Raw genomic sequence first — 189,432 nt, forward strand, 5'->3', positions numbered from 1 at the left:
TGCATTGCACGTAGCGTCGACTCAGGGTCAACGACAGGGTCTCCAGGCGCTGGCGCGGGGGGCTGATGCCATGCTGTACAAACAGACTGTCGGCGAACTGGCGAATCGTCGTCCCCGCCAGCGGCAATACCAGCGGGTAGCCTTCGAGGTTTTTATGGGCCTGAGGATCGGCCAACAGTGGATGACCGCTGCGCACCACCAGGGTCATGGATTCGCTGTACAGATGCTCGAACGCCAGCCCGAGGATCTGCGGGCTGTCTGTCATGCGTCCGACCACCAGATCCAGCTCGCCCACCCGCAGCCGCGACAACAGGTACGCGCTCGGCCCGGTCACCACGCTGACCACCAGCGCGGGATGGCGGGCATGCAAACGGCAGACGACTTCGGGTACCAGTACACTTTCCACGGTCGAGAGCACGCCGAGTCTCGCGGTGATCGGCTCGTGCTCGCCGGAACGCAGGCTATTGACCCCTTCACGCAGGGCCTGGACGCTGGGCCCGGCGTAACGCAGAAAGGCCACCCCGGCCTCGGTCAGCGCCGCGCCGCTTTTACTGCGCACGAACAAAGTCGCGGCCAGCAGGGTTTCCAGCTCCTTGAGGGTCTTGGACAGCGCCGGCTGGCTGATCGCCAGTTTGTCCGCGGCACGTGCCAGGCTGCCCTGGCGCGCCACTTCGAGAAAGCACACCAGATGACGGAATTTGATTCGAGTATCGATATTCACCGCAGTTCGCTGCCTTCGAGGTCGGGCATCCGCTAACGCTGGATACGGAATTGTTTCGGTGACAGCCCCGTGCCGCGCTTGAAAAAGCGCGAGAAGTAGGCCGGTTCGGAAAAACCCAGGCGGTCCGACACCTGGTTGATGGTCATCGCGGTGTAGACCAGATCGCGCTTGGCTTCCAGCAGCAGCCGCTGGTTGATCATCTGCAACGCCGATTGCCCACAGAGGCGCCGGCACAGGGCATTGAGGTGAGCGGTGCTGATGCCCAATGTCGCCGCATAGTGCTCGATGGGCAGGTGTTCGCGAAAGCGCTGCTCCAATGTCCGGGTGAACACCTGCAAGTGCTCGCGCCCCCGCTCAAGCGGCAACGCGTCCGGTGCCGACAGCTCCAGGCCGCGCCGAGCGAGCCAGATGGACAGCACCGTGATCAACGATTGCAGCATCGGATCACGACCGGGTTGCTGTTGGCTGTACTCCCGGGTGATGGCTGAAAACAGCGTGTCCAGATACGGATGCGCGGAGCCGATCGGGTAACAGGCCGCCGTGGTCAGCACCGGACTGTTGAGCGAAGCACCCAGCTGTTCGGCCAGGGGCAGCGCCAGGCTGAGCACGTGGCCCTGGATATCCTCGGAGAACTTGAAGGTGTGTACGCTCAGCGCCGGCACGACTTGCAGCGAAGGTGAATCGATGTGGTGAATCGCGTCTTCGACTTTCAGCGTCGCCCGCCCTGCCTGCACGTACAGAAGCTGCACCAGGTCGCTGTGCCGATGGGGTTTTATTTCCCAGCCGTGCAGCTGGCTGCGCTCGGGGATCGACTCGCAATGAATCAGGTCGGGCGTCGGCCAGACGCCGGTTTCACCGTAGAGTTTGAACACCGGAACAGGCACAGCGAATGATTTCGACATCTCCCTCCCCTTGCGACGATCCACGAAAAGTCCATGGAATGCAGTGGATATTGCCTTCTTATCCGTGCTTTAGCCACTAAAAATACAGGAGACAAAAACAACAGCACCCCGCAAGGCCCCCGGCCTTCAGCGGTACCAGACAGGACTCTCCCTCATGAAAACCCAAGTCGCTATCATCGGCTGCGGCCCATCCGGCCTTTTGCTCGGTCAACTGCTGCATCGCGCGGGCATCGACAACGTCATCGTCGAACGCAAGAACCCCGAATACATCCTCTCGCGCATTCGTGCCGGCGTGTTGGAACAAGGCATGGTCGATCTATTGCGCGAAGCCGGGGTCAGCGAGCGCATGGACGCCCACGGATTGGTGCACGACGGCTTCGAACTGGCCTTCGACGGACGCTGTGAACGCATCGACCTCAAGACACTGACCGAGGGTAGAACAGTCATGGTCTATGGCCAGACCGAAGTCACCCGTGACTTGATGGACGCACGTGCCGCCGTGGGCGCAATGACTGTTTACGATGCCGAAAATGTGCAGCCCCACGGCATGAAGGGCGACAGCCCTTATGTGACCTTCGAGCGTAACGGCGAGACCGTCCGCCTGGACTGCGATTACATTGCCGGCTGTGACGGTTTTCACGGTGTCTCGCGACAATCGATACCGCCAGAGACGCTGAAGATTTTTGAACGGGTCTACCCTTTCGGCTGGTTGGGTATCCTGGCCGATACCCCACCGGTCAGCCACGAACTGGTCTACTCCAACCATGAGCGTGGCTTCGCCTTGTGCAGCATGCGCTCGCCGACACGCACGCGTTATTACGTGCAGGTAGGTGCCGAGGAAAAGGTCGAGGACTGGTCGGACCAACGTTTCTGGGAAGAGCTCAAACGCCGCTTGCCGGCCATGATCGCCGAGCAACTGGTCACCGGTCCCTCGATCGAAAAAAGCATCGCGCCCTTGCGCAGTTTTGTCGTCGAGCCCATGCAATATGGCCGACTGTTCCTGCTCGGCGACGCGGCCCATATCGTTCCGCCCACGGGCGCCAAAGGCCTGAACCTGGCGGCGAGCGATGTCAGCACGCTGTACCGCATCCTGCTCAAGGTTTATCGCGAGGGCCGCACCGACCTGCTGGAGAAATACTCGCAAATCTGCCTGCGTCGGGTCTGGAAAGCCGAACGTTTTTCCTGGTGGATGACCTCGATTCTCCACCGTTTTCCCGACACCGATGCCTTCAGCCAGCGTATCCAGAAGACCGAACTCGATTACTTCACAAGCTCGGACGCTGGACGCAAGACGATTGCGGAAAATTATGTCGGGCTGCCGTATGAGGCCATCGAGTAATGCGGTTTTATCAGGCTCATGAGAACCTGTTACGCCGAGCACTGGCTCGCGGTTGGCTCATGCTGGGATGTGGCCCACCAGGATAGACCAGGCCACCATACAGGCCAATGGCCATAAGGCTTTGCCAGTATTCGCACCGGATTGACAAACCGGTCACTGGCGTCCCTATTTCCCAGTACAGACGTAGGATAAAACCTTAAGTTTGAATGTCAGGCCTCCTCAACCGACAAGGCCCCCCCTAGCATGGAGCCCCTTAGAACAATCACTATCAGGGAAGATATCGGCATGAAGCTGACGCACGACCACGATCCGTACCTCTATCTGCGCTTGGGCGAACTGGTGTCCAGCGCCGCGGAGGACGCCTTTGCCGAGCACATGCTGGCGTTCGTCAACAGCCAGGTGCCGATTCACGGACTGGACCTCAGCGAATGGACCCTCGACGCGGATCGGGAAAGTATCAGTCCGAGCAAATGCCTGGGTAGTGCTGGTCAGCAGCATGACCTTTGCCCGCCGAATACACTCCCCCATCCGCTGCTGCAAAGCGTCATGGAGATGGAGGCGCCAATGCTTATCCAGCTCGAGACAGCGCCGAGCCCGAAGCATCCAAAGCGCAGCGTGCACCAGTGCAATCTGGTCTCGGGCAGTGGCGATCTGCGCTGGGTCATCTGCTTCCATCGCCTGGCGACCTTGCGGGCGTTCTCCGTGACCGAACTGACGTTGCTCAAGAGCCTGTCCGATACCTTGCTCCCGCTGGTGGTGCACCGTGCACAACTTCTGGCCCAGCCTGGAACACGATGGGCCGGCATGACGCAGGCCGGCTCCGAGCACGAGGCCCTGCATCAGGCCTTCAGCGCAAGGCTGGCGCAGGAGGCCATCCACCTTTCCGCGCGCGAGCAAGAGGTTTGCCTGGGCCTGCTGACAGGTATCACGGTGTCGGAAATGGCCCAGCGCCTGAACGTCAAGAACAGTTCGGTGGAAACCTACCTCAAGCGCGCCACCACCAAGCTGGGGGTCAGCGGTCGGCATGGTTTGACGCGCTGGATGGCGTTTGTGCCCAGTCGGGCAAAGGATGTACCGGTGGCGTCGGCGGATATGCCCCCTGCGCCGGTATGGCGGCCAGATTGACCGCGGATCAGGCGCGCTAGCGGAAGCGTTGCCAGCGGCCCGGGAGCGGGCCCCGGCGAAAAGCTTCCAGCAATTGATCGGCATCGATGCTCCGCTGCCCGGGCTCGAAGCTCAGCGCCTGACGCAAGGCTGGCCAGAGGCACCTCGGTAATTGCGCCGGACGCTCCAGACGTCGATCCAGGGCCCGGGCGTTGAGCGCATCCAACCGCTGGTGCCCTGCTCCTTGGCCATTCTCGCGGTTTCAAGATGCTGTTGGGCATAGCGCTGAAAGATCTTCGGTGTGACCAGAAAAGCCGTCTCGGCAACGCTGTGAACCGGTGCATGGGCATCGTTGACGGTGATCGTGTGCTTCAGGATGCCTTGGCGTAGCCAGGTCATGAAGGCATCTCCCAGACCCGTCCCCTTCATATCCTGACTGGGCAAACGAACGGGCGTGTCGGACTCGCGCGAAACAGGGGGCTGGCGAACAGGTTGCGGATAGGCCTCTCCTAGGCCATTGATCCTCACTGTTGATAGGCTAAAGCTCACCCAGCCGTAAGCAGGCCTATAGAACGAGCCTCAAGAATCTGCCGCGCCTCCAGGCGCGGCAGGTTGAACCTTTATTGCCAGTTGCTGGCAATCACCGTGTTCAACGCATCCTTATAGTTCTGCGGTAACAAGACCTGCCCCGCTGCGGGCGGAGCAAACGCAGCCATGGCATTAACCAACTGATCGACCTGGTTTTCCAACAGGACTTTTCCGTCCGCAGTGCGGAACTGTTCAATATGCTGGGCTTTCTCCCAACTACCCGCTCCCCAGAACGACCACTTGGAGACCGTCACCTTGTCGGCGGTGCCAATCACACTGACTTCCAAATCCGAACCGCTCTTGCGAAACCACAGTTGGTCTGCAGAAATACCGGCACCGAACTGCAACACGTCGGTGTTGGCGTCGGGGTCGAAATCATCAATAACGTCTTGACCGCCACCTCGCTCGAACTGATAAAGGTCACTACCGCGATCGCCATAAAGTCGATCATTGCCGGCCCCACCCAGCAGGGTATCGGAGCCTGCACCGCCATACAGCTCATCAGCCCCGCCGCCGCCCGACAAAATGTCGTTGCCACCTAACCCATAAAGTTTGTCGTCACCGTCAAGGCCGCTTAATGAGTCAGCCGACGCATCCTCGCCAAAGAGCGCATCGTTGCCCTGGGTTGCCGTACCTCTGGTCATCTCCTTGATGGTGCTGGCATTCCAGGTCGTGCCCTCAGCGAACTGAATCTGCTCGACCTGGTAGGCGCTGCTGGAAAACCAACTGGAAACCGTCAGCTTGTCGGTGGTCCCGGCGATACCAACATACAGATCGTTAAGGTTACGACTTAATTGGATATCAGACGGGTTGAGGCCTGCCGCTACCTTGATAACGTCCAGATTGCCAACCGAAGAGTCGTAGTCACTGATCCAGTCTTGTCCTGCACCACGGTTGAACAGGTAAGTGTCGTTGCCTGCATCGCCATAGAGGGTGTCATTGTCGGCACCACCGTCCAGGATATCCGCTCCCGCGCCGCCATAGAGCGTGTCCTTGCCGGCACCGCCATTGAGCGTGTCGTTACCCGACAGCCCGTAAAGTTTGTCGGCGCCGCCCAGACCGTTGAGCGTGTCATCGCGGGAATCTTCCCCCTGGAGAACGTCGTCCCCTTCAGTGGCCACACCCTTGACCAACGCCTGGAGGGTTGCCACATTCCAAAGCGTTCCGTCGGCGAATTGAATCTGCTCAACCTGCGAATCCGCCGAGAGAAACCAATCACGGACGGTCAGCTTGTCCGTAGTACCGATGATCGCCAATTCCAGGTTGTCGCCCTGGCGGGAAGCCTTGATATCAGCAGCCCCCACCCCCTGGCCGAACTTGATCACATCGACGTTGCCGGAAGTCCAGTCTCGATCGAAGATGGAGTCCTGCCCGCCGCCGCGCTGAAAGAGATAGGTGTCATTACCCGAGCCGCCGTAGAGCGTGTCATTGCCCACCCCGCCATCGAGCGTATCCAGGCCCATACCGCCATCGAGCATGTCATCGCCAGCCCCGCCCTTGAGCACATCATTACCGGCAAGACCATACAACTGATCGTTGCCACCAAGCCCTTCGAGCAGCTCATCGGACTCGTCTCCATACAGCGTATCCGCAGCCTCGCTTGCCACGGCAAGCGACAGGCGCTTGAGATCACTGACAGACCAGATGGTCCCATCAGCGAACTCGACCCGCTCTACCTGATAGTAGGAATCGGTGTAGCTGTATATGGTCATCCTATCCGTCGTGCCCTTGATGGCAAGATAGACATTGTTGCCCTCACGCTTGGCGATGACATCGCCGGGTGTGATATCAGCAGCGACTTGGATGGTATCGACATTGCCGATAGTCCAATCAATATCTGTGACCGTGTCCTGGCCCATACCACGGTAGAACCGATACGTGTCATTGCCGAAATCACCAGATAACCAATCGTTACCGGCACCACCGTCCAACGTATCATTGCCGTCTCCGCCGTAAAGCGAATCGACGCCTTCACCGCCATTAAGCACATCGTTACCGGCTCGACCGTAAAGCTTGTCGTCACCACCCAATCCGTTGAGGGTATTGGCCTGGGCATCGCCATTGAGGGTATCTCCGCCCTGCGTTCCATTGATCACATCGGTGGCCGGACTCACCACGATATCGAACACATCGCTGGCCGCTGCCGCAGAGAGATCCAGCGCCGAGATCTTGACCGAAACGGTTCCGCTTTCGATGGGCGTACCACTGAACGTACGGGTGATCGCATCGAACACCAGCCAAGCCGGCAGCGCCGAACCATTGGCCAAGGTCGCCCGGTAGCTCAGCCGATCCCCCACGTCGATATCCGCGAACGTATTGGCCGGCACTTCATACTTGAGTGCCTGACCGCTCTTCAGGTTCAGGTCCGCGATGGCGTTAACCAGTTGCGGCGCATCGTTGACATTGGCAACCGTCAGGTTAAACGCGTCTGAAACCGTTGCGCCAGCCTTGTCCGTCGCCGTGACTTGGATCATCAGGCTGCCGACCTGATCGTTGCCGGGTGTACCGCTGAAGGTCCGGGTCCGGGCATCAAAGCTGAGCCAGCCTGGCAAGGGTTTGCCGTCTGCCAACGTCGCGTTTAGCGTGAGGGCGTCTCCAGCATCCGCGTCAACAAAAGTCCCCGCGGCCAGCGTCAACACAAAGCGGCTGTTCTGGTTCGCGCCCTGGTCCGCAATCGCAGTGGACAATGTCGGCGCCCGGTTGGCCTGAGTAGCTAGCGTGGCGGTATTCCAGACCTTGCCGTTGGCGAACTCGATACGCTCGATACTATGACCGCCGGTGGCGGTCCAGCCCGATATGATTTGCTGGCCGTTGTTCAGGCGCAACACCATTCCTTGCGCGGAATGATCGACAGCGACATCGCTTTCCTCGATTCCGGCCTCGAACACGATGGTGTCCAGGCCGCCAGCGACACCCAATTCTTCGTTGATGGTGTCTCGCCCGTGTCCCAGGCCAAACACATAACGATCATCGCCTTTGCCGCCTTGCAGGAAGTCATCTCCGGCACCGCCATACAGTCGGTTGTTGCGCTCGTTGCCAAACAGCTCGTTAGCCAAGGCATTGCCCGTGCCGTTCAGGGCCGGACCGGAAATCTCCAGGGTCTCGACATTCGCCCCCAGGGTGAAGTCCACGGTGGAGATCACCTTGTCGTTGCCGCTGTCGAGTTCCTCGACCACCACATCCCCTGTGTAGTCCACAAAGTAGGTGTCGTTCCCCAGCCCGCCATACATCCGATCCGCGCCCTGGGCGCCGTCAAGCCGGTTATCCGCACGGTTGCCGCGCAGGATGTTATCGGCCGAGTTACCGGTGGCATTGATCCTGGCATCGCCCGTCAGCTCCAGGTTCTCCAGATGGTTGGCCAGTGTGAAGGAGACCGAAGAACGAACGGTGTCGGTGCCCTCGTCCATCAGCTCGACGACCCGATCGGAACCGTCATCAACCACGTAAGTATCATCGCCCAGGCCGCCGATCATGACATCTGAGCCGCCCGCGCCATCGAGCACATTGTTGGCGCTATTACCGACCAAACGGTTGCTCAATTCGTTACCGGTACCATTGATGGCTGTGTTGCCTTGCAACAACAAGGACTCGACCTCATCAGCCAAAATATAGCTGACGCTGGACTTGACCACATCGTAGCCTCCGCCCACCACTTCCTTCACTACATCGCCGACGTTATCGACAATGTAGGTATCATCACCCAACCGCCCCTCCATGACGTCGGCTCCCGCCCCGCCATCCAGGGTATTGCCCCCAGCATCCCCCACCAGCAGATCGTTTGCCCCCGTCCCACTCAACAGGACCTTGGGCTGCGCGGACGCTTGACCGAAGATGAAGTTGGTAGCGGACAACTGATTGGCGTTCACGCCTTTGAGTGTCAGGTACTGGGTGCCGCTGGCCATGACTCCGAGCCACACACGCAGATACGGTTCACCGTCGACCGTTACCGTACTGAAGTTCAGATCGGAAAAACCGTGTACGGCCCGAATCTGCGACAGGTCGATCTTCTCAAGGGGATTGGCAACTTCGAAGTCGTCGATCAGGTTGGCCATGATGCCTTGCGAAGCGCTGGACCGGAGGTCTTCGACCAGCACAAAACGGTCGTTCCCGGCACCACCCGCCACCGAGGCCCCCGTATGCGTGGCGGCCCCGCTCAGGTTGACGTTCGGTGACAGCAAGGTGGTGCTGACATAGTCGCTGATCGCCTGGTCACCTTCCATATAGAGGGTATCGTTACCGGCATCACCGCCCAGATAGTCCAGTCCGGTACCGCCGTAGAGCACATCGTCGCCGGCGCCGCCACGGACGACATCGTTGCCATCGCCCCCCTTGATGACGTCATTGCCACCTACGGTCGAAGTCGTCGAGGATTCCCCGACCAGTACATCGTCGCCCAGTCCACCGAAGATTGTGTCGGCACCAGTGCCGCCAAACACACGCTCGCCGCCATCGTTGGCCCAATACAGGAAGCCATTGGCGGTGTCCGGCAAACTGCGCTCGGCCACCACACCGTTGAGTCCGAAGCCGTAACCCGAAGCCCCCTCCAACAGGCTCAAGCGCACACCGTCCGGCACATGGACGAAGCTACTCAGCGTCAAGCCCTGAGACTGGACGTTCTTGAGCAGCAGCACTTGTCCATCGGCCAGCCCCAATCGGGTATCGGCGCCTTGCTGGGTAATGGTCATCGATGCATAGACATCGTCGGCAAAACCGGACAAGACGATTCTGTCGGTACCGATCACAAAATCGGTGAGGGTATCGATGTCTCCAGCCGCTTTGTCGATCACGAAGTAGTCGGTGTCGGCACCGCCGGTCAAGGTGTCGTTCCCCCTGCCACCGATCAGCGTGTCAACACCGGCTCCGCCCGACAGCACATCATCACCGCGACCACCGGAGAGGTGGTTGTCCGCGCTGTTGCCGATCAGTGTGTCAGCAAACTCACCGCCAATCAGGTGCTCGATTTGCCCGGGATTGGTGATCGTCAAACGAGCGCCGGCCAACGTAGCCTCGCCCTTGGACAAATCGATCACACTGGCGCTGGAAATCGCCGCCGCATTGATCGTGTCCGCGCCACCGTCGGTGTCATTGAGCACGTTGCGCCCACTCGTAGCGGCCAACTGCGCATATTCGTTGGTATACACATACTGGTCGTTGAGCGTATCGCCCTTGCCGTAGACATTGAGGCTCCAGCTGTTCAGCGTCCCCGTGTCGCCGGTTACGCTGTCGATCACTTGCAGCGTCCAGTTTCCCTGCACCGCTTCACCACGCAGCAAGGCCGTGTCGAAGACATAGTTCAGTGTTTTATCACCCGCAAAGTCAGCATCCCCGCGATCACTCACAGCGCTTCCCGGAGCCTTGCCCGGGCGATTCATCAGAATGGATTCGGTACCCGACGGCGAGATCAGCTTGAGGATGAGATCCCCAGGACGGGAGTGGCTCAGGCTGACTTTTACTTCGACATGCTCGGCCAGGAGATCGACCTTACCCATCGTCAGCGAATGGCTGATTCCGGCACCCTGACCGTCGGTAATCGCCCGGTTGAGCACTCCCGACTCCAGGGGACTGCTCAGGCTGTACTCGTTGCCCAGGGTCTGCTGGGTATTCCAGGTTTCCGCCAAGCGCACGGCAGCGCGGGCATCGACCTCGCCATAACCGTAGTCGTGGCTGACGTGCATGCCACCGCCGTTCCAGTTCTGGCTGCCGTTGTTCTGCCACGAGGTCGTGGCATCCGTCACCTTGCGGGCCGAGAGTGCGAGGATCTGCTGTACATCGCGGTATCCCAATTCAGGGTTGGCCTCCAGCATGAGCGCGACGATGCCCGACACAATCGGCGCCGCAAAGCTGGTGCCTTGAGAAACGCTGGCGTCCCCACCGAAGGTCGAACCGTTGTCGTTCTGCACCAGCCGTGAGGTCGAGGTCACATTCGAGCCCGGCGCGCTGACCAGGATACTGGCTCCAGGGCTGGAGAACGGCTTGCCTCCCAGTTGCAATGCACCCAGGTCGGTGGTGGCGTTGATTGCACCGACGATGATGCTGCTGCGGCTGTTGGTGACGTTCGAGTAATTGGTGTTCCCGCCTTTCTCCCGATCATTGCCACCCGCCGTGACGATCACGGTGCCCAGACCCTTGCGGCCTTCGCTCAAGGCTTGATGATAGGCCATCGGCATATTCCCCAACTCGGCCGGGGAGAACTTCAGGTCGAAGTGATTGTTACTGCCCCAGCTGTGGTTCACCACATCGTATTCGGCCATGTGGGACATGTTGCTGAAGTCGTCTTTATTGACCCAGTAACCAGCAAGAGTCGCGTCATAGGCGACACCGACGCTGCCTTCACCATTACGCGCAGCCACCATCACACCGGCCACCAAGGTGGCGTGATCGCTGAATTTTCCGCCACTGCCTTCACCGGCCATTTGCCCCGGTGTCGCGTTGGCCAGCCAATTTTTGTCGATATTGTCTTTCAGGTCCGCGTGACGGTAATCGAGAATTTCCTTGGTGGTGCCGAAAGCACTGTTGGTCTCGATCTGGACAATTCTGACACCTTTGCCGGTGTAGTCCTTCCAGACCGGCAGGATATTGGCCTGAGACAGATACCACTGATCGGTGACCAGCGGATCACTGGGCAGATCCGCCGTCTTGAGGTACACGGCAGCGCGCATCGTCGCGCTCTCGCCGGTCCCCATATTGATGATGGTACTGGCCTCGTTGCCCTTGGCATCGGCCACGGTGTACTTGAAGCCCATCAGACCGGTGAAGGTCGCGTCCGGCGTGAACAGCACATCACCGGCCTGGGTCAGGCTGGCCGTCCCCCCCACCACATCGAACAAACCGGTGATGTGCAGCGCATCGTGTTGCCAATCGATATCGTTCTGGAGCAGTTGTTCCTTGCCGATCAGATGCACACTGGTGCGCTCGAAACCGACGCCGGCCTTGTCCTTGCTCAGGACATCCTTGACCAGCAATGGGTTTTCCATACCCTCACTGGTGGCCGTCGGAATTTCCACCAGCTTGAGGTTCTTGAAGTTGGCTTTTTCGACATTTTGCAGAAAGTCAGTGCCATCGCGCCCGGCAACAGTGTCACTGATCCAGACGCCTTCGGCGGTTCGAGTAATGCGATAGTCGGCAAAATCGCCCGACAACTCGACGACGTCCACACCATCACCGCCATCGATCTGATCATCGCCGGCCCCCCCAATGAGGATATCGTCACCGACACCACCGCTCAGGGTGTCATCGTCCTGACCACCGTCAATCAGATCATTGCCCGAACCGCCCTGGATCCGGTCGTTGCCGCGATGGCCCCGCAATACGTCGTTGCCTGCCCCGCCCAGAATGACATCGTTACCGTCCTCGCCTGACAGCGCATCATTGGCCGAACCACCGACAAGTACATCATCGCCGTCACCACCGCGCATGTAGACGGTACTGTTCCCGCCGCCAATGAATACGTCATTGCCCCGTCCGCCCTGGGCAATTTCCACGCTGGCCTCGGCCAGATTGAGGTAAACACCTTTATCGCCCAGCACCTGAACGATGTCGGTGCCGTCTCCGCCATGGATATTGCCGGACAGATCATCACCGTCGATCAGCAGCACATCGTCGCCAGCACCACCGTAGAACGTGTCACTGCCTTGGCCGCCGGCCAGCCAGTTGGTCTGGGCATCGCCCTGCAACACATCATTGCCCGAGCCGCCGGTAGCGTTATTGACGCCTTTGAGGGCGACATCGATATGCTCGCCAGTGGTCGACGACGAGACATAACCGGTCACGGCCGAGACCTGCGCCGAACCCTGGGTCGAAACCACAGTGCCAGTGCCGCTTGCGGTGAAGACATGCCCATTGGGGTTGGCCAGGAAGTTCGCGGCGATGGCTTCCTTGCTCGTACCGTTCTGCACAAAGGTTCCGCGTGCCAGCACTTCGTTGCCGTCACGCACCTCGCCGCTTTGTGCCTGATTTTTCAGATTGATCTGGGTGATGCCCAAGTCCGAGAGTGATTTGAGTTCACTCGTTTCACCGGCATCGACAGCCCCGTTACCGTTGAGGTCGTTCCAGCTTTTGCCATCATGGTTGGCATCTACCCAAACCTTGACGCTCGACCAGGCAGCATCTTGCTTGTCAAACACCCCATCGGCATTGCTGTCCAGACTGGCTAACGCAGCAAAGCCGTTGGCGAAACGCTTCTGCCCAGACTCGCCTTGGGTGCCGGCCGTCCCACCGAAGTATTCCGAAAGCGTCTCGCTGATATTGTCGATCTTGCCATTGGCATTGGCATCGACAACCACAATGCCGTCCTCGGGGCTGACCCAACCGGTTTCTTCCAGACTGCCACCATCGTTGTCGGCGTCGAAGAACACAGGCGAGGTCAGGTAATCGGTCAGTCGTACACCGTCGCCATTGAGGTCCAGCACCAGCGGGTCGGTGGGCAATGTCAGGCGTGCGCGGGCGTCGCCGGAGTTCAACAAGGCCGCCAGGGTGCTGCCATAAGAGAGGCTTTGGCTGGAGGTGCGCAGGCTGAAGTCAAATACATCCTTGACCGTGTTGGCGTTACCCGGACGATAACCGTCAGCCAGGATCTGGGTGGCCGCGGCGGTAAAGGTGTTGTTGATCCAGTTGCCCTGGTATTGATTCAGGTTCAGTTTGTTGGGATCGTAATTCAGGTTCCAGCCGCCACCACTGGTGATCAGGCCGTTGCTGACTTGTGCGGCGGCGGCGTCATGGTCGACTGATTCTTTGTACTTGATGCCTGATACCAGGTCGGTGTTCAAGGCAAAATCATTGGTTGTCGGGCCGGCACTCTTAAGATCATTAACACCGAGCCACAGACAGCTTTGGCCATCATCATAATAAGATCCGTGCCGGGTCAGGTCGTCACGGATGATTTGCGCTCCAAATCCATGCAGCAGTGTTTTAATATTATCAATATTATTACCTGGCCAAAGGTCGCCTTCAAAGCCAGCGTCATTATAACCAATGGTGCGCAGGGAAGCGTATATAAAATCCACACAACTATTGCTCAACAGTTCATAGGTAGAGTCGTCAAAACCATATAACTTAGGGGCATCTGAAAAATCCTTTAGTTTCCTATACTGTTCTTCGGTCAGACTGACTGTTACCTCATAAAGTGTCTGCTGGTACCCCATATCGTCATCCCTGACGACCTTACCAGGTCCAGACATTTCATCCCGTGCCGAAGCAAAACCGTAGCTATTATTGACATCTCCGTCACTCAAGCTATACCACATATGGCCGCCAGGAGAGTCATGAAGATCACCAGCCTTGTGATCCGCCTTATCTTCCTGATAAATATAATCGGCACCTATTCCGGCCACCTTATATGTCACACTGTATGCTTTTGCCATTTTTCGATTCCCTTCGTTATTTAGTGCTTATTAAATCTTCTGATTGACATAAGAAAAACCCACATAGGTCTCAGCACTCTTGAGCACATCAACTGGCTCAAGCGTCTCAACCTCAACCGAATAACTTCCAGGCTCCAATCCAAACCCCTTAATTATTCTTACAGCAACTGATTTCGTTTGACCTTCATAATCAAACGACTGAAACTCATGAATGCCAGTAGTCACTACAGTTTCATCAAAAAATACGTTTCTTCCCTTCAATATGCGCAAATGAATAGGAATAAGAACACCTGTACCTTGCCCTTCCCACAACTCTCGCTGCTTATCTCGCTCAGACATACTGTCGCCCCAGACAAACATCAAGGAAAATTTATAACCACCATATTCTCTAACTTTGAACTGCGCACTAACTTTCTGATGAGGCACGGAAACATCGATTGGCTTCACGACCCAGAGCTTTTCTGAGCACGCCACCAACAAAGTACACAAAAATAAAATACAAACCCTTTTACAAAACGACATGATTTATCCTTGTCAGGCGGGCGCGGGCGTCGCTGGAGTTCAACAAGGCCGCCAGGGTGCTACCGTAAGAGAGGCTTTGGCTGGAGGTGCGCAGGCTGAAGTCAAATACATCCTTGACCGTGTTGGCGTTACCCGGACGATAACCGTCAGCCAGGATCTGGGTGGCCGCGGCGGTAAAGGTGTTGTTGATCCAGTTGCCCTGGTATTGATTCAGGTTCAGCTTGTTGGGATCGTAATTCAGGTTCCAGCCGCCACCACTGGTGATCAGGCCGTTGCTGACTTGCGCGGCGGCGGCGTCATGGTCGACTGATTTTTTGTACTTGATGCCTGATACCAGGTCGGTGTTCAAGGCAAAATCATTGGTTGTCGGGCCGGCACTCTTAAGATCATTAACACCGAGCCACAGACAGCTTTGGCCATCATCATAATAAGATCCGTGCCGGGTCAGGTCGTCACGGATGATTTGCGCTCCAAATCCATGCATCTGCTGGCACCCCATATAGTCATCCCTGACGACCTTACCAGGTCCAGACATTTCATCCCGCACCGAAGCAAAACCGTAGCTATTATTGACATCTCCGTTACTCAGGCCATACCACATATGGCCGCCAGGAGAGTCATGAAGATCACCAGCTTCGTGATCCGCCTTATCTTCCTGATAAATATAGTCGGCACCTATTCCGGCCACCTTATATGTCACACTGTATGCTTTTGCCAATCCGACTCCCTTCCTCAGCCTATAAGAATTTAAATTTTCTGATTGCTATATGCAAAGCTAACAAAACTCTCAATCCCTTTAAGCACACCGATAGCTTCTACAGTACCCACCTCAACCGAGTAACTTCCAGGCATCAGTTCAAACCCTTTAATCACTCTTATCGCAACTGATTTTGTTTGCCCAGCATAATCAAATGACTGACCACCCTGAACACCGGCAGTCACTACAACCTCATCAAAAAACACCTCTCCATCTTTCACTATACGTAAAAGTATGGGTACGGGAGTACTATCACGCCCATACCACAACTCTCGCTGCCTATCTCGCTCAGACATACTCCCCCCCCAGACAAACAACAGAGCAAACTCATAACCGCCGCTCTTTTGGACCTTGAACTGTGTGCTAACTTTTTGACCAGGCGCGGAAATATCGATAGGTTTCACGACCCAGAGCTTTTCTGAGCACGCCACCAACAAAGTACACAAAAACAAAATACAAACTCTTTTACAAAACGACACAATTCATCCTTTTTTCAGTTCGTATTTGGTGAGCAATGTCAGACGTGCACGGACATCGCCGGAGTTCAACAAGGCCATCAGGGTGCTACCGTAAGAGAGGCTTTGGCTGGGGGTGCGCAGGCTGAAGTCAAATATAATTTTTCTTGCCACACCATCACTGACGCCATACCACATATGCCCACCGGGTGAATCATGAAAACCACACGCCTTGTGAGCATTCTTGTCCTGCTGATAAATATAATCCGCCCCAACACCTACGAATTTATACATCACACTGTAATTTTTTTCCATTTGCGATTCCCTTCGCCAATCGGCCTACATCATATATTTCAAATTTTAGGATTATAGTAAGAAAACTCCACATAGCTTTCAGTACCGCGAAACGCCTCGATCTCCTCTAGAGTTATCGCTTCGACCGAGTACTCTCCAGGTGAAAGCTCAAGATATTTTATATCCCTAACCTGCGTAGACTTGTAATCACCCTCATACTCAAAAGCTTGACCCGAGTTAATCCCACTGGTCAATATATGCTCATCAAAAAAAAGCACGTCATCCTTCAAAATGCGCAGACGAATCGGAATGGGTACACCTTTCTCATTGTAAACTCCACCGCCCCACAACTTCCGTCGCGCTTCGTTTTCGGTTATGCTTTTGCTCCAAACGAACAGCAAAGCAAATCTATAATTTCCATTTTCCTCAACCGAAAATCGTGCAACAGCCGAATGCCCCGACAAAGACACGTCAATAGGCCTCACTATCAACACCTTGTGTGAACACCCCATCAAAAGCACATAAACAAATACAATAAAAATGCGCTTAACCATTAGCAAAGCTCTGCCAGAGCCCCCCTTTCCTCCACCAAACGACATCACTCAATCCTCTCTGGTAAATTAGTAAACCCTGAATCTAAAAACCGCTCTTCAAGAGCCACCCCAACAAAAATAATGGGCCCGGAGGAAAACCATTAAAAACCACCGAAATCACCGACAGCCAAATTTCAGCTTTTTTCAGAAAATTCATCGCCAAGACACTCACCAAGAGCAGCCCAAGGCAAACTATGCCGGCATCTAAACCTCTAAAAAATTCAAGACCATCGACTACTCCCCTATCCTCCTCCGAACAACGACAACGACAACAATCCTGTACAATCAATAGCCTAAGACCTCAAGGAAAACACAGCACATTCCAAGAATTTCATTTTACTACCCTTGTCTTTCCCACCTCACCCAACACTCCCAGTAGTGCCTGCGCGGCCTCACTGGTTGTCTGCGGCGTACCTTGTGCCATTTAAGACACCCTCTTTTTTAAGGATTGAATACACACCCGGACGGGATAACAGATACAGCCACGCCGAAGAGGCTTTTCCTTGCGCCGCCCGGACCAGAAAAGCCACGTGCGCGAGATAGCCTCTAGCAATGTATGGACTGGCAGCAAAATAACGACGACACTCAGGAGTACTTAGCGAGAAAACAAGCCCTCCATCCGCCTCAATTTTTCTCAAACGCCCCTCGGCAAAGCGTTTAGCCTCAGCCTTCGTTAGCGTCGATATAAACTCGACATCCTTAATGACTACTGAAATTTCATATTTTGCCGGACAGGGCTGCGCCCGTAGAATATTGTAACGTCCATAACCTTCGACTACGTTTCTTGCAGCCCGAACATCAGCAGTATTGATTAACATAAAATTTGCAACTGACAAACTGACAGTCAAGCAAGCATCACTTATTTCCTTGCATAGCTTCAAAGCCCTGATGCGCTCATACATCTGCTCATCGGGAGATAGCTGGAGAGCCTGGATATACAAAGCGTCTTCGTCAAACGATGGCTGGATGGAAGATTTCAAATTTTCCTCGCCACCAACAAGATCTACGATCCAGCGAACCTTCTGTGCCTCGAAAAACAACCAGACAAAATAACCAGAGAATATGGCAAATAAAAGCCCGAAAGATACGCCCAAATATGACTTCCTTGTCCTCTCCACAACCCACCTCAGCAATCGGATATAAAGAGCAGGCCAACTGCCCACCGGGGCTCAGCGAGCCCGAACACGGCAATTATCTCTCGCGCAAACTTTCATCCGTGTACTGTTGCAACGGACTCAAGAAATAATCGATCACTTTACGGCGATCCGTCTTGACCTCGACGGTGACGGACATGCCCGGGGACAACGCAACCTTCTGATCGCGCACCATGACAAAGTCTTTGAGCAAACGGACTCGGCTGCTGTAGATCGGCCCGCGTTTCTCGTCCTCAATGGCATCATTGGACACACTGACGATTTCGCCCTCCACCGTTCCGTATTTGGTGAACGTAAAGGTTTCCACTTTGACCGTGGCCTCTTGGCCCGCGCGAACGAAACCCACATCCTTGTTCTCCAGCATGGCCTCCACTTCCACCGGTTGGTCACTCGGCGCAATGACCATCAAGGGTTGTGCCGCAGTGACCACCCCACCGACGGTATGCACTGCCAGTTGCTGAACTGTCCCATCCACAGGCGCAGTCAAACTCATCAGGTGATCACGCTGTTCCGCCTTGTTCAGCTCTTGAACCAGCGAGGCGGCTTTCTGTTCGGATTGTTGCTGCAGGTCCAGCATCGTTCGGCGGGTTTGGGCGAGCAGAACTTGCCTTCTGCGCTCGGCCTCCTTCTTCGATGCGCTGACTTCAGCCAAGCGGGACTGCTGCACGGCCACATCCCGCTCCTGGTCCAGCAGCGCTTGTTGCTTTTCCAGGTAGGCATGGCGAGGGACGTATTGCTGCTCGAGTAGCTGCTGGTAGTCCTCAGCAAGTCGGCGAGCAATCGGAAGTGTTTTCTGCAAGGACGCCAGCGTCGCCTTGGTGGACTGAATCTCGGCAGTACGTTGTTCAACTTCGGCGTCGATTTGTTCCAGGGAACTGCGCAGTTCCTGATACTGACCTTGCAACCAGCGCTGCGCCGCCAGCTCCTGCTCGGGAGCGGCTTGCGGGATGTGCCCAGCCAAAGAACCGGGTTCTTTGCCCGTCCGAATGGATTCAATCAAGGCCGTTGCCCGCGCGCTGTCAACCTCAGCGGCCAGCAGATCGCTCTTCAAACGCTTGATGTCCGCACCGGTCATACTGGTGTCCAGCTCCACCAGGACATCGCCCGCCTTGACCAGTTGTCCATCATGGACCCGAATCGACTTGACCACCGCCACCTCACTGGGCTGGATGGTTTTACTCTTGCCACTGGCAACGATCTTGCCGGTGGCCGTCGCCACCACATCGATCTCCCCAAAGATGGACCAGAGCAACGCCAACACGGCGAACACCATGATGGTCCACTGGATATAGCGTGGCGCCGGGTGAACCGGCTGGTCCTGCAAGGCCAATGCAGCGGGCAAAAACTGCACCTCGTGGGAAAGGCGCGCGGGAGCATCCAACAACTTGCGCTGACCCCAGGCCTGTCTCCAGACGTGGCGATAACGCCGAAACAACTCTCGACCTGCCGAAGGTTGGCTCATGACAACTTATCCTTGTTGCAGACGGTGCAGACGCGAGTAGTGGCCAGCCTGGTGGGCCAGCAATTCGGCGTGGGTGCCCTGTTCGACGATCTGGCCGCGATCCATCACGATGATCCGGTTGGCATCGCGCACAGCGGACAGCCGGTGGGCGATGATGATCACCGTCCGGCCTTTGCAGATCGCCTGCATGTTGTGCTGAATAATCCGTTCCGACTCATAGTCCAGCGCACTGGTCGCTTCATCGAAAATCAGGATTCGAGGGTTGCCGATCAGGGCTCGGGCAATGGCGACACGCTGACGCTGGCCGCCGGACAACGAGGCTCCATGCTCCCCAACTACCGTGTCGTAGCCTTCGGGCAGTTCAAGAATGAACTCGTGGGCACCGGCCATCTTCGCCGCCTGCATGACCGCCTCCAAAGGGGCCCCAGGATCGGTCAGCGCGATGTTCTCGCGGATGCTGCGGTTGAACAGCATGTTGTCTTGCAGCACGACACCAATCTGGCGTCGTAACGAAGAAACATCGGCCAACGCCAGGTCCATGCCATCGACCAACACCCGCCCACGCTCGGGCACGTAGAGGCGCTGGAGCAGACGGGTCAACGTACTCTTGCCAGACCCCGAACGACCGACAACACCTATTACCTCACCCGCCTCGATCACCAGGCTGACGCCCCGCAGCACCTCGGAACCATCTGGACGGTAACGGAACTGAACCTGATCGAACTCCACACGCCCCTTGAGCGTTGGCAATGCACTGCGGGTCGCTTGAGACAGCTCGGTGCGGCTATTGAGGATGTCACCCAGCCGTTGCACCGAAACACCGGTTTGCTGGAAGTTGGTCCACAACTGGGCCAAGCGCATGATCGGTTGTGCAACACGCCCCGCGAGCATATTGAAGGCCACGAGTTGGCCTACGGACAGTTGCCCATCGATCACCAGCCGCGCGCCCAGCCAAAGGGTCGCCACCGTGACCAGTTTGCCGATCAGCGAGACGCTTTCGTTGGCAATGGTCGACAGGGTTTGGGTCTTGAATCCGGCCGCCACGTAGGCGGCCAACTGATTGTCCCACTTGCGGGTGATCTGCGGCTCAACAGCCATCGATTTCAGTGTGTCGATGCCATTGATCGTTTCGACCAGGAACGCCTGGTTCTCGGCCCCGCGCGCAAAACTCTCATTCAGCCGGACTCTGAGCAACGGCGTGATAAACACCGACACAATGACGTAGAGCGGAAGCGACACCAGTACGATCAAGGTCAACCAGCCGCTGTAAAAGAACATCACGGCGATAAAGACCACGGAGAACAACACGTCGAGCAACAGGGTGATCGCGTTGCCGGTCAGAAAGCTGCGAATGTTTTCCAGCTCACGAACCCGTGCTACCGAGTCTCCCACCCGGCGCGCCTGAAAATAGGCCAAAGGCAAAGTAACCAAATGACGGAACAGCCGTGAGCCCAACTCAACATCGATCCGGCTCGCGGTGTGGGCAAAAACGTAGCTGCGCAATCCACTCAACGTCGATTCAAACAGCATGATCCCCAAGAGACCGACAGCAACCACATCGAGTGTCGTGAGTCCGTGGTGAACCAGCACCTTGTCCATCACCACCTGGAAAAACAGAGGGGTAAGCAAGGAGAAAATCTGCAAGATAAACGAAACGAGCATCACCTCGCCCAGCAGCTTTCGGTATTTCACAATGGCCGGGACAAACCAGGTGAAATCGAATCGAGAGACTTCTCCAGCCTGGGAGGTTTGCGAGCGAATGAGGATCAACTCACCGCTCCAACGGGCCTTCAACTCGTCAGCGGTAAGAACCTGAGGGCGTTGCGCCCGCGGATCGTGAATCAGGATCTTGTCCTGATCGACCCGGGCAATGATGAAATAGCTACCATCGTCTGCGCAGGCAATCGCCGGCAACGGCGTTTGCGGGAGACGATCAAATTTGCTGCGAACTGACTTGGACTTCAGTTGAAGCTGACGGGAGGCCAGCAGTATCTCTGCCTTACCGAACTGCTGCCCTTGGGCAACATACTCGTGGGCCAATTGCTCTGCCGATGCGGCAACGCTGTGAAAACGTGCCAGCATCACCAGACAGGCCAAACCCGTATCAAGCGTATCCGAGGGCTGAGCAGCCCCCTCGCCCTTTCCTTGCATACAACCGCATCCTTGCTGAATCGCCTTGAAACTTGGCTTTTTTGCCCTGAATCCCTGGGGTGCGGATCATAGGCGGATTGGGCTCAACGGGAAAATAGCAATATGCCTTCATTTGTAACAATTTTATACATCACTGACACACACACAAATATTCGGCGGGGGCTTTTGCCTCAGAGGCCTTTGACAGCATGATCAGCTGGAGGTGGGCGTTGCGGATCCATACCCATGCTGGTCATTTCCGGAGGCAGAAAGTCACGACGTGGGTCGTAGTCCGGATTTAGGAACTGGGCAAGGCTTTGCAGATCCGACGGGCTGAGGGTGCCCGCCGACTGCTTCAACCGCAGGTTATTGAGGATGTAATCGTATCGGGCGTTGTTGTAGTCGCGCACCGAGGTGAAGAGTTGGCGTTGAGCGTTGAGGACATCCACGGTGTTACGAATACCAATATCCGCCCCGACCTTGGTCGCCTTCAACGAGCCTTGGGCCGAAAGAATGGTCTTTTTCCGGGCTCGGATCTGTTCGATGTCCGAGTTCACCGCACGGTAAAAATTACGGGTGTTGAGCACCACCTCCCGGCGCTGACCTTCTCTCTGCTCTTCGCTCTGGCCGAGCCTTTTGTAAGCCTCGCGTGCCTGGGAACTGACCCGACCACCGCTGTACAGTGGGATGCTTACTTCGACCGCAATCGAACTCTGGGCGACGTTGCCCCTGTAATCGCTTCGACCGATATCGCTGGGGTTGCTGTAGCCAAAACTGTCGTTATCCCCCTTGCGGTATGACGCCACGGCGTCCACGGTCGGCGCGTGTCCGGCTTGTCGCTGGCGCAACGTTTCTTCCGCGGCTTGAACCGCCAGGTTGCTCGCTTGAAGCTTGAGGTTTTGCCTCACCGCCGTATCGACCCAGAGCTTGGCATCCAGGGGAACAGGCGATAGCACCGGCAGTTGATGACGCACGCCCTCAATGCTCACGTATTCGTGATTGGTCAGGCGTACCAGTTGTTCAAATGCGTCATCGACCTTGCGCGCGGCCAGCTCGCGGTTGGCTTGAGCATTGTCATAAGCGGCCTCGGCATCGAGGACGTCGGTAATGCTCGACATCCCCCCTTTCAGGCGTCCACGGGACTGATCCATCTGCTGCTTGAGTGCCGCCTCCTCCGCCTCGGACGCCGCATGGGTATCGGTCGCTCGCAGCGTTTCGAAGTAGGTTTCCGCTGTTTTCAGGATCAGTTCCTGTTCGGTCGCCGAGAGTTCGGCGGCGGCCTGGGAGGTACTCGCCTGCGCTGCTTTCAAGCCGAACCAGGACTCCACATGAAACAGCGGCTGTTTCAGGTTGGCCTGGTAGGTGGTGCCGCTGCGCTCACGTGTCAGTTGTGGTGAATCACGCTCCAGGCGAGTCGACTCGATATTCGCGCCGGTGCTGATCGCCGGCAGCAGGTTGGCCCATGCCTGGGGAACGGCCTCTTGTTGCGCTTCAAATCCGGCACGCGCCGCGGCCAGTTCGCTGTTGTGCGTCACGGCCTCGCGATAGACCGACAGCAGGTCAGCTCGATTCGAAGTGGACGAAGGGGTTTCCGATGCCAGCAAGCTGGTAGGCAGCAGCCACGCCATTAAGGCGACACAATGCGTGCGGCTCATGAACAAGTCCTTTTGCGAAGCCCGGAGTAGAAAGATGTGGAGGGGCGGATCCAGCGGGCGGGGAAACTATGCCAGAGTCAGTCGCAGGTCAAGAATCATTGGATCAAACCATCAGCGGTGAGCCCTCATTTCCTAAATGCCCAACCGCTGCCTCACTTCAAGCTAGGGTCATGGGTTCACGGGGCTGATCGATGGCCTGGTGCGTCGGGATTTACGCCGCTTTCGCACCGCGGGTCAGGCGTAGGGAGCTCCCCTGCAGGAGTCCTTCAGCACCAGATACGGATTGTCATAGGGTTTCTCCGTGAAAATCAGACTGGGATCCTTGAGCAAATACCCCTTGATGCCTCGGGTTTTGCGCGGGCCTTTGACTTCACAGACCCAGATATTCAGACGCTCTTCACTCTTGTGGTGCAGGCCCAGTTTCTCGAAGCAGCGTTGAACCCAACGCCAATCGCTGGTGCCCTGCTCCTTGGCCATTCGCGCGGTTTCAGGATGCTCTTGGGCATAGCGCTGAAAGATCTTCGGTGTGACCAGAAAAGCCGTCTCGGCAACGCTGTGAACCGGCGCATGGGCGTCGTTGACGGTGATCGTGTGCTTCAGGATGCCTTGGCGTAGCCAGGTCATGAAGGCATTTCCCAGATCCGTCCCCTTCATATCCTGACTAGGCAAACGAACGGGCGTGTCGGACTCGCGCGAAACAGGGGGCTGACGAACAGGCTGCGGATAGGCCTCGACGGTGGAAGGCTCGCCGGATTCGTGGGGATGCGTGTCGATTGAGCGGTCCTCATCCAACAGTCGAAACCATTCGGGAGGGTCTTCAAGTACTTGCTCCGGCACCTGCATACCCACGACGTGGGTCGGTTCCTCGTCTAAGGTGAAACGGGCCTGAGCAGAGTCTTGCATCCAGTCCGGTTCGGCGTCCCAGGGCCAAGCCTGTTCGGGCGATGAGCGATCGACGGCAGGTGTATCACGGGGTTGCCCGGTTGTTTCGATCGTCGTTTCAACTGTGATCGTGCCGCTGAACACAGGTGGACGCTTACCCTCCTCCCAAAGTAATGCCGGGGAAACTTTGAGGAACGTGAGGGTCTTCTTCCATTTGCCACTTTGTACGGTGGCGGTCCAGATCGCTTTGCCCTCAACGTTGACCTGAATGATCGCGTTGTCCTGCAGGACATTGAACAGCGTGGCGTTCGAGGACGGAATCCCCTCCGCGCCTTGGGACAGCAAGTGGGCACGCAGCTTGTCCGCGACTGTTTTGCTGACCAGCCAGACGCTGTCATCGGTGAGCCAGCCGTCTGACGCACGCGGCTGGTTTAGCTTGAGCTGCTCGTTGACGAGGTAGCGCAAACCTTCAATCAGTTGGCGCTGCAAGGAACTCTTCGGTGCGGCCAGTGCCCGAGCGGGATTACCTCCCAACTCCTGCGCCACCGACGCTTGGTCCGCCTGACTCACCAATTCACCCAAGGTGCCGGCATGTTCGTATTGTCCGGCCAATGCATAGACCAGTGCACTCCAGGGCTCGGGGTAGGTGCTCAGCCAATCGAGAATCGACGGCGGCAGCACTTGCCTGAAGAGCAAACCCGTCGCGGCGCTGTGTAGCCTGTAGGGGTGCCCCTTCAGGTACCTGAAGCGATACGCACGGCTGATCGGGCCGTGCCAGGGGTGCCACACCGCGCCATTGTCCAGTTGCACCTCCACGTCGACTGCAATTTTTCCAATGTCATGCAAAAGGGCGGCGTATGCGAGGGTGGCGGTCCAGGCTTCAGTTTGTGCCGCCTGGGTTTCGGGGGAGGCTCCCATGGGCAGCAGGTGCGACTGCCGAATCTTCAGGGCGAAGGCCACAATCTCCAGGCCATGATCGAGCATACCGCCTGGATAGGCATGGTGATGGTTTTCAGAGGCCGGCAGTTGCTGAACCAGTTCGGCATAGCGCTCGATGGGGTGTAGATAGAGGTCAGCAAACTGCCGGTGCGACAGTGAAGTGTGCTTCCAGATGTGGTCCAGGAGCTTACGCCGACGCGGGGTCGATAGCAGCTCACTGGCCGTCTGAGGCGTGAGGTAGTCAGACGCCCCGGTCTTTCGGGTTGGCTCGTGATCAACTACCTTTTTCAATAGGAATCGCCAGAACATTCTGCCTGCCATCCGTGTGCTGTGAGGAAGCCTTTTTTCTGTTCAGTGCACGGATGACCTTTTGCAGGTAAGCCCTTTGCCCTTCGCTTTGCTTCCCTTAGCCCCTTCCGTTTGCCGTTCCTTTTATGACCTTTTTGGGACGCGGGTCACCAGGAGAAAACAGGATTGCGTCCCACTGCATTTATTGGTTGTGGGTGGGGCCGAGCCGTATTAGTCGGAAGACGTATGGGAAGTGGCACCACGCGAGATGCTTCGCCAGCCCACGGCGGTCAAGTTGAATTATCCGACACCCTCCGTCTGAAAGAGCGGACTAGACGGCCGGGGGCTCTTTTTTCATGATGAAGGGGTGTCCTGCTGACTTTGTCGGCAACATACCCAGGTAGCTCGGATCTAAAAGGCTACGACGCGATGATCGCGTAGATCACCACCAGGCCGCTCTCGCATTCATCATCGCGGTCAGTCGTCAGTGCCTTTGACGACCGAATGCCTACTGCACCACTACCCAATGGGGAATCACTTTCCCCTGGGGATGAGTGTTTCCCCATTTTCCTATTGAAATTGGAGACACTCATGACCACGCAAACTCAGCCCGCTGGCGAAGAAAAAAAGTACTTCAACCTGTACCTTCATGGCATCGGTTATCTCAACAATGTCAGGACGATCACCCGCAATGGGCAGTCGTATCTGAAACTCTCTGTTGCCGCAATCCAAGGCCCAGCAGACAGCGCCGATTACACGTACTTCGACTGCACGGTGATCGGTGCTGAAGCGAAACAGCTCATCAGCCATTGCGTACAAGAGATCAACTCAGGCCAAACCGTACTGGCATGCTTCACACTCAGCAACCTTTTGGTCAGCCCCTTCATCCATCAGAAAAGTGAGCTTCGAGGCCAGCCGGGGGCTGGACTGACAAGCAACTTGCTCTCTCTGTCCATGATCAAAATCAATGGTGAAGTGGTGTATGTCGCACCGCCCAAGGAAAGCACCTCAGACGTCATTCCATCGAATGCATCAGAGACATCCGATGCGTTGGATACCGTGGATACACCGCAGACATCCGCCGCGTTGGAGGCACTAGAAACGCCCGAGTCGACTGACGTCTCGGAGGCCACCGGCAACGTTGAGCCAACCGATATGACGGAAGATGCAGCGATCACGCACCACGCGGTCTGATCCGTCATCCACCCAGGCGCCCTAACCGGCGCCTTCTTTCACCTTCGGGGGCATACACGTCCCCCAGGGATGAGGTGCCTCCATGACGGGATACTGAGGTTAACGTCATGAGTTCTAACCAAGTCTTGAATGACAAAAAGGTTCAGGAGATTCAAAGTCCCGCCCAGGAAGATCTGTTGATCGAAAAGGCCATGCAGATTCTGGATCGGCGGCTATTCACTCGGGGTCCTAAACTAGAGAGTCCGCCAGAGGTCGGCCGCTTCCTCAAACTGAAACTGGCCGGAATGGAGCGCGAGGTCTTTTGCGTCATTTTCCTGGACATCAAGCACCAAGTCCTCGCGTTTGAAACCATGTTTCAAGGAGACCTTGGTCACACCAGTGTTTACCCCCGGCAGGTGCTCAAGCGTGCAATCGCTCACAACGCCTCAGCGGTCATCGTGGCTCACAATCATCCTTCGGGGTGCCTTACACCCAGCAGGGCCGATCGCGCACTGACCCAACGGCTACATGAGGCCCTGGCGCTTATTGATGTGGTGTTGTTGGACCACATCATTGTCGGTGCCGGTGATCCACTGTCCATGACCCAACATGGGTTGATGTAACCACTATCAAGACGCCCTCACTGGAGCGGTGAGCTGTCACTTTCCCTACTCAGCCCGACCTTGTCGGGCTTTTTTTCACCTTGTGAAATCCCACCCGATGCCACCTGGTTCTCGCGGCGAGGGGTCGATCTGAACCAGCCCAGCCCGGGAACAGACGAAGATGGTTGCTCCGCTCGTCATCACGATCTCTGTCTTGACATTGATAGATAAACTCAAATAGACCACAGCGCATACAACGTACCTCTGGCAGGGCGACGCTTATAGTTCCTCTCCTTTGATCGGCACAGTCTACGTGCTGACCCACAGCCACTGGTCCTGTACGAATAGCCCCCCTCCGTACAGGCGTACGGCCTCTTCACTCAGGGTGTCCTGGGCCGAGACAGCGCTACAGATGAGCAAAAGAAGGTCCATCGACCTCGAAACCAACTCGAGTGCTTTGGTGTTCAGTCATCGAGATTTTCAGCCAGAAGGGCGACCAGCTCCATGGGGCTGCGGCTGTTGATCACGTTGTAGATCAGGTCGCGTTTGGACCGTGGCAGCTTCTTCACGCAGCTCTTGGCCGATGCCCTCACCGCTTCATCCGTACCATGAATGCGTGCAGCCAAGAGCAGCACAAGAACGACATCAGAGAGATTCATAGCAGGGGTCCAAAACAGAGAGCTGGGAAGTGTAGCGGCTCTTGGGTGACCGTAAATCCCTACCCAGTACCGCATGGGTATCTCCACGCAGATGAAATCTGTGGAACCATCCGCGAAGCTTTCGGGGAGCCCTCCCCTGAGGGCCTCCTTATTGACACGCACTCAACAAACTGGCGCAACGTTTATCGATCAAAAATAATTCAGATTTCTCTAGCATTCTTGTAGCGATGAGCTAATACATATAGGTATCGATGTTACCGGTGGTTTGTGTTCTCTAATCAAGCAAGCGTCTAGCTGTGGTGAAGGCAGATTTCGCTATTACGTGCGTCATTTTTAGCTTGTGAGTCCCGCACGACGCTAGAGCCAGACTAGTGTGATCGATGAGTATTAGCATGTGACTACGCACCTGTTCTTACGGGTACGATTCGGCCCCTCACCCGAAAATCATCTTGCTTCAAATATTTCTTGCTTTTTAACGGCGTATCAAAAACTACAAAAGTCCTTCTTGAGGCGGTGACATATGCGTGTGTCTTATTGCTTTATTGTCAGCATTGCGGCTGGATTGGTGGCGTGCAAGAGTTCGATGCCAGAGCCGGGAGCGGTGGCGAAGAACTGGAGCGAAAATACCCAGCAACTTGGTATCCAGGCAATCTATCCTCCGCGGGGTAACGTATACATTGGCGATATTTATATGTCCAGGGCGATGATCGCAGGAGTTTCACCACCTCCTTCGTTTTATTCCGTACCGCCGCAGTGGTACGACCATATTGATCTGACTACCGAATTGGAAGCGATAGCGCCAACCTTAAATGTCACAAAGATGGATGCGTACAATGATGGGCAGGGTACTGCTGCGAAAAAAACGTGGCAACTACCGGAGCTTACCCGCGCAGGCAACGACAAACGGCTTAATAGTTTGGTGGCGTTCCCGGGTTTTACATTCGCTTCGGTATCTGAAAGCCAGATAGGTGTGAACGTCACCAATAGTGCTGTTAAGGCGTTTCTGAGTGGCGGGCGCAAGTCGTCCTACAGCGTTGCTTATTCGGTCCCTGCGGCGGAGGTCTACGGAGTTCCTTACATGGCCGCCAAGGCAAAATTTCTGGCGCGCAGCAGTACCTATGATCCTGCTGATATGCGGAGCTTCAGCTCGTCATGTGAGTATCAGCCGGTGATGGTGTTGATTACAGAAGTGTATTCAGCCCGCGCGATTGATGTGGCCGTATCGGCGCAGGATGGGTTCAGTGCGCAAACGTCGGCTGCTGTTACGCGCCTTGCCAACCTGAGCACCCAGAACACAGCGACCACCCAAGAAATCAACCAGGTTAACGCCGCGCCACAGGGACCTGAAATGTCGAATAAGGTGACAGCGCTTAAAGCCAATCAAGAGGCTATCCAAGCAGAAATGCGTGCTCTTACCGAATCCATTGTCCCTAACCTGCCTGGAGTAACAGGATCGGTGGTCAGATCCTCTAGTAATGGCATTACTTTGCAGCAGGTCTTTCAATTACCAGTGGTTGTTGGCTACAGGGGTGTGAATTTCAGCCTGCAGACCGGGTGCGGCGCAATTAAGACCGGAAGTGGAACTGTGGCTACAACAGGGGGGGCGGCCTCTTCTACCCCGACTCCAGACGGGCATGGCTTCAAGCTGGCCGATCCAAGGCTTCAGGTGCAGCCACTCAGCGCTCCGGTGCAGCTCCCGACGGCTCAATAAGTGGGTGATTCGGTGCGGCTACAGAATCTTTCAGCTGGCTGAAAGATGATGAATCCGACGGTCCAGGAAGCGATGCACTTCGTCCTACGCCAATATTAGGGTATCGGCAGAGAGGAAGCAGGTGCGGTGCTGTATACCTCACCCGCTGCCGCCCCGCATTTTATTTCACACTCACACTGCTGTGACCGCGAAGCCATCGGCTGGGTTACCAGTCCGATGGGCTATAGCGGTGATGACATCCGGGACCTGATATTGGAACGCGTGGAGAAGCGTTTTGGCGATCAACTGCCAAACACGCTCGTGCAGTGGCTGAGCGATAACGGCTCGACCTATATCGCCGAGCAGACCCGTCTGTTTACCCGCCAGATCGGCTTGCAGCCAGTGACCTGAATCCGCACCTGCAGCTTATGAGCACCATCGCGCGCACCATCGGATCCATTCCGTAGTGGCGTTCTAGATTTGTAGTTCTTTTCTTCGGGGTTTTCTGTCAGTAAAAACGTCTCATCAAAGGGAAAAAACAGACGCGCACTGTGAGACGCTCATTTCGGAGGGCACATGGATCAATACGAGCAACGGAAAGGAAAAGCCATGAGGTACACAATCAGGGTGGCAACACCGGCTGATGCTCCAGCCCTCCAGGCGATCTATGCGCCTATGGTGTTGGATACGGCCATCTCGTTCGAACTCATTCCACCAACGGTTGCTGAGATGGCCAATCGGATCGCGGCAACGCTGCCGACCTATCCCTACCTGGTTGCGGAACTGGACGACAAGGTAGTCGGGTATACCTACGCCAGTCAGCACCGAACCAGAGAAGCGTATCGCTGGTCGGTGGATGTCACGGTCTATATTGCCCCAACGGTGCATCGCCGGGGCATTGGGCGTGCGCTCTATCAGCGCCTCCTGCCGATCCTGGAGAAACAAGGCTTCCATGCCGCGTATGCAGGCATCGCCCTGCCTAATGCAGGGAGCGTTGGTATTCATGAAGCACTTGGTTTCTCCCACATCGGCACCTATCCCGAAGTAGGATTCAAACAGGGTCGATGGCATGACGTAGGCTACTGGCGCAAGCCGCTCTGTACGGCGACACCACCGGCCGAAATTCTCGCTTTCAGTGAAGCGAGAAGATATGTAGAGCCGTAGGGCTTTCGGACGTCAGCCTCCAGAGTTGATCCAGCCGAATGATGAAACTGCGGCTCATCATCCCAGGCCCATGCCCCACCCGGGGTGAGGGGGAACGATGGCGGCGCGTAGCGTTCCCCTGCCCCATCGGTTGTTGATCTGGTCCAGTACGGTCATACCTTTCGAGGTGTTGGCGGGTTGAGAGTCGGCGAACAGGTCATCGGTGTACTCGCCTCGCTGGCAGAGATTGAGGAGTAGAATCTCGGCTTTGCTGTATCTGAAGCCGGGCAGAAAGAGTTGGCCGAGGGCATCCACACCCTCTTCGTGAGCAGGCGCATGTCGTCCGAGGGATACGGCAGATCGATCCCCCAATAGCGTATTTGGCCTCCTTCGGATTGAAGCGGTCAACGCGTCACCGAAGACTGCAGTATCTGCCGCTGGAAGTTGTCTTATTTCGCGGTAATCACCGACAATTTGGTGATCCCCGCCCGTTCGATAGAGGCCATGGCCCGGGCCACTTCACCATAATTCACGCCATTGTCGGCCTGCAGTTGCACACGGACATCGGCGTCTTTGATCTTCGCGGCCTTGAGGCTGGTTTCCAGCAAATCAGGCTGGATCTGGTCTTTGTTGATGAACAGCTTGCCTTGGCCATCGATACTGACCACCAGCGGGTCTTTCTGTGCCGCGGGTACCACCGATTCGGTCTTTGGCAGGTTAATCGGGATCGCGTTGGTCAGCAGCGGCGCGGTGACAATGAACACCACCAGAAGCACCAGCATGACATCCACCAATGGCGTGACGTTGATCTCGCTGAGCACTTCATCACTGTCTTGTGTGGAAAAAGCCATCTCAGGATGCCTCCTTGACTTTCTGTCCAGCGACGGTCGCGCCGGACTTGCTCAGCACCGGGTGCAGCAGCACGCGGAACGCATTTTTCTGCGCCAGGCTATAGAAATCATGGGCGAAGTCGTCCAGATCAGCGGCCGTCAGCTTCAGGCGTCGCAGAAAATAGTTGTACACCAGCACCGCTGGCACCGCGACGGCGATCCCGACGCCGGTGGCGACCAGGGCGGCACCGATCGGCCCGGCCACGGTTTCCAGGCTCGCCGAGCCCGCCGCACTGATGCCTTTCAAGGCCGACATGATGCCCCAGACGGTACCGAACAAGCCGATAAAGGGCGAGGTGCTGCCGATGCTGGCGAGGATTGCCAGGCCGGTTTCCAGCGAGCGCCGCTCACGTACGATCTGCTGGCGCAGGGCGCGCTCGAGACGGTCCTGGTGGTTGATCGCCTGGCTCAAGTCGGTGGTTTGCGCGCCCTCCGGCACCTGGATCGCCGCATAACCGGCCTGTGCCACACGAGCGGCGGCGCCAGGTTGGCTATGGGCCAATTCGGCGGCGGAATCAAGACTGGAGGCTGCCCAGAAGCGCTGATGGAATTTGCGATCCTGGGCCTTGAGGCGGGTGAACTGTATACCCTTGAGCAAGGCCAGGCCCCAGGTGGCGACGGAAAAGAGGATCAACAGCCAGATGACGGCGTGTTCGATGGATTCGAAAGGTGAAGCAATCAGGTTCATGGTCAGGCTCTCCAACAAGGCATCAGATCGGTTGTAGCGATGCGCCTTTTGTCAGGTAGCCCGCGCTGTATCGGTTAAGTTGAGTTACTTGATTTTGAAGTCGATGGGTACGCTGACCCAGCCGTCCAGGGCGACATCACCCTGCTTGGCAGGTACGAAACTCCAGCGTTTGACCGCAGCCAGTGCGGCATCATCGAGTTGATCACGTCCGCTGCTTTTCTGGATCTGGATTTCGCCGGGCTTGCCGCTGGCCAGGACATGCACCCGTAACAATACCGTGCCTTCCCAGCCGCGACGCATCGCCAGCGAGGGGTATTCAGGTGCCGGGTTCTTCAAGTAACCGGCGCTGGCCGATGCAGGGGTCACCGGTTTTGGTGCTGGCGACGCAGGAGGTGCCGGGGCGGCGACCGGTTGCGGCGGAGCAGGAGAAGCAGGCGGCGGCTCCATCGGTTTGGCCGTCGGTTTGAGCACCGGCTTAACCACAGGTTTGGGTTTGGGCTTGGGAATCGGTTTCGGTGGCGGTGGTTTGACGGCCAATTCATCCTCGACCGGCGGGGGCGGTTCGACCACAGGCGGTGGAGTCGGCTCGGGCGGTGGAGGCTCCACTGCGGGCGGCGTCGGCTGCGAAAACTCAATGGTCATTGGCGGAATCTCCGGCGGCACCACAGGCAATGCCGGCGGCGGTGTCTGGTTGATCCAGACGATCACCGCGCCATGCAGCACCAATGCGAACGCCCCGAGCAAAATCACCTCACGGCGACTCAACACCCTCTTGGGCGTACGGTGCAGACGCGACAGCGCCAATGGTTCCCGAAAGGCCCGGCCTAGGTCGAGCAACTCGCCGTTGGGTATCAAGGGCCTGAACACCTCTTGGGCACTTGCGACGCTCTGGACATTGCCCATCGATTGACTCCTGTAGAGCTTCAGATTCATGTCGAGATTCAACCCGAATTACCGTGCAGACTGTGACTTCGTTGACCCCTGCGAAGACCCGGAGCGTAAACATCGGTATTTTGCCGGGCCCACTCGAACGCTTTGGCGAAGCGCTGCAACACATCATTGCCCCCAGCATCAGCCGTGGGCAAAACGCCGGACCGGTATGGTCGAGGTCTTGAGAGAGACGCCGCCCCCTGGTGCATCGACTTCCACTTCGACACCCAACAGGCTCAACAAAAGTGCGCGGATGGCCTGAAACCCCTCCTGGCCGGTATCCCGGGAACGCGGCAAATCGATACGCAACTGTTCGGCAATCTTGCCGTCGGCGAGCACAATCACCCGATCGGCCAGCAGGATGGCTTCATCGACGTCATGGGTCACCAGCAACACAGCCGGATTATGCTTGCGCCACAACTCGATGATCAGCCGATGCATACGGATGCGCGTCAACGCATCCAACGCGGCAAAAGGCTCGTCGAGCAGCAACAGTTTCGGCTCGCGCACCAGGCCGCGAGCCAACGCCACGCGTTGCGCCTCGCCGCCAGAAAGCGTCGCCGGATAAGCTTCAAGGCGATGGGCCAGACCGACTTCAGTAAGAGCTTGCACCGCTCTGGCTTTGGCATTCGGGATATGCAGACCAAGAATCACGTTCTTCCAGGCACGCTTCCAGGGCATCAACCGCGGTTCCTGAAATACCGCGGCCCGCGCCTTGGGCACCAGAAGCTGGCCGCTGTCGATGCTGTCCAGACCGGCCAGGCTGCGCAACAAGGTGGTCTTGCCCGAGCCGCTGGCCCCGAGCAACGCGACGAATTCGCCCGGTGCGATGTCCAGGTCCAGACCGTCGATGACCCGCTGCTGGCCAAACTGGCGCACTACATTGCGCAATTGCACAGGCGCGGTTCCAGACGTGGATTGCGCAGCTTGTAAAGGGTCGATGTTCAACATGTCAGTTCCTCACAAAAGATGGGCGCCAGGCCAGGGCGAAACGTTCCAGGGTGCGAATCAGGCCGTCGATCAGCAGGCCAAGGACGCTGTAGATCAACAGGCAAATCACAATCACGTCGGTGCGCATGAAGTCCCGCGCATCGCTGGCCAGGTAACCGATGCCGGCGGTGGTGTTGATTTGCTCGACAAACACCAGGGCCAGCCAGGAAATCCCCAGGGAATAGCGCAAGCCGACAAAGAACGAAGGCAACGAGCCCGGCAAGATCACATGCCAGATCAGCTCACGCCGATTGAGCCCCAAGGTGTTGGCGGCCTCGATCAACTTGGGGTCGATGTTACGGATACCGGCGAACAGGTTGAGGTATACCGGGAAGGTCGTGCCGGTGACGATCAGCGCAATCTTGGTGAACTCGCCGATGCCGAACCAGAGGATGAACAACGGCACCAGCGCCAGGGAGGGGATGGTGCGCAGCATCTGCATCGGCGAATCGAGGATCACTTCGCCGCGCTTGGACAGGCCGGTAATCAGCGCTGCCGCAACGCCAATACTGACGCCGATGCTCAGGCCCAGCAACGCCCGCTGCAGGGACACCAACAGGTGCTTGCCCAACTCGCCGGAAACGATCATTACCCACAAGGTATCGCCGATCTGTGACGGCGCGGCGATGATCCGTTGCGGGATCAGCCCTAACTCGGAGGCCAACTCCCACACCAGCAGCAACACGATCGGGCTGAGCAACCGCAGCAACACCTCAGGGGTACGCCAGTTGCGCAGCCAAAGGGGAATCAGTCGTGATACGCCTCCAGGCTTGCCCTGCAAGCAAGCCGCCTTGTCGACGGAAAACGAGCTGGCATTCAGGGGCTTTTCATTCATCAGGCTTCCTTCCTCGTAAAGAACACGGCCGGGAGCGCCGCTGCCTTTTCATGCTATTCGCATAAAAAACCCCAGTGAAATTCTTTTTAGGAATAATCTAATATGATTAAAAATCAGATAGAAAATATACCAGATAAATTATTTGCATAACAAAGCGTCACAGGCCGCAGCCCTGATCGCTCACGCCCGCCTCCCAGCCTAAAATGCTTATTACTGATAACACTCACAAACTAAAATTCTACAAATTAATAATTAACTTAGAACAAAACGGCATTTTACAGCCCCGCCCCTAGTCCCTACTTTCGAACCCTACAGCCCGGCACCAGCCTCTGCGACGTACACCTGGACAAAAGACACGCTACCCCGGCCGTCGGCATGGGCCTGTAGGGCAACCCGCCGTTCTACCCCGGAGGCGGCCTCTGGTGCAGCAAGTTGGCCTACGACTTCTGATCCATCCCCCAACCACAAGGAACTGACCATGAGCATTGAATTTATCGGTTACATTGGCGGTCACCACGCCTCGGAAATCCATCCCCGCAGTGGTCCAACCCTGCAACCCGACTATGTGGAAACCGTCGCTCGCGCCCACGAAGCAGCCGGCTTCGACCGTGCCCTGATCGCCTTCCACTCCAACAGCCCGGACAGCACGCTCATCGCCGCTCACGCCGCCAGCGTGACAAAAAAGCTGCAGTTCCTGATTGCCCATCGGCCAGGCTTTGTGCAACCGACCTTGGCCGCTCGACAGTTCGCCACGCTGGACGTGTTCAACGGCGGGCGCACGGCTGTCCACATCATCACCGGGGGCGATGATCGCGAACTGCGGGCCGACGGAAGCCATATCGGCAAGGACGAACGCTACGCCCGCACGGATGAATACCTGAGCGTGGTGCGCCAGGAGTGGACTAGTGAGAAGCCCTTTGACTATGACGGCACCTATTACCAGGTCGAGGGCGCGTACTCGACGGTAAGGTCGCCGCAACAGCCACATATCCCGGTGTATTTTGGCGGCTCTTCAGCGGCCGCCATTGCCGTGGCGGGCAAACATGCGGACGTGTATGCGCTGTGGGGTGAAACCTATGAGCAGGTACGGGAAGTGGTGACCCAGGTACGAGCTGAAGCAGCCAAACATGGTCGGACGATTCGCTTCAGTTTGTCGTTGCGGCCGATCCTGGCCGAGACCGAGGAACTGGCGTGGCAGCGCGCAGAGCACATTCTGCAACAGGCTACCGCCTTGGCCGAGCAAAACGGATTTGTGCGGCGCGAACCGCCGAACGAAGGGTCTCGTCGTCTACTGGCCGCCGCAGCCCAGGGGCAAGGTTGGACAAGCGCTTATGGACCGGGATTGCCGGGTTGCTGGGGGCGCAAGGTAATTCGACGTCGCTGGTGGGCACTGCCGAACAAGTGGCACAGGCCCTGCTCGACTATTACGACCTCGGTATCACCACCTTCCTGATTCGCGGCTTCGACCCCCTCAATGATGCCATCGACTATGGCAAGCGCCTGATCCCCCTGACCCGCCAGTTGGTGGCAGAACGCGAGCGGCAAGCATCTGAAAAGGTCGCCTAGGCCGTTTCTTGAAAGAGATGTTTTGGCCTGCTACACGAAACCACTGTCCCCCTCTTCCTGAGGGGGCAGTTAGGGTGAAGGGGAAAGATATCAACGCCTCCTGACTTATCAGGCCCGCCTTAATTCTTGTAGTCGGTGTCCGTACGCTCCAACTGTCGAATCAGCGCATTCCAATGCCGCGCCACCCCAGCCCCCTCTCCACTCTTGAACACCTCAGCCTGCTGCTCGACCTTGGCCACCACCTCGGCCGGAGGAAAGATCAATTCGGCATTCCCCGCCGTCTGCGCCGCAATCTGAATATTGCACGCGCGCTCCAACCCCTGTAACTGCTGGAACGCATGCTCAACACTGATCCCGGCCGTCAACAACCCGTGGTTGCGCAGGATCATCACGCTCTTGTCCCCCAGATCCGCCACCAGCCGTTCACGCTCATCCAGATCCAGGGCCACCCCCTCATACCCGTGGTAGGCCACCCGCCCGGAAAAACCAAGGGAATGCTGGGAAATCGGCAACAACCCATCCTTCTGCGCCGACACCGCAATGCCATCGCGGGTATGGGTGTGCAATACCGCTTGCAGGTCGGGACGAGCACCGTGGATGGCGCTGTGGATCACATAACCGGCGTAGTTGATGCCCAGCCCGGTAGGGTCGTCGACAAGGGTGCCGTCGATGTCCACCTTGACCAGGTTGGAGGCGCTGATTTCATCAAACAACAACCCGAAGGCATTGATCAGGAAATGCTCCTCGGGCCCCGGTACGCGGGCGGAGAAATGGGTGTAGATGTGATCGGTCCACTGATACAAAGCCGCCAGCCGATAGGCCGCAGCCAGCTTGACGCGGACCTCCCACTCTTCTGGAGTGACCCGCAATCGGACATTGTTCGAGACGCTGGTTAACGGACTGACGTTACTCATGGCAAAACTTCCTGGATGGCCTTAAGGACTTCCAGGCAAGCCTATGGGATGGAAAAAAATAATAAAAATCACATTTTAATCTAAGCTAATTATTATTTTTTTTCATATTAAACACCGTAATCAGGCCGCGCTTCTAATTTTGTGCAACGACGCTGCCACCAGCTTGCCAAAGACATCCACCGGTCCTTGCAGATTGCCAAGAAAGTGCGGGTAGATCAGCCACAGGTCCATCACCGGCTTGAAATCCTTGAGAGGCATGACCGCCAGTTGCTCGCGATGAAGGCTGCGTTCCAGCAACGGGCGCGGCACCAGGCCCAGGCCCAGGCCATCAGCCACCAACCCCAACTGCAACTCGGTCCCAAAGGTTTCCAGGTTGACCCGCAAGGCAAGCCCCTGATCCGACAGGGTACGTTGCAGCCCGGCACGGAAGCCGCAGCCATCGGGGTTGAGGACCCAGCCGTTCTGGTAGACATCCGCCAGCTTGCAGGAGCGCTTGGGCAACTGGGCCTTGGCGCACACCACCACCAGTTCCATCTTGCCGATGGATTCGCCGACGATGTTGTCCGGGAAGATCTTGCCCGCCGGAAACAACGCCGCCGCCGCATCCAGCTCACCGCGCTCGATCTTGCCGACCAACTGGCTGCCCCAGCCGGTGGCCACCTGCGCGCGCAGGTCGGGGTATTCGGTGCGCAAATGCTTGAGGGCGTCCAGCAACACCACATCGCCGATGGTTTGCGGCACGCCCAGGCGCAACAGCCCGGTGGGTGGTGCGTCGGTGGCCACCAACTCGCGTAATGCATCCATCTCCCGCAGGATCAGACGGCACTGTTCATAAACCCGGGTTCCGATCAATGTAGGCTTGAGCGGCTTGGTGTTACGGTCAAACAACTCCACCCCCAGCGCCTGCTCAAAGTTCTGCACGCGGCGGGTGATCGCCGGCTGGGTCAGTTGCAACGACTCGGCGGCATGGCTGATGGACTGGCAACGAATCACTTCGACAAAGGCATCGATATCGTCAATTTTCATTTGGGCCGCACATAGAGAAGCGTCATTAAAATGTATGAAAAGCATAGTTCCATTCGCGGTGCCTGGATAGCCCACCCGCCTACAGATAACGTCTAACGCTATTCAGCCCAGTTCTAAATTACTTTCAGCTATAACCTAATCATTAAAAAATAGCATATTAACAACAAACATTATGCTTATATAAACCCATCACCACGAATCACCCACGATGGAAATCTCATGACCCAAGCGCGACACCCGGAGAGACTCAGAGCATTCATAGGCGCGCTGGCGGAACTGATCGACGGCAACCCTCGCGAAGGCGATCTGCTGCACCGCGGCGGCAAACTGTTGGCGCAACTGGTCAGCCATGATGACTGGTTGCCGGACGAATTTGCTCAACCCAGCCCCGAGCGCTATCAGCAGTTTCTGCTGCATGCTGATTCGCGGCAGCGTTTCAGCATCGTCAGCTTCGTGTGGGGGCCGGGGCAAAGCACGCCGATTCATGATCATCGGGTATGGGGACTGATCGGCATGTTGCGCGGCTCCGAATACTCCCAAGGATTCCAGCGCAGCAGCGACGGTGCCTTGATCGCCGAGGGCAAGCGGATCCAACTGAAACCGGGTCAGGTCGAATCCGTCTCGCCGAAGATCGGTGACATCCACCAGGTCAGCAATGCCTTTGATGATCAAGTGTCCATCAGCATTCATGTCTACGGCGCCAATATCGGTGCCGTGCGCCGAGCGGTGTATCAGCCCGACGGCAGCGAGAAACTGTTTATCTCCGGTTACTCCAACGCTTTTCTCCCGAACATCTGGGATTTGTCCAAAGAGAGCCCTGCCCTATGAGTACTGTATCGAACCGCACCTTCGCCCAGATTCGTCAGGCACTGTTGGACCATGAAGAAGTCGCCCTCGTCGATGTGCGCGAAGAAGCGCCTTTCGCCGAATCCCATCCACTGTTCGCCACCAACATCCCGCTGTCCAAACTGGAGCTGGAGGTTTTCTCGCGCATCCCTCGCCGTGACACCCATGTGACGGTCTACGACAACGGCGAAGGCCTGGCAAACATCGCCGCCCAGCGCTTGCAGACGCTCGGCTACACCCAGGTCAGCCTGTTGGCGGGCGGTCTTGACGGTTGGCGCAGCGCCGGCGGCGAACTGTTTATCGACGTCAACGTCCCCAGCAAAGCCTTCGGTGAACTGGTGGAAAGCCAGCGCCACACACCGTCCCTGGCCGCTGAAGAGGTCCAGGCGCTGCTCGACGGTAACGCCGACGTGGTGGTGCTCGACGCCCGTCGTTTTGATGAATACCAGACCATGAGCATTCCCACTGGCATCAGCGTCCCCGGTGCCGAGCTGGTGTTACGCGCCCGCGAACTGGCGCCAGACCCGGCCACCCAAATCATTGTCAACTGCGCCGGACGCACCCGCAGCATCATCGGTACCCAGTCGCTGATCAATGCCGGTATCGCCAACCCGGTATCCGCGCTGCGCAACGGCACCATCGGCTGGACGTTGGCCGGGCAAACATTGCAGCATGGTCAATCACGCCGCTTTGCCCCAACCTCGGAAGAACATCGCCAAGTCGCTGCCAAGGCTGCCCGCCGCGTTGCCGACAAAGCCCGCGTGGGCCGCGCCACCCTGGCCGACCTGAAGCGCTGGCAGCAGCAACCGGCGCGCACCACCTACCTGTTCGACGTACGCACTCCGGAGGAGTTCGAAGCCGGTCACCTGCCCGGCGCCCGCTCGACACCGGGCGGCCAACTGGTGCAGGAAACCGACCACTTCGCCAGCGTGCGTGGCGCGCGCCTGGTGCTGGTCGATGACGACGGTGTGCGGGCCAATATGTCCGCCTCCTGGCTTGCCCAACTGGGTTGGGAGGTACAGGTGCTGGATGACCTGCAACCGGCGCACTTCAGTGAACACGGTGCGTGGCAGGCGCCGGCCCCGGCACCCCGACAGGCCGAAGTCATCAGCCCGCAGACCCTGGCCGAATGGCTGCCCCACGGTGACACCGCGGTACTGGACTTCACCAGCAGCGCCAACTACGTCAAACGCCATATCCCCGGTGCCTGGTGGGCCCTGCGCGCGCAATTGCCGCAAGTCCTGGCCAAGGTGCCAGCAGCGCAACGCTATGTGCTGACCTGCGGCAGCGGCCAACTGGCACGCCTGGCGGTGGCCGAAGTCGAGGCACTGACCGGCAAGCAGGTGTTCCTGCTACAAGACGGCACCGCCAGTTGGATTGCCGCACAACTACCGCTGGAGGAAGGCGAAAGCCACCTCGCCTCACCACGCATCGACCGCTATCGCCGCCCCTACGAAGGTACCGACAACCCCCGGGAAGCCATGCAGGCCTACCTGGACTGGGAATTCGGCCTGGTGGACCAACTGGCCCGCGACGGCACCCATGGCTTTTATGTGATCTGAGCCCTCCAGGCTTCTGCGCCGAATGCCGGGCAGCGCCGTTCGATACGCCATACATTGAATTCAGCCCGACCCCTTTCTCCAGGCGGAGGTGACACGAAACATCAAGGTTCGCCTGGAGCACGCTGTTATGCGCTTTACCCAACCGCTCAAGCATCTGCTGTTCAGCACCGCCCTCACGTTCGGCGCGGCTAGCCACGCTACCGACCTGCAACCGTTGTTGGTGGCCAATCAAAAGTCGACGATCAAAGTGCTGCTGGAGGTGTCCGGCGAACTGAAAGATGTGCCTTATGAGATCCAGTTTTCCGAGTTCCCCGCCGCCGCCCCGCTGGGTGAAGCGCTGAATGCTGGCGCCGTGGATATCGGCGCCTTGGGCGATGCGCCCTATGTGTTCGCCCTCGGTGCCGGTGCACCGTTGAAGGTGGTGAGCATTCTCCACGCCGAGGGGCGCTACACCACGGCCATACTCGCACCGAAGGATTCGTCACTGAACACCGCCGCCGACCTCAAGGGCAAGCGCATCGTCACCACCCGTGGCTCCATCGGACACTTCCTGGCGATCAAGACGCTGCGCAGTGTCGGCCTGACCACCCAGGACGTGCAGTTCATTTACCTGCTGCCCAGTGAGTCGCGCATCTTGTTGGACAACGGCGGCGCCGACGCCTGGTCGACCTGGGACCCCTATACCACCATCGCCACCACCCAAAGCCAGGCCAAGGTCCTGGTCAGCGGTGACCGCCTGCTGACCAACCACTTGTACCTCGCGGCCACCCACCAGGCCATCGCCGTCAAGCGCCAGCAACTGGACGACTTCGTTGCCCGGGTCGACCGTGCCTATCGCTGGAGCAATGCCCATCCCGAAGAGTATGCCGCCGCTCAGGCCAAGGTCACTGGCCTGCCCCTGGCGGTGCATATCGCCGTAGCCAAGGCCACCCATATGCAACCGGTGGAGATCAGCGACGCGGTGATCAGCGGCCTGCAAACCACCGCTGACATCTACCAGGAAGAGGGGATTCTCACCCAACACATCGATGTCTCCCAAGGCTTCGACAAGAGCTTCAACGCCAAGCGTACCCCACTGACCCAAGCCTCTCGATAAACCGCCGTCCCGCTAGAAGGAGTGAGAACATGAGCAAACGCCAACTGAAACTCGGTGCCATGGTCCATGGCGTCGGCCATGGTTGGGGCGAATGGCGCCATCCGCAGGCCCAACCCAACGCCAGTGTCAACTTCGGTTTCTACCAGCAGCAGACACAACTGGCCGAAAGCGCGAAGTTCGATTTCGTGTTCATCGCCGATAGCCTGCATATCCATGAAAAATCCAGCCCCCACTACCTCAACCGCTTCGAACCGCTGACCATCCTTTCGGCCCTGGCAGCCCTGACGTCGCACATCGGCCTGGTGGCGACCGTGACCGTCAGCTACACCGAACCCTTCCAGGTGGCGCGCCAGTTCGCCTCCCTGGATCATATCAGCGGCGGCCGCGCCGGCTGGAACGTAGTGACCTCCTGGCTCAGCGGCACCGCCGACAACTTCGGCAAGGCCGAACACCCACCCCATGCCGTGCGCTATCGCATCGCCAAGGAGCACGTGGATGTGGTCAAGGGCCTGTGGGACTCCTGGGAAGACGACGCCTTCGCCTACAACAAGCAAAGCGGCGAGTTCTTCACACCCGGCAAGCTGCATGCCCTGGAACACAAGGGTGAGTTCTTCTCGGTCAAGGGCCCACTGAATATTGCCCGATCCCGCCAGGGTCAGCCGGTGATTTTCCAGGCCGGCACTTCCGAGGCCGGGCGTAATTTTGCCGCCGAGCATGCTGATGCGATTTTTGTCCACGCCGAGAGCCTCGATGAAGCCCTCGCCTACGCCCAGGATCTGAAACAGCGCGCCCGCAATGTTGGTCGCGATGCCAATCAGCTGTCTATCCTGCCGGGCATCCGACCGATTGTCGGCCGCGATGAAGCCGAAGTGGAAAGCCGCTACCAGCAAGCCGTGGAACTGGTGACCGTCGAGGACGCCATTGTCGCCCTGGGTCGGCCATTCAACGACCATGATTTCAGTCAATACCCGCTGGATGCGCCATTCCCCGAACTGGGCGACTTGGGCTCCAACAGCCAGAAAGGCGGCTCTGACCGCATCAAACAACTGGCTCGGGACGAAGGCCTGACTCTGCGGGAAGTGGCGCTACGTTTTTCGCGCCCCAAACGCGACTTCGTCGGCACGCCGGAGCAGGTCGCCGACGCGATCCAGACCTGGTTCGAAGCAGGGGCAGCCGATGGCTTCATCATCAACTCGCTGCTGCCGGATGGTTTGCAGTATTTCACCGAACAGGTGGTACCAGTGTTGCAACAGCGCGGTCTGTTTCGCAGCGAATACAGTGGCATCACGCTGCGCGATAACCTGGGCCTGGACGTTCCGGCCAACCGCTACAGCATCGCCCTTGAGGCAGAAGAAAAGCTGGAGGCCCTGGCATGAGCAAATCTCTCAACCGCTTGTTGGCGGATCTGCACGCCGAGCGCGTAGCGACCTGGGAACCGGCGGCGCTGCAGGTCAATATCAACCAACGCCAACGTCTGGTGGATGAAGCAAAGGTCGATGATTACGTCCAGATCGGTGACAAGCTGGCCCCATTTACCTTGCTCAACGTTGAAGGCGGCGAACTGAACCGTGACCTGTTGCTGGCCGACGGCCCGGCAGTATTGATTTTTTTCCGCTTCGCCGGCTGCCCCGCATGCAATATCGCCCTGCCCTATTACGAGCGCCAGCTCTATCCGCGCCTACGGGAGCTAGGGGTGCCGTTGGTGGCGGTCAGCCCGCAGGTGCCCGAACGCCTGGTCGAGATCAAGACCCGACATCACCTGCAACTGCAGGTGACCAGCGACCCGGACAACAACCTCGGCCGGCGCCTGGGGATTCTCTACAGCTTCGACGAGGCCTCACGAAAAGCCGCGTTGGCCAAGGGCAATTTCATCGGTGACACCACCGGCACCGGCACCTGGGAATTGCCTCAGCCCACCGTCGTCGTCATCGCCCAGGACGGCACGGTGGCCTTCGTTGAAGTCAGCCCGGACTGGCTGGTGCGTACCGAAGCCGAACCGGTATTGCATGTGGTTGAACAGCTGTTGGGGCACACCGCCCTGCCTATCGCCATCTGACCAGGGCCTGACCAAGATGACCAAGATCATACAGGGACAGCTCAATCGTCGCGGCTTCCTTACCGCCAGCTCCATCGCCTTGGGCGCGCTGGGGCTGTCGTCCCTGGTGCCGCGCGCTTTGGGCGCCACAGCCAAACTCTCGGACCTGACCCTCGCCGTCGCCACCTACCGTGGCCAGGACTCATACTTCACCGACGAGGCGGGCACCTCCCATACACCCTACAAAGTCGACTATGCGGAATTTGCCGGTGGCAATCTGATCGTCGAAGCCTTGGCTTCGGGCAGTCTGGACATCGGTGGCATGAGTGAGATCCCGCCGATTTTCTCGATCCAGAGCCATCGCGAACCGAAGCTGATCGCCGTGCTTCAAGGCGACGTGAATAACCAGGTGATCCTGATCCCCAAGGATTCGAAACTGGAGTCCATCGAGCAACTGAAGGGCAAGCGGGTGGGTTATGTGCGCTCCACCACGTCTCACTACTTCTTGATCAAGGCCCTGAAGGAACAAGGGCTGACGTTGAACGACATCACTGCCGTATCGCTCACCCCACAAGACGGTTTCAGCGCGTTCCAGAGCGGCCAGTTGGACGCCTGGGTGATCTACGGCGTGTTTATCCAATTGGCGAAGTTTCGCAGTGGTGCCCGGGTGCTGAAAACCGCCCTGGGCTACCTCTCGGGTAACTACTTAATCGCCGCCCGCCCCGCCGCCTTGGAAGACCCACTGCGCAAACAGGCGATCCAGGATTACCTGCAGCGCCAAGCGCACACCCTGGAGTGGATGAACAACAACCCCGAACCTTGGGCCGCGAAATCGGCGCAGTTGCTCGGGGTGGATAAAGCGGTGTTCCTCGACATGTACAACAGCCGCAGCCAACCCTACAAGTTGATCGAAGTGAATGAACACGCCATCGCTTCACAACAGGAAGTGGCGGATCTGTTTTTCGACGCCGGGGTGTTGAGCGAGCGGCTGGATGTCAGCCCGTTGTGGGATCGGCAGTTCAAGTTGCTGTCGATATAAACTCTATTTTGATCGAGTGAACCGACCATGAGTCTTTCTTCTCAATACCCCCCCCTGCTGCGCTCGGTGGAAGTGGCCCATTTCGAAGCGCTGCTGGAACGCATCAGTACCCAGCTCGCCGCGACCGCTCATCTTTACGACGAAAGCGGAGCCTTCCCCCGCGACAATTTCAAGCTGCTGCATGAGCACGGCCTGGTGGCCCTGACTGTGCCCAAGGCACTGGGCGGTGGTGGTGCCAACCTGGCCCAGGCGCGCAAGGCCATCAGCGCCATCGCCAAGGGCGAACCTTCCACCGCCTTGATCTTGGTGATGCAGTACCTGCAACACGCCCGTTTGCAAGACAGCAAAACCTGGCCCCAGGCCTTGCGCACGCAAGTGGCCGAGGATGCGGTGAGCAATGGTGCGCTGATCAACGCCCTGCGCGTCGAACCAGACCTCGGTACACCGGCCCGTGGCGGCCTGCCGGCGACCATCGCTCGACGCACTGCTGCCGGCTGGCGGATCAGCGGGCGCAAGATCTACTCCACCGGCAGTCATGGCCTGACGTGGCTCAGCGTCTGGGCCCGCAGCACGGATGAAGACCCGCTGGTCGGTGCCTGGTTGGTGCACAAGGACACGCCCGGTATCAGCATCATCGAAGATTGGGACCATCTGGGCATGCGCGCCACCTGCAGTCACGAAGTGGCGTTCGACAACGTCCTGGTGCCGCTGGATCACGCCGTCAGTGTCAGCCTCTGGAGCGCACCGCAACCCGAGCTCGATGGCGACGGATTCCTGTGGATGTCGGTATTGCTTTCATCGGTCTACGATGCCGTTGCCCAAGCCGCCCGGGACTGGCTGGTAGGCTGGCTGGAACAACGCAAGCCATCCAACCTTGGTGCGGCACTGTCGACCCTGCCGCGCTTCCAGGAAACCGTTGGGCAGATCGACACCTTGCTGTTCGCCAACCGCAGCCTGCTGGATGCCGCCGCCGAAGGACACACGCCTGCAAGTAACGCCGCGCAACTGAAGTTCCTGGTAACCAGCAATGCTATCCGCGCCGTCGAGCTGGCCATCGAGGCGTCCGGCAACCCCGGTCTGTCACGCCACAACCCACTGCAAAGGCACTACCGCGATGTGCTGTGCAGTCGCGTCCACACGCCGCAGAACGACACCGTGTTGCAAGGCGTCGGCAAAGCTGTCTTCACCCAGCGCCAGCAGAAGGAATACCCATGACTCAGCTTGTAATTGCCAGCCAACTGGATGAAGACTTCAACGATGTGATCCGCCAGCGCCTTGCGCAAACGCACCCCGGTGCTCGCGTAATCGGCGTACCCACCGGGGTACCCAGCGACCTTGCGGCTGAAGTCAGTATCCTGTTGGCGCGACCAATCAATGTGCGCGGCTACCTGGCGCCGGACACACCGCCACCGGGCTGGCCCTATGGTCTGAAATGGATTCAGGTGGTGTCTTCGGGTATCGACTTCTACCCCCAATGGTTGTTCAACGGCCCACCGGTGAGTACGTCGCGGGGCAGCGCCGCCGAGAACATCGCCGAATTCGCCCTGGCGGCAATCTTCGCCGCCGCCAAGCGTCTGCCGGACATCTGGGTGCATGACTCGCAGTGGAATTTCAGTGCGTTGACGCCGCTCAAAGGGACCACCCTGGGCATTCTCGGCTTTGGTGCCATCGGCCGCAGCCTAGCGGCCAAGGCCCATGCCCTGGGCATCAATGTGCTGGCGCTGCGTCAAAGCCAGACGCCGTTCGAGGTTGAAGGCGTCGAGGCCGCGCGGGATATCCATGACCTGTTTGCCCGCGCCGATCACCTGGTGCTGGCGGCGCCCCTGACCGAGACGACCCGGCATGTCGTCAACAGTGCCGTGCTCGCCAGCGCCAAGCCCGGTCTGCATCTGATCAACATCGCTCGTGGTGGTCTACTCGACCACGGGGCTTTGCTCGAAGCACTGGATAGCGGAACGATCGGCCTCGCCTCGCTGGACGTCACCGAGCCCGAGCCGCTGCCGGACGGACACCTGCTCTACTCCCATCCACGGGTTCATTTGTCGCCCCATACCTCAGCGATTTCCAGCAACAGTCGCCACGAAATTGCCGACAGCTTCCTGACCAATCTCGCGCGTTTCCTCAGCGGTTTGGCACCGGAGAATCTGGCGAACGTACAACGAGGGTATTAGGAACTACCAATCGACTGTCACCGCGGGCAAGCCACGCACCCACACGTCATGCGTTACCTGTGGGAGCGTGGCTTGCCCGCGATTGCGTTTTGATTACCTCACATAAACATCATAATTACGCATCTTAATACTTAACTTAATGTATATCTTTCATAATTAACTTATAGCTAATCGGAATTTTACAACCCCTTATTATACAAATATTGTTACAACCATCACCGACCCCTGACCAGGTGGAGGCCCACGGAACTGCGGGTTTTTTGGCCGACACCACTCCACGGTCAACCGCCACACACACCTAAAACCAGCTCAAGCCACCGCCGCCATGGCTTTCGGACCATGGTCCTGGCAACGCTTTGCGCAAGAAAACATAACGACGCCAAGGCTGCATCTACACACCAGGGGTTCACCATGCACGACATCTTCAATTCAAACCGTCTGACGCTAGCCGTATCGTTGACCCTGTTCGGGTTGTCGGCCCACGCCGAAGAAAACACCAAGGATGGTGCCCTCCCCGTTGTCACGGTCACCGCTGAACACCACGCCGAGGACTTGCAAAAGACCCCACTGGCGATCTCCGCGTTCGACGAGAAAGCCCTTGAGGACAAGCAGATCAAAAGTATCCGCGACCTCTCCGGGCAAGTGCCGAACCTGACCCTGAGCCGCCAGTCGATCTCCTACAGCGCACAGACCTACGGCATTCGCGGCATCGGCGAGACCGATCCGATCCAGGAGGCGGCCGTCGCGGTCTACGCCGATGACCTGTACATCCCTCGGGCCATTTCCTCGATGCTCGACTTCAACGACGTCGAACGCGTTGAAGTGTTACGCGGCCCCCAAGGCACGCTCTACGGTCGTAACAGCAGCGCGGGGGCGATCCGGGTGATCACCCGCGATCCAACCCAGGAAACCCGAGGGTTCTTCGAACTCGGCGCCGGCAACTATGACGCGCAGAACGCACGCCTGCTGATCAGCGGCCCTCTGGTGGACAACGCGCTGTTCGGGAGTTTTTCGGCGATTCGTTTGAGCCGAGACGGCACCGTCTCCGATCCGACCCGTGGAAAGGACGTAAACAACGTCGATATCCAGTCCTACCGCGGCAAGCTACGCTTCAATCCCATCGATTCGCGGTGGGACGTACAACTGACCCTGGCTGGCACCTTCGACCGTGGTGACACCACCAGCTACACACCGTTTGATGCCAACGGTCACTTCGAAAAATTCAAGAGCTACAGCAGCCTCGACCCGAAAAACCATCTCGATCAGGGCAGTTCGGTGCTACGTGCTATCTATGCGATCGATGATCACCTGAACTTCAAATCGGTGACTGCCTATTCCGCATTCAACCAGCCTGTGGACTATGATAACTCGGGGCAGGCAGCGCTGATTCAGAACAGCCTGATCACCTACAAGCAGGACTATGCCACTCAGGAATTCCAGCTCAACGGCAACTACGACGACTTCAGTTTCAGCACCGGCCTGTACCTGTACCGTGAAAAGTTCGACGCCGAGCGCGACAGCCTGACCTACTCGATCGCCCGCAACCAAGTGATCGGCCAGGGCCAATACAGCACCACCACCACCGAAAGCTACGCGCTGTATGGCCAGGGCAGTTACAAGATCACGTCCCAGTTGTCGCTGATCGCCGGGCTACGCTTTACTCGCGAGCACAAGAACTTCGACTACACCAACTATGTCGTCAACACCAACCGGCAGATCACCGGCATCAACTTCACCGCAGACGCGAGCAAGTCCTGGCAATCCACCAGTCCGAAACTCGGCTTCGAATATGCTTGGACAGCGCACCTGAATCAGTACGCCTACGTCGCCAAAGGCTTCAAGGCCGGCGGCTACGACAACCGCGCGCCGACCCGGAGCGCCGCCGAACAAGCCTTCTCCCCGGAAGACGTGACCACCTGGGAAACCGGCTTCAAAGGCGACTTCTTCGACCAACGCCTGCGGGCCAACGTCGCCCTGTTCTACAACGACTACAAGGACCTGCAGACCAACGCCTACGATCCGGCACTGGGCGTGAGCCTGCGCACCAACGTCGGTCGGGCCCACACCTACGGCGTCGAACTGGAAACCCTGACCGCACTGAGCAGCGACCTGCAACTGACCGCCAACCTCGGCTACCTGCAAAGCAAGTATGACGACTTCCAAAATGCCAGCGGGGCTGGTGTCAATGCCAATGGTAAGCAGTTGATGTTCTCGCCACGCTGGAATGCCAGCGTCGGCCTCAACTACACCATCCCGGCTGGTCTACCCGGCACCTGGCTGGCCGGTACCGATGCGCAGTTCCAGACCAAGTCCTATGCCAACGCGCTGAACGACGACATCCAGGAAATCCCGACACAAACTTTCTGGAACGCCCACACCAGCTACATCACCGGCGACGGTCACTGGACCACCACGTTGTCAGTGAAGAACCTGCTCGACCGTGCCTACCCGCAATCGGTTGGCTACGTGCCCTCCAGTGGCGCTCGCTACTACTCGATCAATGACCCGCGAACCCTGTTGTTGTCGGTGCGCTACGACCTCTGACCGCGGATCTCTCGATCACCATGAACCACGCCGTAGGACAGCTGTGCTATGGCGCGGTAAACACCGGCTCACCCAGATTCAACATCAATCGATTGGCCCAGGCGAAAATCGAAATTGCGTGGATCAGATCCAGAACCTGAGCGTCATCCAGCCCTTGATCGCGAAGCGTGAAGACGTGACTGGCGTTCAGCGACGCTGGCTCCAGGGTCAGGTCAATGGTGAATTGCACAATGGCCTTTTCACGATCTGTCGTGCCAGCGGTTGCAGGGTCGGAAAATACCTCGGCGATCACATCGTTACGCTTGGCCAGTTGCTCGAACCGTTGCGCATGCACCGAAGCGCAGTACACGCACCGATTGATCCGCGACACCACCGTACTCGCCAGCTCGCGCTCGGCACGGGACAAGCCACCGGGTGCATACATAATGGCGTTGAATGCCTGTGAGCGCTGGCGAAGGATGTCCGGGTGATGGGCCAGCGTCAGGTAGTAGTCCGACGTCTTGGCCTGTGGGTGACTCTCTTGCAGCACGGCTACTTGTTCGGGCGTGGCGCTGCCCAAGTCGATGGTCGGCAGCCAGGCTTTCCAGCCCAGCGCTTCGTTGGTGAATCCGTGACTACGAATAGGCTCGCTCATCAGGCGGCTCCTGCGGACAGTAACGCCCCGAGCCCAGCGGCCAGGCGCACTTGATAGGACAGAAAGGCAATCAATTGCGCCAGCACGACGATTTCGGCGGTGCTCAATCCTTCATGTTGAAGCGTTTGCAACGCCGCCCGATCTCCGTGGACAGGGGATTCGATCAAGGTCCGGGTGAAGCTCAAGATCGCCCGCAGACGCTCGTCGTCCAGCGTTTCGAGGGTTCCGGAATCGACGGCTGCACGCACCGGCTCATTCAAGCCCGACGCTGACAACTGCTCAAGATAGTACGCAGCCAGCCTCGTGTGCGGTGTGAGTCGCGCGGCGTAGTACGCCACCCATAGCCGCTCGCTCAACGGCAAACCGTTATCCAGTGCCGGATCAAAGAACAGATCCTGGCTGCCCTGTGTCGCCGAGGCGACCTTGTCCCTGGCATGGCGTACAGCGTGCAGAGGTGTGCCGGGCTGGATGCCCGATAAGCTATCGATTAAATCCGCTGCGGCTGCAGGTTCGGCGGTCGAGGTCATGACAAATCCTGTAGGACTGTTGGCGGGAGTTGCGTGCAGAGCCCGGTGGCCCTGGCGCAAGCCGATTCAAGGTTGTTCGGTGACCATGGTCGCTGCCGTGCGGTCGCTGACCAACGGCTCGACTTTCAGGCCTTTGCGGGCGGCCCAGATGTTCTGGTAGTGGAACAGCGGGATGATGCCGACGTCATCACTGACTACCTGGACCGAGTCCTGGAGGATCTTGCGGCGCTTGCCCTCATCGAACTCGGCGGTCGAATCCACCAGTGCCTTGTCCACCAACGGATTGCTGTAATGGCCCCAGTTGGAAGCGCCCTGCCCTTTGCCGTTGTCAACCGTGGTCAGGATGTTGGTCAGTGCATACGCCGCTTCGCCGGTGCCGTTACCCCAGGCAATCACACTGATTGCCAGTTCATTCTTGTTGGCCTTGCCGGCATACACCGCCCATGGCAGCACTTCGAGCTGGACCTTGACGCCGATCCGCGACCAGAACTGTGCCACCGCCTGCATCGCTTCCGGCGCCTGCGGATAACGATCGCCCGGTACATGCACGGTCAGTTGAAAACCGTCCGGGAAACCGGCCTGCGCCAGCAGTTGCTTGGCCTGTTTCGGGTCGTACGGAATGTTCTTCACGTCGGGGTTGTAACCGAACGTGTTGGCCGGCATCCATTGGTTGGCCTCGGTGACGGTACCCTGCATGATGCGTTCATCGATGGCCTGGCGGTTGATCGCCAGCGAAAGGGCCTTGCGCACGCGCGCATCACGCAGCGGATTCTCGGACAGCAGCTTGCCGGCGTTATCACGTATGAACTCGTTGGGGCCTGCGCGGAAACTTGGCTGGATAATCAGCGCCCGCAAGCCCTGAAAGGCGAAGACATTGACGCTTGGGGTCTTGCGCAGACGCTCGACATCAGTGGGGGATACCTTGTCGATCACGTCTACGTCGCCGGCCAGTAACGCTGCGGTGCGGTTGGCGGCGTTGGCGATGAAGCGGAAGTCAACCTTGTCCCAGGTCGGTTTGGCCCCCCAGTAGGTATCGTTTCTCTCGAAGATCGTCCGGTCACCCGGCACGTAGGAGACGAAGCGGTAAGGCCCTACGCCAACCATGGCCTTGCCCGAGTTGTAATCGGCGCTGCTGGCCTCGGCGCCGACATGACGGCTGACGATATAGATCGAGTCTACGTCCGGCAGCAGGTTCGCATTGGGCATGCGGGTCTTGATGACCAGTGTGTGATCGTCTTTGGCCGTTACCGATTCCACGGTACGCGTGGCTCCCGCATAAGAAGCCACGCTGCCCGGTACACTGCGGGCGCGCTCGAACGAGAAGACGAAGTCATCTGCGGTCAGCGGTGTGCCGTCCTGCCATTTCACGTCGTCGCGCAGGGCGAATTCCCAGGTCGTGTCATCGATGACTTTCCAGCTCTTGGCCAGGCCCGGCAGGGTTTTGTCATCGTGGCGATTGACCAGCGATTCGAAAGCATGCAACGCCACCGAGCGATCACCGGCATAGTTGTTCAGTTGCGGATCGAGAGACGACACCGGGTCGGCGTAACCGATACGCAGGGTCTGTGCGCTAGCACTGCCGGCCGCCAGGATAAGCGCCGAGGCTAACAGTGAACGAACAAGTGGATTCATGGGGGATTCCTTGTACGCAATGGCAATGGGCATGACGAGCGTCAACGCGCTCGTTCAAAAGTGGTCGTTCAGGTGACACGCACTCAGGTGGTTCGGCGAAACCTCCCTGAGTACTGGAGCTTCGTTGCCACAGCGCGCGGTGGCATGCGGACAACGCGGATGGAAATGACACCCGGCGGGCGGGTTCAGCGGGCTGGGGATTTCCCCTTTGATCGCGTCATAACGGGTACTGCGGACATCAAAGCGCGGGATCTGCGCCAACAATGCCTGGGTGTAGGGATGATTGGCACGGGTAAACAAGTCATCGACCGACGCGCTTTCGACCACCCGCCCCAGGTACATCACAACGACGCGGTCGCACAGGTGCTCGACGACGCCCAGATCATGGCTGATGAAGAGATAGGTCAGGCCCAACTGGTCGCGCAGGTCCATGAACAGATTGAGAATCTGCGCCTGAATCGACACGTCCAGCGCCGCCACTGACTCATCGCAGACCAGCAGTTGCGGCTGCACCGCCAGCGCCCGGGCAATCCCGATACGCTGACGCTGGCCCCCGCTGAACTGATGGGGATAGCGCTGGCCCAGCTGGGGACTGAGCCCGGCCCGCTGTAGCTGCGCGCTGACGTAATCGTCGAAGCCCTGCTTGTCGGTCAAGCCGTGCAACAGCGCCCCTTCGCCAACGATACGGTCGACCCGCAGACGTGGATTGAGGCTCGATGAAGGGTCCTGAAAGATCATCTGCACCTTCAAACGTACGGCTTGACGATCATCCGCCGTCAGGCTGTCGAGGGCTATTCCGTCCACCAAAGCCGTGCCCGATGAAACCGGCAGCAACCCCGCCACCATGCGCCCGAGGGTAGATTTACCACAGCCGGATTCCCCGACCAGGCCAACGACTTCGCCACGGGCGATCTGCAGGTCCACGCGATCGACGGCATGGGTCACTGGCTCGGCGCGCGTCAGATGAAGCCGTTGCAGTAGCGGCTGAATCGAATACCCAGGCATCGGATTGCCGAACACCTTGCTGACCTGGCGCAGTTCAATGAGGGGGATTTGATCATTGCCCATCGGTGGCTCCCGGGTGAAAACAGCGAACCGTCTGGCCTGGCAGGATCTCGCGAGGTGCAGGTTCCTTTGCGCAGGCCGCCGACGCCCGCGTACAGCGCTCGGCGAATGCACAACCTGCCGGCATCGAGAACAGATCCGGCGCCATGCCGGGAATCTGTCGCAGACGCTGGCCGCGCTTGTTACGGCTTGGCAGGCTGTCGATCAAACCCTGGGTGTAGGGATGTTGTGGACGATCGAGCACGTCAGAGACCGCCCCCTGTTCGACAATCCGTCCGGCATACATCACCGCCACGTCATCGGCCAGCCCAGCCACCACCGACAGGTCATGGGTAATCCAGATCAGCGACGTGCCCTGCTCTCGCACCAGTTTTTGCACTTCGCTGAGGATCTGCGCCTGGATCGTCACGTCCAGCGCCGTGGTCGGCTCATCGGCAATGATCAGGTCAGGCGAATGCAACAGTGCGATGGCAATCGCCACCCGCTGACGCATACCACCGGACAACTGATGGGGATAGGCGCGCAGACGCTCTTCAGGGCTGGCAATGCCCATCAACGCCAAGGTGCGGCTGGCGTGGTCACGAGCATCACGCTTGCTCATTGGACGATGGGCACGCACCGCCTCGATCATTTGCGTGTCGACCCGTAGCACCGGGTTGAGCGTCATCATCGGATCCTGAAAAATCATCGCGATCCGGTTGCCTTGTATCGCGCGCAGTTGGGACGCCGACAGTTTTGTGAGATCACGACCTTTGAACAACACCTGGCCGCTACTGATACGGCCGGGTTCATCCACCAGCCCGAGAATGGAAAACCCGGTCACCGATTTACCCGACCCCGACTCACCCACCAACCCCAGTATTCGACCGGGCCCCACGTGCAACGACAGATCGCGCACCGCCGGCAACACGCCAGCCCGGGTATAAAACGAGGTACACAGACCACGGACTTCCAGCGTTGGCTGCGGGACAACCGACGGTGTCAACGACACTTCCGGCAGACTCATCGCTGCAACCTCGGGTTCAGGACATCACGCAGGCGGTCACCGACCAGATTGATAGCGACAATAGTGATCAACAGCGCCAGCCCCGGAAACAGGCTGATCCAGTATTCGTTGCTGAGCATGTACTGGAAGCCGTTGGCTATCAGCAGGCCCAAGGAAGGCTCCGTGACCGGTACGCCCAGACCGAGAAACGACAGGGTCGCTTCCAACGTGATAGCGCGGGCGATCTGCAAGGCGCCGATGACCATAAGCGGTGGCAGGCAATTGGGCAGGATGTGCCCGATGACGATGCGCCACGAACCAATCCCCTGCCCCCGCGCGGCGTCGACGTATTCGCGGCGGCTTTCAGTCAATGCCTGACCGCGGGCGGTACGGGCGTAATAGGCCCATTCCAGCAGGACCAGCGTGAGCATCACATTACCAACCCCTTGCCCAGCCAGGCGAGGATCATCAGTGCCATGAGAATCACTGGGAACGACAGCAGCAGATCCACCAGACGCATCAACAATGCGTCTACCCAACCGCCGACATACGCCGACACCAGGCCCAACAGCGTGCCAATCATTGCAGCAATCAACGCCGAGCCAATACCGACCCACAAACTGATTCGCAAGCCATACATGATTGCCGAGACCAGATCGCGGCCTTGCCCATCGGTGCCGAGCCAATAGGTGTAGCCGCTGTCCATGTTGACGCTACCCGGTGCCAGGCGCGCATCCAGCACATTGAGCTGCATCAGGTCGTAGGGGTTTTGCACAACGATCCACGGGGCAAAAAACGCGACCAGCACGATAGCCAACAACACCAGCAAACCGAATACGGCCGTCGGCGAGTTCATGAATTCGACAGATACCCGGCGCCAGGGCGACTGGGTTTGCAAACGCAAGCTGGCCGTTGAGGTTTTTAGCACGGCAATCATCGGCTGGCCTCGGTACGCACGCGGGGGTCCAGCAGGTAGTACAAACCGTCGACAATCAGATTGAGCACCACGAAGATCACCACGACCACCATCAGATAGGCCACCACCACCGGACGATCCAAGGTGTTGATGCTGTCCAGAATCAGCTTCCCGGCGCCGGGCCAGGAGAAAATGCTTTCCGTAACCACGGCGTAGGCAATGGTCGACCCCAGTTCCATCGCCAGCACCGTGACCAGCGGAATCATGGTGTTGCGCATGACGTGCATGCACATCACCCGTATCGGCGAGAGCCCCTTCGCCCGGGCAAACTTAACGAACTCTTGTGGCAGTACTTCCCGAACACCGGCGCGGGTCAGGCGCAACACCAGGGATATCTTGAACAGCGCCAGATTCAGCGCGGGCAACAGTAGGTGTTGCAGCCCGTCGAGGGTCAGCCACGACCACTGCACGCCCAGCCACTCGCGGGTGTCGCCACGTCCACTGGCGGGCAACCATCCCAACTTGATCGAGAACAGCATGATCATCATCAACGCTACCCAGAACGCTGGTAGCGAAAAACCGACAATACTGCAGGCCATCACCAGTCGCGAAAACGGATGATCGGGATAGGCGCCGGCAAGCATTCCCAAAGGAACGCCAATCACAACGGCCAGGAACAACGCGAAGAAGGCCAGTTCGAACGTTGCTGGCAACCGTTGCAGAATCAGGCGCATAGCGTCTTCGTGATAGACAAAACTCTGGCCCAGATTGCCGTGGGCAGCCCCCTTGAGAAAAATCAGGTATTGCTCCCACAGCGGCCTGTCCAGCCCCAAGTGTGCGATGGCCTGCAAGCGTTCGGCCTGATTGAGGTCTTCGCCCACCAGAATGTCCATGGGATTGCCAATAGCATTCAGCCCGATGAATACCACGAGGGTCATCAGCACAATCACCAGCAGCGATTGAGTCAATCGTCGCAGTGCCCAGCCGATCATTGCCGCAACTCTTCAATAGATAGCTGGCTGGCCACCCATTCATCGCCCAGCAGTTCAGGGTCTGCATAACTGCGCATGGACTCGAAATGCAACGCGATATCTTCGTTGAACAATTGGCCGACCAAGGCGTGAGCCAGACGTTTTGAGCCTTCACTGATGGCCGGAATATCCCCGGACACCGCGCCATAGGTCAGTGCGGCGGGATAGCTGAAACAATGGATATGGTTCAGCCCCGGACAGATGCCGGGTGTTTTTTCCTGGAATTCGAAACAGCTGCCCAAGTCCGGCAGTTCGGACAATTCGGCATCGAGCTCGGTGGGTGGGGCCTCGAAGCGATCCCGCCAGACGCGAATGTGCGAGGAGAACGGCGCGAACTCTGGACGCAGTTGAAAATCAGTGCGAAAACCGGTGGCGAACACCAGGAAATCTGCTTCGATCCGGGCATTGGGCGTGTACAGCCACAGACCACCGGCCGGGTTTTCTTTCACTGAGACTACCGGGCTGCTCAACAGGAACCGCGCCTTGCCCGTATTGTAAACCCTGAGCGTACTGCTCCGTGGCGGAGGGACTTGCTGCGTATTGAGGTAATTGCGAATGCGCCACTTCCAAGTGTCCGGCAGACGCCAATAGCCATGGACCATCCCGGGATTGCCGGCACCCTTTCCTTTATTGATGCGCGGCAACTCGGCACGGCGGATCAACAGGTCGACCCCCTTCGCCCCAGCCTCCAGCGCCGTAGCGGCACTGTCCATGGCTGACGCCCCACCACCGATGACCGCGACCCGCTTGCCTTCAAACCACTCATCCTGCAAACCGTCCGCCGAATGTGCCCAAAGATGACGCGGTAGCTGCTGGGCGAACCCAGGCACCCAAGGACCGCCCAGACCGTCGCGCCCGGTGGCAAGCACGACATGACGCGCCAACAGCTCATGCGCCTGCGCGGGCGTCACGATCACCAGTTCAACCAGCCCGTCGGCTCTTGGTGTAACCCGGCCAACACGGTGTTCGCTACGCACGTCCAGCGCCAATACCTTGCGATACCAGCGCAGATAGTCGGCCCATTGCAGACGTGGAATTTTGTCCAGTGTGGCCCACCCCTCAGCGCCGAATTGTGCTTCGAACCAGGCGCGGAAGGTCAGCGCGGGCAACCCCAGTGCTGGCCCGGTCAGGTTTTTAGGCGAGCGCAAAGTTTCCATACGCGCGGTTGTTGCCCAAGGTCCTTCGAAGCCTGCCACCGACTGATCGAAAACCACGGCAGCAACACCCAGGTGGCGCAGCTCGGCGGCAAGTGCCAGGCCGGCCATACCGCCGCCGATGATTGCCACGTCGAGTACCGCTGTGCCTTCGCTGAGGCGCGGCTTGACCCAGGGATTGGCGGGCAAGTCGAGCCAGGCCAAGTCTTGACGCAAACGTGCTTCGAGTGCCGCGAGACCTATGGGAGGGGTTGCATCGGACATTGATCGCTACTCGATGATGATCGAGAGCAAATCACTCGACCCTGGATTCAGACACTTCAAAAAGCCTGCACAGCAGTTAAAAATGAATTCTTAACGCCATTGAATGCTTAAATCGAATACTAAAAGGGACTTTTTATTCTCGCAATGCTCAAAAAAACATATTTATATGCGAAAATGGAATTAAAAATAATAAAACGCTTGGTCAGCCTCCAAGGCTTACTCGTTTTTACTCGGCGTAGATACTCTGCAACAGGGCGTCATGGGCGCTGGCTTCATGCATGACCATGTGCGGCAGCAGCAATTTTGCCGAAGTAGCGATCTCGCCGATCAGCGCACGCGCCACATCGGACAACGGGCTGGCGAATGCCGAAATCAAGCCGAAGAAAAACGGGATGTTGTATGCAATCGGTCGGACCACCACACCCTGCAATGGCACCCCTATAGCGGTAAAGGGATCAACCAATGCAACACCCAATCCGACTCTGGCCATCTGCATGGCGATCAACGAGGTATTGGTGTCGAGCATGCGCGGTGGCGGTCCTCCTGCGTCGTGGAAGGCCTTGTCGATGCGTCGACGAAAACGGTACGGATTGGCCATGGTGATCAGGGTCTGTTGTGCTAATAGCGCCATGGACAGCTCCTCGTGCACTGCCAGTTCGGAGCTGGCCGGCAGCACTGCGACGCAGGGCGCCTCGCCGATCCAGTGAATGTCAAGCCCGCGATGCTCCAGCGGCAGGCTTACTGCGCCCAGATCCATGGTTTTCGACAACACCGCCTGGACTACATTTTCCGGCGACATGCTCTGTAGCTGGATCTGCTGCGGACGAAGGCTATCAGGCAGGCGTGACAACGCCGCAGGCAACAGCCCTGCCGCCAACGCTGAGATCGCCACCAATTTGACCTGATGATTCTCTTCCCGAGCGATGTGCAGCGCACGCTGGCGAATGTTACGAATCCCCAGCAGTGCGCTCTCGACTTCGGCGTACATCATGAACGCCTTCTGGGTTGGAGTGACCTTTGGCCCGCTGCGCTCGAACAAGGCGAAGCCCAGCTCCTGCTCCAGCTCCTGAATGACTCTTGTAACCGATGGTTGGGAACGACCGAGCATCTTTCCTGCCGCGGTAACACTGCCCGCCGACATCACAGCAGCAAACGCTTCAAGCTGACGCAGATCCATAAGCACGCCTTGATCAATACAGAAACTGACAGGAGCGCAGAACATCAGGCGCCCAGGTTCGAAGCGCGAAAGTCTACACACTGTTAACGCATATATCGCGCCAGCGGCCCCCCTGTGCCCCCCCTTTTACGACGCCTCCCCCGAGCCCTACGCGTCATTGACCTCGATCTATACATATTCCCCAAAGGTATTTAAAAAAATATTTTTATATCTATAAAGTTAATGACAGTGCCCTCTGCTGAATCGGTTAGCCGAGCCCCTTTTCAACTACCATCTCGAGTACATCATGAAAGGCATCAAACTCAGTTCATTGTCCGCCCTAGGTTCAGTCGCTTTGCTGAGCGCGGTGTTCGCGTCTTCCGCCATGGCCGGGTTGTTGGAGAAAGGTCGCAGCAACGGGCTAACTGCGGGAATCGCCAACGAACAACCCTATGCCTATATCGGTACGGATGGAAAAGTTACTGGGGCCAACGTCGAGGTGTTACAAGCCATCTTGAAACCGCTGGGCATCACCAAGATCGATACCCCAATCACCGATTTCGGCTCACTGGTTCCTGGGCTCGCGGCTGGGCGTTTCGATCTGATCGGCGCAGGCCTGTTCATCAATCCCAGCCGCTGCAAGGTCATTGGCTACTCCAATCCAGTCACCCATTCCGGTGGCGCTTTTATTGTCAAAGCGGGAAATCCGTTGAAGCTGCACAGTCTCAAGGATGTCGCCAGCAACCCCAAGGCCCGCCTGGCCACGCAGACCGGCACCAATCAGGTACAGGAAGCCAAGGACACAGGCATTGCCGCCAGCAACGTTATCCTTTTTGACAAAGACACCGAAGCGCTGGCCGCGCTCCAGGCTGATCGCGTCGACGTGGTGTATTTCCCCGATGCCGAGATCATCAGCCTGGTGAAAAAAGCCAACAGCACAGAGATCGAGCGCGCCCTGCCCTTCAACCAGATTCTCGATACCCAAGGCAAACCGACCTGGAACTACCACGCCTACGGTTTGCCGAAAAATGATCCTGAATTCACCCAGGCGTTCAACGAGCAGTTGGCGAAACTGCGGGCCTCTGGTGAACTGCTGAGGATTTTGCAGAAATACGGCTACACCGAAAATGAATTGCCGGAAACCGGTGTGACAGCTGCACAACGCTGCGCGCTGTGACCCGCACACGATAACCCTACGCACCCAGAGAATATCGCTGTGCAAAAGCAAATCATCGGCAAAAACGGCCCGTTGAGTTGGGGAACACTGACCTTTGACCCGCTGGTACTGGCGGGTCTGCAACTACCGTATTTCGACATCGAAGCACCGCTGCCAGGTGCGAAACTGGCGATTATCGCCGGCATGCATCCCAACGAAGTCGATGCCATGGAAGCGGCGCTGCAGCTGAAAGATCATTTCGCGCAGCATCTGCTCAGGGGGTCGGTTTCGATTCTGCCGGTGCTGAACATGCCCGGCCTGTTTGACCACGCCGAGTTCGTCTGTCCGGTGGACGGCAAGAACCTCAACTTCCTCTCACCCGGGGATCCGCAAGGCTCTTTCAGTCAGGTGTTGATGCATCAGGTACTGCACGAGTGGGCGAAAGACGCCGACGTTTTTATCGACTTGCACGGTGTCGACTTGCGCGAGGACGTCGCCAAATTCGTGATGTGCCAGATGACGGGAAACATCGAGCTCGATCAGCGAACCCGGGCGCTGGCGCACCAGTTCGATGCCGACGGTATTGTCGAATTCGCAGTGGAGCAAACCAACAATCGGGGGCGCGCCACCAATGAGCTGCCGTGGCTGGGTCGTCATGCGGTCATGGCCGAAGGCGGCGCCAACGGTGTGTTCGATCCCGAATGCATCACGTTTCATTTCAATGGCGTGGCCAACATTGCCCAGTATCTGGGTCTAATCGAAAAGCGCGCCACTGCGTCGAAACAGCGGCGCAATATCGTGGTGAGCAACTTCGCCAAAGTCGAAGCCCCCCTAAGCGCAAGGCTGTATCTGGAGGTGGCTGCCGGCGACCAGGTGATCGCCGGCCAACGTCTCGGCCACTTGAAGGATCTTTACGGCAACCCCGCAGGCGAGCTGCTCGCGCCCCACCATGGATTGGTGCTGATGGTGGTCAACCACCCGATTATCAACCAAGGCGAATGGCTGATCAGCCTCGCACCGTTGCCTGCCAGCACACCTTGAAACCCTGGGCAGCAAACGGCCTCAACCCACACGAGTACAGGCCATGTTGATCGATCCCTCAACGCTGGATACCTCCACGTTCATTGCCCGACAGCTGGCAAAGGGCGCGCTGACGACACTGGAAATCACCGTCCTTGCGGAGCTGGTGGTTCTGCTGATGTCGTTCGTCATTGCGCTAATGCGTCTGTCACCCTCGCGCCCGCTGCGCTGGATCGCCACACTCTACGTCGAAGTGCTACGCGGCATCTCCGCGCTGGTGCTGTTGTTCTACCTGTTTTTCATTTTGCCGTTGTTCGGCATCAGCCTGTCGCCGATGACCACGGGCGTTGTCGGCCTGGGCCTGACATTCTCGGCATACGGATCGGAAATCGTTCGCTCCGCACTGATAAATGTCAGCCGCGGACAGCGCGATGCAGTTCGGGCCCTGGACTTTGGTCCCGTGACAGCGTTTCGCCGGATCCTGTTGCCCCAAGCCCTGCCGTTCATGCTGCCCCCACTAGGTAATCAATTGGTAGAACTGATGAAAACCACCTCGTTGGTGTCATTGATCACCCTGAGCGACCTGACATTTTCCGGCGGGCAACTGGTGACCACCCTGGGGCAACAGACGCTGATCTGGAGCATCGTCCTGCTCTGCTATTTCGTCATGGCCTGGCCAATGAGCTGGCTGGTTCGGCGTTATGAGCAACATGTCACCGCCTGGCGGCAGGACCGCACAATATGAACTTCGACTACGACTTTGCCTGGTCGATCCTGCCAGATTTGTTTCGAGGCCTGCTGATCACTATCCAAGTGGTGGTGCTCGGCTTTCTGCTTTCGGCATTGCTAGGTATGGTGTTGGCCATCGCTCAGCAATCGCGGATCACCATCGTTCATGCCGTGAGCACCGGCTACCTGAGCTTCTTCCGCAACACACCGTTGATGGTCCAGTTGTATGTGCTGTTCTTTGCCTTTCCGCTGGTGGGGATCACCTTGCCCGCAATCACCACCGGCGTCATCGGGTTGGGGCTGTACTACGGCGCTTACATCGCCGAGGCCTACCGGGGTGCCATCGAAGGCGTGCCGGCCGGGCAATGGGAAGCCGCCAGGGCGCTGGATTTCGATACCGTGACGACATGGCAAAGGATCGTCTTGCCCCAGGTGCTAAAACCCATGCTGCCGATTCTCGGCAACTACCTGATCGGCATGTTCAAGGAAACTCCGTTGCTGGCGGTCATCACCATTCCCGAACTGTTTCAAGCAGCCAAGCAAATTGCTGGCATGACCTATCGCTACAACGAACCCTATACCGTCATGGCCCTGATGTTTCTGGTGATCAGCGTGCCGACCTCCCTATTCTTCAGACACCTCGAAAGGCGCAGCCATGACTGATCTCGCACACCTGCACACCTCTGCGCCGGCACAGATTACACTCAAGCAAGTGGTGAAGAACTTTGGTCATACACGTGTCATTGATCACCTCGACCTGTGCATCCCGCAAGGTCAGAAAGTCGCCTTGATCGGCCCGAGCGGCTCAGGGAAATCCACCGTTCTACGTTTGATCAAAGGGCTGGAAACTTATCAGCACGGCAGTATTGAAGTCGCTGGCGCGGCAGTGCCGACCAAGCGCCCGGTCTGGCATTGGACAGGCGCCAGAGGCGCGCCCGTGGTGCATCGCGTAGGGATGGTTTTCCAGCAGTTCAACCTGTTCCCGCACCTGACGGTTCAGGAAAATATCACCGAGGCGCCCTTCAGGGTGTTGAAACTCAGCCGCGAAGAAGCTCATTCCCGCGCGGAGCAATACCTGGGTTTGGTCGGCCTGAGCCACAAGGCCGACGCGTACCCGAGTCAACTGTCTGGCGGTCAACAGCAACGCGTGGCGATCGCCCGCGCCTTGGCGATGCGCCCGCAAGTCATGCTGTTCGACGAAGTGACCTCGGCGCTGGACCCGGAACTAATCGGCGAGGTGTTGGCCGTCATCCGCGCCATCGCCCATGAACAGCAAATGACGATGCTATTGGTGACTCATGAAATGAAATTCGCCCAGGACATCGCCGATCGAGTGTTGTTTATGGAGGCCGGAAAAGTCGTCGCCGATGGTTCTCCGACGCAAATATTGGTCAACCCTGATAACGAACGGACGCGGCGCTTTCTGAACCTGGTCGAGCAACGTTAATGATCAGCACAGCGGCCCCGCGAAATAGACCAGCACTCTCACCAGGTCATTGAATTCAGAGACTGACTACCAGCTGTCGCCCAACCCGAGCAAGCCCATAATCTGGCGGCGCAGGTCCACCAGGTAAGGATCGTCGCGATGACGCGGATAAGGCCGTTCGATGGTCAGTTGTGCCTTGATCGTTGCCGGTCGGTCACTGAACACAATCACTCGATTAGCCAGCAGCAAGGCCTCTTCGACATCGTGGGTGACCAGCAGTGCGGAGTAGCCCTGGCGTTGCCACAAGTCGATCAGTTCTTTTTGCATGGTGATGCGGGTCAACGAGTCCAGCTTGCCCAGTGGCTCGTCCAGGATCAGCAGACGCGGCTCGTTGACCAGCGCCCGGGCCAATGCGACACGCTGTGCCATACCACCTGATAACTGTCGGGGATAAGCCCGGGCGAACTGACTGAGGCCGACTTTTTCCAGTGCCGCATCGACCTTGGCGAAATGGGTTTTAAGGATGCCCTGAGCTTCCAGGCCAAGGGCGACGTTGTCCCATACTCGTCGCCACGGGTACAGCGTCGGATCCTGGAACACCACGACCCGACTTGGATCCGGACCGGTAATGGCCTCACCATCGGCCAGCAACGTTCCCCAATCGGCGGGCTCCAGCCCTGCCACCAGCCGCAGCAGCGTGGACTTGCCGCAACCCGAAGGTCCGAGCAACGCGACGAATTCGCCCTGCGCCACATGGAGGGAAACCCGCTTCAGTACCGATAAGCGCTGACCGTCCAGGACAAAACCATGACTCAGGTTGTCAATGTGCAGAGCCAGCCCTGCTGGAGCAGAAACCGTTGCTGCCTGTACCGGCATTACCATTTCATCGCTCCTTTTTGCCAAGCCAACAATCGGTCGCGGATCAGGAACAGCACGGAGATCAAGCCCGAGCAGGCCAGTGCCATGAGCAACAGCGCCGCGTACATATTGGCGTAGGCGGCCCAACCCTGAGCCCATTGCAAGTACCAGCCGATGCCGGATTTGACCCCCATCATTTCAGCGACCACCAGGGTCGAGAATGAAGCCCCCAACCCCATGAACAACCCGACGAACACGTGGGGTAACGCCGCCGGGATCGCTACTTTGAAAATCAGAAAACCCTGCTTCGCCCCCAAGGTCCTTGCCACGTCGTAATAGGCTTTATCGACGCTGGCAACACCCGACCATGTCAGCACCGTCACTGGAAACCAGGTTGCCAGGGCGATGAGAAATACACTGGCACTCCAACTGGAGGGGAACAAAAAGAAGCACAGTGGCAACAGCGCCGTCGAAGGCACCGGTCCAAGAATGCGCAAGACCGGATGCAGCCAGTAGCCGATACGACTCGACCAACCGATGGCAACTCCAGCCACAAACCCGGTCGCGGCGCCCAGCGCTACTCCACTCCCCAGCAACACGGCCGAATGCAGCAAACTGTCGGTCAGACGCGGCCAGTCTTCGACGTACACCGCAAGCAACGCTTGCGGCGGTGCGAAGAATGGCACCGGTAGCATACCAAGCTTGGCAGTCAGCAGCTCCCAGATCCCCAACAGAATCGGCAACGCAATCAACCAGGCTCCCGCTGCCCGAACGCGCGTGGCTACCTTTACCGACCAATGACCGAGGAGACCCAGTAGACCGATCAGGGCCGCCACCACCAGGCACAGATTCGCCAACCCCTGGGTCATTGGCCACAGGCGCGTGGCGTTGGGCCAATAGTTGACCAGCAGCGCGACCGTCACCCATGCCACCACCGCCACCGCTCCCTGGCGCCAGACCTTGAAGCTGCGCCGTGTCAACGACCTGATCAGCGTTGTCGTTTCAGCTGAAGACATCGGCGGTGATCTCCTTGGCGAACCCTCGGGCGTCAGTACTCTGGCTAATGACTTCCACGGTTTTCAAGTCGCTGACATAGGTGGTGATTTCTGTCGTCAGCAGCGCCCCAACGGCATGATGACCATGGGTATGGTCATGCAGGATTGCCTCGACCTCTTCGACGGAGGTATTCAACGCGTATGCCTGGAAGCCTTTAGCCACTGCCCGGGGATTTTTCACCGAGTAATCGTGAGCTTCAAGAATCGCCTGGGTCAGGGCCGCCGCCACGCGCCTTTCTTCACGCACCAGTTTGCCGGTAACGCCGACGACACAGCAACTGAGGTTGGCGTACTCTTCGACCAGGTTGGTGGACAACTCCTGGGCTTTACCGGTATTGATCAAACGGTACATGAACGGGTCACTGCCGCTGACCGCCTGCACCTCGCCGCGCTCCAGCGCCGTGCCCAGCAGATCGGCCGGGTACAGCCGCCACTGCACATCGCGCACCGGATCGATGCCGTGTTTTTTCAGCAGGATCGAGAAGAAATTGCGGTCCGGACTGGCCATGTCGGTGATGCCAATGGTTTGGCCTTTGAGGTCGTCGAGCTTATGCACGTTGCCATTGAGCGCGCTGAGCAAACGTAGGCACCCCCCGTGAGTACCGGCGGTGAGTTTGACGTCGAAGCCCTGCTCCAGTGCCTTGAGCCAGCGTAACGCCATGCCGACGCCGGCATCGGCCTTACCCGTGGCGATGGCTTCGAGCAGCACTTCGGTGGAGTTGCCAAAGTTGACCAACTCGACATCGAGATTGTGCTTCTTGAAAAAGCCCTGTCCATGCGCGATGACCACTGGCGCCAGGCATACCGCATTCAGATTGACCGCCAGCTTCAGCGCGCGAGGTGTGTCCAAGCGGATGAAATCACCTGTATCTATGGGCTCGGCTCCGATCTCGACAGCGTGTCCGGCGTGCTCGTCGGCAGCCCGACTGAAGCGCGGCAACGACATCAGCAGCGGACTCGCCAGGGCAACGCTGGCCAGCCCCAGCAAATGACGGCGAGTCAATCGTTCAGAAACGGCCATTCAAATATCCCTTTGGTTAATGGAGGAACTCAATCCTTCAGTTCGCCGAGCCCCAGATACTCACGCAGCCGTGACGAGCAACAGGCCGGCGGCAACAATGAGCTTTTTCAACTTGATGAAAGGCCTTGGTAGGGGTCGGCGAGGCTGAGAGAAAAACCAAGTCAGTCGTGTTGCATCCGACAAGGCTCAAAAGTCGATTTTTAACGACATTTTTATTATATTGATTGGTGTTAATTATTAAAGAATCATATAATTCTATGGTTATTCCGGTTTCAACGCGCCCCCCGGGCTGAGAGACGTGAGTCCTTGACTTGCCTCGGGTCAAGTCAGTCCAGATTGCGATATTGGGCATGGCGCGGCACCCAAGCCTTGGGCTTGACTTCATCCGCAGCCGTGGCTGCGCTGCCGGCGAGGCCAGCGCAGGGACATAGAACGATCACGCCGTCCTGGCTGCTATCGCCTCGACCTCCACCAAGGCACCGGACAGTGGCAAGGCCACTACTTGCAAAGCGGTGCGCGCCGGTTTGTTGGGCTGCTCGGTCGTGCCGAAAAATTGCGTATACCCGGCCTGCAGCCCGGTAAAATCGAGCTTGCCGCCAGTCTCCTCGGTACCTACCAGGAACACCCGCAGTTGCACGATATCCCCCAGGTCCAGATCTTGTTGCCGCAGGATCTTGCGCAGCTTGTTGAACACCGAAATGGTCTGCACTTCAGTATCGCCATAGGCCGCTGGAGTGCCCGCCGCGGCCAGCGGGTCAGCAAGGTCCGGCAAGGTGCCACTGATAAACACCAAGCTGGCGGAGGCTGGCACGGTCACGGTTTGCGAGATAGGGAAATCGCCGACGCTCGTACGTTGAATGCTGTTACTCATCTTATCTTTCCTTTAATGAATACTCATGACGCGGCCAGGGTTGCTGCCTGTCGCCGCTGGATAACTCGCTCGGCCAACTGCCCGACGACATGACGCGCCGAATTGGCGGCCGATTCCTGCCAGATGCCGACACCGCTTTGCACAAGGCCATCGCCAGCCAAGTACACCCGGCCATGCGGTTCTTCCAGCAGGGCGCTGGCAGCAGCGGGAAAATGTTCGCGTTGTAGCCAGGGACCTTCGCTGTAGGGGATCTGCTCCCAGGATACCGCCAGGGGATGACGCAGTTGCCGGGAGTACCCCGGATGCAGCAGCTCAACCGCCTCCTTGGAGGTCACGTACTGCACATCGAGGGACTGCTGCCCGAAGGCTTTGGCCCCAAGACCTGTGACATACCCGGCCACCAACAGCCCCTCGCGGGTATTCAGGTCGTTGCTGGGATACCACAGCAGGCGCGCCGGGTGTTCGATCCAGGACAACCCGCCGTAGGTGCGATAATCGGTTTCCCAGAAGCGCGGGGATTGCCAGGCCACCTTGGTCGCCTGATCACTGCGGGTGCTGCGCAGCGCCGTCTTGACCGGATCGCTGAAGTCGGTGTCCAGTTTGGCCAGCAGCGGCAGCGGCAAGGTCGACACCAGATAGTCGGCACGCACCACCTGTTCGCGACCACTGTGCTGATCGTGATAAGTAACCGCTACACCGTCCTCAAGCTGACGAATACGGCGTACCTGGGCCCCCAGTTGCACCTGTTCGGTCAGGCGCTGGTAGAATGCCTCGGTGATGCGGTCCATACCGCCCACCGGCTGGAACATGGTGGCCGAGAACTCAGGAAACTCAGTGTGCAGTAACGCGCCCCAGAGTTCCGGATGCAGCAGCCGCTCCAGGGCCAGCGGAGTCGGGCTGGCGGGCAATGCCCCCGGATGCGGTGGCGATTCCAGGTGACCGGAGCGAATGCTCCCCTCAAAGATCAGCTCCTGCGACAGGTCGCCATAGACCTGCAGGAACGCCAGCAAGCGGTTCCTCTCTTCGCTAGTCAGCAAGTCGTCCAGGGCATCGCGCTGCACAGCGGTCGCCAACAATCCCGACAGATGCCCACGGGCATCATTGACCGCCTGGCCGACGGTGAACGCCGGCTGTTGCAGGTCCGGGCGCACCTGAGCGCCATGGCTGCTGTTGACCAACACTTCCAGCGGTACGCCCAGTTCACTGCAGTAATCGAGCAAGGTCCGATGTTGACTGGGGATCCGCGCGGGGCCTGCGTTGAAATACAGGCCCGGGTCAAAGGCCACGGTCTGTGAGCGTCCATCCTTGTAGTCAACCCGATCACCATTGCGTAGGGTCCAGGTACGGCCGCCCACGCGGTCACGGGCCTCCAGCACTTGCACCTGGAACCCGGCCCGGGTCAGTTCCAGGGCGGTCACCAACCCGGCAATTCCGGCACCGAGTACCAATACATGAGTGCCCTGCCCCAAGTCCTTTTGCAGTTTCAAGGGCTGCGGCCGCCGATGCGACGAAGGCCCCAAGCCCAATACGGCGAGCACATCCTTGAGCGCTTTCTCGCCACCCACGGCAGCGATGCTGGAAAACGCTTCACGTCGAGTCAGTCCCATATTCATTGCTCCCTTGAAGGCTTCAATCCGGCAAGCCGGGTGGGTTGATCAGTGATGTGTCGATACGCTCCACATCCAGGCCCCAACGCTTGAGCACCTGTTCGTATTGGCCGCCGGCTATCGCCCCTTCAAGAGCGGTGTGGATCGGTTGGACCAACCCATTGTCCTTGCGGGTAGTCACGGCGATATCGGCCCGCAGTGGCCAGCCACCGTTGATGATGCCCACTAGCTTGATACCGCCGGTGATTGCAGCCGAATAGGCAAACACGGAATTGGGACCAAAAATGGCATCGCTGCGTCCCGACTGCACCGCTAACTGCGCGGCGGCCTGGTCATCGAAGTACTGCAACAGCGCGGGCGCAATGCCGGCCTTTACGTTGGCCTCGTTCCAGGCCAACAGGACTTTTTCCTGATTGGTGCCGGAGCCAACGATGATCTTCAGCCCAGCGATATCCCGAGCCTCCTTGATGGCGACGATCTTGCTGGTGGTCTTGACATAAAAACCCAGGACATCCTGGCGATAGGTTGCGAAGTCGAAGCGCTTCTTGCGGGCCTCGGTCACGGTCACGTTGCTGATTACCGCGTCGTATTTACCTGAACTGACACCCAGGGGCCAATCCTCCCAACTGGTCTGCACCACGTTCAATTGCAGGCCCAGGCTGTCGGCCACCAACTGCGCGGTGTCGGCCTCGCTGCCGATAGTGGTTTTATCATCACTGGCCAGCAGCGCCAGCGGCGGCCCGGCCACCCCTGACACGGCAACGGTAAATTTGCCGGGCTGGGCGAACTTGAAACCTGGGGGGATTTGCGCGATGGCAGACTCGTTGCGCGGGGCACGGATGCGCTGGCGGTCGGGGCTCAGATCAACCTTTTGCACAGCCGGTGCGCTAGTGCTTTGAGCAGCCAGTACCGGCAGGCCGAGGCTGATGGCCAGCGCCAGCAAGGTCACATGGGCAGTCTTTACTAACATGGTCAGTCACTCCTTTAAACAGGGAAAATTCACAGCACTTTGCCGAGGAAGGCGACAGTCCGTGGATGACGGGGTTGTCGAAAGATCTGTTCCGGCGGCCCTTGTTCGATCAATTGACCATCGCAGAGAAACACCACGTGATCCGCAACTTCCCTGGCAAATCCAATCTCGTGTGTGACGATGACCAGGGTGACGCCCAGTCGGGTCAGCCCCTTGATCACATCCAGCACCTCCCCCACCAACTCCGGGTCAAGGGCTGAGGTAGGCTCATCGAACAACAGGACCTTGGGGTCCAGGGCCAGGGCCCGGGCAATGGCTACCCGCTGTTGCTGGCCTCCAGAAAGCTGGCGTGGATAGGCATCGGCCTTGTCCGCCAGGCCGACCTTGGCCAGCAGTTTCCCGGCCTTGTCCTGAGCCTGGGTCTTGCTCCAGCGCTTGTGGGCCAGCGGTGCTTCGGCGATGTTTTCCCAAGCCGTGAGGTGCGGGAACAGATTAAAATTCTGGAATACGAAGCCGATCTCTATCCGACGCTTGAGAATCTCTCGTTCCTTGAGCTCGTAGAGCAGATCGCCCTTGCGTCGATAGCCGACGTATTCACCGTCGATGGTGATGTGGCCACTATCGATTTTCTCCAGGTGGTTGATGGTGCGCAGCAGCGTCGATTTACCGGAGCCGGAGGGCCCGAGAATCACCGTGACCTTGCCCGGCTCGATGCTCAGGTCAATGCCCTTGAGCACCTGCTGATTGCCAAAGCGCTTGCCTACACCCTGGATCTGGATGCGCCCGGCGGATACCTGGGTGGCGGCCTCACTCATGGGATTTCTCCTTGAGCCAGTGGCGCACCCGCTGCAATGGCGTAGGCGGCAGGACCCGCGCCGTGCCACGGGCAAAGTGCCGTTCGACGTAGTACTGGGCACTGGTGAGCACGGTAGTGATGATCAGGTACCAGACCGTGGCGACGATCAACAACGGGATCACCGCTTGGGTCCGGTTGTAGATCACCTGTACGGTGTAAAACAGCTCCGGCAGGGCCAGCACGTAAACGATGGAAGTTCCCTTGACCAGGCCAATGATTTCGTTGAAACCCGCTGGCAGGATCGAGCGCAACGCCTGTGGCAGGATGATCCGGAAAATCCGCCGCGACGCTGGCAACCCCAAAGCCGCGGCCGCTTCATGCTGGCCCGCGTCAACACCGATCAAACCACCGCGAATGATCTCCGCTGCATAGGCGGCCTGCATCAGGCTCAAGCCCAACACCGCTACAGTGAATTGGCTGAGCACATCGACCGTCGACCATTGCGCGAACAGCAGATCGGTGAACGGCACTCCCAGCACAATGTGGTCATACAGATAGGCAAAGTTGTACAGGATGATCAGCACCAGCAACGCCGGTATTGAGCGGAAAAACCAGATATACCCCCAGGCCAGCGCCGCCAGCAGCGGCGAGCCGGACAGGCGGGCCAGCGCCAGCGCGGTGCCGAGGAGGATGCTGAACACGGTGCTTAACAGGGTCAGCAACAGCGTCTGCGCCAAGCCGCGCAGCACCGATGCCGAGAAGAACCATTGGCCAAAGACTCCCCACTCCCAGCGTGGATTGGTGGCCAGGGAATGCGCGATGGCAAACAACACCAACGCGGCGAACAGCGACCCGCCCCAGCGCCAGGGATGACGGGACGGCACCACCCGCAAGACCTTGATCGCAGTCGGTGTGTGGCTCTCGCGAACCGGGTAGTCATTCACCTCATCGATGAGGTCGAAGGGTTTGGCGACAACGGGCATGATCTATTCCTCGCACGCAATAACACGTCATGGTGTTTTTTTAGGGGTGATCGACTGGTGTCGGGCGCCGGTTTTAAAAGGCGTAGGTCAATCGGGTGTAGTAGTAACCGCCGGTAAAACCAAAGGGTGAATAAGTGCCATAGCTGCTCACCATGGTGTTGCTGGGCACCCCTTGTTTCTTGGGGTAGGTGTCAAACAGGTTCTTGGCCCCGATGGCGATGTTCAGGTCATGGGTGAGGTTGTAGCCAAGGTCCAGATCGGCAATCCATTTGGCGCTGTACACCCGATCCAAGGAACGGTCGCTGGAGGCATTGACCTCCTTGTAGGATCCATAACGGGTGAGGGCCACGTTGAGGTTGAAGCGCTCGATGCTCCAGTCACCCCCCAGGATGAGCTTGGTCTTGGGCTGGATATCGGTGATCAGGTTGCGCGCTTGGCGATCCATCAACTCATAGGGCGTGCCGAGGATCGAGGTGGATGCCTTGTAATTGAGGATCTGGGTCTGGTTCCAATTGAACGCCGCGGTCCACTTCAAGGAGCCGAACCGGCCCAGGTCCTGGCTGTAGTTGCTGACCAGGTCCAGGCCCTTGGTGCGGGTGTCGGCACCATTGATGAAGTACTGGCCGCCCGAGGTAGAGTTGATGCCGTTGTTGAGCAGCACTTGGGTGACTTCATTCCCCAGCAAGGTACTGGTCAGGGTGATGCGGTCGCGCAGATTGATCACATAGGCATCAGCCGTCAGGCTCAGGCGATCGGTGGGGGTCAGGGTGAACCCGAGGCTGAAGTTGGTGGATCGCTCGGGCTTGAGGTTTTCGGCCCCCAAGGCCTTTGCGGCCGCAGAGCCCACCGGCAACACACCGTAGTTGATCGACTGATAGACGCCATCCACCACGCCGTAGGTGGTCGAGCGGGCACTGAACAGGCTGTTGGCCAGGGACGGCGCACGGAAGCCATTGCTCACCGTTGCGCGCACGGCGAATTGCGGGGTGAAGTCATAGCGCGTGGTCAGCTTGCCGCTGCGGGTCGCGCCTACCCCTTCATTATAATGCTCATAGCGAAATGCCGTGCCCACGTACCAGTCCGGAACAGGGCTGAAACCTACATCGACATAGCTGGCGAGGCTGTTGCGCCACGCGCTGCTGGCTTCGCCCGGGGAGATGCCGTTGGTGACCTGGGCCCCGGAAGAGGCGCAGTTGCCAGGAGCCACGCAATAACCGCCGTCGGCATAGGAAGCCCAGTCACCCGCCTTCACTTCGTAGCCATCGCGTCGATGCTCAAAGCCGTAGGACAGGTCCAGGGGCTTTTGCAGACCGAAATCGAAGCCGCGCTTGAAGTCCAGATTGGTGGTCAACTCGGTGGAAATCCAGGTACCCGACTTAAAGCTGTTGGGCGTCGCCTCCCCCAGAGACGGGTTCTGGTTATGCCAGGTACCCTGCTCCGCCGCATTGCGCCCATAGGTGGTGGACAGGTCCCAGTCCCATTCGCCGACTTTACCCTTGCCGCCGAAGGCCGCCTGGAAATCGTCTTCATCGATGTACCAGGTCGGCACATACCCCGCCGGATAACCATGGGGCCCGGTGGTGATGGTATTGGTGATGGTCGGCAAGCGAAAGTTCTGTCCCTGCTCGGCCTTGCGGTGCGAATAGGTGGTGAAGGAATACAGGTTGAAACGCTCGTCAATCGGCAACTCGGCGTTGTAACTCAAGGTCTGCAGATTGATCTTGGGTGTGCCGTACCCACCATAAGTGGACTGGCCCGCCAAGCTGTGGGCCTGCTCGTAGCTATAGCCATTGGCGCTGGCCTTGTTGTCATCGTTCTGGCTGCGCACATCCATGGCGAGCTGCACGATGCCACCGTCGCCAATTTCGAAACCCTTGTTGAGGCTTTGCTGCACCGTCTGCTTCTTGCCGTCGTAACCGATCCCGGCGTTGGTCACCGAGGTGCCGCTGGTGTCAGCCTTGAGAATGACATTGATCACCCCGGCGATTGCATCGGAGCCATATTGGGCGGCAGCGCCATCGCGCAACACCTCGACATGATCGATGGCGCTGATGGGGATCAAATCCAAGTCCGCCGGGGCCGCGCCGGTGTTGATGCCATTGATGTTCAGGGTCGCGCTGGTGTGGCGGCGCTTGCCGTTGACCAGTACCAATACTTCAGCGGCACTCAAGCCCCGCAAGTTGGGTGCACGGGCCATGCCGCTGGCGTCCCAGCCGGTTTTTTCCGGCAGGGTCAACGACGGAATCACCGCACTCAGGGCTTCCATCAAGCCGGGCTTACCGGTGTTTTGCAATTGCTTGGCGCTGACCACATCAATCGGTACAGGACTGCTGGTCACGGTGCGCTGTTCGGCACCACGGTTACCAGTCACCACCACGGTGGACAAGGTGCGATCATCCTGACTCGAGGCCTCCTGGGCCTGGACGCCTCCTGACAGCAACATGCCTCCCATGGCCACCACCAGCGGACTGAACCGCAAGGCTGAAGTCGACTCCCAGGCACGTCGTATAACTCGTTCCATATCCACTCCAAAACGGTCGCCAGCATGGGCGACGCGTCCAAATCGCGAAGTCGGGCATTCACGCTGTCGTCGGGACAGCGCGGCATGCACGTTTTTTTTGATGACTGCCGAGACCTCATCGCAAATGCTGGAAACCGCGTGCGATGGGCGTGGTACCCACCGGGGCCAGACTATGGGTATGGAGGAAAGCCAGGAGGGAGCAGCAGTGTTGCGTAGCGTCTGCCAGGGTTACAACGGGAGGAAAAAGGCACATAGCAGGATTGAATGAGCAACATACGTCGAACTCCCTTCCAACGATTCTGCTCCAGGGATCAGTGGTTGATCACCCTGTCATGCCACGCAGGTTCGGAGGTCGGTCCGACTTGCACTCCACGGCATGGTACGCAGAATCTTGATCACGATTGGTACCATCCGAGGTAAGGGGTAGGTTGTTAAGTCCAACCATAACGAAATCAATATTAAAAATATAATTCTATTTAGCTATAATATAATATCATTAAATTTCATAATTTTTAAACATTTAATTCAAATAAGTAATATTTTAACCTCAGAAAATACCTGAAGATACCGAGCATCAACCAATGAACGATCGGTGTTGATCCCGCGGCCCTCATGATCGGAGCAAGACAGCTTCAACGACTGTACCAGTCCTTTTTCATCCAATGCCTACAAGCACGCATCGTCGAGATTCAAATGCTCCACGATACGCGAGCGGCGAACCCTCTCCACGCCACTCGCCAGACCCGGCTGACTTAAAGTTTGCCACGTCGAGTCGATAGCCTCTTGGACAGACCAACCATTTTCTTGGAAATGAGAAAACATCTATGCGCCTTAGAAATCTCAACCTAGCACCACGCGCGGCGCTGTTTTTCGCGCTAATTATCACATTGGTTTTTGTCCTGGGTGCAGTTGCAGTGGTGCAGATGGGCAACCTGCGAGACTCAGAAAGAGATGTTGAAACCAATTGGATGGCTAGCGTCCGACAAACGGCGTTGATGAACGCTGGGGTGATGCGGCTAAGACTCGAAGTCCAACGCAGCATTGCTGACCCTGAAGCCATTCAAAAGACCGTTGAATCCTTCCCTGGCTATCGGAAGGCTTTCATGGATGCAGTGAAAAATTATGAGCCCTTCATTGCGAGCGACCAAGAGCGCACGCTTTATCTGAAGGTAAAGGCATCCGCCGACGCGTATTCCAAACAGTTGGATATTCTCGAACCGATAATGAAACGCGGTGACTTGTCTTCGATCGCCAGCCTGAATGTTACAAGCATCCGACCCATCACCACTATGATGGAAGGGCAGATCAAAGACCTGACCGATTCCAACAACGAGGGCGCAGCACTGGCTGGGCGGAACGCAGCCAATCTCTACTCCACAGGGTTTTGGCTCGTTGTCGGTCTTATCGCAGGTGTAGTGATTCTAACTGTTGGGTTGGCAACCGTTCTGACCAAGAGCATTACGTCTCCCATCAGCGATGCCTTATCCGTCGCCGAGCGTATCGCGGGTAGCGACCTTTCAAAGGAAGTACGGGTGAGCGGGACTGATGAAGCCGGGCGACTGTTGAAGGCGCTTGCACAGATGCAGGAAAACCTTCGCAACACCATTATGCAAATCTCCGAGTCATCCACCCAACTGGCCTCAGCAGCAGAGGAAATGACTGCCGTTACGGAGGAGTCCAGTCGAAGCCTTGTTTCACAGAACGACGAAGTCAATCAAGCCGCTACGGCCGTCACTGAGATGAGCGCTGCTGTCGATGAGGTCGCGCGTAACGCGGAGTCAGCCTCCGAAGAGTCAAAGCGTACCCAAGGCTTTACCGAGGTTGGCCTGGAGCGAGTGGCTCAGACATTGAAATCAATTCAAAAGCTAAGCGGTAATGTTGAAAACACGAGCAATCAGATCCAAGGTTTGTCAAATCGAGCCCAGAGTATCAATAAAGTCGTCGAAGTTATTCGGGCAATCGCGGAACAGACCAACCTTCTGGCACTGAACGCCGCTATTGAAGCCGCACGGGCCGGTGAACAAGGACGTGGTTTCGCGGTGGTGGCCGACGAGGTAAGGGCTTTAGCCCACCGAACCCAGCAATCTACCCAAGAAATTGAGCAGATGATTACTGCTATTCAGAGCGATTCAGGGCAAGCCGTAGAAGCAATGAATACCAGCAAAGAGTTGGCGACCAAGTCGCTTGACGTCGCTCAAGAAGCGAGTAGCTCGCTGGATCAAATTGCCAGTGCTATCACGCAGATCAATGAACGTAACCTTTTGATCGCGACCGCTTCTGAAGAGCAGGCGCACGTTGCACGTGAGGTCGATCGTAACCTCGTCAGTATCCGAGAGCTTGCAGCACAGAGTTCTGCAGGAGCCAGCCAAACAGCCAGCGCGTGCAATGAAATGTCAAAACTGGCGATCGATCTTAATCAGTTGGTGAATCGCTTCGTGGTCTGAGAAGCTTTGGAGTGCTGACGATTAGCTTGAGATTTCCCGATGATTGGACGATTCGGGATTTCAAAAAAATAGCTAGTCCAGGCTCTCCCCCAACCTGGACACCCGTCTAAACACTAACTGGTCACTTGAGCCCGCCCGAACTGCCGGCTTCACTGACCAATGAGTGATACGCTAAATTCGACCTGCCTGGTCCGTGGCAGCGCCCTCCACTGCTCCCAGATAATAGTTCTGCATCTGCTCACGTCCGGCCAACTCGTCTGCCGAACCGGCATCCACCACCCGACCGTTCTCCAGCACAAAAGCGTACTGGGCGTAATCCAGGGCGATGTTGATGTTTTGCTCCGCCACCAGCAGACTCAGCCCCTCCTCCTGGTTGAGCCGGGCGAGGATCTCGAAAATCTCCTCGACCACCTGGGGTGCCAGCCCCATGGACGGCTCATCAAGCAGCAACAGTCGCGGCTCGGACATCAACGCGCGACCGATGGCGACCATTTGCTGCTCGCCACCTGAGGTGTAGCCGGCCAGGCGCTTGCGTAGCAAGTGCAACCTGGGGAAATAGGTGTAGATGCGCTCCAGACGTTGATTCAGCACCTTGCGGGACGGCCGTCCGATAAATCCACCGATCAGCAGGTTCTGCTCCACGTTCAGATGAGCGAAACAGTGCCGTCCCTCAAGCACCTGGGCCAGCCCCGCCAACACCAGGTCGGCCGGGTCGACATCCGTAATGACCTGCCCCTGGTACAGAACCCGGCCTTTGCTCACCTCACCGCGTTCGGCGCGCACAAGACTGGAGATCGCCTTGAGGGTGGTGCTTTTGCCCGCACCATTTGCCCCAAGCAAAGCCACCATCTGCCCCTTGCCGACCTGCAGCGATACGTCGCGCAAGGCGAGAATCGACTGTTCGTAGAAAACTTCGACCTGTTCCACGCTCAGCAACGGCGGGGCGGCCTGTAGGCTCTGGCTCATCGGACCCTATTGCTCCTGGCTGCAGTTGCGCGGGGTAATGCCCTTTTCCTTTGCATACTGCGCCGCGGAAGCTTCGATGATCGGCCGTAGCAGAGCGCGGTCGGCCTGGACCCAATCGCTGATCAGGTTCCAGCGCTGACCATCCCATTGCTGGAAGCGCACCGCACCGCCGCCTTCATGATCGGCGCAAGACAGCTTCAATGGCTGTACCAAGCCTTTTGCACCCAATGCCTGCAAGCGCGCATCATCGAGATTCAAGTGCTCGAAGCCCCAGCGTACTTGTTCGCCGGTCAGCGGTTTGTCGCCGTATTTTTCCTGAGCCAGACGCACGGCCTCGACGTTGAGAATACCGTTCACCACGCCGAGGTTGTAGTACACGGTGCCAAAGCGCTTCGGATCGACCAGGTTGCCCTTGCCGGCGTCCACCACGCTCTGCTTGATACCCTGCAGCACCGGAAAATCGGTTCCCGAAGGATGGGTGGTGATGGAGATGAACCCCGTGGCGGCGGCACCTGCCGGTACCACGTCCTCTTCCGAGTTGCTCCAGATATTGCCAATGATGTGATCAGCCGGGTAGCCAACCTTTTGCGCCGACTTCAACGCCACCGGGTTCATCACTCCCCAACCGCGCAGGATCACCCAGTCAGGCTTGAGGCGACGAATGTTCAGCCACTGGGACTGCTGCTCGTTGCCGGGGTGCGGGACTTCCAACAGGGTCAGCTCAAAGCCGGCGTTTTTCGCCAGTGTCTCCAGCACACCATTGGTTTCCTTGCCATACGGCGAGCCGTGGTAAAGCACGGCGATTTTCTTGCCTTTGAGCTTATCGGCCCCGCCTTCGCGCTGGCCAATGTAATTGATGATCGCCGACACTTCCGAATAAGGGTTGAGCTGCAACGGAAACGCATAAGGAAAGACACTGCCGTCGGTAGAATCCGTGCGCCCATGGTTGATGGTGATCAGCGGCAGCTTATCGGCCGTCGAACGGTCGAGCGTTGCATAGGCAATGCCTACCGACAGCGGATTGGTGGCGGCCGCTGGCGCACCGTTGAGACCGCCTTTGAGGCGCTCGTAACATTCGACCCCCTTCTCCACCACGTACTCGGTTTCGCATTCACTCCAAGTCAGCTTGACGCCGTTCACCCCGCCCTTGGCATTGATGTATTGCAGATAGTCGATAAAGCCGCCGAAGAAGCCGGTGCCCCCGGCGGCGTAAGGCCCGACCCGATAGCTCTGCAAGGGAAAGTACTGTTCGTTGGCAGCCCGGGCGCCGGCACTGAGCCCAACGGTGATCAGGGCCAAGCCCAGCGCCAAGCGGCGCAGCGGTGTGCGATGAGTCATATGGACAGTTCCTCATGGGATATCGATGGTGTCGGGGGTAAAGCAAGTCAGTAACGCAGCGGCCAGACCCGAGCCCGCTGGCGCAAGCGCTGCCAGAGCCGGGCCAGTCCCTCGGGTTCCTTGATCAGGAAAGCGATGATCAGCGCGCCGAAGAGCATTTTCTGGATGTTTTCCAATTGGCCGGAGTCGATCAGCCCGGCGGGTAACAGCCCGCAAAGATTGGCCAGCAGGATCGGGAACAGGACGATGAAGGCAGCTCCCAGAATGTTGCCGAGCACACTGCCCAGGCCGCCAATGATGATGATGAACAGCACCTGGAACGAGCGACTGAGGTCGAAGCCGTGGGGCTCCACCGTCCCCAGGTAAGCAAACGCCCAAAGCGAACCGGCGATGCCCAGGTAGAAGCCACTGATGGCAAACGCCAGCAGCTTGGCTTTGAACAGACGGATACCGATCACCGCGGCGGCGGTGTCCATGTCGCGTACCGCCATCCAGTTGCGCCCCAATTCGCTGCGCACCAGGTTCTTGCCCAACCAGAACAACCCCACCACCAAGCTCAAGGTCAACAGATAACGGCCGCGGGGCGAACTGAAGTCCAGCCCGGCGATCAACAGCGGTGGCGAGGTGATGACCCCGGACGCGTTGTCGTTGGTAAACCAACTGAACCGGGTCAGCACCCATTCCACGACGAACTGCGCGGCCAGCGTCGCAACCAGCAGGTAAAACCCCTTGATCCTGAGGCTCGGCAAGCCGAAGAGCACCGCCACCAGCGCCGCAATAACCCCTCCCAGCACAAAACTCACCAGCAAGGGCAAACCGGGCACCCGCAATTGGAGGTTGTAGGCGGCAAAAGCTCCCACGGCCATGAACGCCGCAGAGCCCAAGGATAATTGCCCGGCATAACCGGTCAGCACGTTGAGTCCCAGCCCCGCCAGGGACAGCACCAGCAGCGGAACCAGAATCGCGCTGAACCAATAATCATTGCCCAGCCAGGGCACCGCAATAAAGGCAAAGCCCAGTAGCAGCCACAGGCCCAGGCGATCCTGGCGCAAGCGAAATGTGCGCCGCTCGGCCGCGTAGGTGGTGCTGAGTTGACCGGCTTCTTGATAAAGCATGGAGGCATTCCTTGAAAGAAAATCAGACCCGCTCAATCGCCCGCTCGCCGAACAACCCGGCGGGACGCACCAGCAAAAACAGCAAGGCGAGGACGTAAGGCACCCAGTTTTCGATCCCGCTGCCGATGATCGGGCCGAGGTAGATCTCGGCGATTTTTTCCGCCGCGCCAATGATCAAGCCGCCGACAATGGCCCCGCCGATCGAGGAGAAACCACCGATGATCAGCACGGGCAAGGCCTTGAGCACCACTAACGACAGCGAGAACTGCACCCCGAGCCGAGCCCCCCAAAGCAGCCCGGCCACCAACCCGACGAATCCCGCCACCGCCCAGACCAGCGCCCAGATCCGTGGCAGACGAATGCCCACCGCCAGGGACGCCAGCGGATCGTCGGCCACCGCACGCAAGGACAAACCAATCCGGGTCCTGTTGAACAGCAGCGACAGGGCGATTACCAAGGTGGCGGCAGTGCCCGCGGCGAACAGGTCGAACTGCGAGAGCAACATGCCGCGGATTTCCAGTGGCTCATCGGGAATGCCCAACTCAAGGCCGTGGACCTGGGCGCCCCAGAGGAACTGCGCAAGACCTTCGATCATGTAGGACAGCCCGAGGGTGGCCATGAACAGAATGATCGGCGGGCGATTGACCAGAGGTCGAAGCACCCTTTTCTCGATCAACAAGGCCAACACCACCAGGCTTGCCAGTGTGGCGACAAAGGCCCAAAAGAATGGAAGGCCACGTTCGAGCAGACTGACAAAGGTCAGCGCAGCGAACAGCACCATGGCTCCCTGAGCGAAATTGAACACGCCGGAAGCCTTGTAGATGAGCACAAAACCGATGGCCACCAAGGCGTACATAACGCCCGCCAGCAGCCCGCCAATCAGTACTTCAAAGAAAAACTCCATGTTCAATGGCTCCCCGTGCGGGTTCGCCGCGAGCCCAGGTAAGCCGCAATCACATCAGGGTTGGCGCGTACCTGTTCGGGGCTGCCGTCGCCAATTTTCCGGCCATAATCGAGCACCACCACGTGGTCACAAAGTCCCATGACCACACCGATGTCGTGTTCGATCAGTACGACGGTAGTGCCGAACTCGCGATTGATGTCGCGGATGAACTGACTCATCTCCCCCTTCTCTTCAGCGTTCATCCCGGCCATGGGCTCGTCCAGCAACAACAGCTTCGGTTCCGCCGCCAGCGCCCGGGCCAGTTCCACGCGCTTCTGCAGTCCATACGGTAATTTGCCCACCAGCACATGGCGCCAGGGATGGATGCACAGAAATTCGATGACCTGTTCTGCGCGGTGGCGCTGCTCGTCATCTTCGCGAGGGGCACGGCCCAAGCGCAGCATCTGCTCAACCCAGCTGCTGCGGCGTTTGAGGTTACGGCCCGTCAGCACGTTGTCGAGCACGCTCATGCCCTTGAACAGCGCGATATTCTGAAAAGTCCGGGCAATCCCGCGCTCGGCGGCCTGATGCGGGCGCATGTGCCGCCGCGTCTGCCCGGCATAACTGACGCTGCCGCTCTGGGCCTGGTAGACGCCATTGATCACGTTCAGCAACGAACTTTTGCCGGCACCGTTGGGGCCGATCAGCGCGCAGATTTCCCCGGTCTTGACGGCGAAACTGATAGAGGTGATGGCCTTGACGCCCTTGAACGACAGGGAGATGTCATCTAGCCGCAGTAATACGGATTCAGTGGTTGCGCTCATGGGGGCTCGTCAGACGGATTGAGAAAGCAGATGGTCCAAAGCCACGGCCGGTTCGCACTGGGCGGATGGCTCCTGCCAGTTTCTCGGGCGGATACCCAAGGCACCGAAGAACTCGGCGCTCTCCTGGGTCAGCCCCGGCCCTACCAGCAACGCCACCCGCAGCCGACTCATGCCCAGCACATCGAGCAAGGGTCTGCGAATCAACCAGTAGCCGAGCCAGCGTCGAAAAAAGCGCGCATCCGACACGATTGCCCAGCGATACAATTGATCACTGAGCGTGCCCGGCAATGGCAGACGTTCACGGGCCCAGTGCTCAAGGCGCGCATAGGATTCCCGGGTACCCAACACCAGGGTTGGCCCAAGCTCGCGACGGTCGGTGTCACGGGTGGCCAAGGCTTCAGGGAAGTTCAGGCAGAACCCCGCGCTCAGCCAGGGCGCCAGCAGGTAACGAGCCTGACCGCTGGCGGCAAACACCCGGGCCGCCAGCGCCTCTTCGCCCGGACTCAGACTCTCTCGCTCTACCAGCTTGCGGGCGCCCTCAAGCAACTGCCCATGGCTCACACGCTGGGACCGGCCGTCCGCGGTAGGATAAAAAACAAAAGCCGTGGCCGATGACTCATTGGCGGGCGCCGGCGCATCAACCGTTACGCCCCTGGACAAGTCGGAATAAGCGCCCAACCGAGGATCGGCGGCGGCATTCAGACCACGCCCATCCAGGTACAGCAAGACACGTGGCAGGCTGTCGGCGCCGCGTATTTGCTGCACCGCGTCCAAGGCATCTGCCAGTACAAAGGTTGGTTTCAGCCTGGTCAACAGCTTGCGATGGTCGAATTCAGGGTCCAGAAGCGTGACACTGCCCCCCAACCATTGGGCCGCCAGAGCCAGCAACAAAGCGTCGGCCTGGGCCTGACTGATGATCAGCAAGTCATCGTCGTGCCTGAACCCGCGCTGATACAGCGCTGCAGCAAGACGGCTGACATCCTGCGCCAGCTCGCTCCAGCTACGGGTGTGCCAGATGCCCAGTCGCTTGTAACGCAGGGCGATCGCAGCGCCTCGGGTCTGCGCTTGCAGCAACAAGGCCTGGGGCAGTGTGTGGATCATGTGGCTATCCTTCGGAGTGCTATCTGCCAACGGCTATTGCAGTCTCCGTGCCACAACATAAATGCTTATATATCAGTTAGTTGAATGACATCGCTGATACGAAATCCTGTATTGCCAGAGCACAGCCTGCTGAATCTCTGTTGCCTCACCAACACCGCGGGGACGCCCGCCGCCATTCGTTCTACTCCTTGTAACGTCGGCTAAATGGCATTCAACAATGTCACGAGCAAAATTGTAGACGGCAAAGGCAGGCACGAATGCCTCGAGCTTCAAGTCAACGCTCGACGCTGTCGACAGGGAGCCCTCCATCAACGGTTAGAGACCCAACGAAAAGCCACGGCACTCAGCCCAAAGCGCTGCATCTTGTTGTACAGCCCTCCAACAAAGTGCCGAATGGCAGCGCAACAAAGGGATGGGCCTGACCAGCATTTGGCTGCTGGCGGGAACCCGCTTCGACACCATTGTGGCCAACAACGACGAGATGGCCATCGGTGCCGCCATGGCCTTGCAGCAGACCGGCAAAGCCAAGGGCGAAATTGCGATTGTCGGCATCGACGGCCTGCCCGACGGCCTCGCGGCCATCAAGCGCGGAATGCTGGTGGCCTCGGTCTTCCAGGCCCCCAAGGCCCAGGCGACCGTCGCCATGCAGTCAGCCATCAGGATGATCAAAGGCGAAGCGGTCCAGGCAAGGAACAGCCCCATGTGTTTTTGCATAACATACCGGTTTTTTTAGGCGTTCATATTTGTTTTATGCATGCATATACTCGATTCAAATCTGGTCATGAACCGGATCAGTCCCGACAAAAATAAACAAGGGAACCCACCGTGAAACCATTCTTGCTTGCCGTCTCCCCATCATCAGGTCCGCACGCCTATCCCGTACTCGCCGAGTGACTGCTTCGTACTCGCGACCCGCGCCGATCGATACCTTGATTGATGGAGAGAACAATGAATACCAACAGCCACCCCTTCCTCGCCGCTCGCGACCTCCTGCTTTTCCACCGTACCGATTACGCCGCGGCGATGCGTGACTTCCGCTGGCCACAACTGAGCGAGTTCAACTGGGCGCTGGATTACTTCGATGTCATGGCACAGGACAATCACGCCAACGCCCTGTGGATCGTCGAAGAAGACGGCAGCGAGCAGCGCTACAGCTTCCAGCAACTGGCCTCGCGCTCCAACCAGGTAGCCAACCACCTGCGCACGCTCGGTGTACGGCGCGGCGAGCGCATCCTGCTGATGCTTGGCAACGATGTCGCCTTGTGGGAAACCATGCTGGCCGCTTTCAAGCTCGGTGCCGTGGTCATCCCCGCCACCGCCTTGCTCACCCCGGATGACCTGGGCGACCGTATCGAACGCGGTCAGGTTCGCCACCTGGTAGTCGGCAGCGCCCATGTCGACAAGTTCGTCGGCCTGGGTGACAGTTGCAGTCGCATTTGCGTCGGCTCGCCTTCCGCCGGCTGGATCCCGTACAGCGCCGCCAGCGAATACGCCGAGCACTTCGAAGCCGAGGGCAACACCCTGGCCACTGACCCGATGCTGCTGTACTTCACGTCCGGCACTACCTCCAAGCCAAAGATGGTGCTGCACAGCCACCAGAGTTACCCGGTCGGCCACCTGTCGACCATGTACTGGATCGGTCTGCAGCCGGGTGATCTGCACTTGAATATCTCGTCGCCGGGTTGGGCCAAGCATGCCTGGAGTTGCCTCTTCGCGCCGTGGAACGCCGGTGCCTGCATCTTCATTCACAATGTCACGCGCTTCAGCGCACCGGTCCTGCTTGGCGCCCTGGAGCGCTACGGCGTCACCAGCCTGTGCGCCCCGCCCACCGTCTGGCGCATGCTGATCCAGGAAGACCTGGCCAGCTACAAGGGGCGCTTGAACCTGCGTGAACTGGTGGGCGCCGGTGAACCGCTGAACCCGGAGATCATCGAGCAGATCCTGCATGCCTGGGACTTGCCGCTGCGTGACGGCTTCGGCCAGTCGGAAACCACCGCCCTGGTCGGCAACACACCCGGCCAGCGGCTCAAGGCGGGATCCATGGGCCGTCCGCTGCCGGGCTACCGAGTGACCATGCTTGACTCCGATGGCATACCCGGCCATGAGGGGGAAGTAGCCCTGCCGCTGGACGTGCGACCACTGGGTCTGATGTTGTGCTACGAGGACAGCCCGGAAAAAACCGCCGAAGTGATGCGCGACGGTCACTACCGCACCGGCGATACCGCACAGATCGACGAAGAGGGCTACATCACCTTCGTCGGCCGTGCTGACGACGTATTCAAGGCTTCCGACTACCGCATCAGCCCCTTCGAACTGGAAAGCGCGCTGATCGAGCACCCGGCGGTGATGGAAGTGGCCGTGGTACCGAGCCCTGATCCGGTGCGCCTGGCAGTGCCCAAGGCCTATCTGATCCTGGCCCATGACGCACCGGGCAGCTACGAACTCGCCGCCAGTATCCTCGCCTTCGCCCGCGAGCACCTGGCGCCCTACAAGCGGGTGCGACGTATCGAATTCGTCAGCGAACTGCCCAAGACCATCTCCGGGAAGATCCGCCGGGTGGAACTGCGCCAAATGGAAGTCCAGCGTCGCCAGGGCGACGCACGAGGCCCGCAGGAATACTTCGAAGAAGACTTCCCGCAACTCAAGGGCTGAACTTCGGGCCGGCGCGCCGGCCCTCCCGAATCAAAACCCGACCGCTCGGCCAACCCCGCCGAGGGGCCTGATTCGCCCCAACGAAAGCGGGCAGGATCCGTAAATGAGCTCGAACATTCCCAACGTCAAGCTTCTTATCAACTGCGAACTCTAAACCCGCTTGCTCAGGCAGGTTGCACTGCTTGAGCTTCGCTCGTGTGGTCAGGGCGGATTTTGAACCAGATGGAGTACATCGCTGGCAGGAACACCAAGGTCATGATGGTTCCGACCAAAGTACCGCCGATCAGTGTGTAGGCCAGCGTGCCCCAAAAGACCGAATGGGTCAGCGGGATGAATGCCAGGATGGCCGCCATCGCCGTCAACAGCACCGGACGAGCCCTCTGTACGGTGGCTTCGATGACTGCGTGAAATGAATCCAAGCCTTCCTGGGCGTTATGAGTGATCTGCCCGATCAGAATCAGCGTGTTGCGCATCAGGATGCCCGACAGCGCAATCAAGCCGACCAGGGCGTTGATACCAAACGGCTGGTGGAAGATCAGCAACGTCGGCACCACGCCAATCAGTCCCAGCGGTGCGGTGAAAAACACCATGATCATTGCCGAGATCGAGCGCACTTGGACAATAATGATCAGCAGCGTCAGGGCGATCATGATGGGAACCAGCGGCACTATCGCCTGACCGGCCTTGCCTGATTCCTCGATTGCCCCCCCCTGCTCGATCCGATAGCCGTCGGGGAGCGTGTCGATGATCGGCTGCAGTTGCTTGACGATCACACCCGATACATCGGGTGGCTGGAGGCCTTCGGCAATGTCGCCACGCACGGTGATAGTCGGTGTTCGGTCACGGCGCCTGAGGATCGGATCCTCCATACGCACATCCACCTCTCCGACCTGGGACAGAGGGATACGCTGCCCCGTCGCTCCCACCAGCGTGAACCCTTCAATCCGAGCGGGATCGAGGCGGATGTCGCCCGCGGCGCGACCGACCACCTGCACTGAACGAATATCTTCACGAACCGCCGTGATCGGCACCCCGGTCAGCAGGAATTGCAACTGCTGGGCGACTGCGCTGGATGTCAGTCCAACCGCCTGCAAGCGGTCCTGATCCAAGCTGAAATGCAGCGTCGGCGTCAGAGGGCCCCAGTCGCTGTTGACCGTCCTCATCATCGGGCTGGCTTGCATGAGATCTTGTACACGGCCCGCAATCTCACGCAGCTTCGTCGGGTCGGGCCCCATGACCCGATAGGCCACGGGGAATGGCGAATACGGACCGAACACAATTTGAGACGCCCTGACACGGGCCTCTGGGGCGAGCCCTGCGGCGACCGCTTCGCGAAGGCGGGACTTGAGCGTTTCGCGTGCCTCCTGACTGCCCGTCAGCACCACGATCTTGGCAAACGATGGATCGGGCAGTTCTGGCGCTATCGCCAGAAAGAAACGCGGCGCGCCCTGCCCAATATAGGCCGTGACGATTTTTGCCTCTTCCTGCTTTTGCAGCCAGGCCTCGACCTTGGCGGTAGTGGCACTGGTCTGCTCGATGGAGGTTCCGTAGGGCATTTGCACCTCGACCATCACCTCGGGGCGGTCGGATGTCGGGAAGAACTGCTTCTTCACCAGGCTCATGCCCAGGACCGCCACGAAAAACAGCGTGATAACCGTGCCAGCCACCAGCCATTTGCGGGCGATGACCCGTGTCAGAATCCGGCGAAAGCGGTTGTAACGGGGGGTATTGTAGATAGCCGCATGCCCACCCTCGACCTTCTTGATGTCTGGCAACAACTTCACGCCCAGATAAGGGGTGAAGGCTACCGCTACAACCCAGGAAGCGATCAGTGCAATGCCGACGATCCAGAACATGTTGCTGGTGTACTCGCCGGCAGTGGACTGGGCGAAACCGTTGGGCATGAAGCCAATCGCCGTGACCAGTGTACCGGAGAGCATCGGCGCGGCCGTATGACTCCAGGCATACGCGGAGGCTTTTATTCGATCGTAGCCCTCCTCCATTTTCACCACCATCATTTCAATGGCAATGATGGCGTCATCTACCAGCAACCCGAGCGCCAGGATCAATGATCCGAGGGTAATACGGTCAAAGTTCTTACCGGTGGCCGCCATCACCACAAACACGATCGCCAGTGTCAAGGGTACGGCAGCCGCGACCACGACGCCTACCCGCCAGCCCATGCTGAGGAAGCAAACGAGCATCACCACAAGCAGCGCGACAAAAAACTTGACCATGAACTCGCCAACGGCCGAGTCGATATTTACGGCTTGATCGGTCACCTTGGTCAGCGTCATGCCCAGCGGCATGCGCTCATTGATTTTGGTCGTCTCGGCGTCCAGCGCCTTGCCCAGATCCAGGCCGTTCCAGCCTTCGCGCATGATGACCCCCAGCAGCAAGGCCTCTTCGCCGTTATTACGCACAAGAAAGGTTGCCGGGTCTTCATAACCACGTTCGACAGTTGCCACATCGGAGAGCTTCAACGTGCGCCCCTGAACCACAATCGGGGTGTCACGAATCTTCTGCACCTTATCGAAGGCGCCATCCAGGCGGAGGAAGACCTGTGGCCCATTGGTTTCGATCGAACCGGCCGGCGTGAGCACGTTCTGATTATTCAGCGCGGCAAAGATGTCCTGAGGCGAGATGCCCAAGGTGGCCAATCGATCATGCGAAAAGGAAACAAAGATACGTTCGGGCTGTTCCCCAACAATGTTGACCTTTTTCACGCCCGGCACATGCAACAGTTGTTGGCGCAACGACTCTGCATCACGCACCAACAGTCGCTGCGGCTCGCCTTTGGCTTTGAGGGCGAACAGCGCAAACGTCACGTCCGAATACTCGTCGTTGACCAATGGCCCGATCACACCCGCCGGTAGCTTGGTGGCTTCGTCGTCGAGCTTTTTGCGTGCCTGATAAAACTCTTCCTGCACCTGTGAGGGTGGCGTGCGGTCCAACAACGACACCATGGTGAAAGCAAGACCGGGCCGCGTATAGGTTTCCGAGCGGTCGTACCATTTCAATTCTTGCAGGCGTTTTTCAAGCGGCTCGGCTACCTGGTCCTGCATTTCCTCCGCAGTGGCACCCGGCCATGCGGTAATGACCGTCAACTGCTTGACCGTAAATGGCGGATCCTCCGCACGCCCCAGCTTGAAGAACGCCAGGGTGCCTGCAACAGCGATCAGAAAGATCAGAAACACCGTGATGGATCGCTCACGAACCGCGATCGCAGAAATATTGAAGCGCCCCTCGCTCATGGATGACTCCCTGCAACGCTTGCATCATCCTGCCGAGATACTCTCACTTCCTCTCCATCGCGCAGCAGATGTGCGCCTAATGCGACTATCTGCTCGCCAACTTTGAGATCGCCCGCGACTCGCGCAGCGTCGTCGCTCAGGCCCAGGACCTGAACAGGTCGCCAGGTCACTTTCGCAGGTGTACCGGTGATGACCCACACGCCAGTGCCTTTGCCCGGATCATAAATGGCGGCGATCGGCACTTGCAGCACCGGCCCATGCACGCTGCCTTCAGCGATCCGAAGAGTGACGGTCGAACCCAGTGGTGCGTTGGCCAGCGCGCCTTCAAGCACATACCGCGCCTCAAAGGTGCGCGTCACAGGGTCGGCCGAGTCAGAAAGGAGCCTCAGCCTCGCGGTAACAGCCCCCGTCGTGTTGCCATAAAGCGTCGCCTGTGCGGTGGTTCCCGCGGCAGGGCGTAGCGTCTCGGGCAAATGCACGATGGCTTCGCGCTGCCCCGCCCGCGCCAGTCGAACCACGGACTGCCCCGGGCTGACGACTTGCCCGGGCTCGGCGAGTGTCTCCACCACAACACCATCGCTGTCCGCAATCAGTACTGCGTAGCCAGAAGCATTACGAGCGACGTCAGCCTGCGCTTCAGCAGCGCTGAGTTGCGCCTTTGTGGTATCGGCGGCGGCCTTGACCTGGTCGTAGGCCGATGCGGAAACAGCGCCTGCGGCGACCAGGTCGCGATATCGAGCCTCGTCATCGACTGCCTGCCTGGCTCGAGCCCGAGCGGCTGTAACCGACTCCAGCTGGGCTCGCGCCTGCAGCCCCAAGTCGATGGGGTCGAGGCGCATGAGCGGCTGGCCACGTTTAACGGTCTGGCCGGTATCAACCAGACGCTCAAGTATCTTGCCCGAGACCCGAAAACCCAGATCGCTCTGGACGCGAGCAGCCACGACCCCTGTAAAAGAACGCGAAACGTCAGACGACCCCTGAACCGCGGAGAACCTCACCAGAGGGGCATGCGTGCGCGGATCTTCAACGGTGGATGAATCGCCACACGCCGTCAGGACGAGAGGCAACAAGCAAGCGGCAATGGTGACAGGTCGAAGCCGGAGCATAGGTTCCCTTACTTGAATAGATAGAACAGGAGTGACATTTTCAGACCAGTGACCAATATTGTCAACAGTCACAAATCCTGCGACGCCAGGCTGCGCAATATCAGCGCAGCCAGACACATCGACGCTTCCTCCACCATGCCCAGGCTGTATTGCAGCAGCTCCGGATTGATGTAGGGGCGCATCACCAGATAGATGGCGCAGACCACCTCATCAAGTGGTGTTTTGCGCTCGAACTCCCCGGCCTCGCGCCCCTCCAGAATGATTTGCGTGATGACCTTGCGTAAGTGCTCCTCATGCTCCCTCACCGACGGCCACCGATCCCGCGCGGCAACGGCGGCAATGTCGTAGAGCTTGCGATCATGGAAGAACAGATCGCCGCCAGCCTCTACAAGCCCACGGAATAAGCCTCTCAGCTTCTCGGAAGCCGTCGCCGCATCCAAAACCATGGCGTCAATGATCCCCATGACAGTGGCAAGGCGGTTCGCACAGATCACCTCGCCGATCGCCTGCTTGGAATCGAAGAACTTGTAGATATAGGCCTTGGAAAAACCAATGGATCTGGCGAGATCGGACACCGTGGTTTTTTCATAACCGTAGCGCCCGAAGTGCCCGGTTGCCGCCTCGACGATCTGATCACGGACGCTGTGCTCCGAAGGCCCACGCAAGTGGGATGTCCGTATGTGTCCAGTCATTTTTAAACCTAGCTCGAGAGCACCAATTGACAGCGAGTGACCACAATGTAATATAGTCACCAATCACAGTCGTTTCAAGGAATCTCAATGCCCTCCCTCCGCCCCGTAGCTCTCTTGGTGAGCGCCAGCTTGATGGCAGGTTGCGCGGTCGGTCCGGACTATCACCGTCCGGACGCTCCGCTTTCGGATCGCTACATGAGTCAGCCTTCGGTCGAACGGAGGTCCGGAGTGACCCCAGCCAGTCTCGTAGTCTGGTGGGAAGGCTTTGGCGATCCAGTGTTGAGCGACTTCGTGTCCAAAGCCCTTGAGCAGAACCTGGACCTGGCGCAGGCGTCGGCGCGAGTCACACAGGCGCGGGCCGGGCTTGGTGCGGCAAATGCGGCTTTACTGCCCTCGGGGAACATCAGCGGGCAGGCCGCGCGTGCCTACCAGTCAGTCGAAACCCCACTCGGCCAGGTGTTGAATTCAACGCCTGGCTATGATCGGTACGGAAGCTCCTACGAGGTCAACCTCAATGCTGGCTGGGAGGTGGATGCCTTTGGCGGCCTGCGCCGCGGACGCGAGGCCGCACTGGCCGAATACCAGGCCTCCGAAGCTGGCGTCGCGGCCACGCGACTGGCCGTCGCGGCGCAGACCGCCGATATCTACATCACTATCCGCGGGTTGCAGACACGGCTGGACATTGCGAACCGACAAGTCAAAACGCAGCAGGGGCTGCTGGAGAAAGTCCGATTGCTCTACAGCAAGGGTCTCGCCGCCAACTATCAGGTTCGCCAGACCGAGGGGGCGCTGTCGCAGGTCCAAGCGACAGTGCCGGTCCTGCAAGCCGGTCTGGATGCAACCATGAATGCACTGGACGTAATGCTCGGCACGCCGCCAGGCACTCATCGCCCGCAACTGGCAAATACAGCGAGCATTCCCCTGGCTCCCCAGATAAAAGCCACGGGAACGCCGGCCGACCTGCTGCGCCGCAGACCCGATCTCATTGTGGCCGAGCGCCGTCTTGCGGCCTCCAATGCACGCATCGGAATGGCCATTGCCGAGTACTACCCGAAATTTTCCCTCAGTGCATTGCTGGGTAGTGCCACGGCGGTATCCGGCGGCAATCTTTTCAGCAGTGCTGCCAGCCAGTCGGCGGGCGTACTGGGGTTGCGCTGGAGACTCTTCGACTTCGGTCGGATAAACGCTCAAATCGATCAAGCCAAGGGACAGGACGCGGAGGCGCTGGCCGCTTACCGTCAGTCCGTGCTGCGCGCGACCGAGGATGTCGAGAACGCTTTCTCCGCACTTGTGAATCGGGAAGCCCAGGCCACGACCCTCACCGAGGGCGAAGCGTCTCTGACAGAGGCTCGCCAATCGTCGTTCATCGCCTATGAGAAAGGCACGGCCAGCCTGATTGATGTCCTGCACGCCGACGAGACGATGCTGCAGGCTTCCGATGCTCGGGCGCAAGCACGGACAGAGTCGGCACGGGCAGCAGTCGCGGCATTCAGGGCCCTCGGTGGTGGCTGGCAGCCTCCTGAAGCCCAGCCCGTGGCGACTCGATGACTTAATTGGGTGGCGCCTGCCCCTCCTCTTTCAGCTACAGCCAAACACGTGAATACATGAAGTGGGCTTCACCGAGCGAGCGACGATCATTGGTCTCAGTCGTTCTGATTGCGAAGCAGCTATCTGCCGAAACAGCTCAATAAGAACCAACCGGAGAACGGCAATATGAAATCGAATGAGAATTCCTGGGTACTCATCACAGGTGCATCAAGCGGATTTGGCGAGGAGTTTGCCCGGCAATATGCAGCACAGGGAAAATCGCTCGTTCTGGTAGCAAGAAGGCTGAGCAAGCTCGAAGCGCTATCGGCGCAGTTGCGTGAACGCTTCGGCGTCGAGGTGATCATCGAACAAGTAGACCTGTCCTCGATCCCGGCGATCATCGAACTGCATGAGCGACTCTGCGAACGCAATATAGTGATCGATGTGCTCATCAACAATGCGGGCCATGGATTACAGGGGCCTTTCCTGGATCACTCCCTGGATGAATCCCTGACCATGATTGATCTGGATATCGCCAGCCTGACAGCCCTGACACGCCTTTTCGCGGTCGACATGCGAGCCCGCAAACGTGGGCAGATCCTGATGGTCTCAAGCTTGCTGTCCTTCCAGGGCGTGAAGAATTTCGCCGTTTACTCTGCCGCGAAAGCCTATGTTCTTCGCTTCTCCGATGCGCTTCATCGCGAACTGAAAAATGACGGTATCGTCGTTACCGCACTTTGCCCAGGAATGTCGGACACCGGATTTGCAGAAAGCGCCAAGCAAAAGATCACGCCGGCCTTGAAAATGGTAATGATGCAACCCCAACCCGTTGTACGCGCGGGAATCCGTGCGCTGCAGGCCGGACGCATGAGCGTGGTCCCGGGCTTTGGCAACAAGGCAATCACCGTCTTGACTTGGGCCACGCCACGTCGGTTTCATCAGCGCCTTATGGAACAAGTCATGGGCATCTGAGTTGGCGACGAAGATGCTTTGTTGCCCGTAGGAATACGTGGTCAGCCGAAGCTCATGGCATGAGGCTGCGCAAAATGAGGTTGGAGGTAAGTCTCGGGGCTTCCTCGACGAAGTCGAGGTTGTATTGCAAGAGCAAAGGATTGACGAAAGGCCTCAACGCAAGATGTATCGCATCGACTGTCTCGTCCAGTGGTGTCTTGCGTTCAAACTCGCCGCTTTCTCGCCCTTCACGCACGATTTGCAACACGAAGCGCCTGATCTGCGCGTCGTAGACTTGCGAACTGGGCCAGCTTTCCGAAGCCGCGAACGCGGCGATGTCGTAGAGTTTTCGGTCGTTGAAGAACAGGTTCACACCTGTGACGATCAAGGCTTTGACCAGGCGTCGAAAGCGCTCCGTCGACGAGATGGCATCTACATTGATGGCCTGCTCCACAGCCGCGACGATTTGCGCCAGACAATTTGCGCAGATGGCTTCACCGATCGCTTGCTTGGAATCAAAGAACTTGTAGATGTAGGCCTTGGAAAACCCGATGGCCTTGGCCAAGTCGGAAACCGTGGTTTTGCTATAGCCGTATTGACTGAAGTGTTCGTTGGCCGCCGCGACAATTTGATCTCGAATGTCGTGATCAACTGGGCCCCGGACACTGGGCGAAGATATTGGTGGCTGGTTCATGCCAGTAGCTTACGCAACCCGATGGCGGTTGACAAATACGCGTCTTGGCTGGCTGCTGCAAGTAACCTGCGTTGGTAAAATCCACGGCATGACTTCCTCGCCCAATCTCGATCAAATGACTCTCGACCAACTGCGTGCATTCGCTGCGCAACTGTTGTCGCAAGTCGAGACCATAGGCAAGACGGTTGAAACCATGGGCAAGAAGATCAACCGCGATCAAACGGTGATCGAGAAGCTGACCCACGAGATCGCACAACTCAAGCGTTTGAAGTTTGCCAAGCGCAGCGAGCAGATGAATCCTGAGCAAGCCAGCTTACTTGATGACCTGATCAATACCGATATCGCGGCGATTGAAGCCGAGCTTCAAGCCTTGCAAATAGCACCTGCGGCGACCGAGCAAAAAAAGCAGAAGCCCAAGCACACGGCATTGCCGGCAGAATTCCCACGCACGCTGATCATGCGGCTGTGCACTCAAGCGTATCGGTGAAGATGTCAGCGAGAAGCTGGACTACACGCCGGGCGTGTTTACCGTTAAACGCCATGTTCGTGGCAAGTGGGTCTGCGATGACTGCGAAACACTCGACCGCATTGGTAAATCTGCCGAACAACTCGCCTCCTCGATTGAGGAAATGAGCATTGTCATGCATGAAAGCGCCCAAGGCCTGCATCAGCAGAACGCCGAGATAGATATGGCCGCGACAGCCGTCACGGAGATGAGCCATGCCGTTGAGGAGGTGGCCTCCAACGCGGTTGCGACCTCCAACGAATCCAGAGCCGCCTCCGAAACCGCGCACCAGGGCCAAGTACAACTGGCCGATACGTTAACGGCTATTGGTGCCCTCACCGATAACGTGCTCGACGCATCGAATCAAGCGCGGAACCTGTCCGAGCAGACACGGAACATCAACAAAGTTCTGGACGTCATACGGGCTGTAGCGGAGCAGACCAATCTGCTGGCGCTCAATGCGGCGATCGAAGCAGCACGTGCAGGTGAGGCTGGCCACGGATTTGCCGTTGTTGCGGATGAAGTCCGCTCGTTGGCTCATCGCACCGGAGAGTCGGCTCGCGAAATTGAAACCATGATCAGCACCATTCAGCAAGGTACCCACCAGACGGTGGAGGCCCTACTCACCAGTGCGGACCAAGCCCGCCAGACGCAGGTGCAGGCCCAGGCGGCCAATGATGCTCTCAGTACCATTGCGCATGCGGTATCAGGGATTAACGAACGCAATATGGTGATCGCCAGCGCGGCCGAAGAGCAAGCACAAGTGGCCCGGGAAGTGGATAGGAACCTGGTTCGCATCCGAGACTTTTCGATCCAGACGTCAGCAGGTGCCGAACAGACGCATTCGGCCAGTCAGGAGCTATCGCGGCTCGCAGGCGACCTTAGTGGATTGGTACGTCGCTTCAGGGTTTGATCTCCTCAGGGCCACAACAAACGAGGGGGAAGGTTGCAATCGACGCCGACGCTGACTCGCTATCAAGGGGGCTGCGCTTTATCGGAACTCTTCCACCAGGTTGAGTCTCCATTGTTACCCAGCCCGATCGCGCTATCCGGTTACAGAAGCTGATTTTCCCGGGCGCTTACGAAACAACAACCCATAGAGCACTGGAATCAGCCCCAGCGTCACCAGAGTCCCCAGGGCGAGTCCTCCCATGATCGTAATGGCCATGCCTTTCCACAGCGGACCGGCGAACAGCATCAACGGAATCAGACCAATGATACAGGTCAACTTGGTCATGATAATGGGTCGCAGCCGCTTGACCGCAGCTCCCACCACGGCTTCGTGTAGCGGCAAACCCTCTCCCCGTTCGACCTCGATACGCTCCAACAACAACACCGCATTGTTGACGATGATGCCGGCCAGGGATAGCAAGCCAAAGGTTGCCATGAATCCGAACGGGTAACCGGTCAGAACCAAGGCCACCGACACTCCGATTAAAACAAATGGCACGCTGGCCACCACGATCAACAGCTTTCGAAACGAGTTGAACTGCCAGACGAACAGCAACAGCATCGCAACCAGCGCATGCGGCAGGTACTGCAGTAACGCCTGGTTGGCCGCGGCAGAGTCCTCGATCTCTCCGCCCAGTTCGATCCGGTATCCAGGTGGCAGGTCCATGGCATCGACCTGCGGCGCTAGGCGCTCGACAATCGAACTGGCTGTCAGCGACGGATTGTGCCCAACCACCGTGATCGTCCGCTCCAGGTTGCGACGCAGGATAGTCGACGCTTCGACCTCGGCGCGCACTGTCGCGACGGCAGCCAGAGGTAACGCATCGCCCCCTGCAGCCGGATGGATCAGGGTGCTCTCCAGATCGTTCGTCAGGGTACTGGCGTTCGTGGGTTCGCGTAAGACAATGGGCACGCTCGTCTCGCCATCCTGCATCGAAGACGCCAGCAAGCCCCCGTTGCGCAGCTGCAACGCCTGGGCAATGTCCTGGGTGCTGACCCCAGCCCTTCGGGCCTGGTACTGATCGACGACGACGCTGTAACGCAGTTGCCGTGAGCGCCAATCGTTACGCACGTCCTGCGTACCAGGCAGCGCCATGAGCGCTGCTTCGATCTTGCCAGCGATACCTCGCAGTACGCTTTCATCCGGTCCGATCACCCGATAGATGGCGACGCCAGCTTCGGTGGTGCCCATTGAAAATCGCTTGGGCTGCGCTTGAACCTCTGGGTGCTGGGACAACAGATAGCGGTTTGTACGCGCAATCACCGTATCGATATCAACGTCATCGCGCACACTGACAGTGAAGTAGGCAACATCCGGCGCCGGCAAGGTCGGATTGAGTCCCAATACAATCCGCGGCCCTCCCTCGGCCGCATAGCCGATGCTGTTGACCACATCTTTATCGGCGCTCAACCACTGACTGATATCGCGCACGGTTTGCAAGGTCACACGCGAGCTCGTGCCCGGCTCCAGAGTGATGGGTATCTGAAACTGCTTGCGGTCCGATTTCGGCAAAAAATCATAGGGCACATGGGTCAGCACGACAATCGCCACGGTTAACAACGCCAGCATGCTGCCGAGAAAAAGCCAGGGATGCTGCAACAATCCCTCGATCACTCGGCGATAGCCACGGTAAAAAAGCGAGTCGTAGCCGTGTGAATGGGCATCCTCCTTTCCCGGCACCGGCGCCTTGGCAAAGTGCAAGCACAGCAATGGCGTCACCGTCACGCTCAGCAGCCAGGAGCCAAGCAACGTGATGGCCAGCACAATGGCCAAGGACCGCAGGTATTCATTGGTGCTGGTCTGGCCGAGAAAGAAGGGTGAGAACGCCAGGATGATGACCAGAGAAGAGGTTAGCAACGGGATCATCAATGTGCGTCCGGCGTCCTCACAGGCGCGCTGACGCTCTTCCCCCGCCTGCAGCCGACGCTCGATATCCTCGGCGATGACAATGCCGTTATCCACCAGTAAGCCCAATGCGAGGATGATCGCAGCGATCGAAACCGTCTGCAGCTCCACCCCCAGGGCCCGCATCACGATCAGGGTTCCCAGGATGGTCAGCGGCACGATCACCCCCACCACCAATCCGGTTCGCCAACCGAGAAACAGCATGACCACCGCCATGACGATCACCACGGTTTCCATCATCACGTGTTGCATCTTGGCCATTTCGTGATGCACAACATCGGCCTGGAAGGTCACCACATGCATCGAAAAACCCAGCGGCAACTGTTGCTCCAATTGCGCCAGGCGCTCGCGCAAGGCCTGTCCAAAAGACTGGATATTGAGCCCGGCCTTCATTGAAACAGCCAACACCACCGCATCCTGTGCCTGGTATACCGCAGCACTGTCCGGCTGCTCGTTGGCTGCTACTGAAATTGTGGCCAACTTCTCCAGTGCCACCGACTGCCCTTTCTCCAGCCGAATCGGTAACTGCTCCAACTGTGCAGCAGAGAGCACCTCGCCTGTCACCGTGACCGTGGTTTTCTGCCCGCCCAGCAAGGGGCTTCCCGACGACACAATGAGATTCTGGCTCTGAAGCTGCTGCAGCAATTGTTGAATCGAGAGGCCAACCCCCGCCAAGCGTTGGCGATCAAAATCGAGGTAGAGCCGCTCCTCCTGCAGGCCGTACAAAGAGATCTGGTCCACACCCGGCAAAGCATAAAGCTGGTTACGCAAATGTTTGATCGGTCCGCGCATTTCATTCATGGCAAATCCGGGCGCGGTGACGGCTATTGACGCCACCGCAACCTGCCCGAAGTCATCGTCCACGAAGGGGCCTAGGGTACCGGGCGGAAAACTCGCCCCGGCATCAGCCGCTTTGGCCCTGACCCGTTGCCATAACACGCCCAGGTCCTTGACCTCGTCATAGGCAGTGATCTGGATGATCACGCTGCCCGGCCGTACGGTTGTGATCAGGTTCTTGATCTCAGGCAGCTCCCGGAGCTTGTCCTCCATTGGCTTGGCCAGCAGTTCCTCGACCCGCTCAGCCGGCAACCCGGGAAATGCCATGCTGACCAGCGCGTCACGGATCGTCACCGACGGTTCTTCCTGGGAAGGAAAGCTCCAGAAAGTCAGGACACCGGCCACCAGCACCAGAAAAGCGGCAAACAAGGTCAAGCGGCTGGCATCCATCGCACTACGAGTAAGGTTCATGATCTAGTTGTGCGCCAGCCGAGTAGAAGATTGATACAGGCTCACCGCCTGACCGTTGGACAGGAAGGCGACACCGGCAGTAACCACCTGGTCGCCGTCGGCCAGTCCGCTGTCGATCAAGGCCCGGCCTTGCTCGACACCTGCGATCGATACGCTCCTGGTCGTTACGCTGCCAAGCGTTGTATTCGTCGCGGCAGGCTGGTAGACGAAGACTTGAGCGTTGGCACTGGTCAGCCCCATCAACAGCGCCGATACCGGAATGGAAAGTTGACGAGGTGCATCCGCGTGCAGCTGGACAACGACGGTCAAGCCACTGGACAGCGCAACTGACGGATTACGCAGACGAAAAATACAGGTTTGTAGCAACCCATTTTCCGCCCTGGGCGAGACCCCTTCGAGCACCAAGTCCAAGGACGTGGAGGGTTGCGCCGCAGCGTAGGCCTGCGCTGCATCACCTGGCTTCAGTCCTTGGGCTAGCGCGGCGGGCACAGCCGCAACCACCTGCCAGTCATCACTAGACTCCAACTCAAGCACCACCTTGCCGGCGATCAGTTGCGCATAACGATCAGCGAGGCGCGCCACGATGCGCCCACTAAAAGGCGCGACCAACTGAGCGTGTTCAACCTCACGCTGCGCCAAAGCCAGATCCGAAATGGCTCGACGTTGCCGAGCCTCTGCCTGCCCATAAACCACTGCGGCCGACTCAACGACACTTTGCGCAACACTGCCGGCGGCATACAAACGCTGCTGGCGCTGATAATTGCTTTTTCGCTCAGCCGCCTGCGCCTGGCTCGCACTGACGCTGGCCCTGGCCTGCTCCAGACGCAGCCGCGCAGACTGAGGATCGAGCGCGGCAAGTACCTGCCCTTGTTGGACCCTATCCCCGACATCAACGCGCAAACTATCCAATCGCCCCGCGGACTCAAAAGCCAGGCTGGCGCGCTGGCGCTGCCGGACTATGCCGGTGAAGCGTCCGCCCGCCCCTGCCACCGCCTTTGCCGTTTCCACCTTGACGGAGCGCGTGACTGGCGGTTCTGTGGGCTCGGTACGGGAACAGCCACTCAAGAGCAAAGCGACAAGGCAGACTACACAAAAGCTGCCGATAAGCGATTCAACTGCCCGGTAAATCCCATCGAAACGACGATACATCGCGCTCCCCGATTTCATCAAAGGCTGTGGTTCAACGCCCCCCTTCATCCAGAAAGTTTCGGGTTGTTTAGGGTGACGGTTCATTGCAAAGACTCATTGTCGGAAAGGCGTTGGGCAGGTGCAGTGTCAACACCACAAAGCACGCGATAAATGTCCAGTCGGTTGAGCAATAGCGCCTGACGAGCCTGTTGCCAAACCATGTCCGCCTGAGCAACACGAATCTGCGACGCCAGCAAGAGGGTGCGGTCGGCACCTCCCGCCTCAAGCTCAGCGAGCGTTCGCTGCGCCTTGCTCTGCGCGAGAGCACTCAACACCTTTTCGCTATGCACACGTTCCAGCACATGCTGACGCTCGGTCAGTACGTCAGCCATTTCGCGGAACGCGGTTTGTACGGTTTTTTCGTATTGAGCGACGGCCATTTGCTTACGAACTTCGGCCAGATTCAGGTTGGCGCGATTGCGCCCGCCGTCGAACAACGGTAGCGAGAGCTGAGGGCTAAACAACCACGTACCATTGCCGCCTTCAAACAAAGTGCGCAAGCTATCGCTGGCAATGCCGATACCGGTGCTGAGTTTGATCGAAGGAAAAAAAGCCGCCCGGGGGGCGCCAATGTTGGCGTTGGCGGCTTTCAAGCGTTCCTCGCTCTGTCGAACATCAAAGCGCTCCAGCAGACGTTGAGAGGGCATATCAACCAGCCAGTGTGGAGTGCCAAGGTCAGCAGGCGCCACCTCGACAGACTCAACATTATTCATAGGTGGCAGTGGCTTCGCGTAGCCTGTCACCAACAACAACGCCTGGAGTGAGCGCGCATGCTCTGCCGTCGCAGCGGCCAGTCGCAGGTGGGCGTCTTGTGCCTTTGCATGCTGAGAGGCGACATCGTCAAACGACGCGGCACCTTCGACCTGCTGCCCCTCCACCCTACCCAGTATTGTCTGCTCGGCATCGTCAATCAGCCGTGCATCGACTTGCTGCACTGCCGTCAGCCGTTCAAGCAGATACAACCGGGCGACTTCAGCGATCAGCGCACTGCGTGCCGATTGCTGGCCATAAATTGTGGCTAGGTAGTCATGTCGCGCTGCTTCGGAGAGGCTGCGAACCCGACCGAAAAAATCCAGTTCGAAGTTCGAAATACCGACCGAGGCGAACGTCAGGTCCTGGCCATAGCGTTCGTTGATTGCGGCGTTGTCGAATTGCTGACGATCACGTTCAAAACCGGCAGCCACAGTGGGCATGCGATCAGACCGGGCCGTAAGATAAAGAGACTGAGCTTCCTCGATACGTAAAAACGCCACTCTGAAATCGCGATTGAAGCTCAGCGATAACTGCACCAGTGGCCGGAGCCCCCCCTCGGGTGAAAGCTCTGCAATCAGATGTTCTTCGTTCTGAGAAAGGCCGATCTCAGTTGGCGTGGACGACAGCCCAAAGCCCTCTACCAGAACACTCGCCTGCTGCGTTTGCGGCACGGGCAATGCCGGTCGTTCATAGCTGGGCGCCAGGGAACAGCCTGTTACGCCCAGCGTCAGCAACATCACCGACCAACAACACCAGCGAGATCGGATAGGCTTGGACAGCGATGCGTTTGTCGACATAGGATCCGTTCGTGCCGGTAAGGTCTGGAAATGATCCTAGGCGTCAACTATCAATAAACCGTTCGCTAAATATCAAGATTTGATCAAGAGGCTTTCAGTGTCAGGAAAACGCATTCTGATCGTCGAAGACGATGCCGACAGCGCCAGCATTCTTGAAGCCTACCTGCGTCGCGACGGCTTCGACGTAATACTGGCCGAAGACGGACAGCGAGGCATCGAACTGCACCGTCAGTGCAAGCCCGACCTGATTCTGCTGGATGTCATGCTACCCCGGTTGAGCGGTACCGAGGTGCTCACGGCCGTCAGACGTTGCAGCGATACCCCCGTTATCATGGTCACGGCGATGGGTGATGAACCGGAGAAATTGGGCGCACTGCGTTACGGTGCGGACGATTATGTGGTCAAGCCTTACAACCCCAAAGAAGTGGTCGCACGGGTTCACGCGGTCTTGCGTCGCTACGGCGCAAGTACCATTGCCGAACAGCACCTGCGATACAAAAACCTGCTGGTAGATCTCAATGCCGTCACTGCCAGTATCGAGACTGTCAATCATGAACCGCGACTGCTGGACCTGACACCTACCGAATTCAAGATTCTGGCCACCTTACTGAGAACCCCCACCAAAGCCTTCACCCGTGAAGAGTTACTGGAAACCTGCCTACCTGAAAGCGAGGCCCTCGCCAGAGTCGTCGACGCGCATGTACATAACCTGCGTCGCAAGTTGGAAATTCAGGGCATCGAAGGTGTCTTGGTGACTGTCCGCTCAGTGGGTTATCGATTCAGGTGAATCCCATGTTCGATGTTTCAAAGACTCGACAAAAACCCTTGTGGCGCTGGGTCGGCATGCGCATGAGCCTGCTGGCCATCGGTGCTGTGGTGGCGATCGCACTCGGAATGTGGTTGCATTTTCTGATATCGGATTGGGTGACGCTGCACCGTATGCCTCTCGACGTGCGTCTTGAGTTTGAAAGTCTGCGCGCTCAACCACATCTCAATGAAGCCAGACTGTGGGAGCTATCCGCTCAGTATTACAACGTTGAGGACATATTGCCGGGCATCGCCAACAAGGACTGGCTCTTGCTGGCAAGTCTCGTCGTCGGGGCCATTCCCATCATCATCGTGTGTGGGTTTATGTTTTCACGGCCGCTATCGAGCCAATTTTCAGCCGTTGCAAAGGCCGCACGTCAAGTCGCACAGGGAGACTTCATCACGCGGCTGCCCCCCAGCGGAAAAACCCCGCAAGAGCTTCAACGCCTGGTGAGCGACTTCAACAGCATGACCACGCAACTGGAGCGTTATGAACGGGAAGTCCGTGAGTCGAGTGCCGTCATTGCGCATGAACTGCGTACACCGTTGAACGCAGCCATGGGTCGCGTCCAGGGCATGATCGATGACGTATTTCCCCATGACATCACTCAATTGGAGCTGGTCAGCCGTCAACTCGGTCAACTGAACAAGTTGGTAGACGATCTCCACCTACTATCGCTCGCAAGGGCCGGACAACTGGCCCTCGACAAAACCGAGTTCCCCCTGCACAAACTGGTTTTCGAACGCTTGGCCTGGTTCTGTGCCTCACTCAAAAACGCGGGTGTCGAACCCGTCGTTGAAGTGCCCACGCATTTGAACATCCAGGCAGATCGCGATCGAATGGGTCAGATCATCAACATTCTGATCGACAACTTCCTGCGCTACGCGGCACAAGGACGCGAGCTGTCCATCTCGGCAACGGAGGCTGAAGAACACGTGATCATTACTTTCGCAGACCGAGGTCCAGGCTTTGAAAAGGAAGACCTGAAACGTGTATTCGACCGGTTCTGGCGTGCCGAGCGTTCCCGAGCCAGATACTCAGGTGGTAGTGGTTTAGGTTTGTCCATTGCGCACGCAATTTGCCTTGAACATGTCGCAGACATATCCGCACAAAATCGAGCCGGAGGGGGAGCCATCATCCGGATCAGTATTCCATCTGCCATTCATCTTGAAAGTTAAGCTTGTGCGGTTTAGAGCAAGGAGATACAGGCCCTTTAGCGCGCCTTTCATTTCCAGCAGTCAATGGGAAAACAACGACCCGCCCACCTTGCCCGCCAGCTTCTCAGGTTTGATCAGGAACCGCGCCAGCGCCGGCAACAGCCACAGCGCACCGAACATGTTCCACAGCAACATGAAGGTCAGCATCAGGCCCATGTCGGCCTGGAACTTGATCGCCGAGAAGATCCAGGTGCAGACCCCGATCGCCAGGCACAGGCCGGTGAACAACACCGCCTTGCCGGTGGATTTCAGCGTCTGGTAATAGGCTTCCTGCAACGGCAGCCCGGCACGCAGGAAGCTTTCCAGGCGACTGTAGATGTAGATGCCGTAGTCCACGCCGATCCCCACGCCCAGCGCCACCACCGGCAAGGTCGCGACCTTCACGCCGATACCCATGAACGCCATCAACGCGTTCCCCAGCACCGAGGTCAGCACCAGCGGCAGGACGATACACAAGGTCGCCGCCCAGGAACGGAAGGTGATCATGCACATGGTCGCCACGCAGATATACACCAGGACCAGGATCGTCAGCTCCGATGCCTTGATCACTTCGTTGGTGGCGGCCTCGATCCCGGCGTTACCGGCGGCAAGGAGGAATTCCAGGCCGTTCTTGTTGTTCTCCTTGGCGAAGTCCTGCACCGCATGCACCGCGCGATCCAGGGTCGCGGCCTTGTGGTCGTTGAGGAACACCAGTACCGGTGCCAGGGAGCAATCGGTGTTGTACAGGCCATCGGCCCGGGCGATGGAGTTGTTCAGCACATCGGGGTTGCGCGACAGGGTTTCCCACTTCAAGTTGCCCTCGTTCATGCCCTTGATCATCTGCTTGGACACGGTCACCAGCGAGATCGCCGACTGCACGCCCTCGGTGTTCTGCATCTTCCACATCAGCTCGTCGATGGGCGCCATGGCCTCATAGTGCGAACAGCCCTCGGGTGGGGTCTTGACCATCACCACCAACACGTCGGAACTGGTGGAGTAGTTGTTGATGATAAAGCGGTTGTCCTTGTTGTAGCGCGAATCGGGACGCAGCTCCGGCGCGCCCTGGTCGAGATCGCCGATCTTCAGGTTGTGTCCGTACCAGAGGCCGCCCCCCAGGGCCAACAGGGCCAGGACGATGGACACCGGCGCGACCTTGGGACTGGCGAAGTTTGCCAACAGGCGCCAGAACGAGTGCTCGCGGGTCGCATCCTTCTTGCTGCGCTCGACGGCCTTCTTGCTGATGCCGACATAGGAGATCGCCACTGGCAGCAGGATCAGGTTGGTGAATACGATCACCGCCACGCCGATGGACGCACCGATGGCCAGTTCGCGAATCACGCCGATGTCGATGATCAGCAGGGTGATAAAGCCCACGGCGTCAGCGAGGATCGCAATCATCCCCGGCAGGAACAATTGCCGGAAGGTCCGTCGGGCCGCCGTCAGGGCGTTGTCGGCGTCGCTGGACTGCAAGGCGATGCCGTTGATCTTCTGCACGCCATGGGAGATACCGATGGCGAAGATCAGGAACGGCACCAGCATCGAGTACGGGTCCAGGCCAAAGCCGAACGCGTGCATCAGCCCCAGTTGCCAGACCACCGCCACCAGGGTGGTGACCAGCACGGCGATGGTGCTGCGGATGCACCAGGTGAACCAGTACAACAGCACCAGGGTGATGATGAAGGCGATACCGAAGAACAGCACCACCATGACCAGGCCATCGATCAGGTCACCGACCTTCTTGGCGAAACCGACAATGTGCACCTTCACATTCGGGTTCTGCGCTTCGAACTTGTCGCGGATCTTCTCTTCGAGCTGGTGGGAGAACTTCTGGTAGTCCAGCGCCAACAACTTGCCCTGGTCCTGCGGGTCCGGGTAGGACTCCAGCAGCGGGATATCGACGATGCTCGACTTGAAGTCGTTGGCCACCAGGCGTCCGACCTGGCCGGACTTGAGCACGTTGTTGCGCAACTTGTCGAGGCTGTCGGCCGAGCCGTTGTAGCTCTGCGGGATCACTTCGCCGCCAGCAAAGCCCTCCTCCGTCACTTCGGTCCAGCGCACGCTGGGGCTCCACAGCGACTTGAGGCCGGAGCGGTCGACGCCGGGAATGTAGAACACCTCGTCGTTGATCTGCCTTAGGGTCTCCATGTACGACGGGGTGAAGATATCGCCGTCCTTGGCCTCTACGGAAATCCGCACGGTGTTGCCCAGGTTGGCGAGGTCGTTGCGGTGCTCCATCATCTTTTCAATGAACGGATGCTTGAGCGGAATCATTTTCTCGAAGCTGGTGGACGGGCGGATCAGCGTGGCCTGCCAGAACAGGAAGGCGCTGACCAGCAGGCAGATAACGATCACTGCCGGACGGTTGTTGAAAATCAGGCGCTCGAGAAACGTCGCCTTGTCCTGATGATGACTTTGATGACTGCTCATGAAGATTCCCGCCTTTCTTGTTATTGGCCCAGCTCAGCGCCGGTCGGCGTGGTGGTGTGGGCGCCGCCCTGGCCGACGAGGATCAGCTTGCCGTTGCCGGCCGCCGTCACCGCCGACAGGGAAATCCGGTCGGGACGGTTGAACACACTGAAGGTCACGCCATCGTCGCTACTGCGGATCACGCTGCCGCCGTTGCCGACGATCACCAGCGAACCGTCGCCCAGCAAGGTCGCGCCGGACAGACCGAACTCCAGGGCACCACGGGTGGCCTTGAGTTCGACCGGTGCCCAGCTGCTGCCGAAGTCAGTCGAGCGGTAGAGATTGCCGCGCAAGCCGTAGGCCAGCAGCGTCGAGGGTTGGGCGGTGCCGATCACGCCGAACAGCGAACCCTGGTACGGGCCTTCGACGCGCTCCCAGGTCTGGCCCCAATCGGCGGAGCGGAACATGCTGCCCTGCTCGCCGACCACGAACAGCCCGGCATCCTTGACCGCGGCGATAGCGTTGAGGTGGAACTGGTCGGGGTTGTCGAGGCGCTCGCTGACGTTTTCCCAGTGCTGGCCACCGTCGCTGGTTGCCAGCAGGGCCCCGTAGGCGCCCACGGCAAAGCCTGTGCTGGCGTCCTTGAACCAGACGTCGAGCAACGGTGCTTCGCGCTTGAGGTCTTCGAACTGGCGGGTCCAGGTGGCGCCGCCGTCCTCGCTGGCGAGGATCTGCGCATCGTGGCCGACGGCCCAGCCGTGGCGCTCATCGACGAAATAGACCGCCGTGAGCATCTGCCGGGTCGGAACCCGGGCCTGGGTCCAGTGGCCGCCCTGGTCGTCGGAAAAGAGGATGTGTCCGCGATCGCCGACGGCCACCAGGCGGTTGCCGGCGTGGGCCACGTCGAGCAGTAAATTGCCGGAGGCGTTGGAAGACTCAATGGAGTAGAGCGTGGCCTGAGTCGTATCAGCACTGTTGGTCGCGGCCACAACAAGCGTATTGAACGCTGACAGAGTGATGACAGAGAGTAGCAAACACACGATCAGTGGCGGGTCTGTGTTTGGCATCGATGACAGGCTGAGTACCGCTCCAAAACTTGCTTTCACTCGCCCATTTAAAAGTATATTCATTGAGTATTTCCATTCTTGAAAGCCAGGTCGATATCGCCTGATTTCTACGCAAAAATGCGATATAAACCTTCAAACACAACCTGTCGAAAGTGAACGATGAATTTCAAAATACGCCTAACATCGTGTTTAGGAGGCTATCAAAATACCCTATCACAGCCAGGGGCGAGTTCGGTCTCGAAAGGGGTCTTATCAGGCCAACGTTATATATCGACTACCCACACTTAAGCAGCAGCGAATACCCGCACACTAATGGAGCGGCAACAGGAATATGCGCGACAAAAGAAGCACTTCGATCGTGCGAATCGACAACATAAAAACTCACGACTAAAAATGCCCAATGACAAAAAACGAAAAACCTGAACCACTACCCACGGCCATAGAAACCCAGACAAAGGAGCATCATGATTGCCGTTCACGAATGAGATCCGTCGTTAATTCGATGCACTCCAAAGCCTCTTTGATGACTGGAAAGTAAATACTTCCCTTCTCGCTGAGCGCCACCCGCCCCGGCAGTCGGTAGAAAAGCGCCGCGCCAAGGTAGCGCTCCAACGAAGCAATCTGGTGACTAATTGCCGACTGGGTCAAGTGCAACTTTTCAGCGGCCAGCTTGAAGCTTTGTAACCGCGCGATTTCTTCAAATACCTTCAGCTTCGATAGGGGTGGAAGTGCTCTAAGTACCATTTAATCCCCAACTCGTGACTCACTAAAAAACACCTGATCGAGCAGTACACCATCGGTACAGAGACCGCCATTCATATGACCTTTTTCAAAAAGGCCAAGATCAGCTAGATCTCCATACCGTCTGTTTAGCGCTAAAAACAGAGGCCAATATCAACGTGTACCACGGCGCCTCAACTCAGCAGGGTTAAAGTAATCACTTGGCGGATTGGGCAGATCAAAATCAATACCGCGTGGTTCCTCGCTGTCAAGTTTCTGTGCCACATAGCGACGAGACTGCAGATCATGAAACACGTCCACCGCCGACCAGATAGTAGGTAAATTGTAGTAGTTGATCAGATAGGAAATCGACACGCGCCACAATTCACCATGGCCATCGTACTGATCAGCCAGGACGATCTGCCAGCTGTCCTCATCAAAGTACAATGTGCGTTTAGAGTACAAATGACGCGCATTGGCCTTCAATGTCCCCTCCACTACCCATACGCGATGCAGCTCGTTACGGGTGTATACGGGGTTGAGGTGTCCAGGTTTTAAAATATCCTTGTACGCCAGACCAGCCTGGGTCATTTTGTAATTATTATAGGGAATATAAATCTCTTTCTTCCCGATCAGCTTCCAGTCAAAACGATCGGGCGATCCGTTGAACATGTCCTTGCTATCCAGTGTCATCAACCCGTCGCTGTCTCCGGGCGTATCGTAGGCCAGCGTCGGCGCTCGCCGTACCCGGCGCGTTCCAGGTTCATAAGCCCATGCCAGACGCGGTTCCTTTACCTGGTCCATGGTTTCATAGACAAGGTCAACCTCCCCAGCGCTTCGCGGCGGACTAAGGGCTACGCTGAAATAGTGAAACATGACGTTTTGCAGCTGAGCAAAACTGGACTTCTGATCGTAGTAATTGAACAGAACTTCCTGTTGATACTTGTACATCGTGAAGTTGCCGTTTGTGTCTACCGATGCCTCGTTGAGTGGCTGCACCAGGTGCGTTCCGCGATAACGCGCAAGATGGTTCCAGACGGCTTCGACACCGCTCTGCGGTATCGGGAACGGGATCCCTCCGAAAGCATCGGAAAAGCCGTCGCCGCCTTCCTGCAATTTCGCGCTGGTCGCGTTCTTCAGTGTATTGTCGTAAACCCACTGTGGTGCAGCGGCCGTGCGCCGAGCCTGGTAAACCGGCATTTGATAACTGCCGGGATAGGTCTTGAACATCGCGATCTGGCCGGCTGTCAGCTTATCCTTGTAATGCTCCAGATTGGCCGCCGTGATGGTGAACAGTGGCTTGTCCTCTGGAAAGGGGTCAATGTAGTGATCCCCCGATTTGTAAGGTGTTGGCGGTTTGATCAACCCTCCGGTCCAGGCCGGAATGCTGCCATCGGCGTTACCGGCACGCTCGGCTCCCATCGGCGTTAAAACGGTGCCGAGTTTCTGTGCTTCCTGAGCAGAAACAGCCGCTTCGACCGTGACCGCAAAAGATCCAAGCATCAGGGTCATGCTCAAAAGCGATGCTACTTTAAACATAGTGAGTCTCCGCAAGCGGTGTGTTGAAAAACGACGGATCAGAAGGAGTACTTGACGTCGAAACTGACATTGTCCCGATCACGCAAGGTATTGCTCCTCCCTGCCCCGGAAAATGTGGTGTATTGAAGTTCGGTCTCCAAGCCGCCCCGATAATCCGCCTTGATGCCAAAGGTGTATGCCTTACGACCTTCCATAAAGTTTCCATCAAGATCGGAGTTCCCCTTGAAGTCGTCCGAATAGTTAAAAGAGGGTGAAATATTGACACCGGCATAAACATCATTCCAGGTGCCGGTTACAACCACGGTGTAACCGTAGGACTCACGACTGATCGGTGAATCGGACAAATCAGGCGAACCGGCAAATTTTCTAACTTCTGGATTGGGGGTAAAGGCGGTATAGGTCAGGTTGCCGCGCAGACTCTCAGTCGCCAGCTCGGCAATACCGACCAGCGAATCAAAGCCCAGTGCGGGACCAAAATTGTAGATCGTCCCCACCGAAGCATTGAAGGACTCCACGCGCGTATAGTTATTCAACGTACCGTTGCGGCAAAGCTGTTTACCTGATACTTGAACACAGGCCTGGGCCGCCGACACCGACGCATCATAAATATTGGTTGAGCCTGAGACTCCCTGCCCCAGAATGTCGCCTAGCAGATCATTAGTTGCACTGATACTGATCGGCAAATTGGGCCGATAGGCCAGCTCGCCAAACAACGAAGCATTGCCCAAGGTGGTATTGAAGCTGAAACCGTACATACGGACGTCTTCGACATACGCCCGCTGTACCACGGCGTTACCCACCATATCCAAGGTAGCAATGGCTCCCGCATTGTTGCCGGCCACGCCCGATAATGTTGACAGGTTGACGCCTTGATAATTACCGAGTCCGATGGACTCCAGCGGTTCCTTGGTATGGTAATTAACGAAATAAAAACCAAAATCCGTGTAATTCAGCGCTTGCGCAATGTAGTGGAAGTTAATCCCAAACTGGCCGCTGTCTCGGGCCTTTTCGTCGTTGCCGACATTAGCCACCTTGAAGATACCAGTACTTGGGTCCATGAAACTGTTAAGGCCATAAGGGCCGGCCCCCAGACGCGCACCAGGAACGCCTGCGGCAATGCTCTGGTAAGCGGCGAAAGCCGGCGCCAATGCGGGGACTTGTACGTAGGCTTGTTTACCGCCCTTGCCAAACAGGTCCGTCGTCGAATAGTAAGTGCCCACCGGATCCAGGGAGCTTTCTTTCCAATCCACCTGGTAGAAAGCCTCCATGGACAAGTTATCGGTCAGCCCCAAGTTGAAACTGAGGGCGCCCACTGGCACCAGGACTTCCTTGAGTTGCGAGCCGGGCAAGCGAAATTTGGTAACATCCAAGGGATTGGTGGTATTGACCCCCCTCGATAGAATACACTTTCGCCCCAATTGAATACTTGCTTGCCCACACGAACAGACAGGGGGTGATCCAGCGGTTCCCATTTACCATAAATATAGGCATCTAGTATTTGTGCGCCTTTCCCGGCATCACGCCGTGCTTCATAAGTGAAGCGGTCGTCCTTGGGAGTGTTTTGACTAGGTTCAACGATAGCCGAGTTCTTGTAATAATCCGTGTGATTATTCATGATCTGGCTGTCGTAAAAAGCCGTCCCTCGGAGAAAGACACCATAATTCTGATACGTGGCACCTAACTCTGACGTTAGCTTATACACTTGCGAAATAAGACCCGGGCCAAAATTTCGATCCCCGTCATTGCCGTTGAAGGCATCGTTATTCTTGTCCTGCCCCTGTACTCGCCATGCACTCCCGTAAGAAATTGTCGAGTCGAGAGATCCTTTGACCTCACGATCCAGAAAACTAAACTCCACGGCACCTGCAGAAGGAACAACCAACACCGTTGGTAATAAGCCAACCAGCACCAAACCCGCTCTGGCGCGCACGCACACCCTTCCAAGTTTCCAGTTATTATTGCTCATTCGCACATTGCTCCGCGGCAGTTATTATTATTTTTACGCCTCACCTCTAAGGGTTAGTGCGCGTCCTCTCAGGGCCACCCATGAGGTGAACCTGCGGATAAACTCTTCAATGTTCAGATACCGTTGCTTACATCAAGCCGGCGATACATCAGTTGCAAAACACCGGATGAATACGTGAATTAATCCAACTCACGGGAAACCACATACGCCGAAATATTTCCGGTCAGCGTTCTGGAGGGTGAAATACGTGCAAGCCATGTCACGATGTTATTGCTCAGCCCAGGCATCACTGCCGTACGACCCGCGTGCATGGCCCGGTAGCCGATCCGTGCAATATCATCCGGCTGGCTGTAACCGAGCTTGGCCATGCGACGCTCATCAACCAACCCGGCGGCCACGAAAAAATTGGTTCGCGTCGGCCCGGGAGCCAAATGGGTACAGGTAACACCCGTGCGTCGTAAATCATGGGACAGCGATTCGGATACGCTGATGACATAAGCCTTGGAGGCGGCATAAGCAGCCTCCAGACCATGGGGAACCACATACCCAGCCGAAGAGCTGAGATTCAGGATGCGACCGTGACCTCGCTCAATCATCGGCCTCACGTAATACAGGGTGAGCTGCGATAACGTGACGATGTTGAGTTGAAGCATCGCGGTGAGTTGTGTCGCGTCGTAGTCCTGATACGCGAGACCGACAATACCGACTCCCGCGTTGTTGACCAGGAACTCGATCGGCAGCCCCAGCGCATTCACTTGCTCGATCAAACGCCCTGCAGCTCCAGGCACGGATAGGTCTTCGCAGACCCCATGAGCTTCGATGGGATATGACCCCTTCAGCTCAGCCGCCAACGCCTGCAATTTGTCACGACTGCGTGGACTGGAACACAACACCAGACCGATACCATCACGGGCGAACAACTTGGCCAATTCGGCCCCAATCCCACCAGTTGCTCCCGTAATCAATGCGTAGCGCATCACTCTCACCTTTCTTCTTATTGGGGGCCAGTCGTTGGATTCGAGTGTAAAACCAGAGCCACTTATATCCGCATAGGCCCAAAGGCCAGTTTCGGGTCAGTTCCGGCCACCCAGATGCCGGACTCGCTGGCCTGTTCGGACCCCTAGAACGGCCTCGTTTACCCTTGGTAGTGGTTACCCGCCCCTCCTATCCTCCTTCCACGACAGCGAGGCATGCCCGCCCCCCCTCTTCGATGATCATGCAGAGAAAGCCCAATGAGCCGTGTAGCCACAAAAACAAAAAAATCCGTTGAAACGCCGATACACGCCTACCCCTACTACCGCACTGCCCTGGCTGGTCATCGACTGCCAGCGGCTTTCATCGACCTTGATCACTTCACCATCAACCTGGAACACCTGCGCTTGCGCGCCGGCAACCTGCCAATACGGCTGGTCACCAAGTCGGTTCGCTCGGTGGAGATGATCCGCAGAATCATGTCTGCCGGATCGTTCATGAGAGGCCTGTTGTGTTACTCGGTGGGAGAGGCGGCATGGCTGGCAAGCGAGGGGTTTGACGACATTGTGGTGGCCTATCCAAGCGTGGAAATCACCGAGATCAGAGCAGCGGCGACACAGATTCGAAACGGCTGCTCCATTACGCTGATGGTCGACAGCTTCGAACAAGTGATTCAGATCAATCAAATCGCGTTGACCGAAGGCGTGGTTATTCCGCTGGCCATCGACTTGGATATGTCCTCATCTTTTCCAGGCATCTACTTTGGTGTACACCGTTCTCCCGTTCATGACGTCTCGACCGCCATCAAGTTGGGACGGGCAATCGCCGAATGTAAAAATGTCGTCCTGCAGGGACTTATGGGCTACGAGGGGCAGATCGCCGGCTTGATGGACGATGTGCCAGGAGAAGCCATCAAAAGCGGCGTAATTCGCTACCTCAAGGGCAGGTCGATCATTGAGGTCAATGCCCGGCGCCAGGCCGTGGTGGAAGCCTTGAAAAAAGAAGGGCATCTGCTGCGCTTCGTCAACGGCGGCGGCACGGGCAGCTTTGAAAGTACCCGCCTGGACCCTTCGGTGACAGAACTGGCAGCAGGTTCGGGTCTCTATGCACCGACGTTGTTTGATCACTATAGAGGGTTCAAATTACTGCCCACCGCCGGCTTTGCCTTGCCGGTGACACGCGTGCCAAAAGATGGCGTCGTGACCTGTTCGGGAGGCGGTTACATCGCCTCGGGCCCCATTGGTAAAGACCGTTTACCGCAGCCGTGGCTACCGGCCGGGTGCAGCTTGCTCGATAACGAGTCCGCCGGTGAAGTGCAAACCCCGGTGCGTCACACACTGGTGAAAACACCGGCGATTGGCGATCCCATCCTGTTTCGCCATGCCAAAGCCGGCGAACTCTGCGAGCGCTTCAACGAGCTGTTGCTGATCCAGAACGGGCGGGTAATCGACAAAGTTCGAACTTACAGAGGCGAAAGAAAGAGCTTCTTCTAACCGATGCCCTGAACGCCTCTCGTGTTCCACCCTTGCGATCCACCGATGGAAAATAAAAATGAGCCATTCCGCGCATTCAGTGACACCGCTATTCGACTCAGTCAACGAGCTGCAGTCCCTTTTCGACGCTCAGCGGCACGCCGTTCGACACAACAGCGCACCGTCCTATGTGCAACGCATTCACGCACTGGATACGTTGGCGCAGATGGTCAAGAGCAACCGTCAGAAGCTACTCGAGACGATCTCCATGGACTTTGGCAACCGTTCGTTTGCCGAAACTGAACTGGGCGAGTTGATGCCCATTCTGAACAGTATCAAGTATGTGTGCGCGCACCTGAAAACGTGGATGCGGCCCCACAAGCGCAAGGTCGGCATGGCCTTCAAACCAGCCAGTGCCTGGGTGGTCCATGAGCCTCTAGGGGTCGTCGGCATCATGGCCCCTTGGAACTACCCTCTGACACTGACTTTGGTGCCCCTGATCGAAGCACTGGCAGCGGGTAATCGAGTCATAATCAAGCCTTCTGAGCTCACCCCGCGCACTGCCGAATTGCTGAAAGACCTGATCGGTTCAGCCTTTCCCAAGAATCAGGTCACCATCGTCACCGGCGGCCCGGAAATAGCCGCGCACTTCAGCACCCTACCCTTTGATCACTTGCTGTTCACCGGTTCGACACGGATCGGCCGACAGGTAATGGCCGCGGCCGCCCCAAACCTTACCCCAGTCACCTTGGAGCTCGGGGGTAAATCGCCAGTGGTACTTTGCCGTGACTACTCGCTGAAGAAAGCCGCACGAATTATTGCCATAGGCAAGTTCTTCAACGCTGGCCAAACCTGCGTTGCTCCCGATTACCTGCTGGTCCCGCGCGACCTGACCGAGATATTCGCGACAGCTTTGCTCGATGAGGCAAAAGCCTTATACCCAACCATAGCGGGCAACAAGGACTACACCTCAATCATTTCCCCACGTCACTACGAGCGTCTGGATGACATGATCGAGCAAGCCAAATGGGCCGGAGCCAAGACCTGGCAACTGAACCAGGAAGGCGCGGCGCAAGAGCGCAAGATTGTGCCAACGATCCTGACCGAGGTCTCTCTGGAGACCACTGTCATGCGCGAGGAAATCTTCGGTCCCATCCTGCCGATTATTGGCTATGACACCCTTGAACAGGCCATTGATCTCATCAACGACCGGCCCAAGCCACTGGCGCTCTATTGCTTCTCCCATGACACGCAGGTCATTAAACAGGTCCTCGAGCGGACCCGCTCCGGAGGCGTGACGATCAACGGCACCATGCTGCATGCCACTCAGGAAGATCTACCGTTCGGGGGCGTCGGAGAAAGCGGCACCGGTGCCTACCATGGTTATGATGGGTTCGTGCAGATGTCCCATGCGCGTGGCGTATTCAAGCTAAGCCGCTTCAATATGTCCCATCGAATCGCAGCCCCTTACGGAAAATTGACCCGTCTCATCACTCGCTTGATGCTCGGAAAGTAATTCGTCCTCCCAGAATAACAAGCAAGGTGAAACGATGAATTCAGCTCTCACAGCAACGCCCATGCGTCCAGAACTAAGTTTTGGCGCCGTCATACGACTGGCTCTGGCTTACTCTTTGGCCACCAGTGGACTTGTTCTGACGCCCTTTCTCGTCGCCGCCGTCATGCTGCGATTCCAGCTCGACGAGAGCATCGCCACGCAAATAGCCGGGGTTGAAATACTCGGGGTGGCTCTCAGCTGTGCCTTCATGCCGCGCTGGATTGCCCGTGCATCGCGCAGTTTTACCCATGTCGCCATCCTGGGGGTTATCGCTGGCCAACTGTTCAGTTCCCTCGCCACAACCATTACAGCCATCAGTATTGCTCGCGGTTTTACCGGTATTTGCGAAGGTGTTCTGTTCGTCATTGTCGCTGCCGGTATTTCCCAACGCGTCGCTGCAGATCAACTCTGGGGCAAGATCAATCTGCTCGCAGGGATCATCAACGGCAGCATTCTGGTGATCATTTCCTACCTGCCTCAAGACTGGTTGGGGCGCTGGCTGTTTCTGTTGTTGTTCAGCGTCGCCGTGCTCGCGGCCCCAGCGATCCACGGGATTGGCCGGTTTACCGGTCAAGCGGTTCAATCTCGCCCCTGCAGCCGTATGCCGATTCGCCTGGTACTGACCATCTGGATCGTTACGGTACTGGTCTATGGCATTCAGGCTTCCCAATGGGCGGTTTCCGGCATCGTCGGAAGTCACGCCGGGCTCTCGCCATCAATGATTGGCATCTTGTTGTCGGTGTCGTCCTTACTGGGATTCGCCGGTGCGGTCATCCCCTCGCTGCGTGTCAGTCACCTACATCGATTGACCATCATCTGGCTCGCACAACTGGGTCTGATCGGCTCGATCATCTGGTTCTTTCGCGCTACCGACGGCTGGTCGTACTTCCTGAGTCAGTTGACTCTCAACTGCTCCTTCTTCGTCATCATTCCGTTTATGACGGGCCTGCTTTCCGAAGTTGACCCCGACGGTTCACTGGTAGCCCGCAGCGTTGTTGTCACCTTTATTGGCGCAGGTCTCGGCACGGCAGTGGCCGGATCACTGTTCGCTCAGTTTGGTGGAGTCCAACTCTCCTACGGCCTGGGCCTGGGAATCGCGGCTGCGCTGCCCTTTGTCTGGTTGGCACTGCGCGGCAGCGACCTCCATCTCGCGGGAACATCGGCACAACAACTGCCTGACTGATCCGCTCTCTCACTCCATCAGGAAGACCGAACCGTGGACATTATTGAACCCTTGATCACCGTTTGCACAGAAGTACCTTTTCAACTCGCAGAAAGCCCCTTATGGGATGCGCACCGCGAGGTGTTGTGGTTCGTCGATATCGATGCACCTGCCCTCTTCAGCTTCCACCCGGTTACCCGTGAACTGACGCGCTTCGATATGCCGTCTCCTATCGGCTGTATTGGCCTGACCCACGATAATCGGATTATCGCGGGTCTTAAGTCGGGCGTACATATATTCGATCCACAGACCCGTAAGCTGCAGTTTCTGGTCAACCCGGAACCCGACCGCCCGGACAATCGCCTCAACGATGGCAAGATTGGCCCTGACGGCTGCTTCTGGGTCGGTAGCATGGATCAAAACAGCATCAACACCACCGGCGCACTGTTTCGCGTGACCCCCTACGGCCAGTCCACCCGGGTGCTGGACAACCTGTTCGTCTCGAATGGGCTGGCATGGAGCCCGGACCACCGCACGATGTATCACACCGATGGCATCAGTGCGGCGATCAACGCCTACGACTTCGACCCTGTCAGCGGTGAAATTTCAAACCCGCGGGTACTCATCACACTCGATTTCGAAGAAACCGGCTGGCCTGACGGCGGCACCGTTGATCTTGAGGGCAACTACTGGAGCGCGGGCATCTACCGAGGAAAGATCAATCAGATCTCGCCGCAGGGCGAGTTGCTGCGCAGCCTCCAGATGCCAGTGATCGGCACGACCATGCCGTGCTTCGGCGGTATCGACGGTCGTACTCTGTTCATTACATCGCTTACGGTTGAAGTAGACGACCAGGAGCAAGCCGGCACATTGCTCTCTTGCGATATCGATATTCAAGGCGCCCCAATCTTCAAGTTCGGACAGCCCGCTCCATCACCCTCCCATTGATCTGCCCCACCCTGGTGGTGACCACAGGAACAACATCATGAAGAAGAAAAAGCCGCAGGTTATCTTGCTGACCGGTGCCGCCAGCGGTATTGGCGCGGCAAGTGCCACACATGCCATTTCGCTGGGCTACAGCGTGATGCTGGCGGATATCAACCTTCAAGGCGCCCGTGAACTGGCCGCCTCCCTGGGCGAAAAAGCTTGCGCCATCGGACTGGACATCTGCTCGGCGACTCAGTGGGATCAAGCGATCGAAAAGACCTACGATCACTTTGGTCAGCTCGATATTCTCATCAACAATGCGGCCATCGTTTGCACCGGTTACGCTCGGGACGTACCACTGGAACAACACCAGCGAACCTTGAACACCAACTTCATGGGCCCCCTCACCGGCACCCTGGCGGTACTCAAGCGCTTCAATGAGCAAGGCCATGGCCATATCGTCACGGTGTGCAGCATGACCTCATTCATGCCTTTCCCGGGAATCGCCAGCTATGGGGCCTCGAAACAGGCACTGCGTGCCTTCCATCATGCACTCGCCCTGGAAGAGCGTCACGGACCGGTAAACTTTACCATCCTTCACCCAACCTCCACGGAAACCCCGATGTTGGAACAGGAAGCACAGGATGACGCCGCGTCATTTGCTTTTGCCAGCGAATCGGTCACGCCTGAGTTCGTTGCTGAAACACTGTTCAAGGCCATCAAGAAGAAAACGGTAGAGGTGTTCATGCCCCCCGAACAAGCACGTGCAATACGCATGCTCGGAACAGACCCGAAGAAAATGCGCACCCTGTTCGACACCATGGAGGAAATCGGCAAGCAGGCACAACAGACAAGACGGACTGAAAGCCCTCTATAGGCCCGAGAAACACAGCCCCTTCGGCAAGGACTTCGTATCGCGACAACGAAATGCCGTGCAGGATCGAGTGACACCCTGTCACTCGATCCTGATCTTTTACACTATTGCACTGCAAGCATTCCTGAACGGCTCAAACGAACTCAACATCAGCCCCTGTCACTCATCCTTGCTGGAAAATACTTGCGGACTATTAACCCCGCTGAAAAACGGGCAACCATTGTAAAGCGGCCCCTGGATCACCCTTGATCTTGATTTTACCTTGCATAAACGCCACCGGGGCATTCAACTTACCGGCAACCAGACTTTCGAAATCCTTACGAGAAATAACAATGGTGGTATCGGCATCGATATCGTCGTTAGTCACTGTAGTCCCCGACACGGAAAGAAAGCCGACGTCCTTGAGACTGACTTTCAGGCTGGTGACAGGAATTGGACCGCTCGTGACGGAAATTTTGAATTTTTCGGTAACTTCGGAAAGGTATTCCATTTTAAGAAACTCCACTGCTAGATGTTCCATACTGAGAGTGCTCGGGGTGAACGAACATATTTTCCGGATCACAACTCGACTATTGAAATTGCATACGGGTGAAGGCACGAATCAGGTCTTGTAATCGGCGTCCAGACGATCCAACTTGCGCAACAGTCCCGGCCAGACAAAACCTCCCCCCAAACCCTCAGTCTGTACAAGCGCCGCATCAGCGACGCCTTCAAGGATGCGCGGACCAATAGGAAGCAGGTCACCACCACCAGCCAAGGCAGCAATCTGGATCTGACAGGCGCTTTCAAAGATGTACATCGCCAGAAATGCATCCGCGATGGTTCGCCCGACCGTGAGCAACCCGTGGTTACGCAGCAGCAGAAAACTGCCCTGTCCCAGGTCGTGTTGGAGACGCGGCTTCTCCTCATCGTGCAGAGCGACACCTTCGTAATCGTGATAACCAAGGCCGGTAAGCACAAATGAAGACTGCTGCGAAATCGGCAGAAGTCCGGCTCGCTGGGCACTGACGCCCACCCCCGCACGGGTGTGGGTGTGCAGCACACACTGGACATCCGTACGTAGTGCATGGACAGCACTGTGAATCACGAAACCCGCTCGGTTCACAGTGAACCCAGTCTCACGGACCTGATGCCCCTCTTGATCTACCAGCACCAGGGAAGAGGCCGTGATCTCCTCGAAAAGGAGCCCGTAGGGGTTGATCAGAAAATGATGTTCCGGGCCTGGGACACGGGCACTGATGTGGGTGAACACCAGATCCGTCCAACCATACAAAGCAACCAGTCGATAACATGCTGCCAAATCACATCGCAGTTGCCACTCCTGCTCACTCACTTGCGCCTTGAGCGAAGGCATCTCCATTTGAATCTCCTTACCGTTTGGGTTCTTATTGTGTTGCTCACATAAATCCTGCACGGTAAGCATAAGGCGAGACAACGGGCTTCCCTGTTGCTCAAACGGACAGCAGAGAGTCATTTCAGGTCAGCGTTAACAACTGAAATGGCGGCATTGAGCAATACGACTCGGCAAAGCGTAAACAGGCGCGTACACCCCTGCGAATAGCGCTAGAATTAGAAAAAAGGATAACCAGATGGATGGTTCAGCACGTTATACAACAGCCAATCTGCATGTTTATCTACTGCGTTGTCTTGCTGGCATGAGCAACGACTTTGGCATTGATCCCGCCCGCTTATGCCTGGGTCTTGGATTTGAAATAGCAGACCTTTCAGATCCTGAATGTCGTGTTTCCTTTCGCCAGGCCAGTTCCATGATCAGGCGGGCTCTGGAAATGACCAAGAGTCGGGAGCGAGGGCTGGGGCTTGATATCGGTCTCAAAGAAACCATCGGCTCCATTGGCCTGGTGGGATACGCGATGCTCACCAGCCCTACGCTGGGAGAGGCCATCAGCCTGGGTGTAAAAATGCAAAGTCATGCCGGAACGCTACTGCAGCTCGACCGGGTCGATAGTGATGTGCATGTGTCGATTCGGGCTACCAGCCTGTTCCACGAACCCGATATACAGGTGTTTCTGGTTGAGGAAACCTTCGGTATCTTCCTGAATCTGGTGCGAACGTTGGTGGGTGATGCCTTCAACCCGACCTCTATCGAATTGACCTATCCAAAGCCCTCCTACGCGACACAGTACGACCAGGTTTTCAAATGCCCGGTGCGTTATGAGCAAAAAGACAACCTATTTACGTGTGAAGCCCACTGGGCTGACAAAACGATCGCCACCTATGATCCGCTAAGCCATCGACAGGCCCTGGAGTTTCTACAGATGACTGTCGCCCAACAATCGACGGAGAATGAATTCATTGAATCCATCGAGCGCATCATACGCCGTGACCTTCGCCAAACGCCGGCACTGGCAGCCGTTGCAACGCAACTGTGCATGAGCGATAGAACCTTGCGCCGACGCCTGGCTGACCAAGGCCAGTCTTATCAGAACGTACTCGACCAGATCCGCAAGGATCGTGCGCTTGCCCTGTTAAGCAACTCGCGCCTGAGCATTGAAGAAGTGGCCTATGAAGTAGGCTTCAGCGATGCCCATAACTTTCGCCGGGCTTTCAAACGATGGACGGGGCATGGACCAAGGCAAACGCATTGATCATCCTCGCTACTGTGCCGAAACGACTAATGATCACGGCGCAATATTGAAACCAACCGCACTAGGTGACACTGCTCACCCCAAAAAACGCACAAACAAAAACGCCACTCGATTGAGTGGCGTTTTTGTGTATTTGGAGCGGAAAACGAGACTCGCATCTGGTGTCCGACTCATTGAAATCTAAGGGTTTTCTTTTCTTGCTGAAGCAAGAAAGGACTCAACTCTGGACTTGTTCTTGGGGTGTATCAAGGGCCAAGCAGGAGGTATACGTCCGGCCAAGTCATCTTGCCCTCTTCGGAAACACAAGACATTGCTCTGGGGCCATCATGCAGCTCTCGACCGTGGATGCATACACGTGAAACGCATGGCCACGTCTTTAGATGCACTGAAGGGAAGTTCACCAACGAGGAAAGCCGTATCGCTTCGGATCAGGGCTCCCAATATGGCAGCGGCCAGTTTCGCCAGCGACTCTGGCGGTACCGCATGCGCCAGAGCATGAGTCGCCGGGGCAACTGCTACGACAACTCGCCGATGGAGCGTGTATTCCGGAGTTTGAAAACAGAATGGATACCAACCGTGGGCTACATGACAGCCCAAGAAGCGCATCAAGACATCAGCCATTATCGGATGTATCGGTACAACTGGATTCGGCCGCACCAATTCAACGCTGGGCTGGCGCCAGTTCAGGCTGAGAAAAAACTTAACGGCGTGTCCGAGATTAGCTGACCATTACAACTTAACCTGCCGAGGATCTGTGATGCAGAGTTCGATTTGAAAAATCTCAGCACTACATCACTGCCATAATAATCCCCTAGTCGGGGTGTTTGGGCGGTGCGATCTTGTTGATGCCGCTCCAATGTTCGGCGAGTTTTCCATCGCGGACGCGATAGGCATCGAACACGAAAAAGGGATAAGTGCGCTCCGGATCTTCCGGCTCGGGTTGGGGGAACTCACCCGCAATCACTACCATATCGCCCTCGGCAACAATGAGTGTTGGCGGCATGAAAAGGTCCGGCTGAACCGGCAGCGGCGGCAGGCCGTGAAATATTTCGGCCACGAAAGCCTCCAAGCCGGCGCGGCCGCTGGGCAGGTGAGTACTATGCTGCTGGTAGTCCTCGGTCACGAAATCCCTTACCGCTGCGGGATTCCGAGCATCGAACACATGTCTGTAGAAATCGATCACGAGCTGGCGGTTGTGAGCTGCCTGGTCCGTCGATTGGAATTGGTTGGTCATAGTCTTCATATTCCGAGTCAGAACATCACATGAACACAGGCCCCTGCTTCTTCGCGCGAAAGCCCACAATGATCAAGCTGACAGCCCTTCCATTGCTGCTTCGGCGCGTCAGGATTCTAGTTGGGGGAGTATGGCTGGCCAGAAAAGGAATGCGGAAGTCACAGAGGGTCACGTAACGGCTCTTCCTGTTGATAAGGCCTAGGAAGCGTTCAGACGAGCCGCGAATGAACTGAAATGTGGATGGGAGCGCAGGATATCGTAGACGGGCGAGGTGAGAAGCAGCAATTCCTGGATATGAGTGCGTGACATGAGCGCTCGATCCAACCAATGGAAGGCTTGCTCCACCTCTCGCAGACCGAGGTGCATCAACGTCATCGCTGCCAAGTGGGCGCCCTCCGGATTAGCGCTACTGTCCTGCAAGACATTGAGCAGACGCCTTGCCTTGGCTTCCTGTCCGGCTTGGGCATAAGCGAAACCCAGATGCGCCAGGGCGATAGGATGTTCGTCCATCAGACGGCAGGCTTCCTCCAATTGAGCGATGGCACTGTTGGGGAGCCCGGCATATAGAAGACAGTCGCCCAGTAACAGCTTTACCGCATCGAACTCAGGCGCCAAAGCCACGGACCTCTGGGCGAACATGATCGCACCGTCGAAGTCGCGCATATGCATGCAGATCGCGGCCAACGAAGAAACAGCGAAGGCGGAACGCGGAGCCAGTTCCACCCCGCGCTCTGCGGCCTGGAATGCCTCCTGCAGCCGTCCGGATTGAAGATGCCCCAACCCCATCGCGGTATGGGGCAAACCGTCTGCCGGACTGGCGATGATCGCCTGGTTGAACATCATCGTCGCTTCGTCGGCATAGCCGGACGTGAGACGCCCAACGCCGAGGGCGACCTGTTCACCTGCCGTTCGGTCCTGGATCGCACCGCGTAAGTATTCCCGCAGCAACACGTTATCGCGCAGTACATATCGCGGCGCCATCTCGTCCTCACCGATAGCCGCGCAGGGTATGGAACTGAGCCAGGTGTGAACGGAAGCGGCGACGTCGGTCGCGACCTTGCGTTGAAAGACCATCATGTCGTCCACCTGTTGTTCATGGCGCCCCGACCAGACGCTCACATCCAGGGTTGGATCGATGATTCGCAGATTCAACCGATAGGTCCGCCCTTGCCGGAACAGGCTTCCTTCCATGACGTAGGACACTTGTGACGCTCGAGCGATAAGCGACAAATCCATCGCCGTTTGGCCGAATTTCTGGCTGGAACCCTGGGAAAGTACGGCCACGCTCGGCAGATTGGCGAGGTATAGGCTGATCTCGTCATGGAATGACGTGACCAGATCGGGCTCGTCAATGCTCAGCCCCGAGAAAGGCAAAATCAGCAACCGTGGCCGAGGCTGCACGCGCACAGGAGATCGCACCGTCGTCGTCTCAATGCTCCTGGCCTTGAATTGGAATCTTGGCGTGAATCCCCCTTTTGGCAACGAGATCCGTACCGGGTCCATCATACCTTCGGTCCGATAGTAGAGTTCCAGCCGCGTTCTTAGCCGCCACGCTTCGGTCCGCACGCTGGTATCGACCCGCGGGTCGAACCCCCCATCGCGGCCGAACGCATCCACGGCGATATTGAATTGCTTCAGCCGATCACCGCGCCCGGCCAGCGTTTCGGACACGAGATATTGCAGCAACTCCCGCAGACGTTTCGTGCGCTGGAAAGTTTCGCTTTGCAGCACTGCCTGAAGCGCCGCGATGACGCGCTCCTCTTGCAGATCGACGGTGGCGATGACACTCGGATGCATGCTGTGCTCGTCCATGGTGCGGCAGATTGTCACATCCTATTCCTTTTTTGGGTTCATACCGCATAGCGCCGCGAGCGGATAGGTCACATCACGTCACAAATGCCATCGGCCCTCAGGCCTGTATCAGCGTAACCCTCTGAGACTTCGTTTCTGCGCGAGATGGGCGGCACTATCTTCGTCGTGTTCAACCCCAACGAAAACGACAATAAAATGAACCCACTCAGCAAGCTCAACACGCCGGCGGATTCCAACGCCGGATCCGGCGCACCGCCTGTCAATACCCCTGGCCCCAGCCCTGAAGCAGTGAAGATGCGGGACGCGATCCTGGCGCTGACACCGCTTCTGCGCGAAACCGCGTGGGAAAGCGAGAAAGCGACGGCGCTCGTACCCGAAGCATTGCGGGCGCTGGACCAGACCGGGTTTTTCCGCACCACGTTACCGGCAAAATTCGGCGGTTCGGCCTTCGGCGCACGCGACCTGGTAGAGGTGATCGCCGCTGCGTCCTATGCTGACGGCTCAGCCGGCTGGAGTGGCTTCGCGGCCTCCGGCATCCGCCTGGTTCTCGCTTTCAGCCAGCAGGCCGTCGACGAAGTTTCGGCGCAGATCATGGATTGGGTCGGGCCGGCCGCCGTGGGGGCTTCGATCTTTTCCAACATCGTCGGGCAGGCCAGACGCACCGACGAAGGGTTCCTGGTCACAGGTAAGTGGATGTACGGCAGCGGCTGTAGTTATGCCGCATGGGCAGTGGTCGGCATCGAATGGCAAGAAGAGGATAACAAGCCCGTTCGCGGCTTGGCGCTGATTTCCCGGGAGCAGTACGAGATCCTTGACGACTGGCATGTCATGGGCATGGCCGCGAGCTCAAGCAACAGCATCGTGGCCCGTAACGAGATCTTCGTTCCGGCCTATCGCGTGGTCCGCCATGCCGACCTGCCTGTCGCCCTGGGCGCTATCGCGCAGAAATATGAAGGGCTCACTTACCGGATGGGTCCCTTGGCGACCATGCTGTCCACGGCGCTCGCCAACATTGCCATTACCCTCGGGATGGCAAGGGGCTGTCTTGATTGCTTCATCGAACAGGCCAACAAGCGGGTGCCGTTCAACCTGCCTTATGAAACGGTCGCGACGATGCCGTCAACCCAGGTCGTTGCAGGACGGGCACACGCCATGATCAAAGCCGCCGAGGCGTTGATCCTGCAGACGGCCGACGAAGTTGATGCGCGCACCCTGCGCGCAGAAGACTTCATGCCTCGCGAGGAGTCGCTCGCCACGATGAGCCTGGTCTACGCCGCGAATCTCTGCGGCGAGGCTATTGACGAAATGCAGCTTTGCATCGGTTCTTCGACCGTCAGCCTACGCAACCCCATTCAACGCTTCGCTCGGGACGCACGGGTGATGCTGACCCATGGCGCCATCCGGCGGGATCCGGCAGCAGAAATCGCGGGACGACATGTTCTTGGTCTTCCGCCCTTCAACATGTTCGCTGGCGGCTTGGCACAGCGCTAACGGCTTCATACAGAGAAAAACGATATGTCCAGTTCTACTAACAACCGCTCGTCAACTTACGCCATCGATCCGATCTTTCTGGAACGCTGGTCTCCACGCGCTTTCGATCGGGACGCAGTCATTTCCGACCAAGACCTGATGACCATCTTCGAAGCGGCGCATTGGGCACCTTCCTCTTTCAACTCGCAACCCTGGCGCTTCATATATGCCCGCAAGGATACGCCGGAATGGTCGCGTCTGTTCGATCTTCTCGTGCCCATGAACCAGGGTTGGGCTGTCGGAGCCTCGGCGCTGGTCGTGCTCGTGTCAGCCACAACCGCACAGCCACCAGGTGCCCCCGGGCCGATGCCCTCCTACAGCCATTCATTCGATGCCGGCGCAGGCTGGGCTTATCTCGCGTTGCAAGCGACGCGGCTTGGTTGGCACGCACATGCGATGGCCGGGTTCGATGTCGAGCGCGCTTACGAAGCGCTCGACGTGCCCAAAACCTACCGGGTCGAAACAATTATCGCCATCGGCAGGTTGGGGGATAAGAGCCTGCTCCCCCCTCCATTGCAGGAGCGCGAGCAGCCAAACGGTCGCCGGCCAGTCGAGGAACTGGTGATGGAAGGAGGATTCCACTCATGAAAATGTATTCGAACAAGCCCTTCATCGTCGGGATCGGCGGTACGGCTTCCAAAGGCTCCTCCACCGAACAGGCACTGGCCCTTGCCCTATCGGCCGCAGAAGAGGCTGGTGGGAGGACTCAACTCTTCGGTGGCGAGGCTCTTCTGGCTCTCCCGCATTATGTACCGGGCAGTGCCGCTCGCAACAATGACGGACAGGCGCTGATCGAGGCGGTTCGCGCCGCGGATGGTCTCATCATCGCAAGCCCCGGCTATCACGGCACCATCTCGGGTCTCGTCAAGAATGCAATTGACTATTTCGAGGAGATGTCCAGGGACGAAAGGATCTATCTGGACGGCCTGCCAGTCGGCTTGATCGCTACCGCCTATGGCTGGCAAGCGACCGGTGGAACCCTCGGCGCGCTGCGCTCAATCGTTCACGCGCTACGCGGCTGGCCAACGCCCATGGGGGCGGCGATCAACTCAAGCGGGAAAGTCTTCTCCGATGGTATCTGCCAGGACCAAGCCGCAGCCAACCAGCTCAATTTGGTTGGCCGTCAGGTCGTCGAATTCGCGGGCTTGCATGTCATGTCAAAGCCACTAAGAAACGCTAGCTAGGAAACCTCGATATGTCACAACCTCATATTGACCAGCCACTGCCGTCCATAGTGCCGACTGGTGCCGTCGAATCCCCCTGGATCACCGATATTGGCCGCTCCATCGCCGCCAAGGTGCGAGCGCTAATACCGCTCATCCGCGAACAGGCTCAAGAAGGCGAAAGGATCGGTGCACTCACGCCGGATGTGCTCCAAGCCGTCACAGATGCTGGCATCTTCAAGATGGGAATGCCCCTCGAGTGGGGTGGCTATGCACTCGGCGCGCGCGATCTCGTCGAGATTATCAGCCTTCTCGGAGAAGGAGACGGCTCCGCTGGATGGGCCGGTTTCGTCGGTGTGGGAATGAAGAACCTCCTGGCGCTGAAGCCCCAAGTCATAGAGGAGGTCCGCCTCGATACCGAGGGCTGGGCAGGTCCCGTCATTGTGGGCGCCTCCGTCTATGCAACGAAGGTCGGCGACGCTCGCAAGGTTGACAGTGGCTGGATGGTGAAGGGCCGCTGGGCTTTTGGCAGCGGATGCAAGCACGCTAAATGGGCGCTACTGGGCATCGAATACAACCCAGCATCGACCGGGGGTTCCGGCCGTGGCGTCGTCGTGGTCCAGCGCGACCAGTATGAAATCCTCGACGACTGGCATGTCATGGGCCTGTCAGGATCGGCGAGCAACAGTCTCGAGATCGTTTCCGAACAGTTCGTCCCCGATCATCGATTCCTGGATCTCGCTGAGTTTCCGATGCGGATGCAGATGATTCGCAACCACTTCCACGGCGCCGGTTTCCAGCAACGTGGCCTGGCCCAACTTCTCACCGTGACGCTCACCAACATCGCCATCGCATTGGGCATGGCCCGAGGAGCACTCTCGTGCTTCGCCGAGCAGGCGCAGACACGAAAACCGTTCAGCTTGCCCTACCCTACCATCGCCGATATGGCCTCGGTCCAGGTCGCTGCAGGCAAGTCTCTGGCCATGATCAAGGTCGCTGCTGCGACGATCGAGGGCTGCGCGGATCAGTTGGACGCCAGGACGGCAGTTGGGCTGGACTTTGCAATGGAAGAGGAATCCGAAATCAGCCTCAGCCTCGCTTATGCGGGAAATCTTTGCGAAGACGCGATTACCCTCCTGCAAAAGACCATCGGCTCTTCGACGATGTCACTGAAAAATCCAATCCAGCGCTTCGCACGCGATGTCCGGGTCCTGACGTCCCATGGCGCGATCCGGGTCGATCCTCAGTCGGAACAGAATGGCCGGCGCATCCTAGGACGAGAACCGTTCTCGATGTTCGGCGGAGCCGTACCAACACGCGACAACCAACTTCCGGGCAATCCCCACTCAGGCATCCAACCTCCTGGAAACCCATTCCCAGGCACCCCATTCAAAAAGGAGTTTGTGAACCGATGAGCGACTTCACCATTATTGATGGCGTGGCCCAGATCCACAATCCGGAGCTGTACCAGACTTGGCTCGACCGGCCGGACTATATAGAGGCGTTGGCAGCCTCCTCCTCGCCGGAAGTCACGGCGACCAAGCGGCTGCTCATCGAGTTCGAGGCGGAACTCGCCCGCATGGTGCGGGACGGCACAGTGCAGGAGAAAGTCGAGGAGGTGATGACGCGGTTCATCGCCGATGACTACATCCAGCACGACCCGAACGCCCCGGGCAATGGCCGCGAACTGCTCATCGAGCATTTCCGCCGCGTCCCACTAAGCGGTGTAACGCCGCCGCCCGTTGTTAGTGTGATCGTCGAGGGAGAGCTTGGCTGCATCATGATGAAAGAACCACTTCCAGATCCGACGGCACCAGGCCAGACCTATGAGTGGTACATGATTACGGTGTTCCGGGTACGCGACGGCAAGCTCTCCGAACATTGGAGCACCTTCAAAAAAATGGCCGACCCGTTTCCACCGAAAAAGAGCTGAGGCTGCCATGAACAAAGATTTTCATTTTCCGGGGATAGCCCCGAAATTTCCGGAATCCTCTTACCTGAGCGAAACCGGAAAAAAAATCCGCGATGATGTCCTGTGCAAGCTCGATCTGCTGCGCGCGCATGCCTCTGAAGGTGAAGAACTGGGAATGCTCGCACCTGCGACACTTGAGGCTTTGCATGAAGCAGGGGTTTTCAAGATCACGCTTCCGATCGAACTGGGCGGCTATGCGCTCGGCGCACGCGACACCGCCGAGATCGTCAACACACTGGGTCTGGCGGATGCATCGGCTGGCTGGACGGTGATCGTCTCAACCGCCGCGCGCAACACCCTCGCCTTTCCCGAGCGTGCGCGTAACGAGGTGTTTAGCAACGTGGATAAATGGGTCGGGCCGCTGATGTTCGGCGCAACGGTCCTGGCCCCCCATGTCGGCGAAGGTCGCAAAGTCGAAGGCGGCTACATGGTCAAAGGCAAATGGCCGTTCGGCAGCGGGTGCCGCATCGCGGCCTGGGGGTCGGTCGGCATCGGATATATCGACCCGCATACGGGAGCCAGCCGCCGCGCAATGGCGATACTGTCACAAGACCAGTACCAGATCCTCGATGACTGGAAGGTCATGGGGCTGGCGGCGACATCAAGCAATAGTGTGCGGACAGCAGAAGAGGTATTCGTCCCCGACTATCGCGTTGTTCAGATGGATGAGCTGATCGGGCTCATCGATGGATTGCGTGGCAAATATCAGGGTCTGGGCTTCAAGAACAGCCCCATCGGCTCGATGATAGCAATGACAGTCTCCTTTGCGGCGCTCGCCTGCGGGATGGCCAAAGGCGCGCTGACAGCATTCATCGAACAAGCGAAAAAGCGCGCGCCCTTCAACGTGCCCTACACCACCATGTCCGAAATGGCCAGCATCCAGGTCGTGGCGGGCAAAGCGCGCGCTGTCACCAATGCGGCCGAGGCGGTGATCTACCGCCATGCCGACGAAGTGGATCGGCGTGCCATGGCCGGAGAGGATTTTTCCCCCCCGGATGAACCGGAGATCACCATGGATCTCGTTCACCAGATTCATGAATGTCTGCGGACAATCGACGGCCTCCAGCTTGCTCTGGGCTCTTCGACAGTGAGCCTTAGCAATCCGATCCAACGTTTCGTCCGCGATATCCATGTTCTTGCTACGCATGGTGCCTTCCGAGTCGATCCGATGGCCGAGATCAATGGCCGTGACATGTTCGGACTGAAACCGTTTCCGATGATGGCCGCGTTGACGCCGTCGTCGGCGCCACCGCCAGCCCCTGCGAAAGCATAACCGCCACCAAACGTAAGGCCGCCGTCACACGAAAGGGTCGTGACGCGCGGTCAAGCAGATGATGAATGCTATCCCCAACAAAAATAATAATGGAGACACCCTTGTGGAACAGATCGCGGACCAATCCTCTTTTCTAGGCCACCCTCCGCCAAAAGCGACGTGGCAGACTTATCTTCTCGATTTTCGGCGAGCACCTGGCCGGGCGAAAGCCGCGCTCCTGGGCTGTTTCGTCATGATGACCCTCAGTCCTGCGGGACTCTCGGCGATGATGCCCTTTATCACGGTATCGTTCGCGGCTCAGACCGGAAAGAGCATGCCGGAAGCGCTCCTGCTGTTTGTGGCCATTCCGCTGTTAATTGCGCCGTTTATCCTTCCGATCGCGGGTGCGTGGGTGGACCGTTGGGGGGCCAAACGGGTCGCCATCCCCGCCGCGATCCTTTATGCCGCGACGACCGCGCTGATACCGCTCAGCAGCATGCTCCCCTGGCTTTTCGGTCTTGTCATCGTACTAGCATCAGTGTTCGGCTTCATGGCCAGCCTCGCTGTGGTATTCAAGGTGGTAACGGGATGGTTCCCGCGCCATCGCGGTATCGGCTTTGCCCTGATCGGCATGGTCTCGAGTCTGGCGAGCGCAGTGCTCTCCCCTGTGTTCCAATGGGCCATTGACGGCGACAAGTCGGAGTTCGCCGGCCTCGGCTGGACTGGCACCTATTATGCCGTCGCCGTCTCGATTGCGATCCTCGCGATTCCAGCGGCACTGTTCCTTCTCTCCGAACCTCCCTACGCCATCACGGAGCCGGCTTTTCCCAAGACCCCAGCCGAAACCAGACGGGCAGACACTCCCGGTGTCCCGCTGCGCAAGGCGCTTCGGACCCCCACTTGGATCTTCATCGCGGTGTCCTTGGCGCTGGCTGCGGCCGGCCCCATGGCGGTTCGTCAGAACGCGGTCAGTTTTTTCGCTGAACGCGGTTTCGACGCCTCGACCGTCGCGGTGTCGCAATCGGTGCTCTTCATTGCCTCGATCATCGGCTTGCTCGCCGGCGGCATGACGCTGGACCGCGCGCGCCGCCCCTGGATCGTCGGCGCGCTACTCGCGGTGGTGCCCATCGGGCTGGTGCTGTCCTACTTCAACCACGGCAACGTTCCTGTGCTATTTGTGGCCACCGCCTGCCTGGGCTTCGCTACAGGTGCGGAATCGGCCCTGGGGCCGTTCCTTATCGCACGCTATTTCGGTCTGAAATGCTTTGCCCAGCTCCAGGGCCTCACCCTGGCCATCTCGACGCTCTCGCTCGGCCTCTCGCCATTCCTGGTGAGCGCCATGCAAACCGCCACGGGCAGCTACGCCGTTCCATTCACAGCACTGACCGCACTCACCGGACTGGCCACGCTTCTCGCTTTTTTCCTCCCGGACTACCCCGCCGAATGGATCCACCCTGTCGAACTGGAACGACTCACGCGTCCCGCAACCGGAGAAAAACCCTGAATTATCTGCTGCAGCAGCCCTAGAAGACGGAGCCAATATAGGCACATCGCCGGCGCTCGATCGAGCGTCGGCACAAACAAAAAACAATAATAAGTGGAGGCATCATGAACTTTCCTGGTCTCAGGGCTGAGGTTCGATGCGAGCTCAGCGAACGCATTGTCGGTCCGGACAACAGATCGCATAAACTGGCGCATGAAGTCGTGGCCGCAATGGAAGAGGATCTCTCCATTCGCGGCTGGCCGGAAGGTCATCTGATCGGCTCGGTTTCGGCACTGCGGCAGCGCTTCGGGATGGGACGCAAGGCGTGCCAGGAGGCAATCACCATCATGCAAACACGCCGGCTCATCAATGTCCGACGAGGTGTCGGCGGTGGCCTTTATGTCTCCCGTCCGGGATTGAACGACACGGCGCAGGCGCTCATTCTGCATCTGGTCCTCAGCCGCACCTCACCACGTGTCCTTCGCGATGCACGCATCGCTGTTTGTCATATTGCCATCCGCTCGCTCATCGGGCGCAACATGCCCTTCGTCTATCGGGACTGGCCGTCCATTGCTGGCAATGAATCGGGATCGAACTTTCATCGCCAACTGGCCCTGGCCTGCGGCAACCCGACAATCGTTTTCCTGATGGATCTTCTGGAAGAGCTACAGCGACGCTACGTTGCCGCCAATCCCCAGAAACTCGATCAAGCCGAAATCCATACAGCGCCATTGGACAACGCCCTCATCGAGGCCATACGATCAGGTGACGCAGAAACTGCGTGCGACCTGATCCGAGATCGCATACAAACACTCGATATGTCCGGGGTGAACCGACCGATGGATCAGGTCAGCTTTGACCAGATCACAACCTTCCTCGATCTGAAAAAAAACTCCGGCCGATTGGCGGGATTGATCGTCGAGGAAATTCTGAAGCATGCGGTAGCGGTATCGTTCAAACTCGGATCCGAGTGGGATATTGGCGCTCGCTACGGTTTCACCGGCGAAGTCGTACGTCCGGCCTTGCGAATGCTCGAGGATCTCGGCATCGTTGCCTGCTGCCGCGGGCGCAGCGGCGGCGTGATCAGCACCCAGCCCAGGATCGGGACGGTCGTGCGTCTGATCAGTTCCGGTATCGCGAGTTGCGGCATCTCTCCAGAGCAAAACTTCGAGTTGTCGAGCCAGCTCGTGATAGAAGGCGTGCGCTTGGCCGCCGAACGCAACAAGAGTGCTCCCCCCTCTCCGAGCAAAGATGTCCCTTCACAGAAAATCGTCAATTTGACCGATCTCATCGACATCGAGAACACGTTGCTCGACATGATGGACAACCCGATCCTCGCAATTTTCGTGCGAAGCGTGGCCCTGCAATCCTTGCTGAGCAAGAGGTTGGAGGATCTTACCCACTTTTCAGGCCAGATGGCCTTGACGATGCACGCCTGCAGTCTGGAGATCTCGCGGGCAATCCGGATGGGTGAAACGATGACTGCGGTCAACGCGGCCAAGCACAAAAGCGAATTGATGAAACACGAAATAATGGGGGTTTCATGAGCATTGCCAATCCGTCTACCCGCCATTCTGATTTATCCGACAAACTGGATCCGCAGCTACTCCGCATTGCAGCCGTGGTGGTTCTGGGCGCCTTCATGTCGATCCTCGACACAACAGTCGTCAATGTCGCGATCCAGGGGCTGACAAAAACCTTCCAGGTTCCGCTGGAAACCACTCAGTGGATTACCACCGGCTATATGCTGGCCCTCACCACGATCATCCCCCTCGCCGGTTGGGCGGCCGACCGCTTCGGCACCAAACGCCTGTATCTGACCTCGATCCTGCTGTTTCTACTCGGGTCCGTCTTGTCAGGCGCCGCCTGGTCGATGTCGTCGCTGATCCTGTTCCGTGTGCTGCAGGGACTCGGAGGCGGTATGATCTTGCCCACCGGCATGACACTCCTGAGCCTTGCCGCCGGTCCACAGCGCATGGGGCGCCTGATGGGAATCGTAGGACTGCCGATTGTTCTAGGCCCCATCCTGGGTCCAACCTTGGGTGGATGGCTGGTTGACGACGTGTCCTGGCGCTGGATCTTCTTCATCAATCTGCCCATTGGCGCGATTGCGTTGTATGCGGCCTATCGCGTGCTTGCCTCTGACGAATCCAAACCTCATCACGCCTTGGACTGGATTGGCTTACTGCTCCTTTCTCCGGGGTTGGCAATCTTCATTTATGGCCTTGCACAAACTACGGCAGCGGGCAGCTTCAACTCGCTTACGGCTGATGGCTGTGTGCTCGCTGGCCTTGCGATGATCGTCGGATTCATCCTCCACGCCCTGCGTCGTGACAACGCGCTGATCGATGTCCGGCTGTTTGGTCGGCGGACCGTTGGCGCCGTCGCTTTCACCACCTTTCTGTTGAGCGCAGCCGCTTTCGGCCTATCCCTTCTGTTTCCGTTGTATTTTCAGATGGTGCGCGGTTACTCCGCATTCGACACCGGACTTCTCGTCGCCGTGGAGGGGCTAGGGGCAGTGCTGTCGATGCCGGTCGCGGGTTATCTGGCCGACAAGCTAGGAGCTGGAAAAATTGTCTTGTCTGGCGTCGCATGCACTACATTTTCTGTTCTGCTGTTGAGCATGACTGAAAATACGACGCCGCTCTGGAACATTGAAGTGATGTTGTTCATCGTGGGGCTCGGCAAAGGGGCAACGATGATGCCTGCGACGAGCGCCGCGCTCAGTACATTGCGCAAGCATGAGATCGCTCGGGCCACGAGTGGGCTGAACGTAATACAGCGCGCCGGTGGCGCGCTCGGCACGGCTCTGCTGGCTGTTATCCTGACGCGCGGGGTATCCGGCATCGCTCCGGTCAACAGCGCAGGGAGCCTGCTCTCCAGTATCACTGGGACCGTGCAGCAAAATCTCTCGCTCGGGATCCAACAAGTATTCAGTCATGCTTTTCTTTGGGCACTCGGAATCATCATTTTGGCGGGTTGCGGTGCTCTATTCCTGTTGAACAAACCTGCGGCCGAAAGCAATGGGAATGAGACCGCCGCCGGCTCAGACAACGAGGAGATATCTCGGGCAAGTACCTAGCAAGGAATATCGATCGGACGCTCACCGATAACCGATAAACCGTAACCGGAAACAGCAACCAAACTGTGTCGATGGTTCGATAGCAGGATCATTTGCTGAACCCCGAGTTCAGCAAGAACCATGGCCCCGGTACCATAGTCACGCAGCTCCCTGATTTCCGCGTCTCGATCGTCCTGGCCACGAAACCGAACGGTCGCGGTAAATGCATCGGATCTAGGCTTGTTGATGATCACCACAACACCCGCCCCCTCTTCAGCGATAATTTCCATTGCCCGGGTGAGATAACTTGACTCCTCACAGACTTCACCGAAAGCATCGGCGAAGATAGAGAGGGCATGCATGCGCACCAGAATCGGCCGGGAGGGGTCGATGATGCCTTTGACCAAGGCAATCTGCTCACTCTTGCTGGCCTTGTTCCAAAATGCATAGACCAACCACTCCCCTCCCCATTTGCTCTTGAATGACGTCGCAGCCTTGAGCTCAAGCAAATGGTCGTGGCGCAATCGATAGGCGATAAGATCCCGGATCGTGCCGATCTTCATTGCATGCCGCTTTGCGAAAACGATCAGATCGTCCATACGAGCCATAGTGCCATCATCCTTCATGATCTCGCAGATCACGCCCGATGGATTCAACCCGGCAAGGCGCGCCACGTCCACGGACGCTTCAGTGTGACCGGCTCGAATCAGAACGCCGCCATTGCGAGCACGCAGGGGAAAAACATGCCCTGGAGTGGTGATATCTGCAGGTCCATTGGCAGCACCAATGGCGACGGAGATCGTACGAGCTCGATCGGACGCCGAAATCCCGGTGCTTACGTCTTCGCGCGCCTCTATCGATACGGTGAAAGCAGTTTCATGGCGTGTTCCGTTAGAACGACTCATCGGTTCGAGTTCGAGTTGCTCAACCCGTTCTTCCGTCATTGCTAGACAAATCAGACCCCTGCCGTAGGTCGCCATGAAATTGACCGCCTCGGGAGTCGCCATCTGAGCGGGAATAACAAGATCGCCTTCGTTTTCACGATCCTCATCATCGACCAGAATGAACATGCGGCCGTTGCGCGCTTCGTTGATGATCTCCTGAGGCGAAGATATGTAGGATCGCGACTCTGCAGTTTGATTTTTTTTCTCTTGCATTTATAGATCCTCCGTCGGAGGATCCCCATTTTAGGATTCTTGCCTGAAGTTAGGTGACCTCAAAAATATGAATGCTGCTCATCGGCTGTAACCGCGAGCAGCGTATTTTTATGTCCTCAGAATGAAATGATTAGCTTTTCATTGAGGATCAGTGCCGATGGAAGCTCCTCATTTGCCACGGTTCCTGGGTTACTGACCAAGGATGCGGTCGAGATCAAATACATACCTGGCATCACGCGGTACGAGTATGAAATTGCTTCTTGAGTGGAGACATCCGACGTATTCCGAACGCCACTCGCGGCTACGGCGGATTGCAACTCACGACTCTCCCAGGTTTTACTATAACCCACCGAAATCATATCGAATGGCCGGTTCTCAAACGGCCCAACATAAAATAGGTTGACCGCGACATCCTTGGCAAAAATATTGCGATCTGATGGTGCGGAATCGACTTTTATATCGAAATTTAGCCCCCCGGGGTTATTCTTATTCTTTGTCAGCTGCATCGTAAGGCCAGCATAGCTTGCGTAATTATTACTCGCTGTTTGCCCGTCAAACTTTGTATAGTCTGTAGTATTATAGATAAAGCCGGCCCGGGCCCATACGGGCAGGCTATCGTGCGTCAATCCAGTCCTATACCCGACTTCGTTTATATACAACGGGTTTGTACCCTCTGTACCCCACTTGAAACCTCCAGGATTTTTCTCCAGCTCTATGATTGCACCGGAAGAACTGATACTACGCGCCACGGCGAAATGGTGATAAAAACTCTTCGTCCATGGATCCTTTAGTGTAATTTCTGCTGTCGGTGTTGGCGTGTACACGCTCATACCCACCAGCGCAGGAATTGAACTCTGCAACCCTTGTGCGACGGACCCTGCGTTCCCGGTAAGATTCATGCCTACGAAATCTTGAACCGTTAGCAAGTAGCCGGCTTTGACCTCAATCGCGTTATCAAGCAAGGGTACATCGATGCCCAAGGTGGTCATCGTCGGGCCCATATTAGGCGCCTCCCCCGTTCCACCGCTGGAAGCAATGTGAGAAACGCTGCCGGTAAACTGAGCCCCCAACGGAAATCCGAGTCGGCTCAAATCATAGGTGGCATAGACGGTGCTGATTGCATAACCACTAAGGTTTTGCCCAGCATATTTTTGCGTCGTGGAACCATATCTGTTTTTAATATCGTACTCTACGACGGGAGAAAACGAACCTCGTATGCCCCACCCCGCGTCGGCCAGTTGGTCGCGGAGACCAAGCAGGTTTGGAGAAACTGTATCGCACGTCGACGGCAAATAGATCGTACTCATGATACGCGTGTTATATTTGTCGTATTTTTGACAATCAAAGCTACCTGTTGGAGGTGAGCCGCCAACATCGGGGAGGGCTAAAGACTGCGTTGATTGCGCCGCGGAACCCTCTGCCACCTGCGTACTCTTCTGCGTTTGTGCCTCGGCCCGGGATTCGGACACCCCAAGAAAAGTGAATAAGGATACCAGCGAGACTATCTTAAGCGCTGCACGCCAACTCTGGACAACAACCTTCTGCCGATCATGTATCTGGACCACAGTATCTTCTCCTTATTATTATTTGAGCAGTAGTTATCGCTACCAGCACTCATGATCCGCTCTATGCCTCCAAAAAATAGGTGCATCTATCGCGACATACATCTCGGACTGATTTCTTCCTCGTCGGCGGAAAGAAATAGATACACCTATATCTCGTCGACATATCGATGCCTAATCACTATTGGCTGACGGCAGAGTCATGAGATTCAGACGCAGCGATCCAGGCAGGTCCTGGTGTGGCAGTTGTAGAGAAAGGAGGTAGACCTTGATTACCGTTAAAGACATTGCATTTGTACGCTACCAGGTCACCGATCTGGCGAGCATGGAGCAGTTTTTGCTCGACTTCGGACTGCACCAGGTAGCGCGCACCGAACTGGCCCTGTACATGCGAGCCGCTGGTGCCGAGCACCATTCGCACATCAGTGAACTCGGTGACAGGAGCGCTCCCGTAGGCTTCGGACTGCTGGCACAGTCGCTCGCCGATCTGGAGCGACTCGCCGCGCACCTGGATCTGACCGTCGAGGACAACCCCGACCCCGGTGGCGGCAAGCGTGTTCGCTTCACCGATCCCGCGGGGTTCGTGGTCGACGTGATTCATGGTCAGGCGCGCCATGAGCCCCTGGCGACGCGCGCCCCCCTTGCAATGAATCCGTCAGTGCAGCGGCAGCGATTTGGCGAGAAGGTGCGCGTCGCACGCAGACCGAGTTCGGTCATGCGCTTGGGACATGTTGCGATACTCGTGCCGAACGTTCAGGAGATGCTCGCGTTTTACCACAACGTGCTCGGCTTCCGCGTCTCGGATACCTACTGGGCCGGCAATAAACAGAACACCATCGCCGCATTTCTGCACTGTGGTCTCGGCGAGCAGTGGACCGATCATCACACGATCGCGCTGGTGACTACGCAGGACGGCTTGGCACGTTTCGACCATTGCGCGTTCGAGGTGCTGGATCTGGACGATCTGTTCCAGGGCGGCGAATACCTCAGGGCCCGCAACTACAAACACTCGTGGGGCGTCGGTCGCCATGTTCAAGGCAGCCAGATCTTCGATTACTGGCGTGATCCGTTCGGCAACAAGATCGAGCACTGGACCGACGGAGATCTGGTCAATGACGACATGCCCGTGGGCCACGCCGAAATTTCCAACGAGGAAATGAGCCAGTGGGCTCCCCCACTGATGCCGGATTTCTACGAGTGAGCGTATCGCCGTATATTTTTAAGGAGACCTATTCATGAAGCTTGCGCGCTATACCTACGCCAATACCACTCACACCGATAGCACGACCATCGGCGTTGTTGTTGGCCAGCGCGTCGTACCGCTCTCGATGCTCGATTCCACGGCGCCTGAGACGATTCGCGAAGTGCTCGCCGAAGGACCGGAGTACATCAAGTGGCTGACGCAGCGACTCGAAGGCGCGGCGGGCGGATTGCCGCTCGGCGAAGTCCGTCTCGAGGCACCGATCCCCGATCCGCAGAAGTACCTCGCCATCGGTATGAACTATCACGATCATGCCGAGGAGGCGGCGCGAGCCGGAATCGCGCTGCCGAAGAATCAGCTGTGGTTCAACAAGCAGGTCAGTTGCATCACCGGGCCGTACGATCCAATCTACAAACCGCGAGTCTCGGAGCAGATGGATTACGAAGCCGAGCTAGGCGTCGTGATCGGGCAGCGCTGCCGCTATGTATCCATCGAAGAGGCGGCGAGCGTGGTCGGTGGCTATTTCGTCGCGAACGACGTGACCGCGCGCGACTGGCAGTTCAAGAGCCCTACCTTCACGCTCGGCAAGTCCTTCGACAGTCACGGGCCGATTGGTCCCTGGATCACGACCGCCGATGAGATTGCGGATCCCCACGCGTTGCAGATGAACTTGTGGGTCAATGGCCAACCGCGTCAGAGCACCAGCACCGGTGGGATGATCTACAACATCTGGCAGCAGATCCACGAGCTCACGCAAGTGATGACACTGGAACCGGGCGACCTGATCGCGACGGGCACCTGCGCGAACGTTGGCATTGCACTGGGGAAATTCCTGCAACCCGGGGACGTGGTACGCGTGGAGATCGAGCATCTCGGCCACATCGAGAACACCGTCGCCAACGAACCGGTTAGAGCCGCGCGTAGCAATATGTACCTTGCCCCAACGCAAAGGACCCGATGATGTTCGAAGTCAAATTGCTGATCGATGGAAAGACCGTACCTGCCTTGTCCGGCATCACGTTCGAGCGGCGCAATCCGCTTTCCGAGCAAGTGGTTTCACGCTCCGCCGCGGCGACGGCGCAGGATGCCCGCGCCGCGGTCGATGCGGCAGCACGGGCCTTTGTCTCATGGTCGCAGACGGGCCCCGGCGCGCGTCGCGCGCTGCTTCTGAAAGCGGCCGATGCCGTTGATGCACGGGTTTCACAGTTCATCGAAGCGATGGCGGCGGAAACCGGTGCGAGCGCATCTTGGGGTGGTTTCAATGTCCAGCTTGCGGCAGCGATACTGCGCGAAGCGGCCGCATTAACGACTCAGGTCAGCGGCGAGGTGATTCCTTCGGACCAACCGGGCAGCCTTGCGCTGGCCGTGCGGCAGCCGGCTGGCGTCGTGCTCGGCATGGCGCCGTGGAATGCCCCGGTGATTCTCGGCATGCGTGCGATTGCCGTGCCACTGGCCTGCGGCAATACAGTGGTGTTCAAAGGATCGGAGCTCTGTCCGCACACCCACGGCCTGATTGTGGAGGCGTTGAACGAAGCGGGGTTCCCGCCTGGCGTGGTGAACTTCGTGATCAACGCACCGGCAGATGCGGCGGCAGTGGTCGAAACGATGATTGCGCACCCGGCCGTGCGACGCGTGAACTTCACGGGCTCGACGCGTGTGGGACGAATTATTGCCACCACGTGCGCACAGCACCTCAAACCCGTGGTGCTTGAACTGGGCGGCAAGGCGCCGCTCATCATACTCGACGACGCCAATCTCGAAGCCGCCGTGGACGCGGCGATCTTCGGCGCGTTTGCCAACTCCGGCCAGGTTTGCATGTCGACCGAACGCATCATTGTCGACGCGCGCATCGCCGATGATTTCGTGCGGCATCTTGCGGCCCGCGCGCGCGCGCTGCCGCTTGGCGATCCGCGCGGCAATGATCCGGTGGTGCTTGGCTCCGTGATCGATATGAGCACCGTCGAACGCTGCAATGCGCTGATCGACGATGCGCTGACGAAGGGAGCAACGCTACTGTGCGGCGGCAAGACGAACAACACGCTGATGCCTGCCACCTTGCTGGACCATGTGACGCCGGACATGCGGATTTACCATGAGGAAGCCTTCGCTCCGGTGAAGCCTATCGTGCGGGTCAACGGTGTCGAGGAGGCCATCGCCTGCGCCAATGACAACGAATTCGGTCTATCTGCGGCGGTATTCGGCGGTGATATGGCGCGTGCGCTGGAGGTGGCAAAGCGCATCGAATCGGGCATCTGCCATGTCAATGGCCCGACGGTGCATGACGAGGCGCAGATGCCGTTCGGCGGCGTGAAAGGCAGCGGTTTCGGGCACTTCGGCGGGCGCGCGGGCATACATGAGTTCACCGAGCTGCGTTGGCTGACGCTACAGACGACGCCGCGCCATTACCCCTTCTAAAACCAATAAAATCAGGAGACATCTCATGACATTCGAATTCAAGCCCGGTGTGCGCTATCGCATGCCCGCAGTGTTCGGACCCGCGCCGGGTCCTCGTCAGAAATCCGATGGCAAACTCTGGAGTATGGAAGAAACCGGCACGATGAATGCCCAGTGGATGACCGTGAGCTACCGCACCGAGCGAGCGAGCCTCGAACGCATCCTGCCGCCAGGCTTCGCATTGCGCGGCGAGCCTCAGGTTCATGTGTCGCTGGCCTATTTCCGCAATCTCTATTGGCTGGCCGGACGCGGCTACGGCATTCTCAACGTGGAGGTGCCGGTCGTCTACACCGGGGCTACTGAAACGATCGAAGGTGCGTTCTGCCCGGTTCTGTTTGAGGGTATTCCAGATGCGATCATGACGGGCCGGGAAGAGCTGGGCTTTCCGAAACTGTTTGCGGATATCCCAGACCTGAATATTGATCATGGCGCGGGTACGGCTGGCGGTGAAGCATCGTGGTTTGGCTTCAAGTTCTTCGACATCGAACTGAACGGCCTGAGCGAAACCTCGGGCGACAAGCGGCTTCCCGGTCCTGGAGGCGCGACACTGTTCTATAAATACATGCCACGGACGGGCCCTATGGGCAGCGGTGGATGCGATACTGCCTATGTCACCACCTCGCAACCTCTGCCGGGCGCGCCGGGCGATACCTCGCCGATCAAGTTCAGCGATGCGAATTTCCGCAAGTGGAAGGGAACTGGCGGCTCGGTGAAATGGAATCGCGCAACGTTCGAACAGTTGCCGACCACGTTCCATGTGATCAACGGCTTGGCGGACCTTGAAGTCCTCGAGTATCTTGGCGCGGAGATGATCGAATTCTCCGGGCCGGGCATAGCCGTAAGCGCCAATGTAATTCGGCCAGCGGATTAAGTTCAGATCAATTTCTGGCCTACTGTTTCAGGGGACGCCCGGACAGCTCCCGCAAACAGGTAATAAGCATCTTAAAAGTCGCAATGGACTGGGCCGAATGCTGATGCACTTGATCAGTGATGCTTACACCACTACCCCTTGCTCAACAGCAACTCGACCGGGCTGATCGGCGACAGTATCGCTGGACTGCTGAACGTGCGTGGTCGGCGGCGGTGGCGACGGGATCATCAGCGCCGCATTGGCGCAACTGCCCCGACCACCGACGCGATGCAGCATCCAGCTGGAGGCCAGCGAACGTTCGCGACAAGCGCTGGATCAGGGCATGATCAACCTGCTTATCGACTCCCAGCCACGCCTTCTGGCACGGGAACTGATCGAATTGATGGTGAAACTGCAGGTCCGCCCGGAGTTCGATCCAGCTCGACAGCGAATCCACGTGCCACTACAGATTATGACATCAGAAAACTCTCGAAGCTGATGTTGCTTGAAGCCAAACTGCAGATACCTAGTTGCCCCGTTTTCTACGCAATTTCACCCTGACCGGTGTAAGGTGCTCATGCGGCAATACCGTTCCAACTGCAGAGAACCCTTAGCCTGCACTGGGAGTTCGGGAGTTGAACGTCGAACAGTCTCGTCCCCTTCGCTGATAGAAATACGCTTCGTCGGGACAGCGATCCAATCATCACGGTCGGTGGATTAATATCCTCATCAACAGCCAAGCTGCTGATGTTGGACATCGACAACCGACTTGCTACTTAAATATAACGCAAAATCGATTGTCGCAAATTAACCTATATCACTGTCCGCGACCCGCTTCACACGATCAGTGAGAACGCCGGACACATCAAACAGGGCCCGGCCAAGCTGAGAGCCCAAGGCCCACACTGATCAAGACGACTCCGACGTTCAGCCTGAAACACGATTTTTTGGGTATTTGCAAATGCAACTCCGACACCACAGCGCATTGGATGAACCCATACGATTCGGTTCGTCAGATACAAACCCTAAACTATATGTTCGGGGACAAAATGGCATAATATGCCAATGGTCGAAAGAACCTGTTTGCCGAAAGCTGGAGCTCATTATGGCGACGCGAAACGTCGTGCTCACCCCTCACCAGGAACAGGTTATCCAGGATCTGATGCAGTCCGGCCGTTATCAGAATGCCAGCGAAGTGATGCGAGAAGGTTTGCGGCTATTGGAGCAACGCATCGCCGAAGACACCGCCAAAATTGAGGCACTGCGTCAGGCGACTTCGATCGGCATCATGGACCTTGAGCACGGGCGCTTCACTCAGGTGCGCGAAGGGGATCTGGAACACTACCTCGACAGGTTGAGCCTGGAGGCAACCCTCCCTGCGAGGGAGAAACACTGAGCATGCCGCAGCATCGGATTTCCAACGCGGCTCGCGCCGACATTGTCGACATCCTCAGGTTATCCAGACGCAGTTCGGCGATCAGGCACGCTAGCGTTACCAAGTGCTGATCCTCACAGCGCCGCAAGCGATTGCCGGCACGCCTTATCGCATTGGCAGCCACGAACGCGATGAGCTTGCACCGCGCCTTCGCAGCTATCACCTCATCTACTCACGCCAGCAGGCTAAACACCCCCCATGGAACAGTCAAAAGCCCGCGCCATGTCGTGCTCTATCGCGCGGCAAACAACGACGTGATCGAGGTCGTCCGACTCCTTCATGACGCCATGGAAGTGCAGTTGCACGCCCCTCGCGACCAGCGCCCTGGCAACATCGCGCAGAGCACGAGCATCTCGTAAGCTAATTTCAGGATAGGTACCGAGAGAAATACGGGGTTGCTTTTCCACCCAGGAAAAGCGGAAGAGCCAGTACTTGGCGCCTTTCGCATTCACGAAAAGAGCGAGGCCGTTGTAGTCAGGGAGGGTGTAGTCCTAGGCACGAGGTTTGCCGTGTCGGACCGCGGTATCGGTGAAGGCCATCGTACAGTCTCCGTCTCGTTTGGATGGAGGAGATTTGTACGGTTTCCAGCGAGGCGAGTGCCACGAAAAAGTGATTTACCAAATGCCAAATTGATGTACTAAAAAATCGTGGCTAGGTGTGGTGTCGAGTGGAACCTACCGGAAACAAAAAAAGAGACCTAAGTCTCTTTTTTCAATTTCTACAGACTTCAATGGAAGCCAATAGAACAATAATTGGAGCGGGAAACGAGACTCGAACTCGCGACCCCGACCTTGGCAAGGTCGTGCTCTACCAACTGAGCTATTCCCGCGTCTTGGTGATGCGCATTGTATAGAATCCACGCCTCACGTCAACCCCTTGATTCAAAATAGTTTTATTTCTTTTCAGGATTTTCCGCATTGATCTTCAAATGCGGCCACGCCGCCCGCAGATACTGCAGCATCGACCACAGGGTCAACACCGCCGCCGCCATCAGCAAGGCATAGCCCACCAGCACCCAGAAACTGAAGTCCGAGGGATTGGCCAGCAAGATCACCAACGCCAGCATCTGCGCCGCGGTTTTCCATTTGCCCATGTTGGAGACGGCGACCTGCGCCCGCGCGCCCAGCTCGGCCATCCACTCGCGCAGGGCCGATACGACAATCTCACGACCGATGATCACCGCCGCCGGCAAGGTCAACCACAGGTTGCCATGCTCCTGCACCAGCAACACCAGGGCCACGGCCACCATCAGCTTGTCGGCCACCGGATCGAGGAACGCGCCGAACGGCGTGCTCTGCTCCAGGCGACGCGCCAGGTAACCGTCCAGCCAATCCGTCGCCGCCGCGAAGGCAAACACCGAACTGGCCGCCATGTAACTCCACTGGTAAGGCAGGTAAAACAGCAAAATGAAAATCGGAATGAGTACAACGCGCAGAACGGTGATCAGATTAGGGATATTCATCGGCACAACTGGCTACGAGGTGAGAAGGCATTCTACTCGCTGTGCAGGCTTGCATAAATCGACTCAGCGAGCTTTTTACTGATCCCAGGTGCTTTGGCGATCTCGTCGATGCTGGCACGGGACAGCTCCTGCAATCCACCAAAATGTTTCAATAGTTCGCGACGACGCTTCGGCCCCACCCCCGCCACCCCTTCCAGGGTCGAGGTACGACGGGTCTTGCCACGTCGCGCCCGGTGCCCGGTAATAGCAAAGCGGTGAGCTTCATCGCGGATCTGCTGGATCAGGTGCAGGGCCGGCGAATCACCTTTCAAAGTGAACTCATGGGCCGCATCGTTGAGGTACAGGGTTTCGAAACCGGCCTTGCGCGTCGCCCCCTTGGCCACGCCGAGCAGGATCAGGTCCGGGACCGCCAGCTCATTGAGCACGTCGCGGGCCATGGACAACTGGCCCTTGCCACCGTCCACCAGCAGGATGTCCGGCAACTTGCCCTCGCCATCCTTCAGCTTGCTGAAGCGCCGGGTCAGCGCCTGGTGCATCGCCGCATAATCGTCTCCGGCGGTGACGCCTTCGATGTTGTAACGACGATAATCGGACTTGAGCGGGCCTTCCGGGCCAAATACCACACAGGATGCTACCGTCGCCTCGCCACTGGAGTGACTGATGTCATAGCACTCCAGGCGCTGCGGTGGATCTTCCAGGTTCAGTACCTCGGCCAGGGCCTCGAAGCGCGCCGCCATATGCTGACGGTCAGCCAGGCGCGCGCCCAAAGCCTGTTCGGCATTGGTCACCGCCAACTGCTGCCAGCGTGCCCGCGTGCCACGCACCCGATGACTGATGCTCAGTTCACGCCCGCGCAACTCATTGATCGCGGCGACCAGGGTCGGGAAGTCCTCGTGGACCACGTTGACGATCAATTCGCTCGGCAGATCGCGCTCGGGACTGCCGATGAAGTACTGGCCGAGAAACGCCACCAGCACTTCGGACACATCCTCTTCGATACCGACCTGCGGGAAGAAGTTCTTGCTGCCCAATACCCGCCCTCCGCGCACGCTGATCAGGTGCACGCAGGCGCCGCCCGGATTGATGAAGGCCGCGACCACGTCGACATCGCCGGTACCACCTTCCATGCTCTGCTGGTCCTGGACCCGGCGCAGCAGCGAGATCTGGTCGCGCAACTCAGCGGCCCGCTCGAAATCGAGGGTACTGGCCGCCAACTCCATGCCGGCGTTCAACTCGTCGGTCAGGGCATTGCTGCGGCCTTCGAGGAACATCACCGAATGGCGCACGTCCTCGGCATACACCTGCGGCTCCACCAGCCCGACACAAGGTCCCTTGCAGCGCTTGATCTGGTATTGCAGGCAGGGCCGGGTGCGATTCTTGTAATAACTGTCCTCGCACTGGCGGACCAGGAAGGTCTTTTGCAGCAGACTCAGGCTTTCACGAATCGCCCCGGCACTCGGGTAAGGCCCGAAATACTTGCCCTTGGCTTTCTTCGCCCCACGGTGGATGCTCAGACGCGGATAATCGCCGTCGGAGAGAAAGACGTAGGGGTAGGATTTATCATCGCGCAGCAGGATATTGTAAGGCGGCCGCCATTCCTTGATCAGCGTCTGCTCCAGCAGCAGCGCCTCGGTCTCATTGGCGGTGATGGTGGTTTCCACCTGGGCGATACGCCCCACCAGAGCCGCGGTTTTCGGCGCCAGGCCGGTCTTGCGGAAATAGCTGGCCAGGCGCTTTTTCAGGTTCTTGGCTTTGCCCACATAGAGCAGGCGTGCGTCACCGTCGAACATGCGGTAGACGCCGGGGCGGCCACTGCAGGTCGACAGGAAGGCACTGGAATCGAACAGGTCAGTCATTGTCAGCCGGCATCGACCATGCCGTGGCGAACCGCCAGGAGCGTCAACTCGACATCGCTGCTGACCGAGAGCTTCTCGAAAATCCGATAGCGGTAGGTATTCACGGTTTTCGGCGACAGGCAGAGCTTGTCGGAGATGATCTGGACTTTCTGGCAGCCGACAATCATCAGCGCAATCTGGATCTCGCGCTCGGACAAGGCATCGAACGGCGAGTCACTGGCCGGCTGGAAGGACTTGAGCGCCAACTGCTGGGCAATCTGCGGACTGATATAGCGCTGCCCGGAAAACACCAGGCGAATGGCCTGGACCATCTCCGCCAGGCCCGCGCCCTTGGTCAGGTAACCCGCCGCACCGGCTTGCAGCAAGCGCGTGGGGAACGGGTCCTCTTCACAGACGGTCACCGCCACCACCTTGATATCCGGGTGACTGCGCAACAACTTGCGCGTGGCCTCCAGGCCGCCAATGCCTGGCATCTTGACGTCCATCAGGACCACATCGGGCTTGAGCTCGCGCGTCTTGAGCAATGCCTCCTCTCCCGATTCAGCCTGCCCCACGACCTGTAAACCGTCGATGTCCGCCAACATCCGCGTAATGCCTGTACGCACAAGATCATGGTCATCGACTACTAGCACCCTAATCAAGCAGACACCTCACGAATTTGGTCTTATCAGGTTATTGACCACCTTAGCAAAAAACCGGAGGTCTGACCTAGCAACAAGCGTCACATAAAAGTGCCAATGCGCTATAAGCGCTTGCCGGACGGCCAGCGTGCTTCGATCAGAAATGAAGTGACTCAGGAGTCACGAGAGCCGGCTCGGCCTTTTGTCATATAAGGCGCGGCGGTTTCAGCCAGGGTTGTGGTCAATCGATTGATCGCTTCCTGATCCTCCTTTTGCAGCACCCGGTAGTTACCCAGCACTCTCTCTTCCAGTTGGCTGAGATTGTCCAATTGTATGGGTGTCGGCTGCCCAGTCAGCACGTAAAGCACATCGACACCCCGCGCGGCCACGCGGGACAGATAGTCGGCCTTCGGCGCGCGGTCACCACTTTCATATTTGCCCTGGGCGTTGGCCTCAACGCCGCCGATTTCACCAAAAGCCTTCTGCGACAAACCCAGTCGCTCTCTCTCTTGCCGCAATCGCGAACCAATTCCACTCATTTGGATGTAAGATCCCATTTTAAACACCCTTCAGGGTGGTACACTCAACAAGCATTGAACACATTTGAACGGTTTTGAACTATGCCCGGTATTCGCACCGCTGCACAAGCCAAGGCTTGGCTGGAACACCAAGGAAAATCGGTTCAGGAGTTTGCGCGCGAGCATGGCGTCGACCCGGCAACCACCTATCAAGTGCTCGCTGGGCGAAAAAAGGGACGGCGTGGGGAAGCCCATAAAGTCGCGGTCCTGCTGGGCATGAAGGACGGAATCATCCCATCCGACACCGACAAATCGAGCGAGTAATTCCTGACTTTCCGGGTTCAGTATGCACCTCATTCGGCAGCACGTAGGACTATTCCCAAAGTATTGTCAGGAGTTGCCAGATATAGGTTTTAAGGCGGCAAGGCTCATGCGCAAAAAGCACTCGTCCTCACCCACTACAACCAGGCCCTGACGCCGATACAGCCGCTGGGCCGGATTGCTTTTGAACACAGTCAGCCGTAGCTCCTGACGTCCTTCGCGGACGGCGATCTCCAGCGCCCGCCCGATCAACCAACTGCCCAGGCCCTGGCCTCGTCCCGACTCGACCAGTTGCAACTCGCGGATGTACAGCGCCCTGGCATCGCGACTGAAACTGACAAAGCCCAGCACCTGCTCGCCGTCACACAACAGCTCGTTCTGCCGTCCGGCCCAGGCCAGGTCGAATGCCTCATCCAACCAGAGCAGGTCGTACTCACAGTAGTAAGCCATCATGTTCGCGCGCGTGAGTTGCCGCGCGAACGCCAGGTCCGCATCCAGCGCCGGGCGAAAACGCCAGCGCCCGCTCACAAGCCTGTCACCGGCACCACCGCCCCAGACCATTGACCGGCGAATCGGTGCCCGATCACCAACACATCACCCTCGCCCTCCGCCACCACCACCTGCTGTCCGCCAGCCGCCCACAGCGCACTGCGCCCCGCCGACGGCCAGCCTCCCGTCATACCACCATGATTGGCCATCAGCACGGCCATCCCGTGCGCCCGAGCATAGCCCTGCAACAAGGCGGTATCGGGCCCATAACCGTTCGCAGTGATCAACACACTGGCGGCGTAAAGATTAGCCTCAGATTGCGCAGCCTGTAGCGGATGACTGGCGTGGGAAAAGTCAGCGCAAACCGCCAGAGCGATACGCTCAACAGCGATTGTCAATAGCTCACCGCCGCTTCCCGCGGTAAAGGCAACCTCTTCGCCAGCATGCAGGTGTTGCTTGCTGTATACCTGCAACGAGCCGTCGGCGCCGAATGTCAGCGCGCCGATCAGCACCGGTCCGTCGGCGCGCAGGCGGATCGGCATGCCCACTACCGTCACCAGTCGCAGCTCCCGGGCCAACTCACGCAACGGTGCCAATACCGGGGCGTCCGGGGTAATCGCCAGCTCGGCCGCCAGGCCGCGCTCATAGCCGGTCAACGACAACTCGGGGAACAGCAGGAACTCCACGCCCCGCTCCGCGGCCTGACGCATGAAGGTCAGGTGCCTGGCGATATTGGCCTGCAGGTTCCCTGGAATCGAGACGGATTGGGCGGCGGCAAGGGTGAATGCAGTCATGAGCAGTCCTGACAATCAGATCGGAAATATCCGCCGAGTGTGTCATAAACGTCTGAGGCATTTAAACGATAGGAGCCCGCTGCTCGGCCTCATTGAATTTTCCGATTGAACAAGACGATGCCGCTCTAGTAAGCTCAATGACATTCCCACGGAGTTGCACCATGCACCTGACTCAATCCCAGCTTCGCCACACCGCCAGCGCCCCGCGCTCGGTCGCGGCTGCCCGGATGAGCACGGTCGGCAACTGCGTGAGCTTTTATTTTGGGTATTGGTTTAGCCACTGGCGCGCCTGATACCCAACCGGCGCCCACTGCTTCAGGGGTCGCCTACCAGAGAATTCTCACCCCCCGGTCGGCTTCCCGACCGGGGGTTTTGTTTTTCAAGGCCCCCACATTTTGCAACTGACTGTTTGAATCGAGGATTACCGACATGAACCACAACATCTATTACCGCTACGACATCACCAGCGCCTGGCGATTTAGCAACCTCCGCTCGGGACAGCACGCCGCCTCCGAACGGTCACGCACAGGTGGCACGCACACACTCACAGCCAGTCCGGTTGATTGTCGAACACCCCAGTAGGGCCGCGCGCGGGAAGCCCCCGCCGCCAGCCCAGGAAGCCCGAACATGAATTCTTCTCTCTCTGCCCTGCCAGCATCCGCCCTGCCATCGGCCAACGAGCCGCTGACCCAGCGCCTGCCCAGCACGCTGCAACTCAAGCAGCACCTGCCCCTCAATGCCAGCCTGGACGAACAGGTCGAGCGCCACCGCCGCGCCGTGCGCGCCATCCTCAACGGTGAGGACCCGCGTCTGTTGGTGATTGTCGGCCCCTGCTCGATCCATGACCCACGATCGGCCCTGGAATACGCAGGCAAGCTGGCCAACCTGGCCAGCGAGATCAACGACCAGATGCTCCTGGTGATCCGCGCCTACATCGAGAAGCCCCGCACCACGGTGGGTTGGAAAGGCCTGGCCTACGACCCGCACCTGGACGGCAGCGACGACATGGCTGGCGGCCTGGCCCTGTCCCGTGAACTGATGCGCGAGATGCTGCGCCTGGGCCTGCCGATTGCCACCGAACTGCTGCAACCCATGGCCGCCGGCTATGTCGATGACCTGCTGAGCTGGGTCGCCATTGGCGCACGGACCACGGAATCGCAGATCCACCGGGAAATGGCCAGCGGCCTGCCGATGCCGGTGGGTTTCAAGAATGGCACCGACGGCGGCGTCGGCATCGCCGCGGATGCCATGCGTTCGGCAGCCCACGCCCACCGACATTTTGGCGTCGACAGCCAGGGCCACCCGGCGATTGTCCAGACCCAGGGCAACCCGGACACCCACCTGGTGCTGCGCGGCGGCCATCGCGGGCCCAACTACGACGCCCACAGCGTGGCCCAGGTGCGGGCCAGCCTGGCCAAACAGTCGATTGCCGCGCGGATCATGGTCGATTGCAGCCACGCCAACAGCGGCAAGGACCCGCTGCGCCAGCCGGCGGTCTTCGCCGATGTGCTGGAGCAGCGTCTGCGTGGCGACCGTTCGCTGGTTGGCATGATGCTCGAGAGCCACTTGTTCGAAGGTTGCCAGGCGTTGAGCGCGAACCTGCGCTATGGGGTGTCGATCACCGATGGCTGCCTGGGTTGGGAGGCGACCGAACAGTTGCTGCGTGGGGCGGCCGAACAGTTGCGTGAGCAGCAGTTGGCGGAAGTGGTCGGCGCCTGAAAAACCATTATCGCCGGCAAGCCCAGACACAGGAGACCGCGCAACCTTGTGGTGAGCGGCTTGCCCGCGCTGGGCGGCGAAGCGCCCCTAAAACCTGCGAACGCGGAACATCAGGTAAATCGAGATGAGCGATTTTGCGACGGCTTCGCAGCCGAGCGCGGGCAAGCCCGCTCGCCACAGGTCGACACAGCGCGGCGCCCGGAACTTTTGCCGGGAAAATCTGGCCTGAATCCGGTAATCTCAGCACTTTATTGAAAGGAGTATCACCCCATGGCCAAAGCCACTGCCCGTCACATCCTGGTTGCCAGCGAAGCCAAGTGCAACGAACTCAAGGCCCAGATCGAAGGCGGCGCCGATTTCGCCGAAGTCGCCAAGGCGAATTCCACCTGCCCGTCCAGCCGCGACGGCGGTAACCTCGGTTCGTTCGGCCCGGGCCAGATGGTCAAGGAGTTCGATACCGTGGTTTTCAGCGCCCCGGTCAATACCGTACAAGGCCCGGTGAAAACCCAGTTCGGTTACCATCTGCTGGAAGTGACCAGTCGCCAGGACTGATCCTCCCCGCCCCCGTGGCGAGGGGGCTTGCCCTGATGCTGCTCAGTCAAGGTCGAACACGGCCGTGGGAACCGAGCTTGCTCGCGAAGAGGCCCTTGAAGCCGCTAAAAGCTTCGCGGCGGTGCGGCGATCCGACAAGCACCGCTCCCACAGCGTGTTCGATGCCCTGTTTCCTTGGCTGAATGACATCGGAGCATCCCCCCTCGCCACGGCGTATGCTCTTGCCGATACACCGAACCGGCTTCTAAGGCTGAAGATGCGACTGGCCCTATCCCTGCTACTCACTACCCTGACCCTGTTTCCCGGCCTGTCCGCCAACGCAGCCCCCGCGCAGCACGCATTGACGGTCTACGGCGAACCGGCCAAGTACCCCGCCGGCTTCAGCCACTTCAACTACACCAACCCGCGCGCGCCCAAGGGCGGCAGCCTGCGCCGCTCGGCCATCGAGATCGGCCAGTTCGACCATATCCTGCCCTATGTCGACAAAGGCACCGGCGTCACCCAGATCGACGGCTGGATCTACTCCCCGCTGGCCGTGCGCTCCCTGGACGAGCCCTACACCGTCTACGGTCTGGTGGCGGAAAAAATGCAGCGCAGCGATGACGGTCTGTCCCTGCGCTTCTACCTGAACCCCAAGGCCCGCTTCGCCGACGGCACCCCCATCGGCGCCGAAGACGTGCGCTACACCTACAACCTGCTGATGACCCAGGGCAGCCTCAGCTATCGCATGCAGTTCGAAGCGGTCAAAGACGTCGAAGTCGAATCGCCGACCCAGATCCGCTTCGACTTCAAGAACACCGACAACCGCTCGCTGCCACTGGATCTCGCCAGCTTGCCGGTGTTGCCGGAGCACTGGTGGAAGACCCGCGACTTCGCCGACGGCGGCGGTTATGAAGCCCCGCTGGGCAGCGGCCCCTATCGGGTGAGCAAGATCGACTCCGGGCGCAGCATCACCTTCACCCGCAATGCCGACTGGTGGGGCAAGGACCTGCCGGTCAGCCGCGGGCTCTACAACTTCGACCGTTTCACCATCGAGTACTTCGGCGACACCGACGTCGCCCGCCAGGTCCTGCGTGGCGGCGCCTATGACTACAACCGCGAGTTTTCCGCCACTGGCTACTCCATTGGCTACAACAGCCCGGCCCTCAGCGATGGCCGCCTGCAGAAGGCCCATCTGGCACAGGAGGCGCCGCAAGCCGCCCAGGGCTACCTGTTCAACCTGCAAAATCCGCTGTTCCAGGACCGCCGGGTGCGCGAGGCCCTGGCCATGCTCTGGGACTTCGAATGGAGCAACCGGCAGATGATGCGCAATATGTACATCCGCCAGCAGAGCTTCTTCTCCAACACCGCCCTGGCCGCGCGGCAGTTGCCCGACCAGGCGGAACTGGCGATCCTCGAACCACTGCGCGGACAGATTCCCGACGAAGTTTTCAACCAAGTCTTCGAAGCGCCGAAAACCGACGCCAGCGGCAACCTGCGGGACAAGCAGCTGCAAGCCCTGGCCCTGCTGGAACAGGCTGGCTGGAAACCCGACGGCGACCGTTTGGTCAACGCCCAGGGCGAACCGCTGAGCTTCACCTTCCTCAACGCCCAGAACGGCATGGAGCGACTGCTGTTGCCGTACAAGCGCAACCTGGCGCAGATCGGCATCCACATGGATATCCGCCGCATCGACGCCTCACAGTACGTCAACCGCCTCAAGGCCCGCGACTATGACATGATCGTCAGCGGCTACCCGGTCACCACCTCGCCGGGCATCGAACTGTACAACTACTTTGGTTCCGCCGCGGCCAACGACCCCGGATCGAGTAATTTCATGGTCCTGAAAAACCCTGCCGTGGACAGCCTGATCAACGGCCTGATCAAGGCCGATACACAAGCGCGGATGCTCAGCTACGCACATGCTCTGGACCGGGTACTGCAATGGAACTACTACTGGATTCCCAACTATTACCCGCCGGGCGCTTCGACGGTCTGGTGGAACCGCTTCGGCATCCCCAGGGAGCAGGCCAGCAATGACCCTGCCGTCGAAACCTGGTGGGAAGTCAGCCCGACCCCACTGACCAACGAACAGATGAGCGCCGAACTGATCAAGCGCGGCAGTTCCGGAGGACAGCACTGATGCTGGCGTATACCCTGCGGCGGCTGCTGTTGATCATCCCGACGCTGCTGATGATCCTGCTGGTCAACTTCGTCATCGTCCAGGCCGCGCCAGGCGGGCCGGTGGAACAGGCCATCGCCCGCTTGCAGGGCATCGGCGGCGGTGGCGCCCTGGGCGGTGGCGGCGACACCGTGCAGGGCGCCTCGCGAGCCAGTCGTGGCCTGGATCCCAAGCTGATCGCGGACATCGAGCGCCAGTACGGTTTCGACAAACCGGCCCCCGAGCGCTTCTGGCTGATGCTCAAGCGCTACGCCAGCCTGGATTTCGGCAAGAGCTTCTTTCGCGGCGCCGACGTCACCGACCTGATCCTCGACAAGATGCCGGTGACCATTTCCCTCGGGCTCTGGGCGACGCTGATCACTTATCTGGTGTCGATCCCCCTGGGCATCCGCAAGGCGACCCACAATGGCAGCCGCTTCGATGTCTGGAGCAGCACCGCCATCGTCATCGGCTACGCCATGCCGGCATTCCTGTTCGCCATGCTGCTGATCGTCGCGTTCGCCGGCGGCACCTCGCTGAACTGGTTCCCGGTGCGCGGGCTGGTGTCGGAGAACTTCGACCAGCTCTCGACCCTGGGCAAGATCGCCGACTACTTCTGGCATCTGGTGCTGCCGGTTACCTCGCTGGTGATCGGCGGTTTCGCCACCCTGACCATGCTCACCAAGAACTCCTTCCTCAATGAAATCACCCGCCAGTACGTAGTCACGGCCCGGGCCAAGGGCATGAGCGAACGGCGCGTGCTTTACGGCCATGTGTTTCGCAACGCCATGCTGCTGGTGGTCTCGGGTATCCCCCAGGCCTTTATCAGTGTGTTCTTCGCCGGCTCGCTGCTGATCGAAGTGATTTTTTCCCTCGACGGCCTGGGCCGCCTGAGCTACGAAGCCGCGGTGTCGCGCGATTATCCCGTGGTGTTCGGCTCACTGTTTATCTTCACCCTGTTCGGCCTCCTGATAAAACTCGTCGGCGACCTCTGCTACACCCTGGTCGACCCACGCATCGACTTCGCCTCAAGGAATGCCTGATGCTCAGACTCTCGCCCGTGAGCCGGCGCCGGCTCGAGCGTTTCAAGGCCAACCGGCGTGGCTGGTGGTCGCTGTGGTTGTTCACCGCGCTGTTCGTCCTGAGCCTGGGTGGCGAACTGATCGCCAACGACAAGCCGCTGGTGCTCAGCTACCAGGGCTCGCTGTATTTCCCGGTGTTCAAGCGCTATACCGAACGGGAGTTCGGCGGCCAGTTACCGTTCCAGGCCGACTACCGTAGCGACTACGTGCGCCAATTGATCACCAAGGATGGTGGCTGGATGCTGTTCCCACCGATCCCGTTCAGTGCCGATACGCCCAACTACGACCTCAACAAGCCGGCCCCCAGCCCACCCACCCGGGAGAACTGGCTGGGCACCGACGACCAGTCCCGGGATGTACTCGCACGGGTGATCTTCGGCGCCCGGGTATCGATTCTGTTCGCCCTCGCCCTGACCGCCGTCAGTGCTCTGATCGGCGTCTCCGCCGGCGCCCTGCAGGGCTACTACGGCGGTTGGGTCGACCTGCTCGGCCAACGCCTGCTGGAAGTCTGGTCCGGTCTGCCGGTGCTGTACCTGCTGATCATCCTGTCCGGCTTCGTCGAACCGAATTTCTGGTGGTTGCTGGGCATCATGGCGCTGTTCTCCTGGCTGGCCCTGGTCGACGTGGTGCGCGCCGAGTTCCTTCGCGGACGCAACCTGGAATACGTCAAGGCCGCCCGGGCCCTGGGCCTGACCGACCGCAAGATCATCCTGCGGCACATCCTGCCCAACGCCATGAACGCCACCCTGACCTACCTGCCGTTCATTCTCACCGGGGCCATTTCGACCCTGACCGCGCTGGACTTCCTCGGCTTCGGCATGCCCGCCGGCAGCGCCTCCCTGGGCGAACTGATCGGCCAGGGCAAGCAGAACCTGCAAGCACCCTGGCTGGGCTTCACCGCCTTCTTCACCCTGGCATTGATCCTCTCCCTGCTGGTGTTTGTCGGCGAAGCGCTGCGCGACGCCTTCGACCCCCGCTCATGAACCAGGCGCCCGAGATGACCGACAACCTGATTGAAATCCGCCACCTCAACGTCGCCTTCAACGGCCAGCCGGCGGTACGCGACCTGAGCCTGGATATCCGCCCCGGCGAATGCCTGGCGCTGGTCGGCGAGTCCGGCTCGGGCAAGTCGGTGACCGCGCACTCGATCCTGCAACTGCTGCCACGCACTGGCTGCCAGTCCAGCGGCAGCGTGCGCTATCGCGGCCAGGAACTGCTGGGAGCCGATGACAGCCTCTTGCGCGCCCTGCGTGGTGACCGGATCGCGATGATCTTCCAGGAACCGATGACCTCCCTCAACCCGCTGCACAGCGTCGAAAAACAGATCGGCGAGACCCTGCTGCTGCACAAGGGCCTCGCCGGCAAGGCGGCCCGGGCACGGATTATCGAACTGCTGGAACTGGTGGGCCTGCAGAATCCCCGGGAACGCCTCAAGGCCTATCCCCATCAGCTCTCCGGCGGGCAACGCCAGCGCGTGATGATCGCCATGGCCCTGGCCTGCGAGCCGCAATTGCTGATCGCCGATGAACCGACCACCGCCCTCGACGTCACGGTGCAGCGCAAGATCCTCTCGCTGCTCAGATCACTGCAGCAACGCCTGGGCATGTCGCTGCTGCTGATCAGTCACGATCTCAACCTGGTACGCAGCATCGCCCAGCGGGTCTGCGTGATGAAGGCCGGGGAGATTGTCGAACAGGCGGACTGCGAAACCCTGTTCCAGCATCCCACCCATCCCTACAGCCATCTGCTGCTGGACGCCGAGCCAGCGGGCAAGCCACTGCCGATGGATGATCGCGAGGTGGTATTGCAGGTTGAGGACATGCATGTACGCTTCCAGATCGCCGGCGGCTTGTTCCAGCGCAAGGAGTACTTGCGCGCGGTGGATGGCGTCAGCCTCAGCGTGCAGCGCGGCAAGACCCTGGGCATCGTCGGCGAGTCCGGCTCCGGTAAGTCCACCCTTGGCCAGGCGATCCTGCGCCTGTTGGATTCCACAGGCAGCATCCGTTTCCAGGGCCAGGCCCTCGACGGCCTCAACCAGAGACAGCTACGGCCCTGGCGCAAGCAGATGCAGGTGGTGTTCCAGGACCCGTTCGGCAGCCTCAGCCCGCGCATGTCGGTGGCCCAGATCATCAGCGAGGGCCTGGAGGTACACAGCGCCAACACCCCCGCCGAGTGCGAAGCCCAGGTGATTCGCGTACTGGAAGAGGTCGGTCTCGACCCGCAGAGCCGTCACCGCTACCCCCATGAGTTTTCCGGCGGCCAGCGCCAGCGTATCGCTATTGCCCGCGCCCTGGTGCTCAAGCCGGCGCTGATCCTGCTGGACGAGCCGACCTCGGCGCTGGATCGCACGGTGCAGAAACAAGTAGTCGCCCTGCTGCGCGACCTCCAGGAAAAATACGACCTGACCTACCTGTTCATCAGCCATGATCTGTCGGTGGTGCGTGCCCTGGCCCATGACCTGATCGTGATCAAGGACGGTCAGGTGATCGAGCGCGGCAGCACCTGCGCGGTGTTCGACGCGCCACAGCATCCCTATACTCGGGAACTGCTTGCCGCCACCCGGCCAGTCCCGACCTGATCGATCGCCGCCGCGCCGGCAACGGACATCCGCCATGACCGATACCGAAAGCCTCAAGGACTACCAGCAAGTTCGCCTGCTGGCGATTCGTTCGTTGTTTGAAATCATCGAGCAATCCAGCGAAGGCACGGTGATCGTCGACCGCGACGCCAACATCGTCTGGATGAACGAGCGCTACGCCCGACGCTTCGGCCTGGCCAGTGCCGGCGAAGCCATCGGCCGCGCCTGCGAAAGCGTGATTCCCGGCAGCCTGCTGCGCGAGGTGGTACGCACCGGCCACCCGATCCTGCTCGACCTGCAAGACACGCCCAAGGAACCTCTGGTGGTCATGCGCCTGCCGATCCACGATGGCGCCGGCGCGGTGATCGGCGCCATCGGCTTCGCCCTGTTCGACGAACTGCGCAGCCTGTCGCCGCTGCTCAAGCGCTACCAGAGCATGCAGGCCGAACTGGCCTCGACCCGCTCGCTGCTGCGCTCGCGACAGACCAAATACAACTTCGCCCATTTCATTGGCACCAGCGCCGCGAGCCTGGAAGTCAAGCGCCGGGCCCGACGCGGTGCCAGCAGCGACTCGCCGGTCCTGCTACTGGGGGAAACCGGCACCGGCAAGGAACTGCTCGCCCAGGCGATTCACAGCGCCTCGCCGCGGGCGCACAAAGCCTTTGTCAGCATCAACAGCGCGGCGATTCCGGAGACCTTGCTGGAGGCCGAGTTCTTTGGCACCGCGCCGGGGGCCTTCACCGGCGCGGATCGCAAGGGCCGCCCCGGCAAGTTGCAGATCGCCCAGGGCGGCACCTTGTTTCTCGATGAAATCGGCGATATGCCGCTGCCTCTGCAAAGCAAGTTGTTGCGGGTATTGCAGGAGAAGGAGTTCGAGCCGGTGGGCTCCAACGAGGTGCTGCGCAGCGATGTACGGGTGATCGCCGCCACCTCCAGCGACCTTGAGGCGGCCATCCAGCGCGGCGAGTTTCGCGCCGACTTGTATTACCGGCTCAACGTGCTGCCGATCCAGGTACCGCCCTTGCGCGAACGCCTGGAGGATCTGCCGGCGCTGAGCGAGGCGATTCTCGAAGAGCTGCGCAGCCACCATGAACTGGCGACCGAGGCCCTGGAGTTGCTGGGCCGGCACGCCTGGCCGGGGAATGTCCGCGAGCTGCGCAATGTACTGGAGCGGGCGGCCCTGTTGAGCGATACGCAGGTTTTGAGCGCGGCCGATATTCGCGGGGCGATTGGTACCTTCAGACCGTTCGAACGGCCACAGGGACAGGCCCTGGAGCCGCAGGGCAACGAGACGTTCAGCGCGGCACGGGAGCGTTTTGATCGACAGTTGATCGAGACGACTCTTGCGCAGTGTGCAGGAAAAGTGGAAGACGCCGCACACAGGCTGGGCTTGGGTAGATCGACCCTGTACAAGAAAATGCTTGCCTTGGGTCTCTCTCAATCTCAACAGAGAGACAGCAATCCCAAAATAGAGACTATCTCCTGTGGGAGCGGAGCTTGCCCGCGAAGAACGATAACGCGGTCTCCCTGAAACACCGCGTGGCCCGTATTCGCGGGCAAGCTCCGCTCCCACAGGAAGTCGGGGGGGCCTGACAGCCGGGACACCCTCCGGTTCAACTCGACAACCAAACTGTCTCACTTCAGAGACAATCTCATAATCCATCGCTATAACAAAACAATAAATCCCTTTAGTTTCAACAACTTAAATAAATGGCACAAAACTGGCAACCCCCACAGGAGATTCAGACCTAACCTACAAAAATAACAATTTGGAGACACACCATGAGTGTGATCATCGCCCTTGCGGCGCTGGCGTTACTGATGCTGGCCGCCTACCGTGGCTACAGCGTCATCCTGTTTGCCCCCATCGCCGCCCTCGGCGCCGTCCTGCTCACCGACCCGTCCGCCGTCGCTCCCGCCTTCACCGGAGTGTTCATGGAGAAAATGGTCGGCTTCGTCAAACTCTACTTCCCGGTATTCCTGCTCGGCGCCGTGTTCGGCAAGCTGATCGAGCTGTCCGGGTTCTCGCGCGCCATCGTCGCCGCCGCCATCCGCCTGTTCGGCACCCGTCAGGCGATGCTGGTGATCGTGCTGGTCTGCGCCTTGCTCACCTACGGTGGCGTCTCGCTGTTCGTGGTGGTGTTCGCGGTCTACCCGTTTGCCGCCGAGATGTTTCGCCAGAGCGATATCCCCAAGCGCCTGATCCCGGCCACCATTGCCCTCGGCGCGTTCTCCTTCACCATGGACGCCCTGCCCGGCACGCCGCAGATCCAGAACATCATTCCCAGCACCTTCTTCAATACCACCGCCTGGGCCGCGCCCTGGCTGGGGCTGATCGGTACGCTCTTCGTGTTCTGCGCCGGCATGCTGTTCCTGCAACGCCAGCGCAACCGCGCCCAGCGCGCGGGCGAAGGCTACGGCACGGAACTGCGCAACGAACCGGAAACCGCCGAGGATATCCAGCTGCCCAACCCCTGGGTCGCCCTCTCGCCGCTGTTGCTGGTCGGCATCATGAACCTGCTGTTCACCCACTGGATCCCACTCTGGTACGGCAAGACCCACACCCTCAGCCTGGCGGGCATGAGCACGCCGGTACAGACCGATATCGCCAAGCTCACCGCCATCTGGGCGGTGCAGGCCGCGCTGCTGGTGGGCATCATCATGGTCTTGTTGTTCGGCTTCCGGGCCATTCGCGGCAAACTCGCCGAAGGCAGCAAGAGCGCGGTCGGCGGTGCCCTGCTGGCGGCGATGAACACCGCCTCGGAATACGGCTTCGGCGCGGTCATCGCCTCGCTGCCGGGTTTCCTGGTGCTGGCCGACTGGCTCAAGAGCATTCCCAATCCGCTGGTCAACGAGGCCATCACCGTCACCCTGTTGGCCGGGATCACCGGTTCCGCCTCGGGCGGCATGAGCATCGCCCTGGCGGCGATGGCCGACAGCTTCATCAGCGCCGCGCATGCCGCGAATATCCCGCTGGAAGTCCTGCACCGGGTCGCGGCCATGGCCAGCGGCGGCATGGACACCCTGCCCCACAACGGCGCGGTGATCACCCTGCTGGCCGTCACCGGGCTGACCCACCGGGAAGCCTACAAGGATATTTTCTGCATTACCCTGATCAAGACCCTGGCGGTCTTCGTGGTGATTGCAACGTTCTATGCCACTGGCATCGTGTGAGGAATCGACAATGAGTCTCAAAGGTAAAACCGCCCTGGTCACCGGCTCCACCAGTGGCATCGGCCTGGGTATCGCCCTGGGCCTGGCCCGGGCCGGCGCCGACCTGGTGCTCAACGGCTTTGGTGATGCCAGCGCGGTGGTCGCGCAGGTCAAGCAGTTTGGCGGGCGGGTCGGCCATCATCCGGCCGATGTCGGCGACCCGGCGCAGATCGCCGAGATGTTCGCCTATGCCGAGCGCGAGTTCGGTGGCGTGGATATTCTGGTCAACAATGCCGGTATCCAGCATGTGGCCAGCGTGGAAGAGTTCCCGGTGGAACGCTGGGACGCGATCATCGCCATCAACCTGTCGTCGGTGTTCCACAGCACGCGCCTGGCGCTGCCGGGGATGCGCGCCAGGGGTTGGGGGCGGATCGTCAACATCGCCTCGGTGCATGGCCAGGTCGGTTCGGTGGGCAAGGCCGCCTATGTGGCGGCCAAGCATGGGGTGATCGGCCTGACCAAGGTGGTCGGCCTGGAAACCGCCACCAGCAACGTCACCTGCAATGCCCTCTGCCCGGGCTGGGTGCTCACCCCACTGGTGCAGAAACAGATCGACGACCGCGCCGCCAGCGGGGTCGATCCGCAACAGGCACAACACGATCTGCTAGCGGAGAAGCAACCGTCGCTGGAGTTCGTCACCCCGTCACAGCTGGGCGAGCTGGTGCTGTTCCTGTGCAGCGAGGCCGCCAGCCAGGTGCGCGGCGCGGCGTGGAATATCGATGGGGGCTGGTTGGCACAATAGTTGATTGCCTGAGATCGGATCTCGAAAACAGCCCATGACTTGTGGGAGCGGAGCTTGGTCCGGGCGACGTCCCGACGAAGCTTTTGGCGTTCTCGCGGCCCCTTCGCGAGCAAGCTCAGCTCCCACAATGATCGTGCGCTGTCAAAGATCGGTTAGAAAAACAACAAAGGAAAGACCATGGCCGAAGTCCTCTGGCGCCCCGACGCCGAGCGTGTCAGCAAGACCCGGATCGAAGCCTTCCGGCGCTTCGTCAATCATCGTCACGATCTGCAACTGGGCGACTACGCCGCCCTGCACCGTTTCAGCATCGACCGGCGGGAGGCCTTCTGGCAGGCCATCGTCGATTTCTTCGATGTCGAGTTCCACACCCCGGCCAACGCCATACTGCGCGAAGGTCCGCAGATGCCCAGCGCCCAGTGGTTCCCAGGCGCGACCCTGAACTTCGCCGAACACCTGCTGCGCCGCCGCGACGCGCACCTGGCGGTGATCGCCGTCAGCGAAGACGGGCGCCGGGAAACCCTGAGCCACGCCGAGCTCGCCACCGAGGTCGCGGGCCTGCAAAAAAGCCTGCGGGCCGCCGGCGTCGGCCTTGGCGACCGGGTCGCGGCGTGCCTGCCCAATACCTGGCAAACCCTGGTGGGCATGCTCGCCACCACCAGCCTGGGGGCCATCTGGTCCTGCTCCTCGCCGGACTTCGGCACCCAGGGGGTGATCGACCGCTTCGGCCAGATCGAACCCAAGGTGCTGATCGCCTGTGCCGGCTACCGCTATGCCGGCAAGGTCATCGACCAGAGCGCCAAGCTCAACGAAATCCTTGAACGCCTGCCCGACTTGCAGCAACTGCTGATCGTGCCCTACGCCCGCCCCGAGGCTCGCGTCGAAGACTTCCAGACCCAGGCCCGGGTAGCATTATGGAACGACTTCTACCAGGCCGGCGGCGAGCCCGAATTCACTCCAGTGCCATTCGCTCATCCGCTGTACATCCTCTACTCCAGCGGTACCACCGGGGTCCCCAAGTGCATCGTTCACAGCACCGGCGGGGTCCTGCTGCAACACCTCAAGGAGCACGGCCTGCATGTCGACCTCGGGCGCGATGACTGCCTGTTCTACTACACCACCTGCGGCTGGATGATGTGGAATTGGCTGGTCTCGGGCCTCGCGGTTGGCGCCACGCTGGTGCTCTACGACGGCTCGCCGTTTCACCCCGGCCCGCAACGGCTGCTGGACCTGATCGACAGCGAAGGCATCAGCGCCTTCGGCACCAGCCCCAAGTATCTGGCGACCCTGGAAGACGCCGGGCTCAGCCCGCGCCAGAGCCATCGGCTGGACAGTCTGAACACCCTGCTGTGTACCGGCTCGCCGCTGTCGCTGCGCAGCTACGACTACGTCTATCGCCAGATCAAGGAAACGCTCTGCCTGTCGTCCATGTCCGGCGGTACCGATATCGTCTCCTGCTTCGTCAGTGGCAATCCGACACTGCCGGTGGTGCGCGGCCGGATGCAGTGCAAGAGCCTGGGCATGGCGGTGGAAGTCTGGGATGACAATGGCCGGCCGGTGCTCGATGCCAAGGGCGAACTGGTCTGCACCCGGCACTTTCCGGCGATGCCGGTGGGTCTGTGGAACGACCCTCGCGGCGAAAAGCTCAAAGCCTCCTATTTCAGCCTGTTTCCCGGCGTCTGGGCCCAGGGCGATTATGCCGAGGAGTTCGCCGACGGCGGCCTGGTGATCCACGGCCGTTCCGACGCCGTGCTCAACCCCGGCGGCGTGCGCATCGGCACGGCGGAAATCTATCGGCAGGTGGAAAAGGTCGAGCAGGTACTGGAGAGCATCGCCATCGGCCAGCAATGGCAGGACGATGTGCGGGTGGTGTTGTTCGTGCGCTTGCGCGACGGCATCGAACTGGACGAGGCACTGGAACAACAGATCCGCCAGGTGATCCGGGCCAACACCACGCCACGGCATGTGCCGGCGAAGATCCTCGCGGTGACGGACATTCCGCGCACCCTCAGCGGCAAGGTCGTCGAACTCGCGGTGCGTAACGTGGTGCACGGGCTGGCGGTGAAAAATACCGATGCCCTGGCCAATCCCGAGGCGCTGGAGCAGTTCAGGGACAGGCCGCAATTGCGTGACTGAAGCCCTCTGTAGGAGCGAGCTTGCTCGCGATGATCGTCAACAATAACGCTGGGCACCTGATGCCCCGCGGTGCCTGGACTACCATCGCGAGCGAGCTCGCTCCTACAGAAAAGCCTAAAGCGTTTTCAGCGAGATATTGCCGATCGTCGGCGCCGATCCGGGGTTGAGCGTTCCCACCGGCACCAACGTGACCGCGGGCGCATCGTTGAGGGTGCCGACCTTGAGCAGTTTCTGCATCTGCTCGCTGACCAGGAAGGCAACGCTTTTCGGCTCGCCATGATGCCCACCACCATGCATCGCCTGGTTACCCACCCCGAACATGCTGATGGAGCCCACCCGGTATTCCGGATCCGGCGCGGCGCCCGCCGGCAGCCCCAGGTACACGTCATAGCTGTTGCCGGGCTCGCTGGTCGCCGCGATCGCCTCGAACGACAAGGCATATTCACGGATCGCCGGCTGTGCCTTCAACTGCAGGGAAAAACTGCGCGCCGCTGGCTGGGTAGCACTGGTAGCAGGCGCGTGGGTCGCCAGGGCAACGGTCGTCGCCTTGTCGCCCAGGCTGATCGCGTTGGCCGTCGCGGCCGGCGCGCTTTGCGCCTGCAACAGGAAGCTCTTCTGAGCCGTGGCGAACTGCAGGCTGGTCTTCGGCCGCTGCGGATACTCCGAATAGACGTAGGGATACGGGCAGGTCGCCGTATCGAGCACCTGGCTGACCTTGGTGGTCACCGCCTTGCCTGCCTTGTCGGCAAACACCCAGGACTCAGCGAGGAACTTGCTGTCGCTCGGATTTTTCCCACCACTGCGGTTCCAGCCGGCCCAGATACGATCGATATTGGCATGGTGGACCCAGAATATCGGGTCATAGGCCGCCCATGGCACCGCGCCCATGCCCAGGCCGTTACCCACGTCACCGTGAAGGCTGCCGTGCGGGTTGTTGTCGATGTTGTTGCAGAAACCAAACGTCCCGCTGTAGTCCGACCACTTCATGCAGGACAAGTCGAGCGGGGAACCGTTGTTGACCACTGGCTTGCCGGCATTCGAATTAGGGTTGCGATCCGGACGATAGAGCGAACCGAACACCGGGTCATCCTTGAGCAGGAACTGCTTGGGCATCACGCTGTAATTGTTGCCAGCGGCGCTGTACGGCCCGGTGTAGTCCCAGAACGGCAGGGTGAATTTCGGCTCACCCGACACTTCGCGAATGATCTGTTCGAAATACAGGACATACATCCGGTGCCAGGGGAGAAAGGCGTCGTTGTTGCCGCTGGCGTGGGGCTCGCAGGTCCACCACATGGCCTGGGCGAGCGCTTTCTGGGGGCTGCTGGCACTGCCGAAGACGTCGTTGATAGTCTTGTCTTTCGGGTACTTGGAGGGCATTGCGTGGGTGTACCACTGAAACGTCCAGGACAGCGGATCGGTGGTCGGTTTTGCCATCATCTTCTTCACTGCGGCGGCGTAGATCCTCAACATCATCTCGCCATCCGAGGAGAGCACGTTATGGCGCACAAATGCCTGGGTCGAACCCGCCCAGGCTTTTTGCATCAAACCCAGCGGCAACATCGCCATCCCGCCACCCAACGCACCCGCTTGCAGCAGCTTCCTTCGACTGATAGTCATACTTCACTCCTTGACCGTACGAATTGATTTCCCAAATCAACAGCAAGGTCAGCCTAGCAGCGAGTGAAAATTCCTCCAGAAAAGCAGGAACTTTTGTATCAGTGCGGAGTCTCGACGATCGACACTTCCTCGATCCTCGGTTTGCGGCCCTGTTCCTCGACGGCCACCGGGATCAATGTCAGGGTTGGCAGCCGCGCCAATCGCCCGGCGTTACGCAGGCGCACAAGGGTCTCGTCGAGCAGGAAAGCGACCGTCTTGGCACGCTGGGCATCGAAGTGGTCGGGGGCCCCATAGAAGCTCACATCGCCGAGATACCCTGGGTCCGAGTCATCGGGTTGCACGCCTGGCGGCAAATTCAGGTACAGCCGGTAACCGACCGCCGGCGCCTCAAGCGCCCAGATCCCGGACAGCGCCAGCGCCAATGGCCGGCGTCCTTTCCAGGCCGACAGGCCCGCTTCCCCCGCACCCGCACTGGAGCGCAGCGCCACCTCGGTACGCGCCGCCCCCAACTCCACGGGCTGTTGCGCGCGATAAAGCACGTCCTGTGCCCAGCTCGTGGAAGACAGCACCCACAGCACCCCGGCCAGTGCGTTGAGTCGCCACATGGTTCGTACTCCGCCACCCATTTCTTTTCACTATGGCACCGCCACGGCAGCAGCAGGACATTACAGCCCAACGGTCATGTGCCATAAGGATAGGGATCATCCCTGGTAACGCAGTACCACCGCCTTGAAACTGCCGAACAACGAATGGCCAGCCACCAGGATCCGCCCGTCGCCTTGCAGGGCCAGGGCGGTGAGGGTATCCAGGCTGCGGCCCAGGCTTGTTCGGACCCAGCCGCGCCCGCCGGCAAAGCCGCGGTCCAGTTGCCCATCAGCCAGGTAACGCGCCAGCACGAAGTCCGAGCCAAAGCCCATCACCGTCGAACCGGCCACCAGAATCGCGCCGTCAGGTTGTACCGTGAGACTGGCCCAAAGGTTGCCGGGAGTATCGAGTTCGAGCTGGGTGGCGTCGCCCTCATTGAAACAGTGGTCCGCCGTGCCATCCGGGTTGAAGCCTTGCAAGGCTCCACGCATGGGATTGAAACGGTTGCCGACGCAGAGCACTCGCCCATCACTGCCAGCGGCCAGTTTCGTCACCAGGGAACTGACCCCGGCAAAGCCGAACGAGAGCAACCCCTGGTCGCCAAAGCCAAGATCAAGACGACCATCGGCTTCGTAGCGAACCACCAGTCCCAACTGCGGAAAGCCTACCGAGCCGCCCACCAGAATCTTGCCGTCGACCTGGATCCGCAGGCAACTCAGCCAGGAATTCAGCAACAAATGCCGAACCACGACAAAACCATGCCCATTGAAATCCGGGTCCAGGGTGCCGTCGGGCTCGAGACGGATCAACAACCCGACATAATCGGCGAAGGTGTAGGTGTGATTGGCGATCAGCAGGATCTTGCCATCCTCCTGCACCGCACCCGCACAGGCTTCGACGCCCGGCAATCCCGGCGGCAGCCAGCCGTCCCGCGGGCCCTCGGCGAGCCCGCCGGGCAGGCGCAGTACCTTCACGCCCTGATCGCCAAAGCTTGGATCCAGGTGCCCATCGGCGTCAAACCGAGCGACCGCCGGCAGGGTATGCTCGTCATCCAGGTAGTGCAGGCCGAACAGCAGGATGCGTCCATCGTCGAGCACCCGCACACTGCTGGCCATGGCCTCGGCAGCGGCCTCGAAGCGGCCGGACACAAAGCCGCCGTCACCGAAGGATACGTCCGGCGCGCCATCGTCATGCAGCCGTGCCAGGCCAAAGCGGTAACCGCCGGCAAAGCTCACCTTGAGCGCCACCAGGACCTTGCCATCGGCACAGGACACCACATCATTGGCCAGGCTCGACAAACAACCGGGGAACTGCAACCTGACCACTCCCGACTGCCCGAATGTCGAATCCGCTTTGCCAGCCGAGCTGAGCCGATAGTCTCGCAGTTCCTCCAGCACCATGAGCGGGTCCTCGCTGAGATTAGCGCCCGTCCATGTCGTGTCGGCAAGCGGGGCTGCCGGGTATTCAATCCCTCATTTCCGCGCCCCGCAACTGTCAGAAATAACAGTTCTACGGTGTTTTCGTGCCAGAACACTGACTTTGCGGTCCTTGCCTGACGGCCCGGTCGTTCGAATTGCTTTCGGCAACAGCCTCGCCAACCCTTCGCGCCGCCTACCGACTCCGGTTCGACAACGCCACCAGCAGCAATCCCGACAAGACCAAAGGCATGCAAGGTCTCGGTGCTGCGAGGCGGTTATTCGCTTTGCGGCCCCGGCACGGCTAAGGTCTAGAGACGGCAGAGGCGCTCACCGCAGGCTCAGGCAAAAATGCAGACTCAACCTGCGATTATTCCGGTTGTACAGGGCAAATTTGCACTGTTACGATCGGGCCTCGTTCGCCCGTCGAACACACCAAAAAGACAATAAAAGCAGGGAGTTAGTAATGACTGCTCGGGTTTCATCCTCCGCCCCCCAAAGTCTCGACACCCCAGGGGCCGATGTCCTGGCCGACGTGCGCAACCATATCGGTCATCTGACCCTCAACCGCCCCACCGGCCTCAACGCCCTCACCCTCGACATGGTCCGCGCCCTGCAGCAGCAGCTCGACGCCTGGGCCCACGATCCACAGGTGCACGCGGTGGTCTTGCGCGGTGCCGGCGAGCGGGCCTTCTGTGCCGGCGGCGATATCCGCTCGCTGTATGACAGCTACACCAGCGGCGGGCGCCTGCACGAGGATTTCTTCGTCGAGGAATACGCGCTGGACCTGGCGATCCACCACTACCGCAAACCGGTGCTGGCGCTGATGGACGGCTTTGTCCTCGGTGGCGGCATGGGCCTGGTGCAAGGCGCCGACCTGCGGGTGGTCACCGAGCGCAGCCGCCTGGCCATGCCGGAGGTCGCCATCGGCTATTTCCCGGATGTCGGCGGCAGCTATTTCCTGCCACGGATTCCCGGGGAGCTGGGCATCTACCTGGGGGTCAGCGGCGTGCAGATCCGTGCCGCCGACGCTCTCTACTGCGGGCTGGCCGATTGGTACCTGAGCAGTGACAAACTGGCCCAGTTGGACGAACGTCTCGACCATTTGCAATGGCACGAAACGCCGCTCAAGGACCTCCAGGGCCTGCTGGCGAAACTCGCCGTGCAAATTCTGCCCGACGCGCCACTGGATGCACTGCGCCCGGCCATCGACCACTTCTTCGCCCTGCCGGATGTTCCGAGCATGGTCGAGCAACTGCGTGAAGTGACCGTCGCCAACAGTCATGAATGGGCCCGGGAAACCGCCGACCTGCTGGAGACCCGCTCGCCCCTGGCGATGGCCGTGACCCTGGAAATGCTCCGCCGCGGCCGCCATCTGGCCCTGGAAGAGTGCTTCGCCCTGGAGCTGCACCTGGATCGCCAGTGGTTCGAACGCGGCGACCTGATGGAAGGCGTGCGCGCCCTGCTGATCGACAAGGACAAGACCCCACACTGGAACCCACCGACCTTGCGCGAACTGGATGCCGAGCATGTCGCCAGCTTTTTCCATGGCCTCGACGCGAACGGGAACTGAACCATGCACGATATCGAACTGAGCGAAGAACAAGTAATGATCCGCGACATGGCCCGGGACTTTGCCCGCGGCGAGATCGCGCCCCATGCCCAGGCCTGGGAAAAGGCTGGCTGGATCGACGACGGCCTGGTCGCCAAGATGGGCGAACTGGGCCTGTTGGGCATGGTGGTGCCCGAGGAATGGGGCGGCACCTATGTCGACTACGTGGCCTACGCCCTTGCCGTGGAAGAGATTTCCGCCGGTGACGGCGCCACCGGCGCGCTGATGAGCATTCACAACTCGGTCGGCTGCGGGCCGATTCTCAATTATGGCAGCCAGGCCCAGAAAGAAACCTGGCTGGAACGCCTCGCCAGTGGCCAGGCCATCGGCTGCTTCTGCCTTACCGAGCCGCAGGCCGGCTCCGAAGCCCATAACCTGCGAACCCGCGCCGAATTGAAAGACGGTGAGTGGATCATCAATGGCGCCAAGCAGTTCGTCAGCAACGGCAAGCGCGCCAAGCTGGCGATTGTCTTTGCCGTCACCGATCCCGAACTCGGCAAGAAAGGCCTTTCGGCGTTCCTGGTACCCACCGATACGCCAGGCTTTATCGTCGACCGTACCGAACACAAGATGGGCATTCGCGCCTCCGACACCTGCGCGGTAACCCTCAACCAGTGCCGCGTGCCCGAGGCCAACCTGTTGGGCGAGCGCGGCAAGGGCCTGGCGATTGCCCTGTCGAACCTGGAAGGCGGTCGCATCGGCATCGCCGCCCAGGCGCTGGGCATCGCCCGGGCCGCGTTCGAGGCGGCGCTGGCCTATGCGCGGGAACGGGTGCAGTTCGACAAGCCGATTATCGAGCACCAGAGCATCGCCAACCTGCTGGCCGACATGCACACCCGGATCAATGCCACACGCCTGCTGATCCTGCATGCGGCGCGCCTGCGCAGTGCCGGGCAGCCATGCCTGTCGGAAGCCTCACAAGCCAAGCTGTTCGCCTCGGAAATGGCCGAGAAGGTCTGCTCCTCGGCCATGCAGATTCATGGTGGCTATGGGTATCTGGAAGATTATCCGGTGGAGCGGTATTACCGCGATGCGCGGATCACGCAGATCTATGAAGGATCGAGCGAGATTCAGCGGATGCTGATCGCGCGGGAACTGAAGCACTACCTGGTGTAACCGCAGAGCACGACCTTGTGGCGAGCGGGCTTGCCCGCGCTGGGGTGCGAAGCGCCCCTAAAACCATCGAACCCGGTCTATCAGACAGACCGAGATGAGCGGTTTTACGACTGCTGCGCAACCGAGCGCGGGCAAGCCCGCTCGCCACACTAATCCACCCTACCCAATCCTCCTGCGGCTCAACTGTCCTTGAACCGCGCCTCACGCTTGGCGATAAACGCCGCCATGCCTTCCTTCTGATCCTGGGTGGCAAACGCCGCATGGAACACCCGGCGCTCGAAACGCACCCCCTCCGACAAGCTGACCTCGAAAGCACGGTTGACGCTTTCCTTGACCATCATGCTGATCGGCACCGATTTACCGGCAATCAGCGCCGCCACCTTCAGCGCCTCATCCAGCAATTCATCGGTCGGCACGATCCGCGCGACGATCCCGCAACGCTCGGCCTCCACGGCATCGACAAAGCGCCCGGTCAGACACATTTCCATGGCCTTGGCCTTGCCCACCGCGCGGGTCAGGCGCTGGGTCCCGCCCATGCCCGGCAGCACGCCGAGATTGATTTCCGGCTGGCCAAACTTGGCATTGTCAGCGGCCAGGATGAAATCGCACATCAGGGCCAGTTCACAGCCGCCACCCAAGGCAAAACCGGACACCGCGGCGATAATCGGCTTGCGCCGGTTGGCCACACGGTCACTGTCGCTGAACAGATCGTCAAGGTAGATCCGCGGGTAGGTCAGCTCGGCCATTTCCTTGATATCGGCACCGGCCGCAAAGGCCTTTTTCGATCCGGTCAGCACGATGCAGCCGATGTTCGGGTCGGCTTCCAGTGCATCCAATGCCTGGTTCAGTTCGCTGATGATCTGGGCGTTCAGGGCGTTGAGCGCCTGTGGGCGGTTCAGGGTAATCAGGCCGACACGGTCCTTGATGTCCAGCAGAATGGTTTCATAGCTCATTGATGGATTCCTTAGATCACAGGTTGCGCGAAATGACCATGCGTTGAATGTCGCTGGTACCTTCGTAAATCTGGCAGACCCGCACGTCGCGGTAGATCCGCTCCAACGGGAAGTCGCTCAAATAGCCATAGCCGCCCAGGGTTTGCAAGGCTTGCGAGCAGACTTTCTCGGCCATTTCCGAGGCGAACAGCTTGGCCATCGAGGCCTCCACCAGCGCTGGCTTACCGCTGTCACGCAGGCCGGCCGCGTAGTGCACCATCTGCCGGGCCACGGCGATCTGGGTGGCCATGTCCGCCAGGCGGAAGGCCACGGCCTGGTGCTCGATCAGCGCCTTGCCGAAACTTTCCCGTTCACGGGCATAGTCGCGGGCGGCCTCGAACGCGGCGCGGGCCATGCCCACCGATTGCGCGGCGATACCGACACGCCCGCCCTCCAGGTTGGCCAAGGCAATGCGATAGCCCTCGCCCTCCTCGCCCAGGCGGTTGGCCAGCGGTACCTTGACGTCCTCGAAGAGGATCTGGCAGGTGTCGGAGGCGTGCTGGCCGAGCTTGTCCTCGACCCGGGCGACGATATAGCCCGGCGAATCGGTGGGCACGATAAAGGCGCTGATACCACGCTTGCCCGCGTCTGGATCGGTGACCGCGAAGACGATCACCACCCCGGCGTTCTGCCCGGAGGTGATGAACTGCTTGCAGCCGTTGAGCACATAATGGTCGCCCTCCAGCCTGGCGCGAGTCTTCAGGCCGCTGGCATCGGAACCGGCCTGCGGTTCGGTCAGGGCAAAGGCGCCGAGCATGGCACCGCTGGCCAATGGCGGCAGGAAACGGGCCTTCTGCTCTTCGCTGCCGAACTTGAGGATCGGCACGCAGCCAACCGAGTTGTGCACGCTCATGATGGTCGAGCAGGCGCCATCGCCAGCGGCGATTTCTTCCAGGGCCATGGCATAGGCCAGGTAGCCGGTGTCGCAACCACCCCACTGTTCCGGGACCAGCATGCCGAAAAAGCCCAGGCCGGCCATTTCGCCGATGGCCTCCTTGGGAAAGCGGTGCTCGCGGTCCCATTCGGCGGCGAAGGGTTTCAGGCGCTCCTGGGCAAAAGCCCGGGCCACTTCGGCGATCTGTTGTTGTTCATCACTGGGTAACATGGCAACTCCTAGTAGAGGCACTCGACGGCCATGGCCGTGGCTTCACCGCCACCAATGCAAATCGCCGCAACCCCACGCCGCAGGCCTTTCTGGCGTAATGCCGAGAGCAGGCTGACCAGAATCCGCGCGCCGGACGCACCGATCGGATGGCCCAGGGCGCAGGCACCACCGTGTACATTGACCTTGTCGTGGGGCAGTCCCAGCGCTTGCATCGTCACCAGCGTGACCACGGCGAAGGCTTCGTTGATTTCGAAACGATCGACCTCGTCCAGGGACCAACCGGTTTTCTTCATCAGTTTTTTGATCGCCCCCACCGGGGCCACCGGGAACAAACCGGGGGTATCGGCAAACGCCGCATGCCCATGAATCACCGCCAGGGGCGTGAGGCCGCGCTCCTGCGCTTCGGAGCGACGCATCAGCACCAGCGCCGCCGCACCGTCGGAAATCGAACTGGAATTCGCCGCCGTGACCGTACCGCCCTGACGGAACGCCGGCTTAAGGCTGGCGATCTTGTCCAGCTTGGCCTTGGGTGGCTGTTCGTCGTCGCTGATCAGTCGCTGTTCCTTGCCTGCCGTGACCGTCAATGGAACGATTTCCGCACGGAAGAGGCCCTCGCGGATGGCCTCCTGGGCGCGGGTCAAGGATGTCAGCGCAAAGGCATCCTGGGTTTCGCGGCTGAAGCCGTGGGTTTCGGCGCAATCCTCGGCGAAGGTGCCCATCAAGCGGCCCTTGTCATAGGCATCTTCGAGGCCGTCGAGAAACATGTGGTCGAGCACCTGGCCGTGGCCCATGCGGTAGCCGCTGCGGGCGCGGTCCAGCAGGTACGGCGCGTTGGACATACTTTCCATGCCACCGGCCACCACCACATCGGCGCTGCCGGCCAGGAGCATGTCGTGGGCGAGGATGGTCGCTTCCATGCCGGAACCGCACATTTTGTTCAGGGTGGTGCAACGGGTGGACTTGTCCAGCCCGGCACCGAGGGCCGCCTGACGGGCCGGGGCCTGGCCGAGGCCGGCGGACAGCACACAGCCGAACAGCACGTGCTCGACTTCGTCCGGCGCCAATTCGGCACGTTCGACGGCGGCGCGGATGGCGGCGGCACCCAGTTGCGGCGCGCTGAGGCTTTTCAGGTCGCCCTGGAAGCCGCCCATGGGCGTGCGCACGGCACTGACAATCACAATGGGATCGTTGGCGGTCATGATCGATTCTCCTATTTCGCGGCCATGCGCAAGGCGCCGTCGAGACGGATCACCTCGCCGTTGAGCATGCTGTTTTCAATGATATGCCGAACCAGCGCGGCGTATTCGGCCGGCTTGCCCAGGCGCGGCGGGAACGGTACGCCGGCCGCGAGCGAGGCACGGACTTCGGCGGTCATGCCGGCCATCATCGGGGTTTCAAAGATGCCCGGGGCGATGGTCATCACGCGAATGCCGAAGCGTGCCAGTTCGCGGGCGGCCGGCAGGGTCAGGCTGACAATGGCACCCTTGGACGCGGCATAGGCCGCCTGGCCGATCTGGCCATCGTAGGCGGCGGCGGAGGCGGTATTGATGATCACCCCGCGCTCGCCGTCGGCATCCGCCTCGGTCTCGGCGATGGCGGCGGCGGCCAGGCGCAGCAGGTTGAAGCTGCCGATCAGGTTGACGTTGATCACCTGGCTGAAGCTGTCCAGCAGGTGCGGGCCGTTCTTGCCGAGGATCTTTTCCGCGCGCACGATGCCAGCGCAGTTGACCAGGCCATGCAGTCCGCCAAAGGCCTCGACCGCGGCCTGTACCGCCGCCTGGGCCTGGGTCTCCTGGGTGATGTCCGCGACCACGCTGCGGGCTTGTGCCCCGAGTTTTTTCGCCTGGGCGGCGACGGCCTCGGCATTGAGGTCCACCAGCATCACCTTGGCGCCGGCGGCAACCAGCATTTCAGCAGTGGCCGCGCCGAGGCCGGAAGCCCCGCCGCTGACCATAAAAGCCTTGTCTTGAATGTTCATGGCACTGTCCTTCGTGAAACCGTAAATAACGCTGATGACCGACACGCGCCACTATAGGAGCCAGCTTGCCGCGGGCAGCGTTCCGACAATGAGCCCCGTGAGCCTTGCCTCGACTTATCCGCCGCCATCGCGGTGGCCGCCTGATAGTCGCGCATGTCCAGAATCTCTCGGTCTTGTTATTGCAAGGTACCGTAGCAAAATCCTGGAAATAGTCGCGCTATCAGGGACTTGGGACAATGGTCAAAGCTTTCAACCTGCTTGACTGGTTTGGCCAATAACGGACCTGTGCCGACCTTGCGGGAGCCGGCTTGCCGGTGACGGGATCGACGCGGAGCCCTGTCTAACCGCGCCGCCTGGATCGCCAGCAAGCTGGCTCCAGGTTTGGGTTGTACGCATGATTTGAGTCAGACTTGAATATTGTGGGAGCGGAGCTTGCCCGCGAAGGGACCCTCAAGTCTCGCACAGCCCGTCCGGGCGCCATCGTCAGCCAACTGGGACAAACCGGGTTAGTGCGCCTCATTGAGAATCAGGCTGCGGTAATGCCCCGGGTTGGACCCGGACCATTTGCGAAAGGCCTTGTAAAACGAACTGGCGTCGGCGAAACCCAGCCGCGTGGCGATCTCGGCGAAGCTGATCGAAGGCTCCGCCAGCCAGGCAATCGCCCACTCCTTGCGCACGCTGTCCTTGATCCCCTGGTAGGTCTGCCCTTCTTCCGCCAGCCGCCGGCGCAGGGTCGAGGCCGATATGCACAACCGCAGGGCCAGCCCTTCGGTTTCCGGCCAGCCTACGGCGGGCAGTTGGCGCAGGTCCTGTTTGATCCGACTGGCCAGGCTCTGCGCATCGCGGTAGCGGACCAGGATATTGGCCGGCGCCAGCGCCAGGAAACGTTGCAGCTCACTGGCACTGCGTTTGATCGGCAGGTCCAGGCAGTCGGCGGAGAAGATCATCCGGGTGCGCGGCCGGTCAAAGCGCAGGTTCTCGGAAAACATCACCCGATAATCTTCACAATAATCCGGCTCGGCACAGCGCAACTCGATGGCCAGGATCGGGATGCGCCGTCCGGCCAGCCAGCAGGCCACGCCATGGACAATCATCCAGTAGGTGAAATAGGTAAACGGCCGCCGTGCCTGGCCCTCAGGCTCCAGCAGGACGATTTCCGCCAGGCTTTGCTGACGCACCAACTGTGCCGGCAGTTGCGCCAGCATCAACGACAGGAAATCCAGTACCGAATCCAGCCCGGTCGCCACCGTCGGTTGCGCCATGCCCGCACGGCACAGGTAAGCGAAGCTGCCGGAGCGCAACTTGCGCGGGTCCATGCCGAAGAACTCGTCATCGTTGCGTCGGGCCAACAGGCGCCACAAGCGTGCGTAATCGGTTACTGGAACCCGGGCGGCGGGCTGTTCCAGCAGCATCGAATCGATCCCGACCTTGTCCAGCACCTGCACGGTGTCCGCACCGGGGGCGCAACTTTGCAACAGTGCCTCGTGCACCAGATGGATGGAGATGCTGTCTTTTTTTGACATTGGCCGACGCTCAAGCGCTGTACTGATCCGTGTGGCGGCCATCTTAACAGCGCCCGCGCCCTGTAGGAGCCGGCTTGCTGCGGGCGGCGCTCCGACGATGAGGCCCTTGAGTCCCGCGTCGATATCGCGGACGCCGCCCGTAGCAAGCTGGCTCCAGTCGGGTTTTTCAACGCGCATCCGATGTAACACCGGGCGGACCAACACACTTCATGAACAGGCGCACCACGCTTTGCAGCTTGCCCTGTGCGCTGTGGGTCTTAGGATGTAGGCAACAATCATAAGGAGTCATCCCATGTTCGCCGGATTCCAGAAAGACCAGCGCCACGTCAACGGTGTGGACATTGCCTACCGCATCGGCGGCAGCGGCCCGGGCCTGCTCCTGCTGCACGGCCACCCGCAGACGCATGTCATCTGGCACAAGATCGCCGGCGACCTGAGCAAACACTTCAGCGTGGTCGCCGCCGACCTGCGCGGCTATGGCGACAGCGCCCGACCCGCGGCCGACGAACAGCACCTCAACTATTCCAAGCGCGAGATGGGCCGCGACGGCGTGGCCCTGATGGAATCCCTGGGCTTCAGCGAATTCTCGATCCTGGCCCATGACCGCGGCGCCCGCGTTGCTCATCGCCTGGCCCTGGACCATCCGCGGGCCGTGTCGCGCATGGTGCTGCTGGATATCGCCCCGACCCTGGCGATGTACGCCCAGACCGACGAAGCCTTCGCCCGCGCCTACTGGCACTGGTTCTTCCTGATCCGCCCGGCACCGCTGCCGGAAACCCTGATCGAAGCCAACCCGGAGCAATACCTGCGCAGCGTGATGGGCAGCCGCAGTGCCGGCCTCAAGCCATTTACCGACGAGGCCTTCAGCGAATACCTGCGCTGCCTCAGCCTGCCCGGCAGCGCGCGAGGCATCTGCGAGGACTACCGCGCCAGCGCCGGTATCGACCTGGAACACGACCGCGCCGACATCGAGGCTGGGCACAAGCTGAACCTGCCGCTGCTGGTGCTCTGGGGCGCCGAAGGCATCGTCGGCCGCTGTTTCGATCCGCTGCGCGAATGGCAGCAGGTCGCCACCGACGTGTGCGGCAAGGCCTTGCCCGGTGGGCACTACCTGGCCGAGGAAATCCCCGAACAATTGCTCGGCGAAGTCCTGGCCTTCCTGCGCTGAATAACCTGCCTCTCAGGACCTGATCGCCCCTTTCCAGCATGGCCGGCGCAAACCGCCCATGACGGGATCGGCTTGCCCCCTCTCCCCCAAAAAACCGCGACGAGATAATAACAATGACAATCCGCAAACTGCTGGGAACCCTGTACGTCCAGGTGGTCATCGCCATTGTGCTGGGGGTGCTGATCGGCAACCACTGGCCGCAGACCGGTATCGACCTCAAGCCCCTGGGCGACGGTTTCATCAAACTGATCAAGATGATCATCGGCCCGATCATCTTCTGCACCGTGGTTTCCGGCATCACCAGCATGCACGATGTGAAACAGGTCGGGCGAGTCGGCGGCAAGGCGCTGCTGTATTTTGAAATCGTCTCCACCTTCGCCCTGGCGATCGGCCTGCTGGCCGCCCATGCCCTGCACCCGGGCGCGGGTTTCAACGTCGACGTGAAAACCCTCGACAGCTCGACCATCGCTGGCTTTGTCGGCCAGGCCCAACATGGCGAAGGCATCACCGGCTTCCTGTTGCATGTGATCCCCAGCACCTTTTTCGACGCCTTCGCCCAGGGCGAGATCCTGCCGGTGCTGTTCATTTCAATCCTGTTCGGCCTGGCGCTGGTGATGGTCGGTGAAAAAGCCCGTCCCCTGGTCGGCGTGATCCACCAGGCCAGCGAGGTGTTCTTCCGCATCGTCGGCATGATCGCCCGCGTGGCGCCAATCGGGGCGTTCGGGGCCATGGCCTTCACCATCGGCAAATACGGCCTCGGCTCGCTGCTGCCGCTGATGAAGCTGGTCGGCACGTTCTACCTGACCGCCTTTATCTTCATCACCTGCGTCCTGGGCAGCATCGCTCGCTATGCCGGCTTCAGCATCTTCCGCCTGTTGGGCTACATCAAATCGGAACTGCTGATCGTGCTCGGCACCAGCTCCTCGGAGTCGGCCCTGCCGCAACTGATCCAGAAGCTGGAAAGCCTGGGTTGTTCCAAGGGCGTCGTGGGTATCGTGGTGCCCACCGGCTACACCTTCAACCTCGACGGCACCAATATCTACATGACCCTGGCGGTGCTGTTCCTGGCCCAGGCGACCAATATCGACCTGACATTGGAACAACAACTGACCCTGCTGGCGGTGACGATGCTCACCTCCAAGGGCGCCGGCGCGGTGGTCGGCGCCGGTTTCGTCGCCCTGGCCGCGAGCCTGGCGGTGGTCCCGACCGTTCCGGTGGCGGCGATGGTGCTGATCCTCGGGGTGGACCGGTTCATGGCCGAGTGTCGCTCGCTGACCAATATCATCGGCAACGCCGTCGCCTCGTTGGTGGTGGCCGCCTGGGAGGGCGAGCTGGACCGCGGCAAGATGGCGCCGATTGCCCTCAAGCGCGAGCGCCAGGCCCTGGCTACCCAGGCAGCGGTCGAAGCCGCCAAGGCAACCCCCTGACCTTGCCTGCGCCCCCCTCATCCAATGCTATCCTGGCGGCCCCTGCCGCCAGTATTCGTTGCTTCGCCCATGAGCCAGAAGAAAGACAACGTGCCCCTGCCCGAAGACCTGCGCGTATTCCTTACCGTTATCCGCAAGGCCGGCTTCGCCGCCGCCGCTGATGAACTGGGACTGTCACCCGCCTACGTCAGCAAACGTATCCAGATCCTCGAAACCACCCTCGCCACTCGCCTGCTGCACCGCACCAGCCGACGCATCGCCCTGACCGAGGACGGCGAGCGGGTGCAACGCTGGGCCGTGCGCATTCTCGAAGACTTCCAGCAACTCAACGATGAGCTGTCCGAAGCCCACGACAGCCCCAGCGGTCGCCTGCACCTGTGCAGCAGCTTCGGCTTCGGACGCAATCACGTGGCGCCGGCATTATCGCTGCTGGCCGAGCGGTACCCGGACCTGGAGATCCGCCTGGACCTGTTCGACCGGGTGGTGGATATCGTCAGCGAGGGTTTCGACCTGGAGATCCGTGTCGGCGACGACATCCCCGGCCAGCATATCGGCCGGCGCCTGGTGAGCAATCGACGGGTGCTGTGCGCGGCGCCCGCCTACCTGGAGCGGCGTGGCACGCCGCAGCAACTGAGCGACCTGGAACAACACGACTGCCTGGTACTCAAGGAGCGCGACAATGCCTTCGGTATCTGGAACCTGGAGCGCGACGGCAGCCAGGACAGCGTACGGGTGCGCGGGCCATTGTCGTCCAACAGCGGTGAAATTGTCCTGCAATGGGCATTGGACGGACGCGGCGTCCTGCTGCGTTCGCTATGGGATGTCAAACCGCTGCTGGAACAGGGCCGACTGGTGCGGGTGCTGCACGACTACACCCAGAGCGCGAATGTCTGGGCGGTGTATCCGACACGACTGGCGTACTCGGGGAAACTGCGAGTCTGCGTGGAGTTTCTGCAGGAGCACTTTCGACAGCTGTCGATCTGAGGCCCTGAAACAGTGGTTCCTGCAGTTTTGTGTCGTCCACGCTCCTCACGAACGACGCAAAACTTTAGGAGCTTGGCTTGTCATGTCAGACCCGGGGTTCAGCTCAACCAGGGATTGGCCTGCAGATGCGCCCGCTCGAACGCCTTGATCTCCTCACTGCGCTGCAAGGTGCTACCAATGGCATCGAGCCCCAACATCAGCGCGGTCTTGCGCAACGCGTCAATCTCGAACTCGATGACACTGCCATCCTGCAAACGGATCTGCTGGGCCTCGAGATCAATGCCGATCTCGGCGCTCCGCGGCTGACTCACCACCTGCCCCAAACGCTGCGCCGTCGACTCGTCCAAGCTGATCAACAACACCCCGTTGCGCTGGCAGTTATCATAGAAAATCCCCGCGAAACTGCTGCCGATCAACGCCCGGATCCCCACCTGCTTCAGTCCCCACACCGCATGCTCACGACTGGACCCGCAACCGAAGTTCGGTCCCACCACCATGAAGCGCGCATCTTTCCAGGCTGGCTGGTTCAGCACGAACTCAGGGTTGGGCTCACCCGAAGGCAGCATCCGCAGATCGAAGAACAGACCACGGTCCAAGCCGTTGCGATCAATCCCCTTGAGAAACTGCTTGGGCATGATCACATCGGTGTCGATATTGGCCGCCAGCATCGGCGCGGCCTTGCCGCTGACTTGGGAAAACGGCTGCATGCTCATGGCCTTGGCTCCAGATGACGAATATCGGTCAGGTGCCCGGCAATGGCGGCCGCGGCCACCATCGCCGGGCTCATCAAATGCGTCCGCGCCCCGGCCCCCTGACGCCCTTCGAAATTGCGATTGGTGCTGGAAGCGCAACGATCGCCGGGCGCCAGGACGTCGTCGTTCATTGCCAGGCACATCGAGCAGCCCGATTGCCGCCACTCGAAACCGGCGTCGATAAACACCGCCTCCAAGCCTTCGGCCTCGGCCTGATCGCGCACCTGGGTGGAACCGGGCACGATCATCGCCCGGACATGCTTGGCCACCTGCTGGCCGCGTACCACCCGGGCGGCATCGCGCAAGTCCTCGATCCTGGCGTTGGTGCAGGAGCCGATAAAGGCGTGACTGATCACGATCCGGTTCAGCGGCATGCCGGCTTCCAGCCCCATGTAGTTCAAGGCGCGACGCATATCCTGGCGCAGGATCGGGTCGCTGAGGTCTTGCGGGTCCGGCACCGTCGTGCCGATGGGCGCCGCCTGGTCCGGGCTGGTGCCCCAGGTGACCATGGGTTCCAGGGCCGCGGCATCCAGCTCGACTTCAAGGTCGAACCGCGCGCCGACATCCGTATGCAGCTCCCGCCAACGGGCCACGGCCTGTTCCCACAACTCGCCCCTGGGCGCCCGGGGCTTGTCCTTGAGGTAGGCGAAAACCTTGTCGTCCGGGGCCATGAAGGCACCGCGCGCGCCCGCCTCCACCGCCATATTACAGATGGTCATGCGCGCCTCGACGCTCAGGGCATCGATGGTCGGGCCACAGAACTCGATGGCGTAGCCGGTGGCGCCGGACGCACCGATCCGAGCGATCAGCGCCATGATCAGGTCCTTGGACGTCAGCCCCGGCGCCAACTCGCCGCCGACCGTCACCCGCATCGTCTTCAAGCGTTTGTAGACCAACGTCTGGGACGCCAGCAAGTGCTCGATCTCCGAGGTGCCAATACCAAAGCCAAACGCACCAAGGGCGCCATAGGTGGTGGTGTGGCTGTCGCCGGCGGCCACCACCATGCCCGGCAGGATAAAGCCCTGCTCGGGCGCGACCACGTGCTCGATGCCCTGGCGCTTGTCCAGCACATCGAACAGCTCGATGCCAAAGTCGGCACAGTTCTCGGCGAGGTAGGACACCTGCCGCGCGCCACCGGCGTCAGGCATGGCGGCGATGCGCCGGGGCGCGGTGGGGTTGACATGGTCGACCACCGCCAGCGCGGTTTCCGCGCGCCAGACAGCGCGCCGGGCTTCGCGCAGACCGCTGAAGGCCTGCGGACTGGTGTATTCGTTGATGACCTGGCGGTCGATATACAGCAGGACATGGCCCTGGTCATCGAGGCGACACACCGCATGGGAATCGATGTGCTTGTCGTAGAGGGTTCTTGTAGGAGTCATGGTGGCGCTCGCTGGAATGAAGGTACGCGAGGCTGTCGGATCACGACGGCAGACCGACAGGCGTCCCGGCCATCATAGGCGGCGGAAATGGTGCATCAATGGCTGGAAGGTGATGGCTGGACACATGGATCGTGTTTGATCGGACGAGTTGTGGTTGTCATCACTGCCTTATAACCGACACAATAGAAAGGTGTTACACGATATAACAACGTGATCGACAGCCAAAAAATACGGCCGACTTCAGCTATAAATGGATAGGACAGGAACTGAAAGGAATTCTGATGATCACAGACACAGATAACGGTACAAATAAGCTAGGAGTACTGCTTGCCATGAGACCCGGCCTATCGAATCTCGTCAAGTCACAGAAAATAGCATTTGGCCTTGCATTGCTGGGCATTGTGGTGCTGTTCGGCGCCAAGCGACTGATCGAATGGGCACTTGATGAGCCGGTGGCCGAGTCCTGGGTCGACCTGAGCCTCGTGCTGGCGGCTTACCTGTATTTCTTCATGATCCCCGCCCTTCAGGCCCATATCAGCAAAAAACTGAGAAGACGTGCTGCCCGTCGTCAAAAAAGGCAAGCAGCGGATCAACCCACCCCAGCCGCCAATACGACTGCCGCGACAACGTCATGGGTGGAGAAGCAACCGCAAGGCCTGACCCAGCCCGTTGCGGTCACACAGCGGCCTGTGCGCCAGGGGCGGACGCAGCGGCGCTGACAGCACCCTCCCCGTATACAAACAAAAGGGGAGCAAAGCTCCCTTTATCGCTTGCGGCCCGCGAATAATCCGATCAGACCTTCGTATCCACCGACATGCTGGCGCCGGAACTGGCGAACTGTTGCAGGTTCAGCAACACGTTAATCGCCCGCTTGTACTCCGGGATCATATGGTTGGAGAACTGGTCGCTCGAGCTGCCGCTCTGCAGCGTACTGATCTGGGTGGCGAAATAGTCCAGCGCGTTGAATTTCTCGCCCGCCTTGTTTTTCGTGCCGGCCGTGGCCAGCAGACCGGCGGTGGACGTGCTGATCAGGCCGTGTTCCTTGAGGATATTGCTGTACTTGGTCAACTGATCCGGCGTCACCGATTTCGGGTCGAAGCCCTGGAATTGCGACTGCAGCTTGTCCTTCTGCATCTGCGCGGTGTCGAGGGCGGTCGGATCCCGGGGGATGTTGTTGAGCACCTGTTTGTTCTTGATTTCCTGCAGGTTGGCCTTCTGCGTATCGGCGGTCTTGCGCTCGAAGACCCGGGTACTGAGCGCCGTGGCCCAGGCGACGACTGAACCGGTGCTCATGCCCGACCTCCAGGAACCTGGCGGCAGGGGCTATCGCCGTAATACTGAAGCGCTTGCGAGGCGAGCATAGGGAGCATCCTTTCAAAGGTGGAAATGGCTGGCGGGCCTGATTAGGTAACAGAACTGTATAATATATATTTGTGTTCTGTTACAAAATTCCAATTCTGAAAGAAAGCCCCCCTATAGGCTCAGATCCTCAGTCCGTCCCGTACTTCGGCGAGCGCGGACCATACAACAGACCTGCCGGGTGTCCCGCCGACAACAGCCGCTGACTGGTGATACCGGCAATCGGGTGGCTCACATCGTTGGCACTGTTGATAATCTGCTTGACCGCCGCGGTGATCAACATGCCGACCAGGCCGCCACCGTTATTGTTGTTGCCCTCTTCGCTGGAGGCCGTGGCGCTGCCGGTCCAGAGCGTGGTACCGGTCTTGAGGTCCACCAGCCTGGCACTGGCCGTGACGATGGTGGCGCTGCTGATCACCATGTACTGCGTGCCGTATTGCTTGACCGTGATGTACAAGGCCGCGTCCGCACCGAAGATCTCCTTCAACTTGGCCGGCGAGGTGTTGTGAATGTCGGTGGGCGTGCTCAAGCCATTCTGCTGGAAAGTTTCAGCCACCAACGCCACCGGCATCACGTAGTAACCGGCTTCCGCCAACGGGAATGTCACTTGGGACAGCAGGCTGTAGGTGGCCTTGATGTCCGGCGACTCGTTCAGCGGCGGCAACACCAGGATGGTCCGCGGACGGGCCTCTTTGTATGCCGAGTAATCCACGGTTTTGGTGGCTGCGCAGCCACCCAGCAGACTCACCAGCAGCAGCGCGCTCAGAGCCCCCAGAAAACGCCGATTCATTGCTTGATCCCTTGTGGGCGTTGTTCAACAGAAAGTCCATGTAAGCGGTCGACTCAGGGAACAGTGCCTTCTCTGTCTGGAACTGCTGCACCATCTGATCATCCTTGCCAAGGCTGCCGTAAAGCATGCCCAGATGGGCGTGATAACCCGGTGGCGCGGCACGGTCGGTGGCCTTGATCTTCTGCAGGTCGGCTTCCAGGGCCTCGACTTGCGCCTCCTTGGCCTCACCGTTGAAGTACTGGTACACCTGGGGCTGATAGCCTTCCCACTGATAGAGCGTATTGACCTTTGGGGCACAGCCCGTCAACAAGACACCACCGACTACCACTGTCGCAACGTAACGTAACAAACCCAACATTTTACCCATGACGCGTAAAACTCCCTGTTCTTGCTATAGAAATACTTATGGGCGCCCCGGTTTCCAGGCGCCGTTGTCGATCGCCTGAACCATTTTGTTCACGGCCTCGCGCATGGCCAGGTCGAGAACCTTGCCGTTGAGAGTCGAGTCGTAGCTGGCAGTCCCGCCGAAACCGATGATTTCGCGGTTCGATAGCGCGTACTCGCCGGCACCCTGGCTGGAATACACCACTTCCGAAGTAACGATATTGACGATGTTCAGATTGACCTTGGCGTAGGCGACCTGGGTCTTGCCACGCCCGAGAATGCCGAACAACTGATGATCCCCGGTCTCTTTGCGACCGAACTCGGTGACATCACCCGTGACCACAAAATCCGCGCCCTTGAGTTTCTGCGACTGGGATTTGATGTTCGCTTCCTGCTGGATCTCCGCCAGGTTGTCGCGGTCCAGCACACTGAAACGGTTGGTCTGCTGCAGATGGGTGATCAGGATGGTCTTGGCCTGGCCGCCGAGACGGTCGACACCATCGGAAAAAATCCCGCGCATGTAGCTGGAACGGTTATCGAACTTGCCGACGGCAATCGGGGTACGCAACCCGGCGTAAGCCTGGTTGGCCGTTTCCACTTGTTGCACCGGCAAAGCTCGGGAACTCTCGGTGGCGCAACCACCGATGGATGCCAGCGTGATCGCTGTCATCGCGTAAAGGGTGACCTGTGACACTTTTTTCATGCAGCACACTCCAGGAACAAATCGGAACGGGGGACATCGGGAAACGCGCGGACGGATATTTCAGGCGAACGACAAGGTGCGCGGCCTTACTCTTGGGCAAGGCCGGACCTGTGATCAGCGAAGGTCAGGGTGTTATCGCCGCAGAGGCCAAAAAGCGCTCCGGGGTTTTGAACGGGGGAAGTTTCGAGAAAATGAAGCGGCTCGGGTAACGACACGACAGGGTCGCGGGGGACCTCATCCCGAGGGTGAAAAGATGCATGTTCATTCCTTGAAACATTTGATATCAAATTAATGGCAGCATCATAGGGTGACAGCAATAAGGCGTCAAGAAATCGCAAGACTGGATCCGGGCCAAACGCATAAGCCGTGTTAAACCACCGTTGCCGGCGGCCGATAATATTTTCAGCAAACGTTTCTTGGCTGCCAATGCAACGCCATTGGCCGGACTGATTCTTGCACGATCGTACCTAAAGCTCATTCAGCTCAAGCCGATAGCATGACGAAGCCCTGAACAGATCGGGCGGCCGAATAATAAGAACTGCTTTGCAAGGACAGGTCCCATGCCCATGTTCCGTACGATCCAAGCTCGCTACACACTGTTTCTGGTCCTGTTCATCCTGCTGTTGTTCGTCTTGACCGTGGTTGGCATCAGCCAGTTGGTCGCACCCACGTTACGCAAGACCGAGGAGCAGGTCGTACTCAACCGCGTGGCCGAAGTGGCCGAACAGATCAAGGGCGAGTTGAACAAGGTCCAGGCCCAGCAACGCAGCATTACCCAGACCATTCCCCTGCTCGACAGCGATACCATCGACAAGGTCCTGCCGGGCCTGGTGGATCAGTACGGTGAGCCGAAGGTCTTCGGCGGTGGTATCTGGCCCCTGCCCGGCCTGCGCACACCGGGTCGGAACAAGCACAGCACCTTCTGGCACCGTGATGCTAACGGCCAATTGAAGGTCAATACCTTCTGGAACAGCGCCGAAGCCCCCAACTATTACGAGCAGCCCTGGTACAAGGGTGGCATGGCCACCCCGCGCGGCCAATGCGCCTGGGCGGCGGCCTACAAGGATGACGCCAGCCAGGAGCCGCGTACCAACTGCGCCATGGCCATCCAGCGCGATGGCGTGCCATACGGCGTCTCGACCATCGACGTGACCCTGGGCTTTTTCAACGACCTGGTGGCGCGCAAGGAAAAAGACATCGGCGGGGAAATGCTGATTGTTGAAGCCGACGGCAAGATCATCAGCAACAGCACTCACATCAACAACCCGGTGGTACTCAAGAACATCAACGACCTGGCCGCCGGCTCGGCCTTCGCCGCGCAGGTCAAGAGTGCCCTGCAAAATCGTGATGCCACGTCCCACCGCGTGGAGTTCAACAACGATGGCGTGGCCAGCACCTTCTTCATGCGCCCTATCGAAGGCACCCCATGGTTCCTCGCCACGGCCCTGCCGACCCAGTTGATCACCGCCCAGCGCGATGACGTGCTCAATACCCTGGCCCTGCTGCAAATCCCGATGATCGTGCTGCTGGTGCTGTTGCAGATTTACGCCATTCGCAAGTTGGTGAGCCGGATGCAGGCGCTCAGGAGCAATATTGACGCGTTGTCCACGGGGGATGCCGACCTGACCCGGCGCATTACCATTCGTGCCGAAGATGAGTTGGGGGCCATCGGCCATTCGGTGAACCGCTTTATCGTCTATCTGCAGAACATGATCGGCGAAGTCACCCAGGCCACCGGCGATATGGCCTCAAGCCTGGACAAGCTGCAACAGACCTCGGCTCATACCAACCAGATTCTGACTCGCCACGCCTCGGAAACCGAGCAGACCGTCACCGCCATCACCGAGATGAGTTCCACCGCCGACACCGTGGCCGAGAACGCCGCTGAAACCGCCGCCTTCACCCAACGCGCCAGTGAACACGCGGATCGCTCGCGGGTGGTGGTGGGGGAAGCGTCCAACAGCGTGATCGCGCTGATCGACGAGGTGTCCAGCGCCACCCACAAGGTCGAGAGCATGCAACAGGACGCCCAGCGCATCACTGAGACGCTCGGGTGATCGGCGCCATTGCCGGGCAGACCAACCTGCTGGCGCTGAACGCCGCCATCGAAGCCGCCCGCGCCGGTGAGCAGGGGCGTGGCTTCGCCGTGGTGGCCGACGAGGTACGCGCCCTCGCCGCCCGGACCCAGGCCAGTACCTCGGAAATCAACGAGATGCTCGCGCGCCTGACCCAGGGTGTCAGTTCGTCGGTCGCGGCCATGGAAAATACCCAGGCCAGTTGTCAGTCGGCGGCCGACGCCACGGCGCGAGTCAACTCGGGGCTCGATGAAATGGCCGGTTCCGTCAGCCATATCAACGGCCTGAGCAGCCAGATCGCCACCGCCGCCGAACAACAGCGCTCGGTCACCGAAGAGATCAACCGCAGCATGGTACAGATCCGACACATGGTCGATGAACTGGTCCAGAGTGGCCATGCCACCGATGCCAATACCCTTAGCCTGCTGGACGCCAACAACCGGGTCAGCACGCTGATGGGGCGCTTCAAGGTCAAGTGAAACGCAGCCGGTCGTGCCCTGGAAAACGGGCACGACCGCTGGTCTCGTGGGCCACGAAACCTTCTGTATCACCTATGCTCACTATTGTTTCCGCCTTTCAACAAGGAATGCAGTCGGAGCAGAGCCATGGAACAACCCTCTTTCCAGCCTTATGCCAAAACGCTCAGCAACGAAGTCCATATAGAAGTCGATATCGAAACGCTCTACGCCTACGTCACCCAGCCGGATCGCTGGCACGAATGGCACCCCTCCTCCGTCAGCGCCGAAACCGGCATTCGTGGCCCCTTGCCCAAGGATCATCGCTTCACCGAAATCATCGACCTGCTGGGTTTGCGGATCGAAATGAACTATCGGGTGGTCATCGCCAATGCCCCGGGTGAGTTCAAGGTGGCTTTCACTTCCTCGGTGGTCGATGGTGGCATCCACTACAGCCTGCTGCGTGACGGCCGTGGCACGCGGTTCATCCGCACCTTGCAGTACGTCACCGAGCTGAACCTGAGCGGCTTGCACGCACGCATGGTCGAACTCTCGGTCCGGGCGATGAATAACCTGAAGCACCTAATGGAAACGCCGCAGCGCTCCATCGCCTGATGCCACTGCGGTCCGGAGTTCGCCCCCCATTGTAGAGGCGCCAGTAGACGCTCGATTAGCGGCGATGAGGCCCTTGAGTCTTACGGCGTCCATGCGGACGCCATCGCCGGCAAGCCGGGCTCCTACAGGTTTGATGGTGATCTCGAGAAATACCTTAATCCAGGGTTAATCGCCACTCACCAACGCAAACAGATTAAATAAGCCCAAAACCCTCATGAACGTTTCGGCCTCGATATCTTCACCCCGGTACGTACAGTCAGCCGCTTGACCGTTGATTGAGGGTGCGACAGGCACGTCTTGAAGTACTAATAAACTTGTGGGGGCTCAAACATTTTCTCGAAATAGGCGGTCGGAATACCCATTCGGTCGACACAGTATCGACGCACATACTCCCAATCCTTGTCATGCCTCCTTGCATAGTCAATATATCGCCGAGCCAGATCAATTTTGCCGGCAACCCGTCTCTGGAAGGTGTCAAACGTTCGTACAAAACTACTATCGACTACGCCCTTAACCTGCAGATACTGCCTTCCGGCAGCCAGAATCACATGCGGCTCCAGCCGACATAGATGGGAGAGATAGAATAGATCGTTCATAGCGCGCCTCAGGATCGAAGCACGCTTGAGAGTTGTTTCATTCACACCAATAGCACACAACATTGCGGCGAGCATGAGCGAATCGAGCGTCTTTCTTTTCAGCGAAGGCTCATTGCCCACGTCCAGATAGTCGTGCAGCGGACTGGACTCGAATGGTGAATCGAGACCTCGAAGCCGGGAGTCTAGGGTTTCACCACCGAACCCGAACTCGTATCCCAACACGCCGGCACTGTCTTTGATTTCAACAAGATTGCCGATATCCCGATACAACCCCTGGCTCTGATCCTGAATTGCGAAGGTAACACCCTCTCCGCTTACCTCATCCAGACCATATCGCCAGTGGTAGTAACCGGGTGGACGCCCATCGATCTCAATCCCCCAGCCTTCGCACTTACGGGTGACAGACTCAAACAGAGTGAGCGAACGACTTACTCGACAAAGCAATCGCTGCCGGCTGCTGATACTCGCGAAATAATCGGTAATGAACTCCAAAATCCGCGGCAATGAATTGGGACCGCCTAACACCCCCAACTGCGTGAAGCAGCTCATGTACTCCAACTCTTCGCTCCAATTTCTGATGCTTTTGAGATTCTGATTCCTGATGCACTCCTGAACAATCGAAAAACCCGGAAAAGGCACACGCCCCTCAAGAAGATGCTGCTTGTAACCGGCAATGGTTGAGTTAGCAAAGAGCAGGGATTCATCGTCACTGAGCAATTGCGTCGGTGCTGCGGGGATAAAGCCGAACTGCGCGGCTAGCATGTTGAAATGACCTGTCAGGGCATCAAGTTCATACTTATTGGTCATCGAGCGAAGTGGATGCGTCATATGGACTGTTCCAATCGTAACACCTCAATAGAAAAATCCGCCTTGATCTGCTGGATACGTACCCCTACCTGCTCTGCGCTATCGTGGCTTACGACAAACATCCCAACCGCTGGGTACTCAAAATATTCCTTGTTGAAGCGAGTACCGACAGCAACAATCTTTCTCCACGTCACATGCTCGCCCAACGGAGGGGCTCCCTGGACTGACAGCACCTCGCACCATGACATTTCAGGCAAGGCCAGCACGATCCAGCCGCCTGACTTACTCATATGAGCACCAAGAAATCCCAAAGAGTTCAAGGCCGATGGGACCTCAACCTCAACCTTGAAATTTTCCTCAAGCAGGTCCACCCCGTAGATACTCTTTATACAAGGTACTATCGCGGCTCCACCGGGACGCGAGGCGATTTCCAGAAACACCAGGCGCTGATCGCTGAGCAGGAATGCCTCCAGATGAAAGACCAAATCATGGGCGCTCAACGAAGAGAGCGTATGCTGCGTGAATTGCACTATGGCTTTCTGAAGTGCTGGATCATCGATTAGCACCGAAGACATGGCGACCTTTTCATGCTGCCAGGCATAGCAATCATCCAGGTACCGGGAAGCACAGACAAACAATAACTCCCCCCGCGACAGACTCCGTCAATATGAATGACCGGCGCGTCGACAAACTGCTCCACCAAGTACTCGACCCCGAGGATCTGGAGTTCATGCATCTTCTGCCCTAACTCCATGGCATCCTGAGTCACGTAGACATGCCGGCTCCCCGCTTGCGAGGCGGCCTTAAGCACGAGCGGATAATCGCTTGAGGCAAAAACCTCAGATACCGCGATCATCCCCTTCGTGGCCAGCTGCTCACCACCGACAAAGCGACTAGTCGCGACCTTAGCCTGCTGGGCAATCGCTGACTTCATCAGGAACTTGTTTCTGAACACAACGACGTCGCTGAGCCGACGACCAGATATCCCGTAATGATCGCGAACCGCCGCACCGCATAAAATGCTGTACTCGGTGTTGGCGATAACATAATCAATTCTGCCAAACTCAAATACAATCTCATCACAGAAAATAAGTATTTCCAGCAATTTCTTGTCGTACTGTTCGACATCGAAATTGGCCGCCAGACACAGCCTTTTACAAGCGGCAAGCTCAAGCGCCGGAGGCTCTTTTCCAATATAAAACCAACGGGTGTCCATATCAAAAAAATCGGAACCAACGTGAGAATCACCGATAATTAATACATTGCGCATAACGACCACTTCCACTGCAAAATTCCAAAATCAGATCCCAGCCACATACATACGCAAGGACCGAGACTAAAAGTCGTACTTATTAGACAATGACGAAATACACGAACTCGCTATTTCACCCTACCCCATGAAACGATCGAGCTCTTGGAAATAGGTCTGAGTCTGTTCGATGAAAGGATAATGTGACGCCCCGGAAAAGCGGGCGACGCGAAAATCCACCAAGTACTCGCAGGTTTTGGAAACTTGATAGTCGCT

The 189,432-nt window shown here is 58.9% G+C and carries 151 protein-coding genes, 1 tRNA gene and 13 pseudogenes (1 of these 165 only partly in view); 74 read left to right on the plus strand and 91 right to left on the minus strand.

Annotated elements, in window-relative coordinates; translation table 11 throughout:
- Positions 1-721 carry the 5' portion of a pca operon transcription factor PcaQ gene (gene pcaQ / locus PFEN_RS17455; RefSeq protein ID WP_191488070.1) on the minus strand. 209 nt of this gene lie to the left of the window's left edge, so only the first 721 of its 930 coding nucleotides appear in the window; its start codon is at positions 719-721; its stop codon lies off the left edge, out of view.
- Positions 722-753: 32 nt separating this feature from the next.
- Entirely contained in the window at positions 754-1,623 is an 870-nt protein-coding gene (locus tag PFEN_RS17460; RefSeq protein ID WP_191488071.1) for a helix-turn-helix domain-containing protein, read from the minus strand.
- Between the two features lie 154 nt (positions 1,624-1,777).
- Between PFEN_RS17460 and pobA the strand changes: the two genes are divergently transcribed.
- Positions 1,778-2,962: a 4-hydroxybenzoate 3-monooxygenase gene (pobA, locus tag PFEN_RS17465; RefSeq protein WP_191488072.1), complete on the plus strand. Its 1,185-nt coding sequence runs from the start codon at positions 1,778-1,780 to the stop codon at positions 2,960-2,962.
- A gap of 285 nt (positions 2,963-3,247) precedes the next feature.
- Positions 3,248-4,087: a helix-turn-helix transcriptional regulator gene (locus tag PFEN_RS17470; RefSeq protein WP_191488073.1), complete on the plus strand. Its 840-nt coding sequence runs from the start codon at positions 3,248-3,250 to the stop codon at positions 4,085-4,087.
- Positions 4,088-4,198: 111 nt separating this feature from the next.
- Here PFEN_RS17470 and PFEN_RS17475 read toward each other — a convergent pair whose 3' ends face one another.
- The 12 genes from PFEN_RS17475 to mobH all read right to left on the minus strand — a co-directional run bounded on the left by PFEN_RS17475 (position 4,199) and on the right by mobH (position 25,165).
- On the minus strand, positions 4,199-4,465 hold the full coding sequence (locus tag PFEN_RS17475) for a conjugal transfer nickase/helicase domain-containing protein (RefSeq protein ID WP_263596613.1): 267 nt from the start codon (positions 4,463-4,465) through the stop codon (positions 4,199-4,201).
- A gap of 221 nt (positions 4,466-4,686) precedes the next feature.
- Positions 4,687-14,013 (minus strand): calcium-binding protein, encoded by a 9,327-nt coding sequence (locus tag PFEN_RS31200; protein ID WP_224770990.1) that lies wholly within the window; start codon positions 14,011-14,013, stop codon positions 4,687-4,689.
- Positions 14,014-14,043: 30 nt separating this feature from the next.
- Complete coding sequence (locus PFEN_RS17550) at positions 14,044-14,535, minus strand: DUF5625 family protein (protein ID WP_191488075.1); 492 nt, start codon at positions 14,533-14,535, stop codon at positions 14,044-14,046.
- Positions 14,522-15,253 (minus strand): hypothetical protein, encoded by a 732-nt coding sequence (locus tag PFEN_RS17555; protein WP_191488076.1) that lies wholly within the window; start codon positions 15,251-15,253, stop codon positions 14,522-14,524. The genes PFEN_RS17550 and PFEN_RS17555 overlap by 14 nt, the downstream gene beginning before the upstream one ends.
- Positions 15,254-15,282: 29 nt before the next feature.
- Entirely contained in the window at positions 15,283-15,696 is a 414-nt protein-coding gene (locus PFEN_RS17560) for a DUF5625 family protein (RefSeq protein WP_224770991.1), read from the minus strand.
- A 78-nt stretch (positions 15,697-15,774) separates the two neighbouring features.
- A complete protein-coding gene (locus tag PFEN_RS17565) occupies positions 15,775-16,062 on the minus strand; it encodes a hypothetical protein (protein WP_191488078.1) in 288 nt (95 codons plus the stop codon).
- Positions 16,063-16,100: 38 nt separating this feature from the next.
- Positions 16,101-16,640: a DUF5625 family protein gene (locus PFEN_RS17570; protein WP_224770992.1), complete on the minus strand. Its 540-nt coding sequence runs from the start codon at positions 16,638-16,640 to the stop codon at positions 16,101-16,103.
- 386 nt (positions 16,641-17,026) lie between these two features.
- Entirely contained in the window at positions 17,027-17,728 is a 702-nt protein-coding gene (locus PFEN_RS17575) for a hypothetical protein (protein ID WP_191488079.1), read from the minus strand.
- A gap of 97 nt (positions 17,729-17,825) precedes the next feature.
- Positions 17,826-19,250 (minus strand): HlyD family type I secretion periplasmic adaptor subunit, encoded by a 1,425-nt coding sequence (locus PFEN_RS17580; RefSeq protein WP_191488080.1) that lies wholly within the window; start codon positions 19,248-19,250, stop codon positions 17,826-17,828.
- 6 nt (positions 19,251-19,256) lie between these two features.
- Positions 19,257-21,401 (minus strand): type I secretion system permease/ATPase, encoded by a 2,145-nt coding sequence (locus tag PFEN_RS17585; RefSeq protein ID WP_191488081.1) that lies wholly within the window; start codon positions 21,399-21,401, stop codon positions 19,257-19,259.
- A gap of 170 nt (positions 21,402-21,571) precedes the next feature.
- A complete protein-coding gene (locus PFEN_RS17590; RefSeq protein ID WP_191488214.1) occupies positions 21,572-23,008 on the minus strand; it encodes a TolC family outer membrane protein in 1,437 nt (478 codons plus the stop codon).
- A gap of 261 nt (positions 23,009-23,269) precedes the next feature.
- Positions 23,270-25,165: a MobH family relaxase gene (gene mobH / locus PFEN_RS17595; RefSeq protein WP_191488082.1), complete on the minus strand. Its 1,896-nt coding sequence runs from the start codon at positions 25,163-25,165 to the stop codon at positions 23,270-23,272.
- A gap of 570 nt (positions 25,166-25,735) precedes the next feature.
- Here mobH and PFEN_RS17600 point away from each other — a divergent pair.
- The gene (locus PFEN_RS17600; protein WP_191488083.1) at positions 25,736-26,338 is read left to right on the plus strand and encodes a DUF3577 domain-containing protein; all 603 of its coding nucleotides are present in this window, start codon (positions 25,736-25,738) and stop codon (positions 26,336-26,338) included.
- 107 nt (positions 26,339-26,445) lie between these two features.
- Complete coding sequence (radC, locus tag PFEN_RS17605; RefSeq protein WP_191488084.1) at positions 26,446-26,940, plus strand: RadC family protein; 495 nt, start codon at positions 26,446-26,448, stop codon at positions 26,938-26,940.
- A gap of 443 nt (positions 26,941-27,383) precedes the next feature.
- Here the strand turns inward: radC and PFEN_RS17610 are convergent, their stop codons facing one another.
- Complete coding sequence (locus tag PFEN_RS17610; protein ID WP_103498434.1) at positions 27,384-27,578, minus strand: hypothetical protein; 195 nt, start codon at positions 27,576-27,578, stop codon at positions 27,384-27,386.
- 520 nt (positions 27,579-28,098) lie between these two features.
- On the opposite strand from PFEN_RS17610, the gene PFEN_RS17615 reads away from it, so the two are divergent.
- The 3 genes from PFEN_RS17615 to PFEN_RS17625 all read left to right on the plus strand — a co-directional run bounded on the left by PFEN_RS17615 (position 28,099) and on the right by PFEN_RS17625 (position 30,432).
- Entirely contained in the window at positions 28,099-29,289 is a 1,191-nt protein-coding gene (locus PFEN_RS17615) for a hypothetical protein (RefSeq protein WP_191488085.1), read from the plus strand.
- Positions 29,290-29,541: 252 nt separating this feature from the next.
- Positions 29,542-29,679 (plus strand): hypothetical protein, encoded by a 138-nt coding sequence (locus PFEN_RS17620; RefSeq protein ID WP_191488086.1) that lies wholly within the window; start codon positions 29,542-29,544, stop codon positions 29,677-29,679.
- Between the two features lie 198 nt (positions 29,680-29,877).
- Positions 29,878-30,432: an arsinothricin resistance N-acetyltransferase ArsN1 family B gene (locus PFEN_RS17625; protein ID WP_191488215.1), complete on the plus strand. Its 555-nt coding sequence runs from the start codon at positions 29,878-29,880 to the stop codon at positions 30,430-30,432.
- Here PFEN_RS17625 and PFEN_RS30665 read toward each other — a convergent pair.
- From PFEN_RS30665 to PFEN_RS17650, 6 genes and pseudogenes are all read right to left on the minus strand, one after another.
- Positions 30,401-30,823, minus strand: a pseudogene (locus tag PFEN_RS30665) (DUF4113 domain-containing protein); the annotation flags it as partial. The gene PFEN_RS17625 and the pseudogene PFEN_RS30665 overlap by 32 nt on opposite strands.
- 37 nt (positions 30,824-30,860) lie before the next feature.
- A complete protein-coding gene (locus PFEN_RS17630; protein ID WP_191488087.1) occupies positions 30,861-31,262 on the minus strand; it encodes an ExbD/TolR family protein in 402 nt (133 codons plus the stop codon).
- A gap of 1 nt (position 31,263) precedes the next feature.
- Positions 31,264-31,989: a MotA/TolQ/ExbB proton channel family protein gene (locus PFEN_RS17635; RefSeq protein WP_191488088.1), complete on the minus strand. Its 726-nt coding sequence runs from the start codon at positions 31,987-31,989 to the stop codon at positions 31,264-31,266.
- An 84-nt stretch (positions 31,990-32,073) separates the two neighbouring features.
- Positions 32,074-32,892, minus strand: a complete 819-nt coding sequence (locus tag PFEN_RS17640) for an energy transducer TonB (RefSeq protein WP_191488089.1) — start codon at positions 32,890-32,892, stop codon at positions 32,074-32,076.
- Between the two features lie 168 nt (positions 32,893-33,060).
- Positions 33,061-33,870 (minus strand): ABC transporter ATP-binding protein, encoded by an 810-nt coding sequence (locus PFEN_RS17645; RefSeq protein WP_191488090.1) that lies wholly within the window; start codon positions 33,868-33,870, stop codon positions 33,061-33,063.
- A 1-nt stretch (position 33,871) separates the two neighbouring features.
- Positions 33,872-34,744: an ABC transporter permease gene (locus tag PFEN_RS17650; RefSeq protein ID WP_191488091.1), complete on the minus strand. Its 873-nt coding sequence runs from the start codon at positions 34,742-34,744 to the stop codon at positions 33,872-33,874.
- 478 nt (positions 34,745-35,222) lie between these two features.
- Between PFEN_RS17650 and PFEN_RS17655 the strand changes: the two are divergent.
- A pseudogene (locus PFEN_RS17655) lies at positions 35,223-36,310 on the plus strand (LLM class flavin-dependent oxidoreductase).
- Positions 36,311-36,429: 119 nt separating this feature from the next.
- Here the strand turns inward: PFEN_RS17655 and PFEN_RS17660 are convergent.
- Complete coding sequence (locus tag PFEN_RS17660; RefSeq protein ID WP_191488092.1) at positions 36,430-37,224, minus strand: class II aldolase/adducin family protein; 795 nt, start codon at positions 37,222-37,224, stop codon at positions 36,430-36,432.
- Between the two features lie 120 nt (positions 37,225-37,344).
- Complete coding sequence (locus PFEN_RS17665) at positions 37,345-38,250, minus strand: LysR family transcriptional regulator (protein WP_191488093.1); 906 nt, start codon at positions 38,248-38,250, stop codon at positions 37,345-37,347.
- Between the two features lie 219 nt (positions 38,251-38,469).
- Here PFEN_RS17665 and PFEN_RS17670 point away from each other — a divergent pair, with 219 nt between their 5' ends.
- From PFEN_RS17670 to PFEN_RS17710, 9 genes are all read left to right on the plus strand, one after another.
- Positions 38,470-39,078: a cysteine dioxygenase gene (locus PFEN_RS17670; RefSeq protein WP_191488094.1), complete on the plus strand. Its 609-nt coding sequence runs from the start codon at positions 38,470-38,472 to the stop codon at positions 39,076-39,078.
- Positions 39,075-40,658: a rhodanese homology domain-containing protein gene (locus tag PFEN_RS17675; RefSeq protein WP_191488095.1), complete on the plus strand. Its 1,584-nt coding sequence runs from the start codon at positions 39,075-39,077 to the stop codon at positions 40,656-40,658. The genes PFEN_RS17670 and PFEN_RS17675 overlap by 4 nt, the downstream gene beginning before the upstream one ends.
- Before the next feature lie 127 nt (positions 40,659-40,785).
- Positions 40,786-41,754, plus strand: coding sequence for an ABC transporter substrate-binding protein (locus tag PFEN_RS17680; RefSeq protein WP_191488096.1), 969 nt, complete (start codon positions 40,786-40,788; stop codon positions 41,752-41,754).
- Positions 41,755-41,783: 29 nt separating this feature from the next.
- Complete coding sequence (locus tag PFEN_RS17685; RefSeq protein ID WP_191488097.1) at positions 41,784-43,130, plus strand: LLM class flavin-dependent oxidoreductase; 1,347 nt, start codon at positions 41,784-41,786, stop codon at positions 43,128-43,130.
- Positions 43,127-43,810 (plus strand): peroxiredoxin-like family protein, encoded by a 684-nt coding sequence (locus tag PFEN_RS17690; RefSeq protein WP_191488098.1) that lies wholly within the window; start codon positions 43,127-43,129, stop codon positions 43,808-43,810. The genes PFEN_RS17685 and PFEN_RS17690 overlap by 4 nt, the downstream gene beginning before the upstream one ends.
- A 16-nt stretch (positions 43,811-43,826) precedes the next feature.
- Positions 43,827-44,828, plus strand: a complete 1,002-nt coding sequence (locus PFEN_RS17695; protein WP_191488099.1) for an ABC transporter substrate-binding protein — start codon at positions 43,827-43,829, stop codon at positions 44,826-44,828.
- A 27-nt stretch (positions 44,829-44,855) separates the two neighbouring features.
- The gene (locus PFEN_RS17700) at positions 44,856-46,043 is read left to right on the plus strand and encodes an acyl-CoA dehydrogenase family protein (protein WP_191488100.1); all 1,188 of its coding nucleotides are present in this window, start codon (positions 44,856-44,858) and stop codon (positions 46,041-46,043) included.
- Positions 46,040-46,999 carry a D-isomer specific 2-hydroxyacid dehydrogenase family protein gene (locus tag PFEN_RS17705; protein ID WP_191488101.1) on the plus strand — a complete coding sequence of 320 codons (960 nt, stop codon included), beginning with the start codon at positions 46,040-46,042 and terminating at the stop codon, positions 46,997-46,999. The genes PFEN_RS17700 and PFEN_RS17705 overlap by 4 nt, the downstream gene beginning before the upstream one ends.
- A 411-nt stretch (positions 47,000-47,410) precedes the next feature.
- Entirely contained in the window at positions 47,411-49,543 is a 2,133-nt protein-coding gene (locus tag PFEN_RS17710) for a TonB-dependent receptor (protein WP_191488102.1), read from the plus strand.
- Between the two features lie 46 nt (positions 49,544-49,589).
- On the opposite strand, the gene PFEN_RS17715 is transcribed toward PFEN_RS17710, so the two are convergent.
- The 9 genes and pseudogenes from PFEN_RS17715 to PFEN_RS17755 form a co-directional block, all read right to left on the minus strand.
- Positions 49,590-50,177 (minus strand): peroxidase-related enzyme, encoded by a 588-nt coding sequence (locus tag PFEN_RS17715; protein ID WP_191488103.1) that lies wholly within the window; start codon positions 50,175-50,177, stop codon positions 49,590-49,592.
- Complete coding sequence (locus tag PFEN_RS17720) at positions 50,177-50,704, minus strand: CMD domain protein (protein WP_191488104.1); 528 nt, start codon at positions 50,702-50,704, stop codon at positions 50,177-50,179. Before PFEN_RS17720 ends, PFEN_RS17715 begins: the two co-directional genes overlap by 1 nt.
- A gap of 66 nt (positions 50,705-50,770) precedes the next feature.
- Positions 50,771-52,336, minus strand: a complete 1,566-nt coding sequence (locus PFEN_RS17725) for an ABC transporter substrate-binding protein (RefSeq protein ID WP_191488105.1) — start codon at positions 52,334-52,336, stop codon at positions 50,771-50,773.
- A gap of 54 nt (positions 52,337-52,390) precedes the next feature.
- Entirely contained in the window at positions 52,391-53,404 is a 1,014-nt protein-coding gene (locus tag PFEN_RS17730; RefSeq protein ID WP_191488106.1) for an ABC transporter ATP-binding protein, read from the minus strand.
- On the minus strand, positions 53,394-54,407 hold the full coding sequence (locus PFEN_RS17735) for an ABC transporter ATP-binding protein (protein ID WP_191488107.1): 1,014 nt from the start codon (positions 54,405-54,407) through the stop codon (positions 53,394-53,396). Before PFEN_RS17735 ends, PFEN_RS17730 begins: the two co-directional genes overlap by 11 nt.
- A pseudogene (locus PFEN_RS17740) lies at positions 54,404-55,323 on the minus strand (ABC transporter permease). The gene PFEN_RS17735 and the pseudogene PFEN_RS17740 overlap by 4 nt, the downstream one beginning before the upstream one ends.
- The gene (locus PFEN_RS17745; RefSeq protein WP_191488108.1) at positions 55,320-56,294 is read right to left on the minus strand and encodes an ABC transporter permease; all 975 of its coding nucleotides are present in this window, start codon (positions 56,292-56,294) and stop codon (positions 55,320-55,322) included. The pseudogene PFEN_RS17740 and the gene PFEN_RS17745 overlap by 4 nt, the downstream one beginning before the upstream one ends.
- The gene (locus tag PFEN_RS17750; RefSeq protein WP_191488109.1) at positions 56,291-57,751 is read right to left on the minus strand and encodes an FAD-dependent oxidoreductase; all 1,461 of its coding nucleotides are present in this window, start codon (positions 57,749-57,751) and stop codon (positions 56,291-56,293) included. The genes PFEN_RS17745 and PFEN_RS17750 overlap by 4 nt, the downstream gene beginning before the upstream one ends.
- A gap of 226 nt (positions 57,752-57,977) precedes the next feature.
- Positions 57,978-58,928 (minus strand): LysR family transcriptional regulator, encoded by a 951-nt coding sequence (locus PFEN_RS17755; RefSeq protein WP_191488110.1) that lies wholly within the window; start codon positions 58,926-58,928, stop codon positions 57,978-57,980.
- A gap of 286 nt (positions 58,929-59,214) precedes the next feature.
- Between PFEN_RS17755 and ehuB the strand changes: the two genes are divergently transcribed.
- The 5 genes from ehuB to PFEN_RS17780 are packed head-to-tail and all read left to right on the plus strand — an operon-like array spanning position 59,215 to position 63,259.
- Positions 59,215-60,084 carry an ectoine/hydroxyectoine ABC transporter substrate-binding protein EhuB gene (gene ehuB, locus PFEN_RS17760; protein ID WP_191488111.1) on the plus strand — a complete coding sequence of 290 codons (870 nt, stop codon included), beginning with the start codon at positions 59,215-59,217 and terminating at the stop codon, positions 60,082-60,084.
- A gap of 39 nt (positions 60,085-60,123) precedes the next feature.
- Entirely contained in the window at positions 60,124-61,104 is a 981-nt protein-coding gene (locus PFEN_RS17765) for a succinylglutamate desuccinylase/aspartoacylase family protein (protein WP_224770993.1), read from the plus strand.
- Positions 61,105-61,147: 43 nt separating this feature from the next.
- The gene (gene ehuC / locus PFEN_RS17770; RefSeq protein ID WP_191488112.1) at positions 61,148-61,828 is read left to right on the plus strand and encodes an ectoine/hydroxyectoine ABC transporter permease subunit EhuC; all 681 of its coding nucleotides are present in this window, start codon (positions 61,148-61,150) and stop codon (positions 61,826-61,828) included.
- Entirely contained in the window at positions 61,825-62,475 is a 651-nt protein-coding gene (gene ehuD, locus PFEN_RS17775) for an ectoine/hydroxyectoine ABC transporter permease subunit EhuD (RefSeq protein WP_191488113.1), read from the plus strand. Before ehuC ends, ehuD begins: the two co-directional genes overlap by 4 nt.
- Positions 62,468-63,259 carry an amino acid ABC transporter ATP-binding protein gene (locus PFEN_RS17780; RefSeq protein ID WP_191488114.1) on the plus strand — a complete coding sequence of 264 codons (792 nt, stop codon included), beginning with the start codon at positions 62,468-62,470 and terminating at the stop codon, positions 63,257-63,259. Before ehuD ends, PFEN_RS17780 begins: the two co-directional genes overlap by 8 nt.
- Positions 63,260-63,325: 66 nt before the next feature.
- Here PFEN_RS17780 and PFEN_RS17785 read toward each other — a convergent pair whose 3' ends face one another.
- The 9 genes from PFEN_RS17785 to PFEN_RS17825 form a co-directional block, all read right to left on the minus strand.
- Positions 63,326-64,120 (minus strand): ABC transporter ATP-binding protein, encoded by a 795-nt coding sequence (locus tag PFEN_RS17785; protein WP_412071449.1) that lies wholly within the window; start codon positions 64,118-64,120, stop codon positions 63,326-63,328.
- Positions 64,114-65,112 (minus strand): ABC transporter permease, encoded by a 999-nt coding sequence (locus PFEN_RS17790; RefSeq protein WP_191488115.1) that lies wholly within the window; start codon positions 65,110-65,112, stop codon positions 64,114-64,116. The genes PFEN_RS17785 and PFEN_RS17790 overlap by 7 nt, the downstream gene beginning before the upstream one ends.
- Positions 65,099-66,172 (minus strand): ABC transporter substrate-binding protein, encoded by a 1,074-nt coding sequence (locus tag PFEN_RS17795; RefSeq protein ID WP_191488116.1) that lies wholly within the window; start codon positions 66,170-66,172, stop codon positions 65,099-65,101. Before PFEN_RS17795 ends, PFEN_RS17790 begins: the two co-directional genes overlap by 14 nt.
- A gap of 436 nt (positions 66,173-66,608) precedes the next feature.
- Complete coding sequence (locus tag PFEN_RS17800) at positions 66,609-67,043, minus strand: RidA family protein (RefSeq protein WP_191488117.1); 435 nt, start codon at positions 67,041-67,043, stop codon at positions 66,609-66,611.
- 23 nt (positions 67,044-67,066) lie between these two features.
- Complete coding sequence (locus tag PFEN_RS17805) at positions 67,067-68,650, minus strand: flavin monoamine oxidase family protein (protein WP_191488118.1); 1,584 nt, start codon at positions 68,648-68,650, stop codon at positions 67,067-67,069.
- A 22-nt stretch (positions 68,651-68,672) separates the two neighbouring features.
- On the minus strand, positions 68,673-69,620 hold the full coding sequence (locus PFEN_RS17810) for an ABC transporter substrate-binding protein (protein ID WP_191488119.1): 948 nt from the start codon (positions 69,618-69,620) through the stop codon (positions 68,673-68,675).
- A 29-nt stretch (positions 69,621-69,649) separates the two neighbouring features.
- Positions 69,650-70,435, minus strand: a complete 786-nt coding sequence (locus tag PFEN_RS17815) for an amino acid ABC transporter ATP-binding protein (protein ID WP_191488120.1) — start codon at positions 70,433-70,435, stop codon at positions 69,650-69,652.
- On the minus strand, positions 70,428-71,399 hold the full coding sequence (locus PFEN_RS17820) for an amino acid ABC transporter permease (RefSeq protein ID WP_191488121.1): 972 nt from the start codon (positions 71,397-71,399) through the stop codon (positions 70,428-70,430). Before PFEN_RS17820 ends, PFEN_RS17815 begins: the two co-directional genes overlap by 8 nt.
- 73 nt (positions 71,400-71,472) lie before the next feature.
- Positions 71,473-73,851, minus strand: coding sequence for a TonB-dependent receptor plug domain-containing protein (locus PFEN_RS17825; RefSeq protein ID WP_412071452.1), 2,379 nt, complete (start codon positions 73,849-73,851; stop codon positions 71,473-71,475).
- An 893-nt stretch (positions 73,852-74,744) separates the two neighbouring features.
- On the opposite strand from PFEN_RS17825, the gene PFEN_RS17830 reads away from it, so the two are divergent.
- Complete coding sequence (locus PFEN_RS17830; RefSeq protein WP_191488123.1) at positions 74,745-76,364, plus strand: methyl-accepting chemotaxis protein; 1,620 nt, start codon at positions 74,745-74,747, stop codon at positions 76,362-76,364.
- 171 nt (positions 76,365-76,535) lie between these two features.
- Here the strand turns inward: PFEN_RS17830 and PFEN_RS17835 are convergent, their stop codons facing one another.
- Genes PFEN_RS17835 through PFEN_RS17860 form a run of 6 tightly spaced genes read right to left on the minus strand, consistent with a single transcriptional unit; the run spans position 76,536 to position 82,591 of the window.
- A complete protein-coding gene (locus PFEN_RS17835; protein WP_191488124.1) occupies positions 76,536-77,330 on the minus strand; it encodes an ABC transporter ATP-binding protein in 795 nt (264 codons plus the stop codon).
- A 6-nt stretch (positions 77,331-77,336) separates the two neighbouring features.
- A complete protein-coding gene (locus PFEN_RS17840; protein WP_191488125.1) occupies positions 77,337-78,668 on the minus strand; it encodes an ABC transporter substrate-binding protein in 1,332 nt (443 codons plus the stop codon).
- A gap of 47 nt (positions 78,669-78,715) precedes the next feature.
- Entirely contained in the window at positions 78,716-79,783 is a 1,068-nt protein-coding gene (locus tag PFEN_RS17845; RefSeq protein ID WP_191488126.1) for a branched-chain amino acid ABC transporter permease, read from the minus strand.
- A 22-nt stretch (positions 79,784-79,805) separates the two neighbouring features.
- Positions 79,806-80,687 carry a branched-chain amino acid ABC transporter permease gene (locus PFEN_RS17850; RefSeq protein WP_191488127.1) on the minus strand — a complete coding sequence of 294 codons (882 nt, stop codon included), beginning with the start codon at positions 80,685-80,687 and terminating at the stop codon, positions 79,806-79,808.
- A 2-nt stretch (positions 80,688-80,689) separates the two neighbouring features.
- Positions 80,690-81,490: an ABC transporter ATP-binding protein gene (locus PFEN_RS17855; RefSeq protein ID WP_191488128.1), complete on the minus strand. Its 801-nt coding sequence runs from the start codon at positions 81,488-81,490 to the stop codon at positions 80,690-80,692.
- A 9-nt stretch (positions 81,491-81,499) separates the two neighbouring features.
- Positions 81,500-82,591: an AMP-binding protein gene (locus tag PFEN_RS17860; protein WP_191488129.1), complete on the minus strand. Its 1,092-nt coding sequence runs from the start codon at positions 82,589-82,591 to the stop codon at positions 81,500-81,502.
- Positions 82,592-82,970: 379 nt separating this feature from the next.
- Between PFEN_RS17860 and PFEN_RS17865 the strand changes: the two are divergent.
- Positions 82,971-83,279: pseudogene (locus tag PFEN_RS17865) on the plus strand (substrate-binding domain-containing protein); the annotation flags it as partial.
- Between the two features lie 260 nt (positions 83,280-83,539).
- A complete protein-coding gene (locus PFEN_RS17870) occupies positions 83,540-85,243 on the plus strand; it encodes an AMP-binding protein (protein ID WP_191488130.1) in 1,704 nt (567 codons plus the stop codon).
- A 164-nt stretch (positions 85,244-85,407) separates the two neighbouring features.
- On the opposite strand, the gene PFEN_RS17875 is transcribed toward PFEN_RS17870, so the two are convergent.
- The 3 genes from PFEN_RS17875 to PFEN_RS17885 form a co-directional block, all read right to left on the minus strand.
- Positions 85,408-88,497, minus strand: a complete 3,090-nt coding sequence (locus PFEN_RS17875) for an efflux RND transporter permease subunit (protein WP_191488131.1) — start codon at positions 88,495-88,497, stop codon at positions 85,408-85,410.
- Positions 88,494-89,603 carry an efflux RND transporter periplasmic adaptor subunit gene (locus tag PFEN_RS17880; protein ID WP_191488132.1) on the minus strand — a complete coding sequence of 370 codons (1,110 nt, stop codon included), beginning with the start codon at positions 89,601-89,603 and terminating at the stop codon, positions 88,494-88,496. The genes PFEN_RS17875 and PFEN_RS17880 overlap by 4 nt, the downstream gene beginning before the upstream one ends.
- Positions 89,604-89,671: 68 nt before the next feature.
- Positions 89,672-90,295 (minus strand): TetR/AcrR family transcriptional regulator, encoded by a 624-nt coding sequence (locus PFEN_RS17885; RefSeq protein ID WP_191488133.1) that lies wholly within the window; start codon positions 90,293-90,295, stop codon positions 89,672-89,674.
- Between the two features lie 87 nt (positions 90,296-90,382).
- Between PFEN_RS17885 and PFEN_RS17890 the strand changes: the two genes are divergently transcribed.
- Together PFEN_RS17890 and PFEN_RS17895 are read left to right on the plus strand one after the other, a co-directional pair.
- On the plus strand, positions 90,383-91,843 hold the full coding sequence (locus PFEN_RS17890; protein ID WP_191488134.1) for an efflux transporter outer membrane subunit: 1,461 nt from the start codon (positions 90,383-90,385) through the stop codon (positions 91,841-91,843).
- Positions 91,844-92,008: 165 nt separating this feature from the next.
- A complete protein-coding gene (locus PFEN_RS17895) occupies positions 92,009-92,794 on the plus strand; it encodes an SDR family NAD(P)-dependent oxidoreductase (RefSeq protein WP_191488135.1) in 786 nt (261 codons plus the stop codon).
- Between the two features lie 52 nt (positions 92,795-92,846).
- Here PFEN_RS17895 and PFEN_RS17900 read toward each other — a convergent pair whose 3' ends face one another.
- Complete coding sequence (locus PFEN_RS17900) at positions 92,847-93,467, minus strand: TetR/AcrR family transcriptional regulator (RefSeq protein WP_191488136.1); 621 nt, start codon at positions 93,465-93,467, stop codon at positions 92,847-92,849.
- Between the two features lie 88 nt (positions 93,468-93,555).
- Here PFEN_RS17900 and PFEN_RS30670 point away from each other — a divergent pair.
- Positions 93,556-94,885, plus strand: a pseudogene (locus PFEN_RS30670) (methyl-accepting chemotaxis protein).
- A 132-nt stretch (positions 94,886-95,017) separates the two neighbouring features.
- Here PFEN_RS30670 and PFEN_RS17915 read toward each other — a convergent pair.
- The 3 genes from PFEN_RS17915 to PFEN_RS17925 form a co-directional block, all read right to left on the minus strand.
- Complete coding sequence (locus PFEN_RS17915) at positions 95,018-98,077, minus strand: efflux RND transporter permease subunit (protein WP_191488137.1); 3,060 nt, start codon at positions 98,075-98,077, stop codon at positions 95,018-95,020.
- Between the two features lie 3 nt (positions 98,078-98,080).
- Entirely contained in the window at positions 98,081-99,226 is a 1,146-nt protein-coding gene (locus PFEN_RS17920) for an efflux RND transporter periplasmic adaptor subunit (protein ID WP_191488218.1), read from the minus strand.
- Between the two features lie 80 nt (positions 99,227-99,306).
- Positions 99,307-100,815, minus strand: coding sequence for an efflux transporter outer membrane subunit (locus PFEN_RS17925; protein WP_191488138.1), 1,509 nt, complete (start codon positions 100,813-100,815; stop codon positions 99,307-99,309).
- A gap of 97 nt (positions 100,816-100,912) precedes the next feature.
- Between PFEN_RS17925 and PFEN_RS17930 the strand changes: the two genes are divergently transcribed.
- Positions 100,913-101,602, plus strand: a complete 690-nt coding sequence (locus PFEN_RS17930) for a response regulator (RefSeq protein WP_191488139.1) — start codon at positions 100,913-100,915, stop codon at positions 101,600-101,602.
- Between the two features lie 5 nt (positions 101,603-101,607).
- On the plus strand, positions 101,608-102,801 hold the full coding sequence (locus PFEN_RS17935; RefSeq protein WP_191488140.1) for a sensor histidine kinase: 1,194 nt from the start codon (positions 101,608-101,610) through the stop codon (positions 102,799-102,801).
- 60 nt (positions 102,802-102,861) lie between these two features.
- Here PFEN_RS17935 and PFEN_RS17940 read toward each other — a convergent pair whose 3' ends face one another.
- From PFEN_RS17940 to PFEN_RS17965, 6 genes and pseudogenes are all read right to left on the minus strand, one after another.
- The gene (locus PFEN_RS17940) at positions 102,862-105,246 is read right to left on the minus strand and encodes an efflux RND transporter permease subunit (RefSeq protein WP_191488141.1); all 2,385 of its coding nucleotides are present in this window, start codon (positions 105,244-105,246) and stop codon (positions 102,862-102,864) included.
- A gap of 20 nt (positions 105,247-105,266) precedes the next feature.
- Positions 105,267-106,292, minus strand: coding sequence for a WD40/YVTN/BNR-like repeat-containing protein (locus PFEN_RS17945; protein ID WP_191488142.1), 1,026 nt, complete (start codon positions 106,290-106,292; stop codon positions 105,267-105,269).
- Positions 106,293-106,754: 462 nt separating this feature from the next.
- Positions 106,755-107,036, minus strand: a complete 282-nt coding sequence (locus tag PFEN_RS17950) for a LysR family transcriptional regulator (RefSeq protein ID WP_191488143.1) — start codon at positions 107,034-107,036, stop codon at positions 106,755-106,757.
- 150 nt (positions 107,037-107,186) lie between these two features.
- Positions 107,187-108,524, minus strand: coding sequence for a DUF1329 domain-containing protein (locus PFEN_RS17955; protein WP_224771003.1), 1,338 nt, complete (start codon positions 108,522-108,524; stop codon positions 107,187-107,189).
- Positions 108,525-108,589: 65 nt separating this feature from the next.
- Positions 108,590-110,517: pseudogene (locus tag PFEN_RS17960) on the minus strand (DUF1302 domain-containing protein).
- 179 nt (positions 110,518-110,696) lie between these two features.
- Complete coding sequence (locus tag PFEN_RS17965; RefSeq protein WP_191488145.1) at positions 110,697-111,494, minus strand: SDR family NAD(P)-dependent oxidoreductase; 798 nt, start codon at positions 111,492-111,494, stop codon at positions 110,697-110,699.
- A 255-nt stretch (positions 111,495-111,749) separates the two neighbouring features.
- Between PFEN_RS17965 and PFEN_RS17970 the strand changes: the two genes are divergently transcribed.
- From PFEN_RS17970 to PFEN_RS17990, 5 genes are read left to right on the plus strand one after another with little or no spacing between them, the layout of a single operon-like run.
- Positions 111,750-112,982 (plus strand): amino acid deaminase/aldolase, encoded by a 1,233-nt coding sequence (locus PFEN_RS17970; protein WP_191488146.1) that lies wholly within the window; start codon positions 111,750-111,752, stop codon positions 112,980-112,982.
- Positions 112,983-113,040: 58 nt separating this feature from the next.
- Complete coding sequence (locus tag PFEN_RS17975) at positions 113,041-114,477, plus strand: coniferyl aldehyde dehydrogenase (protein WP_191488147.1); 1,437 nt, start codon at positions 113,041-113,043, stop codon at positions 114,475-114,477.
- A gap of 34 nt (positions 114,478-114,511) precedes the next feature.
- Complete coding sequence (locus tag PFEN_RS17980; protein ID WP_191488148.1) at positions 114,512-115,699, plus strand: MFS transporter; 1,188 nt, start codon at positions 114,512-114,514, stop codon at positions 115,697-115,699.
- Between the two features lie 33 nt (positions 115,700-115,732).
- Complete coding sequence (locus PFEN_RS17985; RefSeq protein ID WP_224770995.1) at positions 115,733-116,626, plus strand: SMP-30/gluconolactonase/LRE family protein; 894 nt, start codon at positions 115,733-115,735, stop codon at positions 116,624-116,626.
- 37 nt (positions 116,627-116,663) lie between these two features.
- Positions 116,664-117,482 (plus strand): SDR family NAD(P)-dependent oxidoreductase, encoded by an 819-nt coding sequence (locus PFEN_RS17990; RefSeq protein WP_191488149.1) that lies wholly within the window; start codon positions 116,664-116,666, stop codon positions 117,480-117,482.
- Positions 117,483-117,672: 190 nt separating this feature from the next.
- Here the strand turns inward: PFEN_RS17990 and PFEN_RS17995 are convergent, their stop codons facing one another.
- Together PFEN_RS17995 and PFEN_RS18000 are read right to left on the minus strand one after the other, a co-directional pair.
- The gene (locus PFEN_RS17995) at positions 117,673-117,969 is read right to left on the minus strand and encodes an SCP2 sterol-binding domain-containing protein (RefSeq protein WP_191488150.1); all 297 of its coding nucleotides are present in this window, start codon (positions 117,967-117,969) and stop codon (positions 117,673-117,675) included.
- Between the two features lie 111 nt (positions 117,970-118,080).
- Complete coding sequence (locus PFEN_RS18000) at positions 118,081-118,839, minus strand: class II aldolase/adducin family protein (protein WP_191488151.1); 759 nt, start codon at positions 118,837-118,839, stop codon at positions 118,081-118,083.
- A 229-nt stretch (positions 118,840-119,068) separates the two neighbouring features.
- Between PFEN_RS18000 and PFEN_RS18005 the strand changes: the two genes are divergently transcribed.
- Both PFEN_RS18005 and PFEN_RS18010 read left to right on the plus strand, forming a co-directional pair.
- Entirely contained in the window at positions 119,069-120,085 is a 1,017-nt protein-coding gene (locus PFEN_RS18005; protein WP_191488152.1) for an AraC family transcriptional regulator, read from the plus strand.
- Between the two features lie 423 nt (positions 120,086-120,508).
- Positions 120,509-120,811 (plus strand): annotated as a pseudogene (locus PFEN_RS18010) (integrase core domain-containing protein); the annotation flags it as partial.
- An 85-nt stretch (positions 120,812-120,896) separates the two neighbouring features.
- Here PFEN_RS18010 and PFEN_RS18015 read toward each other — a convergent pair.
- Entirely contained in the window at positions 120,897-121,319 is a 423-nt protein-coding gene (locus tag PFEN_RS18015) for a nuclear transport factor 2 family protein (protein WP_191488153.1), read from the minus strand.
- Between the two features lie 198 nt (positions 121,320-121,517).
- Positions 121,518-123,149: a tetratricopeptide repeat protein gene (locus PFEN_RS18020; protein WP_191488154.1), complete on the minus strand. Its 1,632-nt coding sequence runs from the start codon at positions 123,147-123,149 to the stop codon at positions 121,518-121,520.
- 126 nt (positions 123,150-123,275) lie between these two features.
- On the opposite strand from PFEN_RS18020, the gene PFEN_RS18025 reads away from it, so the two are divergent.
- The 9 genes from PFEN_RS18025 (at position 123,276) to PFEN_RS18065 (ending at position 133,613) form a co-directional block, all read left to right on the plus strand.
- Entirely contained in the window at positions 123,276-124,622 is a 1,347-nt protein-coding gene (locus tag PFEN_RS18025; protein WP_224770997.1) for an acyl-CoA dehydrogenase family protein, read from the plus strand.
- A 24-nt stretch (positions 124,623-124,646) separates the two neighbouring features.
- The gene (locus PFEN_RS18030; protein ID WP_191488155.1) at positions 124,647-125,249 is read left to right on the plus strand and encodes a nitroreductase family protein; all 603 of its coding nucleotides are present in this window, start codon (positions 124,647-124,649) and stop codon (positions 125,247-125,249) included.
- The gene (locus tag PFEN_RS18035; RefSeq protein ID WP_191488156.1) at positions 125,246-125,845 is read left to right on the plus strand and encodes an NADPH-dependent FMN reductase; all 600 of its coding nucleotides are present in this window, start codon (positions 125,246-125,248) and stop codon (positions 125,843-125,845) included. The genes PFEN_RS18030 and PFEN_RS18035 overlap by 4 nt, the downstream gene beginning before the upstream one ends.
- An 11-nt stretch (positions 125,846-125,856) precedes the next feature.
- On the plus strand, positions 125,857-127,239 hold the full coding sequence (locus PFEN_RS18040) for an acyl-CoA dehydrogenase family protein (protein ID WP_191488157.1): 1,383 nt from the start codon (positions 125,857-125,859) through the stop codon (positions 127,237-127,239).
- A complete protein-coding gene (locus tag PFEN_RS18045; protein WP_191488158.1) occupies positions 127,236-127,757 on the plus strand; it encodes a nuclear transport factor 2 family protein in 522 nt (173 codons plus the stop codon). The genes PFEN_RS18040 and PFEN_RS18045 overlap by 4 nt, the downstream gene beginning before the upstream one ends.
- Positions 127,758-127,764: 7 nt before the next feature.
- On the plus strand, positions 127,765-129,069 hold the full coding sequence (locus tag PFEN_RS18050; protein WP_191488159.1) for an oxidoreductase: 1,305 nt from the start codon (positions 127,765-127,767) through the stop codon (positions 129,067-129,069).
- 103 nt (positions 129,070-129,172) lie between these two features.
- Complete coding sequence (locus PFEN_RS18055) at positions 129,173-130,552, plus strand: MFS transporter (RefSeq protein ID WP_224770998.1); 1,380 nt, start codon at positions 129,173-129,175, stop codon at positions 130,550-130,552.
- Between the two features lie 104 nt (positions 130,553-130,656).
- Entirely contained in the window at positions 130,657-132,078 is a 1,422-nt protein-coding gene (locus PFEN_RS18060; protein ID WP_191488160.1) for an FCD domain-containing protein, read from the plus strand.
- The gene (locus PFEN_RS18065) at positions 132,075-133,613 is read left to right on the plus strand and encodes a DHA2 family efflux MFS transporter permease subunit (protein ID WP_191488161.1); all 1,539 of its coding nucleotides are present in this window, start codon (positions 132,075-132,077) and stop codon (positions 133,611-133,613) included. The genes PFEN_RS18060 and PFEN_RS18065 overlap by 4 nt, the downstream gene beginning before the upstream one ends.
- Here PFEN_RS18065 and ribB read toward each other — a convergent pair.
- Together ribB and PFEN_RS18075 are read right to left on the minus strand one after the other, a co-directional pair.
- On the minus strand, positions 133,610-134,749 hold the full coding sequence (ribB, locus tag PFEN_RS18070; protein WP_191488162.1) for a 3,4-dihydroxy-2-butanone-4-phosphate synthase: 1,140 nt from the start codon (positions 134,747-134,749) through the stop codon (positions 133,610-133,612). The two genes, PFEN_RS18065 and ribB, sit on opposite strands and share 4 nt — an antisense overlap.
- 116 nt (positions 134,750-134,865) lie before the next feature.
- Complete coding sequence (locus PFEN_RS18075; protein WP_191488163.1) at positions 134,866-136,314, minus strand: carbohydrate porin; 1,449 nt, start codon at positions 136,312-136,314, stop codon at positions 134,866-134,868.
- Positions 136,315-136,579: 265 nt separating this feature from the next.
- Between PFEN_RS18075 and PFEN_RS18080 the strand changes: the two genes are divergently transcribed.
- The 8 genes and pseudogenes from PFEN_RS18080 to PFEN_RS30685 all read left to right on the plus strand — a co-directional run bounded on the left by PFEN_RS18080 (position 136,580) and on the right by PFEN_RS30685 (position 142,610).
- The gene (locus PFEN_RS18080) at positions 136,580-137,512 is read left to right on the plus strand and encodes a VOC family protein (RefSeq protein WP_191488164.1); all 933 of its coding nucleotides are present in this window, start codon (positions 136,580-136,582) and stop codon (positions 137,510-137,512) included.
- A 34-nt stretch (positions 137,513-137,546) separates the two neighbouring features.
- Positions 137,547-138,473: a fumarylacetoacetate hydrolase family protein gene (locus tag PFEN_RS18085; protein WP_191488165.1), complete on the plus strand. Its 927-nt coding sequence runs from the start codon at positions 137,547-137,549 to the stop codon at positions 138,471-138,473.
- Complete coding sequence (locus tag PFEN_RS18090; RefSeq protein ID WP_191488166.1) at positions 138,473-139,927, plus strand: aldehyde dehydrogenase; 1,455 nt, start codon at positions 138,473-138,475, stop codon at positions 139,925-139,927. The genes PFEN_RS18085 and PFEN_RS18090 overlap by 1 nt, the downstream gene beginning before the upstream one ends.
- A gap of 25 nt (positions 139,928-139,952) precedes the next feature.
- Positions 139,953-140,837, plus strand: a complete 885-nt coding sequence (locus tag PFEN_RS18095; protein WP_191488167.1) for an acetoacetate decarboxylase family protein — start codon at positions 139,953-139,955, stop codon at positions 140,835-140,837.
- Positions 140,838-140,856: 19 nt separating this feature from the next.
- A pseudogene (locus PFEN_RS30675) lies at positions 140,857-141,032 on the plus strand (AraC family transcriptional regulator); the annotation flags it as partial.
- A gap of 1 nt (position 141,033) precedes the next feature.
- A pseudogene (locus tag PFEN_RS30680) lies at positions 141,034-141,315 on the plus strand (LacI family transcriptional regulator); the annotation flags it as partial.
- A gap of 606 nt (positions 141,316-141,921) precedes the next feature.
- Entirely contained in the window at positions 141,922-142,212 is a 291-nt protein-coding gene (locus PFEN_RS18100) for a type II toxin-antitoxin system ParD family antitoxin (protein WP_191488168.1), read from the plus strand.
- Positions 142,213-142,214: 2 nt separating this feature from the next.
- Positions 142,215-142,610, plus strand: a pseudogene (locus PFEN_RS30685) (type II toxin-antitoxin system RelE/ParE family toxin).
- Positions 142,611-142,613: 3 nt separating this feature from the next.
- Here the strand turns inward: PFEN_RS30685 and PFEN_RS31070 are convergent.
- From PFEN_RS31070 to PFEN_RS18130, 6 genes and pseudogenes are all read right to left on the minus strand, one after another.
- Positions 142,614-142,703 (minus strand): annotated as a pseudogene (locus tag PFEN_RS31070) (integrase); the annotation flags it as partial.
- A gap of 301 nt (positions 142,704-143,004) precedes the next feature.
- Positions 143,005-143,080, minus strand: a tRNA-Gly gene (locus PFEN_RS18110).
- 63 nt (positions 143,081-143,143) lie between these two features.
- Positions 143,144-143,713: a CDP-diacylglycerol--glycerol-3-phosphate 3-phosphatidyltransferase gene (gene pgsA / locus PFEN_RS18115; RefSeq protein WP_191488169.1), complete on the minus strand. Its 570-nt coding sequence runs from the start codon at positions 143,711-143,713 to the stop codon at positions 143,144-143,146.
- Positions 143,714-143,745: 32 nt separating this feature from the next.
- Positions 143,746-145,569, minus strand: a complete 1,824-nt coding sequence (gene uvrC / locus PFEN_RS18120; protein ID WP_191488170.1) for an excinuclease ABC subunit UvrC — start codon at positions 145,567-145,569, stop codon at positions 143,746-143,748.
- A gap of 2 nt (positions 145,570-145,571) precedes the next feature.
- Complete coding sequence (uvrY, locus tag PFEN_RS18125) at positions 145,572-146,210, minus strand: UvrY/SirA/GacA family response regulator transcription factor (protein ID WP_100939313.1); 639 nt, start codon at positions 146,208-146,210, stop codon at positions 145,572-145,574.
- A 152-nt stretch (positions 146,211-146,362) separates the two neighbouring features.
- The gene (locus tag PFEN_RS18130) at positions 146,363-146,728 is read right to left on the minus strand and encodes a helix-turn-helix domain-containing protein (RefSeq protein WP_191488222.1); all 366 of its coding nucleotides are present in this window, start codon (positions 146,726-146,728) and stop codon (positions 146,363-146,365) included.
- Positions 146,729-146,809: 81 nt separating this feature from the next.
- Here PFEN_RS18130 and PFEN_RS18135 point away from each other — a divergent pair, with 81 nt between their 5' ends.
- The gene (locus tag PFEN_RS18135) at positions 146,810-147,031 is read left to right on the plus strand and encodes a DNA-binding protein (protein ID WP_103495327.1); all 222 of its coding nucleotides are present in this window, start codon (positions 146,810-146,812) and stop codon (positions 147,029-147,031) included.
- A 66-nt stretch (positions 147,032-147,097) separates the two neighbouring features.
- Here PFEN_RS18135 and PFEN_RS18140 read toward each other — a convergent pair whose 3' ends face one another.
- Together PFEN_RS18140 and PFEN_RS18145 are read right to left on the minus strand one after the other, a co-directional pair.
- The gene (locus PFEN_RS18140) at positions 147,098-147,556 is read right to left on the minus strand and encodes a GNAT family N-acetyltransferase (protein ID WP_224770999.1); all 459 of its coding nucleotides are present in this window, start codon (positions 147,554-147,556) and stop codon (positions 147,098-147,100) included.
- Positions 147,553-148,311: a carbon-nitrogen hydrolase family protein gene (locus PFEN_RS18145; RefSeq protein WP_191488172.1), complete on the minus strand. Its 759-nt coding sequence runs from the start codon at positions 148,309-148,311 to the stop codon at positions 147,553-147,555. Before PFEN_RS18145 ends, PFEN_RS18140 begins: the two co-directional genes overlap by 4 nt.
- Before the next feature lie 627 nt (positions 148,312-148,938).
- On the opposite strand from PFEN_RS18145, the gene PFEN_RS18150 reads away from it, so the two are divergent.
- The 10 genes from PFEN_RS18150 (at position 148,939) to PFEN_RS18195 (ending at position 162,470) form a co-directional block, all read left to right on the plus strand.
- Entirely contained in the window at positions 148,939-150,030 is a 1,092-nt protein-coding gene (locus PFEN_RS18150; RefSeq protein WP_191488173.1) for a 3-deoxy-7-phosphoheptulonate synthase, read from the plus strand.
- A gap of 270 nt (positions 150,031-150,300) precedes the next feature.
- A complete protein-coding gene (locus tag PFEN_RS18155) occupies positions 150,301-150,582 on the plus strand; it encodes a peptidylprolyl isomerase (RefSeq protein ID WP_191488174.1) in 282 nt (93 codons plus the stop codon).
- A 256-nt stretch (positions 150,583-150,838) separates the two neighbouring features.
- Positions 150,839-152,704, plus strand: a complete 1,866-nt coding sequence (locus PFEN_RS18160; RefSeq protein WP_191488175.1) for an extracellular solute-binding protein — start codon at positions 150,839-150,841, stop codon at positions 152,702-152,704.
- A complete protein-coding gene (locus tag PFEN_RS18165; protein ID WP_191488176.1) occupies positions 152,704-153,765 on the plus strand; it encodes a microcin C ABC transporter permease YejB in 1,062 nt (353 codons plus the stop codon). Before PFEN_RS18160 ends, PFEN_RS18165 begins: the two co-directional genes overlap by 1 nt.
- Positions 153,765-154,787, plus strand: coding sequence for an ABC transporter permease (locus PFEN_RS18170; RefSeq protein WP_191488177.1), 1,023 nt, complete (start codon positions 153,765-153,767; stop codon positions 154,785-154,787). The genes PFEN_RS18165 and PFEN_RS18170 overlap by 1 nt, the downstream gene beginning before the upstream one ends.
- Before the next feature lie 14 nt (positions 154,788-154,801).
- Positions 154,802-156,382, plus strand: coding sequence for an ABC transporter ATP-binding protein (locus PFEN_RS18175; RefSeq protein ID WP_191488178.1), 1,581 nt, complete (start codon positions 154,802-154,804; stop codon positions 156,380-156,382).
- A 34-nt stretch (positions 156,383-156,416) separates the two neighbouring features.
- Positions 156,417-157,913: a sigma-54 interaction domain-containing protein gene (locus PFEN_RS18180; protein ID WP_191488179.1), complete on the plus strand. Its 1,497-nt coding sequence runs from the start codon at positions 156,417-156,419 to the stop codon at positions 157,911-157,913.
- 251 nt (positions 157,914-158,164) lie between these two features.
- Positions 158,165-159,556 (plus strand): GntP family permease, encoded by a 1,392-nt coding sequence (locus tag PFEN_RS18185; RefSeq protein ID WP_191488180.1) that lies wholly within the window; start codon positions 158,165-158,167, stop codon positions 159,554-159,556.
- A 10-nt stretch (positions 159,557-159,566) separates the two neighbouring features.
- A complete protein-coding gene (locus PFEN_RS18190; RefSeq protein ID WP_191488181.1) occupies positions 159,567-160,337 on the plus strand; it encodes a 3-hydroxybutyrate dehydrogenase in 771 nt (256 codons plus the stop codon).
- Between the two features lie 177 nt (positions 160,338-160,514).
- Entirely contained in the window at positions 160,515-162,470 is a 1,956-nt protein-coding gene (locus tag PFEN_RS18195) for an acetoacetate--CoA ligase (protein WP_191488182.1), read from the plus strand.
- A 114-nt stretch (positions 162,471-162,584) separates the two neighbouring features.
- Here PFEN_RS18195 and PFEN_RS18200 read toward each other — a convergent pair whose 3' ends face one another.
- The 3 genes from PFEN_RS18200 to PFEN_RS18210 all read right to left on the minus strand — a co-directional run bounded on the left by PFEN_RS18200 (position 162,585) and on the right by PFEN_RS18210 (position 166,072).
- Positions 162,585-164,087, minus strand: a complete 1,503-nt coding sequence (locus PFEN_RS18200; RefSeq protein ID WP_191488183.1) for a tyrosinase family protein — start codon at positions 164,085-164,087, stop codon at positions 162,585-162,587.
- A 98-nt stretch (positions 164,088-164,185) separates the two neighbouring features.
- Entirely contained in the window at positions 164,186-164,692 is a 507-nt protein-coding gene (locus PFEN_RS18205) for a hypothetical protein (RefSeq protein ID WP_191488184.1), read from the minus strand.
- Between the two features lie 96 nt (positions 164,693-164,788).
- On the minus strand, positions 164,789-166,072 hold the full coding sequence (locus PFEN_RS18210) for a hypothetical protein (protein ID WP_191488185.1): 1,284 nt from the start codon (positions 166,070-166,072) through the stop codon (positions 164,789-164,791).
- A 481-nt stretch (positions 166,073-166,553) separates the two neighbouring features.
- Between PFEN_RS18210 and PFEN_RS18215 the strand changes: the two genes are divergently transcribed.
- Entirely contained in the window at positions 166,554-167,660 is a 1,107-nt protein-coding gene (locus PFEN_RS18215) for an enoyl-CoA hydratase/isomerase family protein (protein WP_191488186.1), read from the plus strand.
- A 3-nt stretch (positions 167,661-167,663) separates the two neighbouring features.
- Positions 167,664-168,815, plus strand: a complete 1,152-nt coding sequence (locus PFEN_RS18220) for an acyl-CoA dehydrogenase family protein (protein WP_191488187.1) — start codon at positions 167,664-167,666, stop codon at positions 168,813-168,815.
- A gap of 179 nt (positions 168,816-168,994) precedes the next feature.
- On the opposite strand, the gene PFEN_RS18225 is transcribed toward PFEN_RS18220, so the two are convergent.
- The 5 genes from PFEN_RS18225 to PFEN_RS18245 all read right to left on the minus strand — a co-directional run bounded on the left by PFEN_RS18225 (position 168,995) and on the right by PFEN_RS18245 (position 174,413).
- Entirely contained in the window at positions 168,995-169,768 is a 774-nt protein-coding gene (locus PFEN_RS18225; protein ID WP_191488188.1) for an enoyl-CoA hydratase, read from the minus strand.
- Positions 169,769-169,784: 16 nt separating this feature from the next.
- Complete coding sequence (locus PFEN_RS18230) at positions 169,785-170,912, minus strand: acyl-CoA dehydrogenase (protein WP_191488189.1); 1,128 nt, start codon at positions 170,910-170,912, stop codon at positions 169,785-169,787.
- Between the two features lie 8 nt (positions 170,913-170,920).
- On the minus strand, positions 170,921-172,111 hold the full coding sequence (locus PFEN_RS18235; protein WP_191488190.1) for an acetyl-CoA C-acyltransferase: 1,191 nt from the start codon (positions 172,109-172,111) through the stop codon (positions 170,921-170,923).
- Positions 172,112-172,122: 11 nt separating this feature from the next.
- Positions 172,123-172,890 (minus strand): SDR family NAD(P)-dependent oxidoreductase, encoded by a 768-nt coding sequence (locus PFEN_RS18240; protein WP_191488191.1) that lies wholly within the window; start codon positions 172,888-172,890, stop codon positions 172,123-172,125.
- 506 nt (positions 172,891-173,396) lie between these two features.
- Complete coding sequence (locus PFEN_RS18245) at positions 173,397-174,413, minus strand: AraC family transcriptional regulator (protein ID WP_191488192.1); 1,017 nt, start codon at positions 174,411-174,413, stop codon at positions 173,397-173,399.
- Between the two features lie 292 nt (positions 174,414-174,705).
- Here PFEN_RS18245 and PFEN_RS18250 point away from each other — a divergent pair, with 292 nt between their 5' ends.
- From PFEN_RS18250 to PFEN_RS18260, 3 genes are all read left to right on the plus strand, one after another.
- Positions 174,706-175,581 carry an alpha/beta fold hydrolase gene (locus PFEN_RS18250; protein WP_191488193.1) on the plus strand — a complete coding sequence of 292 codons (876 nt, stop codon included), beginning with the start codon at positions 174,706-174,708 and terminating at the stop codon, positions 175,579-175,581.
- A gap of 113 nt (positions 175,582-175,694) precedes the next feature.
- A complete protein-coding gene (locus tag PFEN_RS18255) occupies positions 175,695-177,008 on the plus strand; it encodes a dicarboxylate/amino acid:cation symporter (protein WP_191488194.1) in 1,314 nt (437 codons plus the stop codon).
- Between the two features lie 69 nt (positions 177,009-177,077).
- Positions 177,078-177,992, plus strand: a complete 915-nt coding sequence (locus tag PFEN_RS18260; RefSeq protein ID WP_191488195.1) for a LysR substrate-binding domain-containing protein — start codon at positions 177,078-177,080, stop codon at positions 177,990-177,992.
- 98 nt (positions 177,993-178,090) lie between these two features.
- Here the strand turns inward: PFEN_RS18260 and leuD are convergent, their stop codons facing one another.
- Together leuD and leuC are read right to left on the minus strand one after the other, a co-directional pair.
- Positions 178,091-178,705 carry a 3-isopropylmalate dehydratase small subunit gene (gene leuD / locus PFEN_RS18265; RefSeq protein WP_191488196.1) on the minus strand — a complete coding sequence of 205 codons (615 nt, stop codon included), beginning with the start codon at positions 178,703-178,705 and terminating at the stop codon, positions 178,091-178,093.
- The gene (gene leuC / locus PFEN_RS18270; protein WP_191488197.1) at positions 178,702-180,123 is read right to left on the minus strand and encodes a 3-isopropylmalate dehydratase large subunit; all 1,422 of its coding nucleotides are present in this window, start codon (positions 180,121-180,123) and stop codon (positions 178,702-178,704) included. The genes leuD and leuC overlap by 4 nt, the downstream gene beginning before the upstream one ends.
- 281 nt (positions 180,124-180,404) lie before the next feature.
- Here leuC and PFEN_RS18275 point away from each other — a divergent pair, with 281 nt between their 5' ends.
- The gene (locus PFEN_RS18275) at positions 180,405-180,842 is read left to right on the plus strand and encodes a hypothetical protein (protein ID WP_191488198.1); all 438 of its coding nucleotides are present in this window, start codon (positions 180,405-180,407) and stop codon (positions 180,840-180,842) included.
- A 73-nt stretch (positions 180,843-180,915) separates the two neighbouring features.
- Here PFEN_RS18275 and PFEN_RS18280 read toward each other — a convergent pair whose 3' ends face one another.
- From PFEN_RS18280 to PFEN_RS18295, 4 genes and pseudogenes are all read right to left on the minus strand, one after another.
- On the minus strand, positions 180,916-181,416 hold the full coding sequence (locus tag PFEN_RS18280; protein WP_191488199.1) for a hypothetical protein: 501 nt from the start codon (positions 181,414-181,416) through the stop codon (positions 180,916-180,918).
- Positions 181,417-181,612: 196 nt separating this feature from the next.
- Positions 181,613-182,272 carry a DUF799 domain-containing protein gene (locus PFEN_RS18285; protein ID WP_191488200.1) on the minus strand — a complete coding sequence of 220 codons (660 nt, stop codon included), beginning with the start codon at positions 182,270-182,272 and terminating at the stop codon, positions 181,613-181,615.
- Between the two features lie 7 nt (positions 182,273-182,279).
- A pseudogene (locus tag PFEN_RS18290) lies at positions 182,280-182,639 on the minus strand (DUF4810 domain-containing protein); the annotation flags it as partial.
- A 36-nt stretch (positions 182,640-182,675) separates the two neighbouring features.
- Positions 182,676-183,359, minus strand: coding sequence for a CsgG/HfaB family protein (locus PFEN_RS18295; protein WP_191488201.1), 684 nt, complete (start codon positions 183,357-183,359; stop codon positions 182,676-182,678).
- Positions 183,360-183,925: 566 nt separating this feature from the next.
- On the opposite strand from PFEN_RS18295, the gene PFEN_RS18300 reads away from it, so the two are divergent.
- The 3 genes and pseudogenes from PFEN_RS18300 to PFEN_RS18305 all read left to right on the plus strand — a co-directional run bounded on the left by PFEN_RS18300 (position 183,926) and on the right by PFEN_RS18305 (position 186,504).
- Positions 183,926-185,416, plus strand: a complete 1,491-nt coding sequence (locus PFEN_RS18300; protein ID WP_412071450.1) for a methyl-accepting chemotaxis protein — start codon at positions 183,926-183,928, stop codon at positions 185,414-185,416.
- A pseudogene (locus PFEN_RS31505) lies at positions 185,416-185,913 on the plus strand (methyl-accepting chemotaxis protein); the annotation flags it as partial. The gene PFEN_RS18300 and the pseudogene PFEN_RS31505, both read left to right, overlap by 1 nt.
- 126 nt (positions 185,914-186,039) lie before the next feature.
- Positions 186,040-186,504 carry an SRPBCC family protein gene (locus tag PFEN_RS18305; protein ID WP_191488202.1) on the plus strand — a complete coding sequence of 155 codons (465 nt, stop codon included), beginning with the start codon at positions 186,040-186,042 and terminating at the stop codon, positions 186,502-186,504.
- A 305-nt stretch (positions 186,505-186,809) separates the two neighbouring features.
- Here PFEN_RS18305 and PFEN_RS18310 read toward each other — a convergent pair whose 3' ends face one another.
- From PFEN_RS18310 to PFEN_RS18320, 3 genes are read right to left on the minus strand one after another with little or no spacing between them, the layout of a single operon-like run.
- The gene (locus PFEN_RS18310) at positions 186,810-187,928 is read right to left on the minus strand and encodes a hypothetical protein (protein WP_191488203.1); all 1,119 of its coding nucleotides are present in this window, start codon (positions 187,926-187,928) and stop codon (positions 186,810-186,812) included.
- Positions 187,925-188,482 (minus strand): hypothetical protein, encoded by a 558-nt coding sequence (locus PFEN_RS18315; RefSeq protein WP_191488204.1) that lies wholly within the window; start codon positions 188,480-188,482, stop codon positions 187,925-187,927. The genes PFEN_RS18310 and PFEN_RS18315 overlap by 4 nt, the downstream gene beginning before the upstream one ends.
- Entirely contained in the window at positions 188,467-189,192 is a 726-nt protein-coding gene (locus PFEN_RS18320; protein WP_191488205.1) for a hypothetical protein, read from the minus strand. Before PFEN_RS18320 ends, PFEN_RS18315 begins: the two co-directional genes overlap by 16 nt.
- Positions 189,193-189,432: the final 240 nt, after the last annotated feature.

This window comes from Pseudomonas sp. FEN (assembly GCF_904067045.1).
Lineage (GTDB): Bacteria > Pseudomonadota > Gammaproteobacteria > Pseudomonadales > Pseudomonadaceae > Aquipseudomonas.

Coding starts and splice junctions, on each gene's coding strand:
- PFEN_RS18050 (WP_191488159.1), top strand. CDS start 127,765: ATGAACAAAGATTTTCATTTTCCGGGGATAGCCCCGAAATTTCCGGAA.
- PFEN_RS17900 (WP_191488136.1), bottom strand. CDS start 93,467: ATGAACCAGCCACCAATATCTTCGCCCAGTGTCCGGGGCCCAGTTGAT.
- PFEN_RS17660 (WP_191488092.1), bottom strand. CDS start 37,224: ATGAGTAACGTCAGTCCGTTAACCAGCGTCTCGAACAATGTCCGATTG.
- PFEN_RS17880 (WP_191488132.1), bottom strand. CDS start 89,603: ATGCTCCGGCTTCGACCTGTCACCATTGCCGCTTGCTTGTTGCCTCTC.
- PFEN_RS17860 (WP_191488129.1), bottom strand. CDS start 82,591: ATGATCCACACACTGCCCCAGGCCTTGTTGCTGCAAGCGCAGACCCGA.
- PFEN_RS17720 (WP_191488104.1), bottom strand. CDS start 50,704: ATGACCTCGACCGCCGAACCTGCAGCCGCAGCGGATTTAATCGATAGC.
- mobH (WP_191488082.1), bottom strand. CDS start 25,165: ATGTTCTGGCGATTCCTATTGAAAAAGGTAGTTGATCACGAGCCAACC.
- PFEN_RS18175 (WP_191488178.1), top strand. CDS start 154,802: ATGACCGACAACCTGATTGAAATCCGCCACCTCAACGTCGCCTTCAAC.
- PFEN_RS17580 (WP_191488080.1), bottom strand. CDS start 19,250: ATGAGCCAACCTTCGGCAGGTCGAGAGTTGTTTCGGCGTTATCGCCAC.
- PFEN_RS17805 (WP_191488118.1), bottom strand. CDS start 68,650: ATGGGACTGACTCGACGTGAAGCGTTTTCCAGCATCGCTGCCGTGGGT.
- PFEN_RS18210 (WP_191488185.1), bottom strand. CDS start 166,072: ATGGTGCTGGAGGAACTGCGAGACTATCGGCTCAGCTCGGCTGGCAAA.
- ehuB (WP_191488111.1), top strand. CDS start 59,215: ATGAAAGGCATCAAACTCAGTTCATTGTCCGCCCTAGGTTCAGTCGCT.
- PFEN_RS17995 (WP_191488150.1), bottom strand. CDS start 117,969: ATGGAATACCTTTCCGAAGTTACCGAAAAATTCAAAATTTCCGTCACG.
- leuC (WP_191488197.1), bottom strand. CDS start 180,123: ATGACTCCTACAAGAACCCTCTACGACAAGCACATCGATTCCCATGCG.
- PFEN_RS17745 (WP_191488108.1), bottom strand. CDS start 56,294: ATGATCGGCTGGGCACTGCGACGATTGACTCAATCGCTGCTGGTGATT.
- PFEN_RS18255 (WP_191488194.1), top strand. CDS start 175,695: ATGACAATCCGCAAACTGCTGGGAACCCTGTACGTCCAGGTGGTCATC.
- PFEN_RS17610 (WP_103498434.1), bottom strand. CDS start 27,578: ATGAATCTCTCTGATGTCGTTCTTGTGCTGCTCTTGGCTGCACGCATT.
- PFEN_RS17955 (WP_224771003.1), bottom strand. CDS start 108,524: ATGACCCTGATGCTTGGATCTTTTGCGGTCACGGTCGAAGCGGCTGTT.
- PFEN_RS17835 (WP_191488124.1), bottom strand. CDS start 77,330: ATGAGCCAGAGCCTACAGGCCGCCCCGCCGTTGCTGAGCGTGGAACAG.
- PFEN_RS17895 (WP_191488135.1), top strand. CDS start 92,009: ATGAAATCGAATGAGAATTCCTGGGTACTCATCACAGGTGCATCAAGC.
- PFEN_RS18035 (WP_191488156.1), top strand. CDS start 125,246: ATGAAAATGTATTCGAACAAGCCCTTCATCGTCGGGATCGGCGGTACG.
- PFEN_RS17785 (WP_412071449.1), bottom strand. CDS start 64,120: ATGGTAATGCCGGTACAGGCAGCAACGGTTTCTGCTCCAGCAGGGCTG.
- PFEN_RS17935 (WP_191488140.1), top strand. CDS start 101,608: ATGTTCGATGTTTCAAAGACTCGACAAAAACCCTTGTGGCGCTGGGTC.
- PFEN_RS17705 (WP_191488101.1), top strand. CDS start 46,040: ATGACTCAGCTTGTAATTGCCAGCCAACTGGATGAAGACTTCAACGAT.
- PFEN_RS17730 (WP_191488106.1), bottom strand. CDS start 53,404: ATGGGCAATGATCAAATCCCCCTCATTGAACTGCGCCAGGTCAGCAAG.
- PFEN_RS18310 (WP_191488203.1), bottom strand. CDS start 187,928: ATGACGCATCCACTTCGCTCGATGACCAATAAGTATGAACTTGATGCC.
- PFEN_RS17820 (WP_191488121.1), bottom strand. CDS start 71,399: ATGCCCGTTGTCGCCAAACCCTTCGACCTCATCGATGAGGTGAATGAC.
- PFEN_RS17690 (WP_191488098.1), top strand. CDS start 43,127: ATGAGCAAATCTCTCAACCGCTTGTTGGCGGATCTGCACGCCGAGCGC.
- PFEN_RS17680 (WP_191488096.1), top strand. CDS start 40,786: ATGCGCTTTACCCAACCGCTCAAGCATCTGCTGTTCAGCACCGCCCTC.
- PFEN_RS18030 (WP_191488155.1), top strand. CDS start 124,647: ATGTCCAGTTCTACTAACAACCGCTCGTCAACTTACGCCATCGATCCG.
- PFEN_RS17800 (WP_191488117.1), bottom strand. CDS start 67,043: ATGAGTAACAGCATTCAACGTACGAGCGTCGGCGATTTCCCTATCTCG.
- PFEN_RS17565 (WP_191488078.1), bottom strand. CDS start 16,062: ATGGAAAAAAATTACAGTGTGATGTATAAATTCGTAGGTGTTGGGGCG.
- PFEN_RS18185 (WP_191488180.1), top strand. CDS start 158,165: ATGAGTGTGATCATCGCCCTTGCGGCGCTGGCGTTACTGATGCTGGCC.
- PFEN_RS18040 (WP_191488157.1), top strand. CDS start 125,857: ATGTCACAACCTCATATTGACCAGCCACTGCCGTCCATAGTGCCGACT.
- PFEN_RS17975 (WP_191488147.1), top strand. CDS start 113,041: ATGAGCCATTCCGCGCATTCAGTGACACCGCTATTCGACTCAGTCAAC.
- PFEN_RS18300 (WP_412071450.1), top strand. CDS start 183,926: ATGTTCCGTACGATCCAAGCTCGCTACACACTGTTTCTGGTCCTGTTC.
- PFEN_RS17795 (WP_191488116.1), bottom strand. CDS start 66,172: ATGGCCGTTTCTGAACGATTGACTCGCCGTCATTTGCTGGGGCTGGCC.
- PFEN_RS17685 (WP_191488097.1), top strand. CDS start 41,784: ATGAGCAAACGCCAACTGAAACTCGGTGCCATGGTCCATGGCGTCGGC.
- radC (WP_191488084.1), top strand. CDS start 26,446: ATGAGTTCTAACCAAGTCTTGAATGACAAAAAGGTTCAGGAGATTCAA.
- PFEN_RS18045 (WP_191488158.1), top strand. CDS start 127,236: ATGAGCGACTTCACCATTATTGATGGCGTGGCCCAGATCCACAATCCG.
- PFEN_RS17885 (WP_191488133.1), bottom strand. CDS start 90,295: ATGACTGGACACATACGGACATCCCACTTGCGTGGGCCTTCGGAGCAC.
- PFEN_RS18245 (WP_191488192.1), bottom strand. CDS start 174,413: ATGTCAAAAAAAGACAGCATCTCCATCCATCTGGTGCACGAGGCACTG.
- PFEN_RS17675 (WP_191488095.1), top strand. CDS start 39,075: ATGAGTACTGTATCGAACCGCACCTTCGCCCAGATTCGTCAGGCACTG.
- PFEN_RS18240 (WP_191488191.1), bottom strand. CDS start 172,890: ATGAACATTCAAGACAAGGCTTTTATGGTCAGCGGCGGGGCTTCCGGC.
- PFEN_RS18225 (WP_191488188.1), bottom strand. CDS start 169,768: ATGAGCTATGAAACCATTCTGCTGGACATCAAGGACCGTGTCGGCCTG.
- PFEN_RS17940 (WP_191488141.1), bottom strand. CDS start 105,246: ATGAGCAGTCATCAAAGTCATCATCAGGACAAGGCGACGTTTCTCGAG.
- PFEN_RS17645 (WP_191488090.1), bottom strand. CDS start 33,870: ATGTTGAACATCGACCCTTTACAAGCTGCGCAATCCACGTCTGGAACC.
- PFEN_RS18215 (WP_191488186.1), top strand. CDS start 166,554: ATGACTGCTCGGGTTTCATCCTCCGCCCCCCAAAGTCTCGACACCCCA.
- PFEN_RS17460 (WP_191488071.1), bottom strand. CDS start 1,623: ATGTCGAAATCATTCGCTGTGCCTGTTCCGGTGTTCAAACTCTACGGT.
- PFEN_RS18005 (WP_191488152.1), top strand. CDS start 119,069: ATGGATGGTTCAGCACGTTATACAACAGCCAATCTGCATGTTTATCTA.
- uvrC (WP_191488170.1), bottom strand. CDS start 145,569: ATGACTGACCTGTTCGATTCCAGTGCCTTCCTGTCGACCTGCAGTGGC.
- PFEN_RS18195 (WP_191488182.1), top strand. CDS start 160,515: ATGGCCGAAGTCCTCTGGCGCCCCGACGCCGAGCGTGTCAGCAAGACC.
- PFEN_RS18285 (WP_191488200.1), bottom strand. CDS start 182,272: ATGAATCGGCGTTTTCTGGGGGCTCTGAGCGCGCTGCTGCTGGTGAGT.
- PFEN_RS18155 (WP_191488174.1), top strand. CDS start 150,301: ATGGCCAAAGCCACTGCCCGTCACATCCTGGTTGCCAGCGAAGCCAAG.
- PFEN_RS17950 (WP_191488143.1), bottom strand. CDS start 107,036: ATGGTACTTAGAGCACTTCCACCCCTATCGAAGCTGAAGGTATTTGAA.
- PFEN_RS17890 (WP_191488134.1), top strand. CDS start 90,383: ATGCCCTCCCTCCGCCCCGTAGCTCTCTTGGTGAGCGCCAGCTTGATG.
- PFEN_RS18065 (WP_191488161.1), top strand. CDS start 132,075: ATGAGCATTGCCAATCCGTCTACCCGCCATTCTGATTTATCCGACAAA.
- PFEN_RS18025 (WP_224770997.1), top strand. CDS start 123,276: ATGGGCGGCACTATCTTCGTCGTGTTCAACCCCAACGAAAACGACAAT.
- PFEN_RS17650 (WP_191488091.1), bottom strand. CDS start 34,744: ATGAATGAAAAGCCCCTGAATGCCAGCTCGTTTTCCGTCGACAAGGCG.
- PFEN_RS17780 (WP_191488114.1), top strand. CDS start 62,468: ATGACTGATCTCGCACACCTGCACACCTCTGCGCCGGCACAGATTACA.
- PFEN_RS17855 (WP_191488128.1), bottom strand. CDS start 81,490: ATGAGCGCAACCACTGAATCCGTATTACTGCGGCTAGATGACATCTCC.
- PFEN_RS18135 (WP_103495327.1), top strand. CDS start 146,810: ATGCCCGGTATTCGCACCGCTGCACAAGCCAAGGCTTGGCTGGAACAC.
- PFEN_RS18100 (WP_191488168.1), top strand. CDS start 141,922: ATGGCGACGCGAAACGTCGTGCTCACCCCTCACCAGGAACAGGTTATC.
- ehuC (WP_191488112.1), top strand. CDS start 61,148: ATGTTGATCGATCCCTCAACGCTGGATACCTCCACGTTCATTGCCCGA.
- PFEN_RS17475 (WP_263596613.1), bottom strand. CDS start 4,465: ATGACCTGGCTACGCCAAGGCATCCTGAAGCACACGATCACCGTCAAC.
- PFEN_RS18305 (WP_191488202.1), top strand. CDS start 186,040: ATGGAACAACCCTCTTTCCAGCCTTATGCCAAAACGCTCAGCAACGAA.
- PFEN_RS31200 (WP_224770990.1), bottom strand. CDS start 14,013: ATGGCAAAAGCATACAGTGTGACATATAAGGTGGCCGGAATAGGTGCC.
- PFEN_RS18230 (WP_191488189.1), bottom strand. CDS start 170,912: ATGTTACCCAGTGATGAACAACAACAGATCGCCGAAGTGGCCCGGGCT.
- PFEN_RS18160 (WP_191488175.1), top strand. CDS start 150,839: ATGCGACTGGCCCTATCCCTGCTACTCACTACCCTGACCCTGTTTCCC.
- ribB (WP_191488162.1), bottom strand. CDS start 134,749: ATGCAAGAGAAAAAAAATCAAACTGCAGAGTCGCGATCCTACATATCT.
- pgsA (WP_191488169.1), bottom strand. CDS start 143,713: ATGAATATCCCTAATCTGATCACCGTTCTGCGCGTTGTACTCATTCCG.
- PFEN_RS17725 (WP_191488105.1), bottom strand. CDS start 52,336: ATGAATCCACTTGTTCGTTCACTGTTAGCCTCGGCGCTTATCCTGGCG.
- PFEN_RS18095 (WP_191488167.1), top strand. CDS start 139,953: ATGACATTCGAATTCAAGCCCGGTGTGCGCTATCGCATGCCCGCAGTG.
- PFEN_RS17815 (WP_191488120.1), bottom strand. CDS start 70,435: ATGAGTGAGGCCGCCACCCAGGTATCCGCCGGGCGCATCCAGATCCAG.
- PFEN_RS18090 (WP_191488166.1), top strand. CDS start 138,473: ATGTTCGAAGTCAAATTGCTGATCGATGGAAAGACCGTACCTGCCTTG.
- PFEN_RS17635 (WP_191488088.1), bottom strand. CDS start 31,989: ATGAACCTGATTGCTTCACCTTTCGAATCCATCGAACACGCCGTCATC.
- PFEN_RS18200 (WP_191488183.1), bottom strand. CDS start 164,087: ATGACTATCAGTCGAAGGAAGCTGCTGCAAGCGGGTGCGTTGGGTGGC.
- PFEN_RS18180 (WP_191488179.1), top strand. CDS start 156,417: ATGACCGATACCGAAAGCCTCAAGGACTACCAGCAAGTTCGCCTGCTG.
- PFEN_RS17625 (WP_191488215.1), top strand. CDS start 29,878: ATGAGGTACACAATCAGGGTGGCAACACCGGCTGATGCTCCAGCCCTC.
- PFEN_RS17615 (WP_191488085.1), top strand. CDS start 28,099: ATGCGTGTGTCTTATTGCTTTATTGTCAGCATTGCGGCTGGATTGGTG.
- PFEN_RS17850 (WP_191488127.1), bottom strand. CDS start 80,687: ATGGAGTTTTTCTTTGAAGTACTGATTGGCGGGCTGCTGGCGGGCGTT.
- PFEN_RS17695 (WP_191488099.1), top strand. CDS start 43,827: ATGACCAAGATCATACAGGGACAGCTCAATCGTCGCGGCTTCCTTACC.
- PFEN_RS17965 (WP_191488145.1), bottom strand. CDS start 111,494: ATGCGCTACGCATTGATTACGGGAGCAACTGGTGGGATTGGGGCCGAA.
- PFEN_RS18130 (WP_191488222.1), bottom strand. CDS start 146,728: ATGAGTGGAATTGGTTCGCGATTGCGGCAAGAGAGAGAGCGACTGGGT.
- PFEN_RS17790 (WP_191488115.1), bottom strand. CDS start 65,112: ATGTCTTCAGCTGAAACGACAACGCTGATCAGGTCGTTGACACGGCGC.
- PFEN_RS17550 (WP_191488075.1), bottom strand. CDS start 14,535: ATGTCGTTTTGTAAAAGGGTTTGTATTTTATTTTTGTGTACTTTGTTG.
- PFEN_RS17925 (WP_191488138.1), bottom strand. CDS start 100,815: ATGTCGACAAACGCATCGCTGTCCAAGCCTATCCGATCTCGCTGGTGT.
- PFEN_RS18015 (WP_191488153.1), bottom strand. CDS start 121,319: ATGACCAACCAATTCCAATCGACGGACCAGGCAGCTCACAACCGCCAG.
- PFEN_RS17840 (WP_191488125.1), bottom strand. CDS start 78,668: ATGACTCATCGCACACCGCTGCGCCGCTTGGCGCTGGGCTTGGCCCTG.
- PFEN_RS17915 (WP_191488137.1), bottom strand. CDS start 98,077: ATGAACCTTACTCGTAGTGCGATGGATGCCAGCCGCTTGACCTTGTTT.
- PFEN_RS18170 (WP_191488177.1), top strand. CDS start 153,765: ATGCTCAGACTCTCGCCCGTGAGCCGGCGCCGGCTCGAGCGTTTCAAG.
- PFEN_RS17590 (WP_191488214.1), bottom strand. CDS start 23,008: ATGGCGTGGCTGCTGCCTACCAGCTTGCTGGCATCGGAAACCCCTTCG.
- PFEN_RS18190 (WP_191488181.1), top strand. CDS start 159,567: ATGAGTCTCAAAGGTAAAACCGCCCTGGTCACCGGCTCCACCAGTGGC.
- PFEN_RS17470 (WP_191488073.1), top strand. CDS start 3,248: ATGAAGCTGACGCACGACCACGATCCGTACCTCTATCTGCGCTTGGGC.
- PFEN_RS18150 (WP_191488173.1), top strand. CDS start 148,939: ATGAATTCTTCTCTCTCTGCCCTGCCAGCATCCGCCCTGCCATCGGCC.
- PFEN_RS17665 (WP_191488093.1), bottom strand. CDS start 38,250: ATGAAAATTGACGATATCGATGCCTTTGTCGAAGTGATTCGTTGCCAG.
- PFEN_RS17670 (WP_191488094.1), top strand. CDS start 38,470: ATGACCCAAGCGCGACACCCGGAGAGACTCAGAGCATTCATAGGCGCG.
- PFEN_RS17715 (WP_191488103.1), bottom strand. CDS start 50,177: ATGAGCGAGCCTATTCGTAGTCACGGATTCACCAACGAAGCGCTGGGC.
- PFEN_RS17845 (WP_191488126.1), bottom strand. CDS start 79,783: ATGCTTTATCAAGAAGCCGGTCAACTCAGCACCACCTACGCGGCCGAG.
- PFEN_RS18260 (WP_191488195.1), top strand. CDS start 177,078: ATGAGCCAGAAGAAAGACAACGTGCCCCTGCCCGAAGACCTGCGCGTA.
- PFEN_RS18235 (WP_191488190.1), bottom strand. CDS start 172,111: ATGACCGCCAACGATCCCATTGTGATTGTCAGTGCCGTGCGCACGCCC.
- PFEN_RS17570 (WP_224770992.1), bottom strand. CDS start 16,640: ATGTCGTTTGGTGGAGGAAAGGGGGGCTCTGGCAGAGCTTTGCTAATG.
- PFEN_RS17980 (WP_191488148.1), top strand. CDS start 114,512: ATGAATTCAGCTCTCACAGCAACGCCCATGCGTCCAGAACTAAGTTTT.
- PFEN_RS18275 (WP_191488198.1), top strand. CDS start 180,405: ATGATCACAGACACAGATAACGGTACAAATAAGCTAGGAGTACTGCTT.
- PFEN_RS17700 (WP_191488100.1), top strand. CDS start 44,856: ATGAGTCTTTCTTCTCAATACCCCCCCCTGCTGCGCTCGGTGGAAGTG.
- PFEN_RS17585 (WP_191488081.1), bottom strand. CDS start 21,401: ATGCAAGGAAAGGGCGAGGGGGCTGCTCAGCCCTCGGATACGCTTGAT.
- PFEN_RS18060 (WP_191488160.1), top strand. CDS start 130,657: ATGAACTTTCCTGGTCTCAGGGCTGAGGTTCGATGCGAGCTCAGCGAA.
- PFEN_RS18280 (WP_191488199.1), bottom strand. CDS start 181,416: ATGAGCACCGGTTCAGTCGTCGCCTGGGCCACGGCGCTCAGTACCCGG.
- pobA (WP_191488072.1), top strand. CDS start 1,778: ATGAAAACCCAAGTCGCTATCATCGGCTGCGGCCCATCCGGCCTTTTG.
- PFEN_RS17945 (WP_191488142.1), bottom strand. CDS start 106,292: ATGCCAAACACAGACCCGCCACTGATCGTGTGTTTGCTACTCTCTGTC.
- PFEN_RS17970 (WP_191488146.1), top strand. CDS start 111,750: ATGAGCCGTGTAGCCACAAAAACAAAAAAATCCGTTGAAACGCCGATA.
- PFEN_RS17640 (WP_191488089.1), bottom strand. CDS start 32,892: ATGGGCAATGTCCAGAGCGTCGCAAGTGCCCAAGAGGTGTTCAGGCCC.
- PFEN_RS17630 (WP_191488087.1), bottom strand. CDS start 31,262: ATGGCTTTTTCCACACAAGACAGTGATGAAGTGCTCAGCGAGATCAAC.
- PFEN_RS17755 (WP_191488110.1), bottom strand. CDS start 58,928: ATGGATCTGCGTCAGCTTGAAGCGTTTGCTGCTGTGATGTCGGCGGGC.
- ehuD (WP_191488113.1), top strand. CDS start 61,825: ATGAACTTCGACTACGACTTTGCCTGGTCGATCCTGCCAGATTTGTTT.
- PFEN_RS17710 (WP_191488102.1), top strand. CDS start 47,411: ATGCACGACATCTTCAATTCAAACCGTCTGACGCTAGCCGTATCGTTG.
- PFEN_RS17990 (WP_191488149.1), top strand. CDS start 116,664: ATGAAGAAGAAAAAGCCGCAGGTTATCTTGCTGACCGGTGCCGCCAGC.
- PFEN_RS17830 (WP_191488123.1), top strand. CDS start 74,745: ATGCGCCTTAGAAATCTCAACCTAGCACCACGCGCGGCGCTGTTTTTC.
- PFEN_RS17920 (WP_191488218.1), bottom strand. CDS start 99,226: ATGTATCGTCGTTTCGATGGGATTTACCGGGCAGTTGAATCGCTTATC.
- PFEN_RS18205 (WP_191488184.1), bottom strand. CDS start 164,692: ATGTGGCGACTCAACGCACTGGCCGGGGTGCTGTGGGTGCTGTCTTCC.
- PFEN_RS17825 (WP_412071452.1), bottom strand. CDS start 73,851: ATGGGAGGCATGTTGCTGTCAGGAGGCGTCCAGGCCCAGGAGGCCTCG.
- PFEN_RS17600 (WP_191488083.1), top strand. CDS start 25,736: ATGACCACGCAAACTCAGCCCGCTGGCGAAGAAAAAAAGTACTTCAAC.
- leuD (WP_191488196.1), bottom strand. CDS start 178,705: ATGAGCATGCAGCCGTTTTCCCAAGTCAGCGGCAAGGCCGCGCCGATG.
- PFEN_RS18220 (WP_191488187.1), top strand. CDS start 167,664: ATGCACGATATCGAACTGAGCGAAGAACAAGTAATGATCCGCGACATG.
- PFEN_RS18315 (WP_191488204.1), bottom strand. CDS start 188,482: ATGTCTTCGGTGCTAATCGATGATCCAGCACTTCAGAAAGCCATAGTG.
- PFEN_RS17810 (WP_191488119.1), bottom strand. CDS start 69,620: ATGTTAGTAAAGACTGCCCATGTGACCTTGCTGGCGCTGGCCATCAGC.
- PFEN_RS17735 (WP_191488107.1), bottom strand. CDS start 54,407: ATGAGTCTGCCGGAAGTGTCGTTGACACCGTCGGTTGTCCCGCAGCCA.
- PFEN_RS17875 (WP_191488131.1), bottom strand. CDS start 88,497: ATGAGCGAGGGGCGCTTCAATATTTCTGCGATCGCGGTTCGTGAGCGA.
- PFEN_RS18000 (WP_191488151.1), bottom strand. CDS start 118,839: ATGGAGATGCCTTCGCTCAAGGCGCAAGTGAGTGAGCAGGAGTGGCAA.
- PFEN_RS18165 (WP_191488176.1), top strand. CDS start 152,704: ATGCTGGCGTATACCCTGCGGCGGCTGCTGTTGATCATCCCGACGCTG.
- PFEN_RS17750 (WP_191488109.1), bottom strand. CDS start 57,751: ATGTCCGATGCAACCCCTCCCATAGGTCTCGCGGCACTCGAAGCACGT.
- PFEN_RS18295 (WP_191488201.1), bottom strand. CDS start 183,359: ATGAAAAAAGTGTCACAGGTCACCCTTTACGCGATGACAGCGATCACG.
- PFEN_RS18145 (WP_191488172.1), bottom strand. CDS start 148,311: ATGACTGCATTCACCCTTGCCGCCGCCCAATCCGTCTCGATTCCAGGG.
- PFEN_RS18085 (WP_191488165.1), top strand. CDS start 137,547: ATGAAGCTTGCGCGCTATACCTACGCCAATACCACTCACACCGATAGC.
- PFEN_RS17870 (WP_191488130.1), top strand. CDS start 83,540: ATGAATACCAACAGCCACCCCTTCCTCGCCGCTCGCGACCTCCTGCTT.
- PFEN_RS18250 (WP_191488193.1), top strand. CDS start 174,706: ATGTTCGCCGGATTCCAGAAAGACCAGCGCCACGTCAACGGTGTGGAC.